Origin of the sequence: Kribbella sp. NBC_00889 (assembly GCF_045207705.1) — a bacterium.
Classification (GTDB): Bacteria; Actinomycetota; Actinomycetes; order Propionibacteriales; family Kribbellaceae; genus Kribbella.
The window spans coordinates 8552225-8775825 of record NZ_CP108783.1 but is presented as its reverse complement, the minus strand read 5'-3'; the positions used below and the strand labels follow the sequence as shown (position 1 = coordinate 8775825).

General features: G+C 68.2%; 239 protein-coding genes, 4 tRNA genes and 2 pseudogenes (2 of these 245 running past the window's edge). 76 read left to right on the top strand and 169 right to left on the bottom strand.

The annotated features are described in order from the left end of the window. From OG817_RS43355 to OG817_RS43335, 5 genes are all read right to left on the bottom strand, one after another. Positions 1–796: the 5' portion of an ABC transporter ATP-binding protein gene (locus OG817_RS43355; protein ID WP_406050861.1), read on the bottom strand. The gene continues 116 nt to the left of window position 1, outside the view; the window shows 796 of its 912 coding nt (coding positions 1–796); the start codon lies at positions 794–796; its stop codon lies off the left edge, out of view. Next, positions 793–1737 (bottom strand): ABC transporter permease, encoded by a 945-nt coding sequence (locus tag OG817_RS43350; protein ID WP_396392298.1) that lies wholly within the window; start codon positions 1735–1737, stop codon positions 793–795. The genes OG817_RS43355 and OG817_RS43350 overlap by 4 nt, the downstream gene beginning before the upstream one ends. Positions 1738–1769: 32 nt before the next feature. Further along, positions 1770–2759 carry an ABC transporter permease gene (locus tag OG817_RS43345; RefSeq protein WP_396392299.1) on the bottom strand — a complete coding sequence of 330 codons (990 nt, stop codon included), beginning with the start codon at positions 2757–2759 and terminating at the stop codon, positions 1770–1772. Between the two features lie 18 nt (positions 2760–2777). Further along, positions 2778–4427 (bottom strand): ABC transporter substrate-binding protein, encoded by a 1650-nt coding sequence (locus tag OG817_RS43340; protein ID WP_406050860.1) that lies wholly within the window; start codon positions 4425–4427, stop codon positions 2778–2780. A gap of 239 nt (positions 4428–4666) precedes the next feature. Continuing rightward, a complete protein-coding gene (locus OG817_RS43335) occupies positions 4667–5875 on the bottom strand; it encodes an ROK family protein (protein ID WP_406050859.1) in 1209 nt (402 codons plus the stop codon). An 81-nt stretch (positions 5876–5956) separates the two neighbouring features. On the opposite strand from OG817_RS43335, the gene OG817_RS43330 reads away from it, so the two are divergent. Next, complete coding sequence (locus OG817_RS43330; protein ID WP_406050858.1) at positions 5957–6817, top strand: LacI family DNA-binding transcriptional regulator; 861 nt, start codon at positions 5957–5959, stop codon at positions 6815–6817. Here the strand turns inward: OG817_RS43330 and OG817_RS43325 are convergent. Beyond that, positions 6789–7805 carry a LacI family DNA-binding transcriptional regulator gene (locus tag OG817_RS43325; RefSeq protein ID WP_406050857.1) on the bottom strand — a complete coding sequence of 339 codons (1017 nt, stop codon included), beginning with the start codon at positions 7803–7805 and terminating at the stop codon, positions 6789–6791. The genes OG817_RS43330 and OG817_RS43325 overlap by 29 nt on opposite strands. Before the next feature lie 155 nt (positions 7806–7960). Between OG817_RS43325 and OG817_RS43320 the strand changes: the two genes are divergently transcribed. From OG817_RS43320 to OG817_RS43300, 5 genes are read left to right on the top strand one after another with little or no spacing between them, the layout of a single operon-like run. Beyond that, positions 7961–9193, top strand: coding sequence for an extracellular solute-binding protein (locus OG817_RS43320; protein ID WP_406050856.1), 1233 nt, complete (start codon positions 7961–7963; stop codon positions 9191–9193). A 5-nt stretch (positions 9194–9198) separates the two neighbouring features. Continuing rightward, on the top strand, positions 9199–10158 hold the full coding sequence (locus OG817_RS43315; RefSeq protein WP_406050855.1) for a carbohydrate ABC transporter permease: 960 nt from the start codon (positions 9199–9201) through the stop codon (positions 10156–10158). A 10-nt stretch (positions 10159–10168) separates the two neighbouring features. Next, positions 10169–10969: a carbohydrate ABC transporter permease gene (locus OG817_RS43310; RefSeq protein WP_406050854.1), complete on the top strand. Its 801-nt coding sequence runs from the start codon at positions 10169–10171 to the stop codon at positions 10967–10969. A 28-nt stretch (positions 10970–10997) separates the two neighbouring features. Beyond that, positions 10998–11774 (top strand): ThuA domain-containing protein, encoded by a 777-nt coding sequence (locus OG817_RS43305; protein ID WP_360446619.1) that lies wholly within the window; start codon positions 10998–11000, stop codon positions 11772–11774. Then, positions 11767–12867 carry a Gfo/Idh/MocA family protein gene (locus OG817_RS43300; protein ID WP_406050853.1) on the top strand — a complete coding sequence of 367 codons (1101 nt, stop codon included), beginning with the start codon at positions 11767–11769 and terminating at the stop codon, positions 12865–12867. The genes OG817_RS43305 and OG817_RS43300 overlap by 8 nt, the downstream gene beginning before the upstream one ends. Before the next feature lie 92 nt (positions 12868–12959). On the opposite strand, the gene glmM is transcribed toward OG817_RS43300, so the two are convergent. The 3 genes from glmM to rplM are packed head-to-tail and all read right to left on the bottom strand — an operon-like array spanning position 12960 to position 15314. After that, positions 12960–14306 (bottom strand): phosphoglucosamine mutase, encoded by a 1347-nt coding sequence (gene glmM / locus OG817_RS43295; protein WP_406050852.1) that lies wholly within the window; start codon positions 14304–14306, stop codon positions 12960–12962. Positions 14307–14313: 7 nt separating this feature from the next. Then, positions 14314–14835: a 30S ribosomal protein S9 gene (rpsI, locus tag OG817_RS43290; protein ID WP_131360939.1), complete on the bottom strand. Its 522-nt coding sequence runs from the start codon at positions 14833–14835 to the stop codon at positions 14314–14316. Positions 14836–14870: 35 nt separating this feature from the next. Next, on the bottom strand, positions 14871–15314 hold the full coding sequence (gene rplM, locus OG817_RS43285; protein ID WP_360446622.1) for a 50S ribosomal protein L13: 444 nt from the start codon (positions 15312–15314) through the stop codon (positions 14871–14873). Between the two features lie 277 nt (positions 15315–15591). Between rplM and OG817_RS43280 the strand changes: the two genes are divergently transcribed. Together OG817_RS43280 and OG817_RS43275 are read left to right on the top strand one after the other, a co-directional pair. Further along, positions 15592–16878, top strand: coding sequence for a citrate synthase (locus OG817_RS43280; protein ID WP_406050850.1), 1287 nt, complete (start codon positions 15592–15594; stop codon positions 16876–16878). A 313-nt stretch (positions 16879–17191) separates the two neighbouring features. Further along, a complete protein-coding gene (locus OG817_RS43275) occupies positions 17192–17650 on the top strand; it encodes a DoxX family protein (protein WP_406050848.1) in 459 nt (152 codons plus the stop codon). A 66-nt stretch (positions 17651–17716) separates the two neighbouring features. Here OG817_RS43275 and OG817_RS43270 read toward each other — a convergent pair whose 3' ends face one another. Next, positions 17717–18172 carry a nuclear transport factor 2 family protein gene (locus OG817_RS43270; protein ID WP_406050847.1) on the bottom strand — a complete coding sequence of 152 codons (456 nt, stop codon included), beginning with the start codon at positions 18170–18172 and terminating at the stop codon, positions 17717–17719. A 119-nt stretch (positions 18173–18291) separates the two neighbouring features. On the opposite strand from OG817_RS43270, the gene OG817_RS43265 reads away from it, so the two are divergent. Both OG817_RS43265 and OG817_RS43260 read left to right on the top strand, forming a co-directional pair. Beyond that, on the top strand, positions 18292–18840 hold the full coding sequence (locus OG817_RS43265; RefSeq protein WP_406050845.1) for a TetR/AcrR family transcriptional regulator: 549 nt from the start codon (positions 18292–18294) through the stop codon (positions 18838–18840). After that, complete coding sequence (locus tag OG817_RS43260; RefSeq protein WP_406050843.1) at positions 18837–19820, top strand: hypothetical protein; 984 nt, start codon at positions 18837–18839, stop codon at positions 19818–19820. The genes OG817_RS43265 and OG817_RS43260 overlap by 4 nt, the downstream gene beginning before the upstream one ends. Here the strand turns inward: OG817_RS43260 and OG817_RS43255 are convergent. The 13 genes from OG817_RS43255 to OG817_RS43195 all read right to left on the bottom strand — a co-directional run bounded on the left by OG817_RS43255 (position 19817) and on the right by OG817_RS43195 (position 28592). Next, entirely contained in the window at positions 19817–21499 is a 1683-nt protein-coding gene (locus OG817_RS43255; protein WP_406050842.1) for an ABC-F family ATP-binding cassette domain-containing protein, read from the bottom strand. The genes OG817_RS43260 and OG817_RS43255 overlap by 4 nt on opposite strands. Before the next feature lie 46 nt (positions 21500–21545). Continuing rightward, positions 21546–22319 (bottom strand): hypothetical protein, encoded by a 774-nt coding sequence (locus tag OG817_RS43250; RefSeq protein WP_406050840.1) that lies wholly within the window; start codon positions 22317–22319, stop codon positions 21546–21548. After that, complete coding sequence (locus tag OG817_RS43245) at positions 22312–22833, bottom strand: SigE family RNA polymerase sigma factor (RefSeq protein ID WP_396392313.1); 522 nt, start codon at positions 22831–22833, stop codon at positions 22312–22314. Before OG817_RS43245 ends, OG817_RS43250 begins: the two co-directional genes overlap by 8 nt. A 16-nt stretch (positions 22834–22849) precedes the next feature. After that, the gene (locus OG817_RS43240) at positions 22850–23464 is read right to left on the bottom strand and encodes a class I SAM-dependent methyltransferase (protein ID WP_406050838.1); all 615 of its coding nucleotides are present in this window, start codon (positions 23462–23464) and stop codon (positions 22850–22852) included. Continuing rightward, a complete protein-coding gene (truA, locus tag OG817_RS43235; protein ID WP_406050837.1) occupies positions 23457–24269 on the bottom strand; it encodes a tRNA pseudouridine(38-40) synthase TruA in 813 nt (270 codons plus the stop codon). Before truA ends, OG817_RS43240 begins: the two co-directional genes overlap by 8 nt. A gap of 64 nt (positions 24270–24333) precedes the next feature. Beyond that, positions 24334–24888, bottom strand: coding sequence for a 50S ribosomal protein L17 (rplQ, locus tag OG817_RS43230; protein WP_406050836.1), 555 nt, complete (start codon positions 24886–24888; stop codon positions 24334–24336). Between the two features lie 57 nt (positions 24889–24945). Further along, entirely contained in the window at positions 24946–25971 is a 1026-nt protein-coding gene (locus tag OG817_RS43225) for a DNA-directed RNA polymerase subunit alpha (protein WP_131360975.1), read from the bottom strand. 104 nt (positions 25972–26075) lie between these two features. Next, positions 26076–26684 (bottom strand): 30S ribosomal protein S4, encoded by a 609-nt coding sequence (rpsD, locus tag OG817_RS43220; protein WP_131360977.1) that lies wholly within the window; start codon positions 26682–26684, stop codon positions 26076–26078. A gap of 22 nt (positions 26685–26706) precedes the next feature. Continuing rightward, complete coding sequence (rpsK, locus tag OG817_RS43215; RefSeq protein WP_012923659.1) at positions 26707–27114, bottom strand: 30S ribosomal protein S11; 408 nt, start codon at positions 27112–27114, stop codon at positions 26707–26709. A gap of 41 nt (positions 27115–27155) precedes the next feature. Next, positions 27156–27527, bottom strand: coding sequence for a 30S ribosomal protein S13 (rpsM, locus tag OG817_RS43210; RefSeq protein WP_131360979.1), 372 nt, complete (start codon positions 27525–27527; stop codon positions 27156–27158). Between the two features lie 188 nt (positions 27528–27715). After that, positions 27716–27829, bottom strand: a complete 114-nt coding sequence (gene rpmJ / locus OG817_RS43205; protein WP_008361054.1) for a 50S ribosomal protein L36 — start codon at positions 27827–27829, stop codon at positions 27716–27718. Between the two features lie 35 nt (positions 27830–27864). Then, positions 27865–28086, bottom strand: a complete 222-nt coding sequence (gene infA, locus OG817_RS43200; protein WP_012923661.1) for a translation initiation factor IF-1 — start codon at positions 28084–28086, stop codon at positions 27865–27867. Positions 28087–28262: 176 nt separating this feature from the next. After that, positions 28263–28592, bottom strand: coding sequence for a winged helix-turn-helix transcriptional regulator (locus OG817_RS43195; RefSeq protein WP_406050835.1), 330 nt, complete (start codon positions 28590–28592; stop codon positions 28263–28265). 77 nt (positions 28593–28669) lie between these two features. On the opposite strand from OG817_RS43195, the gene OG817_RS43190 reads away from it, so the two are divergent. Further along, positions 28670–29536, top strand: coding sequence for an NAD(P)-dependent oxidoreductase (locus OG817_RS43190; RefSeq protein ID WP_406050834.1), 867 nt, complete (start codon positions 28670–28672; stop codon positions 29534–29536). On the opposite strand, the gene OG817_RS43185 is transcribed toward OG817_RS43190, so the two are convergent. The 46 genes from OG817_RS43185 to OG817_RS42960 form a co-directional block, all read right to left on the bottom strand. Next, on the bottom strand, positions 29520–30332 hold the full coding sequence (locus OG817_RS43185) for a hypothetical protein (protein ID WP_406050833.1): 813 nt from the start codon (positions 30330–30332) through the stop codon (positions 29520–29522). The two genes, OG817_RS43190 and OG817_RS43185, sit on opposite strands and share 17 nt — an antisense overlap. Beyond that, positions 30329–30772, bottom strand: coding sequence for a DUF1707 domain-containing protein (locus OG817_RS43180; protein WP_396392320.1), 444 nt, complete (start codon positions 30770–30772; stop codon positions 30329–30331). Before OG817_RS43180 ends, OG817_RS43185 begins: the two co-directional genes overlap by 4 nt. A 68-nt stretch (positions 30773–30840) precedes the next feature. Beyond that, positions 30841–31662 carry a type I methionyl aminopeptidase gene (gene map, locus OG817_RS43175; RefSeq protein WP_406050831.1) on the bottom strand — a complete coding sequence of 274 codons (822 nt, stop codon included), beginning with the start codon at positions 31660–31662 and terminating at the stop codon, positions 30841–30843. A 13-nt stretch (positions 31663–31675) separates the two neighbouring features. Beyond that, positions 31676–32248, bottom strand: coding sequence for an adenylate kinase (locus OG817_RS43170; RefSeq protein WP_131360987.1), 573 nt, complete (start codon positions 32246–32248; stop codon positions 31676–31678). Beyond that, entirely contained in the window at positions 32248–33549 is a 1302-nt protein-coding gene (secY, locus tag OG817_RS43165) for a preprotein translocase subunit SecY (protein WP_360446656.1), read from the bottom strand. Before secY ends, OG817_RS43170 begins: the two co-directional genes overlap by 1 nt. Before the next feature lie 135 nt (positions 33550–33684). Further along, positions 33685–34125, bottom strand: coding sequence for a 50S ribosomal protein L15 (gene rplO, locus OG817_RS43160; RefSeq protein ID WP_131512858.1), 441 nt, complete (start codon positions 34123–34125; stop codon positions 33685–33687). Between the two features lies 1 nt (position 34126). After that, positions 34127–34309 carry a 50S ribosomal protein L30 gene (gene rpmD, locus OG817_RS43155; RefSeq protein ID WP_012923669.1) on the bottom strand — a complete coding sequence of 61 codons (183 nt, stop codon included), beginning with the start codon at positions 34307–34309 and terminating at the stop codon, positions 34127–34129. Next, positions 34309–34908, bottom strand: coding sequence for a 30S ribosomal protein S5 (rpsE, locus tag OG817_RS43150; RefSeq protein WP_360446659.1), 600 nt, complete (start codon positions 34906–34908; stop codon positions 34309–34311). The genes rpmD and rpsE overlap by 1 nt, the downstream gene beginning before the upstream one ends. 36 nt (positions 34909–34944) lie before the next feature. Continuing rightward, positions 34945–35328, bottom strand: coding sequence for a 50S ribosomal protein L18 (gene rplR, locus OG817_RS43145; protein ID WP_131360993.1), 384 nt, complete (start codon positions 35326–35328; stop codon positions 34945–34947). Between the two features lie 2 nt (positions 35329–35330). Next, on the bottom strand, positions 35331–35873 hold the full coding sequence (gene rplF, locus OG817_RS43140) for a 50S ribosomal protein L6 (RefSeq protein ID WP_396392323.1): 543 nt from the start codon (positions 35871–35873) through the stop codon (positions 35331–35333). Between the two features lie 27 nt (positions 35874–35900). Then, a complete protein-coding gene (rpsH, locus tag OG817_RS43135; RefSeq protein WP_396392324.1) occupies positions 35901–36308 on the bottom strand; it encodes a 30S ribosomal protein S8 in 408 nt (135 codons plus the stop codon). A gap of 91 nt (positions 36309–36399) precedes the next feature. Further along, positions 36400–36585, bottom strand: coding sequence for a type Z 30S ribosomal protein S14 (locus OG817_RS43130; protein WP_012923674.1), 186 nt, complete (start codon positions 36583–36585; stop codon positions 36400–36402). A gap of 1 nt (position 36586) precedes the next feature. Continuing rightward, positions 36587–37159, bottom strand: coding sequence for a 50S ribosomal protein L5 (rplE, locus tag OG817_RS43125; protein WP_131360999.1), 573 nt, complete (start codon positions 37157–37159; stop codon positions 36587–36589). Beyond that, positions 37159–37545, bottom strand: coding sequence for a 50S ribosomal protein L24 (rplX, locus tag OG817_RS43120; protein ID WP_131361001.1), 387 nt, complete (start codon positions 37543–37545; stop codon positions 37159–37161). Before rplX ends, rplE begins: the two co-directional genes overlap by 1 nt. A gap of 1 nt (position 37546) precedes the next feature. Beyond that, positions 37547–37915, bottom strand: coding sequence for a 50S ribosomal protein L14 (gene rplN, locus OG817_RS43115; protein ID WP_012923677.1), 369 nt, complete (start codon positions 37913–37915; stop codon positions 37547–37549). 89 nt (positions 37916–38004) lie between these two features. Beyond that, positions 38005–38301 (bottom strand): 30S ribosomal protein S17, encoded by a 297-nt coding sequence (rpsQ, locus tag OG817_RS43110; protein ID WP_131361003.1) that lies wholly within the window; start codon positions 38299–38301, stop codon positions 38005–38007. After that, positions 38298–38594 carry a 50S ribosomal protein L29 gene (gene rpmC / locus OG817_RS43105; protein ID WP_406050827.1) on the bottom strand — a complete coding sequence of 99 codons (297 nt, stop codon included), beginning with the start codon at positions 38592–38594 and terminating at the stop codon, positions 38298–38300. The genes rpsQ and rpmC overlap by 4 nt, the downstream gene beginning before the upstream one ends. After that, positions 38594–39013 (bottom strand): 50S ribosomal protein L16, encoded by a 420-nt coding sequence (gene rplP, locus OG817_RS43100; protein ID WP_131361007.1) that lies wholly within the window; start codon positions 39011–39013, stop codon positions 38594–38596. Before rplP ends, rpmC begins: the two co-directional genes overlap by 1 nt. A gap of 3 nt (positions 39014–39016) precedes the next feature. Further along, positions 39017–39865 carry a 30S ribosomal protein S3 gene (rpsC, locus tag OG817_RS43095; protein WP_131361009.1) on the bottom strand — a complete coding sequence of 283 codons (849 nt, stop codon included), beginning with the start codon at positions 39863–39865 and terminating at the stop codon, positions 39017–39019. A gap of 1 nt (position 39866) precedes the next feature. Then, positions 39867–40421: a 50S ribosomal protein L22 gene (rplV, locus tag OG817_RS43090; protein WP_406050825.1), complete on the bottom strand. Its 555-nt coding sequence runs from the start codon at positions 40419–40421 to the stop codon at positions 39867–39869. A 49-nt stretch (positions 40422–40470) separates the two neighbouring features. After that, complete coding sequence (gene rpsS, locus OG817_RS43085) at positions 40471–40752, bottom strand: 30S ribosomal protein S19 (RefSeq protein ID WP_131361012.1); 282 nt, start codon at positions 40750–40752, stop codon at positions 40471–40473. A gap of 15 nt (positions 40753–40767) precedes the next feature. Further along, positions 40768–41601 carry a 50S ribosomal protein L2 gene (gene rplB / locus OG817_RS43080; protein ID WP_131361014.1) on the bottom strand — a complete coding sequence of 278 codons (834 nt, stop codon included), beginning with the start codon at positions 41599–41601 and terminating at the stop codon, positions 40768–40770. Further along, entirely contained in the window at positions 41601–41906 is a 306-nt protein-coding gene (gene rplW, locus OG817_RS43075; protein ID WP_131512847.1) for a 50S ribosomal protein L23, read from the bottom strand. Before rplW ends, rplB begins: the two co-directional genes overlap by 1 nt. Further along, the gene (rplD, locus tag OG817_RS43070) at positions 41903–42598 is read right to left on the bottom strand and encodes a 50S ribosomal protein L4 (protein ID WP_360446668.1); all 696 of its coding nucleotides are present in this window, start codon (positions 42596–42598) and stop codon (positions 41903–41905) included. The genes rplW and rplD overlap by 4 nt, the downstream gene beginning before the upstream one ends. Continuing rightward, positions 42595–43269, bottom strand: a complete 675-nt coding sequence (gene rplC / locus OG817_RS43065) for a 50S ribosomal protein L3 (RefSeq protein WP_360446670.1) — start codon at positions 43267–43269, stop codon at positions 42595–42597. Before rplC ends, rplD begins: the two co-directional genes overlap by 4 nt. A 16-nt stretch (positions 43270–43285) precedes the next feature. Then, positions 43286–43594: a 30S ribosomal protein S10 gene (gene rpsJ / locus OG817_RS43060; RefSeq protein WP_012923688.1), complete on the bottom strand. Its 309-nt coding sequence runs from the start codon at positions 43592–43594 to the stop codon at positions 43286–43288. Positions 43595–43951: 357 nt separating this feature from the next. Further along, positions 43952–45145: an elongation factor Tu gene (gene tuf, locus OG817_RS43055; protein WP_360446672.1), complete on the bottom strand. Its 1194-nt coding sequence runs from the start codon at positions 45143–45145 to the stop codon at positions 43952–43954. A gap of 74 nt (positions 45146–45219) precedes the next feature. Beyond that, entirely contained in the window at positions 45220–47280 is a 2061-nt protein-coding gene (fusA, locus tag OG817_RS43050; RefSeq protein ID WP_406057632.1) for an elongation factor G, read from the bottom strand. A 122-nt stretch (positions 47281–47402) separates the two neighbouring features. Next, positions 47403–47873: a 30S ribosomal protein S7 gene (gene rpsG / locus OG817_RS43045; RefSeq protein WP_131361025.1), complete on the bottom strand. Its 471-nt coding sequence runs from the start codon at positions 47871–47873 to the stop codon at positions 47403–47405. Further along, entirely contained in the window at positions 47873–48247 is a 375-nt protein-coding gene (rpsL, locus tag OG817_RS43040) for a 30S ribosomal protein S12 (RefSeq protein WP_012923692.1), read from the bottom strand. The genes rpsG and rpsL overlap by 1 nt, the downstream gene beginning before the upstream one ends. Before the next feature lie 277 nt (positions 48248–48524). Beyond that, positions 48525–49286, bottom strand: a complete 762-nt coding sequence (locus OG817_RS43035; protein WP_406050821.1) for a maleylpyruvate isomerase N-terminal domain-containing protein — start codon at positions 49284–49286, stop codon at positions 48525–48527. Further along, the gene (locus OG817_RS43030; protein ID WP_406050820.1) at positions 49279–50547 is read right to left on the bottom strand and encodes a nuclear transport factor 2 family protein; all 1269 of its coding nucleotides are present in this window, start codon (positions 50545–50547) and stop codon (positions 49279–49281) included. Before OG817_RS43030 ends, OG817_RS43035 begins: the two co-directional genes overlap by 8 nt. Positions 50548–50578: 31 nt before the next feature. Then, positions 50579–50989, bottom strand: a complete 411-nt coding sequence (locus tag OG817_RS43025; protein ID WP_406050818.1) for a DUF1801 domain-containing protein — start codon at positions 50987–50989, stop codon at positions 50579–50581. A gap of 75 nt (positions 50990–51064) precedes the next feature. Next, complete coding sequence (locus OG817_RS43020) at positions 51065–54925, bottom strand: DNA-directed RNA polymerase subunit beta' (protein ID WP_360446682.1); 3861 nt, start codon at positions 54923–54925, stop codon at positions 51065–51067. Positions 54926–54993: 68 nt separating this feature from the next. Then, positions 54994–58479 (bottom strand): DNA-directed RNA polymerase subunit beta, encoded by a 3486-nt coding sequence (gene rpoB, locus OG817_RS43015; RefSeq protein ID WP_360446684.1) that lies wholly within the window; start codon positions 58477–58479, stop codon positions 54994–54996. Positions 58480–58743: 264 nt separating this feature from the next. Continuing rightward, complete coding sequence (locus OG817_RS43010; protein WP_406050817.1) at positions 58744–59517, bottom strand: hypothetical protein; 774 nt, start codon at positions 59515–59517, stop codon at positions 58744–58746. After that, positions 59517–60017, bottom strand: coding sequence for a hypothetical protein (locus tag OG817_RS43005; protein WP_396392333.1), 501 nt, complete (start codon positions 60015–60017; stop codon positions 59517–59519). Before OG817_RS43005 ends, OG817_RS43010 begins: the two co-directional genes overlap by 1 nt. Further along, the gene (locus tag OG817_RS43000) at positions 60014–61303 is read right to left on the bottom strand and encodes an MCE family protein (RefSeq protein WP_406050816.1); all 1290 of its coding nucleotides are present in this window, start codon (positions 61301–61303) and stop codon (positions 60014–60016) included. The genes OG817_RS43005 and OG817_RS43000 overlap by 4 nt, the downstream gene beginning before the upstream one ends. Further along, positions 61300–62526: an MCE family protein gene (locus OG817_RS42995; RefSeq protein WP_406050815.1), complete on the bottom strand. Its 1227-nt coding sequence runs from the start codon at positions 62524–62526 to the stop codon at positions 61300–61302. The genes OG817_RS43000 and OG817_RS42995 overlap by 4 nt, the downstream gene beginning before the upstream one ends. Continuing rightward, a complete protein-coding gene (locus tag OG817_RS42990; protein WP_406050814.1) occupies positions 62523–63707 on the bottom strand; it encodes an MCE family protein in 1185 nt (394 codons plus the stop codon). The genes OG817_RS42995 and OG817_RS42990 overlap by 4 nt, the downstream gene beginning before the upstream one ends. Further along, on the bottom strand, positions 63707–64693 hold the full coding sequence (locus OG817_RS42985) for an MCE family protein (protein WP_406050813.1): 987 nt from the start codon (positions 64691–64693) through the stop codon (positions 63707–63709). The genes OG817_RS42990 and OG817_RS42985 overlap by 1 nt, the downstream gene beginning before the upstream one ends. Next, positions 64690–65724 (bottom strand): MCE family protein, encoded by a 1035-nt coding sequence (locus OG817_RS42980; protein WP_406050812.1) that lies wholly within the window; start codon positions 65722–65724, stop codon positions 64690–64692. Before OG817_RS42980 ends, OG817_RS42985 begins: the two co-directional genes overlap by 4 nt. Next, entirely contained in the window at positions 65721–67037 is a 1317-nt protein-coding gene (locus tag OG817_RS42975) for an MCE family protein (protein WP_406050811.1), read from the bottom strand. The genes OG817_RS42980 and OG817_RS42975 overlap by 4 nt, the downstream gene beginning before the upstream one ends. A 4-nt stretch (positions 67038–67041) precedes the next feature. Then, on the bottom strand, positions 67042–67872 hold the full coding sequence (locus OG817_RS42970) for an MlaE family ABC transporter permease (RefSeq protein ID WP_406050809.1): 831 nt from the start codon (positions 67870–67872) through the stop codon (positions 67042–67044). A 3-nt stretch (positions 67873–67875) separates the two neighbouring features. Next, a complete protein-coding gene (locus tag OG817_RS42965) occupies positions 67876–68649 on the bottom strand; it encodes an ABC transporter permease (RefSeq protein WP_131361050.1) in 774 nt (257 codons plus the stop codon). Next, on the bottom strand, positions 68646–69593 hold the full coding sequence (locus OG817_RS42960; RefSeq protein ID WP_406050808.1) for an ABC transporter ATP-binding protein: 948 nt from the start codon (positions 69591–69593) through the stop codon (positions 68646–68648). The genes OG817_RS42965 and OG817_RS42960 overlap by 4 nt, the downstream gene beginning before the upstream one ends. 301 nt (positions 69594–69894) lie before the next feature. Here OG817_RS42960 and OG817_RS42955 point away from each other — a divergent pair, with 301 nt between their 5' ends. Then, positions 69895–71358 (top strand): PhoX family protein, encoded by a 1464-nt coding sequence (locus OG817_RS42955; protein WP_406050806.1) that lies wholly within the window; start codon positions 69895–69897, stop codon positions 71356–71358. Between the two features lie 75 nt (positions 71359–71433). Here OG817_RS42955 and rplL read toward each other — a convergent pair whose 3' ends face one another. The 4 genes from rplL to OG817_RS42935 all read right to left on the bottom strand — a co-directional run bounded on the left by rplL (position 71434) and on the right by OG817_RS42935 (position 74804). Then, positions 71434–71823, bottom strand: coding sequence for a 50S ribosomal protein L7/L12 (rplL, locus tag OG817_RS42950; protein ID WP_406050805.1), 390 nt, complete (start codon positions 71821–71823; stop codon positions 71434–71436). A 65-nt stretch (positions 71824–71888) separates the two neighbouring features. Continuing rightward, positions 71889–72512, bottom strand: coding sequence for a 50S ribosomal protein L10 (rplJ, locus tag OG817_RS42945; RefSeq protein ID WP_360446711.1), 624 nt, complete (start codon positions 72510–72512; stop codon positions 71889–71891). A 250-nt stretch (positions 72513–72762) separates the two neighbouring features. Further along, complete coding sequence (locus tag OG817_RS42940) at positions 72763–73956, bottom strand: MFS transporter (protein ID WP_406050803.1); 1194 nt, start codon at positions 73954–73956, stop codon at positions 72763–72765. Continuing rightward, entirely contained in the window at positions 73953–74804 is an 852-nt protein-coding gene (locus OG817_RS42935; RefSeq protein WP_406050801.1) for an IclR family transcriptional regulator, read from the bottom strand. The genes OG817_RS42940 and OG817_RS42935 overlap by 4 nt, the downstream gene beginning before the upstream one ends. Positions 74805–74912: 108 nt before the next feature. Here OG817_RS42935 and OG817_RS42930 point away from each other — a divergent pair, with 108 nt between their 5' ends. Next, positions 74913–75770 (top strand): fumarylacetoacetate hydrolase family protein, encoded by an 858-nt coding sequence (locus tag OG817_RS42930; RefSeq protein ID WP_406050799.1) that lies wholly within the window; start codon positions 74913–74915, stop codon positions 75768–75770. Between the two features lie 48 nt (positions 75771–75818). Here the strand turns inward: OG817_RS42930 and OG817_RS42925 are convergent, their stop codons facing one another. The 3 genes from OG817_RS42925 to OG817_RS42915 are packed head-to-tail and all read right to left on the bottom strand — an operon-like array spanning position 75819 to position 78094. Further along, complete coding sequence (locus OG817_RS42925) at positions 75819–76223, bottom strand: Rid family detoxifying hydrolase (protein WP_360446719.1); 405 nt, start codon at positions 76221–76223, stop codon at positions 75819–75821. A gap of 15 nt (positions 76224–76238) precedes the next feature. Continuing rightward, entirely contained in the window at positions 76239–76973 is a 735-nt protein-coding gene (locus OG817_RS42920; protein WP_406050797.1) for an IclR family transcriptional regulator, read from the bottom strand. Continuing rightward, on the bottom strand, positions 76970–78094 hold the full coding sequence (locus OG817_RS42915; protein ID WP_406050796.1) for a sugar kinase: 1125 nt from the start codon (positions 78092–78094) through the stop codon (positions 76970–76972). Before OG817_RS42915 ends, OG817_RS42920 begins: the two co-directional genes overlap by 4 nt. Before the next feature lie 145 nt (positions 78095–78239). On the opposite strand from OG817_RS42915, the gene OG817_RS42910 reads away from it, so the two are divergent. The 3 genes from OG817_RS42910 to OG817_RS42900 all read left to right on the top strand — a co-directional run bounded on the left by OG817_RS42910 (position 78240) and on the right by OG817_RS42900 (position 81862). Then, a complete protein-coding gene (locus tag OG817_RS42910; RefSeq protein ID WP_406050795.1) occupies positions 78240–79544 on the top strand; it encodes an amino acid deaminase in 1305 nt (434 codons plus the stop codon). A gap of 1 nt (position 79545) precedes the next feature. After that, positions 79546–81150 carry an amidohydrolase family protein gene (locus tag OG817_RS42905; RefSeq protein WP_406050793.1) on the top strand — a complete coding sequence of 535 codons (1605 nt, stop codon included), beginning with the start codon at positions 79546–79548 and terminating at the stop codon, positions 81148–81150. Positions 81151–81226: 76 nt separating this feature from the next. Beyond that, positions 81227–81862, top strand: coding sequence for a bifunctional 4-hydroxy-2-oxoglutarate aldolase/2-dehydro-3-deoxy-phosphogluconate aldolase (locus OG817_RS42900; RefSeq protein WP_406050792.1), 636 nt, complete (start codon positions 81227–81229; stop codon positions 81860–81862). On the opposite strand, the gene OG817_RS42895 is transcribed toward OG817_RS42900, so the two are convergent. The 3 genes from OG817_RS42895 to OG817_RS42885 are packed head-to-tail and all read right to left on the bottom strand — an operon-like array spanning position 81855 to position 84492. Then, positions 81855–82553 (bottom strand): hypothetical protein, encoded by a 699-nt coding sequence (locus OG817_RS42895; RefSeq protein ID WP_406050790.1) that lies wholly within the window; start codon positions 82551–82553, stop codon positions 81855–81857. The two genes, OG817_RS42900 and OG817_RS42895, sit on opposite strands and share 8 nt — an antisense overlap. Then, entirely contained in the window at positions 82553–83197 is a 645-nt protein-coding gene (locus OG817_RS42890; protein ID WP_360446733.1) for a response regulator transcription factor, read from the bottom strand. Before OG817_RS42890 ends, OG817_RS42895 begins: the two co-directional genes overlap by 1 nt. A 17-nt stretch (positions 83198–83214) precedes the next feature. Beyond that, on the bottom strand, positions 83215–84492 hold the full coding sequence (locus OG817_RS42885; RefSeq protein ID WP_406050788.1) for a sensor histidine kinase: 1278 nt from the start codon (positions 84490–84492) through the stop codon (positions 83215–83217). Between the two features lie 164 nt (positions 84493–84656). Between OG817_RS42885 and OG817_RS42880 the strand changes: the two genes are divergently transcribed. Then, positions 84657–85157: a hypothetical protein gene (locus OG817_RS42880; protein WP_406050787.1), complete on the top strand. Its 501-nt coding sequence runs from the start codon at positions 84657–84659 to the stop codon at positions 85155–85157. Here OG817_RS42880 and OG817_RS42875 read toward each other — a convergent pair. Then, on the bottom strand, positions 85154–86272 hold the full coding sequence (locus OG817_RS42875; protein ID WP_406050785.1) for a hypothetical protein: 1119 nt from the start codon (positions 86270–86272) through the stop codon (positions 85154–85156). The two genes, OG817_RS42880 and OG817_RS42875, sit on opposite strands and share 4 nt — an antisense overlap. Positions 86273–86516: 244 nt before the next feature. Between OG817_RS42875 and OG817_RS42870 the strand changes: the two genes are divergently transcribed. Next, entirely contained in the window at positions 86517–87581 is a 1065-nt protein-coding gene (locus OG817_RS42870; protein ID WP_406050784.1) for an alpha-hydroxy acid oxidase, read from the top strand. A gap of 1 nt (position 87582) precedes the next feature. Next, entirely contained in the window at positions 87583–88443 is an 861-nt protein-coding gene (locus tag OG817_RS42865; protein WP_406050782.1) for a methionyl-tRNA formyltransferase, read from the top strand. A gap of 73 nt (positions 88444–88516) precedes the next feature. Here the strand turns inward: OG817_RS42865 and rplA are convergent, their stop codons facing one another. The 5 genes from rplA to OG817_RS42840 form a co-directional block, all read right to left on the bottom strand. After that, positions 88517–89239: a 50S ribosomal protein L1 gene (gene rplA, locus OG817_RS42860; RefSeq protein WP_360446745.1), complete on the bottom strand. Its 723-nt coding sequence runs from the start codon at positions 89237–89239 to the stop codon at positions 88517–88519. A 111-nt stretch (positions 89240–89350) separates the two neighbouring features. After that, positions 89351–89782, bottom strand: coding sequence for a 50S ribosomal protein L11 (gene rplK / locus OG817_RS42855; protein ID WP_131361094.1), 432 nt, complete (start codon positions 89780–89782; stop codon positions 89351–89353). Between the two features lie 12 nt (positions 89783–89794). Continuing rightward, complete coding sequence (gene nusG, locus OG817_RS42850; RefSeq protein ID WP_406057630.1) at positions 89795–90679, bottom strand: transcription termination/antitermination protein NusG; 885 nt, start codon at positions 90677–90679, stop codon at positions 89795–89797. 383 nt (positions 90680–91062) lie between these two features. After that, positions 91063–91305, bottom strand: a complete 243-nt coding sequence (secE, locus tag OG817_RS42845) for a preprotein translocase subunit SecE (RefSeq protein WP_360446750.1) — start codon at positions 91303–91305, stop codon at positions 91063–91065. 55 nt (positions 91306–91360) lie between these two features. Then, a tRNA-Trp gene (locus tag OG817_RS42840) sits at positions 91361–91433 on the bottom strand. Positions 91434–91699: 266 nt separating this feature from the next. Here OG817_RS42840 and OG817_RS42835 point away from each other — a divergent pair. The 4 genes from OG817_RS42835 to OG817_RS42820 all read left to right on the top strand — a co-directional run bounded on the left by OG817_RS42835 (position 91700) and on the right by OG817_RS42820 (position 96012). After that, positions 91700–92893 carry a pyridoxal phosphate-dependent aminotransferase gene (locus OG817_RS42835; RefSeq protein ID WP_406050779.1) on the top strand — a complete coding sequence of 398 codons (1194 nt, stop codon included), beginning with the start codon at positions 91700–91702 and terminating at the stop codon, positions 92891–92893. 51 nt (positions 92894–92944) lie between these two features. Then, positions 92945–93988 carry an adenosine deaminase gene (locus tag OG817_RS42830; protein WP_406050778.1) on the top strand — a complete coding sequence of 348 codons (1044 nt, stop codon included), beginning with the start codon at positions 92945–92947 and terminating at the stop codon, positions 93986–93988. Continuing rightward, positions 93946–94578 carry a histidine phosphatase family protein gene (locus OG817_RS42825; RefSeq protein WP_406050777.1) on the top strand — a complete coding sequence of 211 codons (633 nt, stop codon included), beginning with the start codon at positions 93946–93948 and terminating at the stop codon, positions 94576–94578. The genes OG817_RS42830 and OG817_RS42825 overlap by 43 nt, the downstream gene beginning before the upstream one ends. A gap of 63 nt (positions 94579–94641) precedes the next feature. Next, positions 94642–96012 carry a TrpB-like pyridoxal phosphate-dependent enzyme gene (locus OG817_RS42820; protein ID WP_406050776.1) on the top strand — a complete coding sequence of 457 codons (1371 nt, stop codon included), beginning with the start codon at positions 94642–94644 and terminating at the stop codon, positions 96010–96012. Here OG817_RS42820 and OG817_RS42815 read toward each other — a convergent pair. Then, positions 96009–96509: a hypothetical protein gene (locus OG817_RS42815; protein WP_406050775.1), complete on the bottom strand. Its 501-nt coding sequence runs from the start codon at positions 96507–96509 to the stop codon at positions 96009–96011. The two genes, OG817_RS42820 and OG817_RS42815, sit on opposite strands and share 4 nt — an antisense overlap. 312 nt (positions 96510–96821) lie before the next feature. Between OG817_RS42815 and OG817_RS42810 the strand changes: the two genes are divergently transcribed. Genes OG817_RS42810 through OG817_RS42800 form a run of 3 tightly spaced genes read left to right on the top strand, consistent with a single transcriptional unit; the run spans position 96822 to position 99324 of the window. Continuing rightward, a complete protein-coding gene (locus tag OG817_RS42810) occupies positions 96822–98138 on the top strand; it encodes a hypothetical protein (protein WP_393380378.1) in 1317 nt (438 codons plus the stop codon). 11 nt (positions 98139–98149) lie between these two features. After that, positions 98150–98764: a 2'-5' RNA ligase family protein gene (locus tag OG817_RS42805; RefSeq protein ID WP_406050773.1), complete on the top strand. Its 615-nt coding sequence runs from the start codon at positions 98150–98152 to the stop codon at positions 98762–98764. A 26-nt stretch (positions 98765–98790) separates the two neighbouring features. Further along, a complete protein-coding gene (locus OG817_RS42800) occupies positions 98791–99324 on the top strand; it encodes a hypothetical protein (RefSeq protein ID WP_406050772.1) in 534 nt (177 codons plus the stop codon). Positions 99325–99439: 115 nt separating this feature from the next. On the opposite strand, the gene OG817_RS42795 is transcribed toward OG817_RS42800, so the two are convergent. From OG817_RS42795 to OG817_RS42750, 10 genes are all read right to left on the bottom strand, one after another. Then, the gene (locus tag OG817_RS42795) at positions 99440–101653 is read right to left on the bottom strand and encodes an FAD-dependent oxidoreductase (protein WP_406050771.1); all 2214 of its coding nucleotides are present in this window, start codon (positions 101651–101653) and stop codon (positions 99440–99442) included. A gap of 11 nt (positions 101654–101664) precedes the next feature. Next, a complete protein-coding gene (locus OG817_RS42790) occupies positions 101665–102540 on the bottom strand; it encodes a MurR/RpiR family transcriptional regulator (RefSeq protein ID WP_406050770.1) in 876 nt (291 codons plus the stop codon). A gap of 19 nt (positions 102541–102559) precedes the next feature. Further along, a complete protein-coding gene (locus tag OG817_RS42785; RefSeq protein WP_406050768.1) occupies positions 102560–103936 on the bottom strand; it encodes a hypothetical protein in 1377 nt (458 codons plus the stop codon). Continuing rightward, positions 103933–104754, bottom strand: a complete 822-nt coding sequence (locus OG817_RS42780) for a carbohydrate ABC transporter permease (protein WP_406050767.1) — start codon at positions 104752–104754, stop codon at positions 103933–103935. Before OG817_RS42780 ends, OG817_RS42785 begins: the two co-directional genes overlap by 4 nt. Beyond that, a complete protein-coding gene (locus OG817_RS42775; protein ID WP_406050766.1) occupies positions 104747–105682 on the bottom strand; it encodes a carbohydrate ABC transporter permease in 936 nt (311 codons plus the stop codon). The genes OG817_RS42780 and OG817_RS42775 overlap by 8 nt, the downstream gene beginning before the upstream one ends. After that, entirely contained in the window at positions 105682–106980 is a 1299-nt protein-coding gene (locus OG817_RS42770; protein WP_406050765.1) for an ABC transporter substrate-binding protein, read from the bottom strand. Before OG817_RS42770 ends, OG817_RS42775 begins: the two co-directional genes overlap by 1 nt. Before the next feature lie 163 nt (positions 106981–107143). Continuing rightward, positions 107144–108016, bottom strand: coding sequence for a DUF559 domain-containing protein (locus OG817_RS42765; RefSeq protein ID WP_406050764.1), 873 nt, complete (start codon positions 108014–108016; stop codon positions 107144–107146). Positions 108017–108171: 155 nt separating this feature from the next. Beyond that, positions 108172–109197: a UDP-N-acetylmuramate dehydrogenase gene (locus OG817_RS42760; RefSeq protein WP_406050763.1), complete on the bottom strand. Its 1026-nt coding sequence runs from the start codon at positions 109195–109197 to the stop codon at positions 108172–108174. After that, positions 109194–109601, bottom strand: a complete 408-nt coding sequence (locus OG817_RS42755; protein WP_406050761.1) for a MaoC/PaaZ C-terminal domain-containing protein — start codon at positions 109599–109601, stop codon at positions 109194–109196. Before OG817_RS42755 ends, OG817_RS42760 begins: the two co-directional genes overlap by 4 nt. Further along, on the bottom strand, positions 109598–110020 hold the full coding sequence (locus OG817_RS42750) for a MaoC family dehydratase N-terminal domain-containing protein (RefSeq protein WP_131361121.1): 423 nt from the start codon (positions 110018–110020) through the stop codon (positions 109598–109600). The genes OG817_RS42755 and OG817_RS42750 overlap by 4 nt, the downstream gene beginning before the upstream one ends. Positions 110021–110165: 145 nt before the next feature. Between OG817_RS42750 and OG817_RS42745 the strand changes: the two genes are divergently transcribed. Further along, positions 110166–110912, top strand: coding sequence for a hypothetical protein (locus OG817_RS42745; protein ID WP_406050759.1), 747 nt, complete (start codon positions 110166–110168; stop codon positions 110910–110912). A gap of 93 nt (positions 110913–111005) precedes the next feature. On the opposite strand, the gene rpmG is transcribed toward OG817_RS42745, so the two are convergent. The 4 genes from rpmG to OG817_RS42725 form a co-directional block, all read right to left on the bottom strand. Beyond that, the gene (gene rpmG, locus OG817_RS42740) at positions 111006–111173 is read right to left on the bottom strand and encodes a 50S ribosomal protein L33 (RefSeq protein ID WP_131361122.1); all 168 of its coding nucleotides are present in this window, start codon (positions 111171–111173) and stop codon (positions 111006–111008) included. A gap of 62 nt (positions 111174–111235) precedes the next feature. After that, positions 111236–111309 (bottom strand) — tRNA-Met (locus tag OG817_RS42735). Between the two features lie 50 nt (positions 111310–111359). Next, positions 111360–111432, bottom strand: a tRNA-Thr gene (locus OG817_RS42730). Positions 111433–111560: 128 nt separating this feature from the next. Then, a complete protein-coding gene (locus tag OG817_RS42725; protein ID WP_406050758.1) occupies positions 111561–112523 on the bottom strand; it encodes an NAD-dependent epimerase/dehydratase family protein in 963 nt (320 codons plus the stop codon). Positions 112524–112859: 336 nt separating this feature from the next. Here OG817_RS42725 and OG817_RS42720 point away from each other — a divergent pair, with 336 nt between their 5' ends. Then, positions 112860–113762, top strand: coding sequence for a M23 family metallopeptidase (locus OG817_RS42720; RefSeq protein WP_406050756.1), 903 nt, complete (start codon positions 112860–112862; stop codon positions 113760–113762). Here OG817_RS42720 and OG817_RS42715 read toward each other — a convergent pair. Both OG817_RS42715 and OG817_RS42710 read right to left on the bottom strand, forming a co-directional pair. After that, positions 113752–114591, bottom strand: coding sequence for an alpha/beta fold hydrolase (locus OG817_RS42715; RefSeq protein ID WP_406050755.1), 840 nt, complete (start codon positions 114589–114591; stop codon positions 113752–113754). The genes OG817_RS42720 and OG817_RS42715 overlap by 11 nt on opposite strands. Next, a complete protein-coding gene (locus tag OG817_RS42710) occupies positions 114591–115097 on the bottom strand; it encodes a GNAT family N-acetyltransferase (RefSeq protein WP_406050754.1) in 507 nt (168 codons plus the stop codon). The genes OG817_RS42715 and OG817_RS42710 overlap by 1 nt, the downstream gene beginning before the upstream one ends. 196 nt (positions 115098–115293) lie before the next feature. Between OG817_RS42710 and OG817_RS42705 the strand changes: the two genes are divergently transcribed. Continuing rightward, entirely contained in the window at positions 115294–115902 is a 609-nt protein-coding gene (locus tag OG817_RS42705) for a M15 family metallopeptidase (RefSeq protein WP_406050752.1), read from the top strand. Here the strand turns inward: OG817_RS42705 and OG817_RS42700 are convergent. Then, on the bottom strand, positions 115899–116420 hold the full coding sequence (locus OG817_RS42700; protein ID WP_406050751.1) for a GNAT family N-acetyltransferase: 522 nt from the start codon (positions 116418–116420) through the stop codon (positions 115899–115901). The two genes, OG817_RS42705 and OG817_RS42700, sit on opposite strands and share 4 nt — an antisense overlap. A gap of 39 nt (positions 116421–116459) precedes the next feature. On the opposite strand from OG817_RS42700, the gene OG817_RS42695 reads away from it, so the two are divergent. Continuing rightward, positions 116460–117023, top strand: a complete 564-nt coding sequence (locus tag OG817_RS42695) for a helix-turn-helix domain-containing protein (RefSeq protein WP_406050750.1) — start codon at positions 116460–116462, stop codon at positions 117021–117023. On the opposite strand, the gene OG817_RS42690 is transcribed toward OG817_RS42695, so the two are convergent. Together OG817_RS42690 and OG817_RS42685 are read right to left on the bottom strand one after the other, a co-directional pair. Further along, entirely contained in the window at positions 116990–118525 is a 1536-nt protein-coding gene (locus OG817_RS42690; protein WP_406050749.1) for an FAD-dependent monooxygenase, read from the bottom strand. The two genes, OG817_RS42695 and OG817_RS42690, sit on opposite strands and share 34 nt — an antisense overlap. Before the next feature lie 76 nt (positions 118526–118601). Then, positions 118602–119216 carry a TetR/AcrR family transcriptional regulator gene (locus OG817_RS42685; protein WP_406050748.1) on the bottom strand — a complete coding sequence of 205 codons (615 nt, stop codon included), beginning with the start codon at positions 119214–119216 and terminating at the stop codon, positions 118602–118604. A gap of 103 nt (positions 119217–119319) precedes the next feature. Here OG817_RS42685 and OG817_RS42680 point away from each other — a divergent pair, with 103 nt between their 5' ends. Continuing rightward, a complete protein-coding gene (locus OG817_RS42680) occupies positions 119320–120528 on the top strand; it encodes a TerC family protein (protein WP_406050747.1) in 1209 nt (402 codons plus the stop codon). On the opposite strand, the gene OG817_RS42675 is transcribed toward OG817_RS42680, so the two are convergent. The 4 genes from OG817_RS42675 to OG817_RS42660 are packed head-to-tail and all read right to left on the bottom strand — an operon-like array spanning position 120518 to position 125491. Then, positions 120518–121348: a carbohydrate ABC transporter permease gene (locus OG817_RS42675; RefSeq protein WP_396392384.1), complete on the bottom strand. Its 831-nt coding sequence runs from the start codon at positions 121346–121348 to the stop codon at positions 120518–120520. The genes OG817_RS42680 and OG817_RS42675 overlap by 11 nt on opposite strands. 2 nt (positions 121349–121350) lie before the next feature. Then, positions 121351–122307: a carbohydrate ABC transporter permease gene (locus tag OG817_RS42670; protein WP_131361141.1), complete on the bottom strand. Its 957-nt coding sequence runs from the start codon at positions 122305–122307 to the stop codon at positions 121351–121353. Further along, positions 122304–123614 carry an extracellular solute-binding protein gene (locus OG817_RS42665; protein WP_406050745.1) on the bottom strand — a complete coding sequence of 437 codons (1311 nt, stop codon included), beginning with the start codon at positions 123612–123614 and terminating at the stop codon, positions 122304–122306. Before OG817_RS42665 ends, OG817_RS42670 begins: the two co-directional genes overlap by 4 nt. 2 nt (positions 123615–123616) lie before the next feature. Next, entirely contained in the window at positions 123617–125491 is a 1875-nt protein-coding gene (locus OG817_RS42660) for a glycoside hydrolase family 127 protein (RefSeq protein ID WP_406050744.1), read from the bottom strand. A gap of 171 nt (positions 125492–125662) precedes the next feature. On the opposite strand from OG817_RS42660, the gene OG817_RS42655 reads away from it, so the two are divergent. Continuing rightward, positions 125663–126661: a LacI family DNA-binding transcriptional regulator gene (locus tag OG817_RS42655; protein WP_406050742.1), complete on the top strand. Its 999-nt coding sequence runs from the start codon at positions 125663–125665 to the stop codon at positions 126659–126661. Between the two features lie 69 nt (positions 126662–126730). Next, entirely contained in the window at positions 126731–127915 is a 1185-nt protein-coding gene (locus OG817_RS42650; protein WP_406050740.1) for a hypothetical protein, read from the top strand. Here the strand turns inward: OG817_RS42650 and OG817_RS42645 are convergent. The 10 genes from OG817_RS42645 to OG817_RS42600 form a co-directional block, all read right to left on the bottom strand. After that, the gene (locus OG817_RS42645) at positions 127881–128858 is read right to left on the bottom strand and encodes an acetylxylan esterase (protein WP_360456535.1); all 978 of its coding nucleotides are present in this window, start codon (positions 128856–128858) and stop codon (positions 127881–127883) included. The genes OG817_RS42650 and OG817_RS42645 overlap by 35 nt on opposite strands. An 11-nt stretch (positions 128859–128869) precedes the next feature. Then, complete coding sequence (locus OG817_RS42640; RefSeq protein ID WP_406050739.1) at positions 128870–131188, bottom strand: polysaccharide lyase 8 family protein; 2319 nt, start codon at positions 131186–131188, stop codon at positions 128870–128872. 10 nt (positions 131189–131198) lie between these two features. After that, positions 131199–132335, bottom strand: coding sequence for a GDSL-type esterase/lipase family protein (locus OG817_RS42635; RefSeq protein WP_406050737.1), 1137 nt, complete (start codon positions 132333–132335; stop codon positions 131199–131201). A gap of 89 nt (positions 132336–132424) precedes the next feature. Beyond that, complete coding sequence (locus OG817_RS42630) at positions 132425–132994, bottom strand: DUF624 domain-containing protein (RefSeq protein ID WP_406050736.1); 570 nt, start codon at positions 132992–132994, stop codon at positions 132425–132427. Continuing rightward, positions 132991–134913: a hypothetical protein gene (locus OG817_RS42625; protein WP_406050734.1), complete on the bottom strand. Its 1923-nt coding sequence runs from the start codon at positions 134911–134913 to the stop codon at positions 132991–132993. The genes OG817_RS42630 and OG817_RS42625 overlap by 4 nt, the downstream gene beginning before the upstream one ends. After that, the gene (locus tag OG817_RS42620; RefSeq protein WP_406050733.1) at positions 134913–136631 is read right to left on the bottom strand and encodes a heparinase II/III family protein; all 1719 of its coding nucleotides are present in this window, start codon (positions 136629–136631) and stop codon (positions 134913–134915) included. Before OG817_RS42620 ends, OG817_RS42625 begins: the two co-directional genes overlap by 1 nt. Further along, entirely contained in the window at positions 136619–137383 is a 765-nt protein-coding gene (locus OG817_RS42615) for an SDR family NAD(P)-dependent oxidoreductase (RefSeq protein WP_406050732.1), read from the bottom strand. Before OG817_RS42615 ends, OG817_RS42620 begins: the two co-directional genes overlap by 13 nt. A gap of 23 nt (positions 137384–137406) precedes the next feature. Next, positions 137407–138288 (bottom strand): carbohydrate ABC transporter permease, encoded by an 882-nt coding sequence (locus OG817_RS42610; RefSeq protein ID WP_360456514.1) that lies wholly within the window; start codon positions 138286–138288, stop codon positions 137407–137409. After that, the gene (locus tag OG817_RS42605) at positions 138275–139219 is read right to left on the bottom strand and encodes a carbohydrate ABC transporter permease (protein WP_396392397.1); all 945 of its coding nucleotides are present in this window, start codon (positions 139217–139219) and stop codon (positions 138275–138277) included. Before OG817_RS42605 ends, OG817_RS42610 begins: the two co-directional genes overlap by 14 nt. Before the next feature lie 28 nt (positions 139220–139247). Then, positions 139248–140537: an ABC transporter substrate-binding protein gene (locus tag OG817_RS42600; protein WP_396392398.1), complete on the bottom strand. Its 1290-nt coding sequence runs from the start codon at positions 140535–140537 to the stop codon at positions 139248–139250. 213 nt (positions 140538–140750) lie between these two features. Between OG817_RS42600 and OG817_RS42595 the strand changes: the two genes are divergently transcribed. The 3 genes from OG817_RS42595 to OG817_RS42585 are packed head-to-tail and all read left to right on the top strand — an operon-like array spanning position 140751 to position 143061. Then, the gene (locus OG817_RS42595) at positions 140751–141827 is read left to right on the top strand and encodes a LacI family DNA-binding transcriptional regulator (protein WP_406050729.1); all 1077 of its coding nucleotides are present in this window, start codon (positions 140751–140753) and stop codon (positions 141825–141827) included. A 9-nt stretch (positions 141828–141836) separates the two neighbouring features. Continuing rightward, positions 141837–142658: a TrmH family RNA methyltransferase gene (locus tag OG817_RS42590; protein WP_406050728.1), complete on the top strand. Its 822-nt coding sequence runs from the start codon at positions 141837–141839 to the stop codon at positions 142656–142658. A 25-nt stretch (positions 142659–142683) separates the two neighbouring features. Further along, positions 142684–143061 (top strand): VOC family protein, encoded by a 378-nt coding sequence (locus tag OG817_RS42585; RefSeq protein WP_406050726.1) that lies wholly within the window; start codon positions 142684–142686, stop codon positions 143059–143061. A gap of 106 nt (positions 143062–143167) precedes the next feature. Here the strand turns inward: OG817_RS42585 and OG817_RS42580 are convergent, their stop codons facing one another. Next, on the bottom strand, positions 143168–143962 hold the full coding sequence (locus OG817_RS42580; RefSeq protein WP_406050725.1) for a class I SAM-dependent methyltransferase: 795 nt from the start codon (positions 143960–143962) through the stop codon (positions 143168–143170). Positions 143963–144131: 169 nt separating this feature from the next. On the opposite strand from OG817_RS42580, the gene OG817_RS42575 reads away from it, so the two are divergent. Then, positions 144132–144428: a putative quinol monooxygenase gene (locus tag OG817_RS42575; protein ID WP_406050723.1), complete on the top strand. Its 297-nt coding sequence runs from the start codon at positions 144132–144134 to the stop codon at positions 144426–144428. Further along, positions 144425–145204, top strand: a complete 780-nt coding sequence (locus OG817_RS42570; protein ID WP_406050722.1) for an isocitrate lyase/phosphoenolpyruvate mutase family protein — start codon at positions 144425–144427, stop codon at positions 145202–145204. Before OG817_RS42575 ends, OG817_RS42570 begins: the two co-directional genes overlap by 4 nt. Here the strand turns inward: OG817_RS42570 and OG817_RS42565 are convergent. Continuing rightward, on the bottom strand, positions 145185–146345 hold the full coding sequence (locus OG817_RS42565) for a helix-turn-helix domain-containing protein (RefSeq protein ID WP_406050720.1): 1161 nt from the start codon (positions 146343–146345) through the stop codon (positions 145185–145187). The genes OG817_RS42570 and OG817_RS42565 overlap by 20 nt on opposite strands. A gap of 137 nt (positions 146346–146482) precedes the next feature. Here OG817_RS42565 and OG817_RS42560 point away from each other — a divergent pair, with 137 nt between their 5' ends. The 3 genes from OG817_RS42560 to OG817_RS42550 all read left to right on the top strand — a co-directional run bounded on the left by OG817_RS42560 (position 146483) and on the right by OG817_RS42550 (position 148708). Beyond that, positions 146483–147028 (top strand): AAA family ATPase, encoded by a 546-nt coding sequence (locus tag OG817_RS42560; RefSeq protein WP_406050719.1) that lies wholly within the window; start codon positions 146483–146485, stop codon positions 147026–147028. Between the two features lie 121 nt (positions 147029–147149). Then, on the top strand, positions 147150–147827 hold the full coding sequence (locus OG817_RS42555) for an RraA family protein (protein WP_406050717.1): 678 nt from the start codon (positions 147150–147152) through the stop codon (positions 147825–147827). Then, entirely contained in the window at positions 147824–148708 is an 885-nt protein-coding gene (locus OG817_RS42550) for an aldo/keto reductase (RefSeq protein WP_406050715.1), read from the top strand. Before OG817_RS42555 ends, OG817_RS42550 begins: the two co-directional genes overlap by 4 nt. On the opposite strand, the gene OG817_RS42545 is transcribed toward OG817_RS42550, so the two are convergent. Then, entirely contained in the window at positions 148709–149593 is an 885-nt protein-coding gene (locus tag OG817_RS42545) for an LLM class flavin-dependent oxidoreductase (protein WP_406050713.1), read from the bottom strand. 92 nt (positions 149594–149685) lie between these two features. Here OG817_RS42545 and OG817_RS42540 point away from each other — a divergent pair, with 92 nt between their 5' ends. Together OG817_RS42540 and OG817_RS42535 are read left to right on the top strand one after the other, a co-directional pair. Next, a complete protein-coding gene (locus OG817_RS42540) occupies positions 149686–150111 on the top strand; it encodes a MarR family winged helix-turn-helix transcriptional regulator (protein WP_406050712.1) in 426 nt (141 codons plus the stop codon). 128 nt (positions 150112–150239) lie between these two features. After that, positions 150240–150785 (top strand): annotated as a pseudogene (locus tag OG817_RS42535) (alpha/beta fold hydrolase); the annotation flags it as partial. 2 nt (positions 150786–150787) lie between these two features. Here OG817_RS42535 and OG817_RS42530 read toward each other — a convergent pair. From OG817_RS42530 to OG817_RS42510, 5 genes are all read right to left on the bottom strand, one after another. Beyond that, positions 150788–151309: a YciI family protein gene (locus OG817_RS42530; protein WP_406050710.1), complete on the bottom strand. Its 522-nt coding sequence runs from the start codon at positions 151307–151309 to the stop codon at positions 150788–150790. Between the two features lie 19 nt (positions 151310–151328). Continuing rightward, positions 151329–152432, bottom strand: a complete 1104-nt coding sequence (locus OG817_RS42525) for a hypothetical protein (protein WP_406050708.1) — start codon at positions 152430–152432, stop codon at positions 151329–151331. Between the two features lie 72 nt (positions 152433–152504). Beyond that, positions 152505–153206 (bottom strand): type II secretion system protein GspK, encoded by a 702-nt coding sequence (locus OG817_RS42520; protein WP_406050707.1) that lies wholly within the window; start codon positions 153204–153206, stop codon positions 152505–152507. A gap of 188 nt (positions 153207–153394) precedes the next feature. Next, positions 153395–153652 (bottom strand): hypothetical protein, encoded by a 258-nt coding sequence (locus tag OG817_RS42515; RefSeq protein ID WP_360456460.1) that lies wholly within the window; start codon positions 153650–153652, stop codon positions 153395–153397. 381 nt (positions 153653–154033) lie between these two features. Further along, on the bottom strand, positions 154034–154825 hold the full coding sequence (locus tag OG817_RS42510; RefSeq protein WP_406050706.1) for a class I SAM-dependent methyltransferase: 792 nt from the start codon (positions 154823–154825) through the stop codon (positions 154034–154036). Positions 154826–155174: 349 nt separating this feature from the next. Between OG817_RS42510 and OG817_RS42505 the strand changes: the two genes are divergently transcribed. Further along, complete coding sequence (locus OG817_RS42505; RefSeq protein WP_406048631.1) at positions 155175–156413, top strand: IS110 family transposase; 1239 nt, start codon at positions 155175–155177, stop codon at positions 156411–156413. A 58-nt stretch (positions 156414–156471) separates the two neighbouring features. Here the strand turns inward: OG817_RS42505 and OG817_RS42500 are convergent. Further along, a tRNA-Tyr gene (locus OG817_RS42500) sits at positions 156472–156557 on the bottom strand. A gap of 82 nt (positions 156558–156639) precedes the next feature. Here OG817_RS42500 and OG817_RS42495 point away from each other — a divergent pair. The 3 genes from OG817_RS42495 (at position 156640) to OG817_RS42485 (ending at position 158530) form a co-directional block, all read left to right on the top strand. Next, the gene (locus OG817_RS42495; RefSeq protein ID WP_406050704.1) at positions 156640–157131 is read left to right on the top strand and encodes a YajQ family cyclic di-GMP-binding protein; all 492 of its coding nucleotides are present in this window, start codon (positions 156640–156642) and stop codon (positions 157129–157131) included. Positions 157132–157336: 205 nt separating this feature from the next. Further along, positions 157337–157537 carry a hypothetical protein gene (locus tag OG817_RS42490; protein ID WP_406050702.1) on the top strand — a complete coding sequence of 67 codons (201 nt, stop codon included), beginning with the start codon at positions 157337–157339 and terminating at the stop codon, positions 157535–157537. A 57-nt stretch (positions 157538–157594) separates the two neighbouring features. Beyond that, the gene (locus OG817_RS42485; protein WP_406050701.1) at positions 157595–158530 is read left to right on the top strand and encodes a phosphotransferase enzyme family protein; all 936 of its coding nucleotides are present in this window, start codon (positions 157595–157597) and stop codon (positions 158528–158530) included. Here the strand turns inward: OG817_RS42485 and OG817_RS42480 are convergent. Continuing rightward, the gene (locus tag OG817_RS42480; RefSeq protein WP_396392421.1) at positions 158527–159261 is read right to left on the bottom strand and encodes a hypothetical protein; all 735 of its coding nucleotides are present in this window, start codon (positions 159259–159261) and stop codon (positions 158527–158529) included. The genes OG817_RS42485 and OG817_RS42480 overlap by 4 nt on opposite strands. 57 nt (positions 159262–159318) lie before the next feature. Here OG817_RS42480 and OG817_RS42475 point away from each other — a divergent pair, with 57 nt between their 5' ends. Next, complete coding sequence (locus tag OG817_RS42475; protein WP_406050700.1) at positions 159319–159741, top strand: LuxR C-terminal-related transcriptional regulator; 423 nt, start codon at positions 159319–159321, stop codon at positions 159739–159741. On the opposite strand, the gene OG817_RS42470 is transcribed toward OG817_RS42475, so the two are convergent. Then, positions 159738–160511, bottom strand: a complete 774-nt coding sequence (locus OG817_RS42470; protein WP_406050699.1) for a helix-turn-helix domain-containing protein — start codon at positions 160509–160511, stop codon at positions 159738–159740. The genes OG817_RS42475 and OG817_RS42470 overlap by 4 nt on opposite strands. Before the next feature lie 100 nt (positions 160512–160611). On the opposite strand from OG817_RS42470, the gene OG817_RS42465 reads away from it, so the two are divergent. Both OG817_RS42465 and OG817_RS42460 read left to right on the top strand, forming a co-directional pair. After that, positions 160612–161475, top strand: a complete 864-nt coding sequence (locus tag OG817_RS42465) for a phytanoyl-CoA dioxygenase family protein (protein ID WP_406050698.1) — start codon at positions 160612–160614, stop codon at positions 161473–161475. Beyond that, positions 161472–161786, top strand: coding sequence for a hypothetical protein (locus OG817_RS42460; RefSeq protein ID WP_406050697.1), 315 nt, complete (start codon positions 161472–161474; stop codon positions 161784–161786). Before OG817_RS42465 ends, OG817_RS42460 begins: the two co-directional genes overlap by 4 nt. Here the strand turns inward: OG817_RS42460 and OG817_RS42455 are convergent. Continuing rightward, complete coding sequence (locus OG817_RS42455) at positions 161776–163290, bottom strand: HD domain-containing phosphohydrolase (RefSeq protein ID WP_406050696.1); 1515 nt, start codon at positions 163288–163290, stop codon at positions 161776–161778. The two genes, OG817_RS42460 and OG817_RS42455, sit on opposite strands and share 11 nt — an antisense overlap. A gap of 119 nt (positions 163291–163409) precedes the next feature. On the opposite strand from OG817_RS42455, the gene OG817_RS42450 reads away from it, so the two are divergent. Continuing rightward, entirely contained in the window at positions 163410–164573 is a 1164-nt protein-coding gene (locus tag OG817_RS42450) for an MFS transporter (RefSeq protein ID WP_406050695.1), read from the top strand. A gap of 99 nt (positions 164574–164672) precedes the next feature. On the opposite strand, the gene OG817_RS42445 is transcribed toward OG817_RS42450, so the two are convergent. After that, on the bottom strand, positions 164673–165689 hold the full coding sequence (locus OG817_RS42445; RefSeq protein WP_406050694.1) for a lactonase family protein: 1017 nt from the start codon (positions 165687–165689) through the stop codon (positions 164673–164675). Between the two features lie 26 nt (positions 165690–165715). Beyond that, positions 165716–166243 carry a GNAT family N-acetyltransferase gene (locus tag OG817_RS42440; RefSeq protein ID WP_406050693.1) on the bottom strand — a complete coding sequence of 176 codons (528 nt, stop codon included), beginning with the start codon at positions 166241–166243 and terminating at the stop codon, positions 165716–165718. A gap of 17 nt (positions 166244–166260) precedes the next feature. On the opposite strand from OG817_RS42440, the gene OG817_RS42435 reads away from it, so the two are divergent. Beyond that, the gene (locus OG817_RS42435) at positions 166261–167118 is read left to right on the top strand and encodes an arylamine N-acetyltransferase (RefSeq protein WP_406050692.1); all 858 of its coding nucleotides are present in this window, start codon (positions 166261–166263) and stop codon (positions 167116–167118) included. 1 nt (position 167119) lies between these two features. On the opposite strand, the gene OG817_RS42430 is transcribed toward OG817_RS42435, so the two are convergent. The 7 genes and pseudogenes from OG817_RS42430 to OG817_RS42400 form a co-directional block, all read right to left on the bottom strand. Next, positions 167120–168583: an NADH-quinone oxidoreductase subunit N gene (locus tag OG817_RS42430; RefSeq protein WP_406050691.1), complete on the bottom strand. Its 1464-nt coding sequence runs from the start codon at positions 168581–168583 to the stop codon at positions 167120–167122. Then, complete coding sequence (locus OG817_RS42425) at positions 168568–170097, bottom strand: NuoM family protein (protein WP_406050690.1); 1530 nt, start codon at positions 170095–170097, stop codon at positions 168568–168570. The genes OG817_RS42430 and OG817_RS42425 overlap by 16 nt, the downstream gene beginning before the upstream one ends. Next, positions 170094–171857: an NADH-quinone oxidoreductase subunit L gene (locus tag OG817_RS42420; protein ID WP_406050688.1), complete on the bottom strand. Its 1764-nt coding sequence runs from the start codon at positions 171855–171857 to the stop codon at positions 170094–170096. Before OG817_RS42420 ends, OG817_RS42425 begins: the two co-directional genes overlap by 4 nt. Continuing rightward, entirely contained in the window at positions 171854–172201 is a 348-nt protein-coding gene (gene nuoK / locus OG817_RS42415; protein ID WP_406050687.1) for an NADH-quinone oxidoreductase subunit NuoK, read from the bottom strand. Before nuoK (OG817_RS42415) ends, OG817_RS42420 begins: the two co-directional genes overlap by 4 nt. Position 172202: 1 nt before the next feature. Next, entirely contained in the window at positions 172203–172703 is a 501-nt protein-coding gene (locus OG817_RS42410; RefSeq protein ID WP_406050686.1) for an NADH-quinone oxidoreductase subunit J, read from the bottom strand. A gap of 140 nt (positions 172704–172843) precedes the next feature. After that, positions 172844–173071: pseudogene (locus OG817_RS42405) on the bottom strand (4Fe-4S binding protein); the annotation flags it as partial. Between the two features lie 200 nt (positions 173072–173271). Further along, entirely contained in the window at positions 173272–174030 is a 759-nt protein-coding gene (locus OG817_RS42400) for a methylenetetrahydrofolate reductase (protein WP_406050684.1), read from the bottom strand. Between the two features lie 360 nt (positions 174031–174390). On the opposite strand from OG817_RS42400, the gene OG817_RS42395 reads away from it, so the two are divergent. Next, positions 174391–174648: a hypothetical protein gene (locus OG817_RS42395; protein ID WP_406050682.1), complete on the top strand. Its 258-nt coding sequence runs from the start codon at positions 174391–174393 to the stop codon at positions 174646–174648. A 3-nt stretch (positions 174649–174651) separates the two neighbouring features. Here the strand turns inward: OG817_RS42395 and OG817_RS42390 are convergent, their stop codons facing one another. Genes OG817_RS42390 through OG817_RS42380 form a run of 3 tightly spaced genes read right to left on the bottom strand, consistent with a single transcriptional unit; the run spans position 174652 to position 176922 of the window. Next, positions 174652–175329: an isochorismatase family protein gene (locus OG817_RS42390; protein ID WP_406050680.1), complete on the bottom strand. Its 678-nt coding sequence runs from the start codon at positions 175327–175329 to the stop codon at positions 174652–174654. Between the two features lie 29 nt (positions 175330–175358). Next, complete coding sequence (locus OG817_RS42385) at positions 175359–176531, bottom strand: RNA polymerase sigma factor (RefSeq protein ID WP_406050678.1); 1173 nt, start codon at positions 176529–176531, stop codon at positions 175359–175361. A gap of 46 nt (positions 176532–176577) precedes the next feature. After that, entirely contained in the window at positions 176578–176922 is a 345-nt protein-coding gene (locus OG817_RS42380; protein WP_393380531.1) for a YciI family protein, read from the bottom strand. Between the two features lie 234 nt (positions 176923–177156). Between OG817_RS42380 and sigJ the strand changes: the two genes are divergently transcribed. From sigJ to OG817_RS42365, 3 genes are all read left to right on the top strand, one after another. After that, a complete protein-coding gene (gene sigJ, locus OG817_RS42375; RefSeq protein WP_406050675.1) occupies positions 177157–178029 on the top strand; it encodes an RNA polymerase sigma factor SigJ in 873 nt (290 codons plus the stop codon). Between the two features lie 66 nt (positions 178030–178095). Beyond that, complete coding sequence (locus OG817_RS42370; RefSeq protein ID WP_406050673.1) at positions 178096–179238, top strand: NAD(P)/FAD-dependent oxidoreductase; 1143 nt, start codon at positions 178096–178098, stop codon at positions 179236–179238. 155 nt (positions 179239–179393) lie between these two features. Then, entirely contained in the window at positions 179394–180209 is an 816-nt protein-coding gene (locus OG817_RS42365) for an LLM class flavin-dependent oxidoreductase (RefSeq protein WP_406050671.1), read from the top strand. Here the strand turns inward: OG817_RS42365 and OG817_RS42360 are convergent. Beyond that, on the bottom strand, positions 180202–181152 hold the full coding sequence (locus OG817_RS42360; RefSeq protein ID WP_396392443.1) for an NADH-quinone oxidoreductase subunit H: 951 nt from the start codon (positions 181150–181152) through the stop codon (positions 180202–180204). The two genes, OG817_RS42365 and OG817_RS42360, sit on opposite strands and share 8 nt — an antisense overlap. A gap of 61 nt (positions 181153–181213) precedes the next feature. Between OG817_RS42360 and OG817_RS42355 the strand changes: the two genes are divergently transcribed. Further along, a complete protein-coding gene (locus tag OG817_RS42355) occupies positions 181214–182422 on the top strand; it encodes an NAD(P)H-binding protein (protein WP_406050669.1) in 1209 nt (402 codons plus the stop codon). Here OG817_RS42355 and OG817_RS42350 read toward each other — a convergent pair. From OG817_RS42350 to OG817_RS42335, 4 genes are read right to left on the bottom strand one after another with little or no spacing between them, the layout of a single operon-like run. Continuing rightward, complete coding sequence (locus OG817_RS42350; RefSeq protein ID WP_406050667.1) at positions 182407–183327, bottom strand: GNAT family N-acetyltransferase; 921 nt, start codon at positions 183325–183327, stop codon at positions 182407–182409. The two genes, OG817_RS42355 and OG817_RS42350, sit on opposite strands and share 16 nt — an antisense overlap. Continuing rightward, positions 183324–184121 (bottom strand): NADH-quinone oxidoreductase subunit C, encoded by a 798-nt coding sequence (locus OG817_RS42345; protein ID WP_406050665.1) that lies wholly within the window; start codon positions 184119–184121, stop codon positions 183324–183326. The genes OG817_RS42350 and OG817_RS42345 overlap by 4 nt, the downstream gene beginning before the upstream one ends. Then, on the bottom strand, positions 184118–184678 hold the full coding sequence (locus tag OG817_RS42340; RefSeq protein ID WP_406050663.1) for an NADH-quinone oxidoreductase subunit B: 561 nt from the start codon (positions 184676–184678) through the stop codon (positions 184118–184120). The genes OG817_RS42345 and OG817_RS42340 overlap by 4 nt, the downstream gene beginning before the upstream one ends. A 4-nt stretch (positions 184679–184682) precedes the next feature. Beyond that, positions 184683–185528: an alpha/beta fold hydrolase gene (locus tag OG817_RS42335; protein ID WP_406050661.1), complete on the bottom strand. Its 846-nt coding sequence runs from the start codon at positions 185526–185528 to the stop codon at positions 184683–184685. 84 nt (positions 185529–185612) lie between these two features. Here OG817_RS42335 and OG817_RS42330 point away from each other — a divergent pair, with 84 nt between their 5' ends. From OG817_RS42330 to OG817_RS42305, 6 genes are all read left to right on the top strand, one after another. Continuing rightward, entirely contained in the window at positions 185613–187070 is a 1458-nt protein-coding gene (locus OG817_RS42330; RefSeq protein ID WP_396392448.1) for a purine-cytosine permease family protein, read from the top strand. Continuing rightward, a complete protein-coding gene (locus OG817_RS42325) occupies positions 187070–187600 on the top strand; it encodes a cysteine hydrolase family protein (protein ID WP_396392449.1) in 531 nt (176 codons plus the stop codon). The genes OG817_RS42330 and OG817_RS42325 overlap by 1 nt, the downstream gene beginning before the upstream one ends. 7 nt (positions 187601–187607) lie before the next feature. Next, positions 187608–188315: a GntR family transcriptional regulator gene (locus OG817_RS42320; RefSeq protein WP_406050658.1), complete on the top strand. Its 708-nt coding sequence runs from the start codon at positions 187608–187610 to the stop codon at positions 188313–188315. Between the two features lie 475 nt (positions 188316–188790). Then, entirely contained in the window at positions 188791–188919 is a 129-nt protein-coding gene (locus OG817_RS42315; protein WP_393380563.1) for a hypothetical protein, read from the top strand. 13 nt (positions 188920–188932) lie between these two features. Further along, the gene (locus OG817_RS42310) at positions 188933–189094 is read left to right on the top strand and encodes a hypothetical protein (protein ID WP_396392451.1); all 162 of its coding nucleotides are present in this window, start codon (positions 188933–188935) and stop codon (positions 189092–189094) included. Between the two features lie 113 nt (positions 189095–189207). Continuing rightward, complete coding sequence (locus OG817_RS42305) at positions 189208–192126, top strand: AAA family ATPase (RefSeq protein WP_396392452.1); 2919 nt, start codon at positions 189208–189210, stop codon at positions 192124–192126. A 117-nt stretch (positions 192127–192243) separates the two neighbouring features. Here OG817_RS42305 and OG817_RS42300 read toward each other — a convergent pair whose 3' ends face one another. The 3 genes from OG817_RS42300 to OG817_RS42290 form a co-directional block, all read right to left on the bottom strand. Next, positions 192244–192462, bottom strand: coding sequence for a hypothetical protein (locus OG817_RS42300; protein ID WP_406050655.1), 219 nt, complete (start codon positions 192460–192462; stop codon positions 192244–192246). Positions 192463–192754: 292 nt separating this feature from the next. After that, on the bottom strand, positions 192755–194104 hold the full coding sequence (locus tag OG817_RS42295) for a serine hydrolase domain-containing protein (protein ID WP_406050653.1): 1350 nt from the start codon (positions 194102–194104) through the stop codon (positions 192755–192757). A gap of 1 nt (position 194105) precedes the next feature. Then, positions 194106–195125 carry a dipeptidase gene (locus OG817_RS42290; RefSeq protein ID WP_406050651.1) on the bottom strand — a complete coding sequence of 340 codons (1020 nt, stop codon included), beginning with the start codon at positions 195123–195125 and terminating at the stop codon, positions 194106–194108. A 44-nt stretch (positions 195126–195169) separates the two neighbouring features. Between OG817_RS42290 and OG817_RS42285 the strand changes: the two genes are divergently transcribed. Then, on the top strand, positions 195170–196069 hold the full coding sequence (locus OG817_RS42285) for an ornithine cyclodeaminase family protein (protein ID WP_406050649.1): 900 nt from the start codon (positions 195170–195172) through the stop codon (positions 196067–196069). On the opposite strand, the gene OG817_RS42280 is transcribed toward OG817_RS42285, so the two are convergent. Both OG817_RS42280 and OG817_RS42275 read right to left on the bottom strand, forming a co-directional pair. Further along, entirely contained in the window at positions 196066–196422 is a 357-nt protein-coding gene (locus tag OG817_RS42280; protein WP_360450429.1) for an NADH-quinone oxidoreductase subunit A, read from the bottom strand. The genes OG817_RS42285 and OG817_RS42280 overlap by 4 nt on opposite strands. A 10-nt stretch (positions 196423–196432) precedes the next feature. Then, a complete protein-coding gene (locus OG817_RS42275; RefSeq protein WP_406050647.1) occupies positions 196433–196645 on the bottom strand; it encodes a hypothetical protein in 213 nt (70 codons plus the stop codon). Between the two features lie 150 nt (positions 196646–196795). On the opposite strand from OG817_RS42275, the gene OG817_RS42270 reads away from it, so the two are divergent. Beyond that, on the top strand, positions 196796–198787 hold the full coding sequence (locus OG817_RS42270) for a 2-oxoacid:acceptor oxidoreductase subunit alpha (protein ID WP_396392458.1): 1992 nt from the start codon (positions 196796–196798) through the stop codon (positions 198785–198787). Then, complete coding sequence (locus tag OG817_RS42265) at positions 198784–199863, top strand: 2-oxoacid:ferredoxin oxidoreductase subunit beta (RefSeq protein WP_406050645.1); 1080 nt, start codon at positions 198784–198786, stop codon at positions 199861–199863. Before OG817_RS42270 ends, OG817_RS42265 begins: the two co-directional genes overlap by 4 nt. Here OG817_RS42265 and OG817_RS42260 read toward each other — a convergent pair. Further along, the gene (locus tag OG817_RS42260) at positions 199856–200611 is read right to left on the bottom strand and encodes an alpha/beta fold hydrolase (protein WP_406050643.1); all 756 of its coding nucleotides are present in this window, start codon (positions 200609–200611) and stop codon (positions 199856–199858) included. The genes OG817_RS42265 and OG817_RS42260 overlap by 8 nt on opposite strands. Continuing rightward, positions 200592–201743, bottom strand: a complete 1152-nt coding sequence (locus tag OG817_RS42255) for a serine hydrolase domain-containing protein (RefSeq protein ID WP_406050641.1) — start codon at positions 201741–201743, stop codon at positions 200592–200594. The genes OG817_RS42260 and OG817_RS42255 overlap by 20 nt, the downstream gene beginning before the upstream one ends. 81 nt (positions 201744–201824) lie before the next feature. Between OG817_RS42255 and OG817_RS42250 the strand changes: the two genes are divergently transcribed. Further along, positions 201825–202787: a GlxA family transcriptional regulator gene (locus OG817_RS42250; protein ID WP_396392461.1), complete on the top strand. Its 963-nt coding sequence runs from the start codon at positions 201825–201827 to the stop codon at positions 202785–202787. A 126-nt stretch (positions 202788–202913) separates the two neighbouring features. Here OG817_RS42250 and OG817_RS42245 read toward each other — a convergent pair whose 3' ends face one another. From OG817_RS42245 to OG817_RS42235, 3 genes are all read right to left on the bottom strand, one after another. Further along, positions 202914–203561, bottom strand: coding sequence for an HAD family hydrolase (locus tag OG817_RS42245; RefSeq protein WP_406050639.1), 648 nt, complete (start codon positions 203559–203561; stop codon positions 202914–202916). Beyond that, positions 203558–204709 (bottom strand): alpha-hydroxy-acid oxidizing protein, encoded by a 1152-nt coding sequence (locus OG817_RS42240; protein WP_406050637.1) that lies wholly within the window; start codon positions 204707–204709, stop codon positions 203558–203560. Before OG817_RS42240 ends, OG817_RS42245 begins: the two co-directional genes overlap by 4 nt. A 224-nt stretch (positions 204710–204933) precedes the next feature. Continuing rightward, the gene (locus tag OG817_RS42235; protein ID WP_406050635.1) at positions 204934–205116 is read right to left on the bottom strand and encodes a hypothetical protein; all 183 of its coding nucleotides are present in this window, start codon (positions 205114–205116) and stop codon (positions 204934–204936) included. A gap of 149 nt (positions 205117–205265) precedes the next feature. Between OG817_RS42235 and OG817_RS42230 the strand changes: the two genes are divergently transcribed. From OG817_RS42230 to OG817_RS42215, 4 genes are read left to right on the top strand one after another with little or no spacing between them, the layout of a single operon-like run. Next, entirely contained in the window at positions 205266–206249 is a 984-nt protein-coding gene (locus OG817_RS42230) for a hypothetical protein (RefSeq protein ID WP_406050634.1), read from the top strand. Next, complete coding sequence (locus tag OG817_RS42225) at positions 206227–207450, top strand: MFS transporter (RefSeq protein ID WP_406050633.1); 1224 nt, start codon at positions 206227–206229, stop codon at positions 207448–207450. The genes OG817_RS42230 and OG817_RS42225 overlap by 23 nt, the downstream gene beginning before the upstream one ends. Before the next feature lie 35 nt (positions 207451–207485). Continuing rightward, positions 207486–208733 (top strand): DUF445 domain-containing protein, encoded by a 1248-nt coding sequence (locus OG817_RS42220; RefSeq protein WP_406050632.1) that lies wholly within the window; start codon positions 207486–207488, stop codon positions 208731–208733. A gap of 46 nt (positions 208734–208779) precedes the next feature. Next, positions 208780–209337, top strand: coding sequence for a hypothetical protein (locus tag OG817_RS42215; RefSeq protein ID WP_406050631.1), 558 nt, complete (start codon positions 208780–208782; stop codon positions 209335–209337). A 92-nt stretch (positions 209338–209429) separates the two neighbouring features. Here OG817_RS42215 and OG817_RS42210 read toward each other — a convergent pair whose 3' ends face one another. After that, the gene (locus OG817_RS42210) at positions 209430–210176 is read right to left on the bottom strand and encodes a D-Ala-D-Ala carboxypeptidase family metallohydrolase (RefSeq protein ID WP_396392469.1); all 747 of its coding nucleotides are present in this window, start codon (positions 210174–210176) and stop codon (positions 209430–209432) included. A gap of 123 nt (positions 210177–210299) precedes the next feature. After that, a complete protein-coding gene (locus tag OG817_RS42205; RefSeq protein WP_406050629.1) occupies positions 210300–211052 on the bottom strand; it encodes a sugar phosphate isomerase/epimerase family protein in 753 nt (250 codons plus the stop codon). 142 nt (positions 211053–211194) lie between these two features. On the opposite strand from OG817_RS42205, the gene rarD reads away from it, so the two are divergent. The 5 genes from rarD to OG817_RS42180 are packed head-to-tail and all read left to right on the top strand — an operon-like array spanning position 211195 to position 215087. Continuing rightward, positions 211195–212112: an EamA family transporter RarD gene (gene rarD / locus OG817_RS42200; RefSeq protein ID WP_406050628.1), complete on the top strand. Its 918-nt coding sequence runs from the start codon at positions 211195–211197 to the stop codon at positions 212110–212112. Positions 212113–212157: 45 nt separating this feature from the next. Next, complete coding sequence (locus OG817_RS42195; protein WP_406050627.1) at positions 212158–212640, top strand: RrF2 family transcriptional regulator; 483 nt, start codon at positions 212158–212160, stop codon at positions 212638–212640. 45 nt (positions 212641–212685) lie between these two features. Next, entirely contained in the window at positions 212686–213048 is a 363-nt protein-coding gene (locus OG817_RS42190; protein WP_406050626.1) for a hypothetical protein, read from the top strand. A gap of 28 nt (positions 213049–213076) precedes the next feature. Beyond that, positions 213077–213550 carry a cupin domain-containing protein gene (locus OG817_RS42185; protein WP_406050625.1) on the top strand — a complete coding sequence of 158 codons (474 nt, stop codon included), beginning with the start codon at positions 213077–213079 and terminating at the stop codon, positions 213548–213550. A 28-nt stretch (positions 213551–213578) separates the two neighbouring features. Then, positions 213579–215087 carry a phospholipase D family protein gene (locus OG817_RS42180; RefSeq protein ID WP_406050623.1) on the top strand — a complete coding sequence of 503 codons (1509 nt, stop codon included), beginning with the start codon at positions 213579–213581 and terminating at the stop codon, positions 215085–215087. Here OG817_RS42180 and OG817_RS42175 read toward each other — a convergent pair. The 9 genes from OG817_RS42175 to nuoH all read right to left on the bottom strand — a co-directional run. Beyond that, complete coding sequence (locus OG817_RS42175; RefSeq protein WP_406050622.1) at positions 215084–215584, bottom strand: hypothetical protein; 501 nt, start codon at positions 215582–215584, stop codon at positions 215084–215086. The two genes, OG817_RS42180 and OG817_RS42175, sit on opposite strands and share 4 nt — an antisense overlap. Before the next feature lie 133 nt (positions 215585–215717). Continuing rightward, complete coding sequence (locus OG817_RS42170; RefSeq protein ID WP_406050620.1) at positions 215718–216740, bottom strand: polyprenyl synthetase family protein; 1023 nt, start codon at positions 216738–216740, stop codon at positions 215718–215720. Then, complete coding sequence (nuoN, locus tag OG817_RS42165) at positions 216737–218323, bottom strand: NADH-quinone oxidoreductase subunit NuoN (protein WP_396392998.1); 1587 nt, start codon at positions 218321–218323, stop codon at positions 216737–216739. The genes OG817_RS42170 and nuoN overlap by 4 nt, the downstream gene beginning before the upstream one ends. Further along, a complete protein-coding gene (locus OG817_RS42160) occupies positions 218323–219846 on the bottom strand; it encodes an NADH-quinone oxidoreductase subunit M (protein ID WP_406050619.1) in 1524 nt (507 codons plus the stop codon). The genes nuoN and OG817_RS42160 overlap by 1 nt, the downstream gene beginning before the upstream one ends. Then, positions 219843–221714, bottom strand: a complete 1872-nt coding sequence (nuoL, locus tag OG817_RS42155) for an NADH-quinone oxidoreductase subunit L (RefSeq protein WP_406050618.1) — start codon at positions 221712–221714, stop codon at positions 219843–219845. The genes OG817_RS42160 and nuoL overlap by 4 nt, the downstream gene beginning before the upstream one ends. An 11-nt stretch (positions 221715–221725) precedes the next feature. After that, positions 221726–222025 (bottom strand): NADH-quinone oxidoreductase subunit NuoK, encoded by a 300-nt coding sequence (nuoK, locus tag OG817_RS42150; protein ID WP_132411663.1) that lies wholly within the window; start codon positions 222023–222025, stop codon positions 221726–221728. Then, the gene (locus tag OG817_RS42145; RefSeq protein ID WP_396392478.1) at positions 222022–222858 is read right to left on the bottom strand and encodes an NADH-quinone oxidoreductase subunit J; all 837 of its coding nucleotides are present in this window, start codon (positions 222856–222858) and stop codon (positions 222022–222024) included. Before OG817_RS42145 ends, nuoK (OG817_RS42150) begins: the two co-directional genes overlap by 4 nt. Continuing rightward, complete coding sequence (gene nuoI / locus OG817_RS42140; protein ID WP_406050617.1) at positions 222855–223403, bottom strand: NADH-quinone oxidoreductase subunit NuoI; 549 nt, start codon at positions 223401–223403, stop codon at positions 222855–222857. The genes OG817_RS42145 and nuoI overlap by 4 nt, the downstream gene beginning before the upstream one ends. Continuing rightward, a protein-coding gene (nuoH, locus tag OG817_RS42135) for an NADH-quinone oxidoreductase subunit NuoH (RefSeq protein ID WP_406050616.1) crosses the window boundary here: on the bottom strand, positions 223396–223601 show its end. 1102 nt of this gene lie beyond the right edge of the window; only the last 206 of its 1308 coding nucleotides appear in the window; the start codon falls outside the window, past its right edge; its stop codon occupies positions 223396–223398. Before nuoH ends, nuoI begins: the two co-directional genes overlap by 8 nt.

Genomic DNA, 223601 nt, shown 5'->3' with positions numbered 1-223601 from the left:
GGCTGGGGAACGACGACAGCAGACGCCGGGTGTAGGGATGCTTGGGTCGTGTGTAGAGCGTCAGCGCGTCGTCCAGCTCGACGATCAGCCCGGCCCGCATGACCGCGATCCGGTCGCTGATCTCGAGGAGCAGCGGCAGGTCGTGGGTGATGAAGACGACGGCGAACCCGAGTTCCGACCGGAGCCCGGTGATCTCCTGGAGGATCTCTCGCTGGACGACCACGTCCAGCGCGGTGGTCGGCTCGTCCATGATGAGCACCTCCGGCTCGAGAGCCAGCGCCATCGCGATCATCACGCGTTGCCGCATGCCGCCGGACAGTTCGTGCGGATACGCGCGGAGCCGGTTGCGGTCGACGCCGACGCGTTCGAGCAGCCCGGCACAGCGTTGGCGGCGCTCCGTCTTGCCCACCTCGGGCCGGTGCGTGATGAACACGTCCTCGAGCTGCTCGGAGATCCGCAGTACCGGGTTGAGCGAGTTCATCGCGCCCTGGAACACCATCGCGATCTTGTCCCAGCGGAAAGTGCGCAGCTCCTCACCGGCCAGCGCCGACAGGTCGATGTCGTCGCCGTCGTTCGCTGCGAACAGGACGCGTCCGGAGGTGATCGTCGCCGGCGGCTTCAGCAGCCGGGTGATGCCGTAGGCAAGCGTCGATTTGCCGCAGCCGCTCTCACCGGCCAGGCCGAGGATCTCGCCGCGTCGCAGGGTGAGCGAGACCTCGCGGACGGCATGCACGGTCGTCTCGGCCAGGTAGTCGATGCTGAGGTTCTCGATCCGGAGAACCTCCGCAGCCGTCATGGTTTCACCTCGCGGCTCATGGTCCACTTGGTGCGTTCGGCGCGCGTCTGGGAGCGCAGCTTCGGATTGATGATCTCGTCGATCGAGAAGTTGATCAGGGACAGCGCCGCGCCGAAGAGCGCGATCGCCAGTCCCGGAGGTGCGAACCACCACCAGGCGCCGAGCCGGAGCGCGAGCCCGTTCTGGGCATAGAACAGCATCGTGCCCCAGGTGAAAGACCCGGACGCGCCGAGACCCAGGAACGACAGGCCTGCCTCCCCAAGGATCGCGAAGATCACCGCGAACACCACCTGCGACGCGAGCAGCGGGATCAGGTTCGGCAGGATCTCGACGAGCAGGATCCGCCAGCGCTTCTCGCCGCTGATCCGCACGGCGAGCACGTAGTCGCGACCGCGCACGCTGAGAGTGAAGCCCCGCAGTACCCGCGCGGAGCCGGCCCAACTGGTGATCGCGAGGACGGCGGCGACCAGCCAGATCGACTTGTTCGGTACATAGCTGGAGATCACGATCACCAGCGGCAGGCCGGGGATCACCAGCATGATGTTGGTGAGCAGCGAGAACGCCTCGTCGGTCCAGCCGCCGACGAACGCGCCGACGATGCCGAAGAACGACGACAGCAGGAGCGTGAGCGCACCGACCACGGCGCCGATGATCAGTGAGCCGCGCGTCGCGTAGGCGAGCTGGGCGAAAATGTCCTGACCGTTCTGCGTGGTGCCGAGGACGAAGCCGTTGCCCGGACCGGTCAGCCCGATGTCTCGCACGGTCGACGGGTCGCCGACGAGCAGTGGGGCGAGGACTCCGAACAAGACGATCAGGCCGGCGATCGTCAGACCGACGGCCAGCTTCAGGGTCATCGGCGGCAGCCGGCGCCGGGCCGTCCTGACCGGCGACGGTCCTTGCGCGGTGGCCGCTTGCGCCGCCCCTTCAGTGGTGATGGCCAATCGTGTTCACCTCAATTCCTCTGAGTGCAGAGCTAGGAGCGCGCACGGGTGCGGGGATCGATGACGCCGTACAGGAGGTCGACGAGCAGGTTCGCGCCGAGGACGGCCAGCGTGATGATCAGGAAGACTCCCTGCATCAGCGCGTAGTCGTTGTTGCCGACGGCAAGCAACAGCGCGGAGCCGATCCCGGGATAGGAGAAGACCGCCTCGGTGACGATCGAACCGGCGACCACGAAACCGAGGGAGATCGCGAACCCCGAGATGGACGGCAGGACCGCGTTCCGGGCCACGTAGCGGGAGCGGATCCGGCGCGGGGTGAGTCCCTTCGCCTCGGCGGTGACGACGAAGTCCTCGGACAGCGTCGACACCATCATGTTGCGCATCCCGAGCATCCAGCCGCCGATCGACGACACGACGATGGTCAGCGCCGGGAGTGTGCCGTGGTACAGGACCGACCGGGCGAACGGCAGGTTCCAGCCCGGCGTCACGGAGTACACGTCGTACCCGCCGTTGAGCGGGAAGAGCGGCCAGGTGCTGCCGAGCAGGAACAGCAGCAGCAGCGCGAGCCAGAAGTACGGCACCGACTGCAGCATCGTCGTGACCGGGATCAGGTTGTCGATCCAGGATCCACGCCGCCAGCCGGCCGCGCGGCCCAGCAGGATCCCGACGAGGAACGAGATCACTGTCGCGATGCCGATCAGGCCGACGGTCCAGGGCAGCGTCTGGCCGATGATCTGCGAGACCGGCGCCGGGAAGTACGCGACCGACGTGCCGAGATCGCCGGAGACCAGTTGGTGCAGGTACTTCCCGTACTGGACCCACAACGACCCGTTCGCATCCGTCCCGAGCAGCGCCTCGATCGCTGCCCGGGTCGTCGGGGTGACCGGGCCCTTGGTCGCCAGCTTCGACAGCATGAGGTCGACCGGGTTCCCCGGCATCAGCCGGGGAATCAGGAAGTTCAGGGTCAGCGCCGCCCAGAGGGCGACGACGTAGAAGGCGAGCTTTCGCAGCAGGTAACGCACGGTCGGCCCGGCCCGCGGTTACTGGGCGGGGGTGATCGTCTTGAGGACGATCCCGGCGTCCCAGGCCTTCCAGGCCGCGGGCAGGACGTAGGGGTTGTCCTTGGTCGGCCAGCCGGTCGCCCGGGAGGTGTTGAACTCGGTGAGCATCGAGTTCACGTAGACCGGGATGTAGGGCAGCTGGTCGTCGATGACGGCCTGGATCTTCCCGTACTCCGCCTTCTGGACAGCCTTGTCCGTCGTACCGGCCGCGGTCGTGAGGGCCGCATCGACAGCCGGGTCGGAGAACCGGGACTGGTTGCCGGCGCTGGCGGACTTGCCGACCGGTGCCGTGTTCGGGGTCGCGAGCTTGCTGTTGTACGTGAAGTACGGGTTCGTGGACGCGCCCAGGCCGACGGAGTCCAGCGACAGCTGGAACTTGCCGTTCGTCTGCGCGGCGTTCCACTCGTTCCACGAGACCTGGCTGGGCTTCAGCTCGATGCCGATCGCGGCCAGCTGCTGCTTGAGGGTGTCGTTGATCAGGATGTAGTCGCTCCAGCCCGTCACGGTCTGGATGGTCAGCGAGAGGCGCTTGCCGGCCTTGGCCCGCACGCCGTCACTGCCCTTGGTCCAGCCGGCCGCGTCGAGGAGCTTGTTCGCCGCGTCGGCGTCGGCGCTCTGCGGAAGCTTGGCGGAACCGGTGTCCGCGATCCAGTCGTCGTCGCGGCCCGGGAGCAGCAGGGTCGGCGATCCGATGCCCGCGACTCCGCCACCGGCCAGCTTGGCGAGCTGTTCGCGGTTCATCGCCAGGTAGACCGCCTTGCGTACCGCCGGGTCGGTCTGCGGTCCGGTGCACCCGAGGCCCGAGTTGGCGCAGGTCACGATCACGGTCGTCATCACGGGGGTGTTGACGTAGGTCAGGTTCTTGCCGGCCTTCATGATGTTGTCGATCCCGGGCAGGTAGGCGCTCGCCCAGTCGACCTTGCCCGCGACCAGTGCCGCACTGGCGGCGTCCGCCGACTGCAGCGGGATGTAGCGGACCTCCTTGACGGTGGGTTTGCCCGCCTCCCAGTACTGGTCGTTCTTCGTCAGCACGTAGCTCTGCGGCGTGAACGACTTCAGCTTGAACGGGCCGGTGCCGACCGGATTGTCGTTCAGGTTCGTCGTCGGGTCCTTGATGTCCTTCCAGATGTGCTCGGGCACGATCGCCTGGTTGGCGAGTACGGCGGGCTCCTGCATCAAGGACTTCGACTTGAAGGTGAGGACGGCGGTGTCGTCCGCGGTGGCGCTGGCCGTGGCGGCGAGGCCCGACGGGTTCAGCGCGGGGGTCTTCGCGACCAGGTTGAAGGTGAAGGCCACGTCCTTCGCGGTGAACGGCTGGCCGTCGTTCCACTTGACGCCGTGGCGGAGCTTGATGGTGAGCTCGGTTCCGGCCGCGTTCCAGGAATAGCCGGTGGCGAGGACCGGCGTCGGGTCGGACTGCTTCGCGAAGTTGTACCAGTACAGCGGCTCGTAGATGACGCCCAGCGTCGACTGGAGGGCCGTGCTGCTGAACGGATTGAAGTTCTTGGTCGTGATGTCACCGGCCGCGACGGTGATGGAGGCGTCCTTGGCGGCCGGCTGGCCGCCGTTGGCGGCGCCGGAACAGGCGCCGAGCAGGAGTGCTGTGGCGGTCACGGCCGCGGCGCTCACCAGGCGTCGCGTCCTCGTACGGTTCGTCGAATTCCGGAGCATCGATCGATTCCTTTCCGGGCCATGGTCCGCACCAACGCGGTCCTTGGAACGCGTCACCCGGCACCCGGCCAGGGAAGCTGGCCGTAACTTAGTTGGCCTAACAAACTCCGCGCAAGGGGTTGTATCCGTAACGATTCGGCAGCGGAGCGTGGGAAGGACGGGCCGAGTGTGGGCCTGGCGCCGCGCGGGTGGCCGCCCTACGCGGAGATGGCGAGGCCGGACCTGAGCATCATCAACGCGGCGCCGATCGCGGCTGCGTCGTGGCCGCGCTCGTCCAGGACGACCTCGGTGGCCACGCTGCGCCCGAAGGCGGAGCTCATGATCCGTTCCTGCAGGATGGGCAGGTAGATCGTCCCCGCGACGGCGAAGGCCGGACCGGTCAGCACCAGGAGTTGTACGTCGTACATGTTGGTGATCACCTGGGCGCCGAGCGCCAGCCACGACGCGGAGTCCCGGATGATGGCCTCGGCCCGGGAATCGCCGGTCAGCGCGAGGCGCGCGATGGCGGCGAAGGCCGCGACACCGGTACGCCGGTGCGAGCCGAGGTCGAGCCCCGCCGCGCGGGCCTTGGCGACGACCGTGGCGGGACCGGCGACCGCCTCGAGGCAGCCGGTGCTTCCGCACCAGCACTGCGGGCCGCCGATCTGGACACAGACATGTCCGACCTCGCCGGCGTTGCCGTGCGCTCCCTGGTAGACGTTGCCGTTCAACCGCAGGCCCGAACCGATGCCTTCGCTCATGAACAGGGCGGCCATCACCGACACGTCGTGGCTGGTGGTGAGCCGGGTGCCCGCGGCGGCCGCGGTCGCGTCGTTCTCGAGCAGCGCCGGCAGGCCGAGGCGTTCCTCGAGGCGGCGGTGGATCGGGAAGCCGACCCAGTTCGCCATCGACGGCGGGGCCGAGGCCACACCGCGGTTGCGGATCAGCGGCCCGGGACAGACGAAGCCGAGTCCGAGGACGAGGGACAGGTCGACTCCGGCACGCTCGATCAGTTCGCCGGTCTCCTGCGCGATCCGCTCCACGACCTGCTCCGGATTACTCTCGTCGCCCGGCCCGTCCCGTCGCCAGCGGGCCACCACACCGCCGGCGTAGTCGACCAGCACGTACGTCAGGCTGTCGTTGCTGAGGTGGACGCCGACGACGTACCGTGCCGTTGCCCGGATCCGGAGCATCGTGCGGGGCTTACCGCCGGTCGACGTGCCGCGACCGGCCTCGTCGACCAGGCCGTCGTCGATCAGCCGACGGACCAGCGTGGTGACCGACGGCGCGGTGAGGCCGGTGATCTGGGTGAGTTCGACCCGGCTGAGCGTGCCCGCGGAGCGGATGCTGTCCACAATGAGGGCGCGGCTGTTCGTCGGTGCCGGGTCGTAGCCCGGTGATCGCGACGAGTCGCTGACCTGCTGCATCGGAACGTCCGCTTTCTGCCAGTTAGTTAGGTCTGTGAATATAGTGGTTACGGTGGCCTTGGAGGGCAGTGTATGCAGGACATGACGCCGAGGGAGCGCATCGCCGGGCTGGTGCTGGAGCGTCCCAGACGGCTGCTCGGGATGGAGCCGTTCATGGCCGACGTCGCCCAGGGGGTCGAGGAGGTCTTCGCAGGGCGGCGCTGCAGCCTGCTGATCCAGTTCGCCGCCGACATCGCCGACGAGATCGAGATCTGGCGCCGGTGGGTGGCCAACGACCACGTCGACGGCATCGTGATGGTGGACCTCCGGACGGCGGATCCGCGGCTCGCCGAGCTCCAGCGCCTGCAGGTGCCCGCGGTCCTGCTCGGCGGTCCCGAGTTGCAGGTGCCGATCACCAACGTGCTGGTCGACAACGCCGAGGGGGCTCGCGCGGCCGTTCGGGCACTCGCGGATCTCGGCCATCGCGATGTCGCCCGGGTCAGCGGCCCGCGCGACATGCTCCACTGCCAGGCCCGCGACACCGCGTTCATGGAGACGTGTGCACAGCGAGACGTGCACGGCCGGGTCGTCGAGGGGGACTACTCCGAGGACTCCGGCCGCGACGCGACCCGGCAACTGCTCACCGGCAGCCAGGTCCCGACGGCCGTTGTCTACGACAACGACCTGATGGCGATCGGCGGCCTGGCCGTGGCGAAGGAGCTGGGCGTCGCGGTCCCCGACCAGCTGTCCGTCATCGCCTGGGACGACACCGCGGTCGCCCGGTTGGCGCACCCGCCCTTGAGCGTGGTCACCGTCGACGTCCATGGCCTCGGCACCATCGTCGGCGAGGCGATCCTTGCGGTCATGGACGGCGGCGAGGCGACGACCTACCAGGTCCCGAAACCAACCATCCGCCTCGCACAGTCCACCGCACTCAGGACCGGCGAGGCCCGGCCGTCGTAGCGCCTGGGTAGAGCTTCGCCGGGACCAGTTGCGGCGGCAGTGGATCGGCGCCTTCCAGTTGGCGAATCAGGGCCTCGGTGCCCAGCTGGCCGAGCTCCGGTCCGGGGGTTCGCATGATGGTGAGCGCCGGGTTCGTGAGGGCCGCCATTTCCGGTGCCATCAGCAACGGCAGGACCGAGATGTCGTCGGGAACCTGGTAGCCGAGGCGATTCAGGCCGGCGACCGCGCCGAGCGCGGCGAACTCGTTGACGATCAGGACGGCGGTGGTGTCCGGGTGGTCTCGCAGCAGGCGCCCCATGGCGTCCTGACCGGCGAGGGTCGATCCGGCGCATTCCAGTACGACTGTCTCCAGGCCGTACTCCGGTGCCACCCGGCGAAACGCTGCTTCGGAGCGCACGTACGGACCGTAGGTGCTGAAGAGGGGATCGTTCAGGTTGCCCGAGATCAGTGCCAGCCGTCGATGGCCGAGCCCGTGCAGGTAGCCGACCGCGTCCTCGACGGTCCGGTCGAAGTCGATGTCCACATGCGCCAGGCCCTCCAGCGAGCTGGTCCGCCCGATCAGGGCGAACGGCGTACCCGTTTCCTGCAGAACGGTGACGCGGGGGTCGTCCAGCTGGACCTCCATCAGGACGACGCCGTCGGCCAGACCTTGGCCGACCAGCTCGGTCAGTTCGCCACCGTCGTTGCCGACCGGCCAGAGGACCAGGTGGTAGTCCTGTTTGCGGGCCGCGTCGGCGGCACTCGTGAAGAACTCGGCGGCGGAGAAACCGAACTTGTGGTCGAGCGCCGGATAGGCCATCGCGATGATGTGCGTCCGCCGGCTGGCCAGCGCGCGGGCCACCGCGTTACGGCGGTAGCCGAGCTCAGCCATCGCCCGCTCGACCCGCGCCCGGGTCGCCGCGGTCACCGGCTTCGTGTCGTTCAGCAGGAACGACACGGTCGCGATCGACACGCCCGCACGGTCCGCGACGTCCCGCATGGTGACCATCGAATTCCTCCACGTCTGAACCCTTGACAGCAGTGTGACCCAAGGAACATAGTCCTGTGACATCTCAGTTAAGCGGTTTACTCCCCCTTAGAGCAAGCGATCGGAAATTATCCACAGCCCGTGGTTAAACGCTTTGATCGAAGGAGCCCGATGTCATGATCAGCAAGCGGATCGCCGCCGTGCTGGCCGGTGCGACGACCGTGTCGCTCGTGCTGGCCGCCTGCGGCAGCAACGACGAGGACTCCTCGTCGTCCTCGTCCGGGGACAGCGTCAAGAGCCTCACGATCCTGGACTACTACAACAACGACCCGGACAAGTCGCTGGTGCAGAAGGGTCTCGACACCTGCGCGAGCCAGCTCGGCATCACCATCCAGCGGGAGACGGTGCCTGGTGACACCTTGATCCAGAAGGTGCTGCAGCAGGCCTCGTCCAAGACGCTGCCCGACGTCCTGATGCTCGACAACCCCGACGTACAGCAGATCGCCGCGACCGGCGCGCTGGCGCCCTTGAACGACATGGGTCTGAATGGGGACGGAGTCATCCAGGGCATGGTCGACGCGACGTCGTACCAGGGCAAGCTCTACGGACTGGCGCCGGTGACGAACACGATCGCGCTGTTCTACAACACGCAGATGTTGCAGGAGGCCGGCGTACAGCCGCCGAAGACGTGGGAAGAGCTGAAGGCAGCGGCCACGAAGCTGACCAAACCCGGCCGGTACGGGATCGCGTTCAACGCCAACGCGACGTACGAAGGCTCCTGGCAGTTCCTGCCGGCGATGTGGACCAACGGCGGCGACGAGACCGACCTGAACACCCCGCAGGTGACCGAAGCCCTGCAGTTGTGGACGGATCTGGTGAAGTCGGGGTCGGCGTCGAAGAGCGTGATCAACTGGACCCAGGGTGACGCGAAGGACCAGTTCGTGGCCGGCAAGGCCGCGATGATGGTGAACGGGCCGTGGCAGATCCCGGCGCTGGAGAAGTTCCCGAACATCAAGTGGGACGTGGTCAAGTTCCCGGTGAACAAGCCGGACCAGACGCCGGTCGCACCGCTCGGTGGTGAGGCCTGGACGGTCCCGCTGAACAAGGATCAGGCCAAGCAGCAGAAGGCCGCCGACTACGTGAAGTGCCTGAACTCGGACGAGAACGAGCTGGCCTGGGCGAAGGCCCGGTTCACGGTGCCGACCAAGGTCGCGCTGCTCGACCAGTACGTCAAGGACGTGCCGTCGATGAAGGCCTTCACCGAGCAGGTCAAGACCGCCCGGTCGCGGACCGGCAAGCTGGGCGACAAGTGGCCGGATGCCGCGAAGGTGATCTACCAGGCGATCCAGCTGGCGCTCACCGGTAAGGCCGCACCCCAGGACGCCTTCAAGCAGGCGTCCGGCGGCTGATCGCGATGGCGGCATCGACAGTGCTGCAGGACGACGCCAAGGTGGCCGGCCCGAAGCCTGCTCGCAGGCCTCGTGGCCGGCGCCACCGGGGTGAGGATCTGACCAGGATCCTCTTCGTCCTGCCGGCCGCGGTCGCGATGATCGCGCTGTTCGGCTATCCCGTGGTGAAGAACCTGCTGATGAGCCTGCAGGACTACGGCCTGCGGACGTTCTTCACCGGGGACGCCCCCTGGGTCGGACTGAAGAACTACAGCACGGTGGTGAACGACAACCTGTTCTCGCAGGCGATGGTGAACACCGCGCTGTTCACCATCGGCTCGATCGCCTTCCAGTTCGCCATCGGCCTGGCGCTGGCGCTGTTCTTCCACCGGCGCTTCCCGCTCAGCGGCGTACTGCGGTCGCTGCTTCTGCTGCCGTGGTTGCTGCCACTGATCGTGTCGAGTGCGACCTGGCGGTCGATCCTCGAGCAGGACAGCGGCATCCTCAACCGGACCTTGACCGGGCTGCACCTGATCGACGATCCGGTGCCGTGGCTGAACTCGCCGTCGGTCGCGCTGATCGCTGTGATCGGCGTGAACATCTGGATCGGCATCCCGTTCAACGTGACCCTGCTGTACTCCGGCCTGGCCGAGATCCCCGACGAATTGTACGAGGCCGGCCAACTGGACGGCGCGACCGGCTGGCTCGCGTTCCGCTACATCACCTGGCCGAATCTGCGGGCGGTGGCGAGCGTCCTGCTGATGCTCGGCGTCGTCTACACGATCAAGGTGCTGGACATCATCCTCGGCCTCACCGGCGGCGGACCCGCGAACGCGACCCAGACGCTCGCAACGCAGTCGTACGAGCGGTCGTTCATCGACTTCAAGTTCGGTGAAGGTGCGGCGTTGAGCAACATCCTGATCGCGATCTCGTTCCTGTTCGCGATCTTCTACCTGCGCAGCACCCGCCGCGCCGTCGACGAATAAGGAGAGCAGCATGCGACGTACGGCGTACACCGTCATCGGTGTTCTCATCCTTGCTGTGCTGCTGTTCCCGGTCTACTGGATGCTCAACGCCTCGCTTCAGCCGTCCGGCAACACCCTGACCGCGGGCTTCCTGCCGCTGCACCCGACGTTCGCCGGCTACAAACGCGCTCTCGACGAGCAAGGCGGCAACCTCGTCACCAGTCTGATCATCGCGACCGGGACCGTCGTACTCAGCCTGGCCATCGCCACCCCGTGCGCCTACGCGCTCTCGCAGTTCCGGTCCCGCTGGGTGTCGGTCGGGCTGCTGGCGATCCTGATCTCGCAGATGATCCCGGGCATCGTGATCGCCAACGCGCTCTACACGGCCTACGAACGGATCGGGCTGCTGAACTCGATCCCGGGCCTGATCGTGGCGAACTGCGCCAGCGGTATCCCGTTCGCGATCCTGATCCTGCGCTCGTTCATGCTGTCGCTGCCGCCGTCGCTGGTGGAGGCCGCACGGGTGGACGGCGCCGGGCTGTTCCGGGCGTTCGTCGCGATCGTGCTGCCGATCAGCAAGAACTCCCTGATCACCGCGGGACTGTTCAGTTTCCTCTTCTCCTGGAGTGATTTCCTCTTCGCGCTGACGCTGACCACCAAGGGCGGCGTGCGGCCGGTGACGCTCGGGATCTACCAGTACCTCGGCACCCAGGTGCAGAACTGGAACGCGGTGATGGCGACCGCGGTGCTCTCGGCGATCCCGGCCATCGTGCTGCTGGTCGCCGCGCAGAAGTACATCGCCGCCGGCGCCATCGGCGGAGCCGTCAAATAACCCCTTACGGACAAAGGACTTTCACACTATGACGATTCGCGTACTCGTCTGGGGCGAGAACCGGCACGAGCAGGTCGAGCCGCACGTCGCCGAGATCTACCCCGACGGCATGCACAGCACGATCGCGGCCGGCATCGCGGAGAACCTCGGCGACGCCGCCAAGGTCGGCACGACCACGCTGGACGAACCCGAGCACGGCCTGACCGAGGAGGTGCTGGCCGACACCGACGTACTGGTCTGGTGGGGTCACGCGGCCCACGGCGAGGTCGATGACAAGGTGGTCGAGCGCGTCTACCAGCACGTGCTGTCGGGGATGGGCCTGGTCGTGCTGCACTCCGGGCACTGGTCGAAGATCTTCGGCAAGCTGATGGGAACCTCGTGCACGTTGCGCTGGCGCAGCGAGCGGGACCGCGAACTGGTCTGGACGGTGAACCCGACGCACCCGATCGCGCAGGGCGTGCCGCACCCGATCGAGATCGAGCAGCAGGAGATGTACGGCGAGTTCTTCGACATCCCGGTGCCGGACGAACTGATCTTCGTCTCGTCGTTCTCCGGCGGTGAGGTGTTCCGCTCCGGCTGCACGTTCCGCCGCGGCCACGGCAAGATCTTCTACTTCTCCCCCGGCGACCAGGACTTCCCGGTCTACCATCACAAGGACGTCCGCAAGGTCATCGCGAACGGCGTCGCCTGGGCGATGACCGACCGGCCGGAGCGGGCGGTCCCGACGCTGCTGCGCTACGAGACCGGCGACTTCTTCAACGGCCAGGGCTACAAGGGCCCGATCGAGGAGCCCGCGGATGCCTGAACCCCTGCGACTGCTTCAGGTCGGCGCCGGCGGCATGGGCCGGGCCTGGCTGCGCACGATCTCGGAGAACCCTGACGTCGTACTGATCGGCCTGGTCGACCTGGACGTCGACGTTGCCCGGGCGGCCGCCGACGAGCACGGGTACGGCGACCTACCGGTGGCGACCTCGATCGGCGAACTGGCTGACGGGGCCGACGCGGTCATCGACGTGACCGTGCCGCTCGCGCATCCGAAGGTCAGCGTGGATGCCTTGCTGCGTGGGCTTCCCGTGCTGTGCGAGAAGCCGCTGGCCGAGTCGGTCCGCGAATGCCTGGCGATGGTCGCGGCGTCGGAGGTCAGCGGGAAGCTGCTGATGGTTTCGCAGTCCCGCCGCTACTTCCGGGCCGGGTCCGCGTTCGGCCGGCAGATCTCCGAGCTCGGCACCATCGGTTCACTGTCGTGCGAGTTCTTCAAGGCCCCGCACTTCAGCGGCTTCCGGGAGCGGATGGCCGAACCGCTGCTGGTCGACATGGCGATCCACCAGTTCGATCTGGCCCGCAAACTGATCGGCTCCGAGCCGGTGACGGTGTACTGCGAGTCGTACAACCCGGAGTGGAGCTGGTTCGACGGCAACGCGTCCGCCAGCGCGGTGTTTGCCTTTGCCAACGGAACTCGCTTCGCCTTCATCGGCAGCTGGTGCGCGCCTGGTCTGGAGACGTCGTGGAACGGTCGCTGGCGGGCGAGCGGCCGCGACGGTACGGCGACCTGGGACGGCGACAACCCGCCGGTCGCCGAACTCGCCTCCGGCGAATCGCTGCCCGCCGTCCTCGTGGACGACCCGGAGCAGATCGCCGGATCTCTGGTCGAGTTCGTCGACGCGGTCCGCGGCTCCACGATCCCGCAGTCCGAGGTGCACTCCAACGTCATCAGCGTCGCCATGGTGGAGGCCGCCGTACGCTCAGCCTCCCTAGGTACGCCGGTCCGCGTCGCCGACGTCCTGGAGTCCGCGTACGCCGAAGCCCTGACGACAGTCCAGGACGCCCGGCTCCGGACAACCCTGGAAAGCTGGCCCACCGTCCTCAAGACGGTCGGCCTGACCCCACCCCCCGACTGATCCGGCCACCACAACTCGGGGCCTTGAACAAGAACCGGCGACCTTGAACAGGGTATTTCCTGTTCAAGGTCGCCGGATGGTGTTCAAGCAGCTCAGAGCTTGAGGGACGTGGCCACTACGTCGGCGAGGGAGTGGGCGATCTCGTGGGCCGCGTCGGACGACTCGGCCTCGACCATGACCCGGACCAGGGGCTCGGTGCCGGACGGGCGGAGCAGGACGCGACCGGTGTCGCCCAGGCGGTTGGTGGCTTCGGCCACCGCCGTCTGGACAGCCGGGTCCGTGCCGGCGCGGGTCTTGTCGACGTTCTTCACGTTGACGAGGACCTGCGGCAGGCGGGTCATCGCGCCGGCCAGGTCGCTCAGGGACTTGCCGGTCTGGGCGAGCCGGGCGAGCAGCATGACCGCGGTCAGGGTGCCGTCGCCGGTGGTGGCGTGGTCGGACAGGATCACATGCCCGGACTGCTCGCCGCCGAGCTTGTGACCGCCCGCTTTCATTGCCTCGAGCACGTACCGGTCGCCGACCTTGGTCTGCTCGACCGCGATCCGCTCCCGGACCATCGCCTGGACGAAGCCCAGGTTGCTCATCACGGTGGCGACCACGGTGTCGTTCGACAACCGGCCGCTGTCGCGCATGGCCAGGGCGAGGATCGCGAGGATCTGGTCGCCGTCCACGAGCTCGCCGTTGGCGTCCACGGCCAGGCACCGGTCGGCGTCACCGTCGAGGGCGATGCCGAGGTCGGCACGGTGACCGAGCACCTCGCGCTGCAGACCCTCCAGGTGGGTGGATCCGCAGTCCAGGTTGATGTTCAGGCCGTCGGGTGCGGCGGCGTACGTGATCACCTCGGCGCCGAGCCGGCGCAGTGCCTCCGGCGCGGTCTGCGACGCGGCACCGTTGGCACAGTCGATGACGACCTTGATGCCGTCGAACCGGTTCGGCGCGGAGCGGACCAGATGCGAGACATAGGTCTCGAAGCCCTGGCCGTCCTCGAGCACCCGGCCGACGGCCGCGCCGGTCGGGCGCTGCCACTGCTCGTTCATCCGGGCCTCGATCGCGTCCTCGATCAGGTCGTCGAGCTTGATCCCGCCGCGGGCCAGGAACTTGATGCCGTTGTCCGGCATCGGGTTGTGGCTGGCGGACAGCATCACGCCGAGGTCGGCGCCGGTCGAGCCGGTCAGGTACGCCACGGCCGGAGTCGGCAGTACGCCGAGCTTGACCACGTCGACGCCGGCGCTGGCCAGACCGGCCACCACCGCGGCTTCCAGGAACTCACCACTGGCGCGTGGATCCCGCCCCACAACGGCGCGTGGCCGGTGCCCTTCGAAGGCACCGGCCTCGCCGAGTACGTGAGCTGCCGCGACCGAGAGGTCGAGCGCCAGCTCCGCGGTCAGGTCCACGTTCGCCAGGCCACGGACTCCGTCCGTGCCGAACAAACGCCCCATCAGGTGATCAGCGCTTGCTGTACTGAGGCGCCTTACGGGCCTTCTTGAGTCCGGCCTTCTTGCGCTCCTTGATCCGCGCGTCGCGGGTCAGCAGGCCGGCCTTCTTCAGCCCCGGGCGGTTCGCCTCGAGGTCCGCCGCGTTCAGGCAGCGGGCCACGCCGAGCTGCAGCGCACCGGCCTGGCCGGTGATGCCACCGCCGTTGATCCGGGCGATCACGTCGTACGAGCCCTCCAGGCCCGCGACGACGAACGGCTCGTTCACGTGCTGCTGGTGCACCTTGTTCGGGAAGTAGACGTCCAGCGGCTTGCCGTTGACGGTCCACTGTCCCGTGCCGGGCACCAGGCGGACGCGGGCGACGGCCTCCTTGCGGCGACCGGTGGCCGCGGCCGGGTTGATCACCGCGACGCGACCCGTCTCGGCGCGCTGCTCCGGAGTCGGGTTCGTCTCGGAGGTGTAGGCGACCGGGCCCTCGTTGTCGATGGGGACCTCGGCGTCGAACTCTTCGGTCTCGGTGGTGATGTCGCTCACGCTGAAATTCCTCGTTTACCTGGCTCGTCGATCGCTTACTGGGCGATCTGGGTGATCTCGAACGGCTTCGGCTGCTGGGCGGTGTGCGGGTGCTCCGGACCGGCGTACACCTTCAGCTTGGTGAGCAGCTTCCGGCTCAGGCGGTTCTTCGGCAGCATGCCCCAGACAGCCTTCTCGACGGCCTTGCGAGGGTCCTTGTCGAGGATCTCGCCGATCGGCGTGGCCGTCAGACCACCCGGGTGACCCGAGTGGCGGTAGGCCAGCTTGTCCGTCCGCTTGGTGCCGGACAGGGCGACCTTGGAGGCGTTGATGACGACGACGAAGTCGCCGCCGTCCACGTGCGGCGCGAACGTCGGCTTGTGCTTGCCGCGCAGCAGGGTGGCGATCTGGACGGCGAGCCGACCGAGCGTGACGTCGGTGGCGTCGATCACGTGCCACTCACGGATGACGTCAGCAGGCTTCGGGCTGTACGTGCGCACGGTCGTTGACCTTCGTTTCTCAGAGGTTGACAAAACTGGGACGTCGGCGAGCGGTCCGCCGACGTGGCAAGGACCTGGAACGCACAACAGCAGCCCAGAATACCGGCGTCGGCACCCTGGGGTCAAAGCGAGCCCAGACCCGCAGGAGACCCCGGCTTGGAAGGAGTCGAGGACAGCACTAGTTTAGCCGTGAAGAATCAAGTCCGAACCCGCGTCCCGCCGGCTGACGATAACCCTCACTCACCAGGCGATGACGCCAGCTTCCGAAGAGGGCATTGTGACCGAACAGTCGCTCACCGTCCGGGACAACCGGACCGGCAAGGACTTCGACCTTGCCATCACCGATGGCACAATCCGTGCCGCCGACCTGAAGAAGATCAGCGCCACCGACGGCGACGGTGGCCTGGCCACCTACGACCCGGGATTCGTCAACACCGCCTCCTGCCGCTCCTCCGTCACCTTCATCGACGGCGACAAGGGCATCCTCGAGTACCGCGGCTACCCGATCGAGCAGCTCGCCGAGCAGTCGAACTACCTCGAGGTGGCCTACCTGCTGGTGAACGGCAAGCTACCGAACAAGGCGGAGTACGAGGCCTGGGCGCACGACGTGACGTATCACACGTTCGTGCACGAGAACCTGAAGACCTTCATGCAGGGGTTCCGGTACGACGCCCACCCGATGGGCATGCTGCTGGCCTCGGTCGGTGCGCTGTCCACCTTCTACCCCGAGTCGCGCAACATCTTCGACGAGGAGTCGCGGGCGCTGCAGATCCGGCGGCTGATCGCGAAGATGCCGACGCTGGGTGCCTTCGCGTTCCGGCACGCCCAGGGCAAGCCGTACGTGTACCCGGACAACGAGCTGAGCTACACGGCGAACTTCCTGTCCATGCTGTTCAAGATGAGCGAGCCCAAGTACGCCGCCGACGACCGGCTGGTGCGGGCGCTGGAGATCCTGTTCATCCTGCACGCCGACCACGAGCAGAACGCCTCCACCAACGCGGTCCGGGCGATCGGCTCCACCCAGGTCGACCCGTACACGGCCGTTGCCGGCGGCATCGGTGCGCTCTACGGCCCGCTGCACGGCGGCGCCAACGAGGCGGTCCTGAAGATGCTCCGCCGGATCGGCTCGGTCGATCACGTCCCGTCGTTCATCGAGGGCGTCAAGAACGGCGACGAGCGGCTGATGGGCTTCGGTCACCGGGTCTACAAGAACTACGACCCGCGGGCCAAGATCATCAAGAAGGCCGCCGACGACGTGTTCGAGGTGACCGGGATCAACCCGTTGCTGAAGATCGCCGTCGAACTGGAGAAGATCGCGCTGGAGGACGACTACTTCGTCTCCCGCAAGCTCTACCCGAACGTCGACTTCTACTCCGGCCTGATCTACGAGGCCCTGCAGTTCCCGCCGGAGATGTTCACCGTCCTGTTCGCGATCCCGCGAACGTCGGGCTGGCTGGCCCAGTGGCTGGAGATGCTCGGCGACGGCGATCAGAAGATCGCCCGGCCCAAGCAGATCTACACCGGCGAACGAGGCGTCCAGTACGTCCCCATCGGCGACCGCTGACCTCTGCACCACCGCACAGCCCTCGGCCCCCGGGTCGAGGGCTGTCCCATCTCCGGCCTCCACGGATCGAACGGCGTACCGTGACCGTCGCGTCGTACCCCGGCGTGCGGGACCGGGGCCGCTTCGCCGAGACCACGGTACGACGGCTGAGGCTGGACGGCCGCCGGCTCGAGTGACCTACTCCCCCAGGCCTCAGGGTCACCCTGAGGCCTACCGCGGCTGGGGTAGCGGAAATGCCCTCGGCTGCCCGACGCGGTAGGTGGGTGGTTTTCGGGAGTCTGTTCGTGACATCGAACACGACAGGGAGACCACCATGAATGCCTTGCTGTACAAGGGAAATCGACTGGCCGACTGGCTCGGCCGGCAGAGTGTCGACATCCTGCGGGTCAGTCTCGGACTGATCTTTCTCACCTTCGGCGTACTGAAGTTCTTCCCGGGTGCGAGCCCGGCGGAGGCGCTGGTGATGCGGACCATCGACACGCTGACTCTCGGCGTCATCCACGGCCGCTCCGCGGTGCTGCTGACCGCGGTGATGGAGTGCTTCATCGGACTGACGCTGGTCTCCGGCCGGTTCCTGCGCACCGGGCTGCTGGTGCTCGGGTTCTCGCTGGTCGGGATCATGTCGCCGCTGGTGCTGTTCTTCAGCGACCTGTTCCCGGGTGCTCCGACGCTGGAGGCGCAGTACGTACTGAAGGACATCGTGCTGGCGGCCGCCGGCCTGGTGATCGCCGCGAAGGCTCTGGCCGCCTCACCGCTGCGGCTGCGGGCTTGAGGAATTGGAGATGGCCCCGGGCGGGCTCTGTTGCCTCGGTCCGGGGCCATCCGGCGCCTCTGCGGACTACGACGCGGCGGGTGCGCCGGCCGGTTCCCGCAGTACGTCGATCAGCTTCTCGACCTGGCCGCGGGCGCGCATCATCGCCACGTGGTCGATGTAGTCACGGGACTCGACGATGAGGCCGTCGCGGACCCGCAGTACGAAGATCCCGGGGACGCTGAACGGCGCACCGCTCGCCGCGACGGTGCCGGCGTACTCGAACTCGGCCACGATCACCTCAGGATCGCAGGTGTGGTGGATCCGGACGTTGACCGGCTCGAACCGCACGACATCGCCGACCAGTGACCGCGCGGACGCGAAGTGCTCGCGCAGCGCCTGCCGGCTCAGCAGCGGCCGGTCACCGAACGGGTTCATCGGATGACGGACGTCGGTCTGCTCGGCATACAGCTCGTGCAGGTTGTCGTACTCGCGGTTCGAGACGCCGCGAGCGACGGCCAGGAAGACCTCTTCGGGTGTCATCTGCAATCCTTACAGTTAAGCGGAGTGATGACTTCGAATATACGAAGTAACGACTTCGTTTACAACCCCCGGTCGCCGGGCGGCGTCTCCTAGGCTGAGAGGCGAGGGAAGGGACAAGGGTGCGAGCAGACGCGCGGGACAACCGGGCCCGGATCATGACCGCTGCGGACGAGGTGTTCGGCCGGTCGCCGAACGCGTCCACCGACGACGTCGCGAAGCTGGCCGGCGTCGGCATCGCGACCGTGTTCCGGCATTTCCCGACCAAGGTCGATCTGCTCGAGGCGGTGCTGGCGTTGCGGCTGGACCGGCTGCGCGACCGGGCACTGAAGCTGGCCGCGAGCGACGATCCCGGGCCTGCGTTCTTCGGGTTCTTCAGCCAGGTCGTGGCGGAGTCGGCGACGAAGCTGGCGATCGGCGAGGCGCTGATCGCCGCCGGACCGGCTCTCGGCACGGGCGTGCGGGAGGCGGGGGCCGGCATGCGCGAGGCCTTCGACAAGCTGCTCGCCCGGGCTCAGAGCAGCGGCGCAGTGCGGGCCGACGCGCAGTTCGCTGAGGTGTATGCCCTGCTGATCGGGGCCTCACGCGGTGCGACGGCGGTCGGGCTGACGCCGGAGGTGCGCGATCGGATGCTTGTCCTGGTCTATGACGGCCTGAAGCCTCGTTCGTGAGGCGCTGGTCGCGGAGGCACCGGGTCCTGGTGGTCATCGCGCTGGCGCTGGTCCTACTGCTGTCGGCGTACCCGGTGTCGTTGCGCCTGCAGTACGTCGGTGAGCCCGCAGCCGACACGCGGACGCGGAACCACGACGCTCTGTGGCTCGGCCATGCCTGGGTCGACGGACGCAAGACGGCGGCCGATGTCACCGCGTTGGCCCAGCAACTCAACGGCACAGGCATCCGGGATCTCTACGTCCACACCGGTCCGCTGGAGCACGACGGCTCACTGCCGTTGGCCAAGGTCTCACCGAAGGCCCGCTGGTTCACGGAGGCGATGCGGACCGCGGCTCCCGACGTACGCGTGCAGGCGTGGCTCGGGGACGTCGTACAGCCGGGGAAGGACCCGGGGATGGATCTGGACGACCCTGCGGTGCGCACCCGAGTGGTCGCGTCGGCGAAAGCTGTTCTGGACCAGGGCTTTCAGGGCATCCACTACGACTTCGAGCCGGTGAAGTCCGGCTCCAAGGGTTTTCTCGCGGTGCTGGATGCAACCCGGGCCATCGGAGTACCTCTGTCCGTCGCGGCTGCCCAGATCGACCCGCTCTGGCAGCTCCATAGGATCCCGATCGACAAGTGGTGGTCGCAGGAGTACTTCGGTGAGGTCTCGCGCCGCGTCGAGCAGATCGCCGTGATGTCCTACGACACCGCGATGCCAGTGGAGTCTTTGTACGGCGGCTATGTCGCCAAGCAGACCAAGCTCGCGCTGGAGGCGACTCCCGCGTCCACCGACCTGCTCATGGGCCTCCCGGCGTATTGGGAGAGCAATCCGTCGCACTGGGGCCATGCGGAGACCGTCGAGGCTGCGGTCCGAGGCGCCCGGCTAGGACTGGGCACCTCGGACCGTCAAAACTTCGGTCTGGCTCTGTACGTCGACTTCACCGCCACCCCGGCCAACTGGGCCGCCTACCGCGACGGCTGGTGCACAGCGCCTTAGCGAGCGCGTTCTACCCGGCCCTCGTCCCACACTGGTTCGTCGGACTCGTAGACGGTGCCGTCGGCACCGAAGACGAGATGGCGGTCGAAGCCGCGGGCGAACCAGCGGTCGTGGGTGACCGCCAGCACCGTGCCGTCGAAGGAGTCCAGGCCTTCCTCCAGCGCCTCGGCGGACTCGACGTCCAGGTTGTCGGTCGGCTCGTCGAGCAGGAGCAGCGTCGCACCGGACAGCTCGAGCAGCAGGATCTGGAACCGCGCCTGCTGTCCGCCGGACAGACTGTCGAACGTCTGCTCGGCCGCGTGCGCCAGCTCGTACCGGTCCAGCTTCCGCGACGCCAGCTCGCGGCCCATCCCCTCCCGGTGCTCGTCGCCCCGGTGCAGGATCTCCAGCAACGTCCGGCCGACCAGCTCCGGGTGCTCGTGCGTCTGCGCGAACCATCCCGGCCGGACGCGGGCACCGAGCTTGGCCTTGCCGGTGTGCGCGACCGGAGCGATCTGTACGTCGCCGATCGGCTGGTGCTCGATGTCCGGGTCGGAGCCACCGTTGGCGAGCAGCCGGAGGAAGTGCGACTTCCCGGACCCGTTGGACCCCAGTACGGCGACGCGTTCGCCGTACCAGACCTCCAGGTCGAAGGGCTTCATCAGGCCCGTGAGCTCCAACGCGCTGCACACCACCGCACGCTTGCCGGTGCGGCCACCGGTCAGCCGCATGCTGACCTTCTGCTCGCGTGGCAGCGCCTGCGGCGGACCGGCCTCCTCGAATCTGCGCAGCCGCGTCTGTGCGGCCCGGTAGCGCGACGCCATGTCGGAGTTGTACGCCGCCTTCTGCTTGTACATGAGCATCAGCGCGCGGAGCTTCGCGTGCTCCTCGTCCCAGCGCTTGCGCAGCTCCTCGAACCGTTCGAACCGGTGCTGCCGGGCCTCGTGGTACGTCCGGAACCCGCCGCCGTGTGTCCAGGCGGTGTTGCCCGCGGCTCCCAGCTCGACGGTGACGATCTGGGTGGCGGTGTTGGCCAGCAGCTCACGGTCGTGGCTGATGTAGAGCACGGTCTTGTCGGTGCTGCGGAGCTGCTCCTCCAGCCAGCGCTTGCCCGGTACGTCGAGGTAGTTGTCCGGCTCGTCGAGCATCAGGACCTGGTCCGGACCGCGCAGCAGGGCCTCCAGCACCAGGCGCTTCTGCTCACCGCCGGACAGCGTCTTCACCTCACGCCAGCGACAGCGGTCGAACGGTACGCCGAGGGCGGCCGTCGTACAGACGTCCCACAGGACCTCGGCGTCGTACCCGCCGACCTCACCCCAGTCGGACACCGCCTGCGCGTACTTCAGCTGGGTCTTCTCGTCGTCGGCGTCCATCATCGTCAGCTCGGCCTTGTCCAGCTTGGCCGCGGCGTCCTGGATCGCCTGCGGTGCGACACCGAGCAGCAGGTCGCGCACGGTCGACGAGTCGCGCACCGAGCCGACGAACTGGCGCATCACGCCGAGCCCGCCGGACCGCGCGATGCTGCCGGAGTGCGGCTTCAGGTCGCCCGCGATGATCCTGGTCAGCGTGGTCTTGCCGGAACCGTTCGCCCCGACCAGCGCGACCTTGGCCCCGTCGGCCACCCGGAACGTGATGTCGTCCAGCAACACCCGCCCGTCCGGCAGTTCGTAACCGATCCCGGCGACATCTACGTGGCCCATCCCACCAGTCTGACCGTCGTACCCACCGACAGGCGAACCCTTATCGTCACCAGTCCCCGAGAGCGCTCAGGAAGGTGCCTCCGGTCGGTCTGACCGAATCGACCATGAACAGCTTGAGGGGAGCGGCGAACAGGCCGTAGGTGTGGGTGCCGGTGAAGAAGCCGGCCGAGTCACAGCCGTCGTACTCGACCCACACCTCACGGACGCCGTCAGCGGTGTCGAAGCGCAGCACGATCGCCTCGGACGGCTGGGCCGACTGTGGGGTGCACTTGAAGACCGGCAAGGACGGGTTGCGCTCCGGCAGTACCTTGATCGCGTCGACCACCTGCTGCGCTACGTCCGCGTTGAACCGCTGCTGCCCGAGCAGTCCGGTCGCGTCGGGCGTGAGGCGGTAGCGGCAGGCCTGCAGTCCGGTCACCGGCGTTGCCAGGTCCAGGCCGGTCCCGGCCGGGACTGTGTTGTGACCGCCGGCCTTCAGGATCGGGTGGTCGGGCGGACAGGGCGCATCCTCCTTGTTCGGCAGGATGCCTGGATTCGACCGGCCTGGAGCGGAGCCGGACCCGGCCGCCTCCTTCGCGCCAGTGTCGCTGGCGTTCGACGCGGTCGGCACCTCGTTGCCCACCGCGTTCCACACACCGCCGATGGCTATTGCCACCACGGCCGCCGCCGCGGCCATGGTGAGTGTCTGGCGCCTTTTCCGGACGCGCCGGCGCGCTTCCCTCGCCATCCCGCTGCCAGTCAGCTCACTGGCGTCGGCCTTGTTCTGGAACGCGGAGGAGATCTTGGGGCCGAGCTCCTGCTCAGGGTCGTGCTCAGGCATCCTCGGCTCCTTCCTTGCTCAGCGTGGTTTTCAGTGCGGCCAGTGCTCGGTGTACGTGCGATCGGGCGGTCGCCTCCGCGCAGTGCAACAGCGCACCGATCTCGGCGTACGAGAGCTCCTCGTAGAACCGCAGTACGACGGCTGCCCGCTGCTTGTCCGGCAGCGTCGCGCACAGTGCCCAGACCGCATCGGACTCGGCGCGCGCGGTCGCACCGTCCGAGGCGGACGGTGCGGTCCGGATCGGGTCAGGCGACGGTGCCTCCCGGCGGCGGAACCGGCGCCACCAGGAGATGTGTGCGTTCACCACCATTCGCTTCACGTACGCCTCGGGGTCGTCGGCCCTGCTGACCCGGCTCCACCGGGCGCAGGCTGTCGTCAGGGCATCCTGGACGGCGTCCTCGGCCAGGGCTTTGTCCCCGGTCAGGACGTACGCGAACCGCAGCAGCGCGTCTGCCTTCTCGGTGACCCAGAGCTCGAACTCGATCGGGCTCGTCCGTGCCTCTGCTGCCGCCAAGGCTGCCTCCATACCCTCAGGACGGCGACGGGCCCGCGTTCGTTGCACGCAGTACCCGGAACCCCTTCGCGCTGCCGGTCCGGTCGCAGGGATAGCCCTGCTCGGTCAGCCAGCGCTGCAACGAGTCACCGCCCAGGTTCTTGCCGACGACGAAGCGTGCCACGCCACCGGGGGCAAGACGGCCCAGCCAGAGCAGCAGCATCTTGTGCAACTCCGCCTTGCCGATGTGGATCGCCGGATTCGACCAGATCTCGTCGAACCGCACCTCCGCGGGTACGCCGTCCGGCAGCACCGGGTGCACGCGGTCCGCAACCCCTGCGGCCTTGGCGTTCTCCGCGGTCAGCTCCAGCGCCCGGGTGTTCACGTCGACCGCCCACATCTGCGCCTCGGGTGCCTCCACCGCGATGGCACAGGCGATCGGGCCGTAGCCGGTCCCCAGGTCGAGGAACGTCCCGGAACCGGTCGGCGGGTCCACCTCGCGCAGCAATACCGCCGTGCCGATGTCCAAGCGGTCCCGGGAGAACACCCCGGTCGCGGTCGTGAAGGTGTACTCGCGACCCCAGATCCGCGCCTCGACAGTACGTCGTACGTCCGCGGAACCGGGCTCTGCCGAGAAGTAGTGGTCAGCCACGCTGGTGCACCTCTCCCCTCACTTGGCGGGCCTGCAGCGCCCGTGCGGCCAACTCGTCATCCGCCGGGTAGCGCACTTCCTCCAGTGTGAGGCCGTGCGCGGGCAGCACCGATACGGCCGGGTCCCGGACCTTGCCGGCCAGTACGGCGGCCGGCCAGTCGATGTCACGGCGTCCGTCACCAACGGGGATCATGGAGCCGACCAGAGCCCGGACCATCGAGTGGCAGAAGGCGTCGGCGATCACCGTGCCTTCCAGCCGTCCCACGGCGGTGCGTTGCCAGGAGAACTCCAGTAAGGCGCGCACTGTGCTGGCGCCTTCGCGCTTCTTGCAGAAGGCGGCGAAGTCGTGCTCGCCGAGCAGACCGGCCGCGGCGGCGTTCATCCGGACCACGTCCATCGGGCGGCCGACCCGCAGTACATGCCCGCGGGTCAGCGGGTCCCATCCGGCCGGATCGTCACAGAGCCGGTACACGTAGCGACGGGCCAGCGCGGAGAAACGGGCGTCAAAGCCATCTGGAGCGGCTGTGACGGCCGTGACAGCTACATCCTCGGGTAGGACGCCATTGAGGCCTCTGAGGAGCCTGAGCGGCTCTACAGCGCCTTCGACGTCCACATGGGCGACCTGACCGCGGGCGTGGACGCCGGTGTCCGTCCGGCCGGCGCAGGTGACCGTCAGCGGCTCGGGCAGCCGGAGGACGACCCGGAGCGCCTCTTCCAGAGCTCCTTGCACGGTCCGGAGACCCTCCTGCCGGGCCCAGCCGTGGAAGGCCGTTCCGTCGTACTTGAGGTCGATCCGCCAGCGCACACGGCAATCTAACGCAAACAGCGCCCCTCACCGTGCGGTGAGGGGCGCTGTGGAGAGCTGGGTGTTACTTGTCCTCGGTCTCCGGAGTCTCGTCCTGGACCTTCTCGTCCACGACGTCCTGGACCTTGGCCTCGTCCTCGACCTTGTCCTCGGCCTTGTCCTCGACCTTGTCGTCGGCCTTGTCCTCGGCGACAGCCTTCTTCGCCGCCGCCTTCTTGGCCGGGGCCTTCTTCGCGGTCTTCTTGGCCTTCGGCGAGTCCGCCAGCGCCTCGACCAGCTCGATCTTCACCATCGGGGCGTTGTCGCCCTTGCGCGGACCGAGCTTGGTGATCCGGGTGTAGCCGCCCGGACGGTCGGCGTACCGCTCGCCGATCTCGGTGAAGAGCACGTGCACGATGCTCTTGTCCTTGATCCGCTTCATCACCTGGCGGCGCGAGTTCAGGTCACCACGCTTCGCCTTGGTGATCATCGACTCCGCCAGCGGCTGCAGGCGCTTGGCCTTGGCCGCGGTGGTGGTGATGGCGCCGTGCTCGAACAGCGACGTCGCGAGGTTGCTGAGGATCAGCTTCTCGTGCGCCGGGCTGCCGCCCAGCCGGGCACCCTTGGTGGGGGTTGGCATCTCTTACTCCAGGAATCTCAGGCCCGCTCGGACCCGGGGTGGGTTGGGCTCGGTAGCTCAGTACTGCTCGGTCTCGGCGAAGCTCTCGTCCTCGTCCTCGGCCTCGGTGCCGTAGGCCTCGGCGGCCGCACGCAGGTCGAAGCCAGGAGGCGAGTCCTTCAGCGACAGGCCCATCTCGGCCAGCTTCAGCTTGACCTCGTCGATCGACTTGGAGCCGAAGTTGCGGATGTCCAGCAGGTCCTGCTCGCTGCGCGAGATCAGCTCACCCACGGTGTGGATGCCCTCGCGCTTGAGGCAGTTGTACGACCGGACGGTCAGCTGCAGGTCCTCGACCGGCAGTGCCAGGTCGGCGGCCATCTGCTCGTCGACCGGCGACGGGCCGATGTCGATGCCCTCGGCCTCGACGTTGAGCTCGCGGGCCAGGCCGAACAGCTCGACCAGCGTCTTACCGGCCGACGCGACGGCGTCGCGGGGCAGCATCGACGGCTTGGTCTCGACGTCGACGACCAGCCGGTCGAAGTCGGTGCGCTGCTCGACACGGGTCGCCTCGACCTTGTAGGTGACCTTGAGCACCGGCGAGTAGATCGAGTCGACCGGCATGCGGCCGATCTCGGCGTCGGCGGACTTGTTCTGGATCGCGGAGACGTAACCACGGCCCCGCTCGACGACCAGCTCCATCTCGAGCCGGCCCTTCTCGTTCAGGGTGGCGATCTTCAGGTCCGGGTTGTGCACCTCGACACCGGCCGGCGGCGCGATGTCGGCGGCGGTGACGTCACCGGGGCCCTGCTTGCGCAGGTACATGGTGACCGGCTCGTCGTGCTCGGAGGAGACGACCAGGTCCTTGAGGTTCAAGATCAGCTGGGTGGCGTCTTCCTTGACCCCGGCAACGGTCGAGAACTCGTGCAGGACGCCGTCGACCTTGATGCTGGTCACGGCGGCACCGGGGATGGAGGACAGCAGGGTCCGGCGGATCGAGTTGCCGAGGGTGTAGCCGAAGCCCGGCTCGAGCGGCTCGATCACGAACCGCGAGCGGTGCTCGCCGACGACCTCTTCGGTCAGGGTGGGGCGTTGTGCGATAAGCACTGTGGTTTTCCTTGTCTGTCGCGACGACCACTATTTGAGGTCGCGATGGGTGAAGCACAGAACCGGTCCCGCCGGCGGCCACCAGACCGCCGGCGGGACTGAGATCAGTTCTTCGAGTAGAGCTCGACGATCAGGTGCTCGGCGACCTGGGTGTCGATCTGCTGCCGGGTCGGCAGCTGGTGGACGAGGATCCGCAGCCTCTCGGGCATCACCTCGAGCCACGCCGGGACGACGCGCTCGGAGTGCGTCTCCCGGGCGATGATGAACGGGGTCGTCTCGGCCGACTTCGCCTTGACATCGATGATGTCGTGGGCAGCCACCCGGTACGACGGGATGTTCACCTTGACGCCGTTCACGGTGAAGTGACCGTGTACGACGAGCTGACGGGCCTGCCGCCTGGTCCGGGCCAGGCCGGAGCGGTAGACCACGTTGTCCAGCCGGGACTCCAGGATGATCAGCAGGTTGTCACCGGTCTTGCCGGAGCGCCGCGAGGCCTCCTCGTAGTACCGGCGGAACTGCTTCTCCAGGACGCCGTACGAGAAGCGGGCCTTCTGCTTCTCGCGCAGCTGGAGCAGGTACTCGCTCTCCTTGGGACGGCCGCGGCCGTGCATACCCGGCGGGTACGGACGGCGCTCGAACGCCTTGTCGCCACCGACGAGGTCGACCCCGAGACGGCGCGACTTCTTGGTCATCGGTCCGGTGTAACGGGCCATGTTCGCTACCTACCTCTCTGGATCAGACCCGGCGCCGCTTCGGCGGGCGGCAGCCGTTGTGGGCGGTCGGGGTGACGTCCTGGATGGTGCCGACCTCGAGGCCGACCGCACCCAGGGAACGGATCGCGGTCTCACGGCCGGAGCCGGGACCCTTCACGAAGACGTCGATCTTGCGCATGCCGTGCTCCATCGCGCGACGGCCGGCAGCCTCGGCTGCCATCTGCGCGGCGAACGGGGTGGACTTGCGCGAACCCTTGAAGCCGACGGTGCCCGCGGAAGCCCACGAGATGACCGCGCCGGTCGGGTCGGTGATCGTCACGATCGTGTTGTTGAACGTGCTCTTGATGTGCGCGTGGCCGGCGGCCACGTTCTTCTTCTCCTTGCGGCGCACCTTCTTCGCGCCGGCCGCTGTGCGGCTCTTGGGAGGCATAGGTCAGTTGCTCCTGGGGTGGTCGAAAGTCATCCGGGTCATCACTTCTTCTTCTTACCGGCGATCGCCTTGCGACGACCCTTGCGGCTGCGGGCGTTGGTCCGCGTGCGCTGACCACGCACCGGCAGGCCGCTGCGGTGCCGGCGACCCTGGTACGACCCGATCTCGATCTTGCGGCGGATGTCCGCGGTCACCTCACGGCGGAGGTCACCTTCGATCTTGTAGTTGGCTTCGATCCAGTCCCGGAGCTTCACCAGTTCGTCGTCGCCCAGTTCGTGGACGCGCTTGTCACCGGAAACCCCGGTGTTCTGCAGCGTCTCCAGGGCGCGAGTACGGCCTACACCGAAGATGTAGGTCAGAGCGACCTCGATGCGCTTGTCGCGCGGAAGGTCGACTCCTACGAGGCGTGCCATGTGGCGGTGTTCCTTTCGTCGGCAGAGGTGTGGTGGCGCGCCGCGTCCTTGCCCGCCTCGGTGAGTTTGTTGTCACCGGCAAGGCCCCGGCCTCTGTTCCGGGGGCGACGTCCGGCCTGTGTTTCCTGGCCGGACGAGCATGCGCGCTGTGGTGCGAAAGTGCTGTGTGCTGCTCGACTGGGGGGCTGTCAGCCCTGCCGCTGCTTGTGCCGCGGGTTCTCGCAGATCACCATGACCCGGCCGTGACGGCGGATCACCTTGCACTTGTCGCAGATCTTCTTGACGCTCGGATTGACCTTCATCGAGCTTCTTTCTTCGACAGGTGTTGGTGGTGGTCTTACTTGTACCGGTAGACGATGCGACCCCGGGTGAGGTCGTACGGCGACAGCTCCACGACGACCCGGTCCTCGGGGAGGATCCGGATGTAGTGCTGCCTCATCTTGCCGCTGATGTGCGCGAGCACCTTGTGCCCGTTGGACAGCTCAACACGGAACATCGCGTTCGGCAGGGCCTCAACGATGGTGCCCTCGAGTTCGATGACTCCCTCTTTTTTGGGCATGTCCTCGCACTTCTGTAGACGTCGTACTGAATGATGGTTAACACATGGCTCCAGCCCGGGCTCAAGGCGCCCTCCTGACCAGGTCAGGCAGCCGCGGGCAGCACGAGACAGAGGCTACAAAGAGCCAAGGAAAGAGTGTACGCCACTCCCCCACACGAAACCCAATCGAGACCCCGTCACCCCGCCCGCGAGGCCTCCAGTTCAGCCAGGTGGTCAGCACCCCAGGCATCCAAGGGAGCCAGTGCGACGTTGAGTGACCGGCCGAGGTCGGTCAGTGAGTACTCGACCTTCGGCGGGACCTGGTGGAACACCTCGCGGTGAACGATGTCGCGGCTCTCCAGTTCGCGCAACTGCTGGATCAGCATCTTCTCCGTCACGCCGGCGATCGCGCGGCGCAACTCCCCGAACCGCATCGGCCCGTGGTGCAGCGCCCACAGGATCCGCGGCTTCCACTTCCCGCCGATCACGTCGGCCGCGGCATCCAGCCCGCAGGTGTAGGGGATCATCACTTACCTTTCGGTCAGTACCTCACAAATTAGTGGGTACTTGTCCATCCTAAAGTCTCCGGGCCAGGGTTGACGCCATGAAGACACCTGTCACCGTGCTCGGGCTGGGCGCAATGGGGACCGCGCTCGCCCGCACCTTCCTGGCCGCCGGCCACCCGACCACCGTCTGGAACCGAACCCCTGGACGCTCCCCCGAAATGGACGCCCTCGGCGCCGTCCGCGCCACTACTCCGGCCGAGGCCGTCGCCGCCAGTCCGCTCGTGGTCGTCTGCCTGCTGGTCGACGCCACGGTCCGGAGCACGCTCGATGGACTCGACCTCTCCGGCAAGGCTGTCGTCAACCTGACCAACGGCACTCCCACGCAGGCCCGGGACACCGCGGCACGAGTCGCCGCGGCGGGAGCGGAGTACCTGGACGGCGGCATCATGGCCGTCCCCGCGATGATCGGCGGACCCGACGCTTTCGTCTTCTACAGCGGCTCGCCGGTTGCCTTCGAACGGCACACCGCGGATCTCGCCGTACTGGGCCGGCCCGAGTACGTCGGCAGTGACGCCGGGCTGGCGTCGTTGCACGACATCGCTCTGCTCAGCGCCATGTACGGGATGTTCGGGGGTGCCCAGCATGCGCTGGCCCTGGTCGGCAGCGAGAAGATCCCGTGCAGACGGTTCACCGAGGACTTCCTGATTCCCTGGATGACGGCCATGCTCGGGAGCCTGCCCAGGATCGCCAAGGAGCTGGACGAGGGTCCGGAGCCCGGTGCGGCAGGGTCGAACCTGGCGATGCAGGCGGCGGCCTACGACAACCTGATCGACGCGTCGGTTGCCCAGGGCATCGATCCCGGCCTGCTCGCCCCTATGGGTGAGCTGCTCCGGCGAGCCGTCGCGACCGGCCACGGCGACGAGGATCTGGCCGCCCTGGTCCCGTTGCTCAGGAGGAGTGCGTAGCGGCCCACTGTTCGCCTTCGCGCCAGATTTGCTGGGGCATCAGGTCCAGAAGGTCACAGGCTGCATCCAGTTGGGCAAGTGCGGTGACGGAATCGCGGTACGCCGGGAGGATCGCGACGAAGCGCCGACCCTCGCAGCTGAAGCCGAACGGCGGGACCTGGGCGAGCGCCTCGACCGCACGCGGGTGCAGCACGGCCTGCGCGTGGTCCTCGCGACCGTTGAACAGGCAGTAGCGACCGGGCAAGCCGTCGACCGTCAGGTCCAGCGGCAGCAGGCTGGCCGCCGCGACCTGCGACAGCGATGCGGGCAGCACCTGGAGCGGCGGGAGCGGCCGATCCACCTGCAGATCGAGGAAGTCGAAGCCGAGCTCACGGCGCCCTACCTTGTGCCGGAAGCGCCCGGTCCAGAACTCTCGGCCGCGGTGCCGGCCCGTCGTCACATCGGACACCTCGGCGTTCGGGTCGAGGTCGAACGGCGGGAACGGCCAGCGCTCCCGCAGTTCGGGCTCGGTGGCCTTGATCCGCCAGCCCAGCTGGGTCACCGCGTCGGCCCAGGACTTCCGCAACCGGCCGTCCGCGACCCGCATCGCCAGCGTGAACAGGATCAGCACCAGGAACCAGCCGAGCATCATCCAGCCGACCCAGCGCGGCTCGAGCAGCAGCCCGGCCACCACCAGCGGGATGGCCACGGCGAACCAGATCACGTACACGAGGGCCGAGCCCCGCCGCAGCTGCCACGCCAGGTCTGGACGCAGACGCGGACCCGCGGGGCGACGGGTGACCGGGGCGGCTGTCAACGGCGCCTGCCGCGGCTGCCCATCGCGATCAGGGCCCACGGGATCAACAGCCAGACCGGCCAGAAGTGCGGCCAGTGCCCGCCGTTGGCGAGTCCGATCACGAACCAGATCACCACGTTGACCATCACGACACCGGTGAAACCACCGATCGCCCCACGCCGGTCCGGCTGCGCGTCCTTCTTGCGCTCCGGGAACTCGCCCGGAGCCGGCGCCGGCTTGCTGTCCTGCACCACCGCCGGGGTCTGGTATGTCCGCACCGGCGGCAGGTCACGCACCAGTGGCTCGAGTTCGCCGTAGGTCTGCACGGCGTACAGCTGGTCCAGACGGGAGGAGAACTCGGGCTGGTCCAGCCGGCCGTCCGCGAACGCGTCCCGCAGCCGCCCGGCGATCTTGTCCCGGTCGGCTTCGGTGAAACGCTGGTGCGGCTGGTACTGAGGCATGTCTCAAGTGTGCCTCAGCCCGGGGTTCGGCGGCGTCCCCCGATGGGCTGACCCCAGATGTAGTTCTTCTAGTCGGCGAGGGCGCCACAGGTGATGCCGAGCTCCGCGAGCTTGGCCTCGCCACCGTCCAGGGCGGTGAGGATCCACGGGCCCTTCGGCGTGAGCGTGAAGGTGTGCTCGGTGTGTGCCGCGGACCGGCCGTCGTCGGTGACGACGGTCCAGTCGTCCTCGAGCGTGTGGTTGTCCTGCTTGCCGAGCGTGAGCATCGGCTCGACGGCGAGTGCCATCCCCTCGACCAGCTTCGGGCCGCGGCCCGGGCGGCCGAAGTTCGGAACGTTCGGCGGCTGGTGCATGGCCGAACCGATCCCATGCCCGACGAAGTCCTCGACGATGCCGTACGACGAATTGGCCTGGACATAGGCCTCGACGGCGGCCGAGATGTCGGTGAGCCGGCCGCCGAGCTTCGCGGCGGCGAACCCATGCCACATCGACTCCTCGCAGATCCGGGCCAGCTCGAGCAGCTCGGCACCGACCTCGCCGACACCGACGGTGATCGCCGCGTCACCGTGCCAGCCGTCCACGATCGCACCGCAGTCGATCGAGATCAGGTCGCCGTCGGCCAGCACCCGCTCGCCGGGGATGCCGTGCACGATCTCGTCGTTCACCGACGCGCAGATCGAGCCGGTGAAGCCGTGGTAGCCCTTGAACGACGGGACCGCACCGGAGGACCGGATGTGGTCCTCGGCGATCGCGTCCAGCTCACCGGTGCTGATCCCGGCCTTGACCTCACCGCGGAGCAGCTCCAGCGTGCGGCCGACCACCAGGCCGGCGGCACGCATGGACAGGATCTGCTCGCGGGTCTTGATCTCGATGCCGCGGTCCCTGAACATCACACCCCGTGTCTTACTCCGTGATCGACTTCAGCGCGACGAGCACGCGCTCGCTCACCTCGTCGATCTCGCCGACGCCGTCGACCTCGCACAGCAGGCCGCGCTGCGCGTACACGCGCAGCAATGGCTTGGTCTCGGCCGTGTAGACGTCCTGCCGGTGCCGGACGACCTCTTCGGAGTCGTCCGTGCGGCCCTCGGTGTGGGACCGCTTCATCATCCGGTCGACCAGTACGTCGATGTCGGCGATCAGCGCCACCACCGCGTCCAGCTTGTGACCGTGCTCGGCCAGGATGTCGTCCAGCGTGCCTACCTGGGCCAGGGTCCGCGGGTACCCGTCCAGCAGGAACCCTTCACCGGCGTCCGCCTCGGACAGCCGGTCGCGGACCATCGCGTTGGTGACCTCGTCCGGGACGTAGTCACCGGCGTCCATGTAGCGCTTCGCTTCGAGCCCGAGCGGCGTCTCGTCCTTGACGTTCGCACGGAAGATGTCGCCGGTGGACACGGCCGGGATATTCAGGCGTTCCGCAAGCACCTTTGCCTGCGTGCCCTTGCCCGCCCCGGGCGGACCCATCAGCAACATTCTCATCAGCGCAGGAACCCTTCGTAGTTACGCTGCTGCAGCTGACTCTCGATCTGCTTCACCGTGTCCAGTCCGACGCCGACCATGATCAGGATCGACGTACCACCGAACGGGAAGTTCTGGCTCGCGTTCAGCAGGACGAGCGCCACCAGCGGGATCATCGAGATCGCCGCCAGGTAGAGCGCGCCCGGCAGCGTGATGCGGGACAGCACGTAGCCCAGGTACTCCTCGGTCGGCCGTCCCGCCCGGATCCCGGGGATGAAGCCGCCGTACTTCTTCATGTTGTCTGCAACTTCCTTCGGATTGAAGGTAATCGAGACGTAGAAGTAGGTGAAGAAGATGATCAGCGCGACGTACGTCACCATGTAGATCGGGTGGTCGCCCTTGACCAGGTTGCCTTGGATCCATTGCGCCCACTTCTTGTCCTGCTGGAACTGACTCACCAGCACCGGCAGGTAGAGCAGGCTCGAGGCGAAGATGACCGGGATGACACCGGCCTGGTTCACCTTCAGTGGGATGTACGTCGAGGTGCCGCCGAACATCCTGCGGCCGACCATGCGCTTGGCGTACTGCACCGGGATCCGGCGCTGCGCCTGCTCGATGAAGATGACCGCGGCCATGATCACCAGGCCGATCGCGACCACCACCACGAAGGTGGGGATGCCCTTCTCCTTGCGGATGTTCCACAGCTGGGTCGGGAAGGTGGCGACGATCTGGGTGAAGATCAGGATGGACATGCCGTTGCCGACGCCGCGGTCGGTGATCAGCTCGCCCAGCCACATGATCACGCCGGTGCCGGCGGTCATGGTGAGCACGATGACGGTGATCGTGAACCAGTCGTCGCGGTGCAGCAGCGGCTCCTGGCAGCCCTGGAACAGCCGGCCCGGGGTGCGGGCCAGCGCCACGAAGGCGGTGGACTGCAGGATCGCCAGACCGACGGTGAGGAACCGGGTGTACTGGGTGATCTTGGCCTGGCCCGCCTGGCCTTCCTTCTTCAGCGACTCCAGCCGCGGGATGACCACGGTGAGCAGCTGCAGGATGATGCTGGCGGTGATGTACGGCATGATGCCGAGCGCGAAGATCGCGAGCTGCAGCAGCGCGCCGCCGGAGAACAGGTTGATCAGGTTGTACAGGTTCGCGTTTGCGCCACCCTGCGCCTGCTTGAGGCAGGTGTTCAGCGACTGGACGTTGACGCCAGGCGCCGGCACGACCGAACCGAGCCGGAAGATCACGACGATGAAGAGCACGAACAAGATCTTCCGGCGCAGGTCCGGAGTCTTGAACGCGTTGGCAAAGGCGCCTAACACCCTGTCCTCCCACATGTTTCCTCTGCCCGCTCAGGGCAGGGGCCTAGCAAAGCAGCTGGGCAAGAGACGAACCAGGGCTCGTCCGAACTCCAGCGCACGATATCAAGCGCCGGCTCGCACGAGCCCTGGACCTCGTTACACCTCGGTGGTGGTTCCTCCGGCCGCCTGGATCTTCTCCAGGGCGGACTTCGAGAACTTGTGCACCGAAACCTGCAGTGCCACGGTCAGTTCGCCGTCACCCAGTACCTTCACCGGCTGACCGCTGCGGACCGCGCCCTTCGCGACCAGGTCGGCCACGCCGACCTCGCCACCTTCGGGGAACAGTTGTCCGAGCTTGTCCAGGTTAACGACCTGGAACTCCACCCGGTTCCTGCTCTTGAAACCCTTCAGCTTCGGCAGCCGCATGTGCAGCGGCATCTGACCACCCTCGAACCACTCGGGGATGTTGTTGCGCGCCTTGCTGCCCTTGGTACCGCGGCCGGCCGTCTTGCCCTTGCTGCCCTCACCACGACCCACGCGGGTCTTGGCGGTCTTGGCACCGGGCGCCGGACGCAGGTGGTGAACCTTCAGCGCCATGTCAGTCGACCTCCTCGACGGTGATGAGGTGGCGAACAGTACGCACCATGCCGCGGATCTCCGGGCGGTCGTCGTGAACGGCGACGTCGCCGATCCGCTTCACGCCCAGCGTGCGCAGGGTGTCGCGCTGGTTCTGCTTGCCACCGATGCCGGAACGGGTCTGGGTCACCTTCAAGCGTGCCATCAGGAAGCCGCCTCCGCCCGCGCCTTCAGCAGTGCCGCCGGGGCGACGTGCTCGACCGGCAGGCCACGGCGCGCGGCCACGGCCTCCGGGGTCTCCAGGCTGCGCAGCGCCGCCACCGTCGCGTGCACGACGTTGATGGCGTTGGACGAGCCCAGCGACTTGCTGAGGATGTCGTGGATCCCGGCGCACTCCAGTACGGCGCGTGCCGAGCCACCCGCGATCACACCGGTACCGGGAGCGGCCGGACGCAGCATCACAACGCCTGCGGCCTTCTCGCCCTGGACCGGGTGCGGGATGGTGCCCTGGATCCGCGGCACCTTGAAGAACGCCTTCTTGGCCTCCTCGACACCCTTGGCGATCGCCGCGGGCACCTCCTTGGCCTTGCCGTAACCCACACCGACGGTGCCTTCACCGTCGCCGACGACCACGAGGGCGGTGAAGCTGAAGCGACGACCACCCTTCACGACCTTGGCGACACGGTTGATGGCTACCACGCGCTCGATGTAGGCGGTCTTGTCAGCTGCCTGACCGCGACCACCGTCGCGACCACGGCGCTCACCACCGGCGCCGCCTCCGCGACGCTGCTGGCCTCCGCTCATTTCGAACTACCTCTTCCTGTGTTTTGTGTCGCCATGTCAGAAGCCGAGCCCGCCCTCGCGAGCGGCGTCGGCCAGGGCCGCGATCCGGCCGTGGTACTTGTTCCCGGCCCGGTCGAACACGACCGAGTCGATGCCGGCTGCCTTGGCCCGGTCGGCGATCAGGCCGCCGACGGTCTTGGCCTTGTCGGTCTTGTTCGCCTCCGCGCCACGCAGGTCGGCCTCCATGGTGGAGGCAGACGCCAGCGTCTTGCCGGCCACGTCGTCGATGACCTGTACGAACAGGTGCCTCGACGACTTGGTGACCACCAGCCGCGGCCGGTCGGCCGTGCCGTTGATCTTCTTCCGGACCCGGATCTGGCGACGCAGTCGCGACGCCGTCTTCTTGGCGGAGTGCTTGTGCGGACGCAGTCCGATCGCCATGGTTACTTACCAGCCTTTCCGACCTTGCGGCGCACCTGCTCGCCGGCGTACCGCACACCCTTGCCCTTGTACGGCTCGGGCTTGCGCAGCTTGCGGATGTTGGCGGCAACCTCGCCGACGGACTGCTTGTCGATTCCCTGCACCGAGAAACGGGTCGGCGCCTCCACCGTGAACGTGATGCCTTCCGGCGCGTCCACCGTGATGGTGTGGCTGTACCCGAGCGAGAACTCCAGCTGGGCCGGGCCCTTGGAGATGACGCGGTACCCCACGCCGACGATCTCGAGCTTCTTCTCGTAGCCCTCCGTCACTCCGGTCACCAGGTTGGCGATCAGGGTGCGGGACAGGCCGTGCAGTTCCTTGCTCTTGCGCTGGTCGTCCGGGCGGCTGACGGCAATGGCGCCGTCCTCGTCCCGGTTGACCGCGATGGGCTCAGCCACGACGTGCGAGAGCTGACCCTTGGGACCCTTCACGGTGACCGTCTGGCCGTCGATCGTGACGTCGACGCCGGACGGGACCGAGACCGGGAGCTTACCGATGCGAGACATTTCTGTGGTCCTCCTTCCGGTTCTTCGTCACCAGACGTAGGCGAGGACTTCCCCGCCAACGCCCTTGTTCTTTGCCTGTCGGTCGGTCAGCAGTCCCTGGGACGTCGAGATGATCGCGACGCCCAGGCCACCGAGGACCTTGGGCAGGCCGGTCGACTTCGCGTAGACCCGCAGACCCGGCTTGCTGATCCGGCGGACGCCCGCGATGGAGCGCTCCCGGCTCGGGCCGAACTTGAGGTCGACGACCAGGGTCTTGCCGACGGCGCCCTCCTTGGGCTCCTCCACCTTGTAGGAGGAGATGTAGCCCTCCTGCTGGAGGATGTCGGCGATGCCCTGCTTGATCTTGCTGTACGGCATCGAGGTCGACTCGTGGTACGCCTGGTTGGCGTTGCGCAGACGCGTCAGCATGTCTGCGATCGGGTCGGTCATCGTCATGGCCTGGGGCCTCTTTCCCGCCGTGGTTTCGCCGGCCGGCGACCTACGGTGACTAGATGGTGAGTGGAGAAAAGATCGGGGGTGGAGACGGTCACCAGCTGGACTTGGTCACACCGGGCAGCTCGCCCCGGTGCGCCATCTCCCGCAGGCAGATCCGGCACAGGCCGAACTTGCGGAAGACCGCCTTCGGCCGGCCGCAGCGCTGGCAGCGGGTGTAACCGCGCACCGCGAACTTCGGCTTCCGGGCCTGCTTGACCTTGAGTGCTGTCTTCGCCACGTCAGTTCTCCTTGAACGGGAAACCGAGCTGCCGTAGCAGGGCCCGGCCCTCGTCGTCGTTCTTCGCGGTGGTCACCACGGTGATGTCCATGCCCCGGACCCGGTCGATGCGGTCCTGGTTGATCTCGTGGAACATCACCTGCTCGGTCAGGCCGAAGGTGTAGTTCCCGGTGCCGTCGAACTGCTTCGGCGACAGACCGCGGAAGTCACGGATCCGCGGCAGCGCGAGCGCCAGCAGCCGGTCCAGGAACTCCCACATCCGGTCGCCGCGCAGCGTCACGTGCGCACCGATCGGCATGCCCTCACGCAGCTTGAACTGCGCGATCGACTTGCGGGCCTTGGTCACCTGCGGCTTCTGCCCGGTGATCGCGGCCAGGTCCTTCACCGCGCCCTCGATCAGCTTCGAGTCGCGAGCCGCCTCGCCGACGCCCATGTTCACCACGATCTTGGTGAGGCCGGGCACCTGCATGACGTTCTCGAACTGGAACTGCTCCTGCAGCTTGCCGACGATCTCCTCGCGGTACTTCGTCTTCAGCCGCGGCTGGACCCTGGTTTCGGTCACTGCGGTGGTCATCAGATCTCCTCGCCGGTACGCCGCGCGACCCGGACGCTCCGGAAACCGGTGTACGTCGAGCCGTCGGGGCGCCGCTTCTGCACCTCGACGCGGTTGTAGCCGACGCGGGTGGTCACCTTCTGCTTCTTGCCGTCCTTCTCGACCTCGACGACGAGCATCACGTTCGAGACGTGGATCGGGGCTTCCTGGGTGACGATGCCACCCGTGGTGCCGCCGCGCTGGGCCTGCTGCACCTTGGTGTGCTTCTTGACCCGGTTCACGCCCTCGACGATGACCTTCTCGGCATCGGGCAGGACCTGGATGATCTTGCCCTCGAGGCCCTTGGACTTGCCGGCGATCACGCGGACGAGATCACCCTTCTTCACGTGCAGTTTTCTCTGCGCCATCTCAGAGCACCTCCGGGGCGAGCGAGATGATCTTCATGAAGCGCTTCTCCCGCAGCTCCCGGCCGACCGGCCCGAAGATGCGGGTACCGCGGGGCTCGCCGTCGGCCTTGAGGATCACCGCGGCGTTCTCGTCGAAGCGGATGTAGGAGCCGTCCGGACGCCGGCGCTCCTTCACGGTCCGCACGACGACCGCCTTGACGACGTCACCCTTCTTCACACCGCCGCCCGGGATCGCGTCCTTGACGGTGGCGACGATCGTGTCACCGACACCGGCGTAGCGCCGACCGGAGCCACCGAGCACCCGGATGCAAAGGATCTCCTTCGCACCCGTGTTGTCGGCGACCTTCAGTCGCGACTCCTGCTGGATCATCTGTTGATCTCCTGGTTGTCTCGCTGGTTCTCACTCACGTGAGCCTTGCGGAACGAATAAATTCGATGGGTTGCCCGAGGTGCGGGCAACTACTTGGCCTTCTCGAGGATCTCCACGACGCGCCAGCGCTTGGTCGCCGACAGCGGCCGGGTCTCCATCAGGAGGACGCGGTCGCCGGTACCGGCGGCGTTCTGCTCGTCGTGCGCCTTCAGCTTGCTGGTGCGACGGATGACCTTGCCGTACAGCGCGTGCTTGACCCGGTCCTCGACCTGGACCACGACGGTCTTGTCCATCTTGTCGCTCAGCACCAGGCCCTCACGGGTCTTGCGGCGGCCTCGCGTCTGGGTGGTCGTGCTCACGGTCTCGTCCTTCGCGTTCTCGGTCATGCCTTGCTCCCAGCCTTCTCGCTGTCGTCCGCGGTCTCCTCGACGTCGACCTCGGCCTCAGCCTCGGCGGCCGGGGCGTCGACCTCGTCGGTGATGCCGAGCGCCCGCTCGGTCAGCACCGTGTAGATGCGGGCGATGTCCTTGCGGACGGCGCGCAGCCGGCCGTGGGACTCCAGCTGGCCCGTGGCAGCCTGGAACCGGAGGTTGAACAGCTCCTCCTTGGCTTCGCCGAGCTTGCTCATCAGCTCGTCCCGGCCCAGGTTCCGCAGCTCGGCGGCAGTCTGGATAGCCATCAGTTCTCACCTGCCTCTCGGGCGATGAAGCGGCACTTCATCGGCAACTTGTGGATCGCACGGCGGAGGGCCTCGCGAGCGATGTCCTCCGGTACGCCGGACAGCTCGAACAGGACCCGGCCGGCCTTGACGTTGGCGATCCACCACTCCGGCGAACCCTTACCGGAACCCATCCGGGTCTCGGCCGGCTTCTTGGTCAGCGGGCGGTCGGGGTAGATGTTGATCCACACCTTGCCGCCACGCTTGATGTGCCGGGTCATCGCGATACGCGCGGCCTCGATCTGCCGGTTGGTGACGTAGTGGTTCTCCAGCGCCTGGATGCCGAAGTCACCGAAGGCCAGCGTCGTACCACCCTTGGCAGCGCCGGAGCGCTTCGGGTGGTGCTGCTTGCGGTGCTTGACCTTGCGGGGGATGAGCATGGTTCAGCTCTCCGTTCCGGTCGTCTCAGCGGGCTTGTCGGCAGCGGGGGCCGTCGCCTCGGCCCGCGGGGCCTCGGCGCGGTCTCCACCACGGCCACCGCGGTCACCACGGTCGTCCCGACGGTCGTCGCGGCGGCCACCACGGCCACCACGGTCGTCGCGACGGGCCGGCCGGCGCTGCTGAGTGGCGGCACGGGCCGCGGCCTGCGCCTCTCGCTCGGCCCGGGAGCCGGCCACGTCACCCTTGTAGATCCAGACCTTCACGCCGATCCGGCCGAAGGTCGTACGGGCCTCGTAGAAGCCGTAGTCGATGTCCGCGCGGAGCGTGTGCAGTGGCACCCGGCCCTCACGGTAGAACTCCGACCGCGACATCTCCGCGCCACCGAGCCGGCCGGAGCACTGGATCCGGATGCCCAGGGCGCCGCCACGCATGGTGGTCTGCATCGCCTTGCGCATCGCGCGGCGGAACGCCACGCGGCCGGACAGCTGCTCGGCCACGCCCTGCGCGACCAGCTGGGCGTCGACCTCGGAGTTCTTCACCTCGAGGATGTTCAGCTGCACCTGCTTGCCGGTGAGCTCCTCCAGGCTGCCCCGGATCCGGTCCGCCTCGGCGCCACGGCGACCGATGACGATGCCCGGACGGGCGGTGTGGATGTCGACCCGGACCCGGTCACGGGTGCGCTCGATCTCCACGCGGGAGATACCGGCGCGCTCCATGCCCTTGCTCAGCAGGCGGCGGATCTTGACGTCCTCGCCCACGTAGTCCTTGTACAGCTTGTCGGCGTACCAACGGCTCTTGTGATCGGTGCTGATGCCGAGACGGAACCCGTGCGGGTTAACCTTCTGGCCCACGTCAGGACTCCTTCTTCTCAGCGGTCTTCTTGGCAGCCGTCTTCTTGGCGGTCGCCTTCTTGGCCGGCTTGTCGGCGGCAGCCTTCTTGGCCGGAGCCTTCTTGGCCGTGTCCGCCTTCTTGGCAGACTTCTTCGCCGGGGTCTTCTCGGCCGGCTCTTCCTCGACCCGCGGCGCCACGACCACAGTGATGTGGCTGGTCCGCTTGTCGATCCGGGTGGCCCGGCCCTGGGCACGCGGGCGGTGACGCTTCAGCGTCGGGCCCTCGTCCACATAGGCCTTCGCCACGACCAGGTCGGCCCGGCTCAGGTGCTCGGTGCCCTCGGCGTTCGCCGCGGCGCTGTCGACGACCTTGTACACGGTCGCGGCAGCGGCCTGCGGGGCGAACTTCAGAGTGGCGAGTGCGTCGTCGACGCCCAGACCGCGCACCAGATCGACCACGCGGCGCGCCTTCATCGGCGTCACGCGGACGAAGCGCGCGACCGCGAAGGCCCCGGGCTCGTCGCCCAGCAGGCCCTCGCGACGGGCACTGACGGCCCTACGCTCTTGAACGCTCATGATGTTCGAATCTCTCCGTAGGTTGCTATCGCTTCATCACTGACCTAGGTCAGCGACGCCGTGACTTCCGGTCGTCCTTCTCGTGACCCTTGAACGTGCGGGTCGGGGCGAACTCGCCGAGCTTGTGCCCGACCATCGCGTCCGTCACGAACACCGGCACGTGCTTGCGGCCGTCGTGCACCGCCAGCGTGTGGCCGATCATGTCCGGCACGATCATCGATCGGCGGGACCAGGTCTTGATGACGTTCTTGGTGCCCTTCTCGTTCTGCACCTCCACCTTCTTCATCAGGTGGTGGTCAACGAACGGGCCCTTCTTCAAGCTGCGTGGCATTCTGGCCGGCTCCTATCAGCGCTTCTTGCCGGCCTTGCGGCGCCGGACGATCATGCGGTCGCTTTCCTTGCGGGTGCGGGTACGCCCCTCGGGCTTGCCCCACGGGGACACCGGGTGGCGTCCACCCGAGGTCTTGCCCTCACCACCACCGTGCGGGTGGTCGACCGGGTTCATCGCGACACCGCGGACGGTCGGGCGCTTGCCCTTCCAGCGCATCCGGCCCGCCTTGCCCCAGTTGATGTTCGACTGCTCGCCGTTGCCGACCTCACCGAGGGTGGCGCGGCAGCGTACGTCGACCATCCGGACCTCGCCGGACGGCATCCGCAGGGTGGCCATCCGGCCTTCCTTCGCGACCAGCTGGATGCTGGCACCGGCCGAGCGGCCCATCTTGGCGCCGCCCCCCGGGCGCAGCTCGACGGCGTGCACCGTGGAGCCGACCGGGATGTTGCGCAGCGGCAGGTTGTTGCCGATCTTGATGTCGGCGGCCGGGCCGTTCTCGACGATCGTGCCCTGCTTCAGGTTCGACGGGGCGAGGATGTAGCGCTTCTCGCCGTCGACGTAGTGCAGCAGCGCGATCCGCGCGGTGCGGTTCGGGTCGTACTCGATCTCGGCGACCTTGGCCGGCACGCCGTCCTTGTCGTACCGCTTGAAGTCGATCAGCCGGTACGCCCGCTTGTGACCGCCACCATGGTGCCGGGTGGTGATCTTGCCGGTGTTGTTCCGGCCGCCCTTCTTGGGCAGCGGACGCAGCAGCGACTTCTCGGGGGTCGAACGGGTGAGCTCGACGAAGTCGGCCACGCTCGAGCCACGGCGGCCCGGCGTTGTCGGCTTGTATTTGCGGATACCCATTACGACTGGCCTCCGAAGATGTCGATGCGGTCGTCACCCTTGAGGGTCACGATCGCCCGCTTGGTGTCCGGGCGCTTGCCCCAGCCGGCACGAGTCCGGCGGCGCTTGCCCTTGCGGTTGATGGTGTTGACGTCGCTGACCTTGACCTTGAACACCTTCTCGACCGCGAGCTTGATCTCGGTCTTGTTGGCGTTCGGGTCCACCTCGAACGTGTACTTCTGCTCGTCCAGCAGGCCGTAGCTCTTCTCGCTCACGACCGGCCGCAGCAGCACGTCCCGCGGATCCTTGTTGACTCCGTGGCTCATGCCTCAACCTCCTGCTCGGCCTCGGTCGACGTGGCGACGGCCTTGACGGACTTGCCCTGGGGCGCGCCGGCGACGAAAGCGTCGAGGGCACCCTGGGTGAACACGACCGCGTCGCTGCACAGCACGTCGTACGCGTTCAGCTGGTCGGCCGCGATCAGGTGCACGTGCTGCACGTTGCGCAGGCTCAGCCAGGTGAGCTCGTCGGCCCGCTCGACCACGACCAGGACCTTGCCCGGCTCGGTCGCCGCGGCCAGCACGTTCAGCGCGGCCTTGGTGGACGGCTTGTCGCCGTCGACGAACTTCTCGACCACGTGCACGCGGCCGTCACGGGCCCGGTCCGAGAGCGCACCGCGGAGCGCGGCGGCGATCATCTTCTTCGGGGTCCGCTGGCTGTAGTCGCGCGGCACCGGGCCGTGGACGACGCCACCACCGGTGAACTGCGGCGCGCGGATCGAACCCTGGCGGGCGCGACCGGTGCCCTTCTGCCGGTACGGCTTGGTGCCACCGCCGGAGACCTCGCCGCGGGTCTTGGCCTTGGCCGTGCCCTGGCGGGCCGCGGCCAGCTGGGCCACCACGACCTGGTGGATCAGCGGGATGTTGACCTGGACGTCGAACAGCTCGGCCGGAAGCTCGGCGGAGCCCTTCTTACTGACCTTGTCGCCCTTCACGACGACGACGTCGACCGAGCTCATTTCTGGGCTCCCTTCACAGCTGCGCCCTTGGCGGCGTTGCGGATCAGCACGAGGCCGCCCTTGGGACCGGGCACCGCACCCTTCAGCAGGATCAGGCCGCGGTCGGTGTCGATCGCGTGCACGGTGATGTTCTGCGTGGTGACCTGCTCGGCGCCCATCCGGCCCGCCATCCGCAGGCCCTTGAAGACCCGACCCGGGGTGGCGCAGCCGCCGATGGAACCCGGCGAGCGGTGCTTCTTGTGGACACCGTGGGTGGCGCGGAGGCCGTGGAAGCCGTGCCGCTTCATCACACCGGCGAAGCCCTTGCCCTTGCTGGTGGCGGACACGTCGACCCGCTCACCGGCCTCGAAGGCCTCGGCCTTGATCTCCTGACCCAGCGTGTACTCGCTGGCGTCGGCGGTGCGCAGCTCCAGCAGGTGGCGCCGCGGCGTCACGCCGGCCTTGTCGAAGTGGCCGCGCATCGGGCTCGTGACCTTGCGGGGGTCGATGTCGCCGAAGGCGATCTGGACGCCGTCGTACCCGTGGCTGTCCGAGGTGCGAACCTCGGTCACCACGCACGGGCCGGCCTGGATCACGGTGACGGGGACGACACGGTTGTTCTCGTCCCAGGTCTGGGTCATGCCGAGCTTGGTGCCCAGCAGACCGCGCGTGTTCTTGGTAGAAGTGCTCATTGGTTGTTCGCGTCCCTCAGAGCTTGATCTCGATGTCGACACCGGCCGGCAGGTCGAGCCGCATCAGCGAGTCAACGGTCTTCGGCGTGGGGTCGATGATGTCGATGAGCCGCTTGTGGGTGCGCATCTCGAAGTGCTCGCGGCTGTCCTTGTACTTGTGCGGCGAGCGGATGACGCAGAACACGTTCTTTTCCGTCGGCAACGGCACCGGGCCAGCAACCTTCGCACCAGTACGCGTCACCGTGTCGACAATCTTGCGTGCCGAACTGTCGATGACCTCGTGGTCGTAGGCCTTCAGCCGGATGCGGATCTTCTGTCCCGCCATCGCTTCGCTTCGTCCTTCTCTATCGTCAACGTCTGTGTTGCTCCGACCCCCGCGGTCGGGTGTGTCGCGTGCGCGGCACGCACATGACTCACCGCTTCATCGACCTGGAATGGTGATCGGGGCCCGGTCTCGGACCGGAACCTCGGCATGGTCTCCGGTCCGGCGCACTCGCCAGACGCAAGTCTGGGGCGCGCCCCGGCGGCCTCGCCTGAGCAACCTGAATATTGTGCCAGAGATCGGCGCCGAAACGCCAATCGGGTGGCTTCACGCCCGATCCGGCCCACCTGAGCGCCGGATCGAGGCGCAAAGCAGAGGTCCGCGGGGCTCAGGATGCGAGCCCTCGCGGACCTCGTGAGATCACTTGATGATCTTGGTGACCCGGCCGGCGCCGACGGTGCGGCCACCTTCGCGGATCGCGAACTTCAGACCCTCTTCCATGGCGATCGGCTGGATCAGCTCGACCGACATGTCGGTGTTGTCGCCCGGCATGACCATCTCGGTGCCCTCGGGCAGCGTGACGACGCCGGTGACGTCCGTGGTGCGGAAGTAGAACTGGGGCCGGTAGTTCTGGAAGAACGGCGTGTGACGGCCGCCCTCCTCCTTCGACAGGATGTAGACCGACGCGTCGAAGTTGGTGTGCGGGGTCGTGGTGCCCGGCTTGATGACGACCATGCCGCGCTCGACGTCCTCGCGCTTGGTGCCACGAAGCAGCAGACCGACGTTCTCACCGGCCTGGCCCTCGTCCAGCAGCTTGCGGAACATCTCGATACCGGTGACCGTGGTGGTCTGCTTCTCCGGACGGATGCCGACGATGTCGACGGTCTCGTTGATCTTGACGACACCGCGCTCGATCCGGCCGGTGATGACCGTACCGCGACCCGTGATGGTGAAGACGTCCTCCACCGGCATCAGGAACGGCTTGTCGATCTCACGCACCGGCTGCGGGATGTAGGAGTCCACCGCGTTCATCAGCTCGATGATCGACTCGCCCCACTTGGCGTCGCCCTGCAGCGCCGGGTGAGCGGCGACGCGGACGATCGGCGCGTTGTCGCCGTCGAACTCCTGCTCCGAGAGCAGCTCGCGGACCTCGAGCTCAACGAGCTCCAGGATCTCCTCGTCGTCGACCATGTCGCACTTGTTCAGCGCCACGACCATGGCCGGCACGCCGACCTGGCGGGCGAGCAGAACGTGCTCACGCGTCTGCGGCATCGGGCCGTCGGTGGCGGCGACGACCAGGATCGCGCCGTCCATCTGAGCCGCACCGGTGATCATGTTCTTGATGTAGTCCGCGTGACCCGGGCAGTCGACGTGGGCGTAGTGCCGGGCCTCGGTCTGGTACTCGACGTGCGCGATGGAGATGGTGATACCGCGCTGACGCTCTTCGGGCGCCTTGTCGATCTGATCGAAGGCCGATGCCTCGTTGAGCGTCGGGTACTTGTCGTGCAGCACCTTGGTGATCGCCGCGGTAAGAGTGGTCTTACCGTGGTCGATGTGACCGATGGTGCCGATGTTGACGTGCGGCTTAGTCCGCTCGAACTTCGCCTTCGCCACTGGGGCCCTCCTAGTTGAATGTTGACTACGCCGTACGCCGACGCGCTTGGGGTGTGGTGGTCAGGAGCGAGAGATTACTCGCCCCGGGCCTTCTTGATGATCTCTTCCGCCACGTTCTTCGGAACCTCGGCGTAGGAATCGAACTGCATCGAGTACGACGCGCGGCCCTGCGTCTTGGAACGCAGGTCACCGACATACCCGAACATCTCCGACAGCGGCACCAGGGCCTTGACGACCCGGCTGCCACCGGGGCCCTCGTCCATCGACTGGATCTGGCCACGGCGGGAGTTGAGGTCGCCGATCACTTCACCCATGTAGTCCTCAGGGGTGGTGACCTCGACCGAGAACATCGGCTCGAGGATGACCGGAGTCGCCCGCCGGGCAGCATCCTTGAAGGCCATCGAACCGGCGATCTTGAACGCGAGCTCGGAGGAGTCGACATCGTGGTAGGCGCCGTCGGTCAGCGTGACCTTGACGTCCACCATCGGGTAGCCGGCCAGTACGCCGAACTCCATCGCTTCCTGCGCGCCCTCGTCCACCGACGGGATGTACTCCCGCGGGATCCGGCCACCGGTGACGGAGTTGACGAACTCGTAGCCGCCTTCGCCGCCGGCCTCGACCGAGGTCGGCTCGATGTTGATGATCACGCGCGCGAACTGACCCGAACCACCGGTCTGCTTCTTGTGCGTGTAGTCGACCTTCTCGACCTTCTTCTTGATCGTCTCGCGGTAGGCGACCTGCGGCTTGCCGACGTTGGCCTCGACGCGGAACTCGCGCTTCATCCGGTCGACCAGCACCTCGAGGTGCAGCTCGCCCATACCGGCGATGATCGTCTGGCCGGTGTCCTCGTCGGTCCGGACCTGGAAGGTCGGGTCCTCCTCGGCCAGCCGCTGGATCGCGACGCCCAGCTTCTCCTGGTCGCCCTTCGACTTCGGCTCGATGGCGACCGAGATGACCGGGGCCGGGAACTGCATCGACTCCAGCACGACCGGCTTGGCCGGGTCGGCCAGTGTCTCACCGGTGGTGGTGTCCTTCAGACCCATCACGGCGACGATGTGGCCGGCGCCGATCGACGCGATCTCCTCACGCTTGTTCGCGTGCATCCGGTAGATCTTGCCGATCCGCTCCTTGCGCCCCTTGGTGGGGTTCAGGACCTGGGTGCCGGTCTCGAGCTTGCCCGAGTACACCCGGATGAAGGTCAGCTTGCCCAGGTGCGGGTCGGCCGCGATCTTGAACGCCAGCGCCGAGAACGGCTCGCTGTCGTCCGGCTTGCGCAGGACGACCTGCTCGCTGTCCTTGACGTCGTGGCCCTCGATGGCCGGAACGTCGAGCGGGCTCGGCAGGAACGCGTTGATCGCGTCGAGCAGGGGCTGCACGCCCTTGTTCTTGAACGCGGTGCCGGTCAGCACCGGGGTCAGCTTGCTCGCAATCGTCGCGCGCCGGATGCCGGCCATGATCTGCTCCTCGGTGGGCGCTTCGCCCTCGAGGTACATCTCCATGATCTCGTCGTCGGCCTCGGCCAGCGTCTCGATCAGCTTGTCGCGCCACTCGGCGGCGATCTCGGTGTGGCTGGCCGGGATCTCCTCGACCGTGTAGTCCTCACCCATCTTGGTCTCACCGCGCCAGGTCAGCGCGCGCATGCCGATCAGGTCGACGACGCCGATGAAGTCGGACTCGGCACCGATCGGCAGCTGCAGCACCAGCGGCACCGCGGCCAGCCGGTCGACGATCATGTCGACGCAGCGCATGAACTCCGCGCCGGTCCGGTCGAGCTTGTTCACGAAGCAGATGCGGGGTACGCCGTACCGGTCCGCCTGCCGCCAGACGGTCTCGGACTGCGGCTCCACACCGGCAACGCCGTCGAACACCGCGACGGCACCGTCCAGGACGCGCAGCGAGCGCTCCACCTCGACGGTGAAGTCGACGTGCCCGGGGGTGTCGATGATGTTGATGGTGTGGTCTTTCCAGGTCGCGGTCGTCGCGGCGGACGTGATCGTGATGCCGCGCTCCTGCTCCTGCTCCATCCAGTCCATCGTGGCGGCGCCGTCGTGGACCTCACCGATCTTGTAGGTGATACCGGTGTAGAAGAGGATCCGCTCGGTCGTCGTCGTCTTGCCGGCGTCGATGTGAGCCATGATCCCGATGTTGCGGACCTTGGCCAGGTCGGTGGTGATTTGTACGGCCACCTCGGTGGTCTACCTCTCGATTCTGTACTGCTGTCAAAGGGTGAGCGCTGGGGTCCGGATCGGACCCCGGATCACCAGCGGTAGTGGGCGAAAGCCTTGTTGGCTTCGGCCATCTTGTGCGTGTCCTCGCGGCGCTTGACCGAGGCTCCCAGGCCGTTGGAGGCGTCCAGGATCTCGTTCATCAGGCGCTCGGACATGGTCTTCTCGCGACGCGCCCGGGAGTACGTCGTCAGCCAGCGCAGCGCCAGCGTGGTGGACCGGCCCGGCTTGACCTCGATCGGCACCTGGTAGGTCGCACCACCGACGCGCCGGCTCTTCACCTCGATGCTCGGCTTCACGTTGTCCAGCGCACGCTTCAGCGTGATCACCGGGTCGGTGCCGGTCTTGGTCCGGGTGCCCTCGAGCGCGGTGTAGACGATGCTCTGCGCGATCTGCTTCTTGCCGTCGACCAGGATCTTGGAGATCAACTGGGTGACGAGCGGCGAACTGTAGACCGGGTCGATGATGACCGGACGCTTCGGGGCGGGGCCCTTGCGCGGCATTAGCTCTTCTCCTTCTTCGCGCCGTAACGGCTGCGCGCCTGCTTGCGGTTCTTCACACCCTGGGTGTCGAGCGAACCGCGGATGATCTTGTACCGGACACCCGGAAGGTCCTTCACACGACCGCCACGCACGAGCACGATCGAGTGCTCCTGCAGGTTGTGGCCGACGCCGGGGATGTACGCGGTGACCTCGATGCCGCTGGTCAGGCGGACACGCGCGACCTTGCGAAGGGCCGAGTTCGGCTTCTTCGGCGTGGTCGTGTAGACGCGCGTGCACACACCGCGACGCTGAGGGGAACCCTTCAGGGCGGGCGTCTTGTTCTTGGACACCTTGTCCTGGCGGCCCTTGCGGACCAGCTGCTGAATGGTGGGCACCGCGTAGGTCTCTTTCTGTCGTCCGGCTTTCTTCTGCTCTGCTTTTGCTGACCCCCGCGGTCGGGTGTGTCGCGTGCGCACGGGCGTACCGAAGCCGTAATCTTCCAGACTGTCGGCAGGAGTCCCGTGCCACGCGCGCAACCCGTTCGACCAGGGGCACGCATGACGGCCCAGGATGACCCGGGCACGATCGTTAAGACTAGCGGCTGCCTCAAGCACGGTCAAAATGACTGACCGCACGGGCCTGAGGCTGGTCCGCTCGTCCAGTTTACAGGGTCTACGGAGTGGCCCGGCCGGCCAGGAAAGCGGATGCCACCGCCTGGTCCCCCTCGACCGTCAGAACGCTCCCCGGCAACCGCTTCCAGAGGCACAGATCGAGCTCCGCGGCAGTGCCGGAGACGACCGCCTCACCCGCTGCCACACCTCGCTCCACCTGGGGCGGATCCCCTTCTGACACAGGCGTCAGCGTCCACTCGTCGCCCGTGTCGATCGCCCGTACGCCGATCCGCCGGGTGATCGCAGGGGCGACTCGCCGGGCCAGCATCCGCGGCAGGAAGACCCCGAACACTTCGTCCACCCCGTCGGCCGCCAGGGCCGCAGGTACGACGGCCAGACCACTGGTGGCCCGCCCTTCGGCGGAGACGCCGGCCTGGACCGCGTCCACGAGGTGGATGGCTGTCTCATGCATGCGCCGCCGGGACCAGAACCCCGCGTACTGCGCGATCGGCGCGAAGTTCCAGCACGGCTCGTCCGGATCGACGGCCCGGATCGCGGCGGCCAGCGCCGCGGTCGTACCGGCATACCAGTCGCTCCAGGAGATTGTCGTACGCAGGACCTCCGGAACCCTCTGGGAGGTGCCGCTGAGCAGGATCGACGCCGCCCAGCGCTGGCCGGAACCGATGTGCAGGGCCAGGTCGGCCAGCGTCCAGCCCGGGCAGGCGGGCACCTCGGACGCCGGGTCGGCCTGGTCGAGGACGGCCGCGAATTCCGCGGCCGTCCGCTCGAACTCGGCCAGATAGTCGATCGGTCCGTCAGGCACGGAACTCGACGTCGGTGATCAGCCCCTCGGAGACGCGGTACAACGCGATCATCGGGACCCCTTCGCCGGTGTCGTAGGCCAGCACGTGCTCGACGACCCAGTCGCCCAGCATCAGCTTCTGCACGACCTCGGTCTTGCACCGTCCGGCAGCGAACCGTGACCCGTAGTACTCGCGCAGGAACCGCCGGCCCTTCAGTTCGGTGCTGTCGGCGAGGTGGATCCGGGCGGTCGGCGAGTACATCGCCAGGAACGCCTCCAGGTCGTGCGCCGCGTACGCCGCGTGCTCGCGCCCCACCACCCGGGAGGCCGGAGTGTCCACCGGAACGGCGGGAGTGGTCGGAAGAGGATCGAGCGTCGGAACCGGAGCGGTCGGCGCCGGCTGACTGGCAGGCTCAGCCGGAGTCGGAGTCGGGAGATCCATCAGCGGTTCAGCCGCAGCCGGCGTACGCGCAGCGGTCTTTCGGGATGCCGGGGCGCTCTTGGCCCTGGTCTTGGTGGTGGTCGTCGGTGAGGTGGATGCCGTGGTCACGCCGTCCGGGTCCTCGCCCAGGTGGGCGATCGCCCAGTCCAGGGCCTTGGTGACGGCGGCGCGTGATTCTTCGGTGTGGTCGAGCATGTCGAACCCGTGGTGCCCTTTCGGTACGTCGATGATGTCCAGCGCGCTGCCACCTGCGGAGACGAACTCCGCGACCGGACCGGCGAGTTCCTCACGCTCGCGTCCGGCTCGGGTGAGCAGCACCGGCAGATCCTTGTGTTTCCCGATCACTTCGGCGGCGGTGACCAGGTCGTCGACACCGGGCGGGGTGGCGAGCAGGGGGTAGGTCAGGGCCATGCAGCGCAGCCAGTCGGGGCGGCTGTCCAGCCACTCCCCGGCCAGCAGGCCCGCACCGGAGAAGAACCACAACCCGACCCGATCGGGGTCGACCCGTGGATCAGAACGCAGTACGCCGATCGCAGCCTCCACCTCGTCCGCGGCGGTGACCAACTGGTCGAAGCCGCGAATCAGGCTGTGGTCGACGACTGCGGCCACCAGGCCTCGCCTGGCGACAGCGGTCGCATAGCCCTTGTAGACCGGCCAGTCCCGTGGTGTGGCCACGAGCTCGGCTGGTCCCGGTCCCCCGTGCACGAACAGCATCGCGCCCGTCCGGGCAGTCCCGGCCGGACGGTAGATGTCGATCTCCCCAAGCCTGTCCACCCGCACGTCGGGCCCGTCCAGTACCCCCAGGACGAAAGGCCGCAGATAGGCCGGGAGATCCGTCATGGACCAATCTTGGCCTATCACCCGGACACTTTCAGCCCCGCCCCCGAGTGTCTTGTGCAGACCGGCGTACCAACTCGGTCAGAACGCCCGAATCCACGTCTGCCAAGCGTTTGACGTACAGGCATCCGGCGCTGGTCGTATGCGGCCCGAGGCGGGCGAGCAATTCGTCGTACCCGTCGAAACCCGCGGTCAGATAAAGCGTCAGTGCTTGTTTCCGGACCGCGAATCCGACGTCGAACCAGTCCAGCTCGCGACCGCTCTCGTAGACCAGGTGGCGGTCGCCGAAACCGACGATCGACGGTCCCCACAGGGCCGGCTCCAGACCGGTCGCCCTGGTGATCAGCGCGTTGAGCTCGCGGGCGTCGTCGCCCCGGACTCCGGCGATGCCGGCCAGGTAGTCGTCGACGGACGCGTCGGTCTTCCGGGTCTTGTTCTCGGCCATGGTTCATCCTGGCCGGAACGCCGCGAGGGCGGCACCCCCTGGTGGGAGTGCCGCCCTCGGCGGAGTTGACTCGGCTCAGTTCTGGTAGGAACCGAGGTCGAAGTCGTCGAGCGGGACCGACTGACCGGTGGACGGGCCGAAGTCGTAGTCGTACGACTCGTAGCCGACCATCGAGTACATCGCGGCCTTCGCCTCCTCGGTGGGCTCCACCCGGATGTTGCGGTAACGGTCCATGCCCGTACCGGCCGGGATCAGCTTGCCGATGATGACGTTCTCCTTCAGACCGACCAGCGAGTCGGACTTGCCGTGGATCGCGGCCTCGGTGAGGACGCGGGTCGTCTCCTGGAAGGAGGCGGCCGACAGCCACGACTCGGTGGCCAGCGAGGCCTTGGTGATACCCATCAGCACCGGACGTCCCGAGGCCGGCGTACCGCCCTCGGCGACCACGCGGCGGTTCTCCGCCTCGAACATGATCCGGTCCGCGAGCTCACCCGGCAGCAGCTGGGCGTCGCCGGACTCGATCACCGTGACCCGGCGCAGCATCTGCCGGACGATGATCTCGATGTGCTTGTCGTGGATGGCCACACCCTGCGACCGGTACACCTCCTGGACCTCGTCCACCAGGTGCTCCTGCGCCTTGCGGACACCCAGGATCCGCAGAACCTCCTGCGGGTCCGGCGTACCCTGCGTCAGCTGCTGACCGACCTCGACGTGCTGACCCTCTTCGATCAGCAGGCGGCCACGCTTCGACACCGGGTAGGCGACCTCCTCGGAACCGTCGTCCGGGGTGAGCACCAGCTTCCGGGTCTTGTCGGTGTCCTCGATCGAGATCCGGCCGGCGGCCTCCGAGATCGGCGCCTTGCCCTTGGGCTGGCGGGCCTCGAAGAGCTCGACCACACGCGGCAGACCGTGGGTGATGTCATCACCCGCGACACCACCGGTGTGGAAGGTCCGCATCGTCAGCTGCGTCCCCGGCTCACCGATGGACTGGGCCGCGATGATGCCGACCGCCTCGCCGATGTCGACCGGCTTGCCGGTCGCCAGCGAACGGCCGTAGCACTTCGCGCAGGTACCGGTCTTGGCGTCACAGGTCAGCACGGAGCGGACCTTGACCTCCTCGATCCCGGCCTCGACCAGCTTCGCGATCGAGACGTCGCCCAGATCGCTGCCGGCCGTCAGCACGACCTTGCCGCTCGCGTCGGACACGTCGGTGGCCAGCGTCCGTGCGTACGCGCTGGTCTCGACGTTCTCGGCGTGCACGACCTTGCCGTCCGGACCGGGCTCGCCGATCTTCTTCGGCAGGCCCCGCTCGGTGCCGCAGTCCTCCTCGCGGATGATCACGTCCTGCGAGACGTCCACCAGACGACGGGTCAGGTACCCCGAGTCGGCGGTCCGCAGCGCGGTGTCGGCCAGACCCTTCCGCGCACCGTGGGTGGCGATGAAGTACTCGACCACCGACAGGCCCTCACGGAAGTTGGACTTGATCGGCCGGGCGATGATCTCACCCTTCGGGTTGGCCACCAGGCCACGCATACCGGCGATCTGCCGGATCTGCATCATGTTGCCTCGGGCACCCGAGTGGACCATCATCCAGATCGGGTTGGCCTTCTCGAAGTTCTCCTCCATCGCCTTGCCGACCTCGGCGTTGGCGCCGGTCCAGATCTCGATCAGCTCCTGGCGCCGCTCGGACGAGGTGATCAGACCCCGCTCGAACTGCTTCTGGACCTTCTCGGCCTGCGACTCGTACCGGGCCATGATCTCCGGCTTGGACGGCGGCGTGCTGAAGTCGTCGATCGACACGGTCACACCGGACCGGGTGGCCCAGCGGAAACCGAGGTCCTTCAGTGCGTCGAGGGCGTTGGCGACCTCGACCTTGGAGTACCGCTCGGCCAGGTCGTTGACGATCCCGCCCAGCTGCTTCTTGCCGACCTCGACGTCGACGAACGGGTAGTCCGTCGGCAGCGCCTCGTTGAACAGCGCCCGGCCCAGCGTGGTCTCCAGGGAGAACCCGCCCTCGGCCCGCTCGGTCGCACCGGCAGGTACGCCGGACTCGTCCAGACGCAGCGTGATCTTGGCCTGCAGCGACAGCTCGTTGCGGTCGAACGCCATCAGCGCCTCGGCCACCGAGCTGAACGCCCGGCCCTCACCCAGGGCGCCTTCCTTCAGCATGGTCAGGAAGTAGATGCCGATGATCATGTCCTGCGTCGGCATCGTGACCGGACGGCCGTCGGCCGGCTTCAGGATGTTGTTGGTCGACAGCATCAGGATCCGCGCCTCGGCCTGAGCCTCGGCCGACAGCGGCAGGTGCACCGCCATCTGGTCACCGTCGAAGTCCGCGTTGAACGCGGAGCACACGAGCGGGTGGATCTGGATCGCCTTGCCCTCGATCAGCTGCGGCTCGAACGCCTGGATGCCGAGCCGGTGCAGCGTAGGCGCACGGTTCAGCAGTACCGGGTGCTCGGTGATGACCTCTTCCAGCACGTCCCAGACCTGGGCGCGCTGGCGCTCGACCATCCGCTTGGCGGACTTGATGTTCTGCGCGTGGTTGAGGTCGACCAGCCGCTTCATCACGAACGGCTTGAACAGCTCCAGCGCCATCGCCTTCGGCAGACCGCACTGGTGCAGCTTCAGCTGCGGACCGACGACGATGACGGAGCGGCCCGAGTAGTCGACCCGCTTGCCGAGCAGGTTCTGACGGAAGCGGCCCTGCTTGCCCTTGAGCATGTCGGACAGCGACTTCAGCGGCCGGTTGCCCGGGCCGGTGACCGGACGGCCACGACGGCCGTTGTCGAACAGTGCGTCGACGGCCTCCTGCAGCATCCGCTTCTCGTTGTTGACGATGATCTCCGGCGCGCCCAGGTCGAGCAGTCGCTTGAGCCGGTTGTTCCGGTTGATCACCCGGCGGTACAGGTCGTTCAGGTCCGAGGTGGCGAACCGGCCACCGTCGAGCTGGACCATCGGCCGCAGGTCCGGCGGGATCACCGGCACGCAGTCGAGCACCATGCCCATCGGGCTGTTGTTGGTGGCCAGGAACGCGGTCACGACCTTGAGCCGCTTCAGGGCGCGGGTCTTGCGCTGGCCCTTACCGGTCTTGATCGTCTCGCGCAGGTTGTCCGCCTCGGCCTTCAGGTCGAAGGTCTCCAGCCGGCGCTGGATCGCGGCGGCACCCATGGCGCCCTCGAAGTACTTGCCGAACCGCTCCTTCATGGCGCGGTAGAGGATCTCGTCGCCCTCCAGGTCCTGGACCTTCAGGTTCTTGAACCGGGTCCAGACCTCGTCGAGGCGGTCGATCTCGCGCTGCGCACGGTCGCGCAGCTGCTTGACCTCACGCTCGGCGCCTTCCTTGACCTTGCGGCGTACGTCGGCCTTGGCGCCCTCGGCCTCCAGCTGCGCCAGGTCCTCCTCGAGCTTCTTCATCCGCGTCTCGATGTCGTTGTCGCGCCGGTTCTCGAGCTGCTTGCGCTCGACGTCGGTCCGGCCCTCCAACGACGACAGGTCGCGGTGCCGCGCCTCGTCGTCGACGTCGGTGATCATGTACGCCGCGAAGTAGATGACCTTCTCCAGGTCCTTCGGGGCGAGGTCGAGCAGGTAGCCGAGTCGCGACGGGACACCCTTGAAGTACCAGATGTGGGTGACCGGCGCGGCCAGCTCGATGTGGCCCATCCGCTCACGGCGCACCTTGGAGCGGGTGACCTCGACGCCACACCGCTCGCAGATGATGCCCTTGAAGCGAACGCGCTTGTACTTGCCGCAGTAGCATTCCCAGTCCCGGGTGGGACCGAAGATCTTCTCGCAGAAAAGGCCGTCACGCTCGGGCTTGAGCGTCCGGTAGTTGATCGTCTCGGGCTTCTTGACCTCGCCGTGCGACCACTGACGGATCTCATCCGCGGTGGCCAGGCCGATCCGAAGCTCGTCGAAGAAGTTCACGTCGAGCACGATGTGTTATCTCCCGATTGTTGAAGCGGTCTGAGTGAGTTGGTTGTTGATCTCAAGCGGCAACCCGCTCAGACCTCTTCGACACTGTTCGGCTCACGCCGGGACAGATCGATTCCCAGTTCCTCCGCAGCGCGGAAGACGTCCTCTTCGCTGTCGCGCATCTCGACCCGGCTTCCGTCGGACGAGAGCACCTCCACGTTCAGACACAGGGACTGCATTTCCTTGACCAGAACCTTGAAGGACTCCGGGATACCCGGCTCCGGAATGTTCTCGCCCTTGACGATCGCCTCGTACACCTTGACCCGCCCGACGACATCGTCGGACTTGATCGTCAGCAGTTCCTGCAGCGCGAAGGCGGCACCGTAGGCCTCCAGGGCCCACACCTCCATCTCGCCGAACCGCTGACCACCGAACTGCGCCTTACCGCCCAGCGGCTGCTGGGTGATCATCGAGTACGGACCGGTCGACCGTGCGTGGATCTTGTCGTCGACCAGGTGGTGCAGCTTCAGCATGTACATGTAGCCGACGCCGACCGGCTCCGGGAACGGCTCACCCGAACGGCCGTCGAACAGCCGGGCCTTGCCCGATCCGTCGACCATCCGGACGCCGTCACGGTTCGGCAGCGTCGAGCTGAGCAGGCCGGTGACCTCCTCCTCCTTGGCGCCGTCGAACACCGGGGTGGCGACGTTCGTCATCGGAGCAGCCGAGCCGGCGCCGATCTTGATCAGCCGCTGCGCCCACTCCTCCTGGTTCTCCGGGTCGATCTCCCAGCCGCGGCTGGCGATCCAGCCGAGGTGGGTCTCGAGCACCTGACCGACGTTCATCCGGCCGGGCACGCCCAGCGGGTTCAAGATGATGTCGACCTGGGTGCCGTCCTCGAGGAACGGCATGTCCTCGACCGGAAGGATCTTGGAGATGACGCCCTTGTTGCCGTGACGGCCGGCCAGCTTGTCGCCGACCGAGATCTTCCGCTTCTGGGCGACGTACACCCGGACCAGCTGGTTGACGCCCGGCGGCAGCTCGTCGCCGTTGTCACGGTCGAAGACGCGGACACCGATGACGGTGCCCTCCTCGCCGTGCGGCACCTTCAGCGAGGTGTCGCGGACCTCACGGGCCTTCTCGCCGAAGATCGCGCGCAGCAGCCGCTCCTCCGGGGTCAGCTCGGTCTCGCCCTTGGGGGTGACCTTGCCGACCAGGATGTCACCGGTGGTGACCTCGGCGCCGATCCGGATGATGCCCCGCTCGTCCAGGTCGGCCAGCATCTCGTCGGAGACGTTCGGGATGTCCCGGGTGATCTCCTCCGGGCCCAGCTTGGTGTCGCGAGCGTCGACCTCGTGCTCCTCGATGTGGATCGAGGTCAGCAGGTCCTGCTGCACGACGCGCTGGGACAGGATGATCGCGTCCTCGTAGTTGTGACCCTCCCACGGCATGAACGCGACCAGCATGTTCCGGCCGAGCGCCATCTCGCCCTCGTCGGTGCACGGACCGTCGGCGAGCGGGGAGTTCACCTCGACACGCTGCCCCGCGTCGACCAGCGGGCGCTGGTTGATGCAGGTGCCCTGGTTCGACCGGCGGAACTTCGCCAGCCGGTAGGTCTGGTACGTGCCGTCGTCGGCGGCGATCTCGATCAGGTCGGCCGAGACCTCCTTGACCACACCGGCCTTGTCGGCCACGACCACGTCACCGGCGTCGACCGCACCGCGGTACTCCATACCGGTGCCGACCAGCGGAGCGTCGGCGGTGATCAGCGGCACCGCCTGGCGCTGCATGTTGGAGCCCATCAGCGCGCGGTTGGCGTCGTCGTGCTCGAGGAACGGGATCATCGCGGTCGCCACCGACACCATCTGGCGCGGCGAGACGTCCATGTAGTCCACGTCCTCGACCAGGGCGAGCTCGACCTCACCGTGCCGCCGGCGAACCAGCACGCGGTCCTCGGCGAGCCGGTCGTCGTCGGTCAGCGCGGCGTTCGCCTGCGCGATGACGAACCGGTCCTCCTCGTCCGCGGTCAGGTAGTCCACCTGGTCGGTGACCTGACCGGACACGACCTTGCGGTACGGCGTCTCGACGAAGCCGAACGGGTTCACCCGGCCGTACGACGCGAGCGAGCCGATCAGACCGATGTTCGGGCCTTCCGGGGTCTCGATCGGGCACATCCGGCCGTAGTGGGACGGGTGTACGTCGCGGACCTCGAAGCCGGCCCGCTCGCGGCTCAGACCACCCGGGCCGAGCGCGTTCAGCCGGCGCTTGTGGGTCAGGCCCGCGATCGGGTTGGTCTGGTCCATGAACTGCGACAGCTGGGAGGTGCCGAAGAACTCCTTCAGCGCCGCCACCACCGGACGGATGTTGATCAGGGTCTGCGGCGTGATCGCCTCGACGTCCTGGGTCGTCATCCGCTCCCGGACCACGCGCTCCATCCGGGCCAGGCCGGTGCGCAGCTGGTTCTGGATCAGCTCACCGACGGTACGCAGCCGGCGGTTGCCGAAGTGGTCGATGTCGTCTTCCTCGACCACGATCTCGCCGGTCGGGGCGGGCAGCTCGGTCTTGCCCTCGTGCAGCGCCACCAGGTACTTGATCGTGGCGACGATGTCGTTGATCGTCAGCACCGCGGTGTCGTGCGTCTCGTCCCGGCCGAGCTTCTTGTTGATCTTGTACCGGCCGACCTTGGCCAGGTCGTAGCGCTTGCCGTTGAAGTAGTAGTTGTCCAGCAGCGCCTGGGCGGCCTCCCGCGTCGGCGGCTCACCCGGCCGCAGCTTGCGGTAGATGTCCAGCAGCGCGTCGTCCTGCCCGGAGGTGTGGTCCTTCTCCAGGGTGAGCCGGATCGACTCGTAGTCGCCGAACTCCTCCAGGATCTGCGCGTCGGTCCAGCCGAGCGCCTTCAGCAGCACGGTGACGTTCTGCTTGCGCTTGCGGTCCAGCCGGACACCGACCATGTCGCGCTTGTCGACCTCGAACTCCAGCCACGCGCCGCGCGACGGGATGATCTTGGCGGTGAAGATGTCCTTGTCCGACGTCTTGTCCGGGGTGCGCTCGAAGTACACACCGGGCGAGCGGACGAGCTGGGACACGACGACCCGCTCGGTGCCGTTGATGACGAAGGTGCCCTTGCGCGTCATCAACGGGAAGTCACCCATGAAGACGGTCTGGCTCTTGATCTCACCGGTCTCGTTGTTCATGAACTCGGCGGTGACGAACAGCGGAGCGGAGTACGTGACGTCCCGCTCCTTGCACTCGTCCACCGTGTTCTTCGGAGGCTCGAAGCGGTGGTCGCGGAACGACAGCGACATGGTGCCGCTGAAGTCCTCGATCGGGGAGATCTCCTCGAAAATCTCTTCCAGGCCGGAGGGGCCGGACAGTTCGGTCCGTCCCTCGGCCTCGGCGGCGGCCACTCGGGCCTGCCACGTTTCGTTGCCGACCAGCCAGTCGAAACTGTCCACCTGCAGCGCAAGCAGATCCGGAACCTCGAGAGGTTCGGAGATCTTTGCGAAGGAGATACGGCGTGGTGAGCCGGAAACGTCGGAAATGCTGTCGGACTGGGGGTTGCGCGAGGCGACCAAGGGGCGTCCTTCCACGGGCTCGCAGAAATCACTTCGGTGCTGGGAGCGCACGCCGAACCGCCCTAGTCAAGTCGAGACCCGAACCAGGGTGGAGGTTAAAGGCAGCGCAAAGCACAAGATTACATGATCCAGGCAAGCCTGTCCAATGGGGTCCAACACTATGCCGTCGGACCACCCTTTCCGTCAAGGACCGACCCGGTGTCTCCAGCGAGTAGATCACCCGCGAGACCTCCGGCGCCCTCCTGGTGCGGAGTCACAAAGAGACTACAGTCCGGCGATCTCCTGGACCAGCCATCGGCCGTCCTTTCGGACCATCGTGAACCTCGTCCGGTTGAGGTCGACCCGGGGACTACCCTTCGTGATCGTGCTGGTGGTGGTCTGGTTCACGAAGATGATCAGCGTGACCCGGTCGGCGTTCCCGTCCCGGACCCCGACCTCGCGGACGTCGGCCTTGACCGTCGCCTTGGTCTTGGTGGCCAGTTCGCCGGCCACCTTCGCGGTCTCGTCGAACTTGGCGGCGAAGTCCGGGGTCATCGTCGACCGGGCCGCGGCGAAGCTCTTGTCCAGGTCACGGTAGTCGTAGCTGAGCGCGGTCTCGGCCGCTTTCCGGCCGGCCGCGGCCGCCTGATCCCGGGCGTCCTCGGCCTGCTTGCCCTGCCACGCCTTGATCCCGAGCACCGCCCCGACGGTCAGCACGAGTACGACGACCACCGCAAGCACCACGGACAGCACCACGCCCAGGCCACGCTTGCCGGTGGCCACCTGATCCTGCACGACCCGGTAGCTGTGCTGCTCGGCCGGCTCGCCCGTTTCCGGGTCCAGGACGGTCAGCTTGAAGGCCTCGTCGTCACTCCAGGTAGCCAATTCGTCGTCATCGGCGACCCGGACGGTAACCTCGGGCCGGTCCGATGTGGTGGGGCTCACACCCTCGGCGACCGCTTCGGTGTCGTTCGTTGTCAGGTCGTCCGCGACGGGCGTCGTACCAGGGGTACGGCGCTGGCCCGCGATCCGGGGGCGGTTGCGGGAACGGTCCGGCATCAGCCCACCACCTGGAGGTCGGCGGTCAGCCAGTGGTCGCTGTCGCGCACCATGTCCAGCTTGATCCGGTAGCGGCGCTCCACGCCCTGGGCGGAGGCGGTGTTGGTGACGACCGCGTTCACGATCACCAGCACCTGGGCGGAGTCCTTGTCGTTCGAGACCACCGCGGCCTCCTTCACGTCACCCTTGGAGGTCGCTTTGTTGGTCAGCACCTCGGCCTTCACCGAGTCGGTGCCGGCCTGGAACTCCTGTTTGAACTGACCGGTGGAGTCGTCCAGCACCCGCTTCGCGTCGGCGTCCCAGGTCTTGTAGTCGTACGTCGTGAAGTCCAGCGCCAGCTGCCGGGCGGCCTTCATCGCGCCGTCGCGCTGCGAGTCGTCGGCCCGCTGCTTCTGCAGTGCGATCACCGACAGCGTCGTACCCGCCAGCGCCACCACGAGCAGAACGCTCAGCGCCCACGCCAGAATCAGAGGTCCCCGCCGGGACTTACCAGAAGTCACTTGCCGGTCACCGGTCCAAGGATGAGAGCTTTCCAGGAGTCGCTGCCGAGCAACTCCTCCTGGCCACCGGTCGAGCCGAGGACGATCTCCGGCATGCCGCCGGCGCCGCCGGCGGCGCCGGTGGTCGGGTCGTAGCCGATGCCGTAGCCGGTCCGGTTCCGGTCGCCGCTGGTCGACGGGCTCGGCTTGTTCTGCGAGCCGCGGACGTTCACGTCCGTGGACGGCTTCGCGGTGCAACCCGCCTTGTTGTTGGCCGGGATGTTGGTGAGATCCTGCGGGACCCGCTGGTCCGTGCTGCCGTAGCCGGCCCGGCAGGCGGCCGGGTCGAAGCCGAGCACCAGGCCGAAGTGCGCGTCGTAGTGCCCGTCGCTGTTCTTCGCCGGTACGACGTACCCGCCCATCGACACCGCCGGGTACACCACCAGCAGCTGCTCGACGGCGTCCAGCCGGACCGCGGTCATCTCGCTCACCGTCAGCAGGTTACCGAGCAGCACCGCGATGTCCGCCCGGTTGTCCTGGATCAGCCCGGTGATCTGCTGCGACGCGAGCGAGCCCTGGTCGATCACCTGCCGCAGGTCCGCGTCCGAGCTGACCAGGGTGTCGGACAGCAGCGCGAGATTCTTCGCCCAGGTCTTGATCGCGTCGCCGCTGGCGACCTGGGTGGCCAGCACGGTGTCGCCGTCGTTGATCAGCTTGATCGTCTGCAGGATGTTCGCGTCCGCGTCGTCGATCAACGTGCCGGAGCTGTCGATGATCCGCTGCAGATCGGTGCCGCGGCCCTTCAGCGCCGCGCCGAGCTCGCGGACCGTGGTCTGCAGGCTCTTCTTGTCGACCGAGTTGACCAGCTGGTCCAGGTTCAGGAGCAGTTCGGTGGTGTCGATCGGGATCGCGGTGTCCGCGCGGGCGATCTTGGAGTTGTCGCGGAGGTACGGGCCACCGTCGCGCCGCGGCTGCAGGTCGACGTACTGCTCGCCGATCGCGGACCGGTTCGCGACCACCGCGAGCAGGTCGCTGGGGATCTTCGCCTTCTTCTCGATGTCGAGGTTGACCTCGACGCCGTCGGACAGCAGCTTGAGTTCGCCGACCCGGCCGACCGGCTGGCCGCGGTACGTCACCTCGGCGCCGGTGAAGATGCCGCCGGACTCGGCGAAGCTGGCGCTGACCGTGTAGTCCTCGTCGAAGATCAGCTTGTCCACCTGGGCGTACTTCGCACCCACGAAGGCCACACCGACGACGGTGATCAGCAGGAACACCATCAACTGGATCCGGACCGCTCTGGTGATCACTTCGCCACCCCCGGCATCAGCGCCCGCGCCAGGTCGGGATCGAGCCCGGGCCGGTTCAGCTTCGGCGTACAGACAGGCAGGCCGAGCAGCGTGATGCAGCTCGTCGCCGTCCCGGTCGGGACCGGAAGCGCCGGCAGGCCGTTGCCCTGCGGGTTGGTCGAGTTGTGCAGCGGGATGCTCAGCCCGGGCAACGGGATCGACGCGGGCCCACCGGTCGGCAGCTTGAGACCCAGCAGGCCTAGCAGTGCCTTCTGCGTGTTCACGTCCAGCGTGATCCCGAGGTTGGTGAAGTCACCGCCGACCGCCTTGGCCGCGCCGTCCGGGAACGGGTAGGTGAACAGCAGCTCGAGCGACTTCGGCAGGTCCTCCCCCGCCTGGGCCAGCTTGGTCAGGATCGGGTACAGCGACTGCAGGTTCGCAACCAGGTCCTTCTGGGACGCGGTGATCACCCGGGTCGCCGTGTTCCCCAGCGTCGCCAGGGCCTGCAGCGTCTTGACCAGGGCCGCCCGCTGCTTGTCCAGCGTCGCGATCGACTTCGGCAGCGAGTCGATCGCGGTGGCCAACGTCGCCTTCTGGGCGTTCAGCTTCTTGGCGAGCGCATCGACCGCCGTGATCGCGGTGACGATCCGCTGCTTGTTCTGGTCCAGGGTGCCGACGAACGTGTTCAGCTGGGTCAGCACACTGCGGATGGCCGGCTCGTTGCCGGTCAGTGCCTTGTTCAGCTCCTGGGTGATGATCTGCAGCTGGGCCACACCGCCACCGTTCAGCAGCAGCGACAGCGCCGACAGGACTTCCTCGACCTCGACGTTGCTGGTGGTCCGCGACAGCGGGATGAGCTCGCCGTTGTCCAGCTTCCCGCGCGGCTCCTCCGACCCGGTCGGCGGAGCGAGCGAGACGAACTTCTCGCCCAGCAGGCTGGTCTGCCGGATCGTCGCCCGCGCGTTGTCCGGCAGGTCGAGGCTCTTCGGCAGCTTCAGCCGGACCTTCGCCACGTACCCGTCCAGCCAGACCTTCTCGACCGTGCCGACGGTGACGTCGTCGACCTTCACCGACGACTTCGGCACCAGGTCCAGTACGTCGGCGAACTCGACCGTCACGGTGTACGACGGTCCCTTGATCTTCGCTCCACCGGGCAGCGGCAGCGAGTACACGCTGAAGTCGCACCCGGTCAGCACCATGGCCAGACCGAGCACTCCGGCGACGATCTTCGTACGGCGTCTCATCGGACCAGCCCCCCGAGGGTCGGGTCGACCGGGTCCGGGCTCGACAGCTTCGGGGCCGGCGCCGGCGCCCACGGCGTACCGGCCGGGCCGCCGCTCGGCGGAGCGCCGGTGATCTGGCTCAGCAGCGGCAGCTTCGGCAGCGCGTCGAGGACCGGCTTCAGCGCCGAGCAGGTCGAGAGCGGCTGGTTGGCCTGCAGCAGCAGCGAGCAGATGAACGTCGCCGGGTCGTCCAGCTGGGCCAGGTTGATCCGCTGGTCCAGCGTGCCGAACTGCGGGTTGTAGATCCGGGCCAGGTTGCCCAGGCCGAGCGGAGCCGTGTCGAGGACCTCGGCCAGCGCGGCCTTCTCCTTGACCAGGATCTGCGACAGGTCGGTCGCGCCGGAGACCGTGGTCTTCACCAGCGTCCGGTTGTCCTTCACGAACGTCGCAACCTCGCCGAGTGCGGTCGCCAGCAGCGACAGCGACGAGGCCAGGTCCTTCCGCTCGCCGGCCAGGGTGGTCGAGGTGGCCGCGAAGTTGGTGTTGAACTGCTTCACCAGTTGATCGTTGGCGGCCAGCGCGGACACGAACGTCTGCAACTGCCGGATGGTCGAGAACAGGCTCTGCGAGTTGCTCGCCAGCGTCCCGGTCAGCTTGGACACGTCGGTGATCGTCTGGTTCAGCTTCGCGCCCTGGCCGTTGAGGTTCTGCGCGGACACGTCCAGGAGCCGCGACAGCGCGCCCTGGTCGTTCGCGCCCTTCGGCCCGAGTGCGACGGACAGGTCGTTCAGGCTCTGGTAGATCTGGTCCAGCTCCAGCGGTACGGCCGTCCGGTCCATCGGGATCTCGGCACCATCGGCCATCACGTCACCCTTGGAGTACACCGGGGTGAGCTGGAGGTACCGGTCGGCCACGATCGACGGCGCGGCGATCACCGCCTTGGCGTTGGCCGGCACCTTGTGCTCGGCCTCCCACCAGAACTTCACCCGGACCGACCGGCCGGCAGGAGTGACGCTCTCCACCTCGCCGACCTTGATCCCGAGGATCCGTACGTCGGAGCCTGGGTACACCGACACCGCGCGCGGGAAATACGCCGTCGCGGAGACCCGATCGGCCTTCGGCCACAGCGAAATGACGGTGACCGTGACGATCACCAGGACGACCGCCATCGCGACCAGGCGGGACAGTGACGCGAGCTTCATCAGCCGCCACCTCCGACCTTCGGCAACGGGATCTCCGGCACCGGGACCAGGTTCTCCACGTAGGTGTCGAACCACGGGCCGGTGCCCAGGGTGTTCGTGAACAGCTTGACGAACGGCGCCAGGCCGCGGATGCTCGCGTCCAGGTCGTTCTGGTTCTTCAGCAGCGTGGCCAGTACGGCGTTGACCTTCTGCAACGTCGGTGTCAGGTCCTTGCGGTTCTCCCGGACCAGCGCGGTGATCTGCGCGGACAGCTTCTGCGTCGAGACCAGCAACTGGTGGATCAGTGCCCGCCGGGCCTGCACGGCCTGGAAGACCGAGTTGCCGTCCTTCAGCAGCTTGATCAGCTGCTGGTTGCGGTCGGCAAGGACCTTGGTGACCACGTTCGAGTGCTGCAGCAGCAGTTTCAGCTGTTCGTCCCGCTTGGCGACGTTCTGAGACAGCCGAGACAGGCCGGTCAGCGACGCCTGCACCTCGTCCGGTGTGTTCTTGAACGTCGCCGACAGCGTGTCGAGGGCCTTGGCCAGCTGCGTGGTGTCGATCCGCTCGGTCGTGTTCGCGAGATCCGTGAACGCGTCCACCACGTCGTACGCCGAGACGGTACGGTCCAGCGGGATCTCGGATCCGGCCTTCAGCTCGCCCTTGCCGGCCGGGTTCAGCTTCAGGTATTTCTGGCCGAGCAGGGTCTTGATCTTCATCTCGGCCCCGGTCTGGTCACCGAGCTTCACGCCCTGGTCCACCACGAAGTCGACCCGCACATGCGTGCCCTCGAGCTCGACCTTGCGCACCTGCCCGACGCGGACGCCGGCGACCCGGATCTCGTCGTTCGGCTTCAGGCCACCGGCCTCGGAGAACTGCGCGGAGTACTTGGTCCCGCCACCGATCAGCGGCAAGTCCTGCGCCTTGAACGCGGCCAGCATGATCAGCCCGATCACGGTCAGGCCGATCACGCCGACGGTCACCTGGTTCTGCTCACGGAACGGCTTCACGGTTTCGTGCACCTCGCCGAGTTGTTGTCGTAGGCAACGGGGATGCGGGTCCCGGTCGGCAGGGTGACGTTGCCGTCGAAGTTGCACAGGTAGAAGTTGAACCAGGAGCCGTACGACGCGGTCCGGGTCATCGTGTTCAGCTTCCCCGGCATGTTCTGCAGCGTCTTGACCCAGATCGCCTGGGTGTCGTCCAGGGTGGTGGCGACCGCGCGGATCTTGTCCAGGTCCGCCTTGATCGGCACCCGGGTCTGCTGCAGCAGGCCGGCCGTCTTCGTGTTCAGCGAGTTGATCGAACCGAGCGAGTTCAGGATCGGGTTGATGTCCTGACTCAGCCCGGTGATGAACTGCTGCAGGTTCACCAGCAACTGGGAGAAGTTCTGCTGCCGCTGGGAGACGATCTGCAGCGTCGAGGTCAGGTTGGTGATCAGGTCACCGATCACCTGGTCCGCGTCGGCCAGCGTGGTGGTCAGCGACGCCGTCTTGGCCAGCAGCGACTCGATCGTGCCGCCCTCGCCCTGCAGCACCTTGATCACCTCGAACGCGAACTGGTTCACGTCCGCCGGCGTGAGCGCGGTGAACAGCGGCTTGAACCCGTTGAACAGCACCGACAGGTCCAGCGCCGGAGCCGTGCGCTCCTTCGGGATGACGGCGTTCTTCTTCATCCGGTCGCCACCACCGACGCCGTCGGTGAGCGCGATGTAGCGGTTGCCGACCAGGTTCCGGTAGCGCAGCGTCGCGTGCGTCGAGGCGTCGAGGATCTGGTCGGAGTCGACGCTGAAGGTCACCATCGCCAAGGTGTCCTGGTACAGCGCGATCTTGTCGACCTGACCGACCTTCACACCGGCGATCCGGATGTCGTCACCCTTGTTCAGCCCGACCGCGTCGGTGAACACGGCGCGGTACTTCGTCGTCGCGTTGAACGTGATGTTCCCGATCGTCACCGCCAGCAGCGCGGTCGCCACCGTCGTCACGACCACGAAGATCGCCAGCCGCACGGTGTCGATCGAGGTCTTCTTGTCGAGGATCTTCATGTGAGATTCACCTGGCCTCCCCGGAGGAGGGGGCCGACCATGAGCGTGGTCAGATCGGGTACGTCGGTGGCCGGGACGCCCATCGCGGGGCCGACGACCGAGTCGATCACCTGCTGCTCGGCCGGCGTACCGACGCCGCCGGTGTCCAGGTCGAAGCCGGGCACCGCCCGGTTCAGCTGCAGGTTCACCGGGAAGCGCTGGTTCTTGTTGTGGTCGCCGATCACGCCGTCGTCACCGGTGACGTACGGCGCGGGGTTCTGCTGGTTGTACGGGCCTGGCTTCGCACCGGGGTGGCTGTAGTTCTTGCCGACACACGTCGGCCCACGGTGGTCCTTGTACGCCGGCAGTTCGTTCGGCGCGTACGGCGTCGGCTGGTTGGTGATCAGCTCGAGATTGATGTTCAGCCTGCCGTCGCGGAACGTGTCGTTGAGCCTCGGGGCGGTCTCGGTCATCACCTTGAGGAAGCACGGCATCTCGGGCGAGTACCGCTCCAGCAGATCGAGCACCGGCCGGCTCACCTCGCCGAGCCGGATCACCTTGTCCTCGTTCTGCTTCAGGAACGTGTTCGTGGTCGAGGACAGGCCCTGCACGTCGACGAAGAACTTCTGCAGCTGCGCCTGCTTCTCCACCACCGTGTTGCCGGTGACGGTCAGGTTGCGCAGCGCCCGGACCAGGTCCGGCGTGGCGTCGCCGTACAGCTCGGAGACCTGGGTGAGCTTGGTCAGCGCGTCCATCAGCTTCGGGACGTTCGGGTTCAGCTTCTTCAGGTAGCCGTCCAACTGGGTCAGCGTGCCGCCGATCTCGGCGCCGCGGCCCTCGAGCGCGGTGGCCAGAGTGTTCAGCGTGGCGTTCAGGTCGGCCGGGTCGACCGCCTGCAGGAGCGGCAACGCGTCGTTCAGCACCTTCTCGATCTCGATGCCGACCGCGGTCTTGTCCCGTGAGATCACGTCTCCGGCGCGGATGTGGCGACCCTCGGAGCCCTCCGGCGGCACCAGGGCGACGTACTTCTCACCGAACAGCGTCTTCGGCAGGATCCGGGCGCTGACCGCGCTCGAGATCTCGCCGATCTGGTCCGGCTTGAGCGAGAGGTTCACCGTCGCCTCGTCGCCGTCGGTGGAGACACTGCGGACCTCGCCGACGATGATTCCGCGCAGCTTCACGTCGGCGTGGTCGTTCAACTGCAGGCCGATGTGGCTGGTCTTCAGTTCGACGTCGACCGTCTTGGTGAAGACCTTGGCGTAGAACGCGTACGTCAACCAGAGCAGGAAGCACAGCACGCCGATGAAGGCGACCCCCAGGACTCGTCTCGTCATGCCGTCACCCCGCCAGCCTGACGGTGGTCGTCGTGCCCCAGATCGCCATCGAGAGCAGCAGGTCGACGACGTTGATGACGACGATGGAGGTCCGGACCGCACGACCGACCGCGACGCCCACACCGGCCGGACCGCCGGTCGCGTGGTAGCCGTGGTAGCAGTGCACCAGGATCACCAGGACGGAGAACACCAGCACCTTGCCGAACGACCACAGCACATCGCCGGGTGGCAGGAAGAGATGGAAATAGTGGTCGTACGTGCCCGTACTCTGCCCGTAGAACGTGGTCACGGTGAGCCGGGTGGCGAAGTACGACGCGAGCAGGCCGACGACGTACAGCGGGATCACCGCGACCAGGCCGGCGATGATCCGGGTGGTGACCAGGAACGGCAGCGACGGGATCGCCATCACCTCGAGGGCGTCGATCTCCTCGCTGATCCGCATCGCGCCCAACTGCGCGGTGAAGCCGCAGCCGACGGTCGCGGCCAGCGCGATCCCGGCGATCAGCGGGCCGATCTCACGGGTGTTGATGTACGCGCTGACGAAGCCGGCGAAGGCCGACGTACCGATCTGGTTGAGGGCGGAGTAGCCCTGGAGGCCGACCTCGGTGCCGGTGAAGAAGGCGAGGAACGTGATCACGCCGACGGTGCCGCCGATCACCGCGAGGGCGCCGGTGCCCAGCGTCACCTCGGCCAGCAGCCGCAGGATCTCCTTGCGGTACCGGGTGATCGACTTGCCCGACCAGGCCAGCGCCTTGATGTAGAACGAGAGCTGCTCGCCCAGCCGGTCGAGCGAGTGCAGCGGCTTCTTCACCAGGGAGTCGACGAGGGCTGACATTCTTCAGGCCCCCTTCGGCGGAACGAGCTGGAAGTAGATCGCGGTCATCGAGAAGTTCGCGACGAACAGCAGCATGAAGGTGATCACGACGGACTGGTTCACCGCGTCGCCGACACCCTTCGGCCCGCCGCCCGCGTTCACTCCCTTGTACGACGCCACGACCGCGGCGATGAATCCGAAGACCAGTGCCTTCGCCTGCCCCTGCCACAGGTCGGGCAGGTGAGCCAGCGCGGTGAACGAGGCTATATAACTACCTGGTGTGCCGTCCTGCAGGACGACGTTGAAGACGTAGCCGCCCATCACGCCGACCACGCTGACGAAACCGTTCAGGAAGAACGCGACCAGCATCGTCGCCAGCACCCGCGGCACCACCAGCCGCTGGATCGGGTCGATGCCGAGCACCATCATCGCGTCCAGTTCCTCGCGGATCTTCCGCGAGCCCAGGTCCGCGCAGATGGCCGAACCGCCGGCGCCGGCGATCAGCAGCGCGGTCGCGATCGGCGACGCCTCCCGGACCACGGCCAGTACGGCGGCCGACCCGGTGAAGGCCTGCGCGCCGAACTGCTTGATCAGCCCGCCGACCTGCAAGGCGATCACCGCACCGAACGGGATCGCGACCAGGGCGGTCGGGATGATCGTCACGCTGGCGACGAACCACGCCTGCTGAAGGAACTCCCTCAACTGGAACGGCCGGCGCACCGAGGCACGGGCAGTGTCGAGGGCGAAGGAGAACAGCGAGCCGGCGTGCTTCAGCGGGGCGGTCGCGGAAACAGTCACGTCGCGCCCACCCTCGTGTCCGCGAACGAACCGGGTGGCGGGGTGATGCCGTTCTCCCGGCACCACTCACCCGGCGGGCGCTGCGTCGCCCGGAGCATGCCGCTGCTCGGCAGCTGCTGGATCGGGATCGGCGGCAACGGCGGAAGCTCCTGGCCGGCCTCGGCGGCCAACTCGTCGGCGTCCTTCTCCTCGGACATGCCGATCGGGCCGATCATCTGCGCGTTCAGGAACTGCCGGATGACCGGCTCCTCGCTGGACAGCAGCATCTCGCGCGGGCCGAACATGGCCAGATGCCGGTGGTACAGCATGCCGATGTTGTCGGGCACCGTCCGCGCGGTGTTGACGTCGTGGGTGACGATCAGGAACGTCGCGCCGAAGGCCTCGTTGAGGTCGATCATCACCTGGTTCAGGAACGACGTACGGACCGGGTCCAGACCGGAGTCCGGCTCGTCGACCAGCAGGATCTCGGGGTCCAGCACCAGCGCGCGGGCCAGGCCGGCCCGCTTGCGCATACCGCCGGAGATCTCGCCGGGCAGCTTCTTCTCCGCGCCGACGAGGCCGACCATCTCCATCTTCTCCATCACGATGGAGCGGATCTCGGACTCGGACTTCTTGGTGTGCTCGCGGAGCGGGAACGCGACGTTGTCGTACAGATTCATCGAGCCGAACATCGCGCCGTCCTGGAACAGCACGCCGAACAGGCGGCGGATCTCGTACAGCTCGCGCTCGCTGCAGGTCGCGATGTCGGTGCCCTCGATGTAGATGTGGCCCCTGTCCGGCTTGAGCAGACCGATCAGCGTCTTGAGGAACACGGACTTGCCGGTGCCCGACGGGCCGAGCATGACGCAGATCTCGCCGGCGGGCAGCGTCAGGGACACGTCGCCCCAGATCAGCTGGTTTCCGAAGGACTTGGTGAGACCTTCGACGCGGACTTCTACGCCCACCGGTCCTCCTCACGGGAATGTCTGTACGGCCCCGAACCGACGAGTTTCTGCCCGGTCCAACGAGGCACGGTTGCCTAGGTTACGCACGAGTACGGTTTTGCGTAAACCCCCGTATGTCAAGCGACGGTGACCGCTTGGTCACGCTCCGGTCACGCCGATCACGCTGCGTCGATCGGCCAACACGGAGTGCTGATAGGCACACGGCACCGGCGATCTTAGCGGCTGCCCGAGGTCTGTCCCGACCGCGACCCGAAAGTTAGCGTCGATCAAAGGTTTCGCACGGCCATGGAGGGGACGACGGATGAGCATCGAACGACGAACATTCCTGAAGGGCAGCGCGGCCGTCGCGGGCGGGGTGTTCGCGGCCGGGCCGTTCCAGGGATTCGTGGCCCAGCAGGCGGTCGCGTCGCCGCAGAGCAGTGCGCCGTTCCGGGCGCTGCGGGCGATTCCGGATCGGCGCGACGGCAAGGTCCGGCTGCATCTGCCGGAGGGCTTCAACTACCGATCCTTCCACGACACGGAGTTCCCGGTCGTGCTGACCGACGGCACGAACCTGCCTGGACGGCACGACGGCATGGGCGCGTTCACCCGGCGCAACGGCAACATCGTGCTCGTCCGCAACCACGAGCTGAACAACCCCGGTACGCCGTTCGGTCCGGGGACGCCGTACGACGCGATGGCACAAGGCGGGACGACGACGATCGAGGTGACGCGATTCGGCGAAGTGGTCGACGCCTACACCAGCCTGAACGGCACGATGATGAACTGCAGCGGCGGAATCATGCCGTGGGACAGCTGGATCACCTGCGAGGAAACGGTGAACGGGCCCGACGTAGGACCCGATTTCACCGGCGCGCCGAACGTGGCGCTGACCAAACCGCACGGTTTCGTCTTCGAGGTCCCGGCCCGCGGCCAGTCCGAGCGCGAGCCGATCACCCACGCCGGCCGCTTCGCGCACGAGGCCGTCTCGTTCGATCCCAGGGACGGGTTCCTCTACCTGACCGAGGACAACTTCGCGTTCCCGTCCGGGTTCTTCCGCTATCGCCCACCGCGCAACCCGATGAAGCATGGGCGGATCGAGGACGGCGGCCGGTTGCAGATGCTGGCCGTCAAAGGCCGTCCGAACCTCAACCTGGCCGCCGAACAGCCGAGGCGCGCGACGTACGACGTCACCTGGGTCGACATCGACGACCCGGCCCCGGCGTTCCCGTACACACCAGGGCAGACCGCGCCGACGACGAACGACCAGGCGCTCGTGTACGTCGGTGACCAGGGCCGCGCGCAGGGAGCGGCGTACTTCTCCCGGCTGGAAGGACAGGTGTACGACGACAACGTCGTCTACTTCTGCTCCACGCAGGGTGGTGGCGCGGCGGAGACCGGACCGGATCCGGTCGGTGGGTACGGCAACGGGTTCGGCCAGATCTGGGCGTACCACACCCGGGCGCGGAAGCTGCAGCTGATCTACCAGTCGCCGAACCGGGCGACCCTGGACTTCCCGGACAACGTGACGACCAGCAAGCGCGGGACTCTGGTGGTCTGCGAGGACAACACCGAGGACAACTACCTGCGTGGCCTGTCGCGGGGCGGCCAACTGTTCGACATCGCGCTGAACCGGCTGACCAGCAGCACCGGGGTGGACCGCTCCGGGGACGAGTTCGCCGGTTCCACCTTCAGCCCGGACGGCCACACGTTGTTCGTCAACATCCAGGCCAGTCGCGGCATGTCGTTCGCCATCTGGGGCCCGTGGCACCGGATCGGCGTCTGAGAACGTGACGAAGGGCGGTCCTGGGTAGGACCGCCCTTCGGCGTACTGCTGGGTGTGCGGCCGATGCCGCACAGATCACTTCAGGGTGACGGTGGCGCCGGCGCCCTCGAGGGCCTCCTTGGCCTTCTCCGCGGCAGCCTTGTCGACCTTCTCCAGGATCGGCTTCGGAGCCGCCTCGACGAGGTCCTTGGCCTCCTTCAGACCAAGGCTGGTGAGACCGCGCACCTCCTTGATGACCTGGATCTTCTTCTCGCCGGCGCTCTCGAGAACGACGTCGAACTCGTCCTGCTCCGCGGCCTCCTCGGCAGCGGCGGCCGGGGCACCCGGAGCAGCGGCGGCAACGGCGACCGGAGCAGCGGCGGTCACGCCGAACTCCTCCTCGAACGCCTTAACGAACTCCGAGAGCTCGAGCAGGGTCAGTTCCTTGAACTGGCCGAGCAGCTCTTCGGTGCTGAGCTTCGCCATGGTGGCGGTCCTTCCTAATGGTGGTACTGGTGATCACTGATGGGGTGTTACGGGTGAGATCCGCGTCAGCTGTCGGCTGCCGCGGTCTCCTCGGTGCTCGCCTCGGCAGGTGCCTCGACCGTGTCCTGCACGGCCGGCGCCTCGTCCGCAACCGTGTCCTGCACGGGGGCGGCCTCGGCCGGCAGCTTGTCCTGCAGCGCCGCGAACAGGCGCGCGGCCTGCGACAGCGGAGCAGCGAACAGCGACACCGCTTGCTGCGGGGCCGCCTTCATCGCACCTGCGAGCTTCGCGAGGAGGACCTCACGCGACTCCAGGTCAGCGAGCTTGCTGATCTCGTCAGAGCCGAGTGCCTTGCCTTCCAGCACTCCACCCTTGATGACGAGAAGGGGATTCGCCTTGGCGAAGTCACGCAGTCCCTTGGCCGCGGTCACCGGGTCACCCTTGATGAAGGCGATTGCCGATGGGCCCTCGAGCAGCGAGTCGAACGAGTCGACACCGGCGTCCTTGGCCGCGATCTTGGTCAGCGTGTTCTTCACCACGGCGTAGTTCACGTCGTCACCGAGCGCAGTACGCAGTTGCCGCAGCTGCGCCACGGTGAGACCGCGGTACTCGGTCAGCACTGCGCCGTTCGAGCTCCGGAACTCGTCCGTGAGCTCGGCGACAGCGGCTGCCTTGTCCGGCCTCGCCATGGGGTCTCCTTCCAACCTGCTTTCGCAGGGTTTGGCTTCAACGCCTCGACCCCGGGCCGGCCCCTCAGAACGAGAAAACGCCCCTGCGCAGGCGCAAGGGCGTGAACATACTGATGTCACACTGTCCAAGTCACCTACGCGGGCCGCCCACTCAATCTGTGGGACCTTCAGTCACTCGAAAGTGACGACCAGCGGTCTTCGGCAATGTTCATTGTGCCTGACCGTTACTCCGGAAACCAAATCGGTTCCCTCAGGCCGGTGCTTCGGCGGTCGGGTGTGGCGGGATCCAGCGATGCATCGCGGTGGCAGCGGCCCACCCCGTCGCGGCCATGATCACGATCGCTGGGGCGAGTCCGAAGAGAGCTGTAGCCCCGGCCAGCAGTAACGGCCCGCTGCCGTTGCCGGTGTCGGCGAACAGCCGGAACGCACCGAGGAACTGCGCGCGCCCGATCGGCGGAGAGGCATCCGCACCCAACGTCATGATCACGCCGGCGCCCAGACCGTTGCCGACACCCATCAGCAACGCGACCGCGGTGAGCGCGACCGTGGTGTGTGTCAACGGCAGCAGCAGATGCGCCAGCCCGAGGACAAGCATGGACGGTACGGCGACCCACTTGCGGCCAAGGCGGTCCATCACCGACCCGGCGGGATAGAACAGCAGCATGTCGACCGCGCCCGACAGTCCGAAGATGATGCTGGTCGCCTGCGGATCGAGCCCGAGGTGCAACGCCCACAGGGGGATGACCACCTGCCGTGACGCACGGACCGCACCGACCAGCAGTGCACCGACGCCGAGAGTCCGCAGTACTGGCAGGTGATCGCGGATCACACCCCAGGTCGACTGCGCGGACACCGGCCGGCTCCCGCGCGTACGTCGTACCGACTCGACGTCGGGGAGACTCAGCAGCACGCCACACGCCAGGACTGCGGCGACCAGGTGGACCCAGTAGGCGCCGTCCGTGCCGAGAAAGCGCATCGCGAACGCGCCGAGGAACGGTCCGATGAAGGAGCCGATGCGCTGTACGCCGCCAAGAGTGGACAGGGCACGGGCGCGCAACTGGATCGGCACGGCCTCGCTCAAGTACGCCTGACGGGCCAGACCCCACACCGCGCCGGCCAGTCCGGTCGCACCGATCGCGATCGCCAGACCCCAGACCGTCGGGACGACGATGCAGGCCGCCAGCGCCAGAGCGACCAGCACGGTCGCGGCGAGCATCGCGCTCCGCTCACCGATCTTGGTGGTGAGCGCACCTGCCGGGATGTCACCGACGACCTGGCCGAGACCGGCCGCCGCCACGACCACACCGGCGACGGCGACCGAGGCGCCGAGGTGGGTGGCGGACACCGCGACCACGGGCGCGATCGCGCCTTGCCCGATGCCGTAGAGCAGAGCGGGCAGATAGACCGACGGTGCGATCTTCCAGAGGCTTGCCGCTCCGGTCATGGGCGGCGAGCCGGACGTCGAGATCTGACCGCCGGCTCCGAGGCGCGCGCCGTACCGCGGTCGCGTTCGGCCGGGGTGGCGCCGAGCAGCTCGGACACCGACCACGCGGCGGGGACCACCCGCTCGCCGAACTCGTCCATCCGCTCCACCGGCATCCGCATCTCCGGCCCCGAGACCGACAGGCAGCCGACCGCCTGACCGGAGAAGTCGAAGACCGGGGCGGCCACGGATCTGATGCCGGGCGTTCGTTCGGACACGGACTTCGCGAAGCCTCGGGTCCGGATCTCGGCCAGCTGAGCGGCCAGCACGACCGGATCGGTGATGGTCTGCGGCAGCACCTGCTCGAGCGGACCGGCCAGCACCTCGACCTGCCGCTCCCACGGGGAGAACGCCAGCAGAACCTTGCCTGGAGCACCTAGTGGCAACTGCACCGGGATGCCGAACTCCGTGTACGTACGGCGTAACTGGTGACGGCTCTCGACCTGCTCGAGGACGACGCGTTGCCCGGACGGGAGCAACTCGTGCACGGCCGCCGTCTCCTCGGTCTCGTCGCGAAGGGCACGCAGTACCGGCATCGCAGCGTCGCGCAAGGTCGCCGGGATCCCGCCGCTGTGCGCCAACTGGGCGACCAGCGGACCGATCGCGTACCGGCGGTGTGCCGTCTGGCGGATCAGCCCGTTCTCCTGCATCGCCAGCAGCAGCCGGTGCACGGTGCTGGTGGACAGACCGGTCGCGCGGGCCAGGTCACTGATGCCGAGATCGGGCGTCCGGCCGTCGAAGCAGCGCAGGATCGCCACCGCCCGATCGATGGACTGCACCGATCCATGGCGCCCCGGGCTTTCCTGCATGACGAAACCGTATCCCACGATGCGGGAAGTTTGCACCCGCTCCCGATATACGGACAGGTCCGCACCTAGGCTGTGGCGCACAGGTCACCCGCGCGTCGAAGGAGCAGCATGGCCGGCCGATTCGTCCAGGTGGGATCCGCGAAGCTTGCTAGTGGCAACGAAGTGCCGGTGGTGCTCGATCCGGATCGCGGCGTGGTGCCGATCGCCGACCTCGGCTTCGCTCCGGACCTGCCGGCACTGTTCGGTACGACGACCCTGGCGGAGCTCGCGCTCGCGGCGGGCCGCGCGCCGGACGACGTGTTCCACGCGTCGGCCGAGTTCGTGGCGCCGTACCGGAATCCGCGCAAGATCTGGGGCATCGGGCTGAACTACCTCGAGCACGCCGGCGACCTGTCCGAGAACGTGCCGACCGAGCCGGCGTCGTTCATGAAGGGCGACCACACGATCATCGGTCCGGGTGATCCGATCCCGGTGCCGTCGCAGAGCCGGCGGACGACGGCGGAGGCCGAGCTGGGGCTGGTGATCGGCCGGGAGTGCTACCAGGTCGAGGAGGACGAGGCGCTCGACCACGTCTTCGGCGTCGTCCCGGTGCTGGACCAGACCGCCGAGGACATCCTCGAGAAGAACCCGCGCTTCCTGACCCGGTCGAAGAACTTCCCCGGCTTCTTCTCCTTCGGCCCGTGGATCACCAGCCTGGACGCCGTACTCGCACACTGGGGCTCACTCGACGCCGTCGAGGTCTCGACGGTCCTGAACGGCGAGGTCCACCGCAGCAACACGATCGCGAACATGGCCTTCAGTCCCGCGTTCCTGGTCAGCTTCCACAGCAAGGTGATGCCCCTCTACCCCGGCGACATCATCTCCCCCGGCACCCCCGGCGCCGTCCACATCACCCCAGGCGACACCGCCGAATCCCGCATCCCTGGCGTCGGCGTCCTCACCAACCCGGTCACGGCCGGCCGCTGAGAGCCGGTGGCACCTGGTGCTACTGGATAGCACCAGGTGCCTGGCGGATCAGCTGAGGACGGCGAGGGCGTCGATCTCTACCAGCATGTCTTCGCGGGGGAGGCCGGTGAAGACGGTGGTGCGGGAGGGGAGGACGCCGCTGGGGGTGCGGGTGGAGAGGAACTCGGCGTACGCCTCGTTCATGACGGCGAAGTCCTCGCGCTTGGTGAGGTAGACGCGCATCATCACCACGTCGTCGAAGCTGCCGCCGCCGGCCTTCAGGATCGCCTCGACGTTCTGCAGCACTCGCGTGGTCTGGCCCTTCACGTCACCGGTGAAGACGAACTCGCCGGTGGCCGGGTCGACCGAACCCTGACCGGACACCTGCAGGATGTTGCCCTTGCGGACGCCCTGCGAGTACACCGGCATCGGCGCGGGCGCCTCGGTGGTGGACACGGCGGTCTTGTCGGACATCAGGTCTGACACCTCTCAGTTGTAGTCGGCGCTGATCGCCTTGGTGGTGGCGAGCAACTCGGGCAGAAGCTCGAGCACCTGCCCATAGTCCAGCAGGACGTCGGGTACCGAGATCGAAACGGCCCCCACGATCCGGCCGTGCTGGTCGGCGACGGGCGCACCGATGCAGTTGATGAAGGACTCGTGCTCGGCCCGGTCCTGCGCCCATCCCTGCGCCCGGACCGCGTCCAGTTCGGCGCGCAGAGCGTCCGGATCGGTGATCGTCTGCGGAGTGAACGCGTGGTACTCGATCGACTCGAGCAGCGCCTCCCGGATCCGCTTCGGTTGAGCCGCCAGCAGCACCTTCCCGACAGCCGTGCAGTGCAGCGCGGCCGGTACGCCGATCTGCGAGTACATCCGCACCGACCGCACACTGTCGAGCTTGTCGACGTAGATGACCTCACCGTTCTCCCACGCCGCCAAGTGGACCGTCTGACCGGTCCTCTGGTTCAGCTGACGCAGATGCGGCGCCGCCACCTCGCGTACGACGTGCTGCTCGCGCGCCGCATCCGCCAGCGCGAACAGCCGCGACCCCAACCGGTAGCGGTGCGCGTCGTCACGCCGTACGAACCGATCCGCCTCCATGGTCCGCAGCAGCCGCAGCACAGTCGTCTTGTGTACGCCGAGCTCCGTCGCCAGCTGGTCGAGCGAGCGCTCCCCCTCGCCCAGACTGGCGAGGATCTGCAGCGCCCTGGCGAGACTCTGACTCATGCCGCCGTCTTCACACCAGCCGGGCCGACGTGCGTCGCGGCCCACTCCTCATCGGAGCAGGTCAGCAGTGCCTGGCGCACGGCAGGGTCTAGCGGAGCAGCGTGGTCCTCCGGTACGGCCAGCACGGCCGCAGCACCGAGGTGCCCCAGCCGGAGCCGCTGCTCCATCGGCAGCCCTTGCAGTGTCGCCGCCAGGAAACCCGCAGCGAATGCGTCGCCCGCACCTACCGGCTCGACCACCTCGACTGTGAGCGCAGGAACCTCAGTACGACGTCCGTCCGGCTCCAGCACCAGCGCGGTGTGCGCGTCGTCCTTCAGGACCAGCGTCGACCGCGGTCCGAGGAGTTCACGCAGCTCACCGGGGTCCTTGGTGCCGGCGAACACCAGCGCCTCGTCAGCACCGATCAGTACGACGTCCGCCGCGCGCAGCAACCGCCACAGGGGCGCCGGGTCCTTGTCGCGCCACAGAGCCGGGCGCCAGTTGAGGTCGACGCTCAGGGTGAAGTCGTGCTGCTGCTCAGCCAGGCTGTCCAGCATCAGTGCGGCCGTTTCGGAGATCGCTGCGGTGATTCCGGTGGTGTGCACAAGCTTTGCCTGTGCCAGCCGGTCGCGGACCGGCGACCGGTCCAGGAACGACGGAGTCATGGCCGAGGCCGCCGAACCGGTCCGGTAGTAGTGCATCCGCGAGCGACCGCCCAGCGACTCCTTCACATACATCGCGGTCGGCCGGTCGGGGTCGATCTCGACTCCACCGACCTCCACACCGCGCTTCTGCAGGTCGCGCAGGACGTGCCGACCGAAGCCGTCGTCTCCCAGCCGCGAGATCCAGCCGGTCGGGATGTCGAGCGCGGCGAGTCCGCCGGACACGTTGCACTCGGCTCCGCCGACCGATCGCCGGAACGTCTCGACGTCCTCGAGCGGTACCTCGGTCTCCCCCGCCAGCATGATCATCGCCTCGCCGACGCAGATCGCGGCGGGGGTCTTCGCGGCACGGTCCGGCGCGGGCAGGTCCGGGGCAGGCAGGTCTGGGGCAGGCAGGTCCGGGGCGGCGAGGTCGGGGGCGGCGACGTCGGGGTTGGCGAGGTCTGGGGCGGCGGCCGTCTCAGGGAGCGGTTCGGCCATCGGCACTCCTCGGTGTGCGAGTGATGGGATGGGAGCTGAGACACGTGTCGTTGACGGGGATTTCGGCGCGATGCTACAACCGTATCGTCAGAATGCGCAATCATCGTTGCGCATTCTGCAATATCGACCACCATCAGGGGAGCAGATGCCAGCCGCCTACGATGCCGACGCCATCGCCGCCCTCGCCGACCAGCCCGTGTGCTGGCGAGACAAGGCTCTACCGCCCGCGTTCTGGGGCCGGACCGTCGCGGAGGTGCTGGCCGACAAGCCCCGGCTGTCCCAGCTGCCCACTCCGGTGATGACGCTGTCCGCGCCCGGTCTGCGCCACAACGTCGACACCCTCGCCCGGTGGTCCGCCCACCACGGACTCGAGCTCGCACCGCACGGCAAGACCACGATGGCCCCGGCGCTCTGGGCGATGCAGCTCGACGCCGGTTCCTGGGGGATCACGCTCGCGAACGTCTTCCAGCTCGGCGTCGCCCGCGCCTACGGCGTCCGCCGGGTACTGATCGCAAACGCGGTGATCTCCCCGCTACAGCTGCGCTGGATCGCCGACGAGCTCGCCCGGGACCCGGAGTTCGAGGTGCTGTGCTGGGCCGACTCGGTGCGGACCGTGGAGATCATGGAGGCGGCCCGGTCGGCGTACGTCGGTCCGGACGCGCGGCCACTCGACGTACTCGTCGAGATCGGTGGACTCGACGGCCGGACCGGCGCCAGGGATGCCGACACCGCGGTGGCCGTCGGTGAGGCGATCGCGGCGGCGTCGACGCTGCGGCTGGCCGGAGTCGCCGGGTACGAGGGCGCCGTCGGGCTTGGCGTCGACGAGGCCGGTCTCGCGGGAGTGCGGGCATACCTCAATGAGTTCGCTGGGATCCACCACCGCTTGCAGAGTGTGTACGACGCCGACATCACGCCGGTGGTCAGCGCCGGTGGCAGTCAGTACTTCGAGCTTGTGGCGGAGGTGCTCGGGCCACTCGGCGCCGATGGAGCACGCGTCGTACTGCGGTCCGGCGCGTACATCAGTCATGACGACGGGCTCTACCGCCGGGTGTCGCCTCTCGGCGAGACGCCGCGGACGGACGGCGAGCGGCTGGTGTCGGCGATGCATACCTGGGTCCGGATCACGTCGCAGCCCGAGCCGGGGTTGGCGATCTTCGACGCCGGCAAGCGCGATCTGCCGTTCGACCAGGACATGCCGGAGCCGCAGCTGATCCGGCCGCGGTCCGACGGTGAGCCGGCGCTGCAGGCCACTGGGATGACGGTCACGAAGCTCAACGATCAGCATGGGTTCCTGCACTTCACCGACGTACCGGTGGTGATCGGCGACGAGTTGCGGATCGGGTTGTCGCATCCGTGTACGGCGTTCGACAAGTGGGGACTGATCCCGGTCGTGGACGATCCGGACGCGGCAGATCCCGTGGTCGTCGATCTGGTCAGGACCTTCTTCTGACATGGCGGACCTGCTGATCACCGGCGCGTTCGTGCTGGACGGGTCCGGCGCTCCCGGCGCACGGGCCGATGTGGCGGTCGACGCCGGCCGGATCGTAGCCATCGGCAACGACCTGCCGTCGGCGCGGCGGACGATCGACGCGGCCGGCCTGGCTCTGTCGCCCGGGTTCATCGACATGCACGCGCACTCCGACCTGCAGATCCTGGCCACCCCGGACCACACGGCGAAGGTGAGCCAGGGCGTCACGCTGGAGGTGCTCGGTCAGGACGGGTTGTCGTTCGCGCCGATCGACGATCCGACGCGGGTCGCGGTCCGGCGCCAGATCGCCGGCTGGAACGGCGAACCCGACGACTTCGGCTTCAGCTGGTCCACGGTCGCCGGGTACCTCGACCGGCTCGACCAGGGCATCGCGTGCAACGCGGCGTACCTGATCCCGCAGGGCACGCTGCGGATGATGGTCGTCGGCACCGAGAACCGCCCGGCCACCCGAGCCGAGCTGGACGAGATGAAGCGCTTGCTGGCCGAGGGTCTGGAGCAGGGCGCGGTCGGGATGAGCAGCGGTCTCACCTACACACCGGGCATGTTCGCGACCACTGACGAACTGGTCGAGCTGTGTGGTGTCGTCGCGCAGTACGGCGGCTACTACGGTCCGCACCAGCGGTCGTACGGCAAGAACGCACTGGACGCGTACGGCGAGATGGTCGAGGTGGCCCGCCGATCCGGGTGCGCGCTGCACCTGACCCACGCGGTGATGAACTTCGAGCCGAACCGCGGCCGCGGCGCCGAGCTCGTCGCGATGATCGACAAAGCGCTCGCGGACGGCATCGACGTCACCACGGACACCTACCCGTACTTGCCTGGGTCAACGACCTTGGGCGCAATCCTGCCGAGCTGGACCGCCGAAGGCGGGCCGGACGCGCAACTGGCCCGGCTGCAGGATCCGGAGCAGCGGGCCCGGATCGCCGTCGAGATGGAGCAGGTCGGGTCGGACGGCTGCCACGGCTGCGTGACCGACTGGAACACCATCGAGATCGGCGGCGTACGCAACCCGGCGCTGACCGGTGCCGTCGGCAACACCGTCGCTGCGCTCGCCGCGGGGAACGGCCGGGCGCCGGCGGACGTCTTCTTCGACCTGCTGGTCGAGGACAACCTGGCGACGTCGATCCTGCAGCACGTCGGGCACGAGGAGAACGTGCGGACGATCATGCAGCACTCGAGTCACACCGGCGGCTCGGACGGGATCCTGGTCGGCGGCAAACCGCATCCGCGGTCGTGGGGGACGTTCCCGCGCTACCTCGGCCGGTACGTCCGTGAGCTCGGCGTACTGGAGCTGGCCGACTGCATCCACCACCTCACCGGCCGCCCGGCCCGGCGGCTGCGGCTGCCCGACCGCGGCCTGGTCCGGGAGGGGTACGTCGCCGACCTGGTGTTGTTCGATCCGGCGACGGTTCGCGACACCGCGACCTTCGAGGAGCCGCGGCAGCAGGCCGAGGGCATCCCGTACGTCCTGGTCAACGGCGTCCCCGTGATCGACGCCGGTCAACGCACCGACGCCCTGCCTGGCGGCGCGATCCGCCGTACTCCGACTGCGAGAGGAATCTCATGAACGAGCGAAGCGCGTTCATCATCGAGCACAGCACGCCTAGCACCCCGTCCGCGCCCGGAGCGAAGCGAGGACGCGGATGAGTGTGCTGAACCTGCTGCGCGCGGACCGGGTGTTGACTGTTGTCCGGGCACCGGAGATCGCCGACGCCCGCGACCTGTGCGCCGCGCTAGTTGCCGGTGGCATTCATGTGGTGGAGCTGACCTTCACTACCCCGAATCTCCCCCGGCACCTCGAGCGCGCCGCCTCGACCGCAGCAGAGACTGGCGCGGTGGTCGGGGCCGGCACTGTCCAGACCGGCGCCCAGGCCAAGCAGGCAATCGACGCCGGTGCGCAGTTCCTGGTCACTCCTGGTCAGGGTCCGGACGCCGCCGCGATCGCCGAGGCGGCGCGGTCTGCGGGGATCCCGGTGATCCTCGGGGCTTTCACTCCCTCGGAGGTGATGACCGCGCTGGCGCTGGGCTCGGACGCGGTGAAGATCTTCCCCGCGCATCAGCTCGGCCCGAAGTACTTCAAGGATCTCAACGGCCCGTTCCCCGGCGTACCGCTGGTGCCGTCCGGCGGGATCAACGCCGGCAACGCCCGCGACTACCTGACCGCCGGCGCCCTAGCCGTCAGTGCAGGCACCGACGTCGTCTCCCCCGCCGACGTGGCCGCGTCGAACTGGGACACCATAACCACCAAGGCGCAGACCTTCTGCGCTGCGCTTAGTTGACGGTGATGCTCCCGTAGTTGGTGCGTAACACGACGTGGCGAGGTGATGCTGGGTCGCTCGGGAGGTCCAGGTCGTTGGAACCTTGGGACGCCACCGCATCGAACGCGTACGTCACATTCCGCGGCAACTGGACTGTGAGAGAGCCATCGCTGGCCTTGGCCGTCACCTGGTCGGGTGGACTTTCGAAGTTCAGATCGCTCGAGCCGCGCCGGACGTCCACCGAGACCTGGCGACTGCGGAGGCGGTTCGTGGTGACGGAGCCGTCGCTGACGTCGATCGACAGCGGCGACGCCACCCTGACGACGTCGACGGACTCTCCTTCAAGCTCGATCTGTACAGCGGACTGCGACGGCACCTCGACGGTGAGGTCCATCTCGCAGTGGGTGTCCGGGCATCGCGCCTGGATGTGCAGCAGACCGTTTGTGGTGTTGATGTCTATCGCAGGCTGTTCCACGGCGTACGAACCGTCGACCGCGACATGCACCTGCCCGTCGGCGCTCGCGAGCACCTGCGTGTGCGAGTCCGACACGATCCGCACGCCCTGCGCCCCCGGCACGAAGCTGGCCGAGTAGTCGTACGGCAGCTTCCCGCGGATGATGCTCACCGTCACCGCGGCGCCCGTGACCACGAGCACCAGCAACGGCACCAGACCGATCGCCAGCATCCTCCGCTGTGCCACTGTGAGCGCCATCAGGTCTCCAAGAACTTCAGCACCGCGAGGACGCGGCGGTGCTCCCCGTCGGTCGGCGTCAGCCCGAGCTTCATGAAGATGTTGCTGATGTGCTTCTCCACGGCTCCTTCACCGACCACGAGCGCCTGCGCGATCCCGCCGTTCGACCTGCCCTCCGCCATCGCCCGCAGTACGTCCTGCTCGCGCGGACTCAGTACCGCGAGCGGATCGGCCCGCCGTGATCGCACCAGCAACTGCGAGATCACCTCCGGGTCGAGCGCCGCACCACCGTCCGCGACCCGGCGCAGCCCGTCGATGAACTGATCCACATCGGCCACACGGTCCTTGAGCAGATACCCGACGCCGCCGGGGTTGCCTCCGATCAGCTCGCTCGCATACCGCTCCTCGACGTACTGCGACAGCACGAGTACGCCGGTCTGCGGCGACTGCTCGCGAATGACGAGCGCCGCACGCAGACCCTCATCGGTGAACGTCGGTGGCATCCGTACGTCGACCACGCACACGTCCGGCCGGTGCTGGTCGACCGCCTTCAGCAACTCCTCCGCGTCACCGACCGCGGCGACCACTGTGCAGTCCTGCTCCTCCAGCAGTCTGACAATGCCCTCACGCAACAACACCGAGTCCTCGGCGATCACCACTCGCACCGCTCCACCTCCGCTGTTCATTCGCACGGCACCACGGCCGTCAGGAGCGTCCCGCCGCCCGGTGGACTGTGCACGTCCAGCCATCCGTCCACACCGGCGACCCGATCGTGCAAGCCCTGCAACCCCGTCCCGGCCGCGAAGTCCGCGCCGCCCCGGCCGTTGTCGTCCACCTCGATGCGGAGCCGGTTCCCGCGCCGCGACACCCGGACGTCGACCTCCGCGGCCTCCGAGTGTTTGGCCACGTTCGTCAGCGCCTCGGTCACGACGAAGTACGCGATCGCCTCGATCGTGAGCGACGGCCGGGGATACACCTCGACCGTCACCCGCACCGGCACCGGTGACCGGGCCGCGACGGCCGAGATCGCCGCGTCCAGGCCGCGGTCGGTCAGCACCGGTGGATGCAGCCCCCGGGTCAGGTCGCGGATCTCGGCGATCGCCTGCAACGCCTCGGAATGTGCCTCGTCGATCAGCACGCGGACCGCGGGATCCCTGTCTCCGAGGCGGTTCTTCGCACGGCCCAGCGTCATCGCCAGCGACACGAGCCGCTGCTGGGCACCGTCGTGCAGGTCGCGCTCCATCCGCCGCCGCTCGGACTCGACCGAATCGACCACCTTCTGCCGGCTCGTCAGCAGTTGCGTGACGCGCTCGGCCAGTGCTCTGTTCATCGACCGGCCGAGGAACACCCGGGCCAACTGACCATCCAGCGCCGACGCCGTACGCATCAGCCACGGTGTCACCACCAGCAGGAAGACCGCACCAATCAGTGCGGCGATCGACGCCTTCGTCATCGTGTCGATCACGAACGGGCCGAGCTGTGCCTGTGCTGCCGCGAACTTCGAGAAGTACAGCGGCAGCCCTATCAGCGCCGGTGGGACCGACCAGGCGAGCACGATCGCCGCGACCCAGACCATTGCCATCGGCAACAGCAGGACGTAGTAGAGGAGCTGCCTCCAGAGCCCCGGATCGATCACGGCCGCAGTGGCGTCGGCACCACCCGAACCGGTCAGTTCGGGTGGATAGAAGGCCCGCACGTCCTGCCCGCGGGTGATCTCCGCCCGGCCCCGCTCCCACCCAGCGAGCATGTAGACGAAGTCGGTCGCACGGACGCTCAGCGGCACGCCGGCGTACCCGAGCGGCCAGGCGATGATCGCGACGATCACCGCCGCCAGCACCGCCGGGCCGCAAGTGAGGACGACAAAGATGTCGCCGAACAGATGGATTGTTGCCAACCACAAGTACGGCGACCGCCACAACCGCCACGGCGCCCCGGGAACCGGACTCGCGACTCCTGCCACCCGAACCACCTCCCCGTGTCTGGCCGATCGCAGGTCACAACTTACGTCGCCGGGATGGGCACGGACATCAGGACATCCCACGGCTCGGGCCGGGGGTTAACCCCACGTCGACCCGTGGGCTGACCACAATGTGCCGCGGCGCCCGCGGCGCAATCCTCGAAGGTATGACGACGACAATCAACGACTGCGGCCTCGACGGTCGGCTCGGGGATGCGATCGACGATCGGGTGGCCGAGGCGCTGGACGATGACCTCGCCGAGGGACGGCTGGACGGCCGGATCCGCCCGCCCAGATCGCCCGGTGGGCCGGCGACCTTCGTGGCCGCCGGTGTTGCGGCCGTTCTGCTCCCGTGGTGCCTGATTCTCGCGGCGAGCCTGCCCAGCACCTACCAGGCCAACCACTGGAAGCTGGCCTGGATCGGCCTGGATTGCGGGACCGCGGTCGCCGCCGGACTGACGGCGTACCTGCTGCACACGCGCAACAGGTACGCCGTCCTGACCGCGATGGCCGCGGGGACATTGCTGCTGGCTGACGCGTGGTTCGACGTCAGCACAGCAGCCGCCGGGACCGATCACACTCTCTCGCTGGCAGAGGCACTTCTGCTGGAGATACCTCTTGCCGTGTGCGCGTTCCTGGTCGCCTCCCGCGAGCTCCGGCGGAGCTAACCGATCAGCTCCAGGACCGGCCCCTCGTGCAGCGCCCGGTAGACCTTGTCACGCAGGACGTTGGCCTCGGCATCGGTCAACGTACGGTCCACCGGCCGGAGGACCAGTCTGACCAGCAGATTCCGTTGGCCCGGGGTCAGTTGCAGCCGTTCGCGGGCCGCTGGAGGCAGGTCGTCGTAGGCCGTCTCCCCCAGAACATCCAGCGACTCCGCGGCGTCCGCGTCCGGTCCGAGGGCGTCGCGGACCTTGTCGCCGAGTACCTCCGCTGATACATCGGCAGAGGCGTCCACGACCACGGAGAGGTCGCGACGCACCGGCGGCATGGTCGAAACCGGCTTGTACGGCGTCAGGTCCAGCATCTGCCCGGCCACCCGAGGATCCGTCGACCTGAGCAGCCGGATATCGCGAATGCCCTTGCGGAGCATCAGCAAGCGATCGAGCCCCGGCCCCATCGCCAGTCCGGTCCAGCGCTCGTCCAGTCCGGCTTGGCGGAGGACGTGCCGAGCAGCCACACCGCACTCACCGATCTCGATCCACTGATCGTCCAGCAACACATCGATCTGACGGCCATGGATCGTGTAGGGGTGCACCGCCGGCACAGTCCGGTACGTCTGTCCCGGCAGGACCGTGTCGACCAGTCGGGCAATCATGTCTTCCAGCTCGGGCTCTCCGAGCGTCACGTTCCGGCTGATCCGCCAGAGGTCGAGCTGGTGCGGCGTACCGGTGTGTTGCCAGTCCACCGAATCGCGGCGGTAACAGATGCCCGCGCACACCATCAGTACGTCGGACGACGAGGACTCGGCGACTTCACGCAGTGCCGGCGGGATCATCGCCGACGTGTGACTTCGCAGTACCTCGGTCTCCGACGCGTAGCGGGTGTAGCGGGCCTCCCGGGTCACGGCGTCACCGGCGTACCCGAGGTTGTCGTAGTTGTCGGCCAGGCTGACCACGGGATGGTCGCGCCTGGTCCAGATCTCCGTGTACGGCCAGGCCGCGCCGAGCGCCGTACGGATCGAGTCGACGACCAGCTGGACGGCGTGCGGTCCCTGGGCCGGATCGGTCAGGTCGCGCAGGGACAGGGCAGCGTGCAGTTGTTCAGAAGTGAGTACAGACATGGGTTTCTCTCCAGGATGACGGTCTCGACGGGGGGGGACACCCCGGTCGGCCGCGGTCACCTCAGGAGAGAGCGCAGCAGGTGCTCACCCCGTCGGCACCGTCGTGCCGGCCGGGGCGCAGAAATCGCCGCCCGTACTGCGTCATGCCGACCAGTGTACCGACCCGGAATCGAGTCAGCACTCTTCATGCACTCTTCCGGAACTTTCCTCCCGGCTCGACTGTCCAGGTGCAACGATGGGGCGCATGCGATGGATCGACACGTTGGAGGCCGCGGCCGCCGAGAAGTTGCCCGAGGCTGTGCACCGCTACTACCGGCAGGGTTCCGCGGGTGGGACCAGCGTCGGCGAGGCCACCGCGGCCTGGGCGTCGTACCGGTTCCGGCCCCGCGTGCTGCGCGACGTGTCCACCGTCGACATCAGCACCACGGTGCTCGGTACGCCGGTGAACACCCCCGTGCTGGTGGCGCCGTCGACCATGCAGCGGATGGCTGATCCCGACGGCGAGATCGCGATGGCGACCGGCGTCGGAGTGGCCGGTTCGGTGCTCGGGGTGTCGAGCAACGCGGGGACGTCGTTCGCCGACCTCGGGGAGACCGGCGTGCCGTGGTGGCTGCAGATCTACGTCGTACGCAACCGCACCATCACCGAGCGGATGCTGGACGCCGCGGTCGCCGGCGGCGCGAAGGCGATCGTGCTCACCGTCGACACCCCGGTGGTCGGCCGGAAGGAGGACGACGGACAGACGGTGTGGGAGCTGGCTCAGCCCGGCCAGTGGCTGAAGAACCTGCCTGAAGGCGAATGGTCCGACGACGACCTGGACAAGGCCGACGACCTGAGCCCCGACGTGATCGGCTGGCTCGCCGACCGCGCGGGTCTGCCCGTGGTTGTGAAGGGTGTGCTGCGCGGTGACGACGCCAAGCGGTGTGCGGACGCGGGTGCGGCGGCTGTGATCGTGTCCAACCACGGCGGACGCCAGCTCGACGGCTCCATCGCCACCGCACAAGCGCTACCCGAGGTCGCCGAGGCACTCGCCGGCACGAGCACCGAGGTTTATGTCGACGGCGGCATCCGCCGCGGCGAACACATCCTCGCCGCGCTGGCCCTCGGCGCTCGAGCAGTCTTCGTCGGTCGCCCGGCCCTGTGGGCGCTCACGGTCGGAGGCTCGGCCGGCGTGACCCGGCTGCTCACGGACTTGGGCGACGAGCTGAGCCACACTCTCCGCCTCAGCGGCTGCGCACGGCCCGGCGATCTCACGCCGGATCTGGTGATCCCAGGGGAGCCTGGGCTGCTCGGAGGACGGAGGGGCTGACATGAGCCGTCCGGAGCCGCTGCGCATCGTCTGCCTGAATGCGTTTATGCCCGGGTTCCGGGTGCTGCACGACTTCGCCGCCCGGAACGGGCACGAGATCGTGCTGGTCGTCACGCTGCCTCTGACGTCGGGCAGCCGGTACGACGAGGACGCGAAGCCGTTCGTGGTGGATCTGCCCGAGCGGACGGATGTGCTGATCACTGGCAAGCTGCGTACGGTCGCGGCGCCGGTTGTCGAGGCGTTGCAGCCGGATGTGGTCATCTCCGCGGCGTTCCCGCGACTGATCCCGGCCGAGATCCTGCAGATCCCGAAGTACGGCGCGATCAACTGTCACCCGTCACCGCTGCCGGAAGGCCGTGGACCGAATCCGGCGCGGCTGATCTACGAAGGCGACGAGCGGGTCGCGGCGAGCGTGCACCGGACCGCGGCCGAGTTCGACACTGGCGCCATCCTGGCGCAGCGGATCGCGCCGCTGCCCGCGGATCTGAACGGCAGCGGACTCATGCAGTCCTGGTACGAGCTGCTCAGCGAGTGCCTGGACGAGGCCGTCCCACGCCTGGTCGCCGGAGAGGCCGGTGAGGATCAGGACCCGGCCAGGGCCAGCGAGGCGCCGTTCTTCACCGAAGAGGAGAAGCTGCTCGACCTCGCCGTACCTGCTGCCGAGATCCGTCGCAAGGCCGCCGCCCTCAACGTCACCTCGCCCCAAGCCCAGATCCGCCTCGGCGACACCACTCACGTGATCAGCCGTACCGATCCCGCTGACGGACCACCGGCGGGCACCCCAGGCACGGTGCCTGCCGAGCACGACGACGGCTGGACCATCCAAACCGCCGACCACCCCCTCCGCTTCACCCGCGGCTGAGGCCGCCCGGGACCCCGGACATACAGAAGGGCCTCGGGAGAACCCGAGGCCCTTCTGTGTGCTGACTTGTGGGTCAGTCGTCCGCGTTCTCGTCGGTGAGGTTGCGGGTCAGGTTGGGGTCAACCTGAACGCCCGGCCCCATCGTGGTGGAGATGACGGTCTTCTTGATGTAGCGACCCTTGGAGCTGGCCGGCTTCAGCCGGAGGATCTCCTCCAGCGCGGCGCTGTAGTTCTCCACCAGCTGGTTCTCGTCGAACGAGCCCTTGCCGATGATGAAGTGCAGGTTCGCGTGCCGGTCGACCCGGAACTCGATCTTGCCGCCCTTGATCTCGGTCACGGCCTTGGCCACGTCCGGGGTGACGGTGCCCGTCTTCGGGTTCGGCATCAGACCACGCGGGCCGAGGACGCGACCGAGCCGGCCGACCTTGCCCATCAGGTCAGGGGTGGCGACGACGGCGTCGAAGTCGAGCCAGCCGTCGGTCACCTTCTTGATCATGTCGTCGTCGCCGACGAAGTCGGCGCCGGCGGCCTTCGCGGCCTCGGCGCGGTCACCGGTGGCGAAGACGAGGACCCGTGCCGTCTTGCCGGTGCCGTGCGGAAGGTTGACGGTGCCGCGCACCATCTGGTCGGCCTTGCGGGGGTCGACCCCGAGGCGCATCGCAACGTCGAGCGTGGAGTTGAACTTCTTGCTGCCGGCGGCCTCCTTGGCCAGCCGGATCGCCTCGAGCGGCGTGTACAGCTTGTCGAAGTCGATCTTCTCCGCGATCGCGCGGTAAGCCTTACTGCGCTGTGTCATGTCTGTTCTCCTGTGTGCGAACGCTGCTTGTTCGTTCGCGTTGTGGTGATGACGGGCGAACCTCTCGCCCTTCCACTCCTGCTGGTCCGCCGCGGCGGACCGATGGAGGTACTACTTCTCGACGACAACGCCCATCGAACGGGCGGTGCCCTCGATGATCTTCATCGCGGCGTCGATGTCGCGCGCGTTCAGATCCGGCATCTTGGTGGTGGCGATCTCGCGGACCTGGTCGGAGGTGATCTTGCCGACCTTGTCCTTCTGCGGGACGGCCGAGCCCTTCTGCAGACCGGCGGCCTTCTTGATCATCTCCGGCGCCGGCGGCGTCTTGGTGATGAAGGTGAAGGAACGGTCTTCGTAGATCGTGATCTCGACCGGAACCACGTTGCCGCGCATGGATTCTGTCTGGGCGTTGTACGCCTTGCAGAACTCCATGATGTTGACGCCGTGCGGACCGAGCGCGGTACCGACCGGCGGGGCCGGCGTCGCGGCACCGGCCTGGAGCTGCACCTTGACCAGGGCAGCGATCTTCTTCTTGGGAGGCATTCTGTCGGGTCCTTAGACTTTCTGGATCTGGTTGAAGCTGAGTTCCACCGGGGTCTCCCGGCCGAAGATCTCGACCAGGGCCTTGATCCGCTGGGCCTCGGCATTGATCTCCGTGACTGTGGCGTGCAGGGTCGCGAACGGCCCGTCGACCACCATGACCGAGTCGCCCACACCGAAGTCGGCGACCTCGACCTTCTTCTTGGCCGCGGTCTTGGCGGGTGCGGCGCCGGCTTCGGCAGCCGCTGCCTCGGCCGCCGCCACGACGGCCGGAGCGAGCATCTTCTCAACCTCTTCGAGGCTGAGCGGGACGGGCTTCTGGCTGTTGCCGACGAAGCCGGTCACCGACGGCGTGTGCCGCACGGTCGACCAGGACTCGTCGGTCAGGTCCATCCGGACCAGCACGTAGCCGGGGAGCACGGTGCGCTTCACCATCCGGCGCTGCCCGTTCTTGATCTCGGCGACCTCTTCGGTCGGCACGATGATCTCGAAGATGTAGTCCTCCATGTTCAGGGAGTTGATCCGGTTCTCCAGGTTGCCCTTGACCCGGTTCTCCATCCCCGAATAGGTGTGGACGACGTACCAGTCGCCGATCTGCGAGCGCAGCCGGCCGCGGAGCTCCTCGAGCGGGTCGCCCGGCTCCTCGGGCTCGCTCTCCTCGGCGGCCTGAGCCTCGGCGGCAGCAGTCGCGGCGGCGAAGGCATCCACGTCCGCGTCGTCGGCGGCCGGGCTCGCGTCCGCGCTGGAGAAGACCAGCTCGTCGTCGGCCGGCTCCTCCTCGATGCTCTCGTCGGAGGTGGTCTCGGCGGTCTCGGCAGCGAGCTCGTCGGCGGCGTCCTCGACGTCGGCCTCGGTCACGACCTCGGCGTCCTCGGCCTCGTCTGCGGCGGCGACCACCACGAGCGGCTCCTCGTCGGAGTCGTCGGCGTCGGCCGGGCCGTCCTCGGCCTCGTCGTCGGCGGAGTACTCCGCGACCTCCTCGACCTCGTCTTCGGCGCTGACGTCCTCGTCCTCGTCGTCGAGCCCGGCGAACGGGTCGTCGTCATCGTCGTCGTCGCCGGCGAACAGGTCGTCATCGTCGGTGGCGTTCTCGTCGAAGTCGAGCTCGAGGTCAGGTTCGTCGGAGTCAGCGGATACGTCGAACTCGTCCTCCAGGTTGAGGACCTCGTCGTCGCGCTCGGACACGTTGTACTCCGTCATCTGTGCATCGGGTCTTGTCTGGCTTCGGGTCGGGCCGCGGGCCCGGGACCCCCGGCGAGTGCGTTCGTGGGCTGCTGTGAACCTCAGCCGAAGATCTTGAACATCGCCCAGCCGAAAACGAGGTCGAGGACCGAAACGATCGCGATGACGAACACCACGAAGGTCAGGACGACCACGAAGTAGGTGGACAGCTGCTTACGGGTGGGCCAGACGACCTTGCGGAGCTCGGCAACCACCTGGCGGTAGAAGCGCAGCAGGCCCCTGCCCTGCTTGCCTTCCGCCGGTTTGCCGGCGCCGGACGGTGCCGGGGTGCGCGTCTCCGTCACGACCTACCTCTTTCGCTAGCGGCGGCCTGACCGGCCCTGCGCCGGTCAGGATTTGCAGGGCACGAGGGACTTGAACCCCCAACCTTCGGTTTTGGAGACCGATGCTCTGCCAGTTGAGCTAGTGCCCTCTGCAATCCTCCGGACGCCGCGGGACCTGATCTCGGGCATGCCGGATCAGGGCCACCAACGCCCGGACTAGAAGAGTGTACGGGGTCCGCGCCACCTGGTCTAACCGAGGCCCTTGCCCGTACGACCCCCGGACCGGGCGTCGCACCGCGACCAGAACCATACAGCCTCCAACCGGTCCCAACGGACCACGCCCCCTGCGTGTTCCCCGGATCACCAGGTGACACCACGGCGCGTGGGCGGCCGCCCTGGTGCCAGGATGGGCCGCATGGGTTCCAGGGTTTCGGCGCGGATCGGCGCCATCAGTGAATCGGCGACGATGGCGGTCGACAGCAAGGCGAAGGCGCTCAAGGCGGCCGGTCGCCCGGTGATCGGGTTCGGCGCCGGTGAGCCGGACTTCCCGACGCCGGACTACATAGTCGAGGCGGCGGTCGCGGCCGCCCGGGATCCGAAGAACCATCGCTACACCCCCGCCGGCGGACTCCCGGAGCTGAAGCAAGCGATCGTCGAAAAGACCAGGCGCGACTCCGGCTACGAGATCGAGGCCGCCCAGGTCCTGGTGACCAACGGCGGGAAGCACGCGGTCTACAACGCGTGCGCGACCCTGCTGGACCCCGGCGACGAGGTGCTGCTGCCGGCGCCGTACTGGACGTCGTACCCGGAGATCATCCAACTGGCCGGGGGTGTGCCGGTCGAGGTGCTCGCCGACGAGACGCAGGGGTACTGCGTCACCGTCGAGCAACTCGAGGCGGCCCGGAGCGAGAAGACCAAGGCGCTGCTGTTCTGCTCGCCGTCCAACCCGACCGGTGCGGTGGACAGCCCGGAGGCGGTCGAGGCGATCGGCCGCTGGGCGCTCGAGCACGACCTCTGGGTGATCACCGACGAGATCTACGAGCACCTGACGTACGGCGGCGCCGAGTCGACGTCGCTCCCCGTCGCGGTGCCGGAGCTGGCGGACAAGACCGTCGTACTGAACGGTGTCGCCAAGACCTACGCGATGACGGGTTGGCGGGTCGGCTGGATGATCGGCCCGAAGGACGTGGTCAAGGCCGCGACGAACCTGCAGTCGCACCAGACCTCGAACGTCTGCAACATTGCCCAGCGGGCCGCGATCGCCGCCTTGTCCGGCGACCTGAGCGCGGTCGACGAAATGAAGAAGGCGTTCGACCGCCGCCGGCAGACGATGGTGCGGCTGCTGAACGAGATCCCCGGCGTCGAGTGCCCGGAGCCGACCGGTGCGTTCTACGCGTACCCCTCGGTCAAGGGCGTACTCGGCAGGGAGATCAACGGGCGTACGCCGACCAGCTCTGCGGAGCTGGCCGAGATCATCCTGGACGAGGCGGAGGTCGCGGTCGTCCCGGGTGAAGCATTCGGCGCGCCTGGATACCTGCGGCTGTCCTACGCGCTCGGCGACGCCGACCTGGCCGAGGGTGTCGGCCGGATCGCCAAGCTGCTCAGCTGACTGGATCAGCCCGATTTCTGTCCGTACGCCGTCCATCGGTAACCTTCGGTAATGACGCAGCGGGATCTGCGGGTGCTGCCGAAGACGCACCTGCATCTGCACTTCTCCGGGTCGATGCGCCACCTGACGCTGGTCGAGCTGGCGGACACGCACGGGGTTCGGCTGCCTGACGCTCTGCGTACCGACTGGCCGCCGGATCTGTCCGCGGCGGACGAGCGCGGCTGGTTCCGGTTCCAGCGCCTGTACGACATCGCCCGGTCGGTGCTGCGCACGGAGGACGACGTACGGCGCCTGGTCCGGGAGGCGGCCGAGGACGACCGGGCCGACGGCTCCCGCTGGCTGGAGATCCAGGTGGACCCGTCCGGGTACGCGAACCGGTTCCACGGCATCACCGAGTTCACCGATCTGGTCCTGGACGCGGCCCGGGACGCGTCGGCCACGACCGGGATCGCGGTGCAGGTGATCATCGCCGCCAACCGCACCCGGCATCCCCTCGATGCCCGGACGCTCGCCCGTCTCGCGGCGCAGTACGTGGGGCGTGGAGTGGTCGGCTTCGGCCTGTCCAACGACGAGCGCCGGGGTACGACGTCCGAGTTCGCACCGGCCTTCCGGATCGCGCGGAACGCCGGACTGCTCGCTGACCCGCACGGCGGCGAGCTGTGTGGCCCCGCGACTGTCCGCACCTGCCTGGACGAGCTGGGAGCCGGCCGCATCGGACATGGGGTGCGCACAGTCGAGGACCCGGACCTCCTGAAGCGGGTGGTCGACGCACAGATCGCGCTGGAGGTCTGTCCGGCGTCAAACGTCTCACTCGGCGTCTACGAGCGACCGGACGACGTGCCGCTGCGCCAGCTCTACGAGTCGGGGGCACGCATCGCGCTCGGAGCGGACGACCCCTTGCTCTTCGGCTCGCGTCTGGCCGAGCAGTACGAGTCAGCCCGCACGGTCCACGGCTTCACCGACCAGGAGCTCGCGGACCTGGCCCGCGGCTCGGTCCTGGCCTCCACCGCACCACCCGACGTCCAGAAGTCCCTGCTCAGTGAGATCGACGAGTGGCTCGGCGTCACGACTCCGGCCCCGGTCCCGGCGTACTAGTGCTGTTCGACGCCGTCTACCTGGCTCGCCACGGGCAGACACAGTGGAACGTCGAGGGACGCAGACAGGGACGGCTGGACTCGTCACTGACTCCTCACGGGCTGCTGCAGGCGCAGCGGAACGCAGCTCTGGTCAGCGACGAGCAGATCGATGCTGTCTTCACCAGTCCACTCGGCCGCGCTCGCCGTACGGCGGAGGTCCTTGCCGACGCGTTGGAGCTACCTGTGCGGGTGGTCGACGACCTCGCAGAGGTCGCGCACGGTGAGTGGTCGGGGCTCACGTCGGCGGAGATCGACTCAGGTTGGCCTGGGCAGCGGGCTGCTCGCGAGAAGGACAAGTACGCCTTCCGCTGTCCCGGTGGCGAGAGCTATGCGGACGCTGAGCTACGAGCCGTACGCGCATTGCAGAGCATCGCAGCGACGGGATCGCTCCGACCGCTGCTCGTCGCGCACGAGATGCTCGGCCGGCTGCTGGTGAAGCAACTCGTCGGGCTCGGCAGCGAGGAGGCTCTGCGGCGCGCTCAACCGTCCGATGTGGTCTATCGGATCACCTCCGCCGGATCGATCGATCGGTTGACGAGTGCCGAATAAGTGCTGGTCTGGTTCCTGAGCAGGGCATTGCCCGGGCCTGCGGGCGGGAATTACGTTGCGTACATGACGCCGACCAAGATCCTGCTCCCAGAGGACGAGCTTCCGACCCGTTGGTACAACGTGCTGCACGACCTCCCCACGCCTCCGCCGCCGGTGCTGCATCCGGGGACGGGGCAACCAGTGGGGCCGGACGATCTCGCGCCGCTGTTCCCGATGGACCTGATCCTGCAGGAGGTCTCACAGGACCAGTACGTCGACATCCCGGGCGAGGTGCTCGATGTGTACCGGCTGTGGCGACCCAGCCCGCTCTACCGGGCGCACCGACTGGAGAAGGCGCTCGACACCCCGGCGCGGATCTACTACAAGTACGAAGGCGTCTCGCCGGCCGGCTCGCACAAGCCGAACACGGCTGTCCCGCAGGCCTACTACAACGCCAAGTCCGGTGTCCGGAAGCTCACCACCGAGACCGGCGCCGGTCAGTGGGGCACAGCACTCGCCTTCGCCTGCGCGCAGTACGGGCTGGAGTGCGAGGTCTGGCAGGTGCGGGCGTCGTACGACCAGAAGCCGTACCGCCGGACGATGATGGAGGTCTTCGGCGCGACCGTCCACCGGAGTCCGTCGGAGCTCACGGAGGCCGGCCGGAAGATCCTGGCGGAGGACCCGGAGTCGCCTGGATCGCTCGGCATCGCGATCAGTGAGGCGGTCGAGTCCGCCCTTCAGGACGAGTCTGTGCACTATGCGCTGGGCTCGGTGCTCAACCACGTGCTGCTGCACCAGACGATCATCGGCGAGGAAGCGCTGATCCAGCTCGCCATGGTTGGTGAGACGGCGGACCTGCTGGTCGGCTGCACCGGTGGCGGGTCGAACTTCGGCGGCCTGGCGTTCCCGTTCCTCCGGGAGAAGTGGGCCGGGCGGATGTCGCCGACCGTCCGCGCGGTCGAGCCGGCCGCGTGCCCGTCGCTGACGCAAGGGACGTACGCCTACGACTTCGGCGACACGATCGGCATGACGCCGCTGATGAAGATGCACACCCTCGGCCACGACTTCATCCCGGACCCGATCCACGCCGGCGGTCTGCGGTACCACGGGATGAGCCCGTTGATCAGCCACCTGTACGAGACCGGCGAGATCGAGGCGGTCGCCAAGCCGCAGTCCGAGTGCTTCGCCGCGGGTCTGCAGTTCGCCCGCACCGAAGGCATCGTGCCGGCGCCCGAGCCGACGCATGCTCTGGCCGCGGCGATCGAGGAAGCCCAACGCTGCAAGGAGTCCGGCGAGGAGAAGGTCATCCTCACCGCTCTCTGCGGTCATGGCCACCTGGACCTGGCGGCGTACGACGCCTACCTCAGCGGTGCAATGACGGACCGTTCCTGGGACGACGCTGATATCCAGGCCGCGGTCGCCCAGGCTCTCACCCGCCTGCCCGTTCTGAGCTAGCGCCTACCGCGCTTCCACCAGGGTTTGGGCCGCTTGGCGACGGCCTCCAGCCAGTCCGCCGGGACGGCCCAACCCCTGGCCTGCACCGCATCGAAGTACGCCGCCTTGAGACTGTCCGGGAGCCAGTAGGTGGCTCTGCTCTGGTGCATGACCTCGAAGTACGTCGTACGTCGCTTGGCGCTCCAGATGGTCGCCTGCTGGGCGCAGTAGGCCAGCCGGACGTAGTCCCACCGTGCCTGCGCGTCCTCCACGTCGAACACCCGCTCCACCACGCGCCCTTGCCGCGGCTCGGCCTCGATCCCGTCGATCAGCCCGAGCACCAGCTGCCGGTCGTGGGTGATCTCGTCCGGCAACCGCAACTCCACCGGATCGAGGACGACAGGCCCCAGCCAAGGTCGCGCCACCTCCAGGAACACCTCCAGCAAGGCGAACCCTTCGTCGGCCCGCTCGAACCGGGCGAGTTCCGCCCGCAAGGTCGTCACCGCTTCCTCGGCCATCCGCCCACCCTAGTGTCCTGAGTCGGAGGTTCGGGGCACTCGGAGGCCGATCCTCCGCATGGGCGGCCAGCCGGTCCGGCATCTGCCCCGACCTGCCCCTGTCTGCCCCGGCCATGCACGCTCAGCTAGGAGCTCCTCGACCACCGATCTGCCCCGGTTCGCCGCCTGCCGACCAGGCGCACCACCCGGAAGCCCCTTACAGCGCGAGAAATCCGGGGCATCTCGGGGCATTCCGGGGCAACCTGGGGCAGATCATCCACAGCCCTCGTCTTCGACCTCACAGAGGGTGCGCGGACACCTACAGTTACCGCCATGCCAGACCCGAACGAACTCCTCCGCACCGCCCGCGAACGCACTCCTTCCCGCCGAGCGCCCGGTGAGCAGATGTCCCGGGCCGAGCTCGCGGAGGCGGTCTGCGGCTGGCTGTGGGAGACGACCGAGACGAAGTACGAGCTCGACGGGCACTACATCGCGAAGCTCGAACGTGGCGCCGTCCGCTGGCCCGGGGCGGCCTACCGGGCCGGCCTGCGCTTCGTCCTGAACGTGGTCGACGACGCCGACCTCGGGTTCGTCGCGCCCGGCGGCCTGGCCGGCACCGATCCGGAGCCGGGGACCAGCTCGATGCTCGGGCTCGAGGACGACCTGGTGCAGGCCGGCGACGAGTCGGTCGCGCTCCTCGCCCTCGCCGAGGAGTCGAATGTCGGCGACCTGACCGTCGAACAGCTGCACGCCGACATCGTGCGCATCACCCAGCAGTACCTGCGCACGCCGACCAGACCGCTGTACATCCGCGCCCGGGCGATCCGGGACCGCGCGTTCCGCCTCCTCGCCGGCCGGCAGCCGCCGAGCCAGACCCGCGACCTGTACGCCGCGGGCGGCTGGGCGCTGACCCTGCTGGCTTGGATCTCGGTCGACCTCGGCCGCCCGGATGTCGCCGAGAGCCACACCCGGACCGCCTGGGCGTGTGCCGAGGCCGCCGAGAGCGACGACCTGCGAGCCTGGGTGCGGGCGACGCAGCACACCGCCGCGTTCTGGCAGGACGACTTCGCCCGGGCGACGACGTACGCGCAGGACGGACTGCAGTACGCGACCGGCAGTTCGACGTTGTTCCTCGCCAGCGTCGCCGCAGTCGATCTCGCCCGCACCGGCCGTCACGCCGAGGCCCGCGAGGCTCTCACGATCGCGAAGCGCACAACGGTCCGCACCGACGTACCGGAACTCGGTGGCCCTTTCCTCTGTACGCCGGAACGCGCGGAAGGCATCTGGTCCGACACGCACCTGGCGCTGGGCGAAGCACAGCGCACCCTCGAGCACGCGGATCGCGGCATCGCGCAGTTCGAGGCAGCGCCACACGCGGTACGCAACTTCGGTTCGGAACGGATGGTCCGGCTCCAGCAGGCCAAGGCACATCTGCAGCTCGGTGATCTGGACGGCGCGACGGAGGCGGTGTCGGTCGTGCTGACCACACCGGTCGAGTACCGGGTGCGTCCGTTGATCCATCGCATCAGCGAGGTCGCCGCCCTCACCCGCCTCAGCCGGCACGCGACCGATCCGAAGGCTCGCGCGCTGCACGACTCCATCCGCGTCTTCACCCGTCATCCCGCCAGCAGGGCGACCCCGAGCAAATGAGAGGCCCGTCGATGTTCGAAGAAGTCCACGACCACTGGTACTGGCGTCCCGGTTGGCGCGCCGACCGTTCCTTCTACACCTGGCACATCACGTTCGCGGACCGATCGGAGATGGCCGCGTTGCATGCGTCGTACGCCGAGCTGGTCGACGACCTCCCAGGCTTCACGCCCGTGCCGCTGGAGTGGTTGCACCTCACCCTGCAGGGCATCGGCTTCACCGACCGGGTGCCGGAATCCGACCTGGCGGACATCGTCAAGGCCACTCGTCACCGGGTCACCCGCCTCGGCTCGTTCCCGGTCGGCATCGGCCCGGCCGTCCTCGACCGCGAGTCCATCCAACTCCCGGTCCGCCCGATCCAACCGCTCCAGCACCTCCGCGACCTCACCCGAGCCGCCATCACCGACGTCTGGGGCGACGACGCCGTCCCCGAACTCCCCGAACTCAACCCCCACATCACCATCGCCTACTGCAACCACCCGGCCCCCGCGGCCCCCATCACCACCCGCATCCTCAACCACCCACCCCGCTCAACCGCCCTCTCCATCACCACCCTCACCCTCCTATCTCTCACCAGAACCCACCACCTCTACCACTGGACCCCCCTCGAGACGATCCCCCTGGACTGACGCACGGGCCCGAGCGCCCACCACCCATGCCGCCCCGACCTCGCGCCCGCATTCACACCTTCGTCGACGAGAACAAGACCCGCGGCCTTCTCATGGCCGCCGCGAGCTGCCCGGCCTCGGCGGTGAGCACCAATCGCCGCACTCTCGCCGGACTTCTGATGCCCGGCCAGCGCAGGATCCATTTCCAGAAGGAGTCCCCTGCGCGGCAACGCAAGATCCTCGCCGCCATCACCGAGCTCGACACAGCCACCAACCTCTACGCCACACCGCGAGCCGACGTCGAGAGCCGACGGCGCTGCCTGACCGCGATCGTGCGAGATGCTGCACGGACCGGCGAGCGGCTCGTGGTGGAGCGCGACGAATCCACCCTGGACTTCGACCGGCAGACGCTGTACCGCGCGGTCCGGATCTATGACTGTGTCGAGACACTTCAGTACGCACTGCTGGCGCCACATCTGGATCCACTGCTGTGGATCCCGGACGCGGTGGTCTGGGCGTGGGCCAAGGGCGGTGAATGGCGCGAGCAGGTTCGCGAGTCCTGCACGACCCGACCCGTCTGAACGCGCGGAACCCGGCTCACCAACCGTCCGGATGGCTGCCGGGTTCACTTCCCACAAGCTATTGCCCTGGGCACCGACAACTCTACCGGCAACTCCGGTCGCGTCGCCAGCAGGATCAGTAGGCGCGGAGGGAGGTTACATGGGCTCGGGGGGAGCCGTTGGTGGTGTGGGGTTTTAGGCGGAGGTGGGTGATGGGGGTCCGGGTCGGGAGGGGGTGGCGGTGGGTTCGGTGGTGGTTGTTGGTCATGGTGGCGATGGGGTGCCAGTCGGCGGTGCCGTTGCGAGCCTCGAGGGTGTAGGACTCGAGGAGGGTGGGGAGCGACGTGAAGGGCGTGCGGTGGTGGTGGAGGTTGATGAGGTCCTCTTCGACATCGTCGTCGAGGATCACGACAACCTCGGAGACATCCACGGGGGCGGACCAGCTGAGTTCGATCCACGGGTCGGGGTCCCAGGCGAGGTCTTCGGAGGACCAGAGGTTGGGGCCGCCGTACGGGCGGGAGTAGCTGCCGATCACCTTCTCCGGTGCGTACGCCGACGTCTCCCCCAGGCGAAGGCACAGACCAGCCCGCGGCAGGATGTGCTTCCAGGCGCGGAACTGTTCGGTCCACTGCTCATCAGGCGACGGGTCGCGATGCGTGAAGTAGATCATCCCGGGCAACCCCGTCGCCGCCGTATGGACGGAGACAGAGGCGTTCTGCTTGAGGACCACGATCACGTTGCCGGGGTGGTCCGGACGATAGTCGACAGGTACGTCGATCCACCGCTTCTCCCCCGCGGCCACGGGCACAGAGCGCGAGTCGATCAACGCCAACGGCAGATAGTTCTGCGGGTTGACCGGGTCGTGCAGCTCGACGGTCAGTACGGCTTCTTCGGCAGCGTCGACCAATAGCTCCAGACGATCCAGCGCAGGATCGACCGGCACGACCATCGCGATATCGGCGTCCAACGGCAACGTGCCCGACGAGACCTCGACAGCCGGCTGGGTCAGCGTCGACGACGCCGTGACAGCGGCCCGCAGAGCAAGGTTGGCCGGATCATCGTCTACGACACCGAGGACGGAGCCATCGGCACGAGTGAGCGCATGCCGCATCAACTCGAAGCGCGAGGAAGCCAACTCACGCGGTGACAAACCGTTGCGCAGGGCAACAGCAGCCCCGATGCCGGCCGCCTCCCCCAGAATCGCGCAGGTCGCCATCACCCGAGTCGTGCCGAACGCGACGTGACTCGCACTGATGTTCCGGCCGGCCATCCACAGATTGCGCACACTCCGCGAGTACAGCGACCGCAGCGGAATGTGGTAGTTCCCATCCGGATGCCAGTGCTTCGACCCGCGTTCGCTCGCATAGACCCCACCAGGCGGGTGCAGATCGATCGACCACCCACCGAACGCGACCCGATCCTCGAACAGCGTCTGCCCGAGTACGTCGTGCTGCGTCAGCACGTGATCACCGAGGAACCGACGGTACTCGCGCTTGCCCGGCACCGACCCGATCCACTCCAGGGTCAGGTTGTCCGCGTCGAACCGCCCCGAGTTCTTGATGTAGTCCCAGATCCCGTAGACGACTGCCTGCAGTTCGTCCCGGATCGCCTCGTTGTCGTCGACGACGTCGAGCTCTCCACCCCACTCGATCCACCAGTACGCGCATCCGTTCAGATCCGACCGGATCACGCGGCGATCCGGGATCGCGGTCTCGGTGATGTCGCGCGCGAACGACGGCGGCACGAACCGCACCGGTGCGCCGATGTCCTTCGTGTAGAAGAGGATCGTGCTGCCGAGCGTGTCGTTGTCCGGTACGTCCGGCGCCCACGACTCGTCGTACATCGACCGCGGCTCGCGTCCCGTCCGGTACTCCGCTCCCGCGAGCAACCCGATCAGGCCGTCGCCCGAGCAGTCGGCGTACGCCGGGCTGACGAACCGGATCTCCTTCTCCGACCCCATCTGCCATCCGGTCACCGACCGGATCTCCCCGGCAGAAGCCTCGACGGTCCGTACGTCGGTGTTCAGGAACAGCTGGATCCGGGGCTCCGCGCGGACCGCCTCCAGCAGCACGAGATCCCAGTAGTAAGGATTTCCCTCGGGGTTGCGGTACTGGTTCTCCACGAACAGCTCGCCCATGATCCCGGTCTCCCGGGCGAAGTGCTGGACACCGTGCGCGGTCGCGCCGCACACCCACACCCGTACCTCGCTGGAGGAGTTGCCGCCGAGCACCGGCCGGTTCTGGACCAGCGCCACCGTGCTCCCCTGCCGGGCCGCGCCGATCGCGGCGCAGATACCGGCGAGCCCTCCGCCGACGACGGTCAGATCGGTCTGGATTTCGAGCTGCTGCATGCAGGAACCTTTCAGCTGTCAGGTGTGATGACGGGTTGTCCGGGCCCGTTCGGGTGGTTGGCCGTGAGGTGGTCCGGGACGCGCTGCGCGACCAGGACGAACAGCAGGCCGGCGGTCAAGGTGTCACTGGCCCGCCCGGCGAAGAACTCGGTCCAGGTCCCACCGACCGGCGTACCGGTGTCGAAGACGACCTCCGCCACCCGGCCGATCGGCGAGTCCGCGACCCCGGTGATCGCGACCGTCAGCGCGCCCCCGGCCTTGGAGCGCTTGACGAACTCCAGCGTGGCCGGATCGTTCCCCTGCCGGGTCACGACCAGCGCGACGTCCCCGGATTCCAGCAACCCGCTGCCGATCGACCCGGCCTGCGGCCCGTCGAAGAACCACACCGGGATCCCGATCCGCAGCAACCGGATGTACAGCTCGCGGGCCGGGATCGCGTCGCCCCACTCCCCATAGATATGGGTACGTCGTGCGCCCGCGATGGAATCGGCGACCCGGGCGGCAGCCGCCAGGTCGATCGACGCCAGCGCGTTGCGGAGAGCGTTGGCCTGGGTACTGGCCAGCACGTTGAGCACCTGTTCGGGCGGGTCCGCCGGACCGATCGCCATCCCGATGTCACTCGCCCAGCCGGCCTCGATCCCGCGGCCGACCTCCATCGCCAGGGCAGCCCGGAGTGCAGGGTACCCGGCGAACCCGAGGTGCGTCGACAACCGGGTCACCGTCGCCGCCGAGGTCTGCGCGGCCTCGGCGAGCTTGGTGATCGACCCGCGCGCGACCTCGTCCGGGTTCGCCTGGATGTGCTCGGCGACCCGCTGCATCGCACCGTTCAGCTCCGGCAGGGCGCGCTTGACCAGCTGCAACGGGCTCGGGCTGTCAGCTCTCTCCATGTCTCCCATTCCGCGATCATCACGTATAGACGAACTGGGCACTCGCCACACCGTCGGTGTCGCTGACGACCCGCACCCAGTGCGCGCTGAATCCGGGCGGGAACACGTGCGTCCGGATCTGCCCCGGCTCGACCGCCAATTCCGTGACCGCCCCGAAGCGCCCGTGCCCGTGGAAGTCGATCTCGACAGTGATCGTGATCGGATCGGCCGAGAAGTTCTCCAGATGCAGGCACTTCCCGTCGAAGCCCGTCATCAGATACGGATCCGACGGCACCCCGGCGGCGACCGGCGTCTCCCACCACGGACCACCCCACCCAGCCGGCTTGCCGAAGCTCCACAGGTCATCCGTCTTCCCGAACCACAGCCCGGACTGCGGCTCGGCTGTGGTCGGGTTGAGTCCGTGACTCGGCGAGGCGTTGTCCGCACCGGCGACGAGCATGCCGCGCCAGGAACAGAAGTCGCCCAGCACCCACAGATGGGTCGAGATCGGCCGCACGCCCCAGATCCGGCCGCCGTACGCCCAGGGCGACAGCTCGTAGAACATGCCGTGGTGGTCGAGCAGGAGCCGCTCGTGCTCGACCTCCCGGATCCGCGGCCACTCGGTCTGCCACTTGTGGTCGAAGCAGTGCGATGCCTTCGGCAGCCGGTACCGCGTCCACTTCTGGTCGGCCTCCGTGAACACCTCGAGGATCGCCGACGCCCGGTCCCATCCGGTCGCGAAGATGGTCCCGCCGAACTCGTGCCGCCCACCGATCGCGGTGTACGGGTCCTCCCGCAGTACCTTCCACGATCGGCCGTCGTACTCCGCGAGCCGCCCGCGCGACCGAACGCCTTCCCACTCGGGCTCGGCGTACTCGTTGGAGCAGACGACGAGCCGGCCGAACGAGGTGTAGCAGTCCTTGTAGTGGACCTTCATCTCGCCGTCCGTGCCGAGCTCGTCGTTGAGGTCGAAGAGCTGCGTGCACTCGTACGTCGTCAGGTCCAGCTCGAGCAGCTCGCCTTCCATCGCCAGCACGTACACGTGGGTGTCCGGCTTGGTCAGGTGCCGCGACGTACCGCAGACCCGCAGCGGCTGGAGCTCGGGGATCGTGACGATCTTGTGGTCGGCACTGATAACGTGCGGCCCGAGGACCAGCTGCGACGTCGGGAAGTGCACGAATCGGTTGGTGTAGGTGCCGTCCACACCGAGGGTCTCGGCGACGATCTCCATCGACAGGTCGGCGTCGATCCGCCGGAGGCTGACGCCGGCACCGGACGGCGCCTTGTGGGAGTTGTAGTTCTGGACGTAGAGCTTCCCGTTCCACGGCATCAGCGAACCGACGCCGAGCTCGCTGCGTGGCGGACCGAAGTCGCCGACCTGCGCGAGATCCGGAAAGACACCTGAGACGTTGATCATTTGATCCCTGTGTGAGTCATGGCCGCGATGAAGCGGCGTTGCAGGACGACGAAGACGATCAGCACCGGGATGATCGAGATCACCGAGGCGGCCATGGTCAGACCCGGTGCGATCTGCCCCTGCTCGTCGACGAAGTTGGTCAGGCTGAGCGGCAGGGTGTAGCGCTCCGGGTTGCTGATCAGCACCAGCGGCGTCTCGTAGTCGTTCCAGGACCAAACGAACGCGAGGATGCCGAGTGCACTGATCACCGGTGTTGCCAACGGCAAGTAGATCCGGGTGAACACTCGCCACTCGTTCGCGCCGTCCATCCGGGCCGCTTCGGCGAACTCGGCCGGCTGACTGACGAAGAACTGCCGCATCAGGAAGGTCCCGAGCACCGTGAACATGCCAGGCAGGATGAGCGCCCACAGCGTGTCGTAGAGCCCGAGCTTCTGGAAGTAGATGAACCGCGGTACCAGCAACAACTGGGCCGGGATGATCGCGGTCGCCAGGTAGACCAGGAACAGCTTGTCCCGGCCCTTGAACGACATCCGCGCGAACGCGTAGCCGGCCATCGTCGCGGTGATCAGTTCCCCGGCGACCCGCAGTACGGCGACGAACACCGACCGCCCGAACGCCGGCAGCACCGAGGTGACACCGCTCAGTACGGTGCTGAAGTTGTCCCACTGGAACGGATCCGGGATCCACTGCATCGGGATCTTGTACGCGTCCACGTCCTGCTTGAGCGCGGTCGACAGCATCCACGCGAACGGCGCGAGGAAGGCGATCGCAAGGATCCACAGCGGGATCCCCCAGTACCACTTGGCGCGCTTAGTCATGCAGAGCCCTCCCTCGCTGGGCCCGCCAGGTCACCAGGGTCAGCACCAGTACACCGACGAAGGTCACCAGGCCGATCGCCGAGGCATAGCCGAACCGGTAGAACTGAAAGCCCGTCTGGTACATGTAGTAGGAGATCGTCGTGGTCGAGTCGCCCGGCCCGCCGGCCGTGATCAACGCGATCAGGCCGAAGCCCTGCGACGCACCGATGATCAGCGTGACCAGCAGGAAGATCGTTGTCGGAAGCAACGACGGCCAGGTGATCACACGGAACTTCGCCCACACCCCGGCGCCGTCGATGTCGGCCGCCTCGTACAGCTGCCGCGGCGCGTCCTGCAGCGCGGACAAATAGATCAGCGAGCAGTAGCCGACGCCACCCCACACCGCCATCACGATCAGCGCCGGTAGCGCCCAGTGCGACGAGGCGAACCAGCCCGGTTGCAGCCCGAAGACGTCGAGCACCTGGTTGACCAGGCCCGCCTTCGGGTTCATCAGCATCAGCCAGGTCATGCCGATCGCGACGATGTTGACGATGTACGGCAGGAAGAAGATCGCTCGGAGTACGGCGCGTCCCGGCAGCGGCCGGTTGAGCGCGATCCCGAGACCCAGTCCGAGGACGACGGTCAGCGGCACGGACACCCCGACGTACACGAGGGTCAGGCCGACCGCGCTCCAGAAGCCGGGGTCGCGGGCAATGGCGATGAAGTTGTCGAGACCGTTGAACTTGATGCCGCCGAGGCCGGACACCAGGTTCCAGTCGGTGAAGGCGAGCACGATCACGCTGATCAGCGGGATCAGGGTGAACGCGATGACGCCGAGCAGGTTGGGCGCGATGAACAGCAGCCCGATCCAGCCCTTCGGCTTGATCCCGGGACCCGGATCGGCCCGGACCGTGGTCCGTTCCGCTGCGACGACGGTGGCGGTGGCCATCAGGAACTCCTCTCGTTCCGGGCGATCGCGGCGTCGGCGACCCGGCGTACCTCACGGATCGCCCCGCCGGGATCCTTCTCGCCGAGCCAGCACAGGTCCTTCTGCTGCTTCACCGCGAGGGTGATCTCGGGGAACCCGGCCAGCCGGGTGTCGGTGGCGAGCTTCGGTTCCGCGTCCAGGACGACACGGCGGAACGACTCGACGTCGAAGTACTTCTCAGGTTCCTTGCCGAGCATTCCGGTGAGCACCTGGTCGTCGGTGACGTTGCCCAGCGTCGGCAGCTTGCCGCCCGCGAGCATCGGCGTGGACCCCTCGGTGAGCCAGAACTTCACGAACTCCCAGGCCGCCTCGGCCTTCGGCGACCTCGGGTTGACCATGACGAAGTTGTTGTAGCTGCCGCCGTTCCAGTCCTGGCCGCCGACGGTCGGGGGTGGCGCGAACGAGACCTTGAAGTCGTGCGGGAACTTCTTCGGGTCGTACAGGTACCGCAGGTTGAACGGTGCGGTCGACCAGAGGTGGAACTCCTCGCCGAGGAACGAGTTCTGCTGGTACGAGTCCAGGTGCCGGGCGAGCACTTCGGTCCACGGGAACGCGGACCCCTCCCGGATCATGTCCTGGCCGATCCGGAAGCTCTGCTCGAAGTGCGGATCACCGAAGTTCGAACGATCGCCGTCGTACCAGTAGTTCGGGCCGAGCGCGATCCGGGCCACGTCGGGGACGGTGTACGCGCCGATGGTCTTCGCGGTGGTCAGCTTCTTCGCGGTCTCGCGGTACTCGTCGATCGTCCACTGCTGCGGAAGGTCGACGCCGGCCTGCTGCCGGAGCTTCTCGTTGAGCAGTACGAAGAACGGCTCACGGGCGGTGGCGAGCGCCTTGATCCGGCCGTTGTCGAGGTACGCCCGCGGTTGATCGGTGTCGAGGAACACCTTCAGTTGCGGGTCCTGGGTCACCCGGTCGGTCAGGTCCGCGGCCAGCCCGGACCCGGCCCGGAGCGCGAGCGACGCCGGCGAGTAGGTGAAGTACACGTCGATGTCGACACCACCCTGCAGCGCGGTGTCCAGCTTCAGATTGCCGCGGGCGTCGTTCACGAACCGCGTGTAGTTCACCTTGTACTGCGGGAACCGCTGCTCGAATGCTTTGACCACGTTCGCCGGCCCGGATGCGGCCGGCACTCCACCCCAGACCTGCAGCACAGCCGACTGCGCTCCCCCACCAGAGCACCCGGGCACCACCGTCGCCAGCGCCCCCGCACCAAGCCCGGCCAGCACCTCCCGCCGCGAAAATCTTTTCCGCCTCACACCCCACCTCCCATCGAATCTCGCAAAAGATTAGCGAGACCGACCAGCTCAGGGAAGAGGCAGCTGCAAATCTTTTTCAGCGGGCCGACGAACGGGTAGTAGTGATCGGGCCAGGCGACCTCCACGCCTGCGGCTATCGCCCAAGCACTCAGGTGGACGATTACTACCCGTTCCTCGGTACACCGAGGCGTTGCGTCAGGGCACTCCGCACGGTGGCCAGAACCCACTCCGGATCACCGATCACCTGCTGATAGGTGAACCTGAGGACAAGCCATCCGTCGGCGATCAACTCGTCGTACCGCCGGCAGTCGTCGGCGAAGTCCGTGGCCGACCCGTGAAACTCATAGCCCTCGGCCTCTAGTGCGACACGAGCCTGCCTGTGCCCCAGGTCCACCCGCGCGCGGAAGCACCCGGTGTCGATCAGTACCTGCGGCTCGAACCCCTCGACGCCCGCCACGAGCAGCAGACTTCGCAGCATCGACTCGAGGAAGCTCTGCGACAGTCCGGTGGCGGCCGCCGCGACGCTGACGGCATTCGGCCGCCCTTGACCTCGCAGAGCCAGCAGGGCTGCCTCCAGCTCGTCACGACTGAGCCGACCGGTCGCGAGCGCAGCGTCAGCAACAGCCAAGGCTTCGCCGAACGGAAGAATCCGGACACAGTCGGAGACTGTGCGCAGGAGTGAGGTGCGTCGGTGGTGCCGGTCAGCCGCTGGAAGAGCCGCCCAGTGCAGAACGGCGGGCGGACCCGATCGTGCGTTGCGGTTCAGGGGCAGGGTGATGTGCGGCTTCTGTGGGGTCACGAGCAGCGGCAACCGCCAAGCCGCCGCTGCGCTGGTGTGCGACAGGACTCCCTCGTACGCGATGGCCGTCGAGAGATCCCTGGCGAGCTCCGGGAGTCCGTAGATCCCCCGCGTCAACCGCTCCACGTCTCCGTGACGCACCGCGCGTGCCAGTGCACGCCGGGACGTCATTCTCACCAGCTCGGCAAAAGTTCCCCAGCCGCCCGACCGGGCCAGCACTTCGACGACGGACTCCACCCCGAAATCCTGCCGACTTACGCGGATTCCCGGCGGCAGTCATCCACAGGGGTACCGACGGACGGGTAGTAGTCACCCCCGGACCTGTGGATCACGGTGGACTGCCGGTCGCCGCGCCCGGGTTTCCGCTACTACTACCCGTTCTTCGGTACGGATCAGAGGGTGCAGTTCACCAGGACTGGTTCGTTGGTGAGGGTGATGGCGAAGGCTTGGTGGACCTGGTTGCGGACGTGGGCGGCCAGGGAGAGGAGTTCCTTGGCGGTGGCGTTGCCGCGGTTGGTGAGGGCGAGGGGGTGTTTGGTGGAGACGGCGGCGGAGCCGATGGCGAAGCCCTTGGAGACGCCGGCGTGTTCGATCAGCCAGGCGGCGCTGGTCTTGACGCGGCCGTCGGGCTGGGGCCACTGCGGCGCACCCGCGGGTACGTCGGCCGGCGTGTCCAGGATCGGGTTGGTGAAGAACGATCCGGCGCTCCACGTGTCGTGGTCGTCCGGGTCCAGCACCATGCCCTTGCTGCGCCGCAACCCCAGCACGGCTTCCCGTACGTCGGTCATCGGCGCCCGCGACCCAGGCTCGACATCCAGTACCCGGGCCAGTTCGGCGTACCCGACCGGTGCGGACAGGTCGCCGAGCGGCAACTGGAAGGTGACCTCGAGTACGACGTACCGCGACGGGTCGGCCTTGAAGCGCGAGTTCCGGTAGCTGAACCCACAGTCGGCGGCGAACATCGTGCGAACCGCGTTGTCGACCCGGTCCCAGACGCGGACCGACGCGATCGTCTCGGCCACCTCGTGACCGTAGGCGCCGACGTTCTGCACCGGCGTCGACCCGGTCAGCCCGGGGATGCCGGACATCGACTCGAGTCCGCTCCACTCCTCGGCGATCGCGCGCTGGACGACGACATCCCAGTCCTCACCGGCGGCGATGTGAACCATTGCCCCGGAGCACATGTCAGCGTCCACGCGGATGCCACGCGTCGCGATCTTGACCACCGTGCCGCGGAAGCCGTCGTCGCCGATCACCACGTTGCTGCCGCCCGACAGCAGCAGCACCGGCTCCCCGGCGGCATCGGCGTCGCGGACCGCGGTGATCAGGTCCTCCTCGGTGCTGACCTCGACGAGCTTGTCGGCCAACCCTCCGATCCGCAGGGTGGTGAAGTCGGCCAGGCGTACATGCGTGGTCACGAGACGCGCACAACCGCCCTGGCCCGGCCTAGCACCTTCTCCTCGCCGGCGATAGCGGTGATGTCGAACTCGGCCAGCCCGTCGGCGACCTTGTCGGCCTTCGCCGAGAACGTCACGCTCGCACCCTTGTCGTCATCCGGTACGACGACCGGCTTGGTGAACCGTACGCCGTACTCCACAAGGTCGGCCGGGTCGTCCAGCCAGTCGGTGACGACGCGGACCGCGGTCGCCATCGTGAGCATGCCGTGCGCGATCACGCCGGGCAGGCCGAGCGCGCCCGCCATCCGGTCGCTCCAGTGGATCGGGTTGAAGTCGCCACTGGCACCGGCGTACCGGACCAGGTCGTCACGTCGAAGCGTCACGGTCAACGGGGGCAACTCGAGGCCCGGTGAAGCGGTCTTCATGCGCCCGCCCGGTTGTGCGAGATCGTGGAGGTCGAGGTGGCGATCGGTTCGCCGTCGACGGTGGTCAGGGCGGTCTCGTACATGATCACCTCGACGTCACCGGCCTTGCGCACGGTGGTGATGGTCGCGGTCGCGGCGATGTCGTCGCCGGCCTTGATCGGGCGGGTGTAGCTGAACTTCTGCGCGCCGTGCACGATCCGGTCCAGCCGCAGTCCGAGCTCCTCGTCGCTCAGCAACTGCTCCAGCGCCCGGCTGCCCAGCATGAACGCGAAGGTCGGCGGCGCGACCGCATCGGCACCCCGGTACGCCGGGTTGGGGTCGCCGATCGCGTCGGCGAACTCGCGGATCTTCTCCCGGCCGACCTGGTAGGACTCGGCGGCCGCATAGCTCCGGCCGACCATCGTGGCGTCGATCGTCATATCGCAAGAGCCTACTGGCACACTGCGAGAGCGTGCCTGCCAGTCCCATGCCGTGCCGAGTGCCGCGCAGTAGGCATGGGACTGGCAGGTACGCTCTTCCTCCGAGTGCCGCCACCCACTCAACCGGAACTGGGGAAGGTTGATCGTGACGGCAGTGGCGGCGCTGGCCAGGTACGCGCCTCGGTACAAACTGGAGATCGGTGAGCCGACGGGCTCCGAGTGGCTTCGGGTCGATCGGATTCTGGAGCCGGACGGCCCCGAGCTCACCGAGCTCCTCAAGCGCGACAACGACGCCAGCGGTCACCGCAGCGCCCATGCCAACGCGCTCAGCTTGATGTCCTTCTACGCCGGCCGCGCCCCCGCGACCGCGCTCCTGCTGTGGGCCCTCGAGGGACATGTCCTGGACATCCGCCCGCACAACCTCTGGGTCCGCCCGCATGACGGCCACGGCCTCGCCGCCGTCGCCGTACGGTCGGCCGACTACCTCCCGGGCGGCCTCGAGACCCTGTACGACGTAGTCCTCCGCCAGCACTTCTTACCTCTGTCCGCCGAACTGCACCGGCGTACCCGGGCCGGTCTCCGGCAGCTCCACGGTGGGGTGGCGGCCGGTTGCGCGATGGGGTTCTGCGCCGCCACTCGCGAGGAGGAGACAGTCGAGCCGGCGCACCTGCTGGAGCGTTGGCAGACGTTCGTCGCCAAGGCGCCGGGCGGCCTGGCCCGGCTGGGCGAGGTCGAGACAGCGGCCGGCAAGCTCGTCTACCTGCGGAACACCTGTTGTCTCTACTACACCAGCGAGGTCGGCACCGGCACGCTCTGCGGCTCGTGCTGCCTGACTCCGCGCGACGAGCGCCTGACCGCCTACGAGGACGGCCGCCCGATCCTCACGGTCTGAGCCCAACGAAAGGGCCGGTCCAGCCGCAGTGAAAACGGCACAGCGAAAGGGCCGCTTCGGTGTCCGAAGCGGCCCTCGCGAAGAAAGCTGAGGTCAGCGGGTCTCGCGGTGGTCCGTGTGGTCGTTGCAGCGCGCGCAGTACTTCTTCATCTCCAGACGATCCGGGTTGTTGCGCCGGTTCTTCTTGGTGATGTAGTTGCGCTCCTTGCAGACCGTGCACGCCAGCGTGATCTTCGGGCGGATGTCGGTTGACTTGGCCACTGCTGCCTCTTCTGATCAGGAGCACGCAGCTTCCGCGCACTCTCGTAGTACTGGTCGGTGGGTAGCGGGGGCGGGAGTCGAACCCGCGACACCACGATTATGAGCCGTGTGCTCTAACCACCTGAGCTACCCCGCCGGGTGAGTTCGTCACCCCACCCGGCGGACCGAGTGAGATGCCGTGCTCAGAGCCCCTTTACGGAATCGAACCGTAGACCTTCTCCTTACCATGGAGACGCTCTGCCGACTGAGCTAAAGGGGCGGGCCGAGGAGAGAGATTACACGGTCCGCCCTCCCGATGTGAAATCGAGCCGGGCGCACCTTGCGGTCCCCTCTGTCCGACCCGGAAAGCATACCGGTTCCTCGCACCTGCTCTGACCAAATTTCCGCCTAAGCGGACCCGGCAGCGGACTCGAGCGCGGCGTCGTCGGCCGAGAAGTCGTCCGAGCCGTCCGGCGGCGGGTTGTCCAGGTGCCAGCGGACCGAGGTTCGCAGCGTCCCGGCCGGGTCCGTCGGCTCCCAGCCGAGCATGGTGTGCGCCTTCCACGAATCCATCAGCAGGTGCTGGCTCAACGTCCCGGTGAGCTCCAGATCCGCCGGCAGCAGGTCGTCGCGGACCTTCACCAACTCGACGTCCTGGGCATCGACCGCTTCCAGGATCTGCTCGGCCAGCAGTCCGTACGGCGCTGTCGTCGGCTCCACGATGTTGAAGGCCTCACCGCGCTGATCTCCCGCCAGGGCCAAAGAGACCGCCGCGGCGACGTCACCGACGTACACACGGCTGAAGAGGAACTGCCCCGACCCGATCGGGATCTGCCGGCGACCGGCCCGGACCCGGCGCAGGACGAACTCGAACCGCCGCTGATAGTCGTGCTCCCCGTAGACGGCACCCAGCCGCAGCACGGTGGCGCCGCGCGGCAGGTACCTCTCTTCCATCTCGAGGTTCTCGTACTGCGGTCCGTCGACGAAGCGTCGCGTCCGCAGCGGCGACCACTCACTCAAGGGCACCGCGTCGGTGTTCCGGCCCGAGTGCAGGGCGTCGTACGCGCGGTAGACGTCGCAACTCGAGATCGCCACCAGCCTCACCGACTCCCCGACCGCGCCCAGCGCCGCGTCGGCCGCCGCCGCATTCATCCCGGACACGTCGACCAGCGCCTCGGGGTCGAACGGCTTCAGCGCCGCCGCCAGCGCCGCACCGTCGTGTCGGTCCACGTGCGCGTGCTCAGCATCGGGCAGCCCGGTGGGCTCATGCTCCCCGCGATGCACCACCAGAAGCGTGTGTCCGTCCGCAGCCAACTGCTCCGTGACTGCCCGTCCGATGAATCGGGTACCACCCAAGATCGCGATCCGCATGCCATCAGTCCTACCCGCCGATCCGGGCCCGCGCAGCCTCCGTCTGCGACCAGCAGACACCTGCGCAATGGCGCCTTATACCGGTCCAGAAGGTCTGCTCAGCGCCATTTCGCGCGTGATCCGCGTCACGGTGAACACTCTTCACTTCCGCCGGGTTCGCACGCCTGAGCGCACACGAGGCGGAGAGAGCTGATCACAGCGCGTCGCGAGAATTCCGTGATCTCGTCGCGCTCAGCGTTTGAGGCTGTTGAGAGGCGCTCGTTATGGTCGATGGGCCGTCACCCCCTCAGGCGGCACACCCTCCCCTGGAAGGCCCCCGTGTCTCACCACCATGACGTGCCGGAAGCAGAGCGGCCGGCACTACGACGCCTGGCCACTGCGCGCCGGGTGGCCAAGCATCGCTTGTCCCGTCGGAACATCGGCCGCCGCGGCCAACTGATCGGCCTGACCGCCGCTCTCGCCGCCGCAGCCGGAACGACCGCGGTCGGCGTCTCGTCGTCCGCGACCGGGCCCGCCCCGACCAGCACCGGCCTGAGCCCCTCACAGGCCGACGCTCTCACCGCGGCCCGGATCGATCGGCGCGACCTCGGCTCGCGCGATTCGTCCCGCATCGACCTGTCGCTGGCCGCCACCCCCAAGGCGGCGGCCGACAAGGCCGCGAAGCAGCGGGCCGCTCGGCTGGCCGCGAACGCGACCCTGACCGAACGGCGGGCGTTGGCGCTGGCCTCCGCGAAGGCCGTCGCCGCGCGCAAGGCCGCTGCCAAGGCCAAGGCCCTCGCCGCGGCGAAGGCTGCCGCCCTCGCCAAGGCCAAGGCGGCCGCCGCGAAGGCCAAGGCCGCCCCGAAGATCGTCCTGCCGACCACCGGCTACCACCTGACCGCGCGCTTCGACCAGGCCGGCGGCCGCTGGGCCCACAACCACACCGGCCTGGACTTCGCCGCCCCGATGGGTACGCCGGTCCGCTCGGTGATGGCCGGCGAGGTCATCCAGGCCGACTACGAAGGCGCGTACGGCCGCCAGGTGAAGGTCCGCCACGCCGACGGCACGGTCACGTCGTACAGCCACATGTCGGAGTTCGACGTCTCGGTCGGCGACTCCGTGTCGGCCGGCAGCAAGGTCGGCGCCATCGGCATGACCGGCAACACCACCGGCCCGCACGTCCACTTCGAGGTCCTGCCCGGTGGCGGTTCCCCGATCGACCCGGAGCCCTGGCTCCGGGAGCACGGCGTCAACCCGTAGTTCGGAGGAACCTCACCACCGTGCTCACGAAGCCCTCGGCATCGTCGAGCCACGGATGGTGGGCCACTCCCGGCAGGACCACGAACTGAGCCTGCGGGAAGACTCCGGCGAACGCCTCGGCGGCGACGGTGTCCGTGCCCCAGTCGAGAGCCCCGGCCAGCACCAAGGCCGGGGCTTCGACCTTTTCCAGCGCGGCCCGCGTCGCGGGCGGGTCGAAGGCGTCGGGTGAGTTGAACTGCCGGAGCGCGTCGAAGTTGGCGAGGCTGTCTTCGAACGCCTGGTGGGCCTGGGTTTCGGCGTCCCAGCGCGCGTACGACATCGGGTTGAGGGCGGCCCAGTCCGCGGCCTCACTGGTCTGGAGCGCCTCGAACGCCGCCGACACTTCGGCGTACCACGGCTCGTCCTTGCGTGACTCGAGGACCAGGCGCCGCCGGTCCGCCGTCATGTCGATCCCGACCGATCGCGTGCCCGGAGTGGCGAACACCAGCTTCTCGATCCGCTCCGGGTACTCCGCGGCGTACCGGGTCACCAGACTCGCGCCCGCCGAGTGCCCGAGAAGCGTCATCCGCTCCAGACCCAAGTGCTCCCGCAGCGCCTCCAGGTCCGGCACTTGCCGATCACACCGCCAGTTCTCCGGCTCGCCCGGCCCACCGGACTCCCCAGTGCCTCGCAGGTCGACCATCACCAGCTGCCGGTACGCCGACAGCCCGCCGAGATCTCCGAGGTAGGTACTCGGCAGCATCCCGCCGGGCACACACACCACCGGCTCCCCCGCCCCCACGAGCCGATAGGCCAATTGGACTCCGTCGGGTGCAACGAAGGTGGTCATCAGAGCATCTTCGCCATGTCGAGCGCGTCGATGTAGGTGCCTTCGATGAGGAACTCCTTGGGGTGGGTGCCTTCGACCACGTAGCCGTGACGTTCGTAGAGGCGACGGGCGATGGCGTTGGTGCTGTGGACGTGCAGGGTGATCTTGCGGGCACCGCGGAGGCGTCCTTCGGCGGCGGCTGCTTCGAGCAGGGCAGATGCGACGCCTCGGCTGCGGGCGGTCTGGGCGACGGCGAGGCCGTTCACAGCAAGGACACCGGCGCCCTCCGGAAATGGGTACTTGTCCTGCAATCGCAGATAGCCGACGACCTGTCCGTCGTACTCGGCGACCAGATGCGCCTCCGGACCGCTTCGCTCGAAGAAGCTCTCGCGGACGGCTTCCTGGTACGACGGGAAGCCGGACGACGCGTCCCACGACGTGCGGTCGATCTCGAGCAGGACCGTGTCGTCGGACTCGACGGCGCGGCGGACAGTCACTTCAGGTTCGGGCAGGCGTTCGTCACTCACCGGACCATCCTCACCCGCCGACGAGGTCAGCCACCGGCAGGGTGACGGTGACGGTCAGTCCGCAACGATCTGCCGGCACACCTCGTCCTCGACGACCAGCACCCGCATACCGTCCATTGAACCAGGCCGGACGTATCGAAAACGTATGCCGAAACGCAGACGCTGCGGCAACATCGGCCGAGTTGGACTGGTGGCCATGCTGACCGATCAACTCGTTGCCATCCGCAAACGCGAACGCCGGCAGTCAGCCCTGGCCGGACTGGCGGTCGTTGCCGCGGTCATCAGTCTCACCGCGTCGTCCTGTACGGCGGTGTCCGCCCAGGACGACCCGCCACCGTCGACGGCCAGTGCATCGTCGTCGAAGAGCGGTCCGCCCGGCGCCGCGGACGGCGTGCTGCCGGACCACACCTCGGCCTTCGATGCCAGTCTGCCCGGCGTCGCGAACCTCGACCCGGCCCTGCGGAAGGCGGTCCAGCAGGCCGAGCAGGCGATGAAGGAGAAGGGCATCACGATGCAGGTGACCACGGGCTGGCGGAGCAAGAAGTACCAGCAAGAGCTGCTGGACAAGGCGATCCGCAAGTACGGCAGCAAGAAGAAGGCCCTGGAGTTCGTCGCCGAACCGGACGAGTCCCACCATGTCACCGGCCGCGCGGTCGACATCGGCCCGACCGACGCGGACGACTGGCTGATCCGCAAGGGTGCGCAGTTTGGTCTCTGTCAGACGCTGTCCAACGAGATGTGGCACTTCGAGCTCGTCACGAAGCCTGGCGGCACCTGCCCGCCGATGACGGACCCGACGAACTAGCGGGTCTCCGCCGGCGGGTCCGGGAGGATGGCAAGGGGGCGCTGCCGCCAGTGCACGTCGTGCCAGCCGCCGAGCTTCCAGCCGATCCGCCGATAGGTACCGATCTCCTCGAAGCCCATGGCCTGGTGCAGTCCGACGCTGGCGTCGTTCGGCAGCGTCATCCCGGCGACCGCCGTCCGGAATCCACGCTCGGTCAGCCGCTCGAACAACGCTTCGTAGAGCGCTCGGCCGCCACCCGTCCGGCGCCGGCCGAGCTCGAGATAGACGCTCACCTCGCAGGACCAGCGGTACGCCGCGCGCGGCTTCATCGGACCGGCGTACGCGTACCCGATCACGTCGCCTTCCTCCTCGAGCACCAGCCAGGCGTGGGTCGCCTGTGCCCTCGCGATCCGGTCGGCCATCTCCGCCGCCGTCGGCGGTTCGGTCTCGAAGGTGATGGCGGTGCCGGTGACGTACGGCGTGTAGATCGCCGCACAGGCAGGGCCGTCGAGCGCGGAGGCGTCTCTGATCTTTGGCATGTCACGATAGTAGCCACAACTGTCGCTATAGTGGCAAGCGTGATTGACGAACTCTCCGCTTCGCTCGCCGCGACCGTGCAGGCTGCCCGCGTCGCGCAGGACCTGTCCGTGAACGCGCTGGCCGATCGATCCGGGGTGTCCCGCGCGATGATCGGCAAGATCGAGCGCGGCGAGGCCCAGCCGACCGCGGTCCTGCTCGGCCGGCTGTCCGGCGCCCTCGGTATGACGCTGTCCGAGCTGGTCGCGCGCGCCGAGAACACCGATGACCTGCTCCGGCGCGCTGCCGACCAACCGGTGTGGACGGATCCGATGACCGGGTACCGCCGCCGCGCGGTGTCACCGATCACCGACGGACCACTCGAGCTGGTGGAGGTCGAGCTGCCGCCCGGCGCCTCGGTCTCGTATCCGGCCGACGCCTACATCTTCAAGTACCAGCAACTCTGGATCCTCGACGGCCGCCTCCGCTTCCACGAAGGCCCGGTGATCCACGATCTGCAGACCGGCGACTGCCTCCAGCTCGGGCCGCCGATGCCGACCACGTTCCACAACCCGGCGACGGATCCCTGCCGCTATCTGGTCGCGCTGGTCAAGGGCCGCTCCTGATCCGCGCGTACGCCGAACCACCTGGCCAGCGCCGTACGCAGGCCCTCCTGCTCCGCGACACCGTCGTGGTCTGCTGCCCAGGCGACGTACCCGTCTGGCCTGATCAGCAAGGCGATCGGCGACTCACCGCGACCCGTGACGACCTCGATTCGATCCGTGCTCACTGTCGCGGCGAAGGATGCACCCTCGGTGAGATCGAGCAACAGCGGACGACCGGCCCGGGTCAGCTCGGCAAGGCGCGTGCCATCCACCTGCAGATCCGGCGCCCACCGACCGACCAATGGATGCGGGCCGTCGTGGTAGCGGATGTCCGCGCCGGTGATCAGGTCCGCGATCCGCTGCACGTTCCGCGGCTCGGACAACAGCTCACCGAACAGCTCTCGCAACGCCGTCACTTCGTTGCCCGGAGCAATCAGCGCGGACTGTGCCTGCGTTTGCATGACCACCCGCTGGCCGACCGGCCGACGTTCCGACTCGTAGGTGTCGAGCAGTCCGTCAGGCGCCCAGCCCTGCAGCTCGGCGGCGAGCTTCCAGCCCAGGTTGATCGCGTCCTGCAGACCGAGGTTCAGCCCAGGTCCGCCGATCGCCGAGTGCACATGGGCAGCGTCCCCGACCAGCAGCACGCGGCCCTCGCGGAACCTGTCGGCGAGCCGGCTGTTCCCACCGGTGACCCGCCGCAGCAAGTGCGGACCGTCGCCCTCCGGCGGGGTCAAGGGCAGGTGTACGCCGAGCACCCGGTCGACGCTCTCCTGCAACTCCTCGAACGTCATCTCACCGTCCGGGGCGTCGTCCCACTCGCCGGTGCTGATCGCGGGCAGCCGGTCGGCGAACGGCGCGTACACGAACAGTCCGCGCTCGTTGCGGTGATGCATGAACGGCGCGATCACGCCGTACCCGGGGATCGTCAGTACGCCGTTTGCCGGATTGACGTACTCCGACGGCACGAAGGCGTTCGCCGTACGGGAGACCATGGAGTCGTTGGTGACGCCGGGGAAGTCGATGCCGGCGAGCTTGCGGGTGAGGCTGCGGCCGCCGTCGGCGCCGACGAGGTAGCGGGCGCGCAGTTCGTAGCTGCCGTCCGGGCCGTCGACCGTGACCGTGACCGCGTCCGGGCCCTGGCTCAGACCGGTGAGCTCGTGGCCGCGGCGGATCTCGGCGCCGAGTTCCAGGGCGCGCTCCTGCAGGACTTCCTCGATCCGGCGCTGCGGGACCGGCAACAGGTAGACGGGGTTGTCGTCGAGCTGGCTGAGGTGCAGCGGCATCGCGGCGAACACGAAGCCCGGCTGCGGTTCCGGCGGCCCGGACCGACCGCTGAGGCGCTCGTACAGGCCACGACGGTCGAGCATCCGGACGACCTGGCCGACCAGGCCGTTGGCCCGCGGCACTTCACTGCGTTCGGGCAGACGCTCCAGCACGATCGGCCGGACTCCCGCCAGCCGCAGTTCGGAGGCGAGCATGAGGCCGTTCGGTCCGGCCCCGGCGATGACGACATCGGCATCCATGACAGGTGTCCTTCCAAGGAAAGTTGGCGTGACTGACCGCCCCGGCGGCGCCGGGGGTCTTCTTGAGGTGTGGGTTCTAGTGCTGTTCGGGTTCGGGGAGACCTGCGCTGACCAGGTCGAGGGCCTCCGACAGAAGATCGGCCATCGACCGCGGCGGATCGGCACGCAGCCATTCGGCGATGGCCGCCGCCCGGGCCGAACCGACGACCTCGGCGACCAGGCGCGGATACAAGCCGTGCGTCCCGGTCCGATCCGCGACCGCGTCGGCGAACTCCGCACTCGCCGCGGCGTACGCCCGCGCCATCTCACCCTGCAACGACGGCTCGGTCACCATCAGCCGGATCCCGGCCAGCCACCGCTCGTCCGGTGGCTGCTCGCCACCGTGACCCGTCTCGCCGAGCGCGAACTCCGACCCGATCGACGCCCGGATCGCGGTCCACAGCGGCTCGTCGGCCGGCCGGGCGCGCAGCTCGGCGGCGATCCGCAGGCTACGGTCGACCTCCCGGGCGGCGACCGCCTCGGCCTTGCTGGAGAAGTAGTTCCGGAACGTCCGCAGCGAGACCCCGGCCTCGGCCGCGATGTCCTCGATCTTCACATTGGCCAGGCCCCGCTCGACCGTGAGCCGCACGGCCGCCCAGCTCAACGCGATCCGCGTCTCCTGCTTCTTCCGCTCCCGCAACCCTTCGGCCATGTCCTCGACGGTAGCAAAGTTTGCCGAAAGTGCAAAGATGCCTTTTAGGCAAATTTCTGGAAGGGTTGTCCAGAGGCAGACCCGCCGTGGTTGGGTTGAGCCCATGGCCGTGTCCCCGGTGGTCTGGGTGCTGACCCTGCTCGGCATCGTCGCACTGTTGTTGTTCGACTACTTCTTCCACGTCCGGTCGGCGCATGTGCCGACGCTGCGGGAGGCCGCGATCTGGTCCACCGTGTACGTCGGCATCGCCGTACTGTTCGGCCTCGGGACGTTCGTCTTCGGCGGTACGGCGATGGGCTCGGAGTACTTCGCCGGGTACATCACCGAGAAGGCGCTGTCGGTCGACAACCTGTTCGTGTTCCTGATCATCATGACCAGCTTCCGGGTGCCGCGGGAGAACCAGCAGAAGGTGCTGCTGGTCGGGATCGTGGTCTCGCTGATCGCCCGCGCCGGGTTCATCTTCGTCGGGTCGGCGCTGCTGAACACGTTCGCCTGGGTGTTCTACCTGTTCGGGATTGCACTGCTGGTGACCGCCGGCAACATGCTCAAGCCGGAGACCGAGGAGTCGCACTCGGCCCAGAACATCGTGGTCCGGCTGAGCCGGAAACTGTTCCGCACCAGCGAGGAGTACGACGGCGACCGGCTGACCACCATGGTCGACGGGCGCCGGATGATGACGCCGATGCTGCTGGTGATGCTGGCGATCGGCGGCACGGACCTGATGTTCGCGCTGGACTCGATCCCGGCCATCTTCGGCCTGACCCAGAACGTGTTCGTGGTGTTCACCGCGACCGCGTTCAGCCTGCTCGGCCTGCGGCAGTTGTACTTCCTGCTGGACGGGCTGCTGGACCGGCTGATCTACCTGTCCTTCGGGCTGGCCGCGATCCTCGCGTTCATCGGCGCCAAGCTGATCCTGCACGCGCTGCACGAGAACAACCTGCCGTTCGTGAACGGCGGCGACCACGTCGAGGTGGTCGAGATCAGTACCGGCCTGTCCCTGGTCGTCATCCTGGTCGTCCTGCTGATCACGATCTTCGCGTCCCTGTTCAGCACCCGCGGCCGGACCCAGACCGCGATGGCCCACATCCGCCGCGACGCGACCGCCTATCTGGACGCGGAGTACACCGAGGACCCCGCCGAACGAGAGCGGATCTTCCAGCGGCTGCTCAGGGCCCGCGACCACATCACCGCTCTGGGCCCGCAGGCCAAGCAGCAGGTCCGCAACGAGACCGAACTGATGGCCCTGTGCCGCGAGGTGGCCGACGCCCACGCCGCCGCCCACCCCGACCACAAGATCCGCCCTAGCCTTTGACGGCTCCGGAGGCCAGGCCGGTGACGTAGAAGCGCTGGAGGGCGACGTACAGGACGACGCAGGGGATCATGGCGATGACGGAGCCCGCGACGAGGGAGCCGAAGTTCACTTCGCCGTACGCGCCGGCCTGGACGTTCACCAGCGCGACCGGCAGCGTGTAGAGCTCGTCCTTGGTGAGGAAGGTCAAGGCACCTAGGAACTCCGTCCACGCGGCCAGGAACGCATACAGCGCGACCGTCGCGGCTCCTGGTGTGATCAGCGGGCGGAGGACGGAGCCGATCATGCGGAGGGTGCCGCAGCCGTCGACGTGGGCCGAGTCCTCCAGCTCGACCGGCACCGAGGCGAACGAGTTGCGCATCACGAAGACGCCGAACGGCAGGTTGACCGTGGTGTAGAACAGCACGAGCCCGAGCAGGCTGTCGGTCAGCCGCAGGACATTCATCTCCAGGTACAGCGGAGTCAGGATCGCCTGGAACGGGATCATCATCGACACCACCACGAGCGCGAACAACAACGGCCCAGTGCGGAAGCGGAACCGCGCGAACCCATACCCGGCCAAGGTCGCCAGTACGGCGGTCAGCACCGCCGTACTCAAGGCGACGATCAGACTGTTCCCGACGGACCGGATCAGATTGCCCGGTCCTTCGATCAGGGTCCGGAAGTTGTCCCAGGTCAAGTGGAAGAACGTGGACGCATCCGGCGCCGCGACGATCACATCGTTCGGCTGCACCGACCGGAAAAGGGCCCACAGCAACGGTACGGCGAAGACCAGGAAGGCACCGCCACCGCCGACGACGTACAGGGTGTTCTTGAGTCTCATCGTCAGTCCTTCTCCCGGAGCAGCCAGAACTGGGCCGCGGTGACGAGTCCGACCACGATCACCAGCACGATCGACAGCGCGGTCGCGGCACCGAGCTGTAGCTGGACGAAGGCGCGGTTGTAGATGTACTGGACGACAGTGGTGGTGTCCGTACCCGGCCCGCCGCGGGTCAGGATGTAGAACTGCGTGAACGCGAGCAGCGAGCCGACCACCGAGATGATCACGCACATCGCGATCGTCCGGCGCAGCACCGGAATGGTGATCTCGCGCTCCTGCTGCCACCAGGTCGCGCCGTCGAGTTCAGAGGACTCGTAGAACTCGCGCGGGATCGCCTGCATGCCGGCCATCAGCAGCATCATGGTCAGGCCGCTGACACCCCAGATCACCAGCACGCAGATCAGTCCGGTCGCGAGCGGTCCGTCCACCAGCCAGGCCGTCGTACCGTCGGTGATGCCGAGCTTGCGGAGCACGATGTTGATCGCGCCGCTGTCCGGCTGAGCCTCCAGCACAGTGACGAAGCTCAACGTCGAGAGGCCGACGACGAACGGCAGGAAGAAGACCGTCCGCAACAACGTCGCGCCGCGGCGCTTACGTCGTACCAGGACCGCGAGCGCGTACCCGAGCACGAGTATCGGCCCGGTCACGATGACTGTGTACAGCAGGGTGTAGAGGACCGACTTGGCGAACGCCGCATCGGACGCGATCGCGGTGTAGTTCTTCAGCCCACTGAACTTCACCGTCCCGATCAGCGGCCAGTTGGTCAGCGAGATCACCACGGCGAAGGCCAGCGGCACCAGCACGAAGACCCCGACGAACAGCACGGCGGGCGTCACCAGGAGCAAGCCGGTCCGGGCTGGATGGGTGAGTGAACCGCGCCCGGCCCGTCGTCCGGCCGAGGCCGCCTTGCGTGAGCCCGAGTCGAGCCGGTGCGTACGCCGGGTTCCAACGTCCGTACTCATGCTTGTCCCTGGGAGAGAATCCGGTCGTAGTTCTGCTGTGCTTCCTTCATGGCGGCCTCCAGCTCGCCGTCGAACACGGCCCGGCGGAACATCTGCAGCCATGGACCGTCCGGCTGGTTGTAGAGCAGGTTGTAGGACAGCGTGGTCGGCGCGTAGCCCTCCGAGATGCGCTCCAGCGGCAGCGTCGCGAGCGGGTACTTCTTCGCGAACTCCGTCGTTCTCGCATCCGACCGGACCGGCGTGTAACCGCCCGCCGGCAGGTCGATCTGTTGCGGCAGGTCCAGAGCGAACCGGACGAACTCCCAGGCCCCGGACGCGTTCTTCGCGCCGCGCGGGATGCACATGTTGTCGCCACCGTCGAAGAACGCCGAGCCCCCGTCCGGTCCGGACAGCAACCGGGGCGCGACCTTCTGGTGGAACTTGTCGTCCGACGCCGACACGACCACGCTGTAGTTCGACGGGAAGATGCCGACCTTGCCGGCCCGGAAGTCGCTGCCCCAGCGGGACGCGTCGTCGGAGAAGTTCGCCCGCGGCACCAGTCCGTCGACCCACAACTGCCGGTGCAGCTCGAGCATCCGCTGGACCACGTCGTTGCCGACGATGTTGCCGGACTGCTCACCGATCGTGCCTTTGATCAGATCGGTGTCCGCCGCCCAGATCATCGGCTGTACGACGAACCCGAGCGCCCCCGGACTGTTCGCCGGGAAGCTCCAGGCGTAGATGTCGTCGCCCAGCTTGCGCAGCTTGCGGGCCGCGTCCAGCAGATTGTCGAAGGACTTGATCGCCTCGTCCGGGTCGACCTCCGCGCGGTCGCACAGCTCGGTGTTGAACCAGAACATCGAGTTGTCGGCCAGGTACGGGACTCCGAACACCCGGTCGCCCTTGGTCGCGAGCCGGAGGTGGCCCGGGCTGAGCTTGTCCCGGAAGTCCAGCGCCTGCAGCGGTTCGGTCAGGTCGGTGAACGCATCGCGGTAGATGAACAGCATCGAGTTGATGTCGTCGATGTCGACCAGGTCCGGCACGCCCCGGCCGCGGATCGCGGTGGCCAGCTTGGTCACGTACTGTGCGTCCAGCACCGGCGTCAGCTCGACGGTGAGCCGTTGCTGAGACGCGTTGAACTTCTTCACCAGATCGGTCAGGCCAGTCTGCGTAGCCGCCCGGCACCACACCTGCACGGTGCCGGTGGCTTCCTGCCCGAACCCGACCGCTTGCACGTCGGGTTCGGGCAGGACAGAGCTGCAGCCCGGCACGGCGCCGGCCGCGGCTGTCGCCGCCGTCAGACCGAGGAACTTCCGCCGGGTGAACATGATCAGGCCCTGGGCAGCCAGACGCGCATGGCACCGATCTCACGGTTGGCCCACGCGTAGTACGGAACTGCGACCACGTCGACCTCGTCGGCGACGCCGTCCGCGCTGTCGGTCGCGAACGGCCAGACGGCGTCGCGATGACCGGCGCCGGCTCGCCCGCGCGTCCTCAGCACGGTGACACCATCGAGCAACTGATCGTCGTGGCTCGCGGCAACTGAGGCCCCGGGCAACAGATGGAGATCGTCGACATCGGCCTGCTGGTCGGTCTGCTCGACCGCGTAGACGAGCGGTCCGCGCTCCAGCGCACTGCAGCCGCGCACCGCGTCGACGCGCGGGTCTGCACCGACGACGCGGGTTGCCATCGGCAACTTCAGCTCGATCACCTCACCAGCAACCGCATCCACGCGTGCATAGCCGGCGGCATCCACCGGCTTGCCGTTGACGGTCGCTCCTTCCGCCCACGCTGGGATCCGCAGTTCCACCGCGATCGGACCACTGGCCGTGATGCCGACCGCGCCGTCCCACGGGTACGCCGTGTCGACGGTCAGCGTGACATCGCCGGCGGTGAGCGTACCGGCGGCGTACTGGTGGATCTGGATCGCGCCGTCGCTGGTGCTCGCGAGATAGCCGTCGAGGCTGGCCAGCGTGCGCATGATGTTCGGCGGGCAGCACGCGCAGTCGAACCACCCGCGCCGACCGTGCGCCGGGCTGCGGCCGTTGTCCGCGTGCGCCCCGCCGCGCAACTGCAGTGCGTTGACATAGAAGTACTCGGTCCCGGCGAGCGACACTCCGGCCAGGAATCCGTTGTAGAGCATCCGCTCGATCGCATCCGCGTACGACGCCTCACCGGTGGCAAGCAGCATCCGCCACGCCCACTGGATCCCACCGATCGCCGCACAGGTCTCGGCGTACGCGCGGTCCGAGGGCAGCTCGTACTCGTCGCCGAACGCCTCACCCTCCCAGCGCGCGCCCAGTCCGCCGGTGACGTAGGTCTTCGTCGACCACATGTGCGCGAACTGCCGTTTGAGCGACTCGAGCAACTCGGTGTCGCCGGTCTCGACCGCGACATCGGTCGCGCCGGCGGCGAGGTAGACCGCGCGAACCGAGTGACCTTCGACGGTGGTTGCCTCGCGCACCGGAACACGGTCGGAGAAGTACGCCGGCTCGTGGCCGTGGTTCTTGATGATCCCGTGGCCGCGGGCGTCGACGAACCACCGGGCGAGGTCGAGGTAGGCCGTCGTCCCCGTCTCCCGATACAGCTCGACGAGGGCCATCTCGATCACCGGGTGGCCGTCCACGTCCACGGTCTTGCCATCGCCGAACGTCGCCACCAGATGGTCGGCGAGCTTGATTGCCACCTCGAGCAGTTCACGGTCGCCGGTGCAGCGGACCTGCGCGACGGCGGCCTGGATCAGGTGACCGGCGCAGTAGTGCTCGTGGCTCCAGACCAGTTGCCGGTAGCGGCCCTCGTCGCCGTACCGGAGCTGGACGACCGAGTCGAGATAGCCGTCCTCGCGCTGGGCCGCGGCCACGATCGCGGTGAGGTCGCGCTGGCGCTGCAGCAACTCCTCGCTCGGATTGCGTCCGTACTCCCAGGCTGCGGCCTCGAGCCACTTGTAGACGTCGGAGTCGGCGAAGACCGGGCCGATCGCCTCGCCCTCACCGATGCCGGCCGCGAGCCGGAGGTTCTGCAGGTTGCCGGCCTTCTCCAGTTGGTCCTGACCGCTGGGGATGGCGCTGTCGCCGTTGCGCTGCTGGCGCGGCGACCAGAAGCCGCCGGTGATCTTCGCGTCGGCGAGGCCGACGGGGCGCCATCGGCCGCGGGTGCCGGCGGCCGGGCTGCGGGAGCTGTGGACTGCGTCCGGGGTAGCGCTCATAGGGCGTGACTCCTGGGAGGCTGGGAGGGCTTCTCGGAAAATCCAGAATACGTTTTCCTTGATGAAGCTAGAGAGCTTCGGCAGCCTGGTCAACCCCTCGGACCTGGCGAAATCCGGTCACACCGAGCTTCATGAGGTACTGTTTCCGGAAAGTTCGGAAAGGAGTTGCCGATGGCGTCTCGCGGTCCTTCGCTGCCCCGGATCACGGATGTGGCCGCGCTGGCCGGCGTCTCCACGAGTACGGCGTCCAAGGCGCTGAACGACACCGGTCAGCTCCGCGAGGAGACCAGACAGCGAGTACGCCGGGCCGCCGAGCAACTCGGGTTCACCCCGGACAGCCGCGGTCGCGCGCTGTCGTCCGGGCGGAGTTTCACGGTCGGGCTGATCACTACCGACAGCTCCGGCCGGTTCAGCATCCCGATCATGCTCGGCGCGGAGGACACGCTCAGCGCCGGCGAGATGGCGCTGGTGCTGTGCGACACCCGGGACGACCCGCTGCGCGAGCAGCACTATCTGCGCTCGCTGGTGTCCCGCCGCGTCGACGGGATCATCGTGACCGGACGACGTACCGAGCCGCGTGCGCCGATCGACGTACCGATCCCGGTCGTGTATGCGTTCAGCCCGTCGACCGACCCGGCCGACATCTCGGTCATCGTGGACGACCACGGCGGTGCTGCGTCGACAGTGCGGCACCTGCTGTCGTTGGGCCGTCGGCGCATCGCACACATCACCGGACCGGCGACGCACCACAGCGCGCAGGTCCGCGCCGCCGCGGCGGTCGAGACCGCGGGCAGTTCGCTCGCCGGCGAACCGATGCACGGTGAGTGGAGCGAGCGGTGGGGCCGGCATGCGGTCGACGTACTGCTGCGTTCGAACCCGGAGCTCGATGCCGTCTCGTGCGGCAGCGATCAGATTGCGCGCGGGGTCTGCGACCGCCTGCGCGAGCTCGGCCGCTCGGTCCCCGACGACATCGCCGTCACCGGCTACGACAACTGGTCGGTCATGGCCCTCGCCAGCCGCCCGCCGTTGACCACGGTCGACCTGGAGTTGGAAGAGCTCGGACGCCGGACCGCCAACCTGCTGCTGGACGCGATCGCGGGCTCACCGCACCCCGGCGAGATGGCGCTGCCGACACGCTTGGTCACGCGGGAGTCGACGCTCGGTACCTGAGCCGTCCGGTCACCGGATGGTCGCCCACAGGTCCGCCGTTGGTTGCCCGTTGACACTAGGTTGATCCGGGTGCTGCGCAAGCTCCTGATCGGCGTCGCGGTGATCGCCACACTGGTGGCGGGGGTGGGCACCGCGCGCCTGGTGCTTCCTCGATCCGATCCCACCGGCGGCGTGGTCAAACAGCTGACGTTCCTGCGTGCCGAGATCGAAGGTGGCGCGGACCACGCAGCGCAGAAGCAGTTCCCGGAGGGCTACTTCTTCCTCAACGTGCTCTACGGGCTGACCTGGGTCCAAGTCGGCCTCGCCGATCCGGAGCGGTCCGTCGACGCGGCGACCGAAGCACGGTGGGCGCTCAACCGGCTGGAGTCGCCGGACGGGACCGCCGTCTTCGACGCAGCACTGCGGCCGCGGTACGGCATCTTCCACGCGGGCTGGACGAACTGGTTGCGCGGCGGACTGATCGCCCTGCAGCACTCCGACGCGGCCGAGTTCGACGAGTTCACCAGCTCGTCGGTCGAGATCGCGACCGCGTTCCGGACCGCGAAAACACCTTATCTGGAAGCGTATCCGGGCCAGGCCTGGCCGGTCGACTCCGCCGTGGCGATCGCCTCCCTCCGTCTGTACGACGACCTGGTGGCACCGCGGTTCGGCCGGATCGCGACGAACTGGGTGGCCGCGGTCAAGACCAAGCTGGATCGGGGAACCGGCCTGATCCCGCATCAGGTCGCGCCGGTGACGACCGGTGCGCGAGCGTCGTCGCAGAGCATCATCCAGCGGTTCCTGGTGGAGATCGATCCCGTCTTCTCCCGCGCGCAGTACGAGATCTTCCGTGACCGGTTCGTCGGTGGGATCGGCGTCCGGGAGTATCCGAAAGGTGTGGCCGGCACAGGTGATGTCGACTCCGGGCCGTTGATCCTCGGGGTCAGTCTGTCCGCGACCGTGGTCACGATGGGGGCAGCCCGGGTCCAGCACGATCCACTCGCCGATCGGCTCGGCCGGGAAGGCGATCTGCTCGGGCTGCCGATCAGCGGCCTGAAGACCAAGCGATACATGTTCGGCGCGCTGCCGATCGGGGATGCGTTCCTGGCTTGGTCCGCGTCGGCACGACCCATCGTGGCCGGCGACCAGCCGGAGCTCGATCGTGGCTCCGGCTGGTGGCGTGGACCGTGGTTGCTGGTGCTCTGGCTGCCGGCCCTGATCCTGTGGTGTCTGGTCCGGTTCAGGCGGCGCCGAAGACCGAGGCGAGCGCACTGAGCTTGCGCGGCAGGTCGTACTCCGCGCCGCCCTCGTGCCCGTTGTAGGCGAAGATCTCCAGCTCCGCGGGACCGGCGTAGCGGTGGTACGCCGCGAACACCGTGGACGGCGGGCAGACGTTGTCCATCAGGGCGACCGAGAACCACGCCGGGCAGACCGCCCGGGCGGCGAAGTTCACGGCGTCGAAGTAGGACAGCGTGCTGATCGCTGTCTCAACCTCGAACCGGTGACCCTTGAGCCAGCGCGCGATCTCGGCGTACGGACCGTTGTCCGTGATCTGCGACGCCCGCCGGTAGTGGCAGAGGAACGGTACGTCGGCGATCGCGGCGGACAGGTCGTCGCGCAGACCGGCGACCGCCAGGGCAAGCCCGCCGCCCTGGCTTCCACCGAGGACGGCAACGCGATTGCTGTCCACGTCAGGGCTGCTCTTGACCGCGTCGACCGCACGCACCGCATCGGTGATCAGCCGTCGGTAGTAGTGCTTGCGCGGATCCTCGATACCTCGGGTGAGGAAGCCAGGCGACGACGACCCATGGCCGTCCGGCGCGACGTCCGGGGTGTCGGCGACCGTCTTCCCGCCGCCGCCCTGGCCGCGGTTGTCCATCACCAAGTGGGCGTAGCCGGCCGCGCTCCAGGTCAGCCATTCGTACGGGATGCCACGGCCGCCGTTGTACCCGATGTACTGCACAACGGCGGGCAACGGTCCGCTGCGATGGCGCGGCAGGAGCAGCCACGCCTTCACCGGCTGCCCGTTCCACCCGCTGAACGTCACGTCCTGCACATCCACGGTCGCCAGATGCGCGGCGTACGGTCTGAACCGGGTGTCGATCGGGTGGCCGGCCGCGTCCTCGAGTGTCTGCTTCCAGAACGCGTCGAAGTCTGCGGGTTCCTCCGGGTCCGGCCGGTACTCGCGCAACCGGTCTAGGGGCATGTCAACGAGCATCGAGTGTCTCCTCAGTGAAAGGTGGCGGTCGCGGTCGCGCCGTGGCGGTTCGTGGTGTCGACGACCACGCGCCAGCCGGTTCCCTGGCGGGTCACCTGAACGCCTTCGTCGGCCGACACCAGGCGCAGGCCGGGCTTGGTGAGGTCTACGGTGACCGAGGAACGGGTCTGGGTCGGATCCGAGATCGCTACCTTCCCGGCCGCCATGACCACCGAGGCCGCGCCGTCCGCAGTCAGCTCGGCCACGGTTCCCCCGGTCCAGAAGTTCGCGGCGAGGACGCCTTGCAGCCGTACTGCGTGCGCGATGGAGTCGGCGCGCAACCGGCGTACCGGGAGCTTGCAGGCGAAGGTCTTCGTGGCTCCCAGGGTGGCCGTGGGCAACTGCACGTAGTAGTAGCCCTGGGCAACGGGTGCGGTGCCGTGGTCGATCCAGACGGTCTGGTACGAGCGGGTGATCGGGTCGTCGGTGCCGTACTTGAGATTGATCTCGCGCCAGGTCGCGGTCCGGTTCTCTCTCAGCGCGCGGATGGGTGTCCGGTCGGGGAAGACATATCCACCGGTGCCGGCCAGATGACACCAGCCGGATGCCGCGGTGAAGGTCTCGTCGCCCTGACGTAGCTTGCGGTTCTCGACGATCGTCTCGACCGTCCCTTCGCCGGTGATGTCCGAGCCGAGACAGACCATCACGTCGTCGATCAGGAACCAGCTCTTCAGGGCCCCGAGGTTCGTCCCGTAGCCGCGCAGATCCATGCCGTAGGCACCGATCGTCCGCCCGGGGACCGCCGTACCTCCGACCCAGTCGGCGTCACTGGTACTGCGGAAGCCGTAGGAGTCCGCGAGTCGGCGGGTGTCGACCGTTGTTCCCGGCAACCGGTACGGATCGACCGTCGGCCAGTAGTCGCCCGAGTAGTGGCCGAGGTCGTCGTCGAAGACCAGCACCATGCCGTCGGACAGGTGCCAGCCGTGCAGGTTCTCGTTCTGGATCGACTCGTAGTTGTAGATCCGGGACGAATACGCGCTCAGCCCGACGGTGAACGCGGGCCGGTGGTGCGCAACCTTGTCCATCCGCGGGTACTGCTTGTGTACGACGAGAGGCCCGCGCGCCGGCGTGGTCGACGCGAGAACGGCCCGGGCCGCCACCAGCGAGGCCGGGTCGGTCACGGTGAGAAAGTCCCGGAAGGTGTCCTCGGTGATCCACTGCTTGACCAGCGCGGTCAGCTTGGTCGCGCGATCTGGCGGTGCCGCGGGGATGAGCCGGAGCGTGCCTTCGATGATCGTCTGGGTCGGCGCGTGGTTCTGCTTGCTGGGCCGGGCGATCTCGCGACCGCAGACCGAACCCATCAGGTCACCGCGCACCATCAACGGGTCGAAGGCGTCGTCGATCCAGCCGTAGAGGTTGTCGAGCTCCGGATCGGTCACGGTCCACTGCGTACCGCCGAGCAGGTAGAGCAGTGACGACAGTGTGCCGAGCAGTTCCTTGCCGTAGCCGCCGTTGTAGGGGTGCTTGTAGTGCTGGAGGAACGAGCCGTCGCTGTAGAAACCCTCACCGGTGCCGTTGTCGGTCCGGCCCGGTGCGTCGTTGAACGCCAGCACGCTGTTCGAGCCGTCGCCCTCGACATCGCTGATCGCGTCGCGGACCCGCACCAACGCGGCCGTGTCGCCGTCGAGGACCGCGCGGACGGCGACGACCGTCGCGATCCACACCCGGTTCGCGCCGGTCGCGATCTGCCGGTCCGCCCTCCAGAGGTTCGGATCCGGCGTGTAGTGGTTGATCGCCGTCGTGTATGTCGTCCGCACCTCGGCGGGGATCACGTCGTACAGCAGGACGAGGGTGTCCGCGAAGGCCGAGGCACCGCCGATCTCCCAGTCGTAGTCGTTGTCGTAGCGCGGGAGTGCCGGGCTGTACCGGTTCGTGTGCATCCACTCGAGGGCGCCGAGGATGTCGCTGGCCACGCTCGCATTGCCTGCGTACGCCGAGCCGTTGGTGGCCCAGGCCACCGCGAGCTGCTTGATCCGGCGGAAGTTCGAGGCGACGTGGTTGGACAGTGTCGTGCTCGCGAGGTCCTGCCAGAGCGTGGTCCGGTTCGCCGAGCGGTCGAGGGTCGTCAGGGCGGACTGGGCCAGCCGGTCGATGCGCGCGATCGCGACGGCGAGGTCGGAGTCGGACGGGTCGACCGACGGACCGCCGGTGAGCAGGGTCTGCCAGCGGAGGCGGAGCTCGCCGGTCGACTCGTCCGCCCAGGCCATGGTGGTGGACGGGGCGGCCAGGACTGCGGCCGAGCCGAGCATTCCGCCGAGCACGGTGCGTCGGCGCAGGGTGAGATCGGGCATGGAAGTCCTCTCAGAGGGTCAGAGCGATCGCCTTCGCCCCGGCGGCGTTCGGATGCAGTCCGTCGCCGCTGTTGAAGGCGGGCCGTAGCTGTGCCGGGTCGGACGGATCCCGCAGTACGGCGTCGACGTCGACGAGCCGGTCGAAGACGCGGGAGGACCGCAGCGTGTCGTTCACCTGGTTGCGGACGTGGTCGAGCTCGTCGGTGTAGCGGATCCACCCCTTGAACGGGCCGATCGTTGCCCCGAGCACCTCGAGGTCGTGGTCGCGGGCGCGCCGGGCGAGCTGTTCGTAGCCTTCGAGCAGCCGGGCCGGGTCGGTCTGACTCGGTGGCTGCTGGATGTCGTTGATGCCGAGAAACACCAGCACTGCTTGAAGTCCCGGCAGTGCGAGTACGTCCCGGTCGAACCGCGACTGACCGCTCGGCCCGAACCGCGCGTCGTCGAGCAGCAGGCGGTTGCCACTGATGCCGAGGTTGGCCACCGCCGGGCGCCGCCGGAACCGCGCCGCGTACTCATCGGGCCATCGCAGGTTCGCGTCGTCCGGCGTCCCGACACCTTCGGTGATCGAGTCTCCGAGAACGGCGAGTGTTCGCCTGCCCTCGGTCAGGACGTCGACACCGCTGAGCAGGAACACGGATTTCGTCGCCCGCTCACCCCCGGAATCCGCGATGACTCCGGTGGCGTGCACGTTCCGGTGGAAGCTCACCGGGCCGGTCGGGCCCGGCAGATGCAGGCTCACGACGAGATCGCCACCGTCGGGCACGACCAGCCCTACCGGGTCGCTGATGACCGTGGCTCCTGTGGCCAGCACCATTTGCTGCTCGCCACCGAACAGCACTGCCTTCGAGTTGGCGGTCACCGGGCCAACCAGCGTCGGGGCGGTTCCGAAGGCGTTCGAGAAGCGCAGGCGGACTCGGCCGCCGGCGGCAAGGTGCAGCGTGGTGCGGATCGTGGCGTCGGTGAAGCCTTGGGTCGCGTCTTGATCGGTCGGGGTGGGGGCGGTGTGGGCTGTGGCCCAGGTGGTGACCCAACGGTGGCGCGGGGCGGCGTCGGCTCGACCGGTCGCGAGACCGCCGAGTGTCGTACCGCCGAGAACCGCGCCACCGAGCGCCCCACTGAGGACTGATCGGCGGGAGGGGCGAGCCATCAGCAGGCGGCGGTGGGGTCGAAGTCGGCGCCGAGCAGCAGGATCGGGACAGCTCTGAACATGATGGTCCTCCTAGGGGCGGTTGGGGACTATGCGTGGTCGGCGACGAGCAAGCCGATCAGAACCGGAATCGTGGTGCCGAGAAGCAGTGGGCCCGCCGGGACGACGAGCGAGAAAACCGGTGCGGCAATGGCAGCGCCGAGCAGGGCCGTGCCGCGCGGGACGGAAGTGAACGCGAGCCGGAAGGCGGTACGACGCCAGTCGGCGGGCGGGCCGGAAGGGTCACGACCTGCGGCCACCGCGAGTGCGAGGTGGTAGGTGATCGCGGCCGCGACCAGGCCGACGTGGATCATGAACAAGGCAACGACGACCGGTCCCGAGCGACCGGACAGGAACGACAAGTTGCTGACGGCAATCACCGCCGCGACGGTCATCAGGACCGAGTGCGGCAGCAGCGGACGCCAGTACCGGCGCCATCCGGTGAACACGCCCGTGAAGCAGCGGGTGTCGCCGTCGGTCCGCCACCGGTTGAGCGCGAACCCGACCGCCGCTAGGGCCGGCAACCAGGTCACCACCCCCAGGCAGAGGAGTGAGAACGCCGCACCGGCCAGCACCGGACTCGCCAGCCATCCCAGCCAGTCCAGCGCCCGCCTGGTCATAGCGTGATCCTCCCGCGGGCGGACTCGATCACGGCCTTGGCCTTCTCCGAGAACCCTTCGCCCTCGATCACCCCGTCGTCGTCCGCCAACAGAACGGTTTCCCCGTCGAACGCGATCCCGAATCCGCGGACGAGATCGAGGCGGCGCGCGGAGGCCGGCGCCGGCCGCAACGCCGAGGTCGGCTCGATGGTGGTCAGCATCGTCGCGGTGGTACGACGCTCCGCGGTGGCGCGCAGGGTGTGCATCGTCCGGGTCAGCCGCAGACTCGGCGTACTCGACGTCGGGTTCGCCTCGACCTCGGTGACGGCCGGCTCGACGGTCAGCGGGGTGTGCAGGCGAACCCACGCTTGTGCGGATCCCGATCGCAGCACGATGTCCTCGCCGTACTCGATCGGCCAGTCCGCGTGCAGCAGGAACGTCCAATCACGCGGCGACTGGGCCGCGCACCGATCCAGCAGGACGAGACGACCGGCGGGGGTGAACACCAGAGTGCGGTCGAGCCGGGTGATCTCCAGCTCGGCCGGATACATCGCCGCGATCTGGGCCGTTGCGTGAGCCACGCCATCGGCCGCGAGTACGTCGACCATCCGGGCCTGCCGCTCGTACGGCGCCCCCTTGTAGACGTGATACCGGTCCTCGTCCGCGAAACCTTGCCCATCGACCAGAATCAGGTTGTGGTCACCGGCCCGCTTCCGGTTGCTGTAGCCCTCGTCCACAGCGAGGAACGCACCGCGCGAGGTCAGCACGAACGACCCGGCATCCGGGTGGTGGTGCCCGGCACTGAGGGTGTCCCATCCGCGTTCGATGTCCAGCCGATGCGAGGTCTCCCACGCCTGGTGCCCGCCGCCGGGAGCGGCCTTGAACGACACCATCGTCGCGTCGTCGTCCCATCCGGTCCGCGCCGTGACCAGACCGAGGTCCGGGAAGTACGCCGACAACGGGGCGCTCTCCACCGGCGACACCGGTCGCACCGATTCGTCGTACCAGAGCAACTCCAGGTAGGCCTCCGGCATCACGCCGGGCTTCACCCCGCTCGCGTATGCCTCACGCCAGAAGAAGCGATCGGCGACCAGGTCGCCAAGCCACTGTGCCTCGCCGATCCGGTAGGCGGAGGCGAGCTTGTAGTACAGCGAGACGCTGTGCCCGCTGCGCCGGTCGTGGCAGTCGCCGTGATCGATGTTCTCCTCGAACCCCGGCGCGCACTGCTGCAGGCGATAGGAGAACGTGTTCGCCAGGAACCGGCAGCGATCCCACCAGTCCAGACCCTCCTGGTCCTGCAGCAGATCCAGGTACGTCGCCAGCCACGGCACGCCGTACCGCCAGTAGACGACACCTTCCATGTCGGAGCCGTCGGCAGGCAGCAGATCGATCACCGTGGCGAAGTTCGTTTTCGCGCGCTCGGTCCACTCGGTCTTGCCGAGCGCGTAGCCGGCGGCGGCCAGGCCCGTGTAGCAGATCCAGTTGTGATTCTGCCAGTACGACGAACTCCACCAGGAGCCCTCGGACTCGACGGCGAACTCGTACAGCCGCGAACCCTGCAGTTCCAGCTTCGCCCGCAACTCGTCCGCGAGCGCGAAGTCGTCGCCGAGCCAGGTCGACGCGAGCGACAACCCGTGCAGCAGCCAGCCGGCGTCCAGGTCGTGGTCGGGCATGTGCGCCTTGCCCCAGTGCGGGAGCCCGATCGCCGCGGAGATCCAGCGCGCGGCCTCGTCGCGGTAGCCGGGGTTGCCGGTCATCCGGTAGGCGAGGGCCAGGTTGGCTGCCGCCGGTCCGAGGTACGTGATGCTCGCTGACGGATGCTCGGTCGGCGGGGTCTGGGTGCGATACCAGTCGCACTGCTCGCGCAGCCGGCGCCAGCGAGCGGCATGCCGGCCGTCGAGACCGTCACGCAGTTCGTCGAGGCGGTGTTCGATCAGCATCAGCGATCTCCGATCCGGTGCATGTGCCCGTTGACGGTGACTGCGTCGTCGGTCACCTCGACGGCAGCCACCGTGGTCGAGTAGACGGAACAGAAGGTCGCCGTTGTTCCGACGGCGGTCCAATCCAGGCCAGTCCGAGTCCGCTGTGGGTCGTCGGCCGGGCCTGGCCCTGGGCGAACCAGCGGCACGGCCTGGCCGACGTGGTAGCCGTACAACGTCTCGTCGCCTGTCCAGATCGTGCGCACCTCGCTCGGCGTGACCTCCACGCTCAGCTCGACGTCCGGCCGGAACTGCAGGACGATCTCCCGCTCCCGGTCCACTGTCACCCGGACCACGTCGACGAGGTAGCCATCGCCGGCAATCAGGTGCCGCGTTGCCCGGACGCCGTCGTACCAACCGGCGATCTCCGCGGTCACCGATGTCTCGTCGTACGTGATCGCACCGGTCGCCTCGTCCGGGTCGAGGCCGTCGATCCGGATCGTCGGGTGGGCGGCCGCGGACTTGTAGTGGCGCCGCCATTCCGCGTGTCCGTACGGCACCTGGCCGGGATCTGGCTGCCACGGCGTCGTCGCGCCGTACAGGTAGAGCGCCAGCTTGTCGTGGTGCCCATGCGAGCCGCCGTGCGGACCATGGTCGAGGATCGCGTGGATGCCGCCGGCGCGGAGCACGGCGTACGAGTTGGACACCTCGACCATCGGCCGTGGCCGCACTGTGCCTGAGCGAGGTGGTCCCGCGAACCATCCGTCGAACCTGTCCTCGAGGCCGTCGTACTCCGGGCCCACCTCCGAACGAGCCTGGGCGGCCACGGCGTCGAGACCGTGGTTCGTGGCGAACTGGCGTGCCAGGGCAACGATCTCCAGCCATTCCAGAGCCAGCGGCACCCGGCGGTACGGGCCGTCGTGCAGGGCCGGCAGGATGCCGCCGTCAGTCGCGATCCCGGCGAGCGCGCCGATCATCGCCTCGAGCCGATCAGGGACCTGTGCGGGGTCGGCGCCACGGAGGCTCAGCAGGTAAGCCCGGAGGACGAAGCCGTGGTAGTACGTGCTGGCTTCCCACTCGAAGCCGTCCTCGCCGGTCGCCACCTCAAGATGCGCGAACTGACCGTGCTCACCGGACAGCCACTCCTTCTCCCCGTCCCACGACTCTCCGCGCACGGCCGCGGCAGCCTGACCCGCGGTGACGCCGAGGGCGTTGAACCAGGCGGTGTAGTTCGAGGAGAACTTGTCCTGGGCAACCATCGCGTCGCGGGCCCGCCGCGCGCCGTCGACCATGTCGTCGAGCATCGGCAACGTCTCTGCCAGCTCGGCCCGACCGGCCAGGTTGCGGATCGCATGCGCGATCGGCACACCCCAGACCGCGTCGGTCAGCGCCTGGTGGAACAGCCGTCCGCGCTGCATCCACCCCTGTGCCTGCTCATGCTCACCGGACTCGGTCAGCTTCAGGTAGAGCCGCGCGTACGACGTGAGCAACTCGGCGCCGGCGCCGTCGTACGAGAGCAGCCGGATCCGCCGGGCCCACCAGTGGTGCGCGAGGACACGCCAGGCACCACGCACTGTCTCCGTGTCGACGCGGCAGCCGTACGCGCACGGCACGCCTCCGGCCGGAAACACACCGGTTTCGAACCCTTCGTGCTCGAGTTCGACGCCGTGCGCGGGACAGACGTACTGGTGCCACCAGCCGCCGCGTTCGGCCGGCGGGTGTCCGGTCATCGAGGCCATGTGCCACCGTCGATGTCGATGGTGATCCCGGTCAAGTAGCCCGACGACGGCAGCGCGAGGAAGCGGACCGCATTAGCGACGTCCTCGACCTGACCGGCGCGGCCGATCGGCGTACCGGCCACCATGTTCGCCTGGGCTTCGGCGGTGGAGAACGTCTGGTGGAACGCGGTCTCCGCGATGTAGCCGGGCGCGACCGCGTTGACGGTGATGCCCTGCGGACCGAGCTCCTTGGCCAGCCCCTTGGTGAACCCGCGGATCCCCGCCTTGGCGGCCGCGTAGACCACCGAGCCAGGACCGCCGCCGTTGTGCGCGGCGAGCGAAGCCATCGTGATGATCCGCGGGTTGGCCGACTGGGCGAGCTGCGGGATCGCGGCGCGGGTGGTGCGGAAGGTGGCGCCGAGGTTCACATCGACGACCTGCTGGAAGTGCTCGTCCGACATCTCCTCGACCTTGACCCGGCCGATCAGATGGCCGGCGTTGCAGACCAGGACGTCCAGCCCACCGAGGAACCCGGCCGTCTCGTCCAGCAACCGGTCGACCTCAGCCGTACTGGTGACGTCGGCACCGACCGCGATCGCCTTCCGGCCGAGTGCCTCGATGTCGGCGACGGTCTGCGCGGCTGCGTCGGCGGACCTGCCGTAGTGGACCACGACGTCCGCCCCGGCTGCCGCCAGACCGAGCGCGATCCCCCGGCCGATGCCGTGCCCGGCCCCGGTCACCATCGCTCGCGTGCCTTGCAGTTCCTCGGTCATACGTTGGTCTCCTTCGCTGTGTGTCATTTGATGCCCGCGGTCGCGAACCCTTGGACGAAGTAGCGCTGCCCGATCAGGAACAGCACCACCATCGGCACGGTGGCCAGCGTCGTACCGGCCATCAGGAACGCCCACTGGGTGTCGTTCTCGGTCCGGAACACCGACAGGCCGACCTGGATCACCCGCAGGCTGTCGCTCTTGGTCACCAGCAGTGGCCAGAGGAAGTTGTTCCACGAGCCCTCGAAGGTGAGCAGCGCGACGGTGATGAACGCGGGTTTCACCAGCGGCGTCATGATCCGGGCGTAGATGCCCAGCTCACCGAGGCCGTCCAGCCGCGCGGCCTCCTCGAGCTCGACCGGCAGGTCCAGGTAGAACTGCCGGAACAGGAACACCGAGAACGGACTGACCGCGCCCGGGATGATGAGCGCCCACCAGGTGTCCAGCCAGCCGGTGCCACCCTGGCCGGTGATGTCGTTGCCGCCGAACAACGGCATGAACCGCACGATCAGGAACTCCGGCAGGATCTTGGTGTACGTCGGGATCATCAGCGCACCGACGAACCCGAGGAAGATCAGTCCGCTGCCGCGGAACCGCAGCCGCGCCAGCGCGTACCCGGCCATCGACGCGATCACCACGTTCAGAACGGTGTGACTGGCCGCGATCACGAAGCTGTTGCGGGCGTACGTCGCGAACGGCGCCGCCCGCAGCGCGTCGGCGTAGTTGCCGAAGGCCCACTTCGTCGGGAACAGCCGGGGTGGCACCGCGCCGATGTCGGCCGGCGTCTTCACCGACGTGAGCAGCATCCAGACGAACGGCACGATCATCACCAGGGAGATCGCGGACAACGTCAGGTAGAGCGCGATCCGGCCGGCCCGGACCCGGCGTACTGCGTCAACGGCTGGCACGGTCGCCTCCGGTGATCCGCCGGTTGACCAGGGTCAGGACGAGCAGCAGCGCGAACAGCACCAGGCTCTGCGCGCAGGCATAACCCATCCGGAACTCCCGGAACGCGGACTTGTAGATCTCGTACGTCATCATCGTGGTGCTGTTGGCCGGTCCGCCGTCGGTCAGGATGTACACCTGGTCGAACGACTGGAACGCGCCGATCACCGAGGTGACGAAGACGAAGAAGGTCGCCGGCTTCAGCAACGGCAGGGTCAGGCTGAAGAACTGCCGTGCCTTCGAGGCACCGTCCACCGCCGCCGCCTCGTACAGCTCGGTCGGCAGGCTCTGCAGCGCGGCCAGGTAGATCAGCATCTTCAGCCCGATGCCCTGCCAGATGCCGACCACGATCACCGCCGGCATCGCCCAACTGGTCGAGGACAACCAGTTGGGGCCGTCCAGGCCGAGGAACGACAGGATCGCGTTGGCCAGGCCACTGCGCGGATCGTAGATCCACAGCCAGACCAGCGCGACCGCGATCGTCGCGGTCACCTGCGGGATGAAGATCGCGGTCCGGAAGATCGCCCGCCCGGCCAGCTTGGCGTTCAGCATCAGCGCGATCAGCAGCGCGATCGCCATCGCCACCGGGACGGTGAAGAACGTGTAGACACTGGTGTTCAGCACCGCCCGCCGGAACACGTCGTCGCCGAGCAGATCGCGGAAGTTGTCCAGTCCCGCGAACCGCGGCGGCGTCAGCACGTCGTACGACGTGAAGCTCAGGACGACCGCCGCGACCAGCGGGATGCCGATCCAGATCAGTGCGTGCAGCAACGCGGGCGCGACCATCAGCAGGCCGGCACGTCGTCGACTGCGCAGCAAGCGGCCGGGTGGCGGGGTGGTGGCCGGGCCGGGTGCGGCGTCGCGCACCCGGGCCGGTGGGGAGATCACAGCCATGGCGGAGCCTTTCCGCTGAAGGTCTCGGTCACAGGCGGGAGATCGCTTGCTTACTCAGGTTCGCCAGCTCGTCGATCGCCTGCTGCGCGGTCCGCTGACCCACCACAGCGGTCTCCAGCGTGGTCTTGATCTTCTCCCGGATCTCCATCCAGGCCGCCGTTCCGCCCTCGGAGCGGGCCTTGTTCATGTTGTCCAGGGCAAGCTTCACGAACCCGTTGTTCTTCACGTAGTCGGAGGTCCGCAGGTCCTGCACGCCGGGCACCGAACCGCGCTGCGCCGCGGTCGGCAGGATCGTCTCCGGCGTACCCATGAACTCCACCAGCGCCTGGGCGGCCGCCGCGTGCTTGGTCGAGGCCGAGCGGGCCACCAGGGTCCCGCCCTGCAACATCGCCGGCACCTTGTTGGCCAGGATGAACGCGCCGACCTTGTCCTCCGCGAGCAACGCGGGATTCTGCTCCTTCAGCTGCACCCACAGCGAGTTGTTCGCCATCATCATCGCGGACCGGCCCTGCGCCAGCGTGCTCGGCTGACCGGCCGCGGACTTGAACGAGTAGTCGCCCGACTTGTCCTTGATCACGTCGAGGAACAGCTGCAAAGCCTCGACGCCGCGCTCGTCGTTGAACCGCACCTGCTGGCCGGACTCGTCGAACAGGTTGCCGTCGTTGGCGAACAGGAAGGTCTCCCAGCACTGCCGCAGGTCGATCGAGAACGGATCGAACCCGACCCTGGTCAGCTTGCCGGAGCCGTCGGTGCGGGCCAGTTCCTTGGCCATCGCCCGCAGTTCGGCCCAGTCCTTCGGCGGCTGCTTGATGCCGGCCTCGGCGAACATGTCCTTGCGGTAGGTGACGATCCGGGTGTCCAGCACGAGTGGCAGTGCGTAGAGCTTGCCGTCGTACCGGGAGGGCTCGAGCACGCGGTCCTCGTAGTCGAAGCGGGTCGCCAGCGAGTCGGGCAGCGGCGCGAGCACCTTCTTGTGCGCGAACGGCGGGATCCAGCCGACGCCGAGCATCACCACGTCCGGCATCAGACCGCCGGCCAGGCCGGTGGTCAGCTTCTCGTTCAGCGCGGCGTACGTCGTGTAGTCGACCTTGACGGTGACGTTCGGGTTCTTCTGCTTGAACGCGGGCAGCAGTTTGCCCTCCAGCAACTGCTTGCCGGTGCTGCCCTCGAAGATCGGGGTGAGCAGCGTGATCTCGCCCTCGGCGGGACCGTCGGCGGCCGCCTGACCGTCACCGGACGGCGAGGCGGAACACCCGGTGGCGGCGGCGAACGCGCCGAGGCCGAGGGCCGTCAGGACTGATCTGCGGGTGTACTCCATGGCGCGCCTTTCGTGGTGCTGCGGAAGAGGAGTGGTGCAACGATCTACCAGTCGGAGCGGCGCTGCTGATGCGGACTGGTGCAACGATGCACCGCATGCTAGGAAGCGTTCTTCGTGATCGTCAAGAGGTCGACGCCGAATCGTCTCGTGCTGGACTTTCGGCCTCCACTGATGCATCGTTGCACTGCGAGACCGCAGGTTCGGGGCGAAACGGTGAGAAAGAATGCGCGGGTGGCCATGGGTGAGGTGACGATCCAGCAGGTCGCGACCGAGGCAGGTGTCTCGCCGAGCACGGTGTCGAACCTGCTGAACGGGCGGAACCACCGGATGCTGCCGGAGACGCGGCAGCGGATCGAGACGGCGATCGACAAACTCGGCTACCGGCCGAACCGGGCCGCCCGGCAGCTACGCACCGGCCGCAACACCACGATCGGGCTCGTCGTCCCGTCGGTCGGCAACCCGTTCTGGGGCGCACTCGCCCGGTATCTGGAGTCGGCCGCCCTGGCCGAGGGCTACCACGTGCTGCTGTGCAACTCCGAGCGCGATCCCCGCCGTGAGCGCGACTACGTCGACGAACTGTGGGCGGACGGCGTACACGGTGTCGTGCTCTGCTCCTCGCTGCCCTCGCTCGAGCACGTGATGCCGCTCGTCGAGCGCGGTCTCCAACTGGTGGCGTTCGACCGTACGTCGCAGGCCGGCGATCCGGCGTCGCTGGTGAGCATCAGCGTCGACAACGCGATCGGCAGCCAACTCGCCACCCAGCACCTCACGGAGCTCGGACATACCCGACTGGCGTTCGTCTCGGGTGCGCTGGCGAGCGTGAACCGCAAGGAGCGGTACCGCGGCTTCGTCGCCGGGCTGGAGCAGGCCGGGCTCGATCCGAAGGCTGCCCTGCGGGCGCCGACCGGGAGCGGCGCCGACGACTTCGGCGATGTCGAGGCCTCGGAGCTGGGTCGCGCGGCCGCCGCGGAGCTGGTTGCGCTCGACGAGCCGCCGACGGCGATCGTCGCCATCAACGACATGTGTGCGCTCGGCGTCTGCCGCGGACTGCGCGACGGCGGACTCGAGCCCGGCAAGGACGTCTCGGTCGTGGGCTTCGACGACATCGTGCTCGCCGACCTGTACGCACCGACGCTGACCACGGTCCGGCAGCCGATGCGCGAGATGGCGGCGGCCGCGTTCAGCCAGCTCCGGGCCCGGCTGGACGCTTCCGGACCGACCCAAGGTCAGTCGCTGCTGTTCCGGCCCGAGCTGATCGTCCGCGAGTCGACCGGAGCGCCGTCCACGTAGGGTGGTGGCGTGCAACGGATCTCGTCGCGGAATGCCCGGTTCCAGGTGTGGCAGGCATCGCTGACCAACCGGACCAAGCGGCAACGGGCCGGTGAGTTCCTGGTGCAGGGAGTGCGACCGATTTCGCTTGCCGTGGACAACGGCTGGCCGGTGCGCGCGGTGATCCAGGATGCCTCGCGACCCTTGTCGCGGTGGGCGCAGGAGTTGCTGCAGCGGTTGCCCGGTGTCGAGCGGGTCGCGATGGAACCCGCGTTGCTGGCCGAACTCGGCGAGAAGGACGAGGCAGCGCCCGAACTGATCGCAGTCCTCGAACTGCCACCGGACGACCTGGATCGCATTCCGGTGGGACCGGATTTCCTCGGCGTGGTCTTCGACCGGCCGACCGGTCCCGGGAACATCGGGTCGATCATCCGGTCCGCCGACGCCTTCGGCGCCCACGGCGTGATCGTCACCGGGCACGCCGCCGACGTCTACGATCCGAAGGCGGTCCGCGCGACCACCGGATCGCTGTTCGGCATCCCCGCCGTCCGGGTTCCGTCACAGCGCGAGGTGATCGAGTGGGTACGGCGCTCGGCCGACGTACCGATCGCTGTCGTGGGCACCGACGAGCACGGGACGGTCGACGTGTTCGACTTCGACTTCACCCAGCCGACCCTGCTGCTGATCGGGAACGAGACCAACGGGCTGAGCGCCGGCTGGCGCGAGGCCGCGGACCAGTTGGTGCGGATCCCCATCACCGGGTCGGCCAGTTCACTCAACGCCGCCAACGCGGCCACGACCGTGCTCTACGAGGTGTCGCGGCAGCGTTCCCATTCGTTCAAGACCACCTAGCCGCCTGGCGCCTAGCGTCGCCGGTATGAGACCACAGACCTTGATCGCGGTGAGCGACGTCGAGAAGAGCAGTGCGTGGTACTGCGAGGTGCTGGGAGCCGTGAGCGCTCATGGTGGGCCGGAGTACGAGCGGCTCGAGGTGGACGGCGTGTTGGTGATGCAACTGCACAATCTGGACGTCGATCACCATCACGAGCCGTTCGGGGATCCCTCGTATCCGTTGGGGAACGGGGTCGCGGTGTGGTTCGAGACCGACGACCTGACCGCGGCCGCCGCGCGCGCTCGAGCGCTCGGCGCCACAGTGCACACCGACGTCCACCACAACCCGAACGCAGACCACGACGAACTGTGGCTCCGCGACCCGGACGGCTACCTCGTGGTCCTGGCCTCGCCTGGTCCCTAGATGCGGACCTGTCCCACTCACCAACCCGATCGCCGGGGCTCCGCTCCCCCGAGCCTGAGCGTGACGCGCCCGGATCAGGCCGACTTGGTGAGTGCCACAGGTCCGGCTAGGCGGTGCAGAGGAGTTCGCCGTGGAGGATGGAGATCCAGCCGTCGGGGCGGGCAGCCCAGGTTTTCCACGCCTCCGAGATCGCGTTGAGCGTCTCTTCCGGTACGCCGGCTCTGCGAGCCTGGTCGGACATCGCCGACTGCAGGATGCGGTCGGCCCACATTCCTCCCCAGAACGCGCGTCCCTCCTCGTCGGCGAAGGTCCAGGTGCTCGCCGTCGCGTCCACCTTCTCGAAGCCGGCCTCCAAGGCCCAGCTCAGCAGCCGCCGGCCGGCATCGGGTTCGCCACCGTTCGCGCGAGCCAGGCGCTGGTAGAGCGCCATCCATTCGTCGAGCTCGGGCAGTTCCGGATACCAGGTGAAGCCGTGGTAGTCCGAGTCCCGGACCGCGACGATCCCACCCGGCTTGCAGACCCGCCGCATCTCCCGGATCGCCTGCACCGGATCCGCCACATGCTGCAGCACCTGGTGCGCGTGGACCACGTCGTACGTGTCGTCCGGAAGGTCCAGCGCGTGGACGTCGCCAACCACGAACTCCACCTTCACGTCGAGCTTGCCGAACGTCGCACGGGTGATGTCGAGCGCCGCCTCGGTTGCCTCGAGTGCGGTGGTCCGCCCCGGGTCGACCAGCCGGGCCAGGTCAGCGGTGATGGTGCCGGGGCCTGCGCCGACGTCGAGCAACGACATCCCGGGCCGCAGTTGCGCAAGCAGGTACCCGGCCGAGTTCTCCGCGGTCCGCCAACTGTGCGACCGCAGCACCGACTCGTGGTGGCCGTGGGTGTAGACGTTGTTCATCTCCAGGCTCCTTTGCCCTCGCCGACATTCTCACGCTAGCGCAGGATCTTGTGTTATGAGACATATCGTCTCAAATATTGAACTCATGGAGATGGCCGAATATGGCCAGACCCTGACCGGGTGCGCGCGCGAGGCTTGAGGGAGTTCAGTCGGACCCAGGAGGAATCAAGTGCTGGCAAAGGTGTTTCCGATCAAGTTGAAGGACGGCAACCAGGCGGCGGCCGAGGAGCTGGTGCGGGAGTTCGCGCCGGTCGGGCCGGGAGCCGAGGAGGGGACGTTGTCGTTCCGGGTGTACCGCGATCCGGCGAAGCCGGACTACCTACTCTTCGTGGAGCACTTCGCGGATCAGGCGGCGTACGACGCGCACACCGGGTCGGCGGCGTACCGGGAGCTGATCGCGGGGAAGTTCGCGAACCTCATCGTCGAGTTCGTCGAGATCGATCATGAACTGCTGGTCAGCCTGTGAGCGCGCAGAACGAGCTCGCCCGGCGACTGCGGGCGTTGCACGCGCAGCCGCCGCTGGTGCTGCCGAACGCATGGGATGCCGGCTCGGCGCGGGCGATCGAGGCAGCAGGGGCTGCCGCGATCGCGACGACGAGCGCCGGCGTCTCCTGGGCCGCCGGTGTCACGGATGCCGGCGGATTGGACCGCACGGCGGCAATCGCGGCACTTCGCGCGGTCGTCGGAGCGGTGTCGATCCCTGTGACCGCGGACGTCGAGTCCGGCTACGGTGATGTCGCAGCGACAGTTGCCGAGGTCGTCGAAGCCGGTGCCGTCGGCATCAATCTCGAGGACAGTTCCGGCGGCTCGCTGGTCGATCCGACCTTGCAGGCTTCGCGAATCGCGGCCGCCCGAGCTGCCGCCGGGGACCTGGAGTTGGTGATCAACGCCCGGACGGACACGTACCTGTTCGGCGACGGGACCGGCACGATCGAGCGTGCCAAGCTGTACGCCGAAGCCGGCGCGGACGTGCTGTTCGTTCCGGGCGTCGTGGACGCCGACACCATCCGTGAGCTGATGGCCGCGTCGCCGTTGCCACTGAACGTGATGGTCGGCCCGGGCGCGCCCACGGTAGCCGAGCTCACCGCACTCGGGGTGACCCGGATCAGCGTCGGACCTGCGATCACCTCCGGCGCGTACGGACTGGCGACGGCAGCAGCGAAGGAACTGCTGTCGACCGGAACCTACGAGGTGCTCGCCACCGCAGCCGAGTTCGGCAAGCTCAACGACCTGCTTCGCTGAACCACGCCTGGTGCGCACCCAACCGCAGCACGATGTGACGGGCTGCCTGCGGACTGACGCCGGGCACTGCTTCCAAGGAACGGATCAGCGTCCCGGCGTTCGCACCACCGTCGAGCATGATGTTGCCCGAAGCAACTGCTCGCGCCAGCGGCCCGACCAGCTCGGCACCGGTCAGCGCCTCGGCACCCGGAAACGCGTGCGTGAGGCCGTGGCCGAGCCCCGCGACCGGAACGCCGTACACGTCGACGAGCTTGCGCAGTACGTCGTACGCGTCCTCGGGTGGTAGCTGATCGCGGACCACCGCCTGGACCGCGACCTCGAACGGCCCCCACGCGCCCGGCACGCGGACGTCCGGGTCGGCTTCGACGGCGACGAGTCGCGCGGCTCGTTCCACGACGTGGATGACACCTTCCCAGTACGGGAGATGTGCGTGCAGCAGCAGGTAATCAGGCCCGCCGGGACCGATCTCGAGCAGACCGGGATCGCCGTCGAGAGAGATGGTCCGGCGGTAGACACCGTCCTCGACCGACTCGATGCCAGGGATCGCCTGCGACGCGAGGAACGCGCTCATCGCCTCCCAGTCGTACGGCGTGGTGAACGGCAGCCGCAGCGCCAGGCCACCATCGGCGACCAGGCGGTCGGTCCGGCGCCGCCGGTCGCGGAGCTCGCGCGGGGACGCCCGGAAGATCTCACGCATCGCGCGGTTGAACTGGCGCAGACTCCCGAAGCCGGACCCGAACGCGATGTCCGCGATGGACAGATCGCTGTCATCGAGGAGTCTGCGGGCGAAGTGGGCTCGCCTCGAGCGGGCGAACTGGTCCGGCGTGACGCCGAGGTGCTCGTGGAACAACCTGCGAAGGTGGCGCGCCGACAGCCCGAGCCGCGCGCCGAGCGCCGCCTCGCCGGACTCGTCCAGCACACCGGCGATGATCAGTTGAACGGCGCGGCAGACGAGCTCCGGCGCCTCGTCCGGCACGGTCCCCGCGACCCGGTACGGCCGGCAGCGCAGGCAGGCGCGGTATCCGGCCGCCTCGGCGGCCGCCGCCAGCTCGAAGGTCTGCACGTTCTCCGCCAGGGGCTTCGCCCCACATCCGGGCCGGCAGTAGATGCCCGTCGTACGAACCGCGGAATAGGTCGTCATCCGTCCACTGTCACCCCCTGCCCACCGACGTTCTGGCCACATCCGGACCTCACGCTAACCGCCCGCACGGACACTTTTCGGTGACGTCTCCCGGAATCCTGGTGCGGGCGGACGTCGGGGGTGGCTAGGGTGCGGCGGTGCAGTCCAAACCTCTTGTCGTAGTGGTGAGTGGCCCGCCAGGGACCGGGAAGACGACGCTGGCGCATCAGGTGGCCGCCGCGATCGGGTGCCCGGCGATCTGCCGGGACGAGATCAAGGAGGGGATGGCGCACGCGACGCCTGGCTTCGTACCCGGCCCCGGCGACCCATTGACGATGCGGACGCTGTCCACCTTCTTCGACGTGATCGGGCTGCTGGTAGGCCGCGGTACGACGATCGTGGCCGAAGCCGCGTTCCAGGACCGGATCTGGAGTCCCGGCCTGACCCCGCTGCTGAACCGCGCCGACCTTCGGATCATCCATTGCACGGTCCCCGCCGACGTCGCGCTCGCCCGGATCACCGCGCGTACGGCGACCGACCCGAAACGGATCGCGCACGAGGACGCACAGATCAGCGCCGACGCCCGGCTGCGGACCCACAACGCCTTCCAGGCGGTCGATCTGCCGGTCCCGTCCCTGACGGTCGACACCTCCAGCGAAGCCTACAGTCCGTCGCTGGCCGAGATCGTCGCGTTCCTGTCCTAGCCGTACAGATCGACAGGAGGTGTCGGCCTGTGGGCCGGACTTGCGTGGCGCGGTTGACTCGGGTGGAGTGCGGGTTGGCGGAACACCTCCTGTCCATATGTACGGTGAGAAGGGATCGGGCATGCTGTTCGACGGATTGACGACAGCGCATGTGGCGGATGCCTGTCTCCGGGCCGGTGTGCCCGTGCGGACCGCGTCGCTGACGGCTGTGGTCGGAGGCCGGGTGGCCGGACGCGTGTTGCCGGCGCAGCATGTGGGCAGTGTCGACGTCTTCTTGGAGGCGTTCGAGTCGGCCGAGGACGGCGACGTACTGGTTGTGGACAACGGCGGACGGCGGGACGAGGCGTGCGTGGGCGACCTGGTCGCGCTCGAGGCCAAGGCCGCCGGACTCGCCGGGATCGTGATCTGGGGACTGCATCGCGACACGGTCGACATCACGGCGATCGGGCTCCCGGTGTTCAGCCTCGGCGCGATGCCGACCGGGCCGTTGCGGCTCGACCCGCAACCGGACGACGCGTTGTCCACGGCAACTATCGGGGACTGGTCGGTGAGCCGGGACGACGTCGTACTGGGTGACGAGGACGGTGTGGTCTTCGTGCCGGCCGATCGGGTCGACGAGGTGACCGGGCTGGCCGAGTCCATCCGCGACACCGAACATCGGCAGGCGGCCGAGATCCGGGCTGGACGGTCGTTGCGGGTGCAGGTGCGGTTCTCGGAGTACCTGACGGCGCGGGCGACAGATCCCTCACTGACTTTCCGGCAACATCTACGCGCAGTTCGAGGAGCGATCGAGGAATGAGCACCGCGGATGCCGCAGGCACCTGGAAGCTGGGCGACGTCACCGTCAACCGGATGGGTTTCGGAGCCATGCGGATCACCCCGAACCCGGATCGTCAGGTGGCGATCCGGGTACTGCGACGAGCGGTCGAGCTCGGCGTCAACCACATCGACACGGCCGCGTTCTACTGTTCACCGGGCGGGACGCTCAGGGTCGGCGACGGCGAAGCGCGCTATGCCAACGAGCTGATCCGCGAAGCCTTGGCGCCGTACCCCGATGAGCTCGTCATCACCACGAAGGTCGGGCCGGGCGAGGCCCCGGAGCGCGGTTTCTACCATGCGACAACCGCGGCCGAGTTGCGGACGCAGGTCGAGACGAACCTGCGCCAGCTCGGCCTCGACCGCCTCGACGTGGTGAACCTGCGCATCATGAAGAAGGCGGGCGCCGACTCGATCGCCGACCGGTTCGGCGCGCTCGCTGACCTGCGGGACGCCGGACTGATCCGGCAGCTCGGGGTGTCGAACGTCCGCGCCGACCACCTGGACGAGGCGCTGGCGATCGCGCCGGTGGTGTGTGTGCAGAACAGCTACGCCATCGACCTGCGCCGTGAAGAGGACGCGCTGATCCGGCTGTGCGCCGAGCGGGACATCGCCTACGTACCGTTCTTCGCGATCGCCGGCGCGGAGCGTGAGAGCGGCGCGACACCGGAGGACTCGTCCGCTGTCGAGGCGATCGCCAGCCAGCACGGCGTCTCGCCTCAACAGATCCGCCTTGCGTGGACTCTGCATCAAGGCGCGAACGTCCTGGCGATCCCGGGCACCGGGAATCCCGCCCACTTGGAGGAGAACATCGCGGCCGGCGCCATCCGGTTGTCGCCTGCGGAGCTAGCGGCGCTGGGCTGACTAGCTGACCGCGGCCCGCACTGCGGGGACGACCTCCTGCGCCCACCTCGCGACCTGGACGTCGTACGCGTCGGCGCCTCGCGGGAACAGGGTGAACCCGGCAGCGCCGTGCTCGAGGATCGCGCCGGTGAGTTCCTCGATCCACTGCGCGGGGGAACCGCCGATCCAGCGGCCTTCGTCATCGCGGGTACGGCGAGCCGGGGAGGCGGTGAGTGCGCCGGGGAAGTTGTAGATCGTGGCGACGTCGGACGGCTTGCGGCCGACCGACAGCGCAGCGTCGTCGATGATCGGGCGGGACCAGCGGTAACGGTCGCTCAGCCAGTCCGCTGCGCGGCCCGGGATCCAGCCGTCCGCCCGCCTGCCGGTCGCGGCGAGCGACTTCGGGCCGTTCGAGCCGGTCCAGATGAGCGGCGCGGGAACGTTCGCGGGCTTGAGCTGCCCGATCGGGTAGTGCTTGGTCGGTTCGGGGCGACCGCCGTCGGACATCGTGTGGAGGAGCTGCATCGCCTCCTCGAAGGCCTCGACCGCTTCGGCGGGCCGCAGTTCCGGTACGCCCATCGTGGTGATCCGGTCCCAAGCGCCGCCCGCGCCGAGGCCGAGGATGAACCGCCCGTCGGACAGTGCCGCGAGGGAGGTCGCCGTACGTGCAAGCACCGGGGCCGGGCGCAATGGGAGGTTGGTGACGTTGACGAACGCGGACAGGTGCTGGGTGCGGCCGAGGAGTACGCCGATCGTCGCGTAGCCGTCGAGGAGGTCGGCGACGTACGGGTGGTCCGAGACCGAGAGATGGTCCAGCCCGTCCCGGTCGGCCTGCGCGGCCAGGCGCAGCAGGGCGGTCGCGTCGTGGACGTCGGCCGGGGAGCCGTAGCCGAACTTGGGGGTCATGATGAGGTCTCCTTTTAGTTCGTAGACCTAAATAGTAGCGCTACGAACTATGAGATCTGCAAACTGTTTGCTGACCGGACTACCATGAGGGCATGGCCACGACGACAGCGCGGGACACGGACCTGGCCGGTGCCCTGGTCCAGACGATGCACGTGCTGCAGGACCTGTACGCCGAGACCAGCCGGCCGCTCGGCCTCACCCCGCAGCAGGCCCACCTGCTCTGCGTGCTGCTGGGCGGCCCGCTCGGGATGACCGAGCTCAGCCGCATCCTCAGCATCGAACGCTCCAGCCTGACGAGCATGGTCGACCGCCTCGAACGCCGCGACCTGGTCAGCCGGATCCCCAACCCCACCGACCGCCGGGCCTGCCAGATCGAACTGACGGCCCCCGGCCTCGCCCTTGCGCACGACGCCCACAACGGCTTCACCGAGCGCATCGGTGCGATGACCACGGGTCTGACCGCGGCCGACCGTCGTACCCTCGCGGCGACCCTGCGGAAGATCGTCGCCGAGGCCTGAGTGCCCGGGGTCGTCCGCGCTGGGGCCCGGATCGCCTACGAGGTGAGCGGTGACGGGCCGGCCGTCGTACTGGTCCGGAACAACCGGCGACCGCGAGATTTCGACCGGCCGACTGGCTCGCCGACCGGTTCCGGGTCGTGCAGGTGCATCCGATCGGGTTCGGCGCGAGTGAGCGGCCGGCGGAGTACGACTTCGGGAGCATCGGCGAGCAGGTGCTGGCAGTGCTCGACCACGAGGGCATCGACCGGTTCGTGGTGTGGGGGTTCTCCCAGCCGGCCTGCATGGCGGCGATGGTCGCGCGCTCGACGAGCCGCGCGGTGGGCCTCGTCATGGGCGGAGTCGCGCCGATCGGATTCCCGACCGACGGCGACATGCGCCGGATGGAACGGGAGCCTCGGCTACCCCGCCCGCCGTTGGAGTTCTGGCGCGCCTACCGATTCCATGACTGGCACCACGAGCTCAGGTGCTTCACCGGCACCAAGATCGTGTACGTCGGGACTGCGGACCAGGCGATCAACCGAGTCCGGCGCCTGAAGCCGGTCCTCCGAGGCATCGGCTGCGTGTGTCTGGAGTTCGAGGGACTCAACCACGCAGCGTCTTCTCTGGGCGTGGACACACCGGATGGCCGGCTGATCGTCGAGGCCGTGGTGGATCACCTGCCCGACGGGTGGTGAGGTCAGCGGCGGCCGCCGAACTCCCACGGGAGGACTTCGGCGTCGGGTGCCTCGACGAGAACCGCGGCTGCTTCAGGCTGGGGAGCTTCGACGAGCGCGGCGCGGCCCAGGTGTTTGCCGGCGTCCAGGCTGAGGAGGTCGCCGTACATGATGAGGTGCGGTGAGGCGAGCGGCCGGGGCTCGTCGTCGGTGATGACGAGGTAGCGGTTGTACCCCTCGACCGCGTTCGCGAAGTCCCACATGGTGCTGCCGACGTGCTTGCGGAATCGGTGGATCAAGACCGAGTCGAAGGCACCGGCGCGGTAGTACGGCTCGTCGTACGCGAAGGTGTGGACAGCCTCGTCGTCCGGCAGATCGACGATGTGCAGGCTGCCGGTCGTTTCCTCGCCGTCCGCAGTCAGCGTGGGACCACGGGCGACGAGTTCCTCGGCGTACCGATCCATGAACGCCCAGTGCTCCTCGGTGAGGTTCACCTTGACGTCGTACCCACCGACCCGGTCCCGTCCGTACACGAAGTACTCCACGGGACCGGACCTTAGCCGGTCAGGAGTTCGCCGCCAGATGAAGTCGGAGGATGGAGTCGTAGTCGACGATCTCGATGGCGGCGTCCGTCACGTCGGCGGGGTTGACCGTGTCCTGGGTGCCGATCACCAGCAGTTTGCGCGGGTCGCTGACGTCGACGCCGTACTTCGTCTGGGCGAAGGCACGGTGCTCGGGGGACGTGAAGTAGTCCGCGTACCGAGCGAGAGCGGCCGCGCCGTCGTGCACCGATGTCGTGCGGTGGTGCTTCTTGCCCTCCAGCAGCGGGAGACCGAGGTCGCCGACGATGTGATTGCCGTCCGCGGTCTCGAGGATGAAGTCCGGCTGCAGCGCGTCGCCGTCCTCCTGCCGCTCGAGGAACGGCCGGCGGATCAGCCGGGTCGCATCGAACGCCGACAGCAGGATGCTCTCGTTGTCCTCGAGGAACTGGTCGACGGTCGAGTCCGGCAGGCCGTGTCCGAGGTACGTGCTGTCGAACGGGGAACCCTTCAGATCCAGATCGCCCACCGGCACGCTCAGGGTGCCGATCGGGTCGAGGTGGTCCGCGGCCTGGGCGTAGTTCCGCAGGAAGGCGAGGTACTTGTCGGCCGGCTCGGAGCGGTGGATCGCGAGCGCGAAGAACGTCCAGTGGACCCGGATCGACGCGCCGACGGTGTGCACCAGCAGGACCCGGTCGAACGTCGAGTAGTTGCCCGGCGCGAACTGCAGGATCTGCTCGCCCGGACCGGTGAACTCGTTGCCGAGCATCTTGTCGGCACCCGGGAACCGATCCACCAGCTCCCGACGGCCGACCTCGGTCGCGACGGTGGCGTCCTTGAACAGGTTCTCCCCCGGCAGCGTGACCACCGGCGCACCATCACCGAGCCCGAAGTACTCCTCGACGCTCGCCGCCTTCCGTCGCCGTACCTCGAGCGACCGGTACTCCCGGCTCACCCCGACCAACTCCAGGATGTTCCAGTCCGGCGTCTCCGTCAGCACCATCATCCGCGGAAACAGCAACGGCCCCGGCAGCTCGTTCCGATGACTCCCGGCCAGATGCTCCCCCACCCCCTTGAGGTGCTCCCCCCAGAACTGACCATTCACCTTGACGAACTCAGTGGGCTTCATCGCCTGCTCTCTCCTCGGGTCATGCGCCGTCTCAACAACCAACTCCCGGCCGCTCCACCCATATTCCCTCGGTCAGCGTGGCAGCAGCACACCGCGGTCCCGGAGCACGTGAGTGACCGGCCCGGACAGTTCGGCGTACACCAGCGCCTCGTCGACGCTGGAGAACCCGGCGGTGAACAGCTCACGTGCGGACACGAGGCGCTCAGCCTCTTGCGTCGTGAGCCCGCAGACGGCGACGAGGAGTCCGGCGGGTGCGGTGTTGAGATCGATGAGCCCCCCGTCGTCGTAGCTGCGCGGCCGATCCGGGCGGCCGATGTTGAGGTCCCGCGCAAGCATCGGGTCTCTCTCGAGAAGTGCACGCGCAGTGTTCCGGCGCTCCCGGGCGGCCAAGGCCTGGGCCACAGCCGGGTCCGTGCCGGGCGGAATCACGAGCCGCGAGGGCTCCGCGAGTCCGTACACAGCTCTCCGCACCGGGCGGAGTTGCACGCACGCGACAACGATCATCGCGATCGCAAGTAGCGCGAAGACGGTCGACAGCGCATCGCCGACTGCCCCCCGAGGATCGCCGTTCGCGTCGGTCGGCGTAGCGCTCGATAAGGCTACGAGGACCACGGCGGCCACGCCGTAGACGGCCGCGCGCCGACGCAACCGGCGGTCGCTCAGCCTGGTCGCGGCGTGCAGGAACGGCACCCAGGCGAACAGCCCGGCGGTCACGATGGTCACCCAGTAGTACCAGGCGCCCCTGCCGCCCATCCGATGCAGGATCTGCCTCATCGGACACCTCGCGCAGACCGACCGGCGCGACACAACTCAAACCACTGCATGATTCCCCCCACGTTGTTCTTCCCCTCCAGCCCCGACCTACTAATCGCGCCCCGCCCCGTTCTGTTACGCAGCGGGTGGCATCCCGCCTCCGAGAGGGGATGCCACCGCCATGTCACCGCACCGGTCTAGCGGTCAGTTCATTCCTCCCACTGGAACTGCCAGCCCAGAGCGCAGGGCCACTCGGGGGCGCACGTCGTGTTCGGATCCCGGTACCAGACGTCGGACACCGCGTACCCGTAGTGCCGGTACACGTTCTGCTTCTGAATGCACTCGTCCTGGCTCGCACAGGTGACGGTGTGGATGGTCTGCGTCTGCGCCTGGGCCACCGTCGCGCCGCCCGCAACCACAGCCACCGCGGCCGCGCCCATCGCAACCATTCGCCCGATCGATCTCATGCAGTATCTGCCTTTCCTGTCAAATATATAGTTGCCCAATGCAACTCTCGCTCACGCTAGTACCAGCCGCGACGACCAGGCAAACGATTCGATCCAGCAGAAATAGCGTTTAGCGAGTGAGTGCCGTGGGCAACGACCAGACCTGGACTATCTGCAACTGACTGAGGGCCAGCATGAGTACGACGTACGGGCGTGCGAATTCCGCTGAGCATTTGATGCCAGGCCATGCTGACGAGCCCTCCGAGCGCACACTTGGGCTCCGGTTGGCCGTCAGCGCTGTTGCGGCGCTGGTCCAATCGCCATGGATACAAGGTCGAATGGTCCGTGCCGGGCCTGGCGACCTAGGTTTCAGAGCCTCCGGTCACAGATCTGGTCATAGGCCTAGGACCCCTTGACCGCCTTGGTGGCGAAGTAGCCAGGCAGCCAGCCGGCCGTCACCTCCGAGTGGTGTGGCGCCTCGGCGAAGCTGGTGATGGCGAACCCCGCGGCGGTCTGCCCGCCGATCTGCTCGGTGAGCGTGTGGCTGTACTCCAGCGGCGAGTCGGCGCCCCATAGCCGCTCCCGCTCGCCTGGCTCCAGATGGGTGACGTCGCTGTACGGCAGGCGGTGCCGCACGACCAGCTCGCCGCGCGTGTCCATCGCCTCCGCGTCGAAGAGGTAGACGTCCGGGTTGACGAAGCCGGACAGCAGCGTGCCGCCCGGCCGCAGCACGCGGTGGCACTCCCGCCAGACCGGTGCCAGCTCGGGGATGAAGAGGTTGGAGACCGGGTGCACGACCAGGTCGAACGAGGCGTCCGGGAACCCGCTCAGGTCGCGCGCGTCGCCGAGCACGGTACGCACGTCGAGCCCCTCCCGCGCGGCGACCATCTCGTCCTGCGCGAGCTGGCCGGGCGAGTTGTCGAAGACGGTCACCCGCGCGCCCGCCGCGGCGAGCACCGGACCCTGCTGCCCGCCACCGGAGGCGAGGCAGAGCACGTCGCAGGCGGCGATGTCCGGAGGAAACCAGGTCGGGTCGACTGGCTCGTACCCCATGAGGACGATGGACCACTCACCGGCGCGCGCCTTCGCGACCACCTCGGGTGTCACCGGCCGCGACCACTCGTTGCCCTTCTCCACCTCACGGTCCCAGGCGCGGCGGTTGTGGGCGACAGGATCTGTGTGCGGCTCGCTCATGCGCCGAATGCTAGCCCCGCCGGCCTCCCGACTCCGCAAGAGAGCCTCTGAGCTGCGTTTTCGCAGGTCAGCAACGCGGCGCCGTCTTCGAGGCGCACCATGGTGCGCGAAGATTCGGCGCCGCTGTGTTGCTGGGGGTTGTTGGTGGGGTTGAGACTGGTGGGGTTCGTCGTGGTCGACCCCGTATTCCTCTGTGGTGCCGGTGAGCCTGTAGGTCAGCATGGTGGTGGAGGGCTTCCACGGGAACCGTGGATTGGTGCCATCGAGCCCGAGCGTCAGACTTTGAAGTCTTCCCTGCCCTCCCCGCGACGGACGCTTCAGGTGGAGTCGTGGGAAGGGGTTGGTGGCGATGGAAGTGGTGCATGCGCGGTGTGCCGGGCTGGACATCTCGAAGAAGGATGCGAAGGTGTGCGTCCGGATCGCCGGCGCGGGTCGGCGCAAGACGGTGGAGACGGTCACGACGTGGGCCTCGATGACCGGCCAGATCCTGGCGCTGCGCGAGCATCTGGCCGCGCAGCGGGTCACGTGCGTGGTGATGGAGGCGACCAGCGACTACTGGAAGCCGTTCTATTACCTGCTCGAGGACCTGCCCGGGGTGGAGGTGCTGCTGGTCAACGCCCGCCACGTGAAGACGGTCCCGGGCCGCAAGACCGACGTCGCGGACGCGACCTGGCTGGCGCAGTTGGGTGCGCATGGGCTGGTGCGGGGCTCGTTCGTGCCGCCGGCCGAGATCCGGCAGTTGCGGGATCTGACCAGGGCACGGACGGCGATCACCCGTGAACGCGCCCGGGAGGCGCAGCGGCTGGAGAAGCTGCTCGAGGACGCCGGCATCAAGCTGTCCGCGGTCGCTTCCGACATCCTCGGGGTGTCGGGGCGGGCGATGCTGGAGGCCCTGATCGCCGGCGATCGCGACCCGGCCGCCCTGGCTGACCTGGCCAAGCGGCGGCTGCGGGCGAAGATCCCCGAGCTGACCGAGGCGCTCAACGGGCGGTTCGGCGAGCATCACGCGTTCCTGGCCCGGGTGCACCTGGACCTCATCGACCGCCACACCGCCGCGATCAACCAGCTCACCGCCCGGATCGAGCAGGTGATCGAGCCCTTTCAGGCCTTCCGGGCACTGATCTGCACCATCCCCGGGATCGCCACCCTGACCGCCGACGTGATCGTCGCCGAGACCGGCGCCGACATGAGCCGCTTCCCCACCGCCAAACACCTGGCCGCCTGGGCCGGCACCACACCGGGGAACAACGAATCCGCCGGGAAGGTGAAGTCCAGCAAGACCAGACCCGGCAACCCCTACCTGCAAGGCGCCCTCGGTGCCGCGGCCATGGCCTGCGCCCAGAACCCGCGCACCTACTACGGCGCCCGCTACCGCCGCATCGCCAGCCGCCGCGGACCCAAGAAAGCCAACGTCGCGATCCAGCACTCCATGCTCATCGCGATCTGGCACATGGCCACCACCGGCACCCTCTACAACGACCCCGGCGCCGACTACTACACCCGACTCAACCCCGAACGCACCCGCACCCGAGCCATCCGACAACTCCAAGCCATGGGCTACCACGTCACCCTCGACACTGCGTCCTAAACGCCTCCGACGCGAAGCCCACCGTGGTGAATCTTCGCGTCAGAGGCTCTTTTGGTGCTGGTGGCGGGTGCAGGGTTCGAACCTGCGTAGGCATACGCCGACAGATTTACAGTCTGCTCCCTTTGGCCGCTCGGGCAACCCGCCAGGGTGCTGCCGGTTCGTGAACCGGCGTGGGAGACGATACAACAGACAGTGCCCCTGACAGCAAATCGGAAAGGATGTGCCCATGGCTTCGGAGTCCTCCTTCGACATCGTGAACAAGGTCGACCGTCAGGAGGTGGACAACGCCGTGAACCAGGCGGCCAAGGAGATCAGCCAGCGGTTCGACTTCAAGAACGTGGACGCCGGGATCAAGTTGTCCGGTGAGGCGATCGACATGCAGGCGAACACCGAGGAGCGGGTGAACGCCGTACTGGACGTGTTCAAGGACAAGCTCGTCAAGCGGCAGATCTCGCTCAAGGGACTGGAGACCGACGAGCCGAAGCTGTCGGGGAAGATCTACAAGATCAACGCCTCGATCAACGCCGGCATCACCCAGGAGAACGCGAAGAAGCTGTCCAAGCTGATCCGCGACGAGGGCCCCAAGGGCGTCAAGGCGCAGATCCAGGGCGAGGAACTGCGGGTCTCCAGCAAGAGCCGCGACGACCTGCAGTCGGTCCAGGCGCTGATCAAGGGCCAGGACCTCAACTTCGCCGTCCAGTTCGTCAACTACCGCTGAGCCTTCGTACGCCGCCTTGTCCACAAGCCGCCGCGGTACGACGCCCCGCACGACGTCGTACCGGTGAGCAGGCGGGATCTGCCATTGCCCCTGGTGAGATCCGGGTGGCTCCCGGGCCGCCGCGTCTGCCTTGACGGAAGGTCCTCCGGCGGACGTGCGCTCCGCCCACCCGCCTCGCCCTGAGTGGTGGAAGGGGGTGAGCCGCATGACCGGAACCCTCCCGAGGCCTGGTGCCGAGATCGACGTCGTCGTCACGTCGTCGAAGCCGTTCGGCCTGTTCGTCGAGACGGAGTCGGGCGTGCCTGGTCTCGTCCGCGGAGCCGGTGCCGAGGTCGGCACCGTCGTACGCGTCCGTGTGACCGAGTACGACGCCGTCGAGTCACGCTCCAGCGCGACACCAGCCTGACAGTCAGCCCGGTAATCGGGTCGCTTCGGCGGGCGGTGGCCGGGCATGCTGGCGGGCGTGGGAGACACGTTGATGCGGCGGTGGCTGGCCGAGGACTTCGGGCTGGATGTGGTGGAACTCTCACCCGTGGCCCACGGGGCGGACATCGCCGCGCAGGTGTGGAAGGCGAGTACGGCGACCAACACGTACGCCGTGAAGTGGAGCGGCGCCGGCACGAACACCGGCCACCAGGTGGCGGCGTTCCTGGCGGACAGCGGGCTTCCGGGCGTGCCGGAGATGATCCGTACGACGGACAGCGGCCTGTGGAGCGTCCACGCGAAGAAGCGGCTCACGATCACGCCGTGGATCAACGGCGTACGCGCGGCCGAGACCGGGCTGACGAACGAGCAGTGGACGCAGTACGGCGTACTCCTGCGGCGGGTGCATGACGCGGAGCCGCCGCCCAGGCTGCGGGATGCGCTGCTCAAGCACAGTCACATCGACGCGCGGGTCCCGGCGATCGCCGAGAAGCTGCAGACACGGCTCGCCACGCAGGCGCCGGAGGATGAGATCGAGGAGGAGTTGGGGGCGGTCTGGAAGGAGCACGAGGACACGATCACGCATCTGCTGACCGCGCGGCCGCCGGAGCCTGCCGGTCCCCGAGTGATCTGCCACGGCGACCCGCATCTCGGCAACGTTCTCGTCGACGACGACCTGCATCTGATCGACTGGGACGATGTGATCCTCGCCCCGCGCGAGCAGGATCTGATGTTCATGCTCGGCGGCATGGGCGACGTCGGCCCCACCCGCCCCGAGCACCTCGACGCCTTCCTCACCGGCTACGGCCCGCACACCATCGACGACGAGGCCGTCCGCTACTACCGCCACGTCCGAGCCTTCGAGGACGTCTTCAGCTGGGCCGACCAAGCCATCACCGGCCCCGACAAGTCCTACGCCCTCCGAGTAACCAAAGGCATCCTCACCAAAGGCCTGGCCGCTCTCGCGATGAGCTAGGCGTGGCGCAGCCAGACGTTGGGTTCTGTGTAGAGGCCCTGGTTGGTGGTGTGGTTGATGTCGAGGGTTGTCAGGCCGGCGGGGATGACGTAGGTGCCGGAGGAGGGGAAGGGCATGCTCGTCCACTTCTCCCACTCGGCGACGGTGCCGGTCATGGTTTGGGAGGCGGTCGCCGGCGCCAGCAACTCCGCGCCCAGGCGGACGTGGGTGCGGAGCCAAGGGTCGAGTGGGAGACCGTCTTTGCGGGTCCAGGTCATGAAGGTTTCGATCGGGGTCAGTGGATAGCTCGACTTCAACGTCGGGCGGACCGGGGCGATCACCTGACGCAGGCCACCGGCGACCGCGCGGTCGCGGACGGAGGTGATGACCCGGCCGGCGTGGCCGCGCCCCTGTTCGTCGGAGCGTACGGCGGCCGCCATCAGTACGAAGGTGTTCGGTACGACGCCCTCCTCATACCCGAGAACCGAACGCACCAGGGAATCCGTGAACCCACCGGGAAGGTCCTCGACGGTCCCGTCCCACGCGAGCGGCACACCCCAGCACCCCGCGATGAGCCGCTCGTCGTCGGACACGAGATAGAACTCCCACTCCGGGAAGTACTCCTGCCGCCGATCGATGTACTTCCGCACCTCGACGTCATGGAAGATGAACTCCGGCCACTCCTCCGCGAAGCGCTCAGCGGCCTCCTCGTCGTACTGCGGTGCCTGCGCGACCGGGATCAGCTCATACATGTTCGGCACGCTAGCCCGCCAGCAGGGCACTGGCCACCGCATTGGCGCCGAGCAACGATGCCAACCGCGTTAATGCCGGGCAGCGATCCACCGGGCGACCTGGGTGCCCAAGGTGTCGCCGTCGTTCATGGAGTGGCGGAAATGCAGGCCGGAGAGGATGCGGGCCTCGCGGACGTCGCTGCGTACGGCGGACAGGTCCGGGTACACGCGACCGGCGTACGCGGGTTGCTCCGGCCGCACATCGTCGAGATCGGCCGCGCCCACGAACGCCGCCGGGCCGGTGTACCGGATCTGACCAGCCGTCAGCTGCAGCTGCTCCGCCTGGTCGCCGACGGGCACAGCAACACCCAGATCGCGCACCGGCTATTTGTTGCCGAGGGCACCGTTCGCAAGCATCTGGAGAACATCTACGAACGGCTCGGAGTGACCAGCCGAACGGCAGCGGTCGCGACCGCCTTTGCGGTCACCCACTCTGCCTAGCCGGTCGGCCCCGCCGTCCGCACGGCGCGCGGGGAGCCGCCGAGTTCGCGGCGGCAGGTCTTGTTGAAGGCCTGCAGGTCGGGGATGCCGACCGAGGCGGCAACGGCCGGGATCGACAGGGTCGAGGAGACCAGGAGATGACGGGCGCGGCCCATTCGACGACCGCGGATGTAGGCGATGACGGTCTGCCCGGTCTCGGTCTGGAACAGGCGCGTCAGGTGGTTGTGCGAGACGCCGGCGAGGCGGGCCAGGGTGGGGACGGTGAGCGGCTGGGCGAGGTTGGCCTCGATGTAGGCGATGGCGGTGGCGACCGCCGGGTGGCGAGCGTCGCCCTCGGTGGTCGCGGCGGTCAGGTCGACGATGCGCCACAGTGCGGTCCACACCTCGGCCGTCGTACGCGACGATCCTGAGGGCGACGCCTCGACGGCCCAGCGCAGCAGGTCCGACAGCATCGGCGCGGCCGCGCCCGCGTCCTGTACGACGGGCAGGTACGACGGCTCGCCCGCCACGACCGGCCGGAAGTGGGCGTACAAGTGCTCGGACCGTCCCCGGTAGTCGAACTGCACCTGCGACCCGGCCGGTGTCAGCGACACGTATCCGGGCGCCACGGAGTACGTCGTACCCGCGAGGGTGAGATCGGCGGAGTACGAGTACAGATGCAGCTGCCACAGGTCCGGCAGCCGGAACACATCCCGCAGGCTGCGCACCCCGTGGATGCCCACCCCGACGTTCACCACCTCCGGCGGCGCTGCCAGGTGCAGCTCGATCATGGTGAGAAATTACCACCAGTGGTGAACACAGCCAACGCGTTGCCACGTAGAAGGAATCTAGCCTGGTGGAGTAGTTACCACTACCCCGAGAGGGAGTCTCATGCCCCACCCGCATCAGAAGAACCTGCTCACCTCGGTTCAGATGGCGCATTTCGTGGCCACCGGGTCGTTCCGGATGGACGCCGTGGTCCCCGACGAGATGAACCAGCAGGCGCTCGAGGTCCTGAAGGCCGGCATCCCCGGCGTCCCGTACGGCACCCCGCTGTCGGAGGCGTTCGCGGACAGCGAGTTCGTCCAGCGGCTGGTGCAGCTGCCGGAGGTCGCCGGTGCGATCCACAGCCTGGTCGGGCCGGAGCCGACCGTCGACCACCACGCCGTGCACATCCGCAAGGCGAACGAGGGCGAGGCGCAGAACCTGCACGGTGACGCGATCATTGACGTCCGCCCGGACGCGTTCGACGTACAGCTGATGTACTACCCGCAGGACGTGACGCTCGAGATGGGCGGCACGCTCAGCGTGCCCGGCAGCCACCTGCGCCGGACCAACGAGTCCGACACCGGCCGCTACCAGAACCTGCTCGGCCAGACCCGGCTGGTGTGCCCGGCCGGCACCGTGCAGTTCCTGCACCACGGCATCTGGCACGGCGGCCGCAAGAACGACAGCGCCATCGACCGCTACATGTTCAAGATCCGGTTCAACCCGACCGTCCGCCAGGTCCGGCTCTGGAACGTCGAGGACCTGTACGACCCGGAGGTCGCGCGCGAGCTGGACCAGTCGTTCCCCTGGTACGAGAACGCCACCGGCCGGCTGGAGAAGTACAACCGGATCAAGCTGTGGCAGGCGCTCACCGGCGACGACGCCTTCGACCCGGAGTTCTGGGTCACCCGAGTGTCGAACCGCCCGCAACGGGTGGTCGCCCAGCGCAGCATGAACCCGCACGCCACGAAGAAGGAGATGACATGACCGCCCCCGCCACCAGCGCCGCCCCCGCCGAGACCGGCCAGACGGTCCGCCAGCAGGTCCTGGTCCTTTACCTGGCGTCCTCCGCGCTGGACGCCCGCGTGGTCGGCTGGTCGACGTACGACGGAACCGGAGCGACCCACCCGACCACGGGTGACAGCGACGTCCCGCCGTACGCGAGTGGTCTGGACGCCCTGAAGGACGGCTGGCGCCTCTTCCAGGCCGCCCAGCTCCTGCCGCCGTTCCCAGGACACGAGTACGACGTCTCGTTCCTCAAGCACGAGTTCTTCTTCGAGAAGCTCGTCACGATGTGAACAGGCCGTGCTGCATCGCGAACAGCGCGGCACCGGCTCGGGTGGACACGCCGAGCTTGCCGTAGATGTGCTGGACGTGATGCTCAGCGGTACGGCGTGACACCACCAGCTCGCGCGCGATCTCCGCATTGGACGAGCCACGTGCGAGCAGACGCAGTACGTCGACCTCCCGCTCGGTGAGGCCGGCCGGACGGCTCATGCGGCCGGGCACCTGGTGCCCGGCCGCTCCGAGCACAGCCTTCACGCAGTCGGCGTCCAGCCTGCCGGCCGCTGCCTCAGCCAGGACGATCTCCGCGGCCCTGTCCGGTGAGTGCGCGGCCCGGTGTGGCCGGTCCTGAGTCAGTGCCTGATAGCAGTCGGCCGCAGCGAGGATCCGCGCCGCTGTCGACAACTCGCCGCCCTTGACCTGGCGCGGATAGCCGGTGCCGTCGATCCGCTCGTGGTGGAGAGCGGCCAGTGCGGCGACTGGCTCGAGTACTGCGGACCGCGCGAGGATCCGCTCGGACCGGTACGGGTGCAGGCGCACCTGCTCCCAGTCGGCGCGGCGCAACTCACCGGGCCGCTCCCAGACACTCGTCGGTACGGCGACCCGCCCGAGGTCGTGCAGGAGCGCGGCCCGTCGCAGCGTTGCCCGGTCGGTGTCGTCCAGATGCAGCAGCCGCGCAGCCTCGTCGGCCAACGTCGCCACTCCGGTCGAGTGACCGAACAGGTACGGCGACTTGAGGTCGACGAAGTAGGCGAAGGTCCGGGCCACGTCGTCGAGCTGGTCCGGCCGGATGAGTGACCAGGGGCGCGGCTCGTTGTCCAGAGTCTCTTGCCACACGTCGATCTCGGCGAGGTCGGCCAGCAGGGAGTCGTCGTACGCGGCAACGACCACCGGGTCGAGCCAGGTCCCTTGGCGCCGCGTGAGGGTTGCCTGCACCGGCTCACCCAGACTGTGGAAGATGACGGCCTGGGTCGCCACCTCCGCGATCCGGGTGGCGATGTGGATCTCGGTGGCGGCCAGTCCCTTCGGCGTACCGGTGCCGTCCCAGCGCTCCAGGTTCTGGTAGAGCGCCTCGGCCACGGACGGGCCGAGGCCCAAGCGGTCGGCGAGCATGCTGCCGACCTCGCAGATCGCCCGGAGGATGTCGTCCTCCCCAGCGGCGAGGGTGCGGGCGAGGTACTGGAGGCGGCGGATGCCCGTGCCTTGGCCGATCTTCCGAAGGACTGTGAGCGACTCGCGGCGGTTGGCGACGTCGGTGCGCTCGGCGAGCGGACGGAGTTCGCCGGCCCGCGGGCCCATCCGGTGCGCCTCCTCGTGCGTCGTGGCAGTGCAGCCGAGGTGGCGCAGCAGTGTCGCGTAGTAGACCGTGCGCTGGTCGGCGACGCCGAGCCTGCCCGCCAGCCGGGTGGCAACCAGGCAGCTACGGATCGACTTCTCCGGGGCCTGCGCCATCGCGAGATCGAGGGTGACCGACAGCGCGCAGAGGAGCTCGGCGAGTCGCAGGTCGTCCTCCGCCATGGCGCACCTCCCCCGGTCCCCTCGGAGCACACCTCCCCGTTCCGCCCGGAGATGGGCAGAACTACCGATGCTCCGCTGGAGCCCGCATGGCCATTGTGGGCCTGACCAGAGGAGATGCCATGAGTACAGCGACTTCCGCCGTCCCTCGACTCGTCACCCCGCAGTTCGTCGTGCTCGGTGCGGCCGGTCTGGCCTACTTCCTCGCCGACGGGATCCTCGTGCCGGCCGTGCCCCGATACGTGGCCGGCCAACTTACCGGCGGTAACATCGCGGTCGGCCTGGTCGTCGCGGCATTCAGCCTGTCCGCCCTGGTCCTGCGTCCGTGGGCCGGACGACTGGTGGATCGGCGCGGCCGGTCGATCGCGATGGTCGGCGGCGGCATCATCTTCGCCGGCTCGGTCGCCGCGTACGGCGTGACCGACTCCATCGGCGCCCTCGCGGCGCTCCGGCTGCTCACCGGCGTCGGCGACGCGTTCTTCTTCGTCGGCGCCGTCACCGCGATGAGTGACCTGGCGCCACCCGAACGCCGCGGCGAGGCGATCAGCCTGTTCTCCCTGTCCCTGTACGCCGGGCTCGCGGTCGGCCCGCCGATTGGCGAAGTGCTCATCAGCACGGCGGGCTTCACCACGGTCTGGGTGGTCGCGGCAGCCTCGGCCGGCGTCGGCGTACTGCTCGCCCTGCGTGTCGGCGAAACTCGCGCGCCGACGTCCGATGAAGCAAGCGCCGAGGCTGTCCGGCTCATCCCGCGGGCGGCCGTCGTGCCTGCGCTCCTGCTGCTCGCGTTGGTGTGGGGCATGGCGGGTTTCCTCGCCTTCGTGCCGCTGTACGCGCTCGACCTCGGTCTGCCGAATGCCGGCTTCCTGCTCGGAGGTTTCGCCGGGATCGTCGTGCTGATCCGGAGCGTCGGGGCCCGCATCCCCGACCGGTTGGGCGCCGGCCGGAGCGTCCGGATCTCGTTGCTCTGCGCCACGATCGCACTGCTGGTCATGGGCGGTTGGCGAACGGTGCCCGGGCTGGTCAGTGGCACGGTGCTGCTGGGCGTCGGTGTTGCGCTCGGCACGCCCGCGATCATGATGCTCGCGCTGCAGCGTGCACCGGCGGCCGAACTCGGCGCGGTGATGGGAACCGTCAGCATGAGCATCGACCTGGCGGCTGGGCTTGGTCCGGCCAGCTTCGGCCTGGTCGCCGCCGCTTCCGGGCGCGGCACCGGGTTCCTCGCCGCGGCGCTTCTCGCCGGCGCGGGCCTTGCGTTGGCCACCGTGATTGCGCCCCGGAAACCGTAGCATCGCGTGTCATGTCGCAGCAGACTCCCTACCCGGGGCCGCAGTACGGCGTACCACCGAAGCGCGAGCGGCCGGCCGCCGGCGGCCGGTCGCGGTGCGTCAGACCGGGAGGATGCAGACCGGCTTCGGCCAGCTGATTCCGGTCCCGTCGGCGGTCAGCCTGCCGTCGCCGTCGATCGCGAACGTCGCGATCGCGTCCGAGCGCTCGTTCGCGGCGTACAACCGGCTCCCGTCGTTGCTGAAGGCAAGGTGTCGGGGCCAGTCCCCGCCGGAGCCGATCGTCTGCACCAGCTCGACCGACAGCCCGTCGCCGGCGATCGCGAACACCGCGATCGTGTTGTCACCGCGGTTCGAGCCGTACAGGAAGCGCCCGTCGGCGGAGATCAGCAGCTCGGCCGGGAAGTTCTCGCCCGGCGAGTCCGCCGGCCGCGTCGAGGCGGTCTGCACGACCTGAAGCTTGCCGTCGGCGTAGCTGCAGACAGTCAGCGTGGAGTCGAGCTCGTTGATCACGTACGCCGCTCCGGCGCGCGGGTGGAACACCAGATGCCGCGGACCGGCGCCCGGGTGGATGCGGAGCCGGTCGACCTCCTCCAGCTGCCCGTCCGCGGTCAGCGTGGACGTGTAGACGGTGTCCGAGCCGAGGTCGACGTCGAACGTGTACGTCCCGGACGGGTCGAACACCACCTGGTGGGCGTGCGGGCCCTCCTGGCGCTCCTGGTTCGGTCCGGTGCCCTCACGCTGGATGACCTGGGTCGCCGTACCGAGTGAACCATCGGCACCGATCGGGTAGATCGCGACCGAGCCCGAGGTGTAGTTGGCGGTCAACAGGTAGCGACCGGACGGGTCGATCTCCAGGTGGCAGGGGTGCTTGCCCTCGGTCGGCCGGTCGTTCAGCAACTCGAGCCCACCGTCCGGCTGGATCGCGAACGCGACGACCCGGCCCTGCTCGCCTTCGCTGGTGGCGTAGAGGAACTGGCCGTCGGCGGACCTGACCAGGAAGGACGGATCCGCGGTCGTCACCGCGAGCGCGATCGCGTCCAGCGGCCCGAACCCGATGCCGTCCCCACCGCCCGGCTGATTGGTGTAGCTCCCGACATAGATCCGCTCAGAAGTCATGGCCCTACCCTGCCAGGTCCCGGTGCCTACGGCATCGCCCTGTCCAATCCGTAGAGCGCCGACCCCCAGCCCAGATCGGGGACGAGGACCCGCCAGCCCATCCGCTGGTAGAGCCTCGGCGCCGGGCGGTCGTCGACGTACGTCGAGAGGAGCGCCTTCCGATGCGGGAGATCGGTCATCAGCGCGTCCATCAAGGCCGTCCCGAGCCCTTGGCGTTGCGCCTCGACCGCGACGGCGAGCTCCACGACCTCGAAGTGACCGCCGACCCACTCCTCGGCAAGCTCCGCCGGCACCGCCGCCGCGACCCGGTCCGGCCACCACTGCCCGCGCTGCCCGGTGAACCCGTACGCGAATCCGACGATCCTGCCGTCCGATCGGGCGGCAACGAGTTTGAAATCGTCCCGTTCGGCGTGCACCGGAAGCTGTTCGGTGGCAAACCGCTCGGCGTCGGCCCGGTCCTCGTCGTACCCCGGGGCGCCGAAGGCGGACACGAAAACCTCGGCCAGCTCCGGGGCGGCTTGAACGGCATCGGCCGGGGTGAGTACTTCGATCACGTGGCTAGCCTATGCGGATGGACACCCAGGCGTTCCTCCAGCGAATCGGACTCAGCGAGTACGACGGACCGCCGCAGCTGGAAGGTCTGTCGCGGCTGCACGAGGCGTTCGTCGGCCAGGTGCCGTACGAGTCCGTGCAGTTCCAGCTGGCCCCGGGCGGACCGCTGGAGCCTGAGGAGTCGGCGAAGCGGATCATCGCGCGGGAGACCGGTGGGTACTGCTTCCAGCTGAACGGAACCATGGCTCTCTTGCTCAGCGAGCTCGGCTACCGCGTGCAGATGCACCGAGGCGGTGCGGAGACTCCGACCCGCGCGGGCGACGTCGACGCCAGCCACATGGTGCTCACGGTGAGCGGGCTGGTCGAGGATCCCAACCAGGTCTGGATGGTCGATGCCGGCCTCGGTGAGGCCCTGGTGCATCCGCTGCCACTCGAGGAGTGCAGCGTGTACCAGGAGCCGTACAAACTGCGGTTGCGTCCGTCCGAGAAGGTCGACGGCTGGCGGCTGGACCACGACCCGCGGGCCAACATGATCGGCATGGACTTCGAGTCCGCCGCGGTGGGCCTGGACGCCTTCGCCGCGCAGCACGCCAACTTGTCGACCAACCCGAACTCCGCGTTCCGCCGGTTGGCCTCCGCGTTCCGCCGGAAGCCGTCGTCGGTCGTCGTACTGCGCTCTGTCGGCCTGTCCGAGACGTTCGCCGACCGGATCGACACCACCATCATCGAGAGCCTGACCGACTACTTCGCCGTACTGGCGGACGTGTTCCTCCTCCCGCTCCCCCACTACACCCAAGCCGACCGCGATCAACTCTGGCGCCGCGTCTGGTCGCAGTACGAGGACTTCCTGGCCAAGCAGGCGAGCGCCGGATCCTAGGTCAGATGGCTAGGGAGAAGAGGGTGCTCGGGAGGATGGAGAGGACTGCGGCGGTCGCGGCGCAGAGGGAGATCATGGCGACGGCCGGGGACTCGATGTCGACCGAGAAGGGGTCGTCGGCGGGCAGGCGGAAGAGTTCGGCGACCCAGCGGAGGTAGACGGCCAGGCCGATCATCACGTTGATCGCCATCACGATCGCGAGCCAGCCGAGGTGCGCGTCGATGACCGCCTGGAAGGCGGCGAACTTCGTGAACAGACCGGCGAGGCCCGGCGGCAGACCGGCCAGCACGACCAGGAAGAAGATCAACGCGCCGGCCAGACCCGGCTCGGAGCGCACCATGCCGCGGTAGTCGGTCAGCAGCCCACCCGGCCGGTGCCGCTGGACGACCGCGACAGCTCCGAACGCCCCGACCGTGACGACCACGTACGCCGCCAGATACCCGACGACCGCCTGGGCGTCGCCGACCGCGAGCGGTGCGAGCAGGAAGCCGACCTGACCGATCGACGACCACGCGAGCAGCCGCACCGCCTCCTGCTGACGCAGCGCGGCCAGGTTGCCGACCGTCATCGTCAGCGCGGCCAGGATCGCGACCACGGTCCGCAACTCCGACCCGCTCGGCGCGACCCCGGACGTCACCAGCACGAGCAGACCGGCGACACCAGCCGACTTCGACACCACTGCGAGGAAGGCGGTCACCTCAACCGGCGCACCGACGTACGTGTCGGGCAACCAGCCGTGGAACGGCACCGCCGCGATCTTGAACCCGAACCCGACGATCACGAACAGCCCCGCCGCGAAGGCGACCCGGCGCAGCTCCGGATCGAGGCCGGACAACCGGTTGGCGATGGTGGACAGGTACAGCGACCCGGTCACGCCGTACAGATAGGAGATGCCGAACAGCATCACCGCGGTCGACAGCACCGACACCAGGAACGCCTTCAGCGCACCCTCGGATCCGCGTCTGTCCCGGCGCAGGGCGACCATCGCGAAGCTCGGCAGCGACACGACCTCGAGCCCGATCACCACCGTGGCGAGGTCGCGTGCACCGGCGAGCACAGTCGCGCCGACCAGTGCGCTCAGGAGCAGGAAGTGGTACTCACCGACCGGGATGTCCGCCGACAGCAGCCGGTACGCCGACAGTCCGACGACGCCGAGTGCGCCGATCAGCAACACCGCCCACAATCCGGCGGTCAACGGCTCGAACACCAGGCTGCACTCGGCCGGCCCTTCCACCGCAGGACGGCAGAACGCTGGCTTGAAGTCGTCCCGCTGGGCCCAGACGAACACCAGTCCGAACAGGATCACGGCCACGGTCAGCAGCGTGACCACCGTGTGCCGCAGTTGCGCCGATGCGCTGCGCCAGAAGCCGTCGATCAGCAGTACGGCGACAGCGCCGACCGCAAGCACGAGCGGTACGGCGACGGCCTGCCAATCGGTCCAGGTCAGGGTCACAAGGTCCCCCACTGGTGCAGTAGGAGCCCGGGCCAGACGCCGAGCAGCACGGTCAGCGTGATCAGCGGCGCCCAGGTGATCAGCTCGATCCGGCTCAGGTCGACCGCGAACGCTGACGCCGGATTCTCGGCCGGGTCACCCTGGCACAGCTTGCGTACCAGTCGCAGGAAGTACGCCGCGGTCAGTACCGTGCCCAGGCCCGCGATCACCATGAAGACCAAGTAGGTCGTCCGAGGCAACGAATCGGCGGGGCGGTAGGCGCCGAGCAGGACCAGCATCTCGCCCCAGAACCCGGCCAGCCCGGGCAACCCCAGCGACGCCAGGCAGGCGAACGTCAGTAGCGCGCCGATCCGCGGCAGCCGCGCGTACAGCGCGCGGCCGAGCGTGCGCAGATCGCTGGTGTCGTGCCGGTCCTTGATCGCACCCGCCAGGAAGAACAGCAGACCGGTGATGATCCCGTGCGCGATGTTCGCGAACAGCGCGCCGTGCAGACCGGCCTGCGACAGCGTGGAGATGCCGAGCACGATGAACCCCATGTGCCCGACGCTCGAGTACGCGATCAGCCGCTTCACGTCGGTCTGCGCCAGGCACGCCAGCGACCCGGCGATGATCGCCACCGTCGCGAAGCCGGCCAGGTACGGCGCGATGGTCGCGGTGGCGTCCGGCAGCACCGGGACCAGAATCCGGATCAGGCCGTACGTCCCCAGCTTCAGCAGGACGCCCGCCAGCAGGACCGACCCGACCGTCGGCGCCTTCGCGTGCGCGTCCGGCAGCCAGATGTGCAGCGGCCACAGCGGCACCTTCACCGCCAGGCCGACCGCGATCAGGAGTGCCGCGGCCAACGGGACGCCGTGTCCGCCGAGCACCGGGGAATTGGTCAACCGGACGATGTCGAACGTCCCCGCCTGCCGGTAGACCAGCAGGAACCCGAGCAGCATCAGCGCCGACCCGAGCACCGTCATCAGCACGAAGGTGTTCGCGGCCCGCTTCCGTCCGACCGGGTCGTGGTCGTCGCCCCAGATGTCGATGACCAGCCACATCGGGATCAGCACGATCTCGAAGCAGACGAAGAACAGCACCAGGTCCATCGCCGAGAAGGTGCCGATGACGCCGGCCTCGATCACCAGCAGCAGCGCGATCAGCGACCGGGTCCGGCCGATCCGCGGTGTGATCTTCAACGAGTACAGGCAGCACAGGAAGGTCAGCAGCGCGGTCAGCACGATCAGCGGCATCGAGATCGAGTCCACCGCGACGTGGAACCGCACGCCGAGCGCAGGGATCCACGGCACGTCCGTCACAGCTTGCAGCGGCCGGCTGCCCTCACGCAGCAGCTGGTCCTGCGATGGTACGTAGGCGAACCAGCCTTCGCTGCGCGGCCAGAGCAGCAGGGACCCGATCAGCACGAGCCCCGAGATCACCGAGCCGTACAGCGCCGCGAGCCGGTCGCCGACCGAAGCGGGGAGCGTCCACAACGCGAGCGAGGCGAGGATGGGCAGCGCCAGAATCCCCAGCAGGATCGCGCTCATGAGCTGATCACCCCAGCGAGCACTGCCAGCGCGACCACACCGACCACAGCCGCGGTCAGATAGGTCTGCACGTTCCCGGTCTGCAACCGCCGGAACCCTTCCGACGCAAGCGTCCCGGCACGCCCGGCCGCCCGTACATAAGCCCCGATCACGTCCCGATCGCCCGCGACCGTCAGCTTCGCCAGCCACCGCACCGGCACAACGAACATCCCGTGGTACGCCGTGTCGACGCCGAACTCACGCTCGAGCACGACCGGCCGCGGATCCGCGCCGCGTGACCACAGCGAGTACGCCGGCAACGCGCCGAGCAGGACGAGCACGGTCGACACCGCACCGATGCCCCAGTTGAGGTGGACGCCGTCGACGTACCCGAGCACGATCGAGGCCACCGCGAGCAGGACCATCGGCGCGAGCATCACCCAGGGGGCGTCGCGCAGCTTCGAGGTGTCGGGCTCGTCCAGGTCGGCCGTCCCGTTCTCGTCCTCGAAGGCACCGAGCGCCCCGGCGAGGGCGGGCGTCCGGAAGAACACCCACAACCACATCCGCATGCAGTAGAACGCGGTGAACGCAGCGGTCAGACACACTGATGCCAGCACGATCCATCCAACGACCGAACCGTCCCGGGCGTGATGCCAGGCGGCCTCGATCACCGCGTCCTTGGAGAAGAACCCCGCGAACCCCGGGACGCCGGCCAACGAGGCGATACCGATCGTCATCGTCACGAAGGTGACCCGGAGCGCCTTCCGCAGCCGGCCGCGTCGGGTGTAGCGGCGCAGCACCACGAAGGCCGCACTGCCGACCTGGTGCAGCAGGACACCGGCGCAGAGGAAGAGCAGCCCCTTGAACGCCGCGTGCGTGACCAGATGGAACAACGCTGCGTGCCGGCCGTCCGCCGTACCCAGGGACAAGGCCGAGAACATGATCGCGAGCTGGCTCACGGTCGACCACGCAAGCACCCGCTTCACCTCGACCGCGGCCATTGCACACAGCGCGGCGAACAGCATGGTCACGCAGGCGACCACGGCCAGCACGGTCATGGTCGTCTCGGAGGCCGCGAACACGTCGTACAGGCGGGCGATCAGGAAGACGCCGGCGGCAACCATCGTGGCCGCGTGGATCAGCGCGCTGACGGGGCTCGGGCCGGGCATCGCGTCCGGAAGCCAGGTCTGCAACGGGACCTGGGCCGACTTGCCGACCACGCCGACCAGGAGCAGCAGGGTCCCGGTGGTCAGTACGCCGGGCGAGATGTCCGCCGGGTCGAGCTCGGAGATCCGGAACGTGCCGGCGCCGAGGCCGAGAACGAAGATGCCGAACAGGAACCCGACGTCGCCGAGCCGGGTCATCAGGAACGCCTTGACCGCGCCGGAGCGGGCGTCGCGACGCTCCCAGTAGTGACCGATCAGCAGGTACGAGCAGGCGCCCATCATCTCCCACCCGATCAGCAGGAGGAACAGGCTGTCCGAGATCACGACGGTCACCATCGCGGCGGTGAACAGCGTGACGAGCGCGTGGTACGACGCGGCGCGCTGATGCAGGTCGCCGAGTGAGTACACCTGGACGCAGGTCGCGATCACGCCGACGACCGCGAGCATCAGCACCGTCAGGTCGTCGGTGCGGACGGCGAAGCCGATGGTGAGGTCGCCGACGGACGAGTTCAGGAACGCGACCTGGTCCGGCGAGACGCTGTACAGCAGACCGGCGGCCAGGATGACGAGCAGGGAGAAGCCGACGCCGGCCACCCGCCAGGCGGTTGCGATCACGTCGCCGCACCCTTCTCCTGCAGCTCCTCCTGCGTGTCCTGCTCGGCCAGGTCGCGGGCCGCGTCGGCATCCACGTGGCCGTGGCCACGGAACAGCAGCAGGACGATCGCGAGCCCGAGGCCGATCTCGGCCGCGGCCAGCGTGATCACGAAGATCGCCAGCGTCTGGCCGGTGGCCAGGCCGTCGATGCGCCAGGCATCGAACGCGATGAGGTTCAGGTTCACCGCGTTGAGCATCAGTTCGAACGACATCAGCAGGGTGATCGCGTTGCGCCGGGCCAGGACGCCGTACACCCCGATGCAGAACAGGACGACGGCGAGCAGCAGCGGGAGGATCAGCGGCACGTCAGTCCTCCTTCGCCTTCTTACGCTGGGACAGGGCGATGGCACCGACCAGGGCCGCCAGCAACAGAACCGACAGCACCTCGAACGGCAGCACCCAGGTCCTGAAGATCGCCGTGCCCACATCGGTGGCGGATCCGGCCGGCACCGGGTCGATCTTCTCGTTGCCAAAGGCAATCACGACACCGGTGCCGAGCAGCAGCGCCAGGACACCCGCGACCATCGCGGCGAAAGGGCTGCGGCCGATGGTCAGGCTGGGCAGCGGATTCATCGGTGCCCGGGTCAGCATCAGCGCGAACAGCACGAGTACGACGATCGCCCCGACGTACACGAGGATCTGGACCAGTGCGACGAACTCGGCATGCAGCGCGCCGAAGCAGCCGGCGACCGCGCCGAGGGCGACGACCAGCCAGAGGGCGGCGTGAACGATCCGGCGCGAGGTGACGACGAAGACGGAGGCGATGAGTGCGACTGCTCCGGCGACGCTGAAGAGGGCAGTCGTCACGCGTCGTCCTCCGGCGCGGGAGTGACAGTGGGGCCTGGGTCGATCGGCTGCGGCGCGGGGACCGTCCACATCCAGTCGCGGAGCCGCTCCTTCTCGTGGGTCAGGTTGCGGATGTCGGTCTCGGCGTACTCGAACTCCGGCGACCAGAACAGCGCGTCGAACGGGCAGGCCTCGATGCAGATCCCGCAGTACATGCACAGGCTGAAGTCGATGGCGAACCGGTCCAGCACATTCCGGCTGCGCTCCCGGGCCTGCTCACCGACCGACGGCGCGGTCTCGGTGTGCGAGTCGATGTAGATGCACCAGCTCGGGCACTCGCGGGCGCACAGCATGCAGGAGGTGCAGTTCTCCTCCAGCAGCGCGATCACCCCGCGACTGCGCGGCGGCAGTTCCGGCTGGACATCCGGGTACTGCTCGGTGACGGACCGGCGGGCCAGCGTCTTCGCGGTGACCTTCAGCCCCTCGATCAACCCCTTGCCAGGAACACCCACGCCTCCTCCTCCGTCCGTAGCTCCGTTACTAGCAGGAGACTAGTCGGTTCCGGCCCGATCCGGCGCCGACCCGGCGGTCAGAGCTCGCGCTCGAGACGGGCCGCGACCTGGCGGTAGCGGCTGACGGGGATGAGGTGGACGCCGTCGAAAGCGCCGCTGTCGCGGATGCTCAGGATCAGCTCGCAGGCGTGGTCGACGCCCGCGTCCTGGTCCCGCTCGACAGCCTCGATCAGCGTTTCGGGGATGGTGAGTTGCGGAAGTGCGGCCAGGTTGTGGGCCATCTTGGCGCTGGCCAGCACCATGACTCCGGCGTACACGGGAATGTCGAGGCTGACGCTCTCCCGCCAGCGGAGGAGTTCGCCGAGGTCGTAGCTGACCTGGACGTACAGGAAGTCCGCCTCGGCCTTCCATCGCGGCACCGCCCGCAGCCGCGTCGCCGCCCCGACCTGGAACGGATTGCAGCCCGGGTACGACGTCTCGCGCGCCTGCTCGATCATGGTGCGTACCGTGAGCTGGCTGGTCCGCGCACCCTCCGCCGGGTCGTCCCCGTGCACGAACAGGAACTGCTCGACGCCGTACGCCGCCGCGGTCAGCAGATCCCGGCGGAAACCGAGCAGGTTCCGGTCCCGCGAGTTCAGGCAGGCGATCCCACGCGACCCCATCGCCTGCACCTCGTTCGCCACCGCCACACTCGACACGGTCGCCCGGCCGATGTGGTTGTCCGGGATCAGAAACGCATCCGCGATCGGACTCATCACCCCGATCTGATGCCGAACCCGCTGCAAATCCGGCCGCGTCGGCGGCTCCACCTCACACACCACGTCGAATCCCTGCACCCCTGGACCCTACTAACTCCACACCCCACCCCACCCAACGCCCCAGTACGCGTCCTGCCTGGAACACGAACTGGTGGGTCCCGACAGATCATGACCTGTCTCAAGCCCCTGGTGGGTGTTCCGCCTCCCGGGATCCTGGGCTCAGGCACCGGCTCCAGCACCCGGTCAGCGGCGAACTGCGGCCGGCTGTCGTGGTCGGGTCGGTGGTCTCGCTTTGCGGAACATTTGGGTCGCCTGGCGGCCATTTGTTTCCGGAGATCCACCTCGCGGAGCCAACCGGCGTTCCGGCTTGGACCTCTTGTCTGTCGCGGCGCGCCAGTTGCGGTTTGCGGAAAGCGGTGGCGCACCTACGCTCAGGAAATGGGGCGCTCTCAGGTACTGGCCGGCGCGGTGATCGGCGCCCTGGCCATGGTCTTCGCGAATGTCGCGTTCTCATGGTTCGCTACCGGGCCGAATCATTACGAGTGGACCGACTCTGCGATCTTCATGAGTCCTGTTGCGGCCGTCTTCGGCGCGATCGTCGGAGCCCTCGGCGCCCTCGCGATCCGCATCACCCGCCCAGCCAGCCGCCGCCGCGACGACCACCACCGCGAGAAGCGCAAGTACCGCCTCCGCTAGGGGTCAGCGCATTTCAGGGTCGAGTAGTGCGAGGAGTTCTGAGGTCGGGCGGACGTCGCCGAAGGTTCGGTAGACGGTGTAGAGGGTGGCGTTGAGGTCTTGGTCGCGGCGGGCGGCGTTGGCGTCGGCGACCATGACGACGCGGTAGTCGAGGGTGCTCGCGTCCCGGGCGGAGGACTCGCAGCAGACGTTGGCCACGGTGCCGGTGATCAGGACCGTGTCGATGCCTCGCTCGGAGAGCAGCCCGTGCAGGTCGCAGCGCCCAGGGAAGAACGCACTCGTCGCGGTCTTCTCCACCAGCAGGTCCGCCTCATGGATCTCGAACTCGTGCCAGACCCGCTCGCGCACCGGACCACTCCCACCGGACTCACTGAACAGCTTGGCGACCTCAGCTCCAAGGAACTCGACCGTCACCGCGGTCGGCTCGCTGAACCCGGGCACCACCCATACGACGCTCCCACCGGCAGACCGCAGTACGTCGGCGAGCCGAGCGATGTTCGGCACGATGCCCTGCTGATAGCCGCCAAGGCCGACGAAGAACGGCACCATGTCGACGACGACCAGCGCAGTCCGCGCTGGATCCAAGCTCTCGTACGCATGCCGCCGACCGCGACGACTCTCCTGTCGCGTGTACTCGCGGGGCTCGATGTGCCAGTCGTGCAGTGCAGGCGGCTCAGTCATGCAGGGAACCCTGCCAGGTCCCACCGACATCACAGGCGGGAACGAAGAAACGCCTGCTCAGCTTCGTTGGACGTGAGGTCGAGGGCGGCCTCGTACGCCGTACGAGCTTCGTCGGAGCGGTCGAGGCGCGTGAGGAGGTCGGCGCGGATGGCGTGGAAGAGGTAGTAGGAGCTCAGGTCGAGGTCGTCGATGAGGGCAAGGGCTGCCGCCGGGCCTTCGACCTCGGCGACTGCGACGGCGCGGTTGAGCGCGACGACGGGAGTCGGTGTGAGCGTGAGCAGGTGGTTGTAGAGCTGCAGGATCTGCGGCCAGTCAGTGTCGTCCGCGGTCGGCGCATCGGCGTGGACGGCGTTGATGGCGGCTTGCAGTTGATAAGGACCAGGCTGGTTGCGGCGCAGGCAGCGGCGTACGAGGTCTTGGCCTTCGGCGATCAGCTCGCGGTCCCAGCGGTCGCGGTCCTGGTCGGCGAGCAGAACCATGGAACCGTCCGACCCCACCCGCGCCGAACGGCGGGATTGCTGGAGGAGCATCAGTGCGAGCAGGCCGACGGCCTCGGGTTCGTCGGGCATCAGGTCGACCAGTACGTGGCCGAGCCGGATCGCCTCCGCGGACAGTTCGTCGCGGACGAGAGTCTCGCCGGCCGAGGCGGCGTACCCCTCGTTGAAGATCAGGTAGACAACGGCCAGCACGCCGCGAACGCGCTCGGGCAGATCGGCCTCGCACGGGACGCGGTACGGGATGCCCGCCGCGCGGATCTTCGCCTTGGCACGGACCAGGCGCTGCGCCATCGTCGGCTCCGGCACCAGGAACGCACGGGCGATCTCGGCTGTGGTGAGCCCGCCAAGCATGCGCAATGTCAACGCGACCCGCACGTTCAGCGCGAGCGCCGGGTGGCAGCAGGTGAAGATCAGCCGGAGGCGGTCGTCGTGCACAACGCGCTCCTCCACCGGTTCGTCCTGCGCATGCAGCAACGCCGCCTGCGCATGCTTGTCCTCGCGCACCGACTCCCGCCGCAGCCGGTCGATCGCCCGGTTCCGCGCCGTCGTGATGATCCACCCGGCCGGGCTTGGCGGTACGCCGCTGTCCGCCCACTTCTCCACGGCCGCCGCAAACGCATCCTGTACGGCGTCCTCCGCGATCCCCAGATCCCCGAACACCCGGGCCAGTACCGCAACCGCCCGCCCATGCTCAGCCCTGAACACACCCGCAATCCGCTCAGGCGTGGCGTCGGGTCGTCGGGATCCGGTGTCAGCCGGCAAAGGGCCGCACCTCGATCGACAACGGACTCAGCACCCGAGCCAACCGCCGCGCCCACCCCAACGCCGCATCCAGATCCTCGACCTGAATCACGGTGAACCCACCCAAGTGCTCTTTCCCCTCGGTGAAGGGCCCATCCGTCACGAGTACGTCGTCACCGGATACCTTCAGCACAGTCGCAGTCTCCGGCGGATGCAGCCCAGCCGCAAACACCCACACCCCCGCCGCCTGCATCTCCTCGTTCAAAGCCCCCAACTCCCGCATGATCGGCTCCAGAACCTCCGGCGCCGGCGGCGGCCCATCAGGCTGATAGATGCTGAGCAGGTACTGGTTCATCTCGGCCTCCTCGTAAGTCCTGTCACCCCTACACGAACAGCCTCAGCCCGGATCGACAGGCAGCGACACGACAAGTTCTGTGCTGATGGCACCCTGGTCATCGGGGCCCTGGCCGGCCTCTACCCCGCGATCCGCGCCTCCCGTCTCTCCCCCACGGAGGCACTGGCAACGCCGTAGGCGCGCGGAGGTCTGCCTAGAGTGATCATTGATCACAGTGGCGGCGAGAGGGTGAGGGTGGATCAGACCAGGGCGTTGTCGGAGGCCGATTGGGAAGCGCATCGTCCCGCGGTCTTCGGCGCGGCGTACCGGATCCTCGGCACCGTGACGGAGGCCGAGGACGTGACGCAGGACGTCTGGTTGCGTGCGGCTGCCGCGGATCTGTCGGAGGTCCGGGATCTGCGCGCATGGCTGGTGACCTTGGCCGCACGTACGTCGTACAACGTGCTGAAGTCGGCGCGCGTCCGGCGCGAGTCCTACGTCGGGCCCTGGCTGCCCGAACCGCTGCTGACCGGTCCGGACGCCGCCGCCAAGGTGCTGATGGACGAGTCGGTGAGCACCGCGATGCTGGTGGTCATGGAGACGCTCACCCCCGCCGAACGCGTCGCCCTGGTACTGCATGACGTCTTCGACTTCCCGTTCGCCCGGATCGCCGAGGTGCTCGGTACGACGCCTGCCGCGAGCCGCAAGCTCGCCTCCCGCGCGCGGGCGCGGGTCGCCACGGTCGAGGAGACACCACGGGCCTCCAGGACCGAGACCGAACGCGTGCTCAAGGCGTTCAAGGCGGCCGCCGACGCAGGAGACCTGGCCGGGCTCGTCGCACTGCTGGATCCCCAGGCGGTGTACGTCGCCGACGGCGGCGGCAAGGTCACCGCCGCCCGGAAGCCGGTCACGGGTCCCGAGCGGATCGCCAAGCTGACGGCCAGGCAGATCGAGCTCAGGCGTCCCGACGCGGTCCGGATCATCGAGGTGAACGGGCAGCCGGCGCTGGCGACGTACCGCGGCGGCACGCTCGTCTGGCTCGACACCGTGGAGGTCGCCGACGGCCGGATCACGGCGTTCCGGCGACAGGTCAATCCCGAGAAGCTGGCGCACCTCGGTCACATCTGAGTCCGCCGTGTTGTCTCCCTGCCGCACGCCCCGATCCGCGGGGTGCGGCTGAGAGAGGACGAGACAGTGGCACACGTTGTGATCATCGGGGGCGGCTTCGCCGGTGTCTGGAGCGCGGCAGGAGCGGCGCTCGCACGCGGCGACGCCGATCTGCGCATCACACTCATCGCACCGAACGAGCACCTGGTACTGCGGCCACGCCTGTACGAGCCGGAGCCGGATCTGGCCAAGGTGGAGCTCAGCCGGGTCCTCGGTCCGATCGGCGTAGAGCACGTGCGAGCCTCGGTGAGCACGATCGACACCGACCGCCGCGTGGTGGTGGCCGACGGCAACGAGATCGGCTACGACCGGCTGGTGCTGGCGGCGGGCAGCAAGCTGGTTCAGCCCGACGGGCTGCCAGGCGCTGAACGGCTCTTCGACATCGACACGCTGGACGGAGCCCGGCGGCTGACCGACCATCTGCGCGATCGGCGCGACTACGCCGTCGTAGTCGTCGGCGCCGGGTTCGTCGGCCTGGAGGCTGCGACCGAACTGGCCTCGCGGGGCCGGGTGCTGCTGGTCGATCGGTCAGATGTGGTCGGGGCACAGCTCGGGCAGGGGCCGCGCAGGGAGATCGAGGCTGCGCTGGACGAGTTGGGTATCGAGCGCCGCCTCAGTACGACGGTGACGGAGGTCGGCGACGGGTACGCCGTACTGTCCGACGGCAGCAAGGTCGACGCGGACGCCGTCGTCTGGTCCGTCGGGATGCGGGCCAGCGAGCTCACCCGTCAGATCTCCGACGAGCTCGACCACCTCGGCCGGGTGCCGGTCGACGATCGGCTGCGTGCGCTTCCGGACGTGTTCGTCGCGGGGGACACGGCCGCGGCGGCGTTCGACGCTGAGCACACGGTCATGCAGGCCTGCCAGCACGCGACACCGCTCGGCAAGGTCGCCGGGTACAACGCGGCGGCCGACCTGCTCGGCGTACCTCTGCGCGACTTCACTCCCGGCCCATACGTCACCTGCCTTGACCTCGGCGCCGCCGGCGGAGTCTTCACCCGGGGCTGGGACCGCCGAGTGATGGCGTCGGGCGCCGAGGGCGCAGCCGTCAAGAAGGGCATCAACCAAGCCATCCACCCACCGGTGGACGACCGCGCAAAGATCCTCGCCGCCGCCGATCGCGTCAGCGTCGAACTCCCGTTCTTCCCCCGCGAAGAATCCGCCGCCTGACCGGGGCGTTGTGCAGCCCGACAGGTAGTGTCCGGCGGTTCGTAGTGCACCTGAGCGCACCCGCGCGCCGGTGTACGGTGTCTCGCCGGTGCACTACCTGTCGGCGTGCACGCGGTCCAGGAATATCAGTGCGAACGGAGCTGGTTGGAGAGACCATGCGCTACGCAGCCTATGTGAAGTCGTTCGGCGAGTACGGCAGCCCGAAGGTCCTCCGCGATCTCGCGCGGGCGACCGAGGACCACGGCTGGGACGGGTTCTTCGTGTGGGACCTGCTCAGCTCCCCCACCTACGACCCGCCGGTTGCCGATCCCTGGGTCACTCTCGCCGCGATCGCCCAAGCCACCAGCAGGATCCTGATCGGCCCGATGGTCGTCCCCCTGCCCCGGCGCCGCCCGGCCAAGCTCGCCCTCGAGGCCGGCACGCTGCAGGACCTCTCGAACGGCCGCCTCATCCTCGGCCTCGGAACCGGCGCGGGCTGGGACTACACCCGGTTCGGCGAGTCCGCCAAGCGCAGAGAGCTCGCCGAGCGGCTCGACGAGGGCGCCGAGCTGCTGCACCAGTTCCTCGCCGGCGACCCCGTCGAGCACGAGGGCAGGTACTACCGGGCCACCGACGTCCGCTTCCCTGCCAGCGACATCCCCATCTGGACCAGCGGCTTCTGGCCACGGACCGGTCCCGTCCGAGGCGCCCGCAACGCGGACGGCCTGTTCCCGCAGATCAGGGACGAGGCCGACGACTTCCGGCTCCCCACCATCGACGAACTCGCCACGATCCGCGCCGACTTCGAGAAGTCCGGTGGCCGCCAGAACGCCGACATCGCCATCTGGTCCCCAAGCCAGGCCGGCGCCCCCGACGCCGCCCTAGCCGTGCAGTACGAAGAGGCCGGCGTCACGTGGTGGTTCCAAGACGGCTCCGAGATCTCCCCCGAAGAACTCCACACCCGCCTGGCCGCCGGCCCACCCCTCACTTGAAGAGGGTGACGCCGATGCCCGTGATCGCGAGTTGGAGCAGGGCGATGGGGACCAAGGCTTGCCAGGCGAGTTTCTGGAGTTGGTCGGCTCGCATGCGGGGGAACGACACCCGCACCCAGATGACGACGACCGAGACCAGAGCGACCTTCAGGATGGTCCAGATCCAGCCGATGGAGTCCGGCCCGGGACCGCTCCAACCACCCAGGAACAGGACCGTCGTCAGCCCTGCCAGTATGACGATCCCGGCGTACTCGGCGAGCAGGAACATCGCGAAGCGCAGACCGGTGTACTCCGTGTAGGGCCCGAAGATCACCTCGGAGTCCGCGACCGGCATGTCGAACGGCGGCCGTTGCAACTCGGCCAACCCGGCGATGAAGAACACGACCAGGCCGGGCAGCTGCCACAGCAACCACCACGGGTTCCACGCGGTCGCGATCCCCGACAGGCTCAGCGACCCGGCCGCGACCGCGACGCTCGCCGCGGACAGCACGAACGGCAGCTCGTAGCTCATCAGCTGCGCCGCGACCCGGAGTCCCCCGAGCAGGCTGTACTTGTTGCCGCTCCCCCATCCCGCCATCAGCGACCCGAGTACGCCGATGCTCATCACCGCGAGCACGAAGAACAGCCCGGAGTCGAGGTCCGCACCGACGATGCCCGGCGCCAGCGGGATCGCGGCCAGCGCGGCCAGGTACGGCAGGATCGCGACGATCGGGGCCCATTCGAACACCCGCCGGTCCGCGGCCGCCGGAACCACGCTCTCCTTCTGCACGAACTTCACGCCGTCGGCGACCAGCTGCGCCCAGCCGTGGAACGCACCGGCGTACATCGGACCGAGCCGTGACTGCATGTGCGCCATCACCTTGTGCTCGGCCTGGCCGACCAGCAGGGGCGCCACCAGGAAGGCGACGAGTACGCCGACCACCCGCACCACGAACTCCAGCATGACCGCACCCTATCGAGTCCGACTTGACCTGAACCACCGTTGAGGTCAAAGGGTGGGTCGTATGACCGATGAGAAACTGACTCAGCTGAGCACCGTTCTGGTGACCGGAGCGACCGGGCGCGTCGGCCGGCATGTGGTGGATGGACTGCGCGCGGCGGGTGTGACCGTCCGCGCCCTGGTCCGGAAACCTGACCGCGCCGCCTTGCCGCCGGACGTCGAGCTGATCCAGGGCGATATCTATGATCCGGCAGCGGTACGACGGGCTGCGGCCGGCGTGGATGCGGCGTTCCTGCTGTGGCCGGCGTACAGCGCGGATGGCGCGGAGGCCATCGTTGCGGAACTGCCGCGGCGAGTCGTGTACCTGTCCTCGCTGAATGCACCCTCCGGCGGTGTTTGGGGCGACGTCGAGGAGTTGCTCCGGCAGTCGGGTAGGGACTGGACCGCGGTGCGGCCCGGAGGATTCGCCGTCAACGCACAGGGCTGGGCCGCGGACTTCCGGGGCGGTGACGTCGTACGACTGCCGTATCCGAAGGCCGGCCGGTCACTGATCCACGAGCGAGACATCGCGGCGGTCGCCGTACTGACGCTGATGGACGATCGGCATAGCGGGCAGGCGTACGACCTGACCGGACCTGAGGTGTTGACCCAGGCCGAGCAGGTGGAAACGATCGCGCGGGTCGTGGGCAAGGAGATGCGGATCGAGGAACGGTCCGCTGAGCAGGCTCGGCAGGCGATGCTCGACCAAGGCGCTGACCCTGCGCTCGCGGAGAGCGCGGTCACCTACTGGGCGAAGCTCGTCGACGATCCCGAGCCTGTGACGACCACGGTCGCGGAGCTCACCGGCCGCCCGGCGCTGACGTTCGCGGACTGGGCCCGGGAACACGCGGATGAGTTCCGTGTCCTGTCCACAGCCGAGGTCGCGAACCGCTACGTGAGCCTCCTGAGCACCGGCCGCGTCCACGAGGCCATGGCGCTGGCCGCGCCGGACGTCGTCCGCGTCGCGCCACTCGAAACCGGCGGCGAGGAGATCGAACTCAAGGGAGCCGACGCCATCCTCGAGAACGCACAACGGCTCAGCGCCGGCATCGAGTACGTCGGCGTCCAGGTCCTCGGCCCCCTCCTCCTCGACGACCGCTTCGCCATCCGCTTCACCTTCGACCAGCGCGACCCCACCACCGGCCACCCCTCCCAAACCACCAAACTGTCCCTCTGCACCGTAACCTCCGGCCAAATAACCCGCGAAGAAGTCTTCTACTACAAGGGCAACTGAAGCCAGCCGCCGATGTCGTTTCGGCCGGCGGTTTGAGCGGCGGTGCGGGCGCCGCGGTTGGCGGAGTGGATGGTGCCGATGAGGATGCGGGTCGGGTCCGGCAGGGCTTGGGCCAGGAGGGCGCTCAGGTGGCGGCCGTAGCCTCGGCCTCGGTACTTCGGGGCGAGGATCATCTCCCGTACGACGTACGCGGGCAGGCCGAGTGAGTCCTCGGGATTGTCGACTCCGGCCGCGTATCCGGCCCACTCGCCGTCGACGGTGATGTCGAAGAGGAGGCCCTCCTCGGCTGACTCGGCCAGATCTTCACGGTCCTGGAGCGATGCCTCTTCGGCGTGATGTGGGTGGGCGGCGTCCACGGCGTCGTACGCATGCTGGGCCTCGTCATAGTGGTCGACGCCCGCCGGGACGAGTGCGAGCTCGGGCGGTACGTCGTGAGGTTGTAGCTGACTGATCGGGGCGGCGAAGAAGCGGCGGTCGGGTTGGGCGCCAGGGATCCCAGCCTCGGCACTCCACAGGCGGACGTAGCGCGGGCTGTGGATGCCGTAGATCTCGCGGGCGAGCGCGGCCAGGGCGGGGAGGTCCGACGTGCGCGGTGCGCGGGTCATCGGGGTCGCGTCGACGAAGGGCTTGGTCGGGTCGAGGCCCTCGAAGCGCATGCTGACCATGGCGTGCAGGTCGTCGCCGACCGGCATCCAGTAGTTGAGCATCGACTCGGCGGGCTGTCCCGGAGCGAACCGTTCGACACGCAGCGCGGCGATCTCCAGATGTGTTGCCAAGAGCAAGTCCGGATCCGCGTGCACCTCTGCCAACGCCTTCAGCCGCGTCGCGTCGTCCACCCAGGTGCGCGTGAGAGGGTGCTGGCGGTCGAGCGTGTAGCGCGCCAACTCGTCCGCAGTCGGAATCACGCCTCAGGCTCCGCCGAGGGAGCGTCCGGCGAGGGCGCGTCCGCCGAGGGCGGCGCTTCCGACGAGGGCGCATCCGCGGAGGGCGCTTCCGCAGGGGGAGACTCCGGCGGCGGGGCCTCGGCCTGCTTGCGGGGGCGGCGTTCGGCGCCGGCGCGGCGGGGGCGGGCCGGGGTGGCGGCCGCCTGGGCGGGGGCCAGTGGATCTGGGTCAGGGGATCCGGCGGGGCGCGGGCCCCAGGTCTCCGGGTCGGGGACGCCAGGGGGAAGGGTGCGACGGCGGCTGGGGGCGCCGTGTGCCGGAGCATGGTCGGACTCGCCTGGCTCCTTGGCGCCCGGCCACGGCTTCGCGACCCGGGACGCGAGGATGAACTCCTTGCGCAACGGGTTGCCCTCGAAGCCGTCCGGTAACAGCAACGGGATCAGGTTCGGATGACCCTCGAAGCTGATCCCGAACATCTCGAACGTTTCCCGCTCATGCCAGTTCGCCCCGGCGTACAACTCGGACAGCGTCGGCAGCACCGGCTTGTCCCGCGGGATCAGCGTGCGCACCAGCAGATGCTCGACGTGCGCACCACCCCAGAAGTCCGCGAGATGCGAGACCACCCGGAACCCGTCCGTCAGCTCGTCCGCAGCGGACAGGAAGTCGAAGAACGTGTACCCAACGGCATCCCGCAGCACCTCGTGCGCCGCCACCCACGACTCCGCGGGTACGTCGATCGCCGTCGGCGAGAAGCTGTCGGACTGGGTCGCGGCGATGCCGGCAGCGGTCAGCGCCTCGAGCGCGTCGCTGCTCACTGAGGCGTCACCAGGCCGCGGGTCAGTGCGGCGGCGGAGGGCTCGTCGTACCGGCTCGGCATGTTCTCGCCGGCGATCTTCTCCTGCAGCTTGAGGATGCCCTGCAGCAGCGCCTCCGGCCGCGGCGGACAGCCGGGCACGTACACGTCGACCGGGATGATCTGGTCGACGCCCTTGGTCACGCAGTACGAGTCCCAGTACGGGCCACCGGAGTTCGAGCAGGAGCCGAACGAGATCACGTACTTCGGCTCCGGCATCTGGTCGTAGAGCCGTTTGATCGCCGGCGCCATCTTGTCCGTCACGGTGCCGGAGACCACCATCAGGTCGGCCTGCCGCGGACCGGGCGCGAACGGGATCACGCCGAGCCGGATGAAGTCGTGCCGGCCCATCGACGCGGCGATGAACTCGATCGCGCAGCAGGCCAGGCCGAAGTTGAACACCCAGAGGGAGTACTTGCGGCCCCAGTTCAGCAGGTACCGGACCGGCTCGGGCGCGAGCTTCGCCAGCGCACCCACAGCCGGCCGCACGCTCGGCATCGGCAGCTCGGTCTGGGACATGTGGTCAGCCTAGTCCGACAATCTCTTCGGCGAGGATTTCCGGGTACTCCAGCGGCGCGTAGTGTCCGACACCGTCCACGGGCCGAAGCCGTACGTCGGCGAAGAAGTCGTCGAGCCGATCGGACCAGGCGCGCGGGAACAGCGGATCGAACTCCGGCCACAGCACCACCGTCGGTACGCCGATCCGGTCGTACGACGGCGGCGACGACTCGGCCGCGGAGGTGGCGACCGAGCCCGCACCCGCCCGGTACCAGTTGAGCGAGGCGGTGAACGCACCCGGCACGGAGTAGGTCTCGACGAGATGATCGAGTTCCGGCTCGAAGCCCGGGCCGGACCAGTGCGTCCAGAAGTGCCGCAGATAGGACCGGACCGCGTCGGGCTTCCCGTCGATCAGCTCCTCGATCACCGGCAGCCGATGGAAGGCCTGGTACCAGAACTCCGCCTGCGCGCGCTCGGAGAACACCCGCTTGCCGATCCCCGGCAGCGGTGGCGCGACCACCATGCCCTCGATCAGGTCGGCCCGGTTCCGCGCGATCCCCTGCGCGACCCGGCTGCCGACGTCGTACCCGGCGAGCACCGGACGCTGCAGCCCGAGCTCCTCCACCAGTGCGATCACACTCCGCCCCTGCGCCTGGACGCCGTACTGCGCGGGATCCGTCGGCTGCCGGTCCGATTCCCCGAAACCGCGCAGGTCGGGCACCACCACCTCGCAACCACGCTCGACCAGCATCGGTGCGAGCAGCCGGAAGTCGGTCCGGTCACCCGGCCATCCGTGCAGCAGCACCACCGCTGGTCCCTCGCCGGCCCGGTCGTACGCCAGCCTGAATCCGTCCACCGCGTCGCTCAGCATGGCATTCATTGTTGACCACTCCGACCCTCCGTCCTACCGTGATTGAACAGGACTGAACAGGTCCATTCAGTGTGGGGAGTCACCATGGCCGACCAGCTCGAGGTGCAGCAGACCCGGGCGCTCGCGGTGGAGAGCAACGGACTGAACGTGATCGCGGACGCCGACCGGAAGGGCCGGCCGAGCCAGCTGTTCTGGCCGTGGTTCGGGGCGAACGTCTCCGTACTCGGCCTGAGCTACGGCGCGTTCGCGCTGGGCTTCGGGATCTCGTTCTGGCAGGCGGTCATCGCCGGGGTGATCGGGGTGGTGTTCTCGTTCCTGCTCTGCGGGCTGATCGCGCTGGCCGGCAAGCGCGGCTCGGCGCCGACGATGGTGCTCGGCCGCGCGGCGTTCGGTGTCCGCGGCAACAAACTGCCGTCGGTGGTGTCGTGGCTGCTGACGGTCGGCTGGGAGACCGTGCTGACGATCCTCGCCACGCTGGCGACCGCGACCGTCTTCGAACGCCTCGGCTGGGGCGGCGGCACCCTGACGAAGGTGATCGCGCTGGTCGTGGTCGGCGTACTGATCGTTGCCTGCGGCGTGCTCGGGTTCGACCTGATCATGCGGGCGCAGACGATCATCACCGTGGTCACCGGCGTACTCACCGTCGTCTACATGATCCTGGTCGCCGACCAGATCCACTGGAGCACGGTGTCCGCGCTGCCGAGCGGTTCGAGCCAGCAGGTGATCGGGGCGTTGGTGTTCCTGATGACCGGCTTCGGGCTCGGCTGGGTCAACGCGGCGGCCGACTACTCCCGCTATCTGCCCCGTGAGTCGTCGAGCCGCGGCGTGGTCGGCTGGACGACGTTCGGCGGCTCGGTGGCACCCGTCGTACTGCTGGTGTTCGGACTCCTGCTGGCCGGATCGTCGCAGGATCTGAGCGCCGCGATCGCAGCGGACCCGATCGGGGCGCTCGCGGAGGCGTTGCCGACCTGGTTCCTGGTGCCGTTCGTGATCGTGGCCGTGCTCGGCCTGGTGGGTGGCGCGGTGCTGGACATCTACTCGTCCGGCTTGTCCCTGCTGGCGATCGGACTGCCCGCACCGCGGTACGTCGCCGCGTTGATCGACGGCGTCGTGATGATCGCCGGCACGATCTACGTGGTGTTCTACGGCGGCGAGTTCCTGGCCCAGTTCCAGGGCTTCCTGATCACGCTCGGCGTCCCGATCGCGGCCTGGTGCGGCATCATGCTCGCCGACCTCGCGACTCGCCGGCGCGACTACGCCGAGGCCGACCTGTACGACGCCCGCGGCCGGTACGGCGACGTGCGGTGGCTGCCGGTGATCACGATGATCGTTGCCACCGGCATCGGGTGGGGACTGGTCACGAACACGCTGGCGTCGTGGCTGACCTGGCAGGGCTACCTGCTCGGGCCGCTCGGCCTCGGCGGCAAGGAAGGCGACTGGGCGTTCGCGAACCTGGGCATCCTGGTCGCGCTGGTGCTCGGCTTCGTCGTCCAGCGGTTCGCCGGTGCGGCCGCCGTACGCACCCAGGAGGCGGTCGCCTGATGGTCCTCGCGCTGATCGACCTGCAGCGGATCTTCGCCGATCCCGGCTCCGGCTGGGCCGCGCCGGACTTCCGGCGGGTGGTCGAACCCACCAAACAACTGGTCGAACTGTTCGCGCCGGACGTCGTCTTCACGCGGTTCGTGGCACCGGAGAAACCAACCGGTTCCTGGGTCGCGTACTACCAGGAGTTCCCGTTCGCGCTGCAGCCGCCGGAGTCGGCCGACTACCAGCTCGTCGACGAGTTCAAGGGCGCTGCAACTCTGGACAAGACCACCCTCGGCAAGTGGGGTCCGGAGCTGGCGGAGGCGGCCGCGCCGGACGGACGGCTGGTCCTCGGCGGCGTCACCACCGACTGTTGCGTGATCAGCACCGCGCTGGCCGCTGTGGACGCCGGGATCCAGGTCCAGGTGGTCGAGGAGGCGTGTGCCGGCTCGACCGCGGACAACCACCGCAAGGCGCTCGACATCATGCGGCTCTACGCACCGATGCTCGAGGTCGTCACGATCGACCAGCTCCGTAGTACCCAGTGAGCCGCCGATGCCCGAGATCGAACTGAAGCATGAACGCGTCGCGGCGGTCCTGACCCGGGAGATCCGTTCCGGCCTGGTACGCCGTGGCGCGCGACTGCCCGGTGAGGTCGAACTGGCCAGGCGGTTCTCGGTCAGCCGGAACACGGTCCGCGCCGCGCTCGCCGTACTGACCGACCACGGGCTGATCACCACCCGGACCGGCAAGGGGTCGTTCGTGCTGTTCGACGGGCGGCCGCTGGACGGCCGGCTCGGCTGGACGCACGCGCTGTCCGAGCAGGGCGTCGAGACCCGGATGCGGACGGTGAAGATCGCCCTCGAGGAGGATCCCGGCCTGGCCGGGCGGCTCGGGCTGGACGACCCCGGCGTGATCGTGATCGAGCGGGTGAGGCAACTGTCGGACGGTGTCCCGATCTCCTTGGAGCGCAGCCGGATCCCAGCACTGGAGTCGTTGCGCGACCTGCCCGGCCGCGGCCTGGATAACGGCTCGATCAGTACGACGCTGAGCCGGGCGGGCCTGCATCTCGACCACTGTGAGCAACGGCTTCGCGGCCGCCCGTTGAACCATGCCGAGGCCGAGTTGCTGGGCCGGCCCGAGGGGACCTGGTTCCTGCACACCGAGCGGACCAGCTGGACCGCGGCGGACACCTTCGCCGAGCAGGCCGACTGCCTGCTGGACCCCGAACACTTCGAACTAAGCCTCAGTTACGGCTTCTAAGGGCGCGCGGCCGGAGGGCATAGGGAGTTGTGCCGATGTGGCACTCCCCCTCAGGCGAGCACTGTCTCCTCATCGACAAGCTCCCGGAGGAGATCAATGTTCTTCTACTCACCAGACTCGCTCCAGGCAGAGGTCCGTTACCGACAGAACCGCCTGCGGCGTGACTTCCAGCGCCCCGGCTGGTTCCACCGCAAGCCCAAGGTGCAGTCTCCCGAGCCCTGCGCGCCCGAGCTGCGGGCCCGTCCGGCGATGTGAACGCGAGAGACCCGCCGTCCCCCGTCCGTCCAGCGGCCGGCTCCCTGCGGGGAGCCGGCCGCACCGTCGTTCAGGGCACTAGGTACCTCCTACGCCGTACCCGGAGCGTCTAAGGGCGCCTGAGGCGCAGGGATAGGGAGGAACTCCGATGTGCGGGGTCACCTCAGACGAGCAGATTGAGGGTGTCGGCAGGAAGCCGGCACCAGACCAGGAGGAATCCATGTACTTCAACGACTCGGTCAAGGCAGAGGTCGCCTACCGCAGGGAGCGCCTCAGCCGCGACTTCCGGCAGCACCGGAACCCCCGGACCCGCCGGAACCTCGTCCACCTGTTCGGCCGGAAAGCCTGAAGGGAGGCAGACCATGTTCATCACACCTCAACTGATCCAGGCGGAGACCGCCTACAAGCAGGAGCGGACCAAGCGTGAGTTCCGGACGGCGACGCGCCGGGAGCACACGGAGCGGGCCCACCAGCCCGAGCCGCGGCACGCGCGCCGGACCCTCCGACCCACAACGGCGGCATGACCGCCGGGACCGCCGTCCCTGACCCGACAAGAACGGTCAGGGACGGCGTTTTCGTTGCCCGGGAGGGTCAGCGGACGGGATGCCGTCGATTTGTGTCGGCTCCAGGGGCGAAGATGGACGATGTGCCCTGGACCTCGACACCTCTCGTCGGCCGCTCGACCGAGATGGCCGCCCTCCTCAGTGCCGTCGACGACGCGAGAACGCGCCGCGCCGGCGCCGTTCTGCTGTCCGGTGATGCGGGCGTAGGGAAGACCCGCTTGCTGGACGAAGTGGCCACCGGGGCCCACGAGCGCGGTTTCGGCGTCCTGGTCGGGCACTGCACCGACTTCGGCGATGCCGGCCTGCCGTACCTGCCGTTCACCGAGATCTTCGGCCGGCTGGCCGGCGAGCGGCCCGATCTGGTCGAGAGCGTCCTGACGAACTTCCCGGCGATCGGCCGGCTCCTGCCCACCCATCGCCTGATCGGCGCCCAGCCCGTGCCCCAGGAGGGCCAGCTCGACCGGGCCGCCCTGTTCGACGCGGTCCTGGGCGCGTTCACCGCGCTGTCCACCAGCGAGCCACTGCTGGTGATCATCGAGGACGCGCACTGGGCCGACGACTCCACCCGCGACCTGATCGGCTTCCTCATCACCCGGCTGACCTCACAGCGCCTGGCCCTGGTGGTGTCCTACCGCAGCGACGACCTGCACCGCCGCCACCCGCTGCGCCGCCCGATCGCCGAGTGGTCCCGCAACCCGCGCGTACGCCGGGTCAACGTGGCGCCCCTGGACGCCGACGAGTCCCGCACTCTGCTGGACTCGCTGGTCTCCAAGCCGCTCTCGGAGACCGAGGTACGACGGATCCTCGAGCGAGCCGGCGGGAATGCGTTCTTCACCGAGGAACTGGTGGCCGCGGCTTCGATGGGCGACGGCGATGCCGTACCGCCCGATCTGGCCGACCTGCTGCTGGTCCGGCTCGATCCGCTGTCCGACGACGCCCGGCAGGTCGCCCGCGTGATCGCCGTCGCCGGCCGCCGGGTGCCGCACACGCTGCTCACCACCGTCGCCGGACTGCCCGACCGCGAGCTCGATCAGGCCCTGCGCGAGCTCATCGACGCCCACATCATCGACGTACCGGGCAACGCGAGCTACTACTTCCGGCACGCCCTGCTGGCCGAGGCTGTGTACGACGACCTCCTGCCCGGCGAGCGGGTCCGCCAGCACGCGGCGTACGTGCAGGCGCTGAAGGACCAGACCGTCGCGGGTACGGCGGCCGAGCTCGCCGGGCACGCCACCCGGTCGCACGACCTGGCCACCGCGTTCGAGGCGCGGGTCCGGGCCGGGCAGGAGGCCATCACGGTCGCCGCGCCGCAGGAGGCGCTCAAGCACTACGAGATGGCGCTTGAGCTGTTCCCGAACGCATCGCCCGACAACACGATCGACAAGACCTGGCTGATCGTCGACACCGCGCTGGCGGCCACGTTGTCCTCGCAGCATTTGCGCGCGCTCAAGCTGCTGCGCAAGGCGCTCGTGGATCTGCCGGCGGACGCGCCGAAGCTGCAGCGGGCTCAGTTGCTGCTGCCGCTCGCGGACATCGCGCTGATCGTCGACCATGACCAGGAGGCCAACGAAGCCGTGACGCAGGCGCTCAAGCTGGTGTCCGACGAGCCGTCGACCGTCTTCAAGGCCCAGGTCGCCTCGCTGTACGCACGGGTGTCCGACGCGCTCGGCCGCCCGATGGAGGCGGAGCGCTGGGCGCACAAGGCGCTCGAGATCGCTCGCGAGGCCGGCCAGGAGTCGGCCGCCGGCGACGCCGGGATCACCCTGGCCCAGCTCCGGCGCCGGGCCGGTGACCCGGTCGCGGCCGCCAGGCAGTTGGAGGAGGCCGCCGTACGGGCGCAGCTGACCGGTGACGCGGCGGCAGAGGTACGGAGCCGGTTCCTGCTCGGTTCGACCTACTACGAGGAGGGCGACCTGCAGGGCGCGAAGACTGCGCTCGTCCATGCCTCGCAGCGCGCCGGTGAGCTCGGCCGGCAGTGGGCGGCGTACGGGTTCGACGCGCGGCGGATGCTGGCGCTGACGCAGTTCGTCCTGGGCGACTGGGACGACGCGACGGCCACCGCCCGGACGGACTCCAAGACTCCGGCCGCGTCGGCGGCGGCGCTCCGCGCGGTGGACTTCGCGGTCCGGAGCGGACGCGGGGACACCTCCGTCGCGGAAGAGTTGGAGCGGATGCGGAAGTGGTGGGACCTGGACGTCATGCTGCCGATCATCGGGCTGCAGCCGGCCGTGGACGCGTACCGCCAGCTCGACCAGGTCGCTGACGCGGAGAAGCTGATCGCGGATGTGTCCGCGCTGTTGGCGGACGTGTTCCAGACCGAGTGGTTCATGGCCCAGATCCGCTTCACGACGCTCGGAATGCAACTGCTGTGCCACCGGGCGGTGAGCGAGCCGTCGGCGGCCGAGGAGTTGGTTGCCCGAGGCTCCGAGCTGCTCGCGACGGGCCAGGCGACGGTGGAGAAGGGGCTACCGCCCGGCCGGGTGATCGGTGTCGAAGGGCTGGCCTGGCTGTCGCGGCTGGAGGCGGAGTGGGAGCGGCTCCGGTGGCTGACCGGGATCGATCCGCCGTCACCGGAGGAGCATGTGGCCGCGTGGCAGCGGACCATGGACGCCTTCGGGTACGGGTACGTCTTCGAGCAGGCCTGGTCGCGCGTGCGGTTGTCGGCCGCGCTGCGTGCCGCGGGCCGGGTGGCGGAGGCGAACGAGCAGGCGGCGCTGGCGGCGGAGGTCGGCCGGGAGTTGGGGTCGAAGCCGCTGCTGGACGAGCTCGGCGGAGTCGAAGGGCCCGGCTTGGGCTCAGGTGCCCTGACCGCGCGAGAGACCGAGGTACTGAAGCTGGTCGCCGACGGGCGGACGAACCGGCAGTTGGCCCGCGAGCTGTACATCAGCGAGAAGACGGTGAGCGTGCACGTGTCGAACATCCTCGGCAAGCTCGGCGTCCGGTCGCGGACCGAGGCGGCCGCGGTGGCCAGGCGGGACGGACTGCTGGACTGAGATCCCACAGTCTCCGACGCAGTCCCACAGCCGCTCACGTTCGGCGCTGTGCGGGCCACCGAACGTGAGCGGCTTGGGCGGAACCCGGGTGGGGACCGGGCGTCTTCTCGGGTCGCGTTATCCGTGCTTGCGGCGCGGCGGCGACTGCGGTGGGATCCGGCGGGCTCTCGCCTGGGCGAGCTCGTCACCGGATGAATCGGACTGGCTACTCTCGGCGGAACGGTCGATGCGGGTGATGTCGTCGAAAACGTGCTGGGCGTGCCGCATTCGCCACGCGACCAGGATCACGACCCCGGTCGCTGCGAGTGCGATCGCCACCCACAGTTGCCACGACATAGCCTCACCACCCCGTACTCACCCCATTCCCCCGAGTAATCACCATAACTCCAGGTTGACTACTTGGCGACAGGCTGTACGCAATCCGTTATCCAGGGCACGGCGGACCCTCACAATAGTTGCCGTCCGCAATCACAAAGGGTGACCCGGCAACGATCCGGTGAAGGCGAGGCAGGTGACTCTCGATGACAGCGCGACGTGCCACGGCCCCAGCCACGCCGCACGTCACTGACACTCCTTCCCAGTGCGGCGGGACTTCATGCACCGGTCGGTCCGCTTTAAACGAGTGTTCTCACCTGCTACGCGGTGTGAGCCGTCCGCCCTGGAACAGGTACGACGCCCGGCCGTCGACCGGATCCCGGAACGCCAGCACCGTGTGATCACCGTGCTCGGGCTCGGCGCCGATCAACCGGGAGTCGTCGAGCGGGACCAGCCGGGTCCGCCGCGGCTCGGGCAGGATCACCTTCGCCTCCTCGCCGACTGCCTCCTCCAGCACCCAGAACTCGCCGTCCTCGACGCTGACGGTCGAGGTGGTCAGCACACCTTCGTACCGGCCGGTGACCAGGTCGGCCGAGATCTCGACCGGCTCGGCCGGCGGCACCGGCCGGGCCGGCAGCTCGATCCCCGCGGTCTCCCGCAGTACGTGGCCGACCAGCTCGTCGTACAGCGACGAGGTGTTGCCGCCGTTGGTGAGGAGCGCGACCGCGACGCCCTTGTCCGGGACCAGCCGGAAGAACGCGGACTGTCCGACGGTCCCGCCGTCATGACCGTAGACCGTCCCGCCATCGAGCGTGAAGATCATCCAGCCGAGGCCCCAGTGAGCCGGGAAGCCACCGGTCGGCGGTACGGCGACCTGCGGTTCCCACAGGCGGTCGATGGTGGCCCGGTCCAGCAGCGACGCGTCCAGGTACGCCCGGCCGAAGGTGATCAGGTCGCTCGCACTCATCGCCAGCAACGAGCCTGCCGGTGCCATCGCGTGCACGAGACTCCACACCCGGGCGGCCTGCAAAGGCTGATCCGGCTTCGGCGAGATGTGCCCGACCGCGGCCCGGTACAGCAACGCCTCGTCCGGGATCGTGGCGAGATGCTTCAACTCCAGCGGTACGCCGATGTGTTCGCGGATCAGCTCGTGATACGGCTTGCCCCGCAGGACCTCGGCGATCCGGCCGAGGACGACGAAGCCCGAGTTGTTGTAGGAGAACCCCGCGCCGGGCGGAACCTCCTGGGCCAGGCCGGGCAGCACATCGCGGATGAACAGCTCGACGCCGTCGTCGCCGCGCGACGTCGGGGTGAAGGCGTCCCCCGAGAAGCCGGCGGTGTGCGTGAGCAGGTGCCGCGGCGTGATCGACGCGGCCGCGGCCTCGTCGCCGAGCTTGAACTCGGGCAGATAATCGCGGACCGGCCGGTCGAGGTCGACCTTGCCCTCGGCGACCAGCTGGGCGATCAGCGTGGTGGTCCACAGCTTGGTGATCGAGCCGACCTGGAAGACGGAGTCGGTGGTGGCCTCGACGCCGGTGTTCAGGCTGAGGATGCCGGCCGCCGCCGTACTCAGCTCGCCGTCGGCCCAGACCGCGACGGACGCGGCCGGCACCTCGTGCTTCTCGATCAGCCGACCGAGGTTGTTGTCCAACCAGCTTTGCATCTCACGCCTCCGATGAGAGAACACGAACCAGGTTCTGGCCGAGTACCTTGCGAATAGTTGCCTCTGACAACCCACGGCGCTGGAGCGCGTCGGTGACCAGCGGCATCCCGGCCGGGCCTTCGAGGCCGGGCACGAACACCTCGACGTCGAGGCCCTGGATGACCAGCGGACGGTCGCAGGCCGGGACCTTCTCCCCGTACACCTCGGCCACGAAGTCGCTGCCCAGTCCGACATGGTCGGCGCCGGCGACGTTCACGACGTACTCGAGGTGATCGGCCAGATGCTCGACGGTCGGCTTCTCCGCGGTGGTGAGGAATCCGGCGAAGAAGTTCACGCAGATGACTCCGCCGGTGGCCGCGACTCCCCGCAACTGCTCGTCGGTCAGGTTGCGGTGGTGGTCGCGCAGGGTGAACGCGCTGGAGTGCGACGCGACCAGTGGTTTCGTCGCCAGTTCGAGGATGTGCTCGACGCCGCCGCGACCGACGTGCGAAACGTCGATCAGTACGCCGAGCTCCTCGAGCAGACCGACCGCCTCGACGCCGGCGTGGGTGAGCCGGCTGCCGGTCGCGTCCTCGCCCGATCCGTCGCCGAGCGCGCTGCGGCCGAAGTGGGTGAACGACACCATCCGGACGCCGAGCCGCTGCAGCGTCTGCAGGAGTTCGAGGTCGTTGTCGATCTGCGGGCAGCCTTCGAGCGCCAGCACCAGCGCGATCTTGCCGGCGCCGGTCGCGGCCGCGATGTCGCCGGGCGCCGTACAGAGCGCGACCTCATCGGCGTTGCCCTCGGCGATCCGATGCGCGGCCTCGATCATCCGCAGCGTCTCGCGCAACGCACCTTCGGGCCGGAACTCGTCGTCGATGAACACCGGCAGCACCTGAACGTCGATCCCGCCCTCGCGCAACTGCGGGATCCACCGCTCCCGGAAGTACTGCGCCCACGTCGCCTTCGGCCTTCGCGCCACCAGCATCAACAGGTCGTTGTGCGCATCCGCCACCAGCGCGTTCCGATGCAGGTCGTTCACTCGATCCCCTCACAGTCGGTGGGGATCAGAATATGCTCGGGCCGGTGAAGGTGCTTTCGGCTCAGGAGGTCCGGCGTGCGGTTCCGATGAGTACGGCGATCGACGCGGTGCGGGACGCGTTCCGGGAACTGGCGGCGGGGAACTTCGTCCTGCCGCCGCGGCAGATCTTCGGCAACGGGTCGGTGCTGGTGATGTCGGCGTACCACACGCCGACCGGGAGCGCGGTGGTGAAGAAGATCGGTATCGCGCTCGATCAGGTGCCGGCCATCCGCGCGACGGTGATCTGGACCGGCGCCGGCGATCAACTCGTCGCGGACGGCAGCTCGATCACCACACTGCGGACCGGTGCGGTCGTCGGGGTCGCCACCGATCTGCTCGCTCCGGCCGGCGCGACCCGGCTCACGCTGATCGGGACCGGCGCTCAGGCACCCGACCAGGTGCGCGGAGTTCTCGCCGTACGACCGATCGCCGACGTCATGGTCACCGGTCGCTCAGCTGACCGGGCAACGGGGCTGAGCAAGGCGTTGGCCGAGGAGTTTCCCGAGGTGAAGTTCACTCCAGGCACGGACATCGACGACGCGATCGCCGACGCGGACATCGTCTGTTGCGCCACGTCGTCCACCACGCCGCTCTTCACCGCTGACGCGCTCCCCGACCGCGTCCACGTCAACGCCATCGGCGCCTTCCGTCCGACGATGCGCGAGCTACCGCGCGACCTCTTCGCCACCGCGTCGACGGTCCTGGTCGATCAGCAGGAAGCGGTGCTGGAAGAGTCCGGCGAGATCATCGACGCCATCACCTCCGGCGTACTGCGGCGAGATGACCTGATCGAGCTCGGGCCCGCGCTCTCAGCTCCCCCGGCGTCGACCGGCCGAACCGTCTTCAAGTCGGTCGGCATCGGCCCCCAGGACTGGGCGATCGCGGCGGCGCTGGCCCGCGCCTAGGTCCAGCGGAGGACGCCCTTGCGGTAGGCGTAGAGCAGGCCGACCGCGACGAAGGCGAGGAAGACGAACATCTCGATCAAGGTGGAGAAGCCGAGGGTGGCGAAGATCGTCGCCCACGGGAAGAGGTAGATCGCGTCGACGGCGAAGATCACGTAGAGATAGGCGAACAGGTAGTACCGGATGTGCACCTGCGCCCAGCCCTCGCCGACCGGGTCGACGCCCGACTCGTACGTCTTGAGCTTGTTCTCGGTCGGATAGGTGACGGTGAGCGCCTTGTTCAGCGCGAAGGCGCCGATCAGCCCGACCAGGCCGAGCGCGACCACCGCGAGGACAACCCCATAGCTCTCCGACACGGGCAGCAGCTTAGTTGGTGCAGAGCATGATCGAGTCGACTGAGACGTAGGGGCCGTAGCCGGATTTGAGGTCGGTGACTTGCAGGCGGAGTCGGGTGACGCCGAGGATCTTGGCGTTGAGCCAGGTCTCGGTCTCCTGCGCCCGCCGGTTGTGACTGCGGATCGCAAGGGAACGACTGCACAGGGTGACATTGGAGAATTCGTCCCTAGCGGATGAATCCACCCACTAACACCGTGTCCCAGGCTGTGGACCACCGGGGCTTCCGCATGGTTCTGTACTAAGGGCGAACTAATATTGGGGTTATCGCCCTGAACTGGGGGGATCGACCTGTCGCCCACGACGTGGCGGGCCGACCCAAGCTTCGACTTGGAGATGAACAGAACAGTGACCATCGAGGTCAAGCAGCTCGACCGAGTGGTGATCCGCTTCGCCGGCGACTCAGGCGACGGGATGCAGCTCACGGGGGACAGGTTCACAGCGGAAACGGCATCGTTCGGCAATGATCTGTCGACCCTGCCCAACTTCCCCGCCGAGATCCGGGCACCAGCCGGAACTCTGCCGGGAGTGTCGTCCTTCCAGCTCCACTTCGCCGACCACGACATCCTCACGCCGGGTGATGCGCCCGATGTGCTGATCGCGATGAACCCGGCGGCGCTGAAGGCGAACCTGCGCGACGTGCCGCGCGGCGCCACCCTGATCGTCGACACCGCCGACTTCACGCCGCGGAACCTGAAGCGGATCGGGTACGAGCAGAACCCGCTGGAGACCGGTGAGCTCGACGGCTACCACGTGGTGCCGCTGAACCTGACCGGCATGACGGTGGAGTCGGTCAAGGAGTTCGGCCTGACCCGCAAGGACGCGTCCCGGGCCAAGAACATGTACGCGCTGGGGCTGGTGTCGTGGCTGTTCCAGCGCCCGGTCGAGTCGACGATCACGTTCCTCGAGACCAAGTTCGCCAGTAAGCCGGACATCCGGGACGCGAACATCGCGGCCTTCCGGGCGGGCTACAACTTCGGCGAGACCGCCGAGGAGTTCTCGGTCCGGTACGAGGTGAAGCCGGCCAAGATGGCCACCGGCACCTACCGGAACATCTCCGGCAACCTGGCGCTGGCGTACGGCCTGGTGGCGGGCGCTCAGCGGGCCGGGCTGCCGCTGGTCCTGGGCGCGTACCCGATCACCCCGGCCTCCGACGTGCTGCACGAGCTGTCCAAGCTCAAGCGGTTCAACGTGACCACGATCCAGGCCGAGGACGAGATCGCTGGTGTCGGCGCCGCCCTCGGCGCGTCCTTCGGCGGAGCGCTCGGTGTGACCACGTCGTCCGGCCCGGGCATCAGCCTGAAGTCCGAGACGATCGGCCTCGGCGTGATGCTCGAGCTGCCGCTGGTCGTCTGTGACATCCAGCGCGCCGGCCCGTCGACCGGCATGCCGACCAAGACCGAGCAGGCCGACCTGCTGCAGGTGATGTTCGGCCGCAACGGCGAGGCGCCGCTGCCGGTGATCGCGGCCCAGTCCCCCGCGGACTGCTTCGCGATCGCGGTCGAGGCGGCCCGGATCGCCGTGACCTACCGGACACCGGTGATCGTGCTGTCCGACGGCTACCTGGCCAACGGTTCGGAGCCGTGGCAGATCCCGGTGGTCGGCGACCTGCCGACGATCGACCCGGACTTCACTCTCGAGCCGAACGCCACCGACGACAAGGGCGCACCGATCTACCTCCCCTACCTGCGCGACCCGGAGACTCTGGCCCGCGCCTGGGCGATCCCGGGTACGGCGGGCCTGGACCACCGCATCGGCGGTCTGGAGAAGGAGGACAAGACCGGCAACATCTCCTACGACCCGGCCAACCACGACCTGATGATCCGCACCCGGCAGGCGAAGGTCGACGGCATCGCCCGTTCCATCGACCCGATCGAGGTCGACGACCCGGACGGTACGGCGAAGGTCCTGGTGCTGGGCTGGGGATCGACGTACGGCCCGATCGGCGCCGGCGTTCGCCGGGTCCGCAAGGTCGGCGGCAAGGTCGCGCAGGCCCACCTACGGCACCTGAACCCGTTCCCGCCGAACCTGGGTGACCTGCTGCGCAGCTACGACAAGGTCCTGGTCCCGGAGATGAACCTGGGCCAGTTGGCGATGCTGCTGCGGGCGAAGTTCCTGGTCGACGTCGTCTCCTACGCGCAGGTCCGGGGCATGCCACTCGGAGCGGCCGAGCTGGCCGAAGTGATCGGCAACCTGGTCGAGGAGACCGAGGGCATCGACGACGACGCGCGCCACCTGGGCGAAGCTGCCGCCAACCTGACGCACGGCGAGGCACTGAACGGTAACGAGCACGATCTGCACCAGTCCCGATTGGGAGGAGCACGATGAGCACGGTCGACCTCGGCCTGCCGAGTCTGCCCGGTGGGCTGCACGGCGTCCCGGCCGCGAGCGAGCAGCAGAACCGCAAGGAGTACGTGTCGGACCAGGAGGTCCGGTGGTGCCCAGGCTGCGGTGACTACGCCGTGCTGGCCGCGTTCCAGGGCTTCCTGCCCGAGCTCGGGATCAAGCGCGAGAACATCGCGATGGTCTCCGGCATCGGCTGCTCGTCCCGGTTCCCGTACTACCTGTCGACGTACGGCATGCACTCGATCCACGGGCGCGCGCCGGCGATCGCGACCGGTCTCGCGGTGGCCCGGCCGGACCTGAGTGTCTGGGTGGTGACCGGTGACGGCGACGCGCTGTCGATCGGCGGCAACCACCTGATCCACTCGCTGCGGCGGAACGTGAACCTGAAGATCCTGCTGTTCAACAACCGGATCTACGGCCTCACCAAGGGTCAGTACTCGCCGACCTCGGAGCCGGGCAAGGTGACGAAGTCGACGCCGATGGGCTCGGTGGACAACCCGTTCAACCCGGTCTCGCTGGCGCTCGGCGCGGAGGCGACGTTCGTGGCCCGCACGATCGACTCCGACCGCAAGCACCTGACCTCGGTCCTGCGCGCGGCCGCCGAGCACCGCGGCACCGCGATCGTGGAGATCTACCAGAACTGCCCGATCTTCAACGACAACGCGTTCGAGGCGTTCAAGGACCCCGACACCCGCGACGACGCGATCATCCCGCTGGTGCACGGCGAGCCGATCCGGTTCGGCAAGGAAGGCCGGCTCGGCGTGGTCCGCGACGGCTTCGCCTCGCTGGCCGTGAAGGAGGTCGCCGACCTGCCCAACGGCGAGGCCGACCTGGTCGTCCACGACGCCCACGCGGACGACCCGGCGTACGCGTTCGCCCTGTCCCGGCTGACCGACGCCGGTGTCTTGCACCAGGCGCCGATCGGCATCTTCCGTGCGGTCGAGCGCCCGGCGTACGACGACATGGTCCGTCAGCAGATCACCACCGCCCAGGAGGCTCAGGGCACCGGCGACCTGCAGGCCCTCGTCACCGGCTCGGACACCTGGACCATCAACTGAGGAAGGTCCGGACGGCTTTCTGAAAGCCGTCCGGGTCCTCCACCCACGGGTAGTGTCCGACACCGTCGAGCACTACCCGTTCCGCATTCGCCAGCGCGCGCAGCAGACTGTCGGTGACGTACGGCGGCCGCAGATCCTCCGCACCGTGGATCAGCAACGTCGGTACGTCGATCCGCTCGCAAGCGCCGGCCCGATCCGGCACCGCGCGGAGCTCGGCCAGCAACGCGTCGGCGCATTTCTGGTTGGGCTCGAAGCGTGGTGTGTTGAGCCGGCGTGACTGCTCCAGCGCCGTCGTCCGGTCGGCGAAGTTCGTGGCGATGCGCGCGATCCAGGGATCAACTGATGGCACGAGCCGCTCGGCAACGCGGTCCCGGTACGACGGGGGCGGTCCGTCGAGCCCGGTGCTCGAGACCAGGATCAGGTGGCTGAGGTGGTCGAGGTGCGCGGCGGCGTACTGGAGCGCGAGGGCCGCACCCCAGGAGTGGCCGACCAGGATGATCTTGTCGTGGCCGCCGCGGATCGTCTCGAGGTCGGCGACCGAGCGTTCGAGGGTGTAGGGACCGCGGCGATCCGACCGGCCGCAGCCGCGCTGGTCCCACCGGTGGACCCTGAAGCCGGGCAGCAGCCGAGGGAGGTCGCCGAAGACGTCCCACCAGCCAGGGCCGCCGTGGACGAGGACGACGGTTGGTCCGTCGCCGGTCGCCTCGGTCCAGAGCCGGCAGCCGTCGTCAGTCGTCGAGTGAGGCATAGACAGCGGCGCGCAACTCGCGACGGATCGGATAGCTGGAGGACGGACGCAACTGGGTCAGGAAGACGACGGCAAGTTCGTCGGCCGGCGAGACGAAGAACGCCGTCGAGGCGGCACCACCCCAGAAGTACTCGCCCGGGGTGCCGATCGTCTGCGCCACCGTCGGATCCAGCAACACCCCGAACCCGAGGCCGAAGCCTTGTCCCGCTCGCTTCGTCTCGCCACCGAAATCGGCCACCGCCGCGAGGTCCTGACCACCGGGGAGGTGGTTCATGGTCATGAACCGCAGTGTCCGCGGGCCGATGATCCGCACACCGTCGAGCGAACCGCCGGCGGCCAGCATCCGGACGAACCGCAGGTAGTCCCCGGCCGTCGACACCAACCCAGCCACGCCGGACAGGAACGCGCGCGGCCGAAGGTACGCGCTCGTCAACGGGTCGTCCGCCGGCGCGAAGCCGCCGTCGGCGTACGTGTAGCTCGCGGCGAAGCGGGAGATGCTTGCCTCGGGCACCGAAAATCCGGTGTCCGTCATGCCGAGCGGATCGAAGATCCGGGTGCGCAGGTACTCGTCCAGCGGCAGACCGCCGATCACCTCGCAGAGCAGCCCGACCAGGTCGGTCGAGATCCCGTAGATCCAGCGCGTCCCCGGATCCGCCTGCAGTGGAAGATCTGCCAGCCGGGCCGGCAGCTCCGACAACGGTGCGTCCGAGTCCATCCCGGTCAGCCCGGCGTCCTGGTAGAGCCGGCTGACCGGGTGCTTGCCGTTCGAGGCCGCGAGTCCCGACATGTGCATCAGGATGTCGCGCACCGTCATCTCCCGGGTGGAGTCGCGGACCGCACCTTCCGCGAACACCTTCGGGCGGCCGAGCGCGGGCAGGTACTGCACCACCGGATCGTCGAGCTGGAACCGGCCCTCCTCGTACAACTGCATCAGCCCGAGGCTCACGATCGGCTTCGTCATCGAGAAGATCCGGAAGATCGTGTCCGGCCGCATCTCCCGGCCACGCTCGGCGTCCGCCAATCCGCAGGCCTCGAACAACTCCACCTTGTCCCGCCAGGCCACCGCTGTGACCGCGCCCGGATACTGTCCCGCGTCGACGTACCGCCGGACCAGGGCCGCGACTCGCTCCATCGAACCTCCTTGTAGCGAACACTTCAGAACCGACGGTAGATGTTGTGAACGTTACAGTGCAAGAGCGGATACCGTGGCGACGTGGACGAACGCCTGGTCCTCCTGGTCGCGTACGACGGTGCCGAGTTGCTCGACATCGCCTGTGTCACGTCGTGTCTCGACATCGCGAACCGCATCGGCGCCAGCCCGCCGTACCGGATGGTGCTGGCGACGCCGGGGAAGCGCGCGGTGCGCTGTGACTCGGGTCTGCAACTGCAGGCCGATGTGGCGCTCGAGCGGTTCAACGAGCCGATGGATACCTTGCTCGTGTCCGGCGGACTCGGACACGAGGACGCCGCCGCCGATCGCAGCCTGGTCGGGCACGTACGACGCTTGTCCGCGCTAGCCCGCCGGGTGTCGTCGGTGTGCACCGGAGCGACCGTGCTCGCGGCCACCGGCCTGCTGAGCGGGCGCCGCATCACGACCCACTGGATGTACGCCGACCAGCTCGCGGCGAAGCACCCGGATGTCGATGTCGACGCGGACCCGATCTACATCCGAGACGGCGAGATCGCGACCTCGGGTGGCGTCACGAGCGCACTGGATCTGACCATGTCGTTCATCGAGGAGGACCACGGCGAGGCGATCGCCCGCGGTGTCGCGCTGGGCACGGTCACCTACCTCCAGCGGCCGGGCGGCCAGTCCCAGATGAGCATGTTCGTGGCGAGCCGGCTGAGCGGCGACCTCCTCGTCCGCCGGCTCCGCGACCACATCGTCAGCCACCCGACCTCGGACCTGAGTACGCCGGCCCTGGCGCGACTCGCCGGGGTCAGCGAGCGGCACCTCTCGCGGATGTTCCTCACCCACGTCGAGCAGACGCCGGCGCAGTACGTCCGTGGTGTGCGCACCGAGGCAGCGGCACACCTCCTGGTTTCGGGAGAGCTGCCACTCGCGGCAGTCGCCCGGCAGTGCGGCTTCGGCTCGACCGAGTCCCTCCGGCAGGCCTTCCTCGACCGGTACGGCGTACCTCCGTCGCAGTACCGGCGGACGCAGGCATCGGCCTGATCCCAGGAATCCGGCCCGCTCCAGCAGGCATCCGGACCTGATCGGTCCGGATGGATGGCCCGGCCCCGGACAGTCCGGAAGATCGTGCCATGACGAACGATTTCTCCGACTCCGAAGACCGGAATCTCAGGACACCAAGTCCGTGAGGGTGATGCCGGCCGCGCGATCGAGGTGATGCGCGGTCAGGCCGACGGCGCGGGCCGCCAGTACATCCAGCTCGAGGTTGTCGCCGATCATCATTGTGTCCACCGGGTCGACGCCCAGCGCCTCGCAAGTCCGCAGGTAGGTCTCTGGGGCGGGCTTGCTGACGCCGAGCGATTCCGTCGTACAGACCACGTCGACGAGGTCGGCCAGTCCGATCGCCTGGAGCTTCGCGTGCTGCTGTTTCGTGCTGCCGTTGGTCAGCACGCCGATCCGCCAACCGTTGCTCCGGGCAACTTCCAACGCCGGGCGGGCGTCCGGGTACGCGGTCCAGCTCGACCGGTAGTGGTGCAGGTAGCCGGTGAACAGCTCGTCCAGCTCCGCATCCGTCGGAGGCACCGGGTGGCCGAGCAGGGGCAGGAAGTCGCGGAGCCGGCCACGCCGCTGCTCCTGGTGCGTGATCTCGCGGGCCAGGAACCGGCTGTAGACACGGTCCTCGATCACGAACCACTGCGCGACCAGCTCATCGGTCGTCGTACCACCCAGCTCGGGGATCCAGCTGCGGATCGCGTACGTCGCCGACCCGGTGTGGTCGAACAGTGTGTTGTCCAGGTCGAAGATGACCGCCTTCACGCCCGGACCACCGAGTCCCGGTTGAGCTCGCGGTGGTTGGCGTAGCCGGACAGTGCCAGGGTCAGGTCGAGCTCGGCCAGGAAGCAGCGCAGGACGTGCTCGACACCCGCCTGCCCGGCCAGTGCGAGGCCGTAGAGAAGCGGACGGCCGAGCAGGACGGCCTTGGCCCCGAGTGCGAGAGCCTTCGCCGCATCCGAGCCGGTGCGGACGCCGGAGTCGAAGAGGACTGTCAGCTGCTCACCGACCGCGTCCGCGATCGCGGGCAGCGCGTCGAGGGACGCGATCGCGCCGTCGACCTGGCGGCCGCCGTGGTTCGAGACCACGATCCCGTCCACGCCGTGCTCTGCGGCCAGCTTGGCGTCCTCGACGGCGGTGATCCCCTTCAGCACGATCGGGCCGTCCCAGTTGTCCCGCAGGAACGACAGCTCGTCCCAGCCCAGGCCGACGTTCGGGAACATCTGCGCCCAGTGCATCACCGCTGCGCCCGGGTCCTCGGCGACCGGCTTGGCCAGCTTGGCCTGGAACGCCGGGTCGCTGAAGTAGTTCGCCAGGCCCTCCCCCTTGAGGAACGGCAGGAACCCGCGGTCCAAATCGGCCGGACGCCAGCCCAGCGTCCCGGTGTCGAGGGTGACGACCAGGACGCCGTACCCGCTCGCCTTCGCCCGCTGCAGGAAGCTGAGGCAGACGTCGCGGTCGGTCGGCCAGTAGAGCTGGTACCACTTGCTCTTCGCCTCGATCTGCTCGAAGGCGTGACTCGCCTGCGTCGAGTGCGTGTAGGTCAGGCCGAGCGCGTCCGCGGCCCGGGCCGTCGCCAGCTCGCCGTCGGGGTGGGCCAGCGTCTGTACTCCGATCGGCGCGACCAGCACCGGCGCGGGCATCGCCGTACCGAGGATGGTGCAGGACAGGTCACGGTCGGTGCTGCCGCGCAGCATCCGGGGCACCAGCCGCCACCGATCGAACGCCGCCAGGTTCGCGCGCGCCGTCGCCCCGCTGCCCGCGCTCGGCACGATGTACCCCATCGCCTCAGCGGACAGCGTCCCGGCCGCTTGCGACTCCAGCCGGGCCAGGTCGGTCGTGATCTCCGGCCGTGTCCCCTGCAGCATCCCCTGCAGGTAGATCTGCAACTGGTGATCCCCATAGTTGGCCATGCCGGATGCTCCCACGCCCACCGCGCGACCTCAACCACACCACCCCGGCCAGGGCGACGACGCAGCAGAGCCAGGCGAACCAGTCGCCCCACGCGGTGTAGACGGTCCGGTCTCTGCCGGGCTGAAGCTCGCCGATCAGGACGGCCGGCGCGTCGACAGGCGCCGTCGTCTCGGAAACGATGCGTCCCTGCGCGTCGCTGAGGGTGAGGCGGCCCTGGCTGCCGTCACGTGTTCAAGACAGCGAGGTGGTCGCCGGGCGTGTACGGCTCGATGCCGGGGATCAGGTGGTGCTCGACCTTGTTGCTCGCGGCAAGGGTCTGGAACTCCTCGGACAGCTGAGGAAGTGCGGTCGCGTCGAGGTCGACGATCTTCTCCGGGAGCAGGACGCACTCACGAATGCCATTCAACGCGCATTACCTATACGGCGTATAGGGAAATGACCCTGAATGATCCCTGGGCCATGACATCCGTCAGGTCCGGGACCCGACGCCCGTCAGGGCAGGATCGGGACGGATCGCTTCGGTGCCGGCGCCCGTCGAACGCGAGAGTGAGGAGCGTGACCGACACAACCGATGTGAGTGTGATGAAGCGGACCCTGCCGGCGCTCGGGTTGTTCTTCCTGGCGCCGCTGGTGGCGGAGTTCCTGCTGGGGAACATCCCGATCAGCCAGATCTTCGCGCTGCTGTTCCTGGCACCGCTGTACGGCGGTGGCGCGGTGCTGATCCGTGAAGTCGTCAGGCGCCGCGGCTGGGGCTACCCGAGCGTCATGATCCTCGCGCTGGCGTACGGCGTACTCGAGGAAGGGGTGACCACGCAGTCGCTGTTCAACCCGAACTACGCGGACCTGCGGCTGCTCGACCAGGGACACATCTCGGCGCTGGGCATGGGGGCGCCGTGGACGTTGTTCGTGCTCGCGCTGCACACGGTGTGGAGCATCACCGTGCCGATCGTGCTGGTCGAGTCGGCCTCGCGCCGCCCGCGTGAACCGTGGCTCGGCAAGATCGGCCTCTGGGTGTACGGCGCGATCTTCGCCGCCGGCATCGTCGCGAACACGGAGTTCGCCCTGAGCAGCGACTCGTTCGTCGCGTCACCGGCGCAGTTCGCCGGGACCGGAATCGCGATCGTCGTCCTCATCGCCATCGCGGCCCGGGTCGGCTCCCGCGGACAGCGTCGTACGGCAGGCACGGTGCCCTCGGCGTGGCTGGTCGGCGCCGCCGGGCTGGTGCTCAGCTCGGCGTTCATGCTGGTGAACGACCTGGTGAAGAACGGCTGGCTGCAGGCCGGGCTGATGGCCGCGCTCGACGTACTCGCGGTGATCGTGGTGGTGCGGTGGTCGCGGCGGACCGGCTGGACGCAGCTGCATTCGCTCGCCGTGGCGGGTGGCGCGCTCCTGACCTACGCGTGGCACGCGTTCCCGGAGGACCCGGTGATGGACGCGTCGCGGACCATCGACCTGATCGGCAATGTGGTCTTCGCCCTCATCGCGGTGGTGCTGCTCGTGGGTGCAACAATCAGGCGTGACAAACTCAGTGACTCCTGACAGCCGCAGCACCGAGTGGCCTGTCGGCCTCGCTCTGTTCGCGCTGGCGACCGGTGGTTTCGCGATCGGAACCACCGAGTTCGTCACGATGGGAGTACTGCCCCAGATCGCTGACGGTGTGGGGATCTCGATCCCGACCGCCGGCCACCTCATCTCGGCGTACGCGCTGGGCGTGGTGGTCGGCGCACCGGTGATCGCGGCGCTCGGCGCCCGGACCGGCCGGAAGCGGCTGCTGCTCGGGCTGATGGCGGTGTTCGTGATCGGCAACGTGCTGTCGGCCGTTGCCTCGAGCTACGAGTTCCTGCTGGCGGCGCGGTTTCTGACCGGCGTACCGCACGGGGCGTTCTTCGGCATCGGCGCAGTGGTCGGGACCACACTCGTGCCGGTCAATCGGCGCGCCTGGGCTGTGTCGATGACGATGGTCGGTCTCCCGGTCGCCAACATCATCGGCGTACCGATCACCACCCTGATGGGCCAGCGACTCGGCTGGCCCGCGCCGTTCCTCGCTGTCGGCGCGCTCGGGCTGGTCACGCTGGTGGCGGTGTGGTTCTGGGTCCCGCCGCAGCCGGTCGGCAGCGACGTCAACATCCGTAGCGAGCTCAGCGCCCTGTCCCGACCGCAGGTGTGGATGGCCCTGCTGGTCGGGATGGTCGGCTTCGGCGGCATGTTCGCGACGTACTCCTATATCGCCCCGACGATGACGGAACTGTCCGGTTTCTCCGAGGCTGCGGTCACGGTGGTGCTGGCCATGTACGGCATCGGCATGACTTGCGGCACCGTCGTCGGCGGCCGGCTCGCCGACCGTGCCCTGATGCCCAGCCTGTACGGCGGCCTGCTCGCGATCACCGTCGTACTCGGGACGTTCGGATGGCTGGCGCAAACCCGGCCAGGAGCCCTGATCGCGGTCTTCGCGATGGGGTTCTCGGCGAGCATCCTGGTGCCGGCACTGCAGACCCGGCTGATGGACGTCGCGCACGAGGGACAGTCGCTGGCGGCGTCGCTCAATCACTCGACGCTGAACATCGCCAATGCCCTCGGCGCCTGGCTCGGCAGCGTCGTCCTGGCCGCCGGCTACGGCTACGAATGGCCGAGCCGCGTCGGCGCCGTCCTGGCCGTCGCCGGGCTGCTCCTGGCGCTGGTCTCCGGCCTGATGGATCGTCGTACGGTCCGAAACTCAGACACGACCTCGGTCGTCGCCTGACCTTCTGATCACCGGGGACTTGGTTAGATCGGGGTATGGCGACATTGACGTTGGGCGCCGCCGACCTCGTCCGGCGGCGCGGGCTGCGGCAGATGCGATCGGTGGCCTTGTCGTTGCTGCTGCTGGCCGCGGTGATCTATGTGGCCACGCTGCACCGCGACGGCGGCTGGGCGTACCTGAACGCCGCGGCGGAGGCTGCGATGGTGGGTGCGCTGGCGGACTGGTTCGCGGTGACCGCGCTGTTCCGGCGGCCGCTGGGGCTGCCGATCCCGCACACAGCGATCGTGCCGACCCGAAAGGACAGCCTGGCCGAGAGTCTGGAGCAGTTCGTCACCGAGAACTTCCTGTCCCAGGAGGTGGTGGCGGAGAAGATGCGGACCGCCGAGGTGAGCCGCCGGGCCGGCGAGTGGCTTGCCTCCGGCACCCATGCCGAGCGGATCGTGGCCGAGGGCGCCCGGACGATCGGGGCGGCGCTGCCGCGACTCGGCGACGAGGACGTGGCGGCGTTCGTCCGGGGGTCGCTGCTGCCGCGGTTCGTGCAGGAGCCGCTGAGCCCGATCGCGGGGCACTTCCTGCAGTCGGTCGTCGATGACGGTGCCCATCACGCACTGTTCGACCTGCTGATGGTGGAGGCGCATGACTGGTTGCGTGACAACCGTGAACTGCTCGCCGACGTGGTCGGTCCGCGGGCGCCGCGGTGGTCACCGCAGTGGGTCGACCGGCTGGTGATCGACCGGATCCACCGCGAGGCGCTGGCCTGGCTGGCCGACGTACGGGACAACCCGACGCACGCGGCGCGGCGGGCGGTCGACCGGCTGCTCGGGCAACTCGCCCACGACCTGCAGAACGATCCGGCGACGATGGAGCGCTTCGAGGCGTTCAAGGCGCGGATGCTGACACATCCCGATATGGGCTCCAGCCTGACCGCGGTGTGGGACGCCGTACGCACCGCACTGATCGACTCGATCGCCGATCCGGACAGCACACTGCAGGTGCGCGCGACCAAGGCCATCCAGGAGCTGGGGCAACGACTGCAGGACGACGAGGCGCTGCGTGGGAAGGTCGACGCCCGCGCCTCCGAAGCCGTCGGGTACGTCGTCCGCACCTACGGCAACGAGATCGTCTCGGTCATCTCCGACACCATCGAACGCTGGGACGGCCGCGAAGCCGCCGCCCGGATCGAACTCCACGTCGGCCGGGACCTCCAGTTCATCCGCATCAACGGCACCGTCGTAGGCGCCCTCGTCGGCCTTCTCATCCACACCGTGAGCCAACTCCTCTGACAGACACCTCCGCGCGAGTGGCCTGTGGGGTTGGGATGGTGGGTGTGTGAAGACGACGTACGTCCGGAAGCGGAAGAGGCCGATGGGGTGTGGGTTGTGGCCGTCGTACGAGTGGGGGGCGGATGAGTTCGGGACGTGGTTGTTCACGCCGGCACGTTCGCGGCATCGAGGGGACGACGGGGCGTTCTGTGACGTGGCGCAACGCTGGCCGGGTGGGCCTGGAGAGGACGCGTTGCATCTGGTGCCGCGGGACGGGTGGTGGTTCGCGACGTGGCGGCCGCGTGGGTTGCTGGTGGCGGACGTGAGTACCCAGCCGGCGCTGGTCGGGGACGAGTGGACGTACGTCGATCTCGAGCTCGATCCGTACCGTCGGCCGGACGGGACCGTGGGCACCGAGGACTGGGATGAGCTCGCGGAGGCACACGCCGCTGGTTTGATCGACGATCACGAACACCGGGCGGCCGTCGAATCAGCTCACACGTTGGAACAGCAGTTCACGCAAGGCATCGAGCCCTTCGGCACCACAGGCTGGACCCGGCTGTCAAAGGCGATCGCCCTGGAGCTACCACCCCTGACCGACTTCGGCAACCAACCGGTCACCTAGTGCCGCGTCACAGCGGTGGCGGGTTGTGTGCTGGCTGGCGGGTTGTTTGCGCGTCAGCGGCGAAACAACCCGCCAGTGGGCACCCGGCACACCTAGATCCCGCAGTTGGGGGCGTCCCAGACGTTGCCGGTGCGGATGTCTACGTGGGTGTGGTCGTTGTGGCCGGGGTAGCCGGGGCCGAAGATGCCGCCGAAGCCGTGGTTGCGGGCTTGTTTGGCGAGGGTGCAGAAGGAGTGGACTCCGGTCAGGTCGGCGGACCGGCCGTACAGGTGCTGGCTGTTGCTCGCGCCACCGACCGAGTTGTTGCAGGGAATGCTCCGGAACCCGCTGGAGATGTTCAGCGGCTGGTCGCCGAGCGCGTGCCGCATCGCCTCCAACTGCCACATGGTCTGCAACGCGTTGGCCTTGGTCGCCGCCGCGGACAGCGGTCCGCCGTCCCACCCCGATCCGCCGCACCCGTCGTCGAGTTCGGTGTACGCGAAGTGGATCGGCGTGCAGTCGTCGTCCTGCAGCGCGTAGATCTTGCTGAAGGTCGCCGGCCCGGCGATCCCGTCCGCCCCGAGCCCGTACGCCGACTGGAACCGCTGCACCGCGGCCTTGGTGGCCGGCCCGAAGTCCCCGTCGACGGCGAGGTGACCGCCGTACCCGGGATATCCGGCGACCCTGATCTGCAACTGCCGCACATCCTCGCCGTTCATGCCCTGGCTGAGCGTGCGGCCCCACGTGTAACAACCATCCGCGTGCGCCTCGGTCGCGGTCACGACCTGACTGGTCGTGAGCGTCGCCGCGAACAGCAGCAGTACGGCGATCAGCCGCGGCAACGGTCGGGTGATGGACATCGGACACCTCCGGGGCGGTGAAGGAACCTGTCCCGGCCCAGCATTCCGTCACCATCCACCGCTTGGCCAGTGCTCAGCGAAACTTTCCGACGCGAAGGCACCCGGCCTCTACCTGCCCGTCAATCAGACCCAGGCGTGCAGGTCGGCGGCGTCCTTGGCCAGCTGCTCCGGGGAGTCGTCGGCGACGAACTCGAGGAGAGCGTTGATCTCGCGGGGCTCGGCGGCGAGACGGTCCAGGACCGGGCGCCAGAGCGACTCACGGCCGGCGAGCGGGAGCCGGGTGTTCGACGGCCACCAGGAGAAGACGTGGACAGTGGTCAGCCACGGCATCAGGGCTTCGAGCTGGTCAAAACACTGGGCGTCGTCCAGGTCGACCGGCGGTTGCCAGTACGTCTTGAGGTTGGGAGCCCCGACGTCGAGCAGCAGCGTGATGGTCGAGTCGACCTCGTCGGTGAGCGTGTTGCGGTGGAACTCCATCGCGATCTCGATCCCGGACGAGGCCGCCACATCGGCCAGCTCGGCCAGCCCGCGGGTCACCGCCATCCGATCCCCCACGCCCGCTTGCGCCGTACCGACGTTGCCCGCCCAGACTCGGATCCGGGGCGCGCCGAGGGCCTCCGCGGTCGCGACCGCGGAGCGCATCTCCTCCCGGTCGATGCTGCCCGCACGCAGGTAGGAGCCGTACGCCGCGATCTCCAGCCCGTGGACCTCGCACAGCGCCTTGACCCGCTTGGCGGTGACCAGATTGCCGAGCGGGACGTGCACGTCACCACCCCACTCGATCGCCGCGAGTCCGGCCTTCGCAGCCAACCCCACCACCTCGTCGGCCGGCAACTGGCGGAACGTCACCGAGACCAGACCGGTCCTCACACCCACGCGTGCCTCCTCGTGTCCACCCCTCTATCCAACCGCATCGCACCAGCGGCTCCCCGGGGACAACGGGTACTGGACGCCCGCCCGTCTCACGTCATGAGCAAAGCAATTGGATGCGACTGTCGCGTGGGCATAGTCTGACGGCGTGCCAGAGCAGCGCAGAGGGTTCATCTACGGGTTCGCCGCCTACCTGATCTGGGGTCTGTTCCCGCTCTACTGGAAGCTGCTGGACCACTCCGGCGCGATCGAACTGCTGGCCCACCGGGTCCTGTGGTCGCTCGTGACGATCGCGATCCTGGTCGTCGTACTGCGGAAGTTCGGCCAGGTGAAGGCGTTGCTGCGAGAGCCTCGGCGCCGGTGGCCGTTGATCGTGGCCGCGTTCCTCATCTCGGTCAACTGGGGCACCTACATCTGGGCGGTGAACCACGGCCGGGTCGTGGAGACGTCGCTCGGGTACTTCATCACTCCGCTGTTCACCGTGCTGCTCGGCGTCGTGGTGCTGAAGGAGCGGTTGCGGGCGCTGCAGTGGGTCGCGCTCGCGGTCGCCTTCGTCGCCGTCGCCGGGCTGACGATCGAGAACGGCCGACCACCGTGGGTCGCGATCATTCTCACCTTCTCGTTCGGGCTCTACGGGCTGACGAAGAAGCAGGCCGGCGCCGGCGCGATCGAGGGAATGGCGATCGAGTCCGCGACCGTGGCACCGCTCGCACTCGCGGCGGTCGTCGTTCTCGGCGCGCAGGGCGAGTCGACGGTCACGCATCACGGCGCCGGCTATCTCACGCTTGTACTGCTGACCGGGCCGATCACCGCTGTACCGCTGCTGCTCTTCGGGGCGTCCGCGACCAGGGTGCCGATGACCACGCTGGGCCTGCTGAACTACATCGCGCCGATCATGCAGTTCGTCTGCGGCGTACTGGTGTTCCACGAGGAGATGTCGCCGATGCGGTGGGCCGGGTTCGGGCTGGTCTGGCTGGCGCTGGTGATCTTCACCATCGACAGCATGAACCGGCGGCGCCGGACGATCGCGATCGAGCGCGCCGCGGTCACCGCCTCCGCGGTGTGACCATTCGCTTGACGACCGGGATTCAGGACATTTAGTATCCAGGTTATGAAGATGAACGAGGGCGTCGAGTGGGCGATGCACAGCTGCGTGAATCTCAGCTGGCTGCCCGGCGAGGCGGTCACCGCCAAGCGACTCGCCGCGTTCTACAACCTTCCCACGGCGTACCTGAACAAACAGCTCCAGGCGCTCACCCGGGCCGGCATCCTGACCTCGGTCTCTGGGCCGAAGGGCGGCTTCCAGCTGGCCCGCGACCCGCACAAGATCACCCTGCTCGACATCGTCGTCGCGATCGACGGGCCGGACGACGCGTTCCGCTGCACGCAGATCCTGAAACAGGGCCCGGGCGCCGACCCGAAGGCCGACTACACCAAGGTCTGCGTGGTTTCCCAGGCGATGCGTGCCGCGGAGCTGACCTATCGCCGTACGCTGGCCGGCCAGACCATCGCGGACATCGCCGAGCGAGTGGTGGGCACGTCTCCGGACGCTCCCGCCAGCACCCGGAACCGGTTCGCCAACCTCAAGTCCTGAACGTCACCCACCACCTCTCCGTCCAGACCCAGGAGTTGATTCTGGATGTCAAATATCCTGAATAAGCCACTGATCCTGTCCCTGCTGATCCTCAGCTTCGGCCAGGGCAGCGCATTCAGCACCATGTACGCCGCCGCGTCCACCGGCGTCGCCGCGGAACACCAGGGCATCGGCTCGGGGATGGCGTCGACCGGCCAGCAGATCGGGAACGCGGTCGGTCTCGCGATCCTCGTTGCCATCGCCAACCGCGGCACGGCCGGCCTGACCGGCGAGTCGCTGCGTACGGCGACCACCCACGGGCTCCGGCTCGCCGTCCTGCTGACCGCGGCCGGGGTCGTCGTCACCGCCGCGATCGCGCTCACCGGCCGGCGCCGGACGCCGGTCCTGATCGATGCCATCAGCAACTGATTTCCCACCTATCGAAGGAGAAACTGTCATGAGCACCAACCAGCCCGTCCTGGTCCGCGCCGCCGAGGCCGAGGTCCTTCCCGCCGCCGGAGTCACCCTGTTCGCCGACGTCGCCGACACCGGCGGTCACCTGACCAGCCACCGTTCGATCCTCAGGCCCGGCAAGGACAGCGCTCCCCCGCACCAGCACCAGGAGGCGTCCGAACTGTTCTTCGTCCTCACCGGCAGCCTGCGTGTCCTGCTCGGCGACGACCTCATCACCCTGGCCAAGGGCGACTTCCTCGTCGTACCGCCGAACACCCCACACGCCTTCGAGGCGGCCGGCGACGAAAACACCGAGGTCTTCTTCGTTCTCACCCACGCGAAGCCGCGCTTCGACTACTACCGCCTCCTGGAACGCGTCTACCGCGGCGAAACCAACGCCGCCGAACTGGCTCAGACCAGCGACCTCTACGACAACCACTACGTCGAAAGCCCGGTCTGGCAGACTCGCCAGTCATGATGTGGCCGATAGCGGGCACTGGGAACTGATGAGGCACGACTGGTTCCTGACCGCGGCCGAGCGGGGCAACCCTGCGACGGACATCGACGCCGACGGGGCCTGGATCGAGGGCAACCTGGTCCAGGCCCTGGTGCACGGCGCGACCTACTTCCGGCACCTGTACGACGAACTGCGCGCGCTGCGGCCGGGCGACCGGGTGTACTTCACCGACTGGCGTGGCGATCCGGACGAGGTCCTGGTCGAGGGCGGTCCCGGCCTGGGTGCGACGCTGTGCGACCTGGCCCGCGCCGGAGTGGAGATCCGGGCACTGCTGTGGCGGTCCCACTCGGACCACATGAACTTCAATTCGCAGGAGAACCAGCGGCTCGGCACCGAGCTGAACGAGGCCGGCGGGGAGGTGCTGCTCGATCAGCGTGTCCGCCGGTTGGCGTCGCACCACCAGAAGCTGTTCGTGATCCGGCATCGCGACGATCCGGCCTCGGACGTCGCCTTCGTCGGCGGCATCGATCTGTGTCACGGACGACGTGACGACGAACGGCATCTGGGTGATCCGCAGCCGGCGCCGATGGATGTGCGGTACGGATCCCGTCCACCCTGGCACGACGTCATGTTCGCGATCCGGGGTCCCGCCGTGGGTGATCTGCTGCGCTGCTTCGTCGAACGCTGGGACGATCCCCATCCGCTCGATCGCAGAACGCCGTACCGGATGGTGATCCAGCGGCTGGCGCGGATGCCTCGGCATCCGTCGAACCTGCCGGAGGCCTTCCCGGATCCGCCGCCGGCCGGGCCGCACGCCGTACAGGTGTTGCGGACATACGCGCACAAGCATCCGGCGTTCCCGTTCGCGCCGCGTGGGGAGCACAGTGTCGCTCGTGGCTATCTGAAGGCGTTCGCGCGGGCACGGTCGCTGATCTATGTGGAGGATCAGTACCTGTGGTCCACGGAGGTGACGCTGTGCCTACGGGAGGCGTTGGTGCGGTCGCCCGGGTTGCGGATCATCGCGGTCGTACCGCGGTATCCGGACCAGGACGGGCGGGTGAGTGGTCCGCCGGCCCGCTACGCTCAACTGGAGGCGATGCGGTTGCTGGAGTCGGATCGCGTGGCGATCTACAACCTGGAGAACGAGGCCGGCGTACCGATCTATGTGCACGCGAAGGTCTGCATCGTCGACGACCAGTGGTTGACGTGTGGGTCCGACAACTTCAACCGCCGGTCCTGGACGAACGACAGCGAGCTGACGTGTGCGGTCGACTCCGAGGACCTGGCCCGCTCGCTGCGGTCGGAGCTGTGGTCCGAGCATCTGGGCACCCACGACCCCGAGCTCGACCCGATCGCCGGCTTCGACCAGTGGCGCGAGACGGCCGCCACCCTGGACGACTGGCACTCAAATGGTTGCCTCGGGCCACGACCCGCGGGCCGCATCCGCCCGCACAACCCCCAGCCGGTCCCCCGCCTCCACTCCCCCTGGGCCCGCTGGTTCGCCCGCCACCTCTACGACCCCGACGGCCGTCCCCGCCGCCACCGCAACACCTTCTAGGCAAAGGTGACGACGAGCACCACGACGGCGAGGAGGGTGTCGAGGACGGCGCAGAACTCGGACATGGAGCGGGCGACTACTCGGTGGGTGCGGTGGTGGTAGGTGTCCCAGCCGGCGTGGATGAGGAGTCCGGCGGCTACGAGGACTCCGGCTACGGTTTGGTCCGCCCGTACCGCTATCAGGGCAACGGCGGCCAGCACCACCAGAGCTGCTGCCTGCAAGGGCAGGCCCCAGGGTGGGCGGAGGGCACCGCGGACGACGCCGTACACGGCTAGTGCAGCAGCGAGGGCCAGCATGACCCAGGTTGCGTTGACGCCCTCGAAGTAGGACCCGAGTCCTACCGCGACGAAGCTGACGGCGAACATCGGCCAGGCAGCCTTCCGGCGTTGCAAGGCCGCGGCTCCCAGGTACAAGAACGCCGACGCCGTTACGATCGGCGCCACAGCGGGCCACCGCCGCAGCACCCACGGCCGCTCCACCTGCTCGACTGTGTTCACCAGCACCTCCCGGATCTGTGACCGACAGGGGACCACGCAACCCTTTCAATCCGCTTTCGGCGCCGCCAAGACTCTTTCGGCGCTGCCATGACGCAGGAGCTGGACGCCAGACCTCGCGGGCTGCGAGCGGTGTTCAGACGGAGCGAGTGACGACCAGGTCGCAGAGGGAGTCGAGGGCCTCGAGCGCGGGCCCTTCGGGGAGGTCTGCGAGGAGCTTGCGAGCGTCGGCCGCGCGGCGGCGTACGTCGTCCTCGGCCTGCCGGAACGCCGGGTGCGCCTGCAGCAGCTCGAGGGTCTCAGTGAGCCGGGCGTCGTCGGACAGATCGGAGTCGAGCAACTCGAGCAGGCGAGCGTCGTCGGGCTGAGCGGGGTCGGCCTGCGCGCGGAAGATCAGCACCGGCAGCGTCGGCACGCCTTCGCGGAGGTCGGTGCCTGGTGTCTTGCCGGACTGGTCGGACTCCGAGGCAATGTCGAGGATGTCGTCGGCCAACTGGAAGGCGACGCCGATCTCCTCGCCGAAGGCTCGCAGCGATTCCTGGACCTCCTCGGACGCACCGGCGTACCGGGCTCCGAACAGCGCCGAGGTCGCGATCAGCGAGCCAGTCTTGTCGGCGACCACCGACAGGTAGTGCGCCAGCGGATCCTGGCCCTCGCCGACCCCGAGAGTCTCGCGGATCTGGCCTTCGACCAGCCGGCCGAAGGTGCGGGCCTGGATCCGGACCGCCTCCGGGCCGAGATCGGCGACCAGGTCCGACGCCCGGGCGAACAGCCAGTCGCCGGACAGGATCGCGACCGAGTTGTCCCACCGTGCGTTCGCGGTGGACGAACCACGCCGGAGCGCCGCCTCGTCCATCACGTCGTCGTGGTGCAAGGTCGCAACGTGGGTCAGCTCGACCACGGCCGCCGACTTGATCACCTCAGGGGCAGCGGGCGACGGACCGAACTCAGCGGCCAGCAGCACCAGCAGCGGCCGGAACCGCTTGCCGCCGGCAACCATGACGTGCTGCGCGGCCGCCGTCACGAACGGCGCCTCGGACTGGGTCGCGTCGTGCAGTTCCCGCTCGACCGACTCCAGGCCGTCGCGAACCCGGGACTCGAGCGCCTCGTCGGCGAACGCGAATCCCAGGCTCTCGGCCGGCAGCGGGGTCGGACTCACCGGATGAACTCACCCGCCCGCGCCGCCAGGTCGAGCATCGGCCCGGGAACCAGGCCGAGGACCACCGTGGCGGCGAGACCGAGCGCGACCGCGCTCGTGGTCTGCCAGCCGGGCAGAGCCACGTCCGGCGCGTCGGCCGGGAGGTCGGAGAAGAACATCAGCACGATCACGCGGACGTAGAAGAACGCGGCGACCAGGCTGGCCAGCACCGCGACCACGACCAGCGGCCACGCGCCACCGGACCACGCCGCGCTGAAGACCGCCCACTTGCCGGTGAAGCCCGCGGTCAGCGGGATACCGGCGAAGGAGAGCAGGAAGAAGGCGAAGATGCCGGCCAGCAGCGGCGACTTCTTGCCCAGTCCGGCCCATCGGGACAGGTGGGTGGCCTCGCCGCCCGCATCCCGCACCAGCGTGACGACGGCGAACGCGCCGACGGTCGGGAAGCCGTACGAGACCAGGTAGAACAGCACCGCCTGGGTCGAGGTGATCCCGTTGTGTACGCCGTTCCCGACCTGCGCCAGCCCGACGAACGCGGTCAGCAGGAAGCCGGCGTGCGCGATCGACGAGTAGGCCAGCATCCGCTTCACGTCAGTCTGGGTGATGGCCACGATCGAACCGACCACCATGGTCAGGATCGCGACGATCCACATCATCGGAGCCCAGTCCCAGCGAGTACCGCCGAGTGCCACGTAGAAGACCCGCATCAGCCCGATGAACGCGGCGATCTTGGTGCAGGCCGCCATGAACCCGGTGACCGGGGTCGGGGCGCCCTGGTACACGTCCGGGGTCCAGGCGTGGAACGGTACGGCGCCCACCTTGAACAGCATGCCGACAGCCACCAGGCCGGTGCCGGCCAGCAGGATCGTGTCACCACCGGTCTGCGTGGCCAGCGCGTCCGAGATCCCGCCCAGCGACATCGTGCCGGCGTACCCGTAGAGCAGCGCGATGCCGAACAGCAGGAACGCCGAGGAGAACGCACCGAGCAGGAAGTACTTCATCGCGGCTTCCTGCGAGATCAGCCGGCGACGACGCGCCAGGCCACAGAGCAGGTACAGCGGCAGCGAGAACACCTCGAGCGCGACGAACAGCACCAGCAGGTCGTTGGCCGACGCGAACAGCATCATGCCGCCGACCGCGAACAGCGTCAGCGGGAAGATCTCGGTGTGCTCGACCTTGGCCGCGGTGCCCTCCCGCTCGGCCTCGGACCCCGGTACGGCGGCCGCCTGGCCGGCGAACGCGGACAGCCCACCGTCGACCGACCGCTCGGCGAACAGCAGCACGCTGATCAGCGTCAGCGCCAGCAGGATCAGCCAGGTGAACAGCGCCGGGCCGTCGACCGAGATCGCACCCTGCGCAGCGATCAGCTCCTTGTTGTCGTTCATCAGGAAGCCGGTCAGTACGCCGGACACGAGCACGGCGACCACCGTGATCGCCAGCTGCACCAGGTGCCGCAGCGGGCGAGGCAGGAACGCCTCCGCCAGTACGCCGACACACGCCGCACCGAAGACCACGAGCAGCGGCGACAGCTCGCTGTACTCGATCTTCGGCGCGGTGAAGTCCGCCAGCGGCAGGATGTGCGCGATCACTTCTGTCCCTCCGTCACGGGGATCTGCGGTGCCTTGTCGGTCACACCGACGTGCTGCATGGTCGACTCCACCGCCGGCTTGATGATGTCGACCACCGGCTTCGGGAAGATCCCGAGGCCGACGATCAACACCATCAGCGGAGCGATCGCGAGCACCTCACGCACGTTCAGGTCCTTCAGCTTCTCGATCCCGTCGCGGACCGGCCCGGTCATCAGGCGTTGGTACATGAGCAGGATGTAGAGCGCGGCCAGCACGATACCGACCACCGCGATCACCGCGATCACCTTGTGCCGGCTGAACGTCCCGGCCAGCACCATGAACTCGGAGATGAACGGCGACATGCCGGGCAGCGCGAGGCTGGACAGGCCGGCGAACAGGAACGTGCCGGCCAGTACCGGTGCCACCTTCTCCACCCCGCCGTAGTCGGCGATCCGGGCCGATCCGCGCCGGGAGATCAGGTACCCGGCGACCAGGAACAGCGCGGCGGTGGAGAGACCGTGGTTGAACATGTACAGCGTCGACCCGGTCAGGCCCTGCGACGTCAGCGCGAAGATACCCATCACGATGAAGCCGAAGTGCGAGATCGAGGTGTAGGCGATCAGCCGCTTGATGTCGGTCTGCCCGATCGCCAGCAGAGCGCCGTACAGGACCGAGATCAGCGCCAGCACCAGGACGACCGGGGTAGCCCACTCGGACGCGTTCGGGAACAGGCCCAGGCAGTACCGGATCATCCCGAAGGTGCCGATCTTGTCCAGGATGCCGACCAGTAGGACCGACGTACCCGGCGTCGCCTCACCGGCGGCGTCCGGCAGCCAGGTGTGGAACGGGACCATCGGCGCCTTCACCGCGAACGCGAACATGAAGCCGAGGAACAACCAGCGCTCGGTGTTCTGGCTCATGTCGAGCTTCATCATGTCGGACAGCAGGTACGACGGGGCGCCCTGCTTCGCCGAGACGACGTACAGACCGACCACCGACGCCAGCATCAGCAGACCGCCGAGCAGCGAGTACAGCAGGAACTTCACCGCGGCGTACGAGCGCTGCGGACCGCCGAAGCCACCGATCAGGAAGTACATCGGGATCAGTGTGGCCTCGAACAGCACGTAGAAGAGGAACACGTCGGTGGCGGCGAACACGCCGATCGACAGTGCCTCCAGGCCGAGGACCCAGGCGAAGAAGGCCTTCTCCGACCAGCGGCCGTTCTGCGCGTCGTTCCAGGAAGCGATCAGCACGACCGGCGTCAGGAGCGCGGTCAGCACCAGCAGGACGACGCTGACCCCGTCGAGGCCGAGCGCGTAGTGCGCGCCGAAGGCCTTGATCCAGGTGTAGGTCTCGGCGTAGTCCTCGGCACCGTTGCGCTGGTAGCCGATCGCAACGATCGCGGTCAGCACCAGCGTGACCAGTGAGAAGCCGAGCGCGACCTGCTTGGCCAGCAGTGCCTTCGCCCTGGGCACGAGCATCGTCACTATCGCCCCTACGAACGGCAGGAGCAGTAACAGGGTCAACCAACCGATGTTCACGACAACCTCACCGCGAGGAGGGCGACGACCACGAGTGCGGCGCCGAAGACCATGCTGAGTGCGTAGGAACGGACGAAGCCCGTCTGGACCCGGCGGAGCCGGCCGGACAGTCCACCGAACAGTGCGGCCAGCCCGTTCACCAAGCCGTCCACAACGCGGTTGTCGAACCAGACAAGCGTGCGGGTGAGGTACTGCCCCGGACGCATCAGGACCGCCTCGTTCAGCGCGTCGCCGTACAGGTCACGGCGGGCGAAGGTGGTGACCGGCGAGACCTTCACCGGTGCCAGGCGCGGGATGTCCCGGCGGAACAGCACAACACCGGTGGCAGCGCCGACGATCACGACCGCGAGGATGAGCGCCGTCATCGCCCACTGGCCCATCGGAGGGTGGGCCTCTTCGAACCCGGTCACCGGCTCCAGCCAGGTGACGATCCAGTCCTTGACGAAGTAGAGCGCACCGCCGACCAGCGAGAGGATCGCCAGGACGATCAGCGGACCGGTCATCACGTTCGGCGACTCGTGCGGGTGGACATCCTTCTCCCAGCGCTTCTCGCCGAAGAAGGTCATCATCATCAGCCGGGTCATGTAGAACGCGGTGATCCCGGCGCCGAGCAGCGCGCACAGACCGACCACGGTGTTCTCCGCGAAGGCGACCTCGATGATGTGGTCCTTGCTGAAGAAGCCGGAGAACGGCGGGATGCCCAGGATCGCCAGGTAGCCGAAGGCGAACGTCACGTAGGTGACCCGCATGTACTTCCGCAGGGCGCCGTAGCGCCGCATGTTCACGTCGTCGTTCATGCCGTGCATCACCGAACCGGCGCCGAGGAACATGTCGGCCTTGAAGAAACCGTGCGTGAGCAGGTGGAAGATCGCGAAGACGTAGCCCACCGGACCGAGGCCGGCGGCAAGCATCATGTAGCCGATCTGGCTCATCGTGGAACCGGCCAGGACCTTCTTGATGTCGTCCTTGGCGCAACCGATGATCGCACCGACCAGGACGGTCACCGTGCCGACGACCACCACCGCGGTGGAGGCCGCGTCGGTCTGCTCGTAGATCGCGCTCGAGCGGACCACCAGGTAGACACCCGCGGTGACCATGGTCGCCGCGTGAATGAGGGCCGACACCGGGGTCGGGCCCTCCATCGCGTCCAGCAGCCAGGACTGCAGCGGCACCTGCGCGGACTTGCCGCAGGCCGCCAGCAGCAGCATCAGGCCGAGCAGCGTGGCCCAGGTGCTCGACAGCTTGTCCGCGCCGGCGTTCACCGTGGCGAAGGCCGAGGAGCCGAACAGCGCCCACATGCTCATCACCGCGAGCGACAGCCCGATGTCACCGACCCGGTTCACCACGAACGCCTTCTTCGCGGCGACCGCGGCCGAGTTCTTGTACTGCCAGAACCCGATCAGCAGGTACGACGCCAGGCCGACGCCCTCCCAGCCGACGAACACCACCAGGTAGTCGGCCGCGAGGACCAGCAGCAGCATCGAGGCGATGAACAGGTTCAGGTAGCCGAAGAACCGGCGCCTGCGCGCGTCGTGCTCCATGTAGCCGATCGAGTAGATGTGGATCAGCGAGCCCACACCGGTGATCAGCAGCACGAACAGGATCGACAGCGGGTCGATCAGCAGGCTGAACTCCACCTTGATGTTGCCGACCGAGAACCACTCGAACAGCCGGACCGTCTCGGACCGGTCGTCGCTGGGTTTGCCCTGCATCTGGACGAACAGCACGACGCCGAAGGCGAAGGCGATCAGCGGTGCCAGCGTGCCCAGCAGGTGACCCCATGCGTTGGTGGCCTTGCCACCCAGCAGAAGGATCGCCGCGGACACGGCCGGGACCGCGACCAGCAGCCACGTCAGCTCATGACTCATCGGTGCTTACCTCAGTACTTGAGCAGGTTGGCGTCGTCGACCGAGGCCGAGCGACGGGTGCGGAAGATGGCCATGATGATCGCCAGCCCGATCACGACCTCGGCCGCGGCCACCACCATCACGAAGAAGGCGGCGATCTGGCCGTCGAGGTTGCCGTGCTGGCGGGCGAAGCTGACGAACGCGAGGTTGGCCGCGTTCAGCATCAGCTCGACGCACATGAAGACGACGATGGCGTTGCGGCGCACCAGGACGCCGAGCGCCCCGATGCTGAACAGAATCGCCGCGAGCACGATGTACGGCTCGGTGCTCACAGTTTGTCCTCCTCGCCGTATCCGGACAGGTCCGTGCCTTCGAGTTCGGGCCGGACCTCGTCGCCTGCGTCGCGGTCGAGGACCTCGTCGATGTCCGCCCGCTCGTCGGCTTCGGGGAACACGGTGCCACGTGCCTGGAGCACGCGCGAAACCGAGGTCGGTGCGATCGACCCGTCGGGCAGCAGCGCCGGCGTGTCGACGGCGTTGTGCCGGGCCAGTACACCCGGAGTCGGCAGCGGACCCGGGTGGATCCCCTGCTCGGCGTACTTGCGGATCCGCTCCTCGGCGTGGTCGCGCTGGGTCCGCTTCTTGGTCAGCCGCTCGCGGTGCGCCAGCATCATCGCGCCCAGCGCCGCGGTGATCAGCAGCGCCGAGGTGACCTCGAAGGCGAACACGTACTTGCCGAACAGCAGTTGCGCGATGCCCTTCGGGTTGCCGTCCGGCTGCGCGTTGGCCAGCCCGACCGGGTTGCCGTACATCGCGTTGCCGACGGCCGCGACCAGCAGGACCGCGAAGCCGAGGAACGCCAGCCCGGCCAGCAGCCGCTGGCCGCGGATCGTCTCGACCAGGGAGTCGGACGCGTCCACACCGACCAGCATCAGCACGAACAGGAACAGCATCAGGATCGCGCCGGTGTAGACGATGATCTGTACCGCGAACAGGAACGGCGCGTCCTGGGCGGCGTACTGGACGGCCAGACAGATCATCACCGTCGCCAGCAGCAGCGCGGAGTGCACCGCCTTGCGCACCAGCACCATCGCGATCGCGGCCAGGACCATGACCGGGGCGAGCATCCAGAACGCGAACTGCCCGCCGGTGACCATGCCGATCATTTCGCGTCACCACTCTCGCCCGGTACGACGGAACCGGTCAGACCGAGGTAGTAGTCCTTCTCGGTGGCGCCCAGCTGCATGTCGTGCGGCGGCTCCTGCATGCCCGGCAGCATCGGTGCCAGCAGGTCCTTCTTCTCGTAGATGAGGGACTCGCGGCTGCGGTCGGCCAACTCGTACTCGTTGGTCATCGTGAGCGCCCGGGTCGGACAGGCCTCGATGCACAGCCCACACAGGATGCAGCGCAGGTAGTTGATCTGGTACACCCGCCCGTACCGCTCGCCCGGGGAGAACCGGCCACCGTCGGTGTTGTCCGCGCCCTCGACGTAGATCGCGTCCGCCGGGCAGGCCCAGGCGCACAGCTCACAGCCGATGCACTTCTCCAGGCCGTCCGGCCAGCGGTTCAGCTGGTGCCGGCCGTGGAAGCGTGGCGCGGTCGGCTTCTTCTCGAACGGGTACTCCTCGGTGAACACCTTGCGGAACATCGTCCGGAAGGTGACCCCGAACCCGGCTACCGGGTCCCAGATGGACTCTTTGACACTAGCCACGGTGGGCTTCCTCGCTTCGGCTCGGAGTCTTGACGAGCGGTGGTGGCACCGGGAACCCGCCGGCGAAGGCGTCGAAGTCCTCGCCGTCGTCGTCCTCGGTCTTGTCGGTCTTGGGCTTCTGCGGAACTGCCAGCGAGATCAGCGCCAGCAGTACGGCGATACCGGCCGCGACCAGCAGCCAGGTGCGCGGCGTGGACG

Excerpts from the sequence above, each read along its gene's own strand:
- OG817_RS42545 (WP_406050713.1), bottom strand. The coding sequence starts at position 149,593 with ATGACCCCCAAGTTCGGCTACGGCTCCCCGGCCGACGTCCACGACGCG.
- OG817_RS42195 (WP_406050627.1), top strand. The coding sequence starts at position 212,158 with ATGAAGATGAACGAGGGCGTCGAGTGGGCGATGCACAGCTGCGTGAAT.
- OG817_RS42335 (WP_406050661.1), bottom strand. The coding sequence starts at position 185,528 with ATGCTGAGCGACGCGGTGGACGGATTCAGGCTGGCGTACGACCGGGCC.
- OG817_RS42305 (WP_396392452.1), top strand. The coding sequence starts at position 189,208 with ATGGACGATGTGCCCTGGACCTCGACACCTCTCGTCGGCCGCTCGACC.
- OG817_RS42955 (WP_406050806.1), top strand. The coding sequence starts at position 69,895 with ATGAGCATCGAACGACGAACATTCCTGAAGGGCAGCGCGGCCGTCGCG.
- OG817_RS42540 (WP_406050712.1), top strand. The coding sequence starts at position 149,686 with ATGGCCACGACGACAGCGCGGGACACGGACCTGGCCGGTGCCCTGGTC.
- OG817_RS42895 (WP_406050790.1), bottom strand. The coding sequence starts at position 82,553 with ATGGCGCTCACAGTGGCACAGCGGAGGATGCTGGCGATCGGTCTGGTG.
- rpsE (WP_360446659.1), bottom strand. The coding sequence starts at position 34,908 with ATGAGCGGAGGCCAGCAGCGTCGCGGAGGCGGCGCCGGTGGTGAGCGC.
- OG817_RS42795 (WP_406050771.1), bottom strand. The coding sequence starts at position 101,653 with ATGCAGCAGCTCGAAATCCAGACCGATCTGACCGTCGTCGGCGGAGGG.
- rplN (WP_012923677.1), bottom strand. The coding sequence starts at position 37,915 with ATGATCCAGCAGGAGTCGCGACTGAAGGTCGCCGACAACACGGGTGCG.
- OG817_RS42685 (WP_406050748.1), bottom strand. The coding sequence starts at position 119,216 with ATGGCCGAAGGGTTGCGGGAGCGGAAGAAGCAGGAGACGCGGATCGCG.
- OG817_RS42935 (WP_406050801.1), bottom strand. The coding sequence starts at position 74,804 with ATGCAGGAAAGCCCGGGGCGCCATGGATCGGTGCAGTCCATCGATCGG.
- OG817_RS42425 (WP_406050690.1), bottom strand. The coding sequence starts at position 170,097 with ATGAGCGCGATCCTGCTGGGGATTCTGGCGCTGCCCATCCTCGCCTCG.
- OG817_RS42800 (WP_406050772.1), top strand. The coding sequence starts at position 98,791 with ATGCCGCCCCGACCTCGCGCCCGCATTCACACCTTCGTCGACGAGAAC.
- OG817_RS42190 (WP_406050626.1), top strand. The coding sequence starts at position 212,686 with ATGTCAAATATCCTGAATAAGCCACTGATCCTGTCCCTGCTGATCCTC.
- OG817_RS42255 (WP_406050641.1), bottom strand. The coding sequence starts at position 201,743 with ATGGAGCGAGTCGCGGCCCTGGTCCGGCGGTACGTCGACGCGGGACAG.
- OG817_RS42780 (WP_406050767.1), bottom strand. The coding sequence starts at position 104,754 with ATGACTAAGCGCGCCAAGTGGTACTGGGGGATCCCGCTGTGGATCCTT.
- OG817_RS42465 (WP_406050698.1), top strand. The coding sequence starts at position 160,612 with ATGCCCCACCCGCATCAGAAGAACCTGCTCACCTCGGTTCAGATGGCG.
- OG817_RS42260 (WP_406050643.1), bottom strand. The coding sequence starts at position 200,611 with ATGCCTCACTCGACGACTGACGACGGCTGCCGGCTCTGGACCGAGGCG.
- OG817_RS43255 (WP_406050842.1), bottom strand. The coding sequence starts at position 21,499 with ATGGGCCACGTAGATGTCGCCGGGATCGGTTACGAACTGCCGGACGGG.
- OG817_RS42725 (WP_406050758.1), bottom strand. The coding sequence starts at position 112,523 with ATGCGGATCGCGATCTTGGGTGGTACCCGATTCATCGGACGGGCAGTC.
- OG817_RS42490 (WP_406050702.1), top strand. The coding sequence starts at position 157,337 with ATGACCGGAACCCTCCCGAGGCCTGGTGCCGAGATCGACGTCGTCGTC.
- OG817_RS42700 (WP_406050751.1), bottom strand. The coding sequence starts at position 116,420 with ATGCCAAAGATCAGAGACGCCTCCGCGCTCGACGGCCCTGCCTGTGCG.
- rpsD (WP_131360977.1), bottom strand. The coding sequence starts at position 26,684 with ATGGCCCGTTACACCGGACCGATGACCAAGAAGTCGCGCCGTCTCGGG.
- OG817_RS42620 (WP_406050733.1), bottom strand. The coding sequence starts at position 136,631 with ATGGCCTCGATGACCGGACACCCGCCGGCCGAACGCGGCGGCTGGTGG.
- rpsH (WP_396392324.1), bottom strand. The coding sequence starts at position 36,308 with ATGACGATGACCGACCCGATCGCAGACATGCTGACGCGTCTGCGCAAC.
- OG817_RS42185 (WP_406050625.1), top strand. The coding sequence starts at position 213,077 with ATGAGCACCAACCAGCCCGTCCTGGTCCGCGCCGCCGAGGCCGAGGTC.
- OG817_RS42330 (WP_396392448.1), top strand. The coding sequence starts at position 185,613 with ATGGCCGACCAGCTCGAGGTGCAGCAGACCCGGGCGCTCGCGGTGGAG.
- OG817_RS42805 (WP_406050773.1), top strand. The coding sequence starts at position 98,150 with ATGTTCGAAGAAGTCCACGACCACTGGTACTGGCGTCCCGGTTGGCGC.
- rpmD (WP_012923669.1), bottom strand. The coding sequence starts at position 34,309 with ATGGCACGCTTGAAGGTGACCCAGACCCGTTCCGGCATCGGTGGCAAG.
- OG817_RS43325 (WP_406050857.1), bottom strand. The coding sequence starts at position 7,805 with ATGGTCACCATGCGGGACGTCGCGGACCGTGCGGGCGTGTCGATCGCG.
- rplD (WP_360446668.1), bottom strand. The coding sequence starts at position 42,598 with ATGAGCTCGGTCGACGTCGTCGTCGTGAAGGGCGACAAGGTCAGTAAG.
- OG817_RS43170 (WP_131360987.1), bottom strand. The coding sequence starts at position 32,248 with ATGAGAATGTTGCTGATGGGTCCGCCCGGGGCGGGCAAGGGCACGCAG.
- glmM (WP_406050852.1), bottom strand. The coding sequence starts at position 14,306 with ATGGGGCGTTTGTTCGGCACGGACGGAGTCCGTGGCCTGGCGAACGTG.
- OG817_RS42645 (WP_360456535.1), bottom strand. The coding sequence starts at position 128,858 with ATGCTCGTTGACATGCCCCTAGACCGGTTGCGCGAGTACCGGCCGGAC.
- OG817_RS42910 (WP_406050795.1), top strand. The coding sequence starts at position 78,240 with ATGCCAGCCGCCTACGATGCCGACGCCATCGCCGCCCTCGCCGACCAG.
- OG817_RS42475 (WP_406050700.1), top strand. The coding sequence starts at position 159,319 with ATGCCAACCGCGTTAATGCCGGGCAGCGATCCACCGGGCGACCTGGGT.
- OG817_RS42380 (WP_393380531.1), bottom strand. The coding sequence starts at position 176,922 with ATGAACCAGTACCTGCTCAGCATCTATCAGCCTGATGGGCCGCCGCCG.
- OG817_RS42830 (WP_406050778.1), top strand. The coding sequence starts at position 92,945 with ATGACGCAGCGGGATCTGCGGGTGCTGCCGAAGACGCACCTGCATCTG.
- rplW (WP_131512847.1), bottom strand. The coding sequence starts at position 41,906 with ATGAGCCACGGAGTCAACAAGGATCCGCGGGACGTGCTGCTGCGGCCG.
- OG817_RS42640 (WP_406050739.1), bottom strand. The coding sequence starts at position 131,188 with ATGCCCGATCTCACCCTGCGCCGACGCACCGTGCTCGGCGGAATGCTC.
- OG817_RS42900 (WP_406050792.1), top strand. The coding sequence starts at position 81,227 with ATGAGTGTGCTGAACCTGCTGCGCGCGGACCGGGTGTTGACTGTTGTC.
- OG817_RS43250 (WP_406050840.1), bottom strand. The coding sequence starts at position 22,319 with ATGCCTGAGCACGACCCTGAGCAGGAGCTCGGCCCCAAGATCTCCTCC.
- OG817_RS42435 (WP_406050692.1), top strand. The coding sequence starts at position 166,261 with ATGGACACCCAGGCGTTCCTCCAGCGAATCGGACTCAGCGAGTACGAC.
- infA (WP_012923661.1), bottom strand. The coding sequence starts at position 28,086 with ATGCCCAAAAAAGAGGGAGTCATCGAACTCGAGGGCACCATCGTTGAG.
- rpmC (WP_406050827.1), bottom strand. The coding sequence starts at position 38,594 with ATGGCTATCCAGACTGCCGCCGAGCTGCGGAACCTGGGCCGGGACGAG.
- rplL (WP_406050805.1), bottom strand. The coding sequence starts at position 71,823 with ATGGCGAAGCTCAGCACCGAAGAGCTGCTCGGCCAGTTCAAGGAACTG.
- OG817_RS42360 (WP_396392443.1), bottom strand. The coding sequence starts at position 181,152 with ATGCTGGAGTTCGTGGTGCGGGTGGTCGGCGTACTCGTCGCCTTCCTG.
- rpsM (WP_131360979.1), bottom strand. The coding sequence starts at position 27,527 with ATGGCACGCCTCGTAGGAGTCGACCTTCCGCGCGACAAGCGCATCGAG.
- rplQ (WP_406050836.1), bottom strand. The coding sequence starts at position 24,888 with ATGCCAACCCCCACCAAGGGTGCCCGGCTGGGCGGCAGCCCGGCGCAC.
- OG817_RS42395 (WP_406050682.1), top strand. The coding sequence starts at position 174,391 with ATGGGGCGCTCTCAGGTACTGGCCGGCGCGGTGATCGGCGCCCTGGCC.
- OG817_RS42775 (WP_406050766.1), bottom strand. The coding sequence starts at position 105,682 with ATGGCCACCGCCACCGTCGTCGCAGCGGAACGGACCACGGTCCGGGCC.
- OG817_RS42325 (WP_396392449.1), top strand. The coding sequence starts at position 187,070 with ATGGTCCTCGCGCTGATCGACCTGCAGCGGATCTTCGCCGATCCCGGC.
- OG817_RS42355 (WP_406050669.1), top strand. The coding sequence starts at position 181,214 with ATGACCGATGAGAAACTGACTCAGCTGAGCACCGTTCTGGTGACCGGA.
- OG817_RS42580 (WP_406050725.1), bottom strand. The coding sequence starts at position 143,962 with ATGAACAACGTCTACACCCACGGCCACCACGAGTCGGTGCTGCGGTCG.
- rplK (WP_131361094.1), bottom strand. The coding sequence starts at position 89,782 with ATGCCTCCCAAGAAGAAGATCGCTGCCCTGGTCAAGGTGCAGCTCCAG.
- OG817_RS42445 (WP_406050694.1), bottom strand. The coding sequence starts at position 165,689 with ATGACTTCTGAGCGGATCTATGTCGGGAGCTACACCAATCAGCCGGGC.
- OG817_RS42320 (WP_406050658.1), top strand. The coding sequence starts at position 187,608 with ATGCCCGAGATCGAACTGAAGCATGAACGCGTCGCGGCGGTCCTGACC.
- rpsG (WP_131361025.1), bottom strand. The coding sequence starts at position 47,873 with ATGCCGCGCAAGGGCCCCGCCCCGAAGCGTCCGGTCATCATCGACCCG.
- OG817_RS43305 (WP_360446619.1), top strand. The coding sequence starts at position 10,998 with ATGACGATTCGCGTACTCGTCTGGGGCGAGAACCGGCACGAGCAGGTC.
- OG817_RS42180 (WP_406050623.1), top strand. The coding sequence starts at position 213,579 with ATGAGGCACGACTGGTTCCTGACCGCGGCCGAGCGGGGCAACCCTGCG.
- rpsK (WP_012923659.1), bottom strand. The coding sequence starts at position 27,114 with ATGCCTCCCAAGAGCCGCACAGCGGCCGGCGCGAAGAAGGTGCGCCGC.
- rplR (WP_131360993.1), bottom strand. The coding sequence starts at position 35,328 with ATGGCGATCGGACTGCGTCCGCACAAGCACTCCGCCAAGAAGACGGCG.
- OG817_RS42505 (WP_406048631.1), top strand. The coding sequence starts at position 155,175 with ATGGAAGTGGTGCATGCGCGGTGTGCCGGGCTGGACATCTCGAAGAAG.
- OG817_RS42790 (WP_406050770.1), bottom strand. The coding sequence starts at position 102,540 with ATGGAGAGAGCTGACAGCCCGAGCCCGTTGCAGCTGGTCAAGCGCGCC.
- OG817_RS43195 (WP_406050835.1), bottom strand. The coding sequence starts at position 28,592 with ATGATCCCCTACACCTGCGGGCTGGATGCCGCGGCCGACGTGATCGGC.
- OG817_RS42600 (WP_396392398.1), bottom strand. The coding sequence starts at position 140,537 with ATGGAGTACACCCGCAGATCAGTCCTGACGGCCCTCGGCCTCGGCGCG.
- map (WP_406050831.1), bottom strand. The coding sequence starts at position 31,662 with ATGTTCAGGGACCGCGGCATCGAGATCAAGACCCGCGAGCAGATCCTG.
- rplC (WP_360446670.1), bottom strand. The coding sequence starts at position 43,269 with ATGAGCACTTCTACCAAGAACACGCGCGGTCTGCTGGGCACCAAGCTC.
- OG817_RS43315 (WP_406050855.1), top strand. The coding sequence starts at position 9,199 with ATGGCGGCATCGACAGTGCTGCAGGACGACGCCAAGGTGGCCGGCCCG.
- OG817_RS42390 (WP_406050680.1), bottom strand. The coding sequence starts at position 175,329 with ATGACTGAGCCGCCTGCACTGCACGACTGGCACATCGAGCCCCGCGAG.
- OG817_RS43190 (WP_406050834.1), top strand. The coding sequence starts at position 28,670 with ATGAAGACACCTGTCACCGTGCTCGGGCTGGGCGCAATGGGGACCGCG.
- OG817_RS42865 (WP_406050782.1), top strand. The coding sequence starts at position 87,583 with ATGAGCCGTCCGGAGCCGCTGCGCATCGTCTGCCTGAATGCGTTTATG.
- rpsQ (WP_131361003.1), bottom strand. The coding sequence starts at position 38,301 with ATGACCGAGAACGCGAAGGACGAGACCGTGAGCACGACCACCCAGACG.
- OG817_RS42870 (WP_406050784.1), top strand. The coding sequence starts at position 86,517 with ATGCGATGGATCGACACGTTGGAGGCCGCGGCCGCCGAGAAGTTGCCC.
- OG817_RS42815 (WP_406050775.1), bottom strand. The coding sequence starts at position 96,509 with ATGGCCGAGGAAGCGGTGACGACCTTGCGGGCGGAACTCGCCCGGTTC.
- rplA (WP_360446745.1), bottom strand. The coding sequence starts at position 89,239 with ATGACACAGCGCAGTAAGGCTTACCGCGCGATCGCGGAGAAGATCGAC.
- OG817_RS42240 (WP_406050637.1), bottom strand. The coding sequence starts at position 204,709 with ATGGCCAACTATGGGGATCACCAGTTGCAGATCTACCTGCAGGGGATG.
- OG817_RS42460 (WP_406050697.1), top strand. The coding sequence starts at position 161,472 with ATGACCGCCCCCGCCACCAGCGCCGCCCCCGCCGAGACCGGCCAGACG.
- OG817_RS42455 (WP_406050696.1), bottom strand. The coding sequence starts at position 163,290 with ATGGCGGAGGACGACCTGCGACTCGCCGAGCTCCTCTGCGCGCTGTCG.
- OG817_RS42990 (WP_406050814.1), bottom strand. The coding sequence starts at position 63,707 with ATGAAGCTCGCGTCACTGTCCCGCCTGGTCGCGATGGCGGTCGTCCTG.
- OG817_RS43300 (WP_406050853.1), top strand. The coding sequence starts at position 11,767 with ATGCCTGAACCCCTGCGACTGCTTCAGGTCGGCGCCGGCGGCATGGGC.
- OG817_RS42880 (WP_406050787.1), top strand. The coding sequence starts at position 84,657 with ATGACGACGACAATCAACGACTGCGGCCTCGACGGTCGGCTCGGGGAT.
- OG817_RS42480 (WP_396392421.1), bottom strand. The coding sequence starts at position 159,261 with ATGTATGAGCTGATCCCGGTCGCGCAGGCACCGCAGTACGACGAGGAG.
- OG817_RS42925 (WP_360446719.1), bottom strand. The coding sequence starts at position 76,223 with ATGTCCGACAAGACCGCCGTGTCCACCACCGAGGCGCCCGCGCCGATG.
- OG817_RS42470 (WP_406050699.1), bottom strand. The coding sequence starts at position 160,511 with ATGATCGAGCTGCACCTGGCAGCGCCGCCGGAGGTGGTGAACGTCGGG.
- rplB (WP_131361014.1), bottom strand. The coding sequence starts at position 41,601 with ATGGGTATCCGCAAATACAAGCCGACAACGCCGGGCCGCCGTGGCTCG.
- OG817_RS42585 (WP_406050726.1), top strand. The coding sequence starts at position 142,684 with ATGAGACCACAGACCTTGATCGCGGTGAGCGACGTCGAGAAGAGCAGT.
- OG817_RS42785 (WP_406050768.1), bottom strand. The coding sequence starts at position 103,936 with ATGATCAACGTCTCAGGTGTCTTTCCGGATCTCGCGCAGGTCGGCGAC.
- OG817_RS42905 (WP_406050793.1), top strand. The coding sequence starts at position 79,546 with ATGGCGGACCTGCTGATCACCGGCGCGTTCGTGCTGGACGGGTCCGGC.
- OG817_RS43310 (WP_406050854.1), top strand. The coding sequence starts at position 10,169 with ATGCGACGTACGGCGTACACCGTCATCGGTGTTCTCATCCTTGCTGTG.
- OG817_RS42690 (WP_406050749.1), bottom strand. The coding sequence starts at position 118,525 with ATGGATGCCGATGTCGTCATCGCCGGGGCCGGACCGAACGGCCTCATG.
- OG817_RS42715 (WP_406050755.1), bottom strand. The coding sequence starts at position 114,591 with ATGACCACCTTCGTTGCACCCGACGGAGTCCAATTGGCCTATCGGCTC.
- rplJ (WP_360446711.1), bottom strand. The coding sequence starts at position 72,512 with ATGGCGAGGCCGGACAAGGCAGCCGCTGTCGCCGAGCTCACGGACGAG.
- OG817_RS42705 (WP_406050752.1), top strand. The coding sequence starts at position 115,294 with ATGCTGACCGATCAACTCGTTGCCATCCGCAAACGCGAACGCCGGCAG.
- OG817_RS43335 (WP_406050859.1), bottom strand. The coding sequence starts at position 5,875 with ATGCAGCAGGTCAGCGACTCGTCGCGATCACCGGGCTACGACCCGGCA.
- OG817_RS42515 (WP_360456460.1), bottom strand. The coding sequence starts at position 153,652 with ATGAGATCGATCGGGCGAATGGTTGCGATGGGCGCGGCCGCGGTGGCT.
- OG817_RS42915 (WP_406050796.1), bottom strand. The coding sequence starts at position 78,094 with ATGGCCGAACCGCTCCCTGAGACGGCCGCCGCCCCAGACCTCGCCAAC.
- OG817_RS42510 (WP_406050706.1), bottom strand. The coding sequence starts at position 154,825 with ATGAGCGAGCCGCACACAGATCCTGTCGCCCACAACCGCCGCGCCTGG.
- OG817_RS42630 (WP_406050736.1), bottom strand. The coding sequence starts at position 132,994 with ATGACCAGGCGGGCGCTGGACTGGCTGGGATGGCTGGCGAGTCCGGTG.
- OG817_RS42340 (WP_406050663.1), bottom strand. The coding sequence starts at position 184,678 with ATGTCCCAGACCGAGCTGCCGATGCCGAGCGTGCGGCCGGCTGTGGGT.
- OG817_RS42655 (WP_406050742.1), top strand. The coding sequence starts at position 125,663 with ATGGCGTCTCGCGGTCCTTCGCTGCCCCGGATCACGGATGTGGCCGCG.
- OG817_RS42450 (WP_406050695.1), top strand. The coding sequence starts at position 163,410 with ATGAGTACAGCGACTTCCGCCGTCCCTCGACTCGTCACCCCGCAGTTC.
- OG817_RS42670 (WP_131361141.1), bottom strand. The coding sequence starts at position 122,307 with ATGAGTACGGACGTTGGAACCCGGCGTACGCACCGGCTCGACTCGGGC.
- rplO (WP_131512858.1), bottom strand. The coding sequence starts at position 34,125 with ATGGCGCTGAAGGTTCACCACCTGCGTCCGGCGCCCGGTGCCAAGACC.
- OG817_RS42220 (WP_406050632.1), top strand. The coding sequence starts at position 207,486 with ATGGCGACATTGACGTTGGGCGCCGCCGACCTCGTCCGGCGGCGCGGG.
- OG817_RS43330 (WP_406050858.1), top strand. The coding sequence starts at position 5,957 with ATGACGCCGAGGGAGCGCATCGCCGGGCTGGTGCTGGAGCGTCCCAGA.
- OG817_RS42310 (WP_396392451.1), top strand. The coding sequence starts at position 188,933 with ATGTTCATCACACCTCAACTGATCCAGGCGGAGACCGCCTACAAGCAG.
- OG817_RS42660 (WP_406050744.1), bottom strand. The coding sequence starts at position 125,491 with ATGAGCGCTACCCCGGACGCAGTCCACAGCTCCCGCAGCCCGGCCGCC.
- OG817_RS42995 (WP_406050815.1), bottom strand. The coding sequence starts at position 62,526 with ATGAGACGCCGTACGAAGATCGTCGCCGGAGTGCTCGGTCTGGCCATG.
- OG817_RS42665 (WP_406050745.1), bottom strand. The coding sequence starts at position 123,614 with ATGTTCACCCGGCGGAAGTTCCTCGGTCTGACGGCGGCGACAGCCGCG.
- OG817_RS42755 (WP_406050761.1), bottom strand. The coding sequence starts at position 109,601 with ATGAAGACCGCTTCACCGGGCCTCGAGTTGCCCCCGTTGACCGTGACG.
- OG817_RS42680 (WP_406050747.1), top strand. The coding sequence starts at position 119,320 with ATGGCCGTGTCCCCGGTGGTCTGGGTGCTGACCCTGCTCGGCATCGTC.
- OG817_RS42270 (WP_396392458.1), top strand. The coding sequence starts at position 196,796 with ATGAACAGAACAGTGACCATCGAGGTCAAGCAGCTCGACCGAGTGGTG.
- OG817_RS43180 (WP_396392320.1), bottom strand. The coding sequence starts at position 30,772 with ATGCCTCAGTACCAGCCGCACCAGCGTTTCACCGAAGCCGACCGGGAC.
- OG817_RS42525 (WP_406050708.1), bottom strand. The coding sequence starts at position 152,432 with ATGAAGCCCACTGAGTTCGTCAAGGTGAATGGTCAGTTCTGGGGGGAG.
- OG817_RS42145 (WP_396392478.1), bottom strand. The coding sequence starts at position 222,858 with ATGATCGGCATGGTCACCGGCGGGCAGTTCGCGTTCTGGATGCTCGCC.
- OG817_RS42550 (WP_406050715.1), top strand. The coding sequence starts at position 147,824 with ATGAGCACCGCGGATGCCGCAGGCACCTGGAAGCTGGGCGACGTCACC.
- OG817_RS42265 (WP_406050645.1), top strand. The coding sequence starts at position 198,784 with ATGAGCACGGTCGACCTCGGCCTGCCGAGTCTGCCCGGTGGGCTGCAC.
- OG817_RS43010 (WP_406050817.1), bottom strand. The coding sequence starts at position 59,517 with ATGCCGGACCGTTCCCGCAACCGCCCCCGGATCGCGGGCCAGCGCCGT.
- rpsS (WP_131361012.1), bottom strand. The coding sequence starts at position 40,752 with ATGCCACGCAGCTTGAAGAAGGGCCCGTTCGTTGACCACCACCTGATG.
- OG817_RS42365 (WP_406050671.1), top strand. The coding sequence starts at position 179,394 with ATGCGCTACGCAGCCTATGTGAAGTCGTTCGGCGAGTACGGCAGCCCG.
- OG817_RS42980 (WP_406050812.1), bottom strand. The coding sequence starts at position 65,724 with ATGAAGATCCTCGACAAGAAGACCTCGATCGACACCGTGCGGCTGGCG.
- rplF (WP_396392323.1), bottom strand. The coding sequence starts at position 35,873 with ATGTCTCGCATCGGTAAGCTCCCGGTCTCGGTCCCGTCCGGCGTCGAC.
- OG817_RS43025 (WP_406050818.1), bottom strand. The coding sequence starts at position 50,989 with ATGGCCGAGAACAAGACCCGGAAGACCGACGCGTCCGTCGACGACTAC.
- OG817_RS42975 (WP_406050811.1), bottom strand. The coding sequence starts at position 67,037 with ATGACGAGACGAGTCCTGGGGGTCGCCTTCATCGGCGTGCTGTGCTTC.
- nuoL (WP_406050618.1), bottom strand. The coding sequence starts at position 221,714 with ATGAGTCATGAGCTGACGTGGCTGCTGGTCGCGGTCCCGGCCGTGTCC.
- OG817_RS42920 (WP_406050797.1), bottom strand. The coding sequence starts at position 76,973 with ATGAGTCAGAGTCTCGCCAGGGCGCTGCAGATCCTCGCCAGTCTGGGC.
- OG817_RS42520 (WP_406050707.1), bottom strand. The coding sequence starts at position 153,206 with ATGAGGCAGATCCTGCATCGGATGGGCGGCAGGGGCGCCTGGTACTAC.
- OG817_RS42675 (WP_396392384.1), bottom strand. The coding sequence starts at position 121,348 with ATGAGACTCAAGAACACCCTGTACGTCGTCGGCGGTGGCGGTGCCTTC.
- OG817_RS43275 (WP_406050848.1), top strand. The coding sequence starts at position 17,192 with ATGAATGCCTTGCTGTACAAGGGAAATCGACTGGCCGACTGGCTCGGC.
- OG817_RS42940 (WP_406050803.1), bottom strand. The coding sequence starts at position 73,956 with ATGACCGGAGCGGCAAGCCTCTGGAAGATCGCACCGTCGGTCTATCTG.
- OG817_RS42820 (WP_406050776.1), top strand. The coding sequence starts at position 94,642 with ATGACGCCGACCAAGATCCTGCTCCCAGAGGACGAGCTTCCGACCCGT.
- OG817_RS42300 (WP_406050655.1), bottom strand. The coding sequence starts at position 192,462 with ATGTCGTGGCAACTGTGGGTGGCGATCGCACTCGCAGCGACCGGGGTC.
- OG817_RS42635 (WP_406050737.1), bottom strand. The coding sequence starts at position 132,335 with ATGGCTCGCCCCTCCCGCCGATCAGTCCTCAGTGGGGCGCTCGGTGGC.
- rplX (WP_131361001.1), bottom strand. The coding sequence starts at position 37,545 with ATGGCGCAGAGAAAACTGCACGTGAAGAAGGGTGATCTCGTCCGCGTG.
- OG817_RS42565 (WP_406050720.1), bottom strand. The coding sequence starts at position 146,345 with ATGACGACCTATTCCGCGGTTCGTACGACGGGCATCTACTGCCGGCCC.
- OG817_RS42930 (WP_406050799.1), top strand. The coding sequence starts at position 74,913 with ATGGCCGGCCGATTCGTCCAGGTGGGATCCGCGAAGCTTGCTAGTGGC.
- OG817_RS42835 (WP_406050779.1), top strand. The coding sequence starts at position 91,700 with ATGGGTTCCAGGGTTTCGGCGCGGATCGGCGCCATCAGTGAATCGGCG.
- OG817_RS43030 (WP_406050820.1), bottom strand. The coding sequence starts at position 50,547 with ATGACGGATCTCCCGGCCTATCTGCGGCCTTTCGTCCTGGGGGTACTG.
- OG817_RS42750 (WP_131361121.1), bottom strand. The coding sequence starts at position 110,020 with ATGACGATCGACGCCACGATGGTCGGCCGGAGCTATGCGGCCGCCGAG.
- OG817_RS43320 (WP_406050856.1), top strand. The coding sequence starts at position 7,961 with ATGATCAGCAAGCGGATCGCCGCCGTGCTGGCCGGTGCGACGACCGTG.
- OG817_RS42315 (WP_393380563.1), top strand. The coding sequence starts at position 188,791 with ATGTACTTCAACGACTCGGTCAAGGCAGAGGTCGCCTACCGCAGGGAG.
- rplE (WP_131360999.1), bottom strand. The coding sequence starts at position 37,159 with ATGACCACCGCAGTGACCGAAACCAGGGTCCAGCCGCGGCTGAAGACG.
- OG817_RS42495 (WP_406050704.1), top strand. The coding sequence starts at position 156,640 with ATGGCTTCGGAGTCCTCCTTCGACATCGTGAACAAGGTCGACCGTCAG.
- rplP (WP_131361007.1), bottom strand. The coding sequence starts at position 39,013 with ATGCTCATCCCCCGCAAGGTCAAGCACCGCAAGCAGCACCACCCGAAG.
- OG817_RS42210 (WP_396392469.1), bottom strand. The coding sequence starts at position 210,176 with ATGTCCATCACCCGACCGTTGCCGCGGCTGATCGCCGTACTGCTGCTG.
- rplV (WP_406050825.1), bottom strand. The coding sequence starts at position 40,421 with ATGAGCGTTCAAGAGCGTAGGGCCGTCAGTGCCCGTCGCGAGGGCCTG.
- rpmJ (WP_008361054.1), bottom strand. The coding sequence starts at position 27,829 with ATGAAGGTCAATCCGAGCGTCAAGAAGATCTGCGACAAGTGCAAGGTG.
- OG817_RS42810 (WP_393380378.1), top strand. The coding sequence starts at position 96,822 with ATGCCAGACCCGAACGAACTCCTCCGCACCGCCCGCGAACGCACTCCT.
- fusA (WP_406057632.1), bottom strand. The coding sequence starts at position 47,280 with ATGGCTCACATCGACGCCGGCAAGACGACGACGACCGAGCGGATCCTC.
- OG817_RS43270 (WP_406050847.1), bottom strand. The coding sequence starts at position 18,172 with ATGACACCCGAAGAGGTCTTCCTGGCCGTCGCTCGCGGCGTCTCGAAC.
- OG817_RS42625 (WP_406050734.1), bottom strand. The coding sequence starts at position 134,913 with ATGCTGATCGAACACCGCCTCGACGAACTGCGTGACGGTCTCGACGGC.
- OG817_RS42555 (WP_406050717.1), top strand. The coding sequence starts at position 147,150 with ATGCTGTTCGACGGATTGACGACAGCGCATGTGGCGGATGCCTGTCTC.
- OG817_RS42970 (WP_406050809.1), bottom strand. The coding sequence starts at position 67,872 with ATGTCAGCCCTCGTCGACTCCCTGGTGAAGAAGCCGCTGCACTCGCTC.
- OG817_RS42615 (WP_406050732.1), bottom strand. The coding sequence starts at position 137,383 with ATGACCGAGGAACTGCAAGGCACGCGAGCGATGGTGACCGGGGCCGGG.
- OG817_RS42875 (WP_406050785.1), bottom strand. The coding sequence starts at position 86,272 with ATGTCTGTACTCACTTCTGAACAACTGCACGCTGCCCTGTCCCTGCGC.
- rpsJ (WP_012923688.1), bottom strand. The coding sequence starts at position 43,594 with ATGGCGGGACAGAAGATCCGCATCCGGCTGAAGGCCTACGACCACGAG.
- OG817_RS42605 (WP_396392397.1), bottom strand. The coding sequence starts at position 139,219 with ATGGCTGTGATCTCCCCACCGGCCCGGGTGCGCGACGCCGCACCCGGC.
- OG817_RS42295 (WP_406050653.1), bottom strand. The coding sequence starts at position 194,104 with ATGCAAAGCTGGTTGGACAACAACCTCGGTCGGCTGATCGAGAAGCAC.